We start from the raw sequence: 190,145 nt of genomic DNA, 5'->3' as shown, positions 1-190,145 counted from the left end.
AATGACACATCCAGGGATTGCAGGAGCAACTCTTTTAAAGAAAAATTAAAAGAAGAGGGGGGACAAGTCCCTCCTTTTTGTTTACAATATAGGGATTTTATATGTGAATAGAGGTAGGGAGATTATAAGTAAGTAACAGTGGCGTTTAATAGTTCATAGAAACAAAATTAAGAGGAGCAGCAATATAATCAACATCACTTTTAAGTTAGTTAACATTGTTATCGTGTCCGCTATTTGGTTACTTAATACTTTAATTCATGTTTTTACCAATTATTTATTACCTCAAAATGCAAAGTTTTTGAAAATAACTATTTTAGATGTGAGATGAAAATAGGGGATAGATACTTAGCATTTAATAAAAAAAGATAAGATTACGAAATGTAATCTTATCTTTTCATTAAGAATAATGAATTGTAGCTTTAAGGCTTCAGAATGACTTTTATACAGTCGTCTTCACGATTATTAAAAATCTGATAACCATAACTCGCTTCTTCAAGGGGAATTTTGTGTGTAATAATCTCTTTTGGATCAAATTCTTTATTTGTTATTTTTTCAAATAGTTCCGGCATAAAATGAATGACAGGTGCTTGTCCCATTTTAAGATTAATATTTCTAACCCAAAATGCACCGAGTGGAAAGGCGTTATAATTGCCACCATAAACGCCGGTCATTTGAACCGTTCCATATTTTCTTACGGCTTTCGTAGCGATTTGAATAGGACCGAGAGTTCCACCTTGTAATTTTAATTTTTGTTCCAGAAATTCTAGAGGCGATTTTTTTCCATCCATCCCCACACAATCAATAACTACATCAGCACCGCCATGTGTAATTTCCTTTAAATGTTCTCCCATATCGGGGAATTTTGTAAACTCAAATACCTCAACATTGTTAATCTTTTTTGCATAATTCATCCGATAATCTAAGTAATCCACTGCAATTACACGTTTAGCACCTTGCATCCAAGCGAATTTTTGTGTCATTAATCCAACAGGTCCACAACCAAGGACGATAACAGTATCACCTGGCTTAACGCCTGCGTTTATTACACTCCAATAGGCTGTTGGTAAAACATCTGATAGAAATAGTAGGGATTCATCTTCAAGTTCGCATGATTCCGGTATAACAAATGGAGTAAAATTACCAAATGGAACTTTTAAATATTCTGCTTGTCCTCCTGGATGATTACCAAATTTCTCTGTATAACCAAAGTATCCACCAGAATCGTAATGAGGGTTTGAGTTATCACATTGACTTTCCATTTCATGTTGGCAATAGAAACAATGTCCACAAGAAACGTTGAAGGGGATGACAACACGATCGCCTTTTTTCACTTTAGTGACATCTGGCCCGACTTCTTCAACGATTCCCATTGGTTCATGGCCGATAATGTATCCTTGAGGTAAGGGCATGTTGCCTTGATATAGATGTAAATCAGAACCGCAAATAGCGGTTGAAGTAATTTTTACAATAATATCATCTTTTTTCTCTAATTTTGCATCATCCACTTGTTTAACCTGTACTTGGTTTGGTCCTTGATAGGTTACAGCTTTCATCTCATATCTCCTTTTGAATTATGTCTCAAAACATAATTTTATTTAATCTCTTGGTGAAATAGAAATCTTTCTTTTATTTACTGAAGGGAATTAGAAAGTATACATAGTGTTGTTATGAAAGTATGTTATATCAGTTATTCTTTCTTATATGTTTTGCCCTACTTTAAGAAAAAAATCAATTTTTATTCATAATCTAATTTCCATAAAAAGGATAATTATTATTTCATAATTTGTAGCATATTAAAAACATCGGAGGTGAAACAATATGGGAAAAAATAATAGTGGAAGTCGTAATGAAGTATTAGTTCGAGGCGCTGAACAAGCTCTTGATCAAATGAAATATGAAATTGCACAAGAGTTTGGTGTGCAACTTGGTGCAGATACAACAGCTCGTTCAAACGGATCTGTTGGTGGTGAAATTACAAAACGTTTAGTAGCAATGGCAGAACAACAACTTGGTGGTAGAGCTAACCGCTAAGTAAATTAGCTTAAAATATAGCAAATATGTAAATCAATTTCTTTTGTGTATTCATAAAAATAAAAAACCTTATATTAAACAGATTCTCACTCAAAGATTATTGATAATCTTCTTTCATAATCTTTGAGTATTTAATTTGTAAACTACTTTCCTAAACAATAAACACGCAGTGTTGGAAAGGTGTTTTCCATGCATAGTAGAAAATCTTTTGCAGGAAAAAGCATACTTAAAAATTTGATTTCAATATTGAAATCAATATTTATTATGATATTTTCGAAAGGTAGGAATTTAAAAATGGGTATATTAAGTGGAAATCCTCAAAATGAACCTTTACATTACGGAGAAGTATTTGACATTTGGAGTTATCTTCTTGCTGCACAGGGTGCAATTGCAAGCCATCAAGTGTTTATGAATCACACAGGTGATGAAGATTTGAAGAAGTTTTTAGAAGGCTTAATTGAAAATGATATGAATTCGGAAATAGAAGAATTAAAAGCTCTTTTAAAGATTAATGGGGTCGCTTTACCGCCTGCTCCTCCAGAACGACCAGTTGCATCTATCGAAGACATTCCTCCTGGAGCACGTATTAATGATGTTGAAATTGCTGCAGCTGTTTCTACAGGATTAGCAGCTGGACTTGTGACATGTAGTCAAGTAATGGGAAAATGTCTTCGAGAAGATGTAGGTATGCTATTCGGACAATTTCATATGAAAAAAGCGCAGGCAGGTGTAACTCTGCTACGTTTAAGTAAGAAAAAGGGATGGGTAGTTCCACCTCCATTACATGTAAGAAATTCTGACCAAGCGTAATAAACAAAAATAAAAAAGTGGCGTTGGCCACTTTTTTATTTTTTAGATGTATCCTTAAGCTTGGATTTATTTATTGTGGAAGAATCCATATATTCATCTGATATCTCCATAGCGTATTTATCATGGTGAATATGATTATGTTCTCTTAATTCATTGTCATTACGCAGTACTAACTTCTGCATATAAATATGGAAGAAAACTTCTATTCCGCCAATAATTAAAGCAGCTAAAAATGAAGTAAATCCAATATTATGAGTAGCATCTAAATTAGTAAACAAGGATGTTAATAACCAAATTCCAAAGAAGCTTAAACCGAAATCTGCCATTGTAGCAATCCCATTTCCGTATTTAGGTAAAATGAAGAGATCTCCGATTAAATAGGCAGTTCCCGTAAGGAAAAGAGAAATTAATAATACTCTAGGAATTGAAATGCCTTGAAAGATACTGAGCATGATTAGCAATACTGCAGTTATCGCTGTGTATTTAATTAATAAGGCAACAATATGTTTCATTATTTTCCTCCATTGTTTAAATGTATATGGAATACAATATTTCATTAAAAACGGATTATGCTTTTATATAGCGTAACCCGTTTTAATCACCCTTTAATGGTAAGAAGTACAACCTGGGTAAGAAGCAGGCTTATACTATGGATAGTATTTGCGGAATATCGAGCTTTATTCATAAAGGGTAGTTCCATTCTTATAATAGAGATGTTGCCTAAGTACAGTTTTTTTCATATTAAACTTAATATTCTTTGGTGTTTTGATTTTGCATTATATTTTGATTCATTAATGTGAAAATAAACAAAGTATTTCCGCGTTTAATGCATCTTTTTATCTATATATTTTCCGTAATCAGGTACAGCAATTTTATCAAATTCTTGAACGAGTGTTTTGAGGCTTGTTGATAGCAATTCACCCGACATCGGTATTCCATGTCCAGTAACAGCGGTTAGAGGCTTTAACTTCTCTAGCTTAAGAACTGACTCTTTAGCGGCTTTCCAGTCTGTTGTTAAATAACGAGGCGGACCGCTTATTTCCTGTTCTTGAGTTATTACTTTATACAGATACTCCTGTTTCACTGTAACAAAAGCGTCCCCAGCGATTAAAGTTCGGTCTTTTTCTCGGAATAATGAAATATGCCCTGGAGTATGTCCTGGTGTATGAGTCCATCTAAACTCTGGCATATGGGGAACAGTTCCATCGGTAGGTAGCGTTTTTACGTTATTTCCTAAGTCAATTGGTTCGTTTGGGAACAGAGGAGACATTTTCGCTACCATACCACCTTCAACTGTAGGGTCTGGTTCTGGATAGCTTTGTTGTCCGGTCAGGAACGGTAGCTCCATTTGATGTGCATAGACGGGAACATCCCAATGCTTGATGAGTTCAATTATCCCCCCAACATGATCAAAATGACCGTGAGTTAAAATAATTGCTTTTGGGCGACTATTGGTACCAAATCGATCCTCAGCGATAGAGATAATTTCATTTGCACATTTAGGCATTCCAGCATCAACTAAAACAAAATCATTGGTATGCGGATTTCCAACAAAGCATATATTGACAATTTGAATCGTGTAACAAAATAAATCAGGTAATACTTCGATGCCGTGACCACTTTCAATTGAAGTTGCTGGAATAAACTTGTAATCACTTCCATAATTCATTTCATTGTCCAATTTTTCTCCCCCTTAATATATTTTAATACGACATTATAGTTCCCTAATCTTGAAAATTCATTTTGGCGAATTTGAGAAAAGAATTAATGTGGGATTAAAAACAATAATTTAGTCCTAGAATTAAGAGGGATTCATATCAATTTATATAAAGTGCAAACAAAAAATATTGCTTTTAAAGTCACAGATTCTACTATTTTTGAGGCGGATTTATGGCTTAATAAAAGATTTATATAAAAAAGACATAACAAAGGTCGATAGAAATCCATTATGTCTAATGATTGCTTTTCATAATCAAAGAATGTTTAAGTTTGGTGATGTAATTGAAGTGAATTAGAGGGGAAATAGAAGTGATAATCTCTTCCTAACTTAATTATATCATGTAATTTACGTTCGAAATAGACTGTTTCTTCTCATTTACTACTGTTACAATCAAGAACACATGAATAGTAAGGAGAGGTGCCAAATGAGTTCTTTCGTTCTCGATTTTCAGGAAATAGAAAAAACGCAGCTTTTTCTCGTTGGTGGAAAAGGATTGAATTTAGGGGAGTTATCCAATATTCAAGGGATACGAGTGCCAGAAGGATTTTGTGTTACAACGGTAGGGTATGAACAGGCCATCGGAAAAAATGGAGCATTTCAAACTTTGTTGAATCAATTAACAATGCTAAAAATTGAGGAACGAGATCGAATTGGTGAAATTAGTAAGCAGATTAGAGAAGTCATTATGGCGGTGGAAATTCCAGTTGATGTAGTGGAATCAGTAGCTCATTATCTCTCGCACTTTGGCGATGAACATGCGTATGCAGTGCGGTCTAGTGCTACTGCTGAAGATTTACCGTATGCCTCGTTTGCTGGTCAACAAGATACGTATTTAAATATTATTGGAAAAGAAAACATTTTGCAGCATATAAAAAAATGCTGGGCTTCTTTATATACAGATCGAGCAGTTATATACCGAATGCAAAACGATTTTGATCATGATCAAGTTTCTATATGTATTGTCGTTCAAAAAATGGTTTTCCCTGAGGCTTCAGGGATTTTATTTACTGCGGATCCAATTACTTCGAATAGGAAGGTGTTATCAATCGATGCCAGCTTTGGACTTGGCGAGGCGCTAGTATCTGGATTGGTTTCTGCCGATAATTATAAGGTAAAAGAAGACGAAATCGTCGAAAAGGTCATCGCAACGAAAAAATTAGCCATCTATGGACGAAAAGAAGGCGGAACAGAGAGGAAGAAAATTGCTCCTAATCAGCAAAAAATTCAAACACTTACTGAACAACAGATTTTACAACTAGCACGCATCGGAAGACAAATCGAAGCTTATTTTGGTTGTCCGCAAGATATTGAATGGTGCTTAGTTGATGATACAATTTATATAGTCCAAAGCAGACCGATTACGACTTTATATCCAATTCCAGAAGTAAATGATGGGAAAAATCACGTGTATATATCAGTTGGTCACCAACAAATGATGACCGATGCGATGAAACCATTAGGTTTATCTTTTTTCCTGTTAACGACTAGTGCACCTATGTGTAAAGCTGGAGGCAGGCTATTTGTTGATGCTACGCAAAGACTAGCTTCACCTGCTAGCAGAGATTACTTAATAAACACTTTAGGTAAATCGGATCCGCTCATACGAGATGCATTAACGACTGTAATTGAGCGAGAGAATTTTATTGAATTGTTATCGGATGATGAAAAAGAAAAGGATCTTAGTAAAAAAGTGCCACCTGCAAGTTCGCAACCACAACCTGAAAACGATCCGGAAATCGTTACGAATTTAATAAAGAATAGTGAATCATCAATAGAAGAGTTAAAACGAAACATGCAAACGAAATCAGGGGTGGATGTACTTGATTTTATTTTAGAAGACATTCAGCAATTAAAGAAAGTATTATTTAACTCGCAAAGTATAGCTATCATTATGGCAGGTATGAATGCTTCATCATGGATTAATGAAAAGATGGAACAATGGTTAGGGGAAAAGAATGCAGCAGATGTACTTTCACAATCTGTACAACATAATATTACATCAGAAATGGGGCTAGCGTTATTGGATGTGGCAGATGTGATTCGGCCGTATCCAGAAGTCATTACGTATTTACAGCATGTAGAAGATGACAGCTTTTTAGATGAATTAATTCAGTTTAAAGGCGGGGGAAAAGTTCGGGATGCAATCGGGGCGTTTCTAAGCAAATATGGAATGAGATGCAGCGGAGAAATCGACATTACGAAAACGCGCTGGAGTGAACAGCCAGCTACAATTATACCGATGATTTTGAATCATATAAGGGACTTTGAATATGGTGCTAGTAAACGGAAGTTTGAAGAAGGGCTGCAGGAAGCTTTGAAAAAAGAAGAAGAGCTGTTAGAGCGATTGCAGCACTTGCCGGATGGGGAACAAAAAGTAGAAGAGACGAAGAGAATGATTTGTAATATCCGCAATTTCATCGGTTATCGTGAATATCCGAAATACGGCATGATTCATCGTTATTTCATATATAAGCAGGCATTACTGAAAGAAGCAGAGAAACTTGTGCAAAATAATGTTCTGGATGAAATAGAAGATATATACTATCTAACTTTTGAAGAACTTTACGAAGTCGTCCGCACAAATAAACTAGATTATAAGATTATTCATAAACAAAAAAATGCGTACAAATTATATGAAAAACTAACACCCCCGCGTGTTATCACGTCTGATGGAGAAATCATTACAGGTAAGTACAAACGCGAAAATCTCCCAGCTGAAGCCATTGTAGGTTTGCCTGTTTCTTCTGGAGTGGTTGAGGGGAGAGCACGCGTTATTTTAAACATGGAAGACGCGAATTTGGAAGATGGAGATATATTAGTTACGGCATTTACCGATCCTGGGTGGACACCTTTGTTTGTTTCTATAAAAGGGTTAGTCACTGAAGTCGGCGGGCTTATGACGCATGGAGCAGTGATTGCACGTGAGTATGGCCTGCCAGCAGTTGTTGGAGTAGAGAACGCTACGAAACTAATAAAAGACGGGCAACGAATTCGGGTACATGGAACAGAAGGATATATTGAAGTGTTGTAGTTGTATTTTAGATAAATAAAGAAATCGTCCACTAAATATAGTGGACGATTTCTTTATGATTTTAATAGTTTTATCAACTTTCATCAATATTTTCTGAAATATTGATGAATCAGAATGTATGTTCATCTAAAACAAAGGATTTTTTCAAAAATATTACAAATTCAGACAATATATTGATAATTTTCTGAATTTTCCGTAATATATAAACGTTGTATCGTATTTAATATTGGGGAGGAATAGGGATGAAGAAAAAGCCTTTTAAAGTGCTGTCTACGCTTGCGGCGGCAACTGTGCTTAGTTGCACATTTGGGTATGGGGGTCAATCTGTTTATGCGGCAACGCCGTCTAATGGAGGAACTTTAAGTCCGATTGATGAAAATTTAATTCAAGAGGAGCGTTTAGCAGATGCGCTCAAGAAACGCGGTGTAATTAATGAATCTACGTCGAAAGAAGACACATTAAAAGCTGTTGAAAAATACGTAGAGAAGAAAAAAGGAGAAAATGCGGGAAAAGAACCAGCAGCGGGGGATAGTGTTACGAGAGAAGCGGCTGACTTTTTGAAAAAAGTTAAAGATGCAAAAGCAGATGAGAAAGAAAAAGCAGATCAACCTGCTAGTGGTCCAGTAGCGGGACAAGAGCCGGTTAAAGGGGGATTAAACGGCCAAGTACCAACTACTTCAGCGAAGCAAAAACAATATAACGGCGATGTTCGTAAAGATAAAGTTCTCGTATTGCTAGTAGAGTTTGCGGACTTTAAGCATAACAATATTGATCAAGTACCAGGTTATATGTATTCAAATGATTTTAATCCAGAACATTATCAAAAAATGTTATTTGGTAATGAGCCATTTACACTCTTTGATGGTTCAAAAGTACCAACATTTAAACAATATTATGAAGAGCAATCTGGTGGTAGTTATACAGTAGATGGCACAGTAACAAAGTGGTTGACAGTTCCTGGTAATGCGGCAGATTATGGCGCAGATGCAGGAGATGGCGGTCATGATAATATGGGACCAAAAGGACCTCGTGATTTTGTAAAAGAGGCATTAAATGCGGCTGTTGAAAGTGGTATTGATTTATCTGAATTTGACGAATACGATCAATATGACAATAATGGTGATGGCAATAAAAATGAACCAGATGGTCTGATTGATCACTTAATGGTCATTCACGCTGGAGTTGGGCAAGATGGGGGCGGTGGTAGACTAGGTGATGATGCAATTTGGTCACATCGTTGGCACCTTGGAACACCATATCCAATTGAAGGAACAAAAGCAAAAGTTGATAACTGGGGCGGTAAGATGGCAGCATACGACTACACAATTGAGCCAGAAGACGGAGCGGTTGGTGTATTCGCACATGAATTTGGTCATGATTTAGGTCTTCCAGATGAGTATGATACGAAGTACACAGGAGCAGGTGAGCCAATTAACTCCTGGTCTGTTATGAGTGGCGGTAGCTGGGCTGGTAAAATTGCAGGAACAACGCCACCGAGTTTCTCTCCGCAAAACAAAGAGTTCTTTCAAAAGAACATAGGTGGAAACTGGGCCAATATTGTAGAGGTTGACTATAATAAATTAAATCGTGGTATTGGCTATGCGACGTATTTAGATCAAAGTGTAACGAAATCAAATCGTCCTGGTCTGATTCGTGTTAACTTACCAGATAAAGAGGTAAAAGGTATTCAGCCTGCATTCGGTAAGAAGTACTACTATAGTACAAAAGGTGATAACCTTCATACAACATTAGAAACGCCAGTGTTTGATTTAACAAATGCAACAAATGCGAGGTTTGATTATAAATCAATGTATGAAATTGAAACGGATTATGACTTCCTTGAAGTACATGCAGTGAAAGAAGATGGTACGAAAACGTTAGTGGATCGAATTGGTGAAAAAAATGTGAAAAATGGTCTAGACACAACAGATGGTAAATGGGTAGATAAGTCTTATGACTTAAGCAAATTCAAAGGTCAAAAAGTAAAATTAGTATTCGAATACATTACAGATGGTGGTTTAGCGCCGACCGGTTTTACTTTTGATAATGCTACATTAACTGTAGATGGAAATGTTGTGTTCTCTGATGATGCAGAAGGCGAAACGAAATTTAAATTAAATGGTTTTGTTGTAGCAGACGGTTTTGATAAGAAGAAGCATAACTACTATTTAGAGTGGAGAAACTATGCTGGTGCTGATCAAGCGTTAAAATATAGCAGTGGTGTACCATATAATACAGGTCTGCTAGTATGGTATGCAGACTCTAGCTTTACAGATAATTGGGTTGGTTTACATCCAGGTGAAGGTTTCTTAGGAGTTGTTGACTCTCACCCAGAGGCAATTGTTGGAACACTAAACGGCAAACCAACTGTTAAAAATAGTACACGATTCCAAATCGCAGATGCTGCGTTCTCCCTTAACCAAACGCCAGCATGGAAAGTGGTATCTCCAACACGCGGAACATATGATTACAAAGGATTACCAGGTGTAACGAAGTTTGATGACTCTAAATTGTATATAAATGATTTAATCCCAGATGCAGGACGTAAATTACCGAAATTTGGATTGAAATTTGAAGTAGTTGGACAAGCAGATGATAATTCTGCAGGTGCAGTTCGTTTATATCGTTAATAATGTAGAAGCTGTTAAAGGGGAGTCCTTTCAACAGCTTTTTTTACAGAAACATAAATTTCAAGTTATTAATAAAATAATAGAAATTACTAAGCAAGCGGGCTTATTTCTTTAAGCCAGCAGCATAAAAAGGTCCATGAACTGCGATTGTTGATAAAAAGCGAGCAATCTCCTCAGGTGTTTCTTTTTGTCCATTATTTAACCATTGTTGGATGACACCTATATGTGCAGATGCCATATAAGAAGTTAAATATTCGCTTGGAACAAGTAAATTCTCCTTATTAATGAGAGGACCATTCGTATCTTCAAATAATGTTTTCCACATAAAGTCTTTCAGTTTTGTTTGGAAAGATAAATCTCCTTTCGGACTTAGTACAGCTCTCATAAAATCACTATTTTCATTTAGAAATTCAAGAATAGAAGTGATAAGTATAAATGGCATTGTTGGAGAAGGATTTGATCCAAGGTCAGCAATAACTTCCGGGAATTTCTGTTTAGCAATGCTAGAAAACTCGTACATAATGTCTTCTTGGCATTTTGTCATTAAATCAAATTTATCTTGATAGTGCGCATAGAAAGTACCGCGATTAATGTTTGCTTTCGTTGTAATATCTTTCACTGTAATGGCGTCAAAACCTTTTTCTTCAATTAGCTCCACCAATGCATTTCGTATGGCAGTTTTCGTACGAACAACACGCAAATCTAAATTATTATCGCGCAAAGCATATCCCTCCTTAATTTTACTCAACACATTTGGAAAATGTGTCTTATAACCAACACATTCACGATTTTTGATTATTGTATAAGGTTCAACTCGAACATATAATTCAAAATATAAATAAACAACACGTTGTTGGTTATTATAGATCAAATTAAGGGAGGAGAAAAGAAAATGTTTAAAAATAAACTTTTATTTTTATCACCAGTTATTGCACTACTTGTTGTTTTTATTTTTTCATTAACGTTATTTCCAACTGTTCAACCAAAGCCGAAAAACTTACCAATTGCAATTGTAAATGAGGATCAAGGTGTAGAAATTCCAAATCAACCGAAAATGAATATGGGGCAAACGATCGTTGATAACATGAAAAAAACAGCGAAATCAGAGGAAGAACCCGTAGTGAAGTGGGTAGAAGTAAAAAATAAAGAAGCCGTTCAAAAGGGATTAAACAATAAAGAGTATTACGCGGCATTAGTCATCCCGAAAGAATTTAGCGCAAAACAAGCGTCGTTACGAACGCCACAGCCATCTTCACCTGAGATAGAAATATATATTAATCAAGGAATGAATACGGCTGCATCAACTATGGCAGGGCAAATATTACAGGTGATCGTTGATAATATGAACAATAATGTTCGTACGCAAATATTAGAAGGGCTGAAAGCAAAAGGAGCTACTGTAACAACAGATCAAGCTGCGAAATTAGTAACACCTATTGTAAAGAACGTGAAAAATGTGAATGAGGTCGGCAAAAATAGTGCGAACGGTAATTCACCAATATCATTGTTCCAGCCGTTATGGATTGCAAGTTTAGCTAGTGCAGCGATTATTTTTATTGCGATTAGTAAAATGCCAGTAAGATCAAGAAAAGAAAACTTTCTGTTAAAAGTAAAACAAATCGTAACAGGAGCTATTGCGACACTTGTAATTGGGTTTGGTCTTACATGGATTGCAGATGGGATGGTAGGATTAAATATTTCGAACTTCACGGATACAGCTCTATTCTTATCCATTACTTCTTTTAGTTTCTTCTTAATGATATCTGCAGTACTATCATTAGTTGGGCTAAAAGGAATCGGTTTATTCGCTTTATTACTATTCTTCGGGGCACCGTTATTATCATTAGCACCTGAGATGTTGTCTCCGTTTTATCAAGACTGGGTTTACTCATGGTTACCAATGAAATTTATGGTTGAAGGCCTAAGAGAAATCTTCTTCTTCGGAAAAGGGTTAAGCTGGAATACACCTGTTATTGTACTCGTTTGGATTGGTATAGTAAGTATGGTTACTATATTAGCAACTGCACTCAAACGTAGTGTAGTAAAAGGGCATAAAACAGAATTGAACGCTTAAAAACAAGCCGTTTCACTAATTAGTGAAACGGCTTGTTTTTGATTTTTTCTCAATGTAAATGCCTGATTGTTGAAAAGTGTAGTGTTTAGAATTAAGGCGAAATCTCTAAAGATCGCGTACGTTCCAAACAATCTCACCACGTTCATCATCCCACGTACTGTGATGACGCTTAAATCCTATCTTTTCTAGTACCCGGAGGGAAGCGATATTCCAAGCACCTACAGTCGACCAAAGTCTTTGGCGCCCAGTAGCAATCGCCGCGTCCAGTACAACAGATGCGGCCTCAGTCGCATAACCTTTACCATGAGCGCTGCGGAACAACTCGTATGCAATCTCTGGCTCTTCAAGTGTGGAACGACCGATAATTAAGCCACAGTATCCAATGAAATCGCCTTCGTCTCTCCTTCGAATAGTGAGAAGGGAAATACCATTTTCGTCTGCCTTCTTGCGCATCTCAATAAGCCGGTTACGAACGGAGTCGAGGGTCGGCATGTCCACACCACGTTCGCCAATTAATTTTCTCATCCAAACTGAATCGGATTCCTCCCACATACTCAGGTCAAGTCGTTCGGTTTTTAGCTGGAACTCCATAGTTTTAAATAAAGATGGCATAGTGGAACCTCCTAGTTATGTCACTGAACTCATAATAGCTTCGCACCGCATCATGTTGAACCAATCGTTGATTCGCGAATTTATTTGCCTAACTCCCGCGAGAGTTTATAGCAACAGTATACAATAGTATTATTTTATGCATAATCAATTCCTTTACAAAATAGACCCTTTTCTCAAACTTTTCTTTCATTCTAAAGCCGTCCCATTAAATACACAGGCTCCTACTATTTCTAAATGCATAAAATGTTAAGCGAAAGTATGGGGGGATATGATGTATAATTCGAATTATTATGATTGGTATAGGCAGAATGATAAGTTAATTAGTGATATTGAAAAAGCTATAAATGGAGAGTATAGCGCTATAAGCTGCTATGCAAAATTAGCGAATATGGCTCCAAATCAAGTAGAACAAAAACAAATTCTTGAAATTCGTAATGATGAAATAAAGCATTTCCACCACTTTGTACAAATTTATACGAACTTAACTGGTAAGCAGCCAAAACCACAAATTACTGAAGACTGCCCAAATACGTATTTACAAGGATTAGAGTTCGCTATACAAGATGAACAAAAAACAGTAGATTTTTATTTGGAAATTTCAGATGAGACATCGGATGTACATTTGAAAGAGTTGTTACGGAGAATAGCTGCGGATGAACAAAATCATGCAGTATGGTTTTTATATTACTTCGTGAAGTCGAAGTAAACATTAAGAATGAACGACTGATGTGGTGCATATATTAAAAAATATTTTAAAACGTAGTGCAACAATTGAATGGAATATTTAAATGTAAGCAGAAGGAAACCGTTTCGCTAGTAGTGGAGCGGTTTTTTTATGATGTACTTATGTATCGACAAAATATAGTAATTACATTTCATATATAATGTATGAAACGAAAATGAATAAGTTAGGAGCAAGCATATGAAAAGAGGGATTACAGTAGATATTCTAGATGGATATGATAATTTACTTTGGAAAGTATTAAAGCCAATTGATATTACTGTATTTGATTGGCGAGTGAGGGATGAGGAGTCCTACTTAATAGCACGTGGTGAATTGGATGAGGCATTATTTCCAGAAGAACCAAGTGTAGTGGAAGGGTTAGCATTGAAAAAGTTAGTTAAAGACAACATATATTATCTTATTTTTGCAGATTTAAAAGCATATCCTAAAGGAGAAAAAGCGATAGATATTGAAACATATGAAGAGTTTAAGGAAAGTAAGTGTGAGCTAATCGTATTAGCAGTGGATGCTCAATACATACAAATTTATGTGAAAGATCAAAAAGCGATTGAATTAATGTATGAAAACGCACGGAAACAAGGATTTTATGTGAAATATGTTACAGACGAAAACGACGGTAGAACGCGTTTGTCAGTATGGTAGCAATTTGAAAGGGGAAAGGCAATATGGAGAGAAATATAAGTAAAGAATATGCAATTCGAATTGCTACTGAAAATGAAAGTGATAGTATTATCCTTTTATTAAAAGAGGTAGCACAATGGCTACAATATAAAGAAGTGGATCAGTGGCAGTATCTTTTAGGAGAGGAAGCTACGGCTGAAATACTAGAATGTATAAGAGAGAAATATACATATGTTGTTCTGAAAGAAGATGAAATAGTTGGTACGGTTACAGTTTCTCCTAAACAAAATGAATGGGATGAACATATTTTTGGTAAAGAGGAAGTTTCTAATTCATTATATATTCATAGATTTGCGGTGAAACGGAAGTATAAGGGAAATGGAATAGGAGAATGGATTTTACGGTGGGTAGAAGAGAATGTGCAATGTGATAAAGAATATTTGAAGTTAGATTGCGTGGGGCATAATCGTACGTTGAATGATTTTTATAAGAAAAATAGTTTTGAATATGTTGGAAGTACGGATGGGCTTAGTAAGTTTCAAAAGAAAAGGAGAATGTGAATGCATCCAATTAACGTAAGTTTAGTTGAAAAGTTAATACAGGAACAGTTTCCTGAATGGGCCCATTTAGAAGTGAGACCTGTAAAGTTTAGTGGGCATGATAATAGGACGTTTCACTTAGGGGATGAGATGAGCGTAAGATTGCCAAGTGATGTGGCATATGCACCGCAAGTAGAGAAAGAAAATAGTTGGCTTCCTATATTAAGTAAGGGGCTTTCTTTACTGATTTCTACCCCACTTGCGAAAGGAAATCCGTCTGAAGCGTATCCATTGCCTTGGTCTATTAATAAGTGGATAGAGGGAGAAACAGTTACGAAACAAAACGTTCGGGATTTAAATGAATTTGCGGCGGACTTAGGATCTTTTTTAGTAGAATTGCAATCTATTAATGCGAGTAACGGACCTTTAGCTGGAACACATAATTTTTACCGAGGCGGACTTATATCTGTATATGATGAAGAGGCGAGAGTTGCTATTGAAAATAATAAGGATGTTTTTGACGAGGCATTATTAAAACACCTTTGGAATGTAGCACTTAGTTCGACATGGGATCGTAAGCCAGTTTGGGTTCATGGAGATGTAGCGCCAGGGAATTTACTCGTTAAAGATGGAAAGCTTTGTGCTGTAATTGATTTTGGTATTTTAGGTGTAGGAGATCCTGCTTGTGATGCAGCGATGGCTTGGACGTTTTTTGATGAAAATAGTAGAAATGTATTTAAAGAAGTATTACGCATGGATGAAGAAACGTGGAATAGAGCGAGAGGATGGGCACTTTGGAAGGCGTTAATTACATATGACGCAAATAGGGATAGTAATGAGAAGGTGGCAGGAGAATCTTATCGTATCATTCAAGTGATTGTGGATGATTATAAAGGGTAATAGAAAAGCCTATTTCAAAATAGGTTTTTTCATATGATTAAATAGTAGAAACGGAAAGAAGGAATAAGACATAATTATACAGAATATTTAGATAATAGGAGGTGTCGAATTTTGGGTGAAATTGAATTAAAGAGTAATGTAATTAAGACAGGGCGAGAGAAGGGGATTATTCTTCGATTTATACTTGCTAGTCTCGTTGGAGTGTTTATGTTTTTCGTTCCTGTTACGATAAACGGTGCATCGTCTATTATGATTGATCATATCGTATCGTGGATTAGGGCTTCGGTTCCTGGCATAGTACCTTATTATGCATTATTTGTTATGGCAATTGGTGCGATTTATCCATTTTATACGAAGAAATGGAATGCATCTATCGTAGACATTTGTTTTTCTATTTTAAAAGTAGTTGGCTTTGTTTTTGGCATATTATATTGTTTAAAAGTAGGACCAGATTGGTTCTTTGCGCCAGATGTTGGACCGTTTTTATATGAGAAGCTAGTCATATCAGTAAGTTTGCTCGTTCCAATTGGCTCGGCGTTTTTAGCGTTATTAGTCGGATATGGATTGCTTGAATTTATCGGTACATTTTGTCGTCCGATTATGAGGCCATTATGGAATACGCCGGGGAGATCGGCAATCGATGCAGTTGCGTCCTTCGTTGGAAGTTATTCGCTTGCTCTCCTTATTACGAATCGCGTGTATAAAGAAGGAAAGTATACGTCAAAAGAAGCGGCGATTATCGCTACAGGATTTTCTACAGTATCCGCTACATTTATGATCATCATCGCAAAAACATTAGATATTATGCATTTATGGAATGTTTATTTTTGGACTACACTTGTTGTAACATTCATCGTGACTGCTATCACCGTAAGAATCCCACCCCTCAGTAGAAAACCAGATACATATGTAACAGAAGAAGGGTTCCCAGAGCCTGTTTATAAAGAGAAAATGTTAGAACGTGCTTGGGAAGATGCGTTAGAAGTATCAAAGTCTGCACCGAGCATTATGAAAAATATTGCAATGAATTTAAAAGACGGATTTATTATGACAATGGGAATTTTACCATCCATTATGTCAGTAGGATTAATTGGTATCGTCTTAGCGAAGTTCACGCCAATATTTGATTGGATCAGTTATATTTTCTATCCGTTTACATGGCTATTACAATTACCAGAAGCAGACTTAGCTGCTAAAGCCGCATCAGTTGGCATTGCAGAAATGTTTTTACCGTCATTATTAGTAGTAAGTGCACCACTCGTGACAAAGTTTGTTATTGCAGTTGTTTCCGTATCATCTATTTTGTTTTTCTCCGCTTCCATTCCTTGTATATTATCAACAGATATTCCGTTAAAAGTATCTGAACTCATTATTTTATATGTGCAGAGAACGATTTTAACGTTGCTTATTATTACGCCGATTGCTTATTTGTTGCTTTGAAGTTTTAATAAGATAAAGTTAAACAAAAGAAGCCGTCTGTAAAAAGAGGGCTTCTTTTGTTTAAAAGCGGGATATTCTTATTTATTTTTCGTATATGACGTAACGCTTCTTAAGAAGATTCCTAGTCCCGCAAAAAAGAATCCTAAGCATAATAAGCTGCCTGGCGTTCCCCAAGTAATTTGATCTAGCATTGTTTATCCCCTCCCGTTTATCATTATATAGAATTTATTGGAAATTATCAAAAAATTCTTTTTTTAATATGGTTACTGATGAGTCTTCCTACCTTATACGAGAAGAATATATTTGAAAAGAATTCTTTTCTTTATATTTTTTTATTCTTATAATACGTTTTTGATTCTTATGATATAGTAACAACAAAGGGGGCTTAAAAATGGAAATTATTCACGAAAGAGCAAAGTTGCGGTTAATGGATAATACTGATGTCGAAACTTTGTTTTCGATTGTAGAAGGAAATCGGGATATTTGGGCGTATTTAATCTCTAAAATGGATAGTGTGCAAGATATGCAACAATACGTTCAAAAAGCGATAAAGGGTTACGGAAGAGGTACTCAAATACCTTTCATAGTCGTAGATCAACAGTCGAATAAGATTGTAGGAAGTACACGTTTATATAATATTTCAGTAGAAGATAAGACAGTTGAGTTAGGGCAAACGTGGTATCATCCGAGTGTGCAACGTACGAGTATAAATACAGAGTGTAAGTACATGCTTCTTCAGTATGCTTTTGAAAAATTGCATATGCTGAGAGTGCAAATTAAGACGGATGCAAGAAATGAAAAAGCACAACGAGCAATTGAACGGTTAGGCGCAGTAAAAGAGGGTGTGCTTCGAAATGAAAGAAAATTACCGAATGGTTATGTGAGAGATGCGGTGGTGTACAGTATTATCTCGAGTGAATGGCCAGGCGTAAAAGAACAATTGTTAGAAAAATTAGAGTTGTATAAAGAAAAGTTATAATTCGTGTTTTGAAAGGTATATTGTTCGTGAGATATGAAAAATATACCTTTTTTCTTACAAAATGCTACTTTATTTTAATTCCTTTTGTTTCATCGTTCCCTTCTGAGAAAAAATTCGTTACAATGTAGTTGTATGGTAATAAACTTATGAATTTAAAAAATGTAATGAAAACCGCAAATGAAAATGAATTGATAATCCTCAATTTTAAATGAAAACCCTTTTATACATAAATAACAAGTAAAGTTCCTTCTTTTAAATAAACTCAAACAAAACGATTTGATATAAATGTTTTTTATAGAAGTATGGATGATGTACGGAGGCAATTACAAATGAAAGAAAATAAGAAGAGTAAGAAAAGACGAATCTTTCAAGTATTTTTACTAATGATTTGTTCTGCTATTTTATATGTAAGTTATGCAGCTTACGATATTTGGAGTTATCGTTTTAAAGCAAATGATGACGTGAAAACGGATGCTGGTATCGTACTAGGAGCAGCTTCATGGAACGGAAAACCATCTCCTGTATTTAAAGAAAGAATTAATCATGCGATTTCTTTATATAAGAACGGAAATATTAAAAAGATTATTTTTACAGGTGGTACAAAGTTCGAGGCAGAACTTGAGGAAGCACGTACTGCAAGAGTATATGCAATGAAACAAGGTGTAAAAGAGGAAGATATTTTAATTGAAACTAAATCCCTTTTCACTGAAGAAAATTTAAAAAATGCGAAGCAAGTTGGAATAGAGAACGGCATACAAACATACACGATTGTAAGTGATCCACTTCATATGAAACGCGCAATGAGAATCGCAAAACATATTAATATTGAAGCGTATGCTTCACCAACGCCGACATCAGCATATAAAACGTTAGATACAGAAATACCATTCTTCTTTAAAGAATTATTCTCGTATATTGGATATGTAACCTCTTTGCCGTTAAAAGCATTGAAGGGGGACTAATAAGAAAAGAACCTATCTTTAAATAGGAACTTTTCTTATTAGTCAAAAACATTGTATTTTTATCGGAATAGTGAAACAATAGAGAGGTAGCTTCATATAATCATAATGATAAAATGAACGGTTTATGAATCGAGCATAAAGGAGATTATAGTATGGCACTCTCATTTGTTGAAACAGAAGAACAGTCTTTAATTATTGAGAAAATAAATAAATTGATTCCGAAGTTCATGGAAAGGGAGCATCAGCTAAGTGAATTAGGATCATTTCCGTATGAAAATATAAATGATTTGAAAGATATCGGATATACGAAATTAACGTTACCGAAGGAATTTGGTGGTAGTGCCATTTCTTTATATGACTTCGTTTTATTTCAAGAGAAAATCGCGGAAGGCTGTGGAGCTACTGCATTATCGATTGGCTGGCATCTTGGCATTGTGAAGGAGCTAGCGGAAAATCGCTCTTGGAATGATGAGATGTTCAAATGGTTTTGCGAAGAAGTACGTAATGGTGCGCTCTTTAACAGGGCAGCAACAGAACCGAAAACAGGGAGTCCGACGCGTGGCGGCAAACCAGAAACAATAGCGGTTCAACAAGGCGAGAAGTGGGTTATAAATGGAAGAAAAACTTTTACAACGATGGCGCCAGTACTTGATTATTTTATTATTTCAGCAAGTATGGAAGGCCGTGAAGAAGTTGGTGAGTTTGTTATTCCGAGAAATACACTCGGTGTATCTATTGAAGAAACGTGGGATAGCGTTGCAATGCGAGGGACTGCTAGCCACGACCTTGTCTTACAAAATGTAGAGATAGACAACCGCTTTTTTACGGATGTAAAAGGCGGGAAAGTGAAACAAAAGGGTATTGGCTGGTTGCTACATATACCAGCATGTTATTTAGGAATTGCACAATCAGCAAGAAATTATGCAGTTCAGTTTGCGGGATCATACAAACCAAATAGTTTAAACCATTCTATTAGTTTATTACCGAATGTTAGAAGATTAGTTGGAGAATTAGAACTCGAGCTTATGCAAGCTCGCGTCTTTTTATATCAAATTGCGAAAAAATACGATGAGGCAGAAGATAAACTGTCACTGCAAGCAGAATTAGCGGCAGTGAAATACGCCGTAACAAATGCGGCGATATCCATAGTGGATAAATCAATGCGCATCGTAGGAGCAAAAAGTTTATCAGAAAAAAATCCGCTCCATCGTTACTATTTAAATGTCAGAGCAGGACTGCATAATCCGCCGATGGATGATGCAACACTATCTATGCTTGCGGATGCGGCGTTTCGGTCATAGTTTTTAAAGCATGGGTTTGATTACTAATCAAACCCATGCTTTTTATATGTATGAAGCACTTGGTTGAGATGTAGGTTTTTAATATAAATGATTATCATGTTTTTTTGATTGTGTCTTGTTGAAAAATTCTTATTGTAATGCCAGTTTGGAGGCTGTATAAACATTTTTCGTATTTAATCCCAAATTAATGGCCTTTCTAAGTTTACCATTCGTAAATATTGTAAAAATTGACCTGCATGGACCGCATCATGATAGGCAATTCGTAATAGCATATCGCCTAAATATCGTTGATAGCCAACATCGCTTCGATCAATAAGTCTTGTATCTAGCTCTGCTATGCTTATTGATTGAACATATTCTATGAAATCGGCAAAACATGATTGTGCTAATTCAATTTCTTTTTTTACACAAGTAATTGGCTCGTCATCATACGGGGTACGTATGTCGTTTATTGAGCCGTTGTTTTTTATAATCATATGATAGTAAAAAGTTGAGCTCCATACGTGACGAATCATTTCACCAAAGGACATAGCCTCAGGATCAGGCTTCCAATTAAGAAAATTATCGGGAAGAGAATTCCATAATTTTTCTGAGCGCCTTCTCGTTTCTTTTAAATTTAATATACTAAGATCAATTGCATTCATAATACATTCTCCTTTACTATTAAACTTAAAATAATTGTATCAATTTAATAGTTAGGGTATCATCGAAATATGAATGTATATCCGAATATCTCATATATAGCTAAACTAATTGCTGAACCTACAAGAGCAATCATCTTAGATTGTCTAATGAATAATCAGGCACTACCTGCTAGTGAATTGGCTTATATGGCAAAAGTGTCACATCCAACAATTAGTTCGCATCTTTCTAAATTAGTAGAAGGGAATTTACTTACAGTTGAACAACATGGTAGACATCGTTACTATCGACTTGCTAATCAAGAAGTTGCCGAAGTGCTTGAAAAGTTAGGGACAATTGCACCAACAGTTCAAGTTCGCTCTTTAAAACAATCAACCCAACTAAAACAAATTCGTTATGCTCGAACTTGTTATGATCATCTTGCAGGCAAACTCGGTGTAGAGATAACTGAAAAATTACTAGATAGGCAATTTATAATTTTAGAGGGTGGAGAATACATTGTAACGGAACAAGGTAAGAAATGGTTTCTGAATTTTGGAATAAATGTTGATGAGGCAGATACAAAAAGGAGGGTATTTGCAAAACCTTGCCTTGATTGGAGTGAACGGTGTTACCATATTTCTGGTTGGTTAGGGTCTGCAATTGCAAAACTGTTTTTTGAACAGGGATGGATTACGAAAACGGATAAGAACCGAGCTGTCCATCTTACAAAGAAAGGTGTAAAGTTATTGGAAGATCAATTAGGCATTGATATGAAAACTGAGGAAAGAAAAGTTTGAAATTAGAAAAGTCCGTCAAAATGACGGTTTTTTTCATTATGGTAGGAGTGTACATGAATAATAGGATGTCCCAAATAATTATTGCCAATAAAAAAATCTTTCTTTTCATTCTTCTTTTTTAAGTTTTAAAGGAGAAAGCTAGGCTTCTTATTTTTACTAATGTTATAATAAGAAAAAAGCACGAAAAGAGGTCATCTCATGCTAGAGGTTATTGCAACATGTTTAGAAGATGTAAAACGAATTGAAAGTGCTGGCGGGAAGCGGATTGAATTAATTTCATCTTATACAGAAGGTGGTTTAACACCGAGTTATGCTTTTATAAAAAAAGCGGTAGAAGTGGTAAGTATACCAATTCATGTTATGATTCGTCCGCATGCGAAGTCTTTTACATATACGGAAGAAGAAATTGAAATGATGAAAGAAGATATTATAGTTGCACAGAAGTTAGGAGCAGCTGGGGTAGTATTAGGCGTATTAAACGAACGAAATGAAGTGGATGAAGAGAAATTAGCGGATTTACTATCTGTTGTAGATGGAATAAATGTAACGTACCACCGTGCGATAGATGATATAAAAAATCCAGTAGAAGCGATGAGCACTTTAAAGAAGTTTCATAAAGTGACTCACGTTTTAACTTCAGGTGGACAAGGAAATATAGTAGAGAATATTCCGGTGCTTACAGAAATGCAAAAGGTAAGTGATGGTCAAATTCAGCTTGTAGCTGGAGCTGGCGTGACGAAAGAAAATATAAAGCGATTGCTAGATGAAACTGGAATCACGCAGGCGCATGTCGGTACAGCGGTAAGAGAAGGAAAATCATGTTTTTCTGAAATAGATCCTAATTTAGTACAAGAATTAGTTGAAATAATAAAATAAGTGCTTAAGAAAGAGGAGAAACGATGAAGGAAAATACGAAGAAAGAATTATTCTCTTGGGCTAAAACGATAGGTTTTACCCTTGTATTAATTGCTATTATTCGCGGTGTTTTATTTACACCTTCTTTAGTACAAGGTGAATCAATGATGCCCACTTTAAAAAACAACGAAAGAGTTCTCGTGAATAAGATTGGTTATAGTATAAGTGGATTAGATCGCTTTGATATTATCGTCTTCCACGGGAAAGAAGGATACGATTTAGTAAAACGAGTAATTGGTTTGCCAGGCGATACAGTTGAGTATAAAAATGATGTTTTATATGTAAACGGAAAAGCGATGGAAGAACCATATTTAAAACAGTTTAAAGAAAAAGCAGTAGGCCGTGTATTAACTCCAGACTTTACGTTAGAACAAATCACTGGGAAAACGAAAGTGCCAGAAGGCCAAGTATTTGTTTTAGGGGATAATCGTGAAGTTTCTAAGGATGGTCGCATGTTTGGCTTTATTTCAGAAGATGAAATTGTCGGAAAAGGACAAGCTGTTTTCTGGCCGTTGGAACAAGTAAGAGCGTTATAAAGTGTGGTGAAGTATGGGAGAGATATTCTTCCATACTTTTTTATTTGCTTAAAATCTATTGATTGAATTGAAAGAATATTTTATAATTTTAAATTATATGTTTGTTTCGAAAAACGGAATTTAAGTTCCGTAATTCGGAACGAAAGGGAGATAGAATGAGTATAAATAAAACGGCAGTTAAGACAATGGATATTTTAGAGTTGTTTTATGAGCATGAAGAGCTAAGTTTAACTGAGATGGTTCAGCTTACAAATATGCCGAAAACATCTGTTTATCGTTTAATTGGTTCGTTGGAAGAGATGGAGTTTTTACAAAAAAACGAAAAGGGGAAATATCGTTTAGGGGTCGTATTTTTACGGTTCGGTCAACTTGTTTCACACCGATTATCAGTAAGAAATATAGCAATTCCTTATATGAAAGAACTTAGTGATAGTTTAGGACAGGCAGTTAATTTAATAATTCAGGATGGAAATGACGCAATTTATGTTGAAAAAATGGAAGGTGTTCAGCCGGTACGCGTGTATACGGCGGTTGGAAGAAGAGCACCGCTTTATGCTGGTGCATGTCCGAGAATTTTACTATCGTATTTTTCTGAGGAAGAGAAACGGAGATACATAGAGGAAGTGGATTTAAAACAGTTTGCAGATGGAACAATTGTGGATAAGGAACAATTGCTAGAAGTGTTGCAAATGGCAAAAAAGGAAGGCTACACCATTAGTTATTCTGAGTTAGAAAATCATACAGCCGCGATAGCAGCACCCATTTTCGCGAGCGATGGAACGGTTGTAGCAGGCATTAGTATTTCGGGATTAGCAATTGAGTACAACGAAAGTAACATTTCATATTTTATTGCGAAGGTGAAAGAAACAGCGCATCGCATTTCGAAAGAACTCGGCTTTTTGGCATAGAAAGAGGGAGTAGGATGAAATTTTCTGCGTTAGGGGATCAAGCAATTATTGTTACATTTGGTGAAGAAATTAAGAGGGATATATATGAGAAAGTACAGCGGTTATTTCAAGCACTGCAGCAACATCCGTTTGCAGGAATGATAGAGTGCGTTCCGTCGTTTACTTCATTAGCTGTTTACTACAATGTATACGAAGTATGGAAGCGAAATGAGAGAAGTGAAAGGTCACATGATTACGTTCGCCAGTATATAAAGGAGCTGTGTGATTCTTATAAAGAAGAAGTAAAACAGGATGTGAAACATATCTCTATACCCGTTTGTTACGGGGGAGAATATGGACCAGATTTAGAAGAAGTCGCGCATTATCACGGTTTACAAGTAGAAGATGTGATTCGAATACATAGTGAAACTACATATTTTGTATATATGCTAGGTTTTACACCAGGGTTCCCGTATTTAGGAGGACTTTCAAAAGAATTAGAAACACCTAGAAAAGAAACACCACGGTTACAAATCTCTCCTGGTTCGGTAGGTATTGGCGGAAATCAAACAGGTATATATCCGCTTGAAACACCAGGAGGATGGAATATTATCGGCCGAACTCCTATTTCATTATTTAATCCGGAAGAAGAAATACCAACATATATTCAAAGTGGTATGTATTTACGATTTATTCCAATAACGAAGGAAGAGTACGTATCGCTTGAGGGGGCTAAAAAATGGATGTAGAGGTTTTGCATGCGGGAATGTTTACAACAGTCCAAGATTTAGGGCGATCTCATTATCAACAATACGGTGTGCCAGTTGGCGGGGGGATGGATCAAAGTGCACTTCGGATGATCAATATGTTAGTTGGTAATGAAGAGAATGAAGCGGGACTCGAAATGACGATTATGGGACCTAAATTGTTAATAAAGAAAACGACTTTACTTGCGATTGGCGGAGCAGATATGGAACCGTTATTGAATGGAGAACGTATCCCCTTATGGCGTCCAATTTTAGCGGAAGAAGGTAGTATGCTTTGTTTTGGAAAAGTGAAAAGTGGTTGCAGAGCGTATGTGACCTTTGCGGGTGGAATACATATTGAGCGTACAATGGGAAGTAAAAGTACGTACATACGTGCTGCGATTGGTGGTATAGAAGGAAGAATGCTGAAAAAGGGTGACTACTTCCAAATTGGTGCACAACCAGAAATGGCGAATCGTTTCATTCAAGACTTACAAAAAGATGAGCGTATAAAAACGAAATGGGCAATTAGCAACAGCATACTACCAAAGTATAAGAAACATCCTAAGCTTCGTGTCATAGCTGACTTTGAATATAATCAATTTACAGAAGAAAGTAGAAAGGCATTTTTTACGAGAGAGTATAAGGTATCTAATTATGCTGACCGTATGGGCTATAGGGTTGAGGGAGAAGTATTAAATAGGATGGAAGAAAAAGAGATTTTATCGAGTCCTGTTACATTTGGAACCATTCAAGTTCCTAATGGTGGACAGCCGATTATATTAATGGCAGATAGGCAAACGACAGGTGGCTATCCGAGAATGGGAAATATCATTTCAGTAGATTTACCTCTTCTTGCCCAGCTAAAGCCGGGGGAATATGTTTCTTTTGAGAAAATTACGCTTGAAGAAGCGGAACAATTGTACATAGAACAAGAAGTAAATATGAATCTATTAAAGAAATTCATTGCTTTACGAAGCTGAAATTAGGAGGAATACATTATGACTACAATCGATTTAAACTGTGATTTAGGAGAAAGTTTTGGCGCTTATAAAATGGGGAATGATGATGAGATTCTTCCGTTCGTTTCCTCTATAAACGTTGCTTGCGGTTTTCATGCGGGTGATCCGTCTATTATGCGTCAAACTGTTGAAAAAGCTTTGGAGCATAACGTAGCAATAGGGGCGCATCCTGGATTTCCTGATTTAATTGGATTTGGTAGAAGAAACATGAATGTTTCAGCAAGTGAAGTATACGATTATGTTCTATATCAAACAGGCGCATTAGACGCATTTGTGAAAGCGGCAGGCGGGAAAATGCAGCATGTAAAGCCGCACGGTGCCTTATATAATATGGCGGCGTCTAATCCGGAAATTGCAGATGCAATTGCAAAGGCAATTTATCATATAAATCCAAGTCTATTACTTTATGGATTAGCAAATAGCGAGGCGTTTATACAGGCTGCAGAAAAATACAAAGTAACTCTTGTACAAGAGGCTTTTGCGGATCGTACATATAAGCAAGATGGTACATTAACGAGCCGTACAGAAGAAAATGCGCTTATAAAAGATGAAGACGAAGCGATAAAGCAAGTACTTCAAATGGTGAAAGAAGGCCATGTAAATGCGGTCAATGGAGAGAAAGTAGCAGTTCAGGCGCAAACAATTTGTTTACACGGTGATGGGGAAAAAGCAGTGCAATTTGCAAAAAGAATATACAGAACATTCAAACTTAATGAAATTTCTATTTGTGCACCGAAATAAAAAATAGGGGGAAGTGCTGGGATGATTAAATTAATCGGAATACTACTTGTTGCAGTGGGCTTTTTATTTAGATTAAATACACTTTTAGTAGTTATGGTTGCAGGTATTGTTACTGGTATGGTTTCAGGATTAAGTTTTTATGATGTGATCAGCATGTTCGGTAAATTTTTCATAGAAAATAGATATATGTCTATGCCAATTATATTAACTTTACCGGTAATCGGAATTTTAGAGCGTTACGGTTTAAAAGAAAGAGCAGAAGCACTTATAACGAAATCAAAAGGAGCAACAACTGGAAGAGTATTAATGTCATATTTTACGATAAGAGAATCATCAGCAGCACTAGGGCTTAATATTGGTGGGCATGCGCAAACAGTAAGGCCGCTCGTTGCACCGATGGCAGAAGGGGCCGCGCAAGGTAAATACGGTAAACTTCCTGAAAAATTAAGAGAAAAGATTAAAGCAAACGCAGCAGCTGCTGAAAATACAGCTTGGTTTTTCGGAGAAGATATTTTCATCGCAACTGGAGCTATTTTATTAATGAAAGGATTCTTCGATTCAGTAGGTATGCATGTCGGAGTATGGGATATGGCACTTTGGGGCATTCCGACAGCAATATCTGCACTTATTGTAAGCTGGATTAGATTTAGAAGGTTTGATAAATATATAGAGAAAACAATGAAGGCAGAAGGAAAAGAAGAGAAGGAGGCAATATAAAATGAACATCATCACAATGGATACAATCTATTACGTATTAGGTATAATTGTTGCCTTTATCGCTGTTCGTATCGCGTTTGATCGTGAGCATCCAAATCGATTTGGTTCTAGTCTATTTTGGGCATTGTTTGCCGTTACATTTTTATTCGGGAATGTAATCCCTTCGTTTTACGTTGGCTGTATTGTACTCGCTATGGTCGTTTTAGCCTCACTAAATAAAGTAACAAAATCAGAGGAAAAAGAAGTTCTAGTACAAGAACGTGTGAAACATGCTGAGAAATTAAAAAATAAAATTTTTATGCCTGCACTATTAATTCCTATTTTTACAATTATCGGTACGTTGACCTTAGGGAAAATTAAATGGGGAAATGTCTCTCTTGTTGATCCAGATAAAGTAACATTAGTTGCACTAGCGTTTGGTGCATTACTCGCATTTGTTGCGGCGATGCGTATTACAAAATCAAAAATAACAACACCTGTACAAGAAGGAAGCAGGCTATTACAAGCTGTTGGCTGGGCTGTAATTTTACCACAAATGTTAGCAGCACTTGGCGGTATATTCGCGAAGTCTGGCGTTGGACAAGTTGTTTCAGACTTAGTCGGACAAGTGCTACCGACAGAGTATCCGTTCGTTGCCGTTATGGCGTACTGTTTAGGCATGATGCTATTTACAGTCGTAATGGGAAATGCATTCGCAGCGTTTGCTGTTATTACTGGCGGAATTGGCTTACCTTTAATAGTTCAAATGCACGGCGGAAACCCAGCAATTATGGCAGCGCTCGGTATGTTTGCTGGATATTGCGGAACGCTGCTTACACCAATGGCAGCAAACTTTAATATCGTACCTGCGATGCTTTTAGAGCTAAAGGATAAAAATGCGGTTATTAAAGCACAAGTACCAATTGCTCTTTCAATTTTTATCATAAATATGTTTATTATGTACGGCCTAGTATATCGTTTCTAATTAGGAGGTAATAACAGTAAATGAGAATCTATAAAAAACTATAAAAATTTACAATTACAGGTTTTATATTTTACAGAATTCAACCTATAATATTTTCAGGTGATGAAAAGGGGGGAAAGGATGAAAACAACACGTACTTGTAAAATCAATTCTATTACAAAAGAACAAACGGAAGATTTAATTACTTTAATCCGTACGTTCGAAAGTGCAAAACGATATAGTTTTAATCGTTTGATTGAGGGCGAAAACGAGAAAGAATTGATAAAAAAACTACAACCTAAATATTTGTTAAATAAACGTTTTTGTGAAGATGCGATTTTACAAGCGCAATTGATCCTTTTCTCTCAAAAAGAACTTCTTCCTGTTTACCTAGAAAACAATCAAAAAAAGTTAGAAAAGACGTTACAAAAAATAGATGATTATGAACGCGGCAAAAAAAGACCTAAACAAGTTGCATTAGAAACTTGTTTAATTGGCTTAAGAAAACGAAAACAAAAATTAGAACAAAGAATTGAAACGTATGCAAAACATATTAAAAATAAAACATTACCTCCTATTATTTTTGGTGGGCGGAAAAATTTCTATGAAAGAATGAAAAACAAGATATCCAATCAAGAATGGAAAGATTTGCGGACACGACAATTATATTCTCGTGGAGATAAAAGCAAAAAAGGGAATTTGAACATGCGCATTACAGTTGATGACTGTGGGCAAGGATGGTTAGAAATTGCAAATCCATTAGGACGAACAAATGGAAAAACAAAAAGCCCACGAATCAAAGTTCCGATTATCATTCCATATCATTTTTATCATCAAATCACAAATGTCGTTATGGGAAAGCGAATCGGTGTAAATCCAAAAGGAAAACCGATTATAGAGCATCAAAAATATAGTGTAGAAATCATTCGTAAACAAAATGAATTTTATGTAAATATTACGTTTGATGAAACACAAATAGGTCGTGTACTAGATTTGAAGGAAACACCACAATCAGATGTAATTGCAGGAATTGATGTAAATCCGGACCGTATTGCAGTTAGTTTATGTACAAAACAAGGTAATTTTAAAGGTTCAAAAAATTTTTATCTACACAATCTGAATGCGTTTTTAACAAATAAACGCGCAACGATAATTGGACAAATCGTACAACAAATTAAAACATGGTTATTGGAAAACAATGTAGGTGGAATTGTTTTAGAAGATTTAAAGTTTCAACAATCTCATGATACTGATAAATACAGTAATCGTAATTTCCATCAATTTACGTATAAAAAGATGTTGAACAGTTTAATTCGTATGTCTCTTCGTAACGGATTTTCTGTTAAAACAGTAAACCCCGCTTATACAAGTGTGATTGGAAAATTAAAATACAGTAAAAATTTCGGTATTAGTGTTCATGAAGCAGCCGCATTCACGATTGCAAGACGTGGATTGGAATTGCAAGAACAATTACCACAAGAGATTATATTATTATTAAAAAACCAAATTACAACAAAACTGCGTATTCTTGTTGCTTCCATGGAAGAAAGTAAAAAGAATACGAAAAAAGTATATAAAAAATGGTTACAAACAATTCAAACGTGGAAAGAATATCACAATTGGAAATTGTGGAGCATTCTTCACAAAACTGTTTATATGAGCAATCAACAATTCATATTTAAAATTTAAATGAGAAGGGGGGTACTGGTTTATTTCTTATAACCTCTTGCATACTACTGACTTGGATGAATGGTAGTATGCAAGAACAGATCGTTCCTAACAGGAACCTGCCGTCATTCTTTCACAATAGGTGGATGAAAAGGTCACAACCCTTACGGACAGGAAAAAGGTGAAATTCCTTTTCGGTAGTTGGCATTTGACTTGGTTCGCCAACAATTTATAGATTTTTATAAGAATTTTAAACCAGGATAAAACTATGAAAACAGTATTATTAACAGGGTTTGATCCGTTTGGCGGAGAAAATATCAATCCAGCTTGGGAAGTAGCAAAAGGTTTGCATGAAAAAACAATTGGAGAATACAAGATAATAAGCAAACAAGTACCAACTGTATTTCATAAATCAATAAGCGTATTAAAAGAGTATATAGAAGAACTAGCGCCGGAAATTATTATATGCATTGGACAAGCTGGGGGCAGACCAGATATTACGATAGAACGTATCGCAATTAATATTGATGATGCAAGAATCGCTGACAATGAAGGGAATCAGCCGGTAGATGTACCGGTTGTAGAAGAAGGAGCGATTGCGTATTGGTCTACACTTCCGATGAAAGCAATCGTAAAAAAACTTCGCGAAGAGGGTATACCGTCATCTGTTTCACAGACGGCAGGCACATTCGTTTGTAATCACTTATTCTATGGACTTATGCATGAACTAGAGAAACATGATAAGAAAATAAAAGGCGGATTCATTCATATTCCGTTTTTACCAGAACAAGCGAGTAATTATCCAGGGCAACCGAGTATGTCACTTTCTACTATTCGTAAGGGGATAGAATTGGCAATCGAAGTAACGACGACAGTTAAAGTAGATATTGTAGAGGTTGGGGGCGCAACGCATTAAGTAAAATGAATTGTACAACACCTCCTGTAAACAACTGGTATAATAAGAATAGGAAAATACATAGAGGTGATTTTTGTGCAACAATTTGAAGAAGTACGTTCAATTTTAGAAAAAGCGAAGAAAATTACAGTATTAACAGGCGCTGGTGCAAGTACGGAAAGTGGTATTCCAGATTTTCGTTCAGCAAATGGATTGTATGCTGATGCGAATGTGGAGATGTACTTATCAAGAGGGTACTATAACCGAAGTCCGAAAGAATTTTGGAAGCATTATAAAGAAATCTTTCAAATTAATACGTTCCATCAATATAAACCAAATCGTGGCCATCGCTTTTTAGCTGAGCTAGAAGAACAAGGGAAAGATATTACGATTTTAACGCAAAATATTGACGGTTTACATCAATTAGGTGGCAGTAAGCATGTCATTGATTTACATGGAACACTTCAAACAGCACATTGTCCAAAATGTAAATCAGGCTATGATTTACAGTATATGATTGATCATGAAGTACCGCGTTGTGAGAAGTGTAATTTTATTTTAAATCCAGATGTTGTTTTATACGGAGATACACTGCCGCAATATCAAAATGCGATGAAACGTTTATATGAAACAGGTGTACTTCTCGTTATGGGAACGTCATTAAAAGTACAACCTGTCGCTTCATTCCCGGAAATCGCAAAGAGGGAAGTAGGAGCAACAACTATTTTAGTAAATGAAGAGTTAACAGGACAGGAATATAACTTTGATTTTGTTTTTCAAAATAAGATTGGTGAGTTTGTTGAAGGGTTATCTTCAATGAAATAAGTTATCGAAAAAACTGAGGTATCTGCCTCAGTTTTTTATTTGAGTAATCACTGTTTTAAGCCATATGAAAACATTTTGATAATGTAGTAACAACATCTCTATAATTTATAAAAATCAATTTGCCCCATTTTTCTTTTAGAATAATATTCATGTTATTGTGCATTAAGGGAATGGTAATAAATAGGATGTAAAAACAAAAAACTGAAAATTAAATCTTTTATTTCTTTTATAATTAATATAAAATTCTATATATATCATATAAATAAATTTGATACATAATGATTTTGCGTAGAAATGTTAATAGAATGAAGCGAGGGAGCGAAATGAGACAGAAAAAGGAGCAGAAAAAACAATCGAAAAAGAAAAAGACTCATATTCCATTTCGGTTAAATGTACTATTTTTTATTGTCTTTCTTTTATTTTCAGCTATTATAATTCAATTAGGTAAAGTACAAATCATTGATGGAGAAACGTATAGAAATGAAGTAAATAAAAAGGAAGATGTAACGGTAAGCACTCCCGTTCCTAGAGGGAAAATGTTTGATCGGCAAGGTCACGTTATTGTAAATAATAAACCATTGCGAACCGTTACATATACGAAAATGAGAGGAGTAGACTCGAAAGAAGTTTTACAAGTAGCAAGAGATTTAGCCAAACTAATTGAAATGTCGCAAGAGGACATGGATAAGTTAACAGAGACAGATAAGAAAGATTTTTGGATGCAGTTAAATGAAAAGCGGGCAGCGGCGAAAGTAACAAAAGAAGATGAGAGTAAATTTAGAAAGCAAGAAATAGAAGGAAAAGAGTTAGATAAAAAAGTAGAAGAACTGCGCCGGGAAAGAATTACACAAGAAGAACTAAATGAGCTTTCAAAGGAAGATATAGAAGTATTAGTAATTAAAAGCAAAATGAATGCGGGATATAAAATGACGCCGCAAATCGTTAAAAAAGATGTAAGTCAAAATGAATATGCTGTCGTTAGTGAAAGGTTGGCAAGCTTACCAGGGGTAGATACGACAGTAGATTGGGAACGTGAATACCCAAATGATAAAATACTGCGCTCTATACTAGGTAGCGTTTCTAATGAAAATGAAGGATTGCCAAGAGAACAATTAGATTATTATTTAGTTCGTGATTATAATCGAAACGACCGTATTGGTAAAAGTTACATTGAAAAACAATATGAAGATGCACTACATGGAACGAAGGAACAGTCTAAAAATATTATGGATAAAGCAGGGAAGATTGTTCGAACAGAAAAAGTGACTGAAGGAAAAAGTGGAAATAACTTGATGTTAACAGTCGATATGGATTTACAGAAAAGAGTAGAGGGCAGCCTTGAAAAGAATTTACGAGCCTTTCATGCTGCAGAGCCGATGATGGATCGTGCGTTCGTAGTAATGATGAATCCGAAAAACGGTCAAATTTTATCAATGGCAGGAAAGAAAATTGTAAATAAAGATGGCGGTATGCAAATAGAAGATTATGCATTAGGAACGATGACAAGTTCTTATGAGTTAGGGTCAACTGTAAAAGGGGCTACTTTATTAACTGGATATCAAACAGAAGCGATTAAGCCGTATACACATTTCTTTGATGCGCCAATGTATTTTAAAGGAAGTTCTAAGCCGAAGAAATCGTGGAAAGAATTTGGGGATATTGATGATTTAAGAGCTTTGCAAGTGTCATCGAACGTTTATATGTTTAATACGGCTTTAAAAATGGCAGGCATTAATTATGTCCCAAACAATCCATTAGACATTAAACAAGAAACATTTAATAAAATGCGCTACTATTTTAGACAATTTGGCCTAGGTGTGTCGACTGGTATTGACCTGCCAAATGAATCAATTGGTCAAGTAGGTAGAACTGATAACATACCCGGATTTTTACTTGATTACGCGATTGGACAGTATGATACATATACGCCGCTTCAGCTTGCACAATATATTTCCACAATTGCAAATGGCGGTTACCGAATGAAACCACAAATTGTACAGGAAGTGAGAGAGCAACCGAATAGACCAGAGGATGTAGGAAAAGTCGTTCGGTCGATTGAACCAGTTGTATTAAATAGAGTGGATATGGACACTTCGTACATTAATCATGTAAAAGAAGGATTTAGAAGAGTTTTTCAAGAAGCTGACGGAACAGGTACCGGAACGTTTAAAGGTCTACCATATAAACCAGCGGGAAAAACAGGAACAGCTGAGACAGTATATGGTGGAGAAAGTGATATTGGAAGAGATGAGAACAACAACCGAAAAAAATGTTATAATTTAACTCTTGCCGGTTATGCACCATATGATGCGGATCCGGAAGTAGCTTTTTCAGTTGTTGTACCATGGGTGAATGATGATAAATCAGGAATTAATTCTGCGATTGGTAAAGAGATTTTGGATGCGTATTTTGAATTAAAAACAAATAGATCAAATGCAAATTCAATTCCAGTAGAACAACCGAACAAGGCACAGTAAAAATAGTATCACTGCATGGAAACATATTGTGCAGTGATATATTTTTTGAGTTAAAAAGCGCTTTATAAGGTGGGAATGGATATGAAAAAGGAGATTAAGAGAGGCTGGGGAAAGTACATACTATTTATATTGGTGATAGTCATAGGCTACCATTCTTTTACTTTATGTAAGGTGGAAGGGGAATCGATGCAGCCGACTTTATATGAAGAAGACTACGTATTTGTAAATAAAGCGGTAGTACGTCTTTCTAATTTACAACACGGAGAAATTGTCATTATAAAAGAAGAGGATGAATCGAAATATTATGTGAAACGTGTAATAGGGCTTCCTGGTGATGTAATTAACATAACGAACGGAAAGGTATATGTGAACGATAAAAAGCAAGAAGAACCATATACAAACAAAGATTTATTTAACAACACACAAGTATTTTATAATTTTCAAAAGACAAAAATTCCGCCAAATAAGTTATTTGTAATGGGAGATAACCGCGAAGTAAGTAGAGATAGTCGAAATGGCTTAGGATATATTGAAGAAGATAACATAATAGGCAAGGTGGAATTTGTATATTATCCTTTTTCAAAAATGAAAATGATAGAATAAGTGGGGGATGAGCAAAACCCCACTTATTAAAGTTTCACTTTATTTTCTTTAAAAAACCTTTTGGATTAAATGATATGAAAAATTTATGTTTAGACTCGTCGATTATGAAGTTATTATTTTTAGTTAAAAACTCATCCACAGCTTCCATCGGGCCAGGACCCCAATCGGGAAGAAGCGGATTTCCATTAATGGAGGTATCTTCTACAATCATATAACTGCCAGTAGTGACGATAGATTTATATAGTAATAGTTCTTTGGAGACATGTTCTTTACTATGATCAGAATCTAAAATAACTAAAACCACATCATTAGGTTTGCGCATGCTTACAATTGTTTGGATGGCCTGCACAGAAACAGAAGATGCTGTTAAATACGTAATCCGATTATGTGATGGCCGATTTGGCTGCGGAGTTATATCGATAGTAAGTACGTGACCTTTTCCAATTAAATCTAACATAGAAGCTAAATACAGTGCACTACCACCGTGAAAAGTCCCGCATTCAATAATTAAATCGGGCTTTAATTCATAAATAATTTCTTGATACAAAAAGAGATCAGAGGGAAGTTTACAGATTGGAACTCCAAACCAGTGTGTATCGTTTAACCACACGAGGCTGTTGTAATATTGGTTTAGAAATTCATTGCTTATAATATCGATTTTAAATTCTCCTTTCTAAAAAGGATTCTCTCGTTTGACGTAAAGTGTTTACGCATGAAAGTTGTACTATATATTATGTAGTAAGGAATTGTAAGGCGAGTGTTTTTACTTGAAAATAAGCCAAATAACTCATGTGGAAAATGAAAGGAAATGATCGTATGTACAAATACACAATTTGTTTTATTAGAAAAAGCGATAAAATACTGCTATTAAATAGAAATAAAAAGCCGAATATGGGGATGTGGAATGGTGTTGGAGGAAAAATAGAAGAGAATGAAACGCCATACGAAGGAATAATTAGAGAAACGTTTGAGGAAACGGGTATAGAACTTTCAAGTGTAACGTATAAAGGGACTGTTGTTTTTAAAGGTAAAGATGAGCCCCAGGCTAGTGAAGGAATGTATGTGTTCGTTGCTGATTTTCCAGATGGAATGCAAATGAATACACCATTACGTACGGCTGAAGGATTATTAGAATGGAAAGAAATTGATTGGATATTAGATGGTGATAATAGAGGTGTAGTTAGCAACTTACCAAAATACTTACCGACAGTAATAACAGAAGAAAATAAGTTAAAACATATATTCACGTACGATAACCGGAATATTATTAATTACACAACTGCATGTTTGACAGAAGATGATGCGAACAAGCGATATGAAAAACAACTCATTTCTCAATAGAAGAGGATAGTGAAAAATCACGTTTTGTTCTCATTATATATACGAAGTGATTATATGTTTCAGAAATACAATTTATTGGTCAGAATTGTAATATGTATGATATAACTTTTCTTATGGTGAAAGCGTAGAGAACATACGTAAACGGAACAAAAAAGAGGTGGCTTTGCCGCCTCCTTTTTGTTAGCTGTGAATCGCCTTAATCATAAATCGATGTTGCTTCACATCAAAATATCCTTTTTGTAAGATAATTTCATGTATACGATATAACTCCTCATAATACCTTTCGACAGTAAAATCAGGAATTTGCCACGGAATCGCTTTTAAATAGTAGACGATAGCGCCAATATCATAAAAGCGTTGGAAAGGGAATTCTTCCTTTGCTTCTAAAATAGTAAATCCATTTTGCTTTAACTCACTGCATGCGATTTCGAGAGACCAACTTGCAAATTCGCTATTTAGTGGTGAGTCAAACTGCTCATTAAGTTCCGCACAATCGAGACCACCAACTTGTTGTGTAAGGAAAATCCCATTTGGAGAAAGGATTCTGTTTACCTCAGAGGCAGCATATGATTCATGTTGATTTATGATTAAATCAAACTGACCATCTTCAAATGGTAAAGCGGTATCATCCGTTACCTCTATAACTGTAACCCCTAAAGGTTCTAATTGCTTTCGAGCGATTGGCACGTTTGGAGCATAACCTTCAGTCGCAAAAATAGTTGGTGGGAATGGTTGTAACATAGATAAAAACTCTCCACCGCCAGTACCCATATCGAGCATTGATTTAGCGCGTTGCATAAGCTGGAAAGCAGTACTGCCGTACGACCATGATAAAGGCTCGCTCTTCATTCGACCCGTTTCTGAAATGAAAGAAAAATCCCAGCCACTAAAATTTGTATTGGCGCTTTCTAATAAAGTTAAAAATAATGGATCACGTTTCATAATTATGTCCTCCTATTTTTTAATGAATGATATGATGAGAAAGGAGAACGGGAGGACCTCTTATGAAAGAGAAGCGGTTTTACGTTTCATGTTCGAATAGATTCATATACATTCGCTCCTTATGAGAATAGTAATTTATATATTCGGGATAATCGAGTGGGAATCCTTTGAGGGTATAAAAGAAGGCAGTTGTTTAATGAAAAAATAAATTGAGTTATCTAATTTTATAGTGTAATTGTTCATCCATACGCATAAAAAAATTATTCTCTCCATAAAATAGTAAAATTATATTGGAGGTTGAATTATGAAAAAATTTAGTGTATTTTCAATAATATTGATGACTTTTGGAATGTTATTATTTGGATTAAATAGGATAATAGATAGCTATTCTGAGCCTATTATCCTATTAGGGTATATTTCTTTTTTAATTGGAGTGGTTCTGAGTATTATAGCGATTGCTAGACGTGAAGATGGAAGATTAAAATTTATATCACTTATCTCTTTCTTTGTTCTCCTGTTTTTCATTACTTGGTTTGAGTCGTTTCAGGTACTACGAATTATTACTTGGCTAAAAAATATCTATTAAAATTTAAATTGTTGGTAAAAATGGGAAACCTTAAATTTAGGTTTCTTTTTATTATATTCGATTATCAATATTAAAACTTATTAGAGCCATTAATAAAAGAAATAGATATATAAACCGAGTGTAAAAATATTTTAATTCTTTGAAAACATTCAGCGATTTAGTATTCTTTATATATGGAATATTTTGTTTATGCGAAAAGAGGGCAAGGTGCTATATGAAAAGAATGAAAAATGTAATGTTAGTATTGTTATGTTTCTTATATTTCTTATGTTTAAGTGGGTGTAATTATAAAGATGACGATCAGGTGAAAAAATATGTGAAAAAAAAGCACGGAATTGATGTGATTGTAACACATTGGGGTGCTATAAACGAAGGGAATATGGGGCATACATATCATACTGTTCAAGCAAAAAATAACAAAAATATTCAATTTAGAGTAGAGGTAGATGGCTTCTTATATTCAAGAATAAAAGGTGATGAATATCAATACGGAAAAAAAACATATGAGGAATATAAGAAATTTAAACCAATGCTAGAAGAAATTAAAAAATTAGGTTACGTGGAACCTGAAAATAAAAATGTTTTTCAATATATAATGGATGATGATATAGAGGAGAAACCAACGGATAAGTTATTATTAACTTTAAAAACGAGTGACAAGATTGATTACAGTCAATTTGAATCAAAAGAATTAGATCGTTTATATGCTCTAATCCAATTCATTCAGAAGAGTAATAGAAAGATAACAACACTTGAAATTGAGGATTATAATGGTGAATCTATAGGCTTGCCTTTTCAAAATGTGCAAAAAGCTATAACGAAAGAAGAACTGCTTTTAACAATGAAAAACACAGTAAGCGGTTATTGGACATATTTGGTTCAAACTGAAACAAAAGTAGGCGTAAGGTTAAATGAAATTCAAAATGATCGTTTTGAAATTGAGGATATTACTTGTCCACACCCGAAAGACGGCAATTGTCTAGAGTATGAATTGACATTAGTTTTCAATGACAGTGAGATAAAATATAGAAATGATCCATATGTAATAGATGATTTGAGAAAGGTAGTCACTATTCTTAAAGAAGAACTATATAATAAGGAATTTAACATATATTTAAGGAACAAGGATGGAACAAGTTATTCACTCTGGCTATCATCCGAAAAAATTAAGGAAAGTAATAACATAGAAGAGTTAGTAAAATAATGATATAAAGAAGAAATTTAAAGTACTTTTTATGTTTGTTATTTCTGTATTCAAAAGGAAAACCGCTTATGCTTCATTTTTGAAGCATAAGCGGTTTTGTTTAAAATACCTAAAAAGAAAAATTTTTTGGTAAAGTACCACTTTTTATTACTGTTCTTAGTCCATGTTTTATAATCCAAGGATTAATAGGATGCTGTTTATCACGTAATTGCTGTAACCATTGAAAAACGAGTTCTTTATCTTCTTTCGTAATATCGTTAATATGATTGGCTACAGATTTTTGAACATATTTAGAAGGGTCATTCATTAATGGTTCAAGAAGTTGTAAATTGTACTTAAAATCACCTTTTAGAGCTCCTATTTTTTTAGCCCAAGGAAGCCTTGGTCTTGTACCTTCAGAAACTAATCTTCTAATGTGGCTGTTTTCGTCATGAATCCACTGTTGCAATATGTCTAGTGTATCTTCATGATATGTTTCAAGAAAAGGCCGAATGGCATATTCAGCAGTATTCCTTTTCGTTATTTCATACATTGCATTGAACGAGATTTTAAAATCGTTAAGCCCATATTTTTCAACGTATTTTGCAAGAGGCATATACATATATCCATTTGTAAATGTGCCTACTTCTGTTGTATTTTCTGGTCCTAATGTCTTCAGTAATATATGTATTGCGGCATTAAAATCTTTTTGTAAAGCATTGTGTAATTCATCTGCAATTACTTCAATACGCTGTTTTAACTCTAAATTTTCAACTTTACAAGCTACAGAATCTACAAAGATGTTTTTAGAGAAATAAGGATCGTGTTTACAAATAGAATCAGCTATTTTTTCGGCTAATTCTTCATTAAATAAAAATTTTAACGGAACATATTTACCCATTTTTTCACCTCATTGGTCGGATAAACGATTTTTATTTTTTAATCGACAATCCATAAACCAAAGTCTCACTCGGAGTCGTAATACTAAAACCTGTCGTCTTATAATCAAGCTTCACTGTATCACCAGTGTAGTCTTTCGTAAATGAATCCATTTGTACGATAAGCTCCGCATCTTCATATACAACATCATCTGCGTTAAATGTATCCCAAATTAAATCGACATCAACGAAAATACTACAAGAGTTTGTCATTGTTCCTCTAATGCGAATGATCTTTTTGTCTTCACGTTCTAATCTATGTATAGCTGCTTTTGCTTCATCAGTAATGCGAATGTTCATTGTATCCCAACCTTTTATTTATATTTCTTCTATTATGGCAAAAACAGGAGCAATAGGGAAGCAAAGAGGTTTGCAACAAAAAACGAGCAAACAAATTTGTTTGCTCGTTTCACTTTATTTTAGTTCACATTTATCAAGTGGAATCACTTTTGTTTTTTTCGTAAATTTATAACCTAACCATAGTACTAAGAAGAGTGGTAAACCGATGTAAGAAACGAGTACACCGTTCCAGTCGATTGACTCACCCATAAATGCCCCGTAGTTTTGTCCTAAAATTACGATGATACAAAGTGTAAATGCAAAGATTGGACCGAAGGGGAACCATTTTGCTCTATATGGTAAGTCATTTAAATCTTTTCCTTGTGCGATATACGCTTTACGGAAACGGTAATGACTAATTGCAATGCCGACCCAAGCGATAAAGCCAGACATTCCTGATGCATTTAATAACCAAATGTATACAACACCGTCACCGAATAAAGAAGCAATGAAAGCAATACTACCGACAATCGATGTTACGATTAATGCGTTAACAGGTACACCGCGGCTATCTAATTTACCAAGAAACTTTGGTGCCTTCCCTTGGCGAGCTAAATCCCAAAGCATACGAGTTGATGCATACATACCAGAGTTACCAGCAGATAGTACTGCCGTTAAAATAACAGCGTTCATAACAGAAGCAGCAAAGGCAACGCCCGCTTTTTCGAAAATAAGTGTAAATGGACTTACTGTTACATCACTTGCAGCAAGACTTTCAGTTGTATAAGGAATTAATAAACCGATAACGAGAATCGCAAGGATATAGAATAAAAGAATACGCCAAAAGATTGAACGAATTGCTTTTGGGATATTACGTTCTGGATCAGATGTTTCACCAGCAGCTACTCCTAATAGTTCAGTACCTTGGAATGAGAAACCAGCTGCCATAAACACACCGATAATTGCCATGATACCGCCGTTAAATGGTGCATCTGCAACAGTGAAGTTTTTGAAGCCAACCGTTTCGCCGCCCATAATTCCAAAAATCATCATGAAACCAACAATTAAAAAGATAATAATCGTAACTACTTTAATAAGTGCGAACCAATATTCAGATTCACCAAACCCTTTAACAGATAAGTAGTTTAAAAGGAAAATAATAGCTAAACATAATCCGCTCCAAATAAGAGAAGGGGTATCTGGGAACCAAAATTTCATAATTAATGTTACAGCAGCTAGTTCAGCAGCAATCGTAATTGCCCAGTTATACCAATAGTTCCATCCAAGTGCAAAGCCAAGTGATGGATCAACAAATTTTGTTGCGTACGTACTAAAAGATCCAGTAACAGGCATGTAAGCTGCGAGTTCAGCTAAGCTTGTCATTAAAAAGTAAACCATAATTCCAATTGCGGCGTATGCAATTAATGCACCACCAGGTCCAGCTGAATGGATGACACCACCGCTGGCAAGAAATAGTCCGGTACCAATTGTACCGCCGAGAGAAATCATCGTAAGGTGACGAGATTTTAATCCGCGTTTTAATTCACCTTGTCCTTGTGTAGTTTGCGTTTTAGAGGTAGATTGATTTGTTGCGCTATTCATGTTCAACACTCCTTTTCTTGTAGGTTAGGAAGGAGCGGGGGAGAAAAATACAAAAAACCGCCAAAGGAATTTGGCGGAACGTTTCACAAATAACCACCCCATCATACCCTTCCGTTAAGATAGCACCCCACGTTTACACGGTAATTTTGTAAACGTGACAGTTCTGTTCCTTTCGGAGACAGCCCCAGCCCATATTTCCAGAGAAGAAATATAAACTTCGGCAACTTTTCCTTTCAAACGGAGTCGGTGACATTCTCTGTGTCTCGTCCGTCGTACTCTTAAAAGTCGCAACCTCTACCTCATCGGATTGATGAGGATTTGATATATTGCTAAGATTTTTAATATATGGCAATTGTAATGACTTTCTGAATATATTGCAAGATATTTTGTTAGGAAAAGTCAAAAAATATCGGTTATTGTATAGGAAACGCTTGCAAAACTCCACCCGAACCTACTATTATGTAGCAATAAGCAAAGAAAAAATTGTTATACAAATGTTTCGCAAAAAATATTGAAAAACCCTCTAAATTAAAAGAAAATTCAGAAAAATATAATTCGACATTCATAATAAAGTCATATTATTTGTTATAATTAGAGTAACGTTTAAGCAAAAAGGGGAAATCAAAATGAAATTAGAAACAGAAAGGCTCTATATAGTGCCGTGTACAGAAGAGAGGATTCAAGTCGCTAACGAGCAAGGATACAATAGCGGCCCGCATATTGTAGGGCATGTAAAGAATGTAAAACAAGATGCAACTTTATTACCATGGGGGGCGTGGTATGTTCTTCGAAAAGAAGATGATAGCGTTTTAGGTGATATTGGGTTTAAAGGGAAACCAAACGAGGATCAAACAGTAGAAATTGGCTATGGATTCATTGAGAAATATTGGAATCAGGGCTATGCAACAGAAGCTGTAAAAGAACTAATCGATTGGGCTTTCAAAACAGGTGAGGTAGAAACAATAATTGCAGAGACACTTCTAGATAATTATAGTTCGATGCGTGTTTTAGAAAAGTTACATATGAAGAGAGTAAATGCTACAGAAATGATGATTAATTGGAAAATAGAAAAATAAAAAATACCGCTCTAAATTGAGCGGTATTTTTTATAGTTATGGTAGCATTTGCTTCTGATCATTCGGATACTCAGCCGTTGACGTATTAGGACGATTGGAATGATTACGAACAGCAATGAAAATAGAAATAATAACGACAAGACCAACTGCAACGTAAGAAAGTGAAATAATAGTTGGATCCACTTTAAATGTAGTAAGCAGTGTACGAATGTTTGTAAAGATAATAAGACCACCAACTAATACGCCAAGTAAATGAGAAGGAACGATGCGAACTAGCCATGCCGCGATTGGTGCCGCTACGATACCACCGAGCATGAGAGAAAATACCCAAACCCAGCTTACTTGTTCCCAGCCAAGTGAGATGAAGAAGCCGATTGTTGCAGCGAGTGAAACAGGAAATTCACTCGTATCTACAGATCCAATAACTTTTCTAGCTTCATTTCCTCTTGCTAGAAGAACAGGTGTCGTAATCGGCCCCCAACCACCGCCACCAGTTGAATCAACGAATCCAGCGAATAAACCAAGCGGCACAAGTTGTTTTGCAGACATACGCTTATTTGAAGTGACAATTTGTTTTTGAATGATGAATCGTAATAAAATATAAACCCCTAAAGTAAATAAAAATACGGAAATGTACGGTTTGATTACATCTCCAGGCAAATTACTTAAAAAACATGCCCCAACAAATGCGCCGATTGCCCCAGGTAATGTAAGCCTGGAAACTGTATATTTATCAACGTTTCCAAATTTGATATGAGATGCGCCAGAAGCTGCAGTTGTAACGACTTCAGCTAAATGAACCGATGCGGAAGCTACAGCCGGTGCAATACCAAACATTAATAATAGTGAAGTAGACGTTACCCCATACGCCATTCCGAGTGCTCCATCGATCAGTTGAGCGAAAAATCCAATAATAGCAAAGACAATTAATTTCTGCATAAATAATCCCCCTGTAATAATAAATGAAAAAGACACTTTTCCCGTATGAGAAAAGTGCCTTTGGTTTTTCCAATCAGCAATAATTAAATTTGTTTCATTATAATACATATTAATCGTATAAATCAACTAGGTTTTAAAGTTTTTGAATTGAATGAAATAAAAATAAAATATACAATAAAAGGATGGAGAGAAAGGGGAGAAAGACATGTTACGATTTGATCATCTTGTTCACGCAGTTCATGGTACACCGGAGGAAGCGGCAAAACAAATGCAGGAACTTGGATTTCATACTGTATTAGGCGGAGAGCATACGAATTGGGGTACTTGGAATGGTTTAAGTTATTTTGATTTATCATATATAGAATTTTTAGCAGTTCAACATGAAGAAAAAGCGAAAGAAGCAGAAAATCCATTAGTACAAGAAACAGTGGTGAAACTACAAAATGGAGAAGGAATGCTACAAATCGCGATCCGAACAGATGCAATTGAGGAGCTAGCAGTTAACTTTAATAAGTACGGCTTACATACGATAGGGCCATTTGAAGGGAAACGCATGAGAAAAGATGGCCGGCTTTTAGAATGGAAAATGTTATTTGTTAGGCAAGAAGAGAACGGACCGAAATTACCTTTCTTTATACAGTGGAATGAAACGGACGAAGAAAGAAGAAACGATTTACGTAACAGTAGGACGATCACTGAACATAAAAACAAAGTGCAACAAATTGAAACGATTCATTACGCAGTAAAAAACGTTCGAGAAACAGTACGGAAATGGAAAAAAGTAATGGGACTATCTACAAGTTCAGTTGTGAAAAATGAAAAATGGAATGCTGAGAGTCAAAGTGTAGTGTTTGGAAATATTCATGTGCAGTTTTGTGAACCGATTGGAGAAGGGCTAGTACTAGAACATTTGAATAAGAATGGCGAATATCCATTTGCAGTAGAGTTTAAAGGTGGAAATAAACGAGAGCATGAAGTGCTAGGTAGTTTGTACATATATTAATAGAGGTGAACGTTGTGGAAGAAATGCTTAGGGAGATAGAGAGAATACTAGAATGGCCTCGTATTGTAAAGTGTACAGCTATTTCAAAAGGTTTCTCACATGAAGAGAAACATAAAATAGAATTAGAAAACAAAGTAACATATTTTGTAAAAGTATGTGATACAGTTCATTTTGAACGTAAACAAGAAGAATATACGTATATGAAACGATTAGAGTCATTACATATTCCAACGCCTAAGTTAATTCATTTCATAAAACTTGAGGAATTAAATAAATGTGTTCAAGTATTTGAATGGACCCGAGGTATAAATGGTGAAGAAGGTTTAACGAAGTTATCGGTGGAAGAACAGTATAAGGCAGGAAGAAAAGCAGGGGAAGTATTAAAGAGGATTCACTCAATTGAAAGAGAAAGTGCAAGTAATAAATGGGAAACATCTAGATGGAATAAATACGAAAGATACATAGAGGCACTAACAGATTACGAGGTGAATTTTCTGGATTTGAATCCAATATTAACCTTTGTAGAAAATCATAAAGATTTATTGAAAAATCGTCCAATAAGATTTTTACATGATGACTTCCATCCAGCAAATAGTATGATTCATAATAAGGAGTTTATCGTTATTGATTTTTGTGGATATGATTTTGGCGATCCAATACACGATTTTTATAATGTAGCGATTTTTACTACAAGAATAAGTAAACCATTTGCGGTTGGACAAGTTCACGGTTATTGCGGAGGCGAACCATCGCTTCATTTTTGGAAACTCTATACATTGTACGCCGCGATGACATTCCCAGCGGATATCGTTTGGACGAATCGAAGTACGCCGCATTTAGTAGATGATATGAAGGAAAGATTAAATGGAATATTAGAAGAGCATAATCATTTTTCATCTTATATTCCAAAATGGTATCAATCAAGCGAATGTAATAAATAAAGGAGTAATTTATATGGATAAAATAGCAGTAATTTCAGATATTCACGGTAATATTCAAGCATTAGAATCCGTGTTGAATGATATTAAATTAAGAGGAATCGAGCGCATTATTTGTCTTGGAGATTTAGTAGGAAAAGGACCTCATTCCAGTGAAGCAATTGAAATCATTCGTAAAGAATGTGAAGTAGTCGTAATGGGAAACTGGGATGATTTTATTACAAAGCCGACTGAATTTGAAGCATTAAAATGGCATCAAAAACAATTATCGGAAGAACAAAACGACTATTTAAGAAGCTTACCATTTTCAATCGAGTTTTATATGAGTGGAAAACTCATTCGTATGTTCCACGCCTCACCGAGAAGTTTATATGAAAGAATTCAACCACACGCTTCAAGAGAAGAGCGTATTAGTATGTTCGAAAATAGTGATCTGACAGAAAATATAGAAGGAGAAAGAAAACCAGATGTCGTTTGTTACGGTGACGTTCACCAAGCGTTCGTTCAAAATTTCAGAGGGAAAACGTTATGTAATGCCGGCAGCGTAGGAAACCCACTTGAAATAACGCAAGCTTCCTATTTAATATTTGAAGGAACTTACAATGAAAAAGAAGCAGCGAGCTTTTCTATTCAACTTGTACGAGTACCGTATGATATTGAATTAGCTATCAGACTAGCAGAAGAACTCGAAATGCCAGAAATTGAAGAATACAAACAAGAATTACGGACTGCTTTATATCGAGGGTTTAAGGGGAAGTAAGCTAATAATATATCAACGATTTTTCAAATATATCTATCATAACTTAAAATATATCAACGATTCGACAAAGGATATCGATTTACCGACAAATAGTGACATGAATTGTTACTTATAATTGCATTATGTAAACTAATTATAAAGGGAGATATCATGAACCGAAAACAACGAATCAAAGAAATTGCAGATCATATTGTAAAGCTAAACTTAACCTATCCAACAAGAGTTGGAGTAAGTGGTATTACAGCATCAGGAAAAACAACATTTGCAAACGAACTAGCGGAAGAAATAAAAAAACGAGGATTACCAGTAACACGCGCCAGCATTGATGATTTTCATAATCCAAGAGTGATTCGCTATGCAAAAGGAAAAGAATCTGCAAGAGGGTATTATGAAGATGCACACGATTATACAGCTTTCAAAGAAAGATTATTAATGCCTTTAGGACCTAACGGGAATTTACAATATGAAATGATTTCTCATAACTTAATAACGGATATGTCTGTACATAATGAGCCGCTATTGGCCACGCAAAATATGATATTAATAGTAGATGGAACGTTTCTATTGAAAAAAGACGTTGCGTATTTATTTGATTACAAAATCTTTGTAGATACAAATTTTGAGATTGCGAGAAAACGTGGTGCTAAGCGGGAAACTGAAGCTTTTGGAAGTTATGAAGAAGCAGAGAAGATGTTTTTGAACAGATATCATGCGGCCTGTAAGTTGTATATAGATGAGCATAATCCGAAAGAAATTGCAGATGTTTTATTTGAAAATAGTAAATTTGATGATCCAGTAGTTCTATTTAAAAGACATTAATACAGTTTATATAGGGGGAATGAACATTTGTTTAGATGGTTTCAAAAAAATAATAAAGTGAATGAAGAGAAGGATGGACAATATTTAGAAATCAAAAATGAACAGTTAAAACAAAAAATAATGGAACTAGAGAGTATAAGTGAAGACATTTGCAGTAAGTATCAAAAAATATATGAAGAACGTTTTGCGCAAAATGGTAAATTAAATTTGAAGCTGTCAATTAAAAGAGATATAGACGGTGATGAATTAGAAGAACTAACATCTAAGAATTGTTTAGAGTATGAATATAGATCAGAAATTAATTTTGAATATGATGCTTCAAAATCATGGGAAGTCTGTACTATTTCGCTTTGGTATTATTACCAAGGATATCGAAAAAGTAGTAGCATAGGAACACTTTATAGCGGAACGATTAATGAATTAGAAGAAGAAGTTAAAGCAACATTGGAAGAACTGTTACATAGTGAAGATAATTAATGATTCCATTTTATATTGCGTTAAGAATGGGTTTAATTTTATGATACTAATAGGGAATAATTTAGGAAGAGAAATTTAAAGGGGATAAAAAAATGACAGAAGTACTAGAACTAAAAGAAGAACTACTACAAATTAAAAATAATAATTATGCTGTACCAGAAGACGTAGATGCATATCCATATGCGCAGTGGATGCTAGATTATATCGGATCACCAGATGCTGAATTACGTGATGATTTAATTTATAGTACGCTTCATACATGGATTACAAATGATGTGTTTAGACAAAAAGAATTACGAGGGTTAATGCTACAAGCAATTAGTCCTGATTATTTATTTTATAAAATTGGTGAAAAGGGAACAGACTCTGTATTTAAACGTGCATTCTCCGTATTAATTCCACCACTTATTTTATCTGTTCATGAAAGAGAACCGTTGTTATCGGAAGAACAATTGTACAGTGTGGCAGAACAAGTGTTGGAATATGTATATTTAGAAGAAGATGTAAGGGGCTACGTAGAAGGAAAAGGCTGGGCACACTCTACTGCACATGCAGCAGATGCGCTCGATGCGTTAGCACGTACAATTCAAAATCGTGAGTTTTCATATGCGATTCTTGCGGCTGTTCGTCAGAAGGTTCGATTGAGTGATTACGTATATGTACACTTTGAGGATGAGAGATTAGTAAAGCCAATTATGTCGTTACATAACCAAAAGCTTTTAACTGAAGAAGAGTGGAACAATTGGCTACATAGTATAGCAACTGTTGAAGACATCCGACATCCGCAGCATGCTATTTTAGTACAAAATATTAGAGCTTTCTTAAGAAGTTTATATTTTAGAGTTTTAGAGACAGAGGGTAATACAGCCTTTACAGATGATGTATTGGAGACTTTGAAAGGGTTGCGTAGGTATTAAAATAATCCATAATTAGAAACAAAGAATACATGTTCATTTTGAAAAATTTATTAGAAATTTATTTTTACATTGTACCCTTTTAGTATAGGCTGAAAGGGGTGTCAAATGAAAAAATTATTAAAGTCAGTGAAAATAATATTTTTAATATGTATTAGTATGATTTTCTTTGGAACAGGAGCTGTATTTATATATCATAACTATCAATTAAAAATGGAATCGGAATTAATGAACAATGAAGGCGAACTTGTTAATTTCGATAATAAAAAATTGAATGTTTATAATGAGGGGAGCGGGGAGGATACGTTTGTATTTATGGCCGGATCTGGAATTGCCGCTCCTGTTTATGAATTGAAAGGCTTATATAGTAAATTTTCGAAAGAAAACAAGATTTCTGTAATTGAGAGAGCTGGTTATGGATACAGTGATGTTTTTCAAGATGAGAGAGATATTGATACGATATTAGAACAAACAAGAGAAGCGCTTATTCGAAGTGGAAATAAACCACCATACATCTTAGTACCACACTCTCTATCGGGTATAGAGGCTATTTATTGGGCACAAAAATATCCGGGTGAAGTAAAAGGGATTATTGCATTAGATATTGGTTTACCTAAACAGTACGTAACTCATAAAATAGGCATGGTGGATTCATTAAAAATAAAAGGGATGAATATTTTAACGAAAATTGGTTTTCAGAGATTAGCTCCCTCTATTACTTATAATCCCCAGGTCATTAAGCAATCCTTTTTAAACGAACAAGAAAAAGAAATTTATAAAGCGCTTACATACAAAAGGGCTTTTAATGATGATATGAAGCAAGAACTTTTACAAAGCTATAATAACAGTAAAAAATCAAATTCCTTATCAATCCCAAAAGAAACACCTATTTTATTTATAGATGCAATTGCTAGGCAAAATAAAGATTCAAAATATACAAAGCAAAAAAATAAAGATTATAAGGAGTTTGCTAGCGAGTTATTAAGAGCTGATGTGAAAATAATTGAAGGCACACATAGTATTTATTTATACGCTCCTGATGAAATATACAAATTTGCTATGGATTTTATTAATAATAAAGTAGTTAAGAACTAAGCTATTGCTATTATAGCGATGAAAGGTCTACATAATGAAAGTATATAACATATTAATTGTTGAAGACGATTTAATTATAGGGGATTTATTACAAAAAATTTTGCAGCGCGAGAAGTATAATGTGTATTGGGAGAAAGAGGGAAGGAAAGTTCTTGATGTAATTCATGAAATTGATTTAGTCATAATGGATGTTATGTTACCAGGCGAAGATGGTTATCAAATTACAAAGAAAATAAAAAATCTAGGATTAAATATTCCGATTATATTTCTATCAGCTCGGAGTGATATGGATAGTAAACTAAAAGGTTTGACTATTGGGGAAGAATACATGGTAAAACCTTTTGACCCTAGAGAGCTGTTGTTAAGGATTCAGAAAATGTTAGGTAATCAATATGGTATGTTCACGCAAATTAACCATGTATTTATAGATGCAGAATATAAAAGAGTTTTTATTAATGATTTGCGTAATGAAGTTGCTTTTACAGCAATTGAACGTAAAATATTCTTCTATTTATATGAAAATAGAGATAGAATTTTATCGAAAGAGCACTTCTATGATTACCTATGGCAACTCGAAGATAGAAATCAAAATATCATGAACGTACATATAAAGAAAATCAGAACCAAAATTGATGATAAAACAGGTGATATTATTCAGAACATATATGGAGAAGGGTATAGATTAAATACCTATATGAAGAAATGAACTTAAAGAAAAAATATCAGTTACTATTATTCTCCGCTATTATTAGCGTACCACTGTTATTGTTGTTGATTAGTATCTTTGTATCAGTTATTTATAATGCTGTCTTTAAAACTAAAAATAAGAACATCCCTTTTCACGAATCCTATGCATATCCTACTATGTTAATCATATTTTTGTTATCACTATTAGTATTAGCTTTTGTATTTTCAAGGTCGATTAACACCGTATTAAATAAAATTAATATATTAAATCAAACAATTCGAGATTTGGCGAGTGATAAAAAAATCCCTAATATAATAGATGTTAAAAGCGATGATGAAATGGGAGAACTGATTAAATCAGTAAACTTGCTTATAGAAAGAACAACTTATCGAGAATTGGAACTACAACAACAGGAACAAATAAAAAAGGAACTATTAAATAAATTACGGCATGATATTAATACACCCTTAACAGCGGTCAGATTACAATTATATTATTTAGAAGGTGAGTACAAGGAACAAGCACCAGTACTTGAATCACTGTATGAGCAGATACAATATATAAGTGATTTAACTAACGAATTTAATATGCAATCTACCGAAACCTTAGAGAATACTTATATTGTGCATGATGAAGTGAATATACATAATTTAATAGAAAATATGATTAAAAAATGGAGCTATTTGTATAACATTCATAAAATTGAATTAGTATATAATCCACAAGATAAAGAGTTGATATGGAATAGTAATGAGTTATGGATTCAAAGGCTATTTGATAATATTTTTCAAAATATCCTTAAACATTCAAAAGCTAAAAAACTTAAAATCATTATAGATGAAGATATTGTTTATTTTAGAGATAATGGGATTGGGTTCGATATAAATAGTAAAGGAACAGGACTTGGTTTGAAAAATATTGAAGATATATCAAAGATGTTTGATATAAAATACACTTTACAATCAAATAGTGAGGGGACAATGTTTTCATTTGAAAATACTAAAGTTTAGAGAAAATTACATAAAACCAATACCTCCCAACCATACTAATAAAATGTGTTGGAGGTGAGTTTAATGGACAAAAAAGATTTTGAAAAAGTGTATAATGATTATTTACATCAAGGGGAAGAGCAAGCTCAATTTGAAATAGCTCAGGAAGTTACTTCAGGAGCAGAACAAATTGTTGCTGTTCGTAAAAATGATGAAGGTGATTTGATTGCTTTTAAAACAAGTAGCGGGAGAGAGTTAGATTATATGACTGCTCTTAATGAAGCGAAATCAGGGAAGTTAGCTCATGTGGACGTATTTCATAAGTATGGCAGAGATATTATACGTAGTGAACCGGATGGAATAAAAGAAAATAACTTAGATAATTTACCTTCATTTTAAACGGGTAAACCTCAAGAAGAGAATGTTCATTTGGATATTCTCTTCTTTGTTTTGCGAAGTTTTCCTAGCAAATAGACGATTCATTTTTAAAGTGCGATCATACTTTTAAAGAGCGCTCTAAATTTCTCTTTATCTTCTGCTGTAAATGGTTTCGGTCCTTTTGTACGCTTACCACTTTTTCGAACCATTGCACTTAAATATCGTGTTTGTAACAATTGTTCAATGTTATCATTCGTATACTTATAGCCTTTATGGTGTAGTACGATACAGCCTTTTGCTAAAGCGAGCGAAGCAAGACCGTAATCTTGTGTTACGATTAAATCTTCTTTTTTTGCTAACTGCATAATTCGGTAATCAGCAGCATCTGCTCCGGAATCAACATATATTGTTTCCACACCTTTCGGCTGCTCTGCATTAGAATAATGAGAAAAACTAGTAACGAGTGTAACAGGAATTTCCGCATTCGTAGCTTCAAAAATAATTACATCTTTTACAGGACAAGCATCTGCATCAACGTAAATTTTCATTTTTATCACTCCTATAAATAGGTTCGTGTTGATAATAATGGTAGATTTAGGTTTTGTCAAACGAGAAAGCTTTATTTAAAGTTATTTTCACAAACCAAAATAGCCTCCCGCAAACGAGAAATACCTTCCTCAATTTGATTAATATTCACTTTTCCATAAGATAAGCGTATATAACCATCTTTTGCGCCGAAAATACTACCTGGCATAAAAGCAATTTCTTGTTTTAAACTTTGCATAATAAGTTGTTTTTCGTTTATCGGTTCTTTTAATTTTCCCCATATGTATATTCCACCGGTCGGATTTGAAAAAGAGATTTTATCATGAAGTTGCTCGTTTAAGGCGCGAACGATAACGTCTCTTTTTTCTACTAGTTGTTTTCGTAACGGTACGATATGCGACTGAAATGGTACAGTTTCAAAAAATTGTTGCATAAGCCACTGCGGGAATATGCTCATACCTAATTCCATTTGGTGCCTTGCGTCGGATAATCTTTCTACTACAGACTGCGGGGCAACGAGCCAACCAACTCGTAAGCCTGGTGCAATCATTTTTGATAAAGAATGTACATAAATGACAGTTCCATTTTCATCAATTGATTTCAAAGTAGGGCAAGGTTGTTTCTTTTCTAGCGTAAGTAAACTAGACGGATCATCTTCCACAATCGCAATTCGTAAGTCTGCACAAAGTGATAATAGTTTTTTTCTACGGTTTGGATGAAGCATCGTTCCCGTAGGGTTTTGGAAATTTGGATTTAAAAAGATCATTTTAATACGGTGTTTTCTATATAACTCCTGTACATCGTCTGGATTAATGCCGTGTTCATCGACAGGTAATGGGAAAATACGAATACCTGCTGATTGGAATAACGGCAAGGAATAACAGTGTGAAGGACTTTCGAAAGCAACAGCATCACCTGGATTTAATAAACATTGCACGATAAGGTGAAGTGCTTGCTGTGCGCCAGATGTAATCATAATGGATTGTTCAGTCGCCTCAACTTTTAAATATTCCTTCATATATTTTACGACCGCTTGTCTTAGCGGGAGATAGCCTTGCGGATGATCGTAACTTAATGAATGCGTTAACGGTTGTTCACGTAAAATCGCTTGTAGTTGATCGTGGGGATAAAGATTACAACCGAGCTCTCCGTTTGCAAAATCAATAATGTTTTCATTTTGTTGTACTTCTGCCCGAATATGGCGAAGTAACGGTAAGTTTGGTAAAAACGTACCACCTTCTACGAAATTTCTCCAGTTGGGTGTTAATGTTGGAGAAACGCCCCACATATGTGTACTTACACGTGTACCTTTACCAGTGGTACTTTCTACAATTCCCATCGCACGAAGTTCATTATAAGCAGTCGTTACTGTACTTCGGTTTACATTTAATTGCGTAGCTAATTTCCGTTCTGAAGGTAGGAAGCTTCCTGGAGGAAGTTCTCCGTATGTAATGCGTTTTTCAATAAAGTCAACAACTTGCTGATAAATAGGGATTTTACTGTCACTATCTAGTTTCCATTCCATAAAAAACGCCTCCGTATCTCTTATATACATCAAGTATAGCAAATTGGCTGGGTAAAAAAACAGCCAATTGGACGGTGTTATATCCAGCCAATTTTACTATGCTAAATAGGGAAGGGGAGATTCGGATGAAACGATGGCAAATGGAATGGCTCCTAGTATCAGTTGCATTAGTATGGGGAGCAAATTATACAATAGGAAAGTATGGAGTGGCATTTATGTCATCCATTCAATTTAATAGTTTACGATTTTTAGTAGCATCACCGGTATTATTACTTATCACTTTTATGATGGAACGCTCATTACGTATTGAAAAAAAAGATTGGTTACGATTAGTAGCAGTCGGTATCGTTGGTACAACAATGTATCAAACGATGTTTATGCTATCTGTGAAATATACTTCAGCAACAAACGCCTCATTATTAATTGCAATGTCACCTATTTTTACAGGGATATTAGCAGTATTGCACAAACAAGAACGTTTTTCGATGAAAGTACAAATTGGTTCAATAGTGGCCTTTGTTGGTGCAGCATTCGTTTTATTAACAGGGCATACGGGAGGAGCTACTTACGAGTATGCATGGCTCGGAAATATAATTGGATTAGTCGCAGCAATTGCGTGGGGATGGTACCCAATTTTAGCACAACCTCTTATTACAAAATATTCCGCAATGAGAGTCACATCTTGGTCAACTTTAATTGGAATTGTACCTCTCGTTGTATATTGTTTATTCAACGTAAATACATTAACGTGGCCAGTAGACATGCCAAGCTGGGGGTCTCTAGCATATTCAATCGTCTTCGCGACAATCTTCGGACTTGCAATGTGGTATGTCGGTATTAGTAAAATAGGCTCAACGAAAGTAATGGTTTATATGTATCTTGTACCATTGTTCGCAGTTATCTTCGCGGCAGTAACTATCGGAGAGCAAATCAACATGATGCAACTCGTTGGCGGACTTATAATCTTTATCGGCTTATATGTTGTAAAAAAGGGTGGAATTCAAAAGCCAGCTCTCAATTTGAAAAAAGTAAGTTAACAATAAAAAGGATCTCTTTCATATAGAAGGAGATCCTTTTGGTTTTTGTAATAAAAGCGCTTGTTCAACAGCCCATTTTTGATGATCATGAATGAGAAGCTCTACAGCAAGTAAAGGAGACATCCACCGCAAAACATGATCTTCCTCACAGTTTTCAGTTTGTGTCTGCACCATATTCGCAATATAAAAAAATCCATCGTTTAAATAATATGTATCTTCTTTTTCCGCATAAAAATATCGCATTGCATCACCGATATATTGATTAATTTCAATTGCCCATCCTAATTCCTCTAGTAGTTCACGATGTAAGCATTCATCTTTTGTTTCGGTACCTTCCATACCGCCACCAGGTAAAAAATAACGGTCTCCTTTTTGGATAATAGCAATGTTTGAAGAAGTTGAGTTAAAAATAATTGCATAACAACTAGGCCGTAATACATATTGCTCAGTAGGCTTTTTATAACCAAAAATAAGTTTAGATATCATAAGACACGTCACCTCTCTATAAAATACACAAAAGGAATAATAAGGTGAAAATAGAATTGTATAAGTATAATCTTACGAGATTGGAGTGATAACAAAATGATAAATCGAAAGTGTTCGCGCTGTAAAGAAATTACAGGTACATTGCACGGTGGTAAAAAAATTAAGGAAGAATTTCTATGTGAGGACTGTTTACAAAAAGGAATTGCGAGCGGTGAAATCGAATTATCACAAGTGGAGCAAGAACAAACTTCGTATCTTTCTATAAAAATATTAAAAATAATGAGTGTGATTTATTTAATAGCATCTATTTTAATGGCTTTTTCAACCGGTCCATTTATACATAATATAGGATTTGATGAAATGTCCATTTCAGGCCCAGAATTAGGTTTAATAAGTATTGTTATGCTAGGTTCTTTATTTCAGTCTGTTCTTGTATTTTGCGGGATATGGGTATTCATCCTTTTAGTAGAAACAGTCATTAAAATTTATGAAAAAATGAAGTGAGTGAGAGGGAGAAACATATGCGAGTAAGAAACATCCAAGGGGAAGATTATGTAAAGATTCATTCTGTTTTAAATGATTGGTGGGGCGGGAGAGACATGGCTGCCATGTTGCCAAAATTGTTTTTCGTTCACTTTCAAGAAACGAGTTTTATCATTGAAGAAGATGGCGAAACGTTAAGTTTCTTATGCGGATTCTTTTCGCAAACGCATAAAGAGGAAGCGTACGTTCATTTTATCGGGGTAAATCCGAAGTATAGAAGAAGAGGAATTGCATCGACATTGTATTCGTATTTCTTTGATGTCGCACGTGCAAATAATTGTAAAGTTGTAAAAGCAATTACGTCACCAGTTAATAAAAAATCGATACAGTTTCATCAAGAAATCGGTTTTCGAATTGAGGCTGGGGATGATGAGATAGAGGGTGTATCGGTACATACAAATTATGATGGGAACGGCGGTAGTAGAGTTTTATTTTTGAAACATGTGTAAAAGTAGGCTAGCGAAAAGTTAGCCTTTTTGTTGTGAGGAGCTAAAAGTATGGAGAGTAAACAAAGTAGAAATGAATACTTACGACGCATTTATAAAGTGCAAGATTATATAGAATCAAACATAAATGATTCACTTTCAATTGAAGAGTTAGCGGATGTAGCAGGATTTTCAAAGTTTCATTTTCATCGGATTTTTAAGGGGATAGTAAACGAGTCATTATCACGGTATGTAAACCGATTGAAGTTAGAAAGGGCAACACATCTACTTACATATCGGACAGATATGACGATTACAGATATTGCGTATCACTTCGGATTCACAGATTCAGCAGTTTTCTCCCGAACATTTAAAAATTATTACGGCGTAAGTCCATCTCAATATCGAAACGACAATAGCAAGAATTGCAAAGACGTAAGGGGAATTCCTCAATACAATGAATGTAAGAAGGTTCGAGGAAATGTTGAAATTGTAACAGCAGACAATATAAACGTCGCATACATAAGACATATCGGTACATATGAAGAGTTAACTATAGCTTTTCCGAAAATGATAGAGAAATTATTTCATTACGCAGCTAAGCAAAACTATCATGTATTTGAGGATACGAAAGTATTAACCATTTACCACGATCATCATGAATTTACTGAGGACTATCATTTAAGAACAAGTTTATGTGTAACAATTTCAGATGAATCCACAGTAGAAACGAACGACGTTGGAATAATGGTAATACCTTCTGGAAAGTATGCAGTAGGACATTTTGAAATATGCCAAGATGAATATAAAGGAGCATGGGACTTTATATACGGTGAGTGGCTTCCAAATAGCGGATATAAACCGAGAGATTCGTATCCTTTTGAAGTATATAGAAATGACCCAAAGCAGCATCCAAAGCATAAACATATAGTTGATATATATGTACCTATCGAACCTTTTTAATTATAGGTTAAAGGGGAAGGAATAATGAAAACTGCTGAAAAGTTAGATCAGATTATAAAAGAAGAATATGAAAATATGAATGGTATGTTAGTAGTGCAGAAAGGTAATGTTATTTTTGGAAAATATTATAACGGTTACGGTCCAGGTGATGCATTTCACATAGCGTCAGTCACAAAAACGATAATCTCTGCGCTAATTGGGATATGTATAGATAAGGGCTATATAAAAAGCGTTGATCAAAGAGTAATAGAATTTTTCCCGGAATATAACGTTAATTCATCTGAAATAACAGTACGACATCTGTTGACAATGACAGCTCCACATCCTTTCGTAGACTGGCAGGAGCCGTTAGAAGAACTATGTATGCAACGAGATTGGGTACAGTATACGTTAAATAGGATAGGACAAGGCGGAGAAATTGGGGCTTTTAAATATTCATCTGCAGGAGCGCATGTACTATCAGCGATTATTACGAATGCAACAGGAAAAAATGCGCGTGAATTTGCGAATGAATACTTATTTCAGCCACTCGGCATGAGAGAAATTCCAAACTACAATATGAAAGCATTTGGATTTGATGACTTATTCGGAAAAGATGTGAAAGGATGGGTTCACGATCCAAATGGTATTTCGACAGGTGGCTGGGGACTAACGTTAACGGTTAGAGATATGGCGAAGTTTGCACAGATGTATTTGAATGAAGGTATTCATAATGGAAAACAAATACTATCAAAATCATGGATAAAAGAATCGACAGAAATGAACCCAAATCAATATGGTTACTTATGGTGGTTACGAGAAGAAGATGGAATCTTTTCATACTGTGCAATGGGTGATGGGGGGAATATGATTTGTTGTATTCCAGAGAAGGAATTGGTGGTGGTGATGGCTTCTGAAGTTGTGCCAGAAGCAAAGGATAGATGGAGATTAATCAAAGAGTATATACTTTTAAAAGAGTAATGGTGAACTTGTAGAAAAATTTAAACGAGCCCCGTAACTTTCCTCAATAAAAAATCGTTAAACATTAGGAAGGGTTATTAATCAAGAATGGGGGAGAACTATGAAGATATTAATTCTAGGCGGTACACGATTTTTAGGAAGAGCATTTGTAGAAGAGGCTTTGAACAGAGGGTATGAAGTTACATCATTTAACCGCGGAACAAACAAAGAAATCTTTCCTGAAGTGGAGCAGCTTATCGGTGACAGAAATAACGATGTATCAAGTTTAAAAAATCGAAAGTGGGATGTTGTCATAGACACGTGTGGATTTTCTCCACATCATATTAGGAATGTTGGAGAAGTGCTCAATGATAATATTGAACACTATGTATTCATCTCAAGCCTTTCCGTATATAAAGATTGGATTCTGCATGACATAAAAGAAGACTATATATTACAACCTGAACCGACGGATGATCAAATAAAGGCTGTAGAAAATGGTGAAGTTTCACCTTATGAGTATTATGGTGCACTGAAAGTATTATGTGAAAAAGAAGCAGAGAAGTATTGGCCGGGGCGTGTATTACACGTAAGAGCAGGACTTCTTTCAGGAATGTTTGATTATACAGATCGGCTTCCATATTGGATTCAGCGTGTAGCAAAAGGAGGTAAGGTGTTAGTTCCAGGAAGAAAAGACCGTCCAGTGCAGATAGTTGATATAAAAGACGTCGCAAATTGGGGACTAAACATGGCAGAAAACAAAAATGCAGGTACATTCAATGTAACAGGTCCAAATTATGATTTGACGATGGAAGAGCTATTAAATACGTGTAAAAAGGTTATGAATAGTGATGCTGAATTCGTTTGGGTAGAGGAATCGTTTATGAATGAACATAATGTGCAGCCTTGGACAGAAATGCCTTTATGGCTTCCAGAAATTTTTTCATTAGAAGGGGAAACGAAGCCGTGGAAAGGCGGGTTTACTATAAGTATCGAGAATGCTGTGAAAGAAGGGCTTACTTTTAGAAGAATAGAAGAGACAGTTACAGACGTGTATGAGTGGATGAAGAGCACAGACGAATGGGAATTAAAAGCAGGTATTTCAGGCGAAAGGGAGAAGGAATTGTTAGAAAAGTGGTATCAATAAATTAAGCGGAAAGATAACAATTTAAACATAGTATTAAGAAAAAGCGCCTTGTTACTAAAGAAACAAGGTGTTTTTCGTATGTGAATTTATAACTCAATTGGTTCTTCCTCGTACATTTCCCACAGCTTAGAAAACATATTTTTCAGTCCTTCTTCGTCATCCTCATCCTAGTCTAACTTGATATCAACTTCCTCAAATTTTTTTTCTATTTCAAACTCTTTCTTTTTCACACTATCAGTTGTGCCAATTTTTCTGTAAAACACAACGAAGTCTTTATCGTGTATTAGCTAGTAGCAAGACCGGTGCCTCAAAATCAGACTAATACAAGGAAGGCCTGTATAAATAAGTTGTAGTAATTACATTATTAGATTGTGTTTGTAACTATATTTTGGGAATTTTCTGTTGATTTAAAATGTACGATAGTATATATTGTATATAAAGTATATATACAATATTTTTAAAAAGAGGTATTTGCATGCAAATCACTATTAGGAACACTTCAAAGGAACCTATTTATGAACAAATTAGTGCCCAAATAAAAAAGCTTATTTTACTAGGTGATTTAAAACAAGGAGATGCTCTTCCTTCAATGCGTCAGTTAGCAAAAGATTTACGAGTAAGTATTATTACAACGAAAAGAGCATATGAAGAACTGGAAAAAGACGGTTTTATTAATTCAATTGTCGGAAGAGGGTCCTTTGTAGCAGAACAAAACATTGAAACTATGAAAGAAGAAAAATTAAAAACAGTTGAAGAAAAGTTATGTGAAGCGATTCAAAATGCTAAGCAAATGGATGTTTCTTTAAATGAGCTAAAAGAAATGCTTACAATTTTATACGAGGAGGAAAACTCTTGGAAAACGTAATAGAACTTCAAAATGTCAGTAAATCTTTTAAAGGGTTTCAAATAAACAATTTTTCGATGGAAGTAAAAAAAGGATTTGTTACGGGTTTTATTGGAGGAAATGGATCAGGTAAATCTACAACGATTAAAATGATTATGAATCTAATAAACCCGGATAGTGGAAACGTCTCCTTATTTGGCATGAACTATTCGACTGATGCGAAACGAATTAAAGAAAGAATTGGCTTCGTTTATGACGATAATGTGTTTTATGATGAACTCACATTAAAGGAAATTACTAAAATTATTGCGCCTGCTTATAAAAAATGGGATTTTAACCAATTTACATATTATAAAGAGCTGTTCGAATTACCATTAAATAAAAAAATGAAAACATTCTCCAAAGGAATGAAAATGAAAGCCTCTCTCGCAATTGCCCTTTCACATCATGCTGAACTAATTATTATGGATGAACCTACATCTGGACTTGATCCTGTATTCAGAAGAGAATTATTGGATGTTCTACAAAATATTATGCAGGATGGAGAGAAAACTATCTTTTTCTCATCACATATTACAACGGATTTAGACCGCATAGCCGATTATATAACATTTATTCAAAATGGGAAGCATATTTTCACCAAAGATATTTATGCCATTGCGGAGGATTATGTTTTAGTCAAAGGACCACTAGATTTGTTAAAGTTTGATACTGAGCGTGAATTTATTTCTGTACGTAAGGCAAATACAGGTTTCGAGGGATTGATTGAAAATGCACATTCTATCGAAAACTTATTTGATAAGGATGTAGTGATTGAAAAACCAAGTTTAGAGGATATTATGTATTTCATGAAAAAGGGGGATTCAAGATGCTTAATTTAATTAAAAAGGATTTGATTTTACAAAAAACTTTCTTGCCTGCTTATCTCTTATTTCTAGTTACCTATTTGTGGGCCGGCATGGATGTAGCATATGTCATAATCATTTGTAGTGCCGTTTTTGTAATTAACACATATCAATCTGATGATAAAGATAATGCTAATATTTTAGTAAACTCATTACCGTATACTAGGAAGGAAATTATAAGTTCAAAATACGTTGGAACCTTACTTTTTACAATAGTAATCATCCCATTTTGTTTAGTTGGAAAATATTTCATTTTAGACAGCATGGAATTTCAACTTTCCTTAGAAAGTTACATACTAGGCTTCTTGGCAGTCATGCTGATAACAGCATTTTACATCCCATTTTTTGTTGCATTTAAAGTGAAAACACTTGTACCAGTTTTTATATTTTTATCTATTGGAGTTATATATTTAATGCGAAATACTCCATATTTATTAAATAAATATGCTAATGGCGTACTGACCTTTTTAAAAGAGATTTCAGATTTGAAATTATTTCTTTTATTTGCTGTCATAGCAGTGGGGTGCTATGGGGTTTCATGGATATTATCTATTCGTATCTATCAGAACAAGGCTCTTTAATAGCAAGTTCTAAAAGGAGGATGGTTTAAATGACATCAAAAAAAGAGCGTCCTAGTCGAATACGAAATTGGCTGAAAACTATTGGAGCATTTTTCGTTATGCAACTAATTTTTATCATCCTTGACATGAATTCGTGGATACCGAACTTCAAGGAAGGAGGAGTTGGGGATCGTCTCGTTAATTCAGAGTTCTTTACGGAATGGTTTGCTCCTTATAAAACAAAGCAATTTAATGTACTAACGGCAGTTATGGCTATTTTATTATTCCTAAATGTAGTAACAAGTGCAATAAAAGACGCTTTTTCTAGAAAAAGAATTAATTAGCACATAAGTTGACCTTGCGTCTTTTTAATAATGTCTTAACTATATTTAAAAATAACAGGAAAAGGATAAAAACTCCACTTATTGATGTTTCACTTTATCTTTTACAATGATTTCTTAAAAAATATTTGATGTTTCAGTTTTGTATATTGGTTGAGATAGATGCATTCATCCCCCATAATGCTTCAAAAGTGTGCGCAGTAATTGTGACATATGTATTTATACTTGTGATGGCAAATGATGTGTATTATTTTTGGAAAGTTCGAAAATTATTGAACGAACTAGAAAAATTTAGTAATCTTATTTGTACGATACATACATAATAGTTTTATAGCGATTTTTAAATAAAGTATAGGAGGCAATCGTTGTGGATCTTACGTTCAAAGTAGAGGTAACATGTTTTAACTACCGAGTCGGAGCAATTTGTAAACAGGATAATAAAATACTTATTCTGCAAGGTGACGGTGAAGATTTTTGGTACGTACCGGGCGGAAGAGTGAAAATGTTAGAAAACAGTGAGGATGCGTTACAACGGGAACTTGCAGAAGAACTAGCTGCTCCTATTAAAGGGAAGAGATTAATATGGTCAGTAGAAAATTTCTTTACACTTTCTGAGCAAAAGTTTCATGAGATTAGTTTTTATTATGAAGTAGAGCTACATGAATTACCTGCAAATGGAGCGGATCAATATATTTTGGAAGAAGAGGATAGAACATATTTGTTTAAGTGGGTGCCGGTAGAAGAGTTACATGCATATAATTTACAGCCTGCATTTATAAAAGAGAAAGTAAAGAATATAGCAGTTCATACAGAACATATCATTTTACAAGATTAAATGTATTCGGAGGAGAAAAGGATGAAGGGGATTAAAAAAGAGATACATATAAATGACAAAGTAATTTATTACACACATATCGAAAAAGGTTCTAGTACCGTTTGCTTTATGTTTTCAGGTTCAGGATACAATTATGATAAGCCGTTATTTTATTACGCGACGATGCTTATGCTTGAACATAAAATTGATGTTGTACATATTCATTATTCTTACGACGAACAAGTAATGAATAAACCAATGGGAGAAGTAACAAAAATAATGATGGATGATATTAATCCTGTAATGAAGGAAGTATTAAAAGCTGAGCAATACAACGATACTATATTTTTAGGGAAGTCACTCGGAACAATTCCAATTGCGAATGATTTAATGAAGAGAGAAGAGTTTTTACAGTCGAAAATGATATTACTTACACCTTTACTGACGTTTGATACAATTTTTGATTCTATCTTACATAGTCGACACGAAGGGTTTTTAGTTATTGGGGATAAAGATCACCAATACAATGCAGGTCAAATTGATCAGTTATATAAAACGAATTTACAGATTGAAGTTGTCAAAAATGTAAATCATTCTGTAAATGTTGGGGGATATGAAACGGAAAATTCAATTGAGGCTATAGCGAAAATAATAGGAAAACTTAAAGAAGTTGTTAGGACAAACTAACCTATTAATACATGCAAAAGAGGTGCGAATTGCACCTCTTTTACTTTAATAAGCCTTCAAAACATGAAGTAAATAATCCTTACGATTCAGCGGATTATAATCAACACGTTTTCGAGTAGGGAAGGGAGCCATAAGTTTTGTGAAACCAGCTGGCTTCGTTGTAAATATGCCTTCTCCTTCTGTAAATGAATGTAGTATTCGTTTGAAACTCTCTGTTTTCGCAACAGGTAATGATCCTGTTAACTGATAAGAATTGTTATTGAATATAGGCTCTGCAAAAGTTGCTGGAACGGCAGCGAGCTTATACATTGCGGTACTAATTGCTTGCTCCGGTACAGTTAATTCAAACGCATTAACTGGTTCATATACATATGTTGCAGCTTGTTTTAAAGCATCCATTAATACGATCGGTGTTAAATTTCTAAAGTCACTCGCTGTTGTAACAGGACTAGCATAACCAGTATGTGTTAACGTGACGATAATATCTGTAACTTCCCATCCATATAATCCTTGTTTTAACGTTTGAAATACTGTATCTTCAATTGCTTTGTGAAATGCTAAAGGCAATGAACCAAGCTCAACACCTAATTTATACGTTATGCCAGAGTTAAGTTCACCACGTTCAATTTTAAAACCAATTGTTGCGTAAAATGGATTCGCTTTTTCACCCATGACTTCAACGGAATTCCCAATGCCAATTGGCTTTTCAATACATACAACTCGCGTATTTGAGAAAGTAACCTGTAAGTTATATTTATCATAAAGTGTTGTTTCGATAACCTCTTTTTGTACTTCACCGAAAAGGCGAATATAAAGTTCATTATGAACATCATCTTTCCACACTTTAATGAGTGGATCTTCTTCACAGAGTTCCATAAGTGCAGCGTATAAATCATGAATTCGCTCTTTAGGTACCGCATCAATCGCTGCTTCCATTTGTGGTTCGGCAAAGTGAATATCTTTTATATAATCCGTACGTTCACCGATAATATCACCAATTTTTATATCATTCAGTCCCCACACTTTGCAAAATTCTCCGCTAGGAACGATAGTAGATTGAACAGCATTTCCGCTATGAAACATACACATTTTTTTAATCTTTTCTTTATGTGGTAGAGACTCATCGCGCTGTATATCAACATATTTTCTAACATGTAAGCTACCTGAAAAAACTCTTATATACGCAACCTTTTCTCCAGAAGGTTCACGTTCAATTTTAAAAACAACACCAGATAATGGTTCCTCTTGTGCCGATGTAAGAGCTGGCATTAGGGCCGGAAGTTTTTCAAGTATTTCAGTTACTCCTATACCTGTCATTGCTGAACCGAAAAAGATTGGATACACATTTGCTTGCTGTATTTGCTGTTCTAGTTTTTCTCTTAATAGTGCGTCCGGTATTATTTCGTTATTTACATATGATTCAAGTAACGATTCATTAAATGGTGCTAACAATTCCATACAATCGTCATATGATTTGTATTCAATGATCCGGGCTTCTTTCGTTCCTTCGTTTAGAACAGAGTAGAAGGGGAATGCTTCATTTGAAAGAACCTCTTTTATTTGTTTCATAACTTTTTCATTGTTTGCGCCACTACGATCAATTTTATTAACGAATAAAATAGTCGGTATGTTTAGTTTCTGTAATGTTCGCATTAAAATTTTTGTTTGTGCTTGCACACCTTCAACGGCAGAGATAACTAAAATCGCACCGTCTAGAACGCGGAATGATCGCTCCACTTCAGCGATAAAATCAGCGTGTCCAGGTGTATCAATGACATTTACTTTTACATCATCAATAAAGAAAGAAACGACAGATGCTTTAATCGTAATGCCGCGTTGTCTTTCTAATTCCATTGAGTCAGTTTGTGTATTACCACTATCTACTCGGCCAATTTCTTTAATCACATTCGTTTCATAAAGAATACGCTCAGTCAAACTCGTCTTGCCAGCGTCTACGTGCGCGACAATCCCTATATTTATTGTTGTCATTTATGAATATCCTCATTTCATTTTCCATTTTCATTTCCTCATTTCTATTTGTGTATTGCCGCATTATCAATCACTCTCCAGTCATTTAAATTATTACTATTATAGTGCAATTAACATTATTTGTAACGCTACAAAGCGCCTTAATTTGGAAAAAATAAAATGAAAACAAAATGCTTGCATTCTAAATCGATATAGATTATATTAATTGACATATCAACTATTGATACATCAAATGTTTTTATTTTGATTGTAAAGGAGGGTTAATTTGACAAGTTCATGCTCAAAAGAAGCGATTATTTTATATAAATTACACTTTCTAAATAAAGAAGTAAGTTCGAAATTTGAAGGGTGTACGGGTATGAGCCAGTCTCGATTAGAGCTTATACTTCAATTATTTGAAGTAGGTGAAATTAGTCAAAAAGCACTTCAGCAAGAAGTGAATATTGATAATGCTGCGATAACAAGGCATTTAAAGCAGCTTGAGGCCAATGAAATGATTGTAAGACGTAAAAATCCAGATGATAACAGAATTACGTTAGTTTCTCTTACTGAAGAGGGGCGAAATAAAATTCAGGCGTTTCAAGAAGAAAAAGAACGTTTTGCAGCATCTGCATTTAAAGGATTAAGTGAGGAAGAACGCGATAATCTTTTAAATATGTTAAATCACATTCAAGAAAATATAAAAGAATTATAAAAAAGGGAGAATACAACTATGACTAACTCAGTAAAAACAAATGATTTTAACGAAATTTTAACAGGACGTCGTTCAATTCGTAAGTACGACCCTTCAGTGAAAATTAGCAAAGAAGAAATGACAGAAATTCTTACAGAAGCAACACTTGCACCATCTTCAGTAAACATGCAACCATGGAGATTCGTAGTGATTGAAAGTGACGAAGCGAAAGCAACACTTGCGCCACTTGCGAAATTCAATCAATCTCAAGTAGAAACATCTTCAGCAATGATTGCTTTATTTGGTGATTTAAACAATTTTGATAACGCAGAGGAAATTTACGGTACAGCAGTAGAGCGTGGCTTAATGCCAGCAGAAGTAAAAGAAGACCAAATGAAAAAACTTTCAGCTTACTTCTCAATGGTTACACCAGAAGTAATGAAAGATACGGTATTAATTGACGGTGGTCTTGTAGCAATGCAATTTATGCTAGCAGCTCGTGCGCACGGTTATGATACTTGTCCAATTGGTGGTTTTGAGAAAGATCAAATCGCAGAAGCTTTCGGACTAGATAAAGACCGTCACGTACCAGTTATGTTAATTTCAATCGGAAAAGCTGCTGACAGTGGTTACCAATCAGTACGTCTTCCAATTGAAAAAGTTGCAGAGTGGAAGTAATTTTAAAGAAATAAGTGGAATATGAAAGGGGAAACACCATGATTATTATTCACGCAATATTTCAAGTAGATCCAGCGAAACAACAAGCATTTTTAGAAGAAATTCAGCCACTCATTCATGGTTCAAGAGAAGAAAGTGGAAATGTATCTTATGACTTATATAAAGATACAGAAAAAGAAAGTGTTTATACGATGGTAGAAGTATGGAAAGATGAAGCAGCAGTTGCGAGCCATAATACGAGTGAACACTTCACATCTTTCGTTAGTAAAGCAGCACAATTTTTAACTGCTCCTCTTGATATAAAAGCTTATAATGGAGAGTTAGTAAAATAATAAGGTAGAAAAAGATGACTTTAGCATATGGCTGAAGTCATCTTTTTTGTATAAGTAGAATCCATTTTGGACTCAGTTATGTTGATTGATAAGTGTTGCTCGTATCCTCAGTAACTGTGGTGAATTGTATGTTAAATTCGAACATTTGGTTTATTGGGATATTTTTCCGTGTTATAATTTTCTTGTAAATAAAAGGTAGAGGGGAGTAAGTAATGGGAGAATTTCAAAGTAATTTGCATACGGCAACGCAACTTGCAACGAAAATGAGAAATGCTTCAGATAGAATGCAAAGTGCTACTAGTCGCTCTATAAATAAGGCAACGCGTACGACACTATCTGTGAACTTCCAAGCACAAGAGGCAAATCAACAAAATTTACAGATCACGAAACAATTTTGTACTGCTTTTCAACAAACAATTGATAATATCCATTCCGTAGCAAATGAATTTGAGAAAATGGATACAGGACTTCAAAAGACTTTTCAATAATGTAACAACCTACGTAAAGGGGAAAAGGTAGGGAGAAAAGATGAGTCAAGAAATTGAAACGAGAATCAGTCAATGTAATCAAAAATTACGAATTATATTTGAAGAACAAAATGAAAACCGAATTGCGCTGCAAAATCAAGAACGAGCTGAGGTTAGTTTTCATGAATGGAAAAATAGAAGTAATCGTTTATTTAACCGAATACTAGAAACTTGGCACGGCGACAAAGAAGTGTTTCACCTTTTTACGAATATGCGGCAAGAAATCGGACAGTATGAAAGAAAACTTACATTCGAATTAGAAAATGAAAAAGAGACGTTGCTTAAAGAAAAACGGCATCTCAGTGAGAAAGAAAACGATCTTTCCTATGAACAGCAGCAACTACAAAGGGAGGCAAATACATGAGTTTAAACATGTATTTGGGAGAAGTACAAAGTCAAACTCAAAGTATGAACGCTATATGTAATGCTACGATTCAAAGTATGGAACAAGCCATTCAATCTATTGATGCCTTTGCGATAGACACAGTATTACAAGGACGAACATACAGTAGTGCAAAAGCCTACCTTGTCCAAACATTTCGGCCATTAGCGCAAGGAATCATATGCTTATGTGAAGAATTAATTCGCCAAAACGAAGCATTTCCAAATGAGTTCCAAGCGAAAGTTGCTTCGACAGATGTGATTGAAGAAGAAATAAGAGAACAAATAAGGGGAATTAATCAATCGATTACAAGTATAGAAGCAATAGAAGTACTTACACCAATGCCCGGAGTAGGTGCAATTGTAACGGTATTAGGTGCAATGAGAAAAAAACTGGAAGAAAAACTAGAGCATTTATATGAATTCAATCATTCATCCAGCAACAACTACAGCACCGCTCTCCAATTAGCAGCTAGCATCACAGCCGGACTCGCTGAAGTGCAAAGTGGGAAAGGATTTAGTCCTGTGAGTGGTACGTTTCATAGTGAAAAGTTAAATATGGAATGGGCAAAGCAAATTCAAATAATTATAGAAGAGAAAATACGGAAATCTGACAATGGTATTGGAAAAAGTGTAGATTTAGAGCACAATGTGTATAACGACATTGAAGGAATAAGCAGCGAAAATCAATCTATCAATAATAGATTTACAAAAGAAGAGATACAAGCGACACAAAAATACCTCGAAGGAATTAAAAATGGTACAATAAAAGGGAATATAGGTGAGGATTTCCAAGTTGAAACCGATGATTATGAAATGGAGCATAACATTTTTGGCCATCCAGTCGGTGGTAGAAGGCCAGTACTCGATCCTTTTTTAATCGGTGTGGCGAAGTTTGGATTCGATTTTCTCTTTGGTGATCTTTTCACACTCTTTGACCCAGAAGCTACCTATGGTGAAAAACTCCTAGCAGTTGGGATGATGACTCCATATGGGAAAGGTGTAAAAATAGTTGATAAACTTCATGATTTAAAAAAGGTTGGAGATGTGAAGAAAGCAACGTCTGGGAGTGCGGGGGTTGCTAAAGGTACGGGTAAAACTGGTGTTGGTAAAACGGGTGAGGGAATACCTTTAGAAAAAGTAAAGCCCGATGTACTTAAACAGATACATGCTGATGATAATGGAGCATATGGATATTTACCAAAAGAGGGTACTGCATATAATAAACCAGAATATGACTTTACAAATGTTGAATGGACAAAAGAAATGCAAAATGTAAGAAAAGATTATCTTGAAGCATCTAAACAATTAGAAAATGATATCGAAAAAATGATATCTGAAGGATTTTCTAAAGAAAAAATAGCTGAACATGTTGTAGAAGCACGTAATCGGCAAAAAAATGCAGCGAGGGAAAATATGACTGCTGAGGAGAGAGCCGGTTTAGAGGAAAGAAATATAAAAAAATATGGTAATCCAATAGGACCGACAGCTGAGAGTATGTTTAATAAGATAAGAGATTCGTACATTGATAAAGGAATTTATGAATCAGATGAACAAGTATGGAAAATTATAATTCAAAAATCAATGCAAAAAGATGATGTAATAAACACACTATTAGGATTAGAGCATTAGGAGGGACAGGATAACTTATGATAATAATGAATAATTACTCTAAGACAGGAACGTATATTATATTAGAACCTAGCGGATATTCAGTAGTTGAAAAAAATAAAGTAAAGTTGGTTAGACAAGGCGTCGGAGGATTTAGTGAAGATGGACAGGTAGTTGGTATTTATGTTAAAGATAACAAACTATTTTTTTTCTATAATGGAAAATCATTTGAAACATCTATAGAAGATCTAATTTGTACAAATAGTTATGTTTCAAAATTGAAAAGATGTTTTAGTGTAACAATAGGAGGACAAAATATCTGTAATATAGTTTATGAGCCTTTTATTGATCCAGGAATGATTTATTATGATGCAGACCCTGAAGAGTTTGATGTATTGTTATACTTAAGTGAATTATTGAAGAATGAGGATTCTATTAAGAGATTTATGAATGGGATGGAAATGATTAAAAAGCAGAATAAAGGTTAGTGTTTTAGGGAAAGAAATAAGTGTTTGAAATTACGTACTTCATGATGGTTGGCCCATCATTGGGTACTGTGTCCAATGATAGAATAGAAAAAAAGTACGAGTTTAGGTAAGATGACATTTTACAACATATGATCTTAAAGCACTTGATTGTCTATGGAAGGCAATAAGTGCTTTTTTCATCTCAGTATAGAAATAAGATATAATAAATAAAAAATTAATATTTTGTTAGATTGAGAAAATAAAAAGATCTACTAAAAAGCAGCTGTCGATGGCATAAAAACAGCCAGTCACAAAGTAAAAGAGGGAGTAAACTTTGTAGCCTCCACAGCAAAAGGATTTGCCGACAAAATCGGAAGTCTATGGAACAAAGGTGCTACAACCGTAAAAACAACCTTTTTGCAGGGGAATGAAAAAATCCAGCACGCAATAAAAACATTACTGGAGTACAAATGGATTCTAGGTGAGGGAAACGGCTTCGTCATAGCTGAAGTAGGAAATGTCACAGAGGGAGGGTAGCATTCTCCGAAAGAGGATTATCAGTATACGACAAGTAGGAGTGTTAAGAGTACAGGTGTTGATGGTCAGGGAGCCAGTGTAGCAGGGAACATTGGAAAAAATGATAAACTAGCAAGTCAAGGGCATGTTGATGCTGGCGTTTCAGGTGCTCCAAAAGTTGATGCAGGAAAACAGGGTAAACATGTTCCTGGTCATGGGAATAATGTCTCAACCAAATCGCAGTGGGGAGCAGGGAAAAATGGAGTAGTAGAGACACAAGAAGCATGGGTGAAAGGAACACCAGTAAAGCCAGACGGAAGTGTTAGAGTGCATGATTTTGGAAAGTCAATAGGTCCAAATGGAGAAACGAGGGTAAAGGTTCATATGGATGGTAAAGGAAATATACATGGGTATCCTGTACAATAAAGGAGAATAATTATGAGTGATGAGATACTAAAAGTTGTTAATAAATTATATAAACAAGGTGATTTCCAATATGTTTTGGGGAAATTTGTTGATAAACATTTTTGGGATGGAGAAATTAATAAAATATCAAATATAAACGTTGATAATATTACTGATTTTAGTTATTCAACATGTTTTTCTTACATTCTTCTACCACTAGATGTGAAATTTCGTTTTGGTAGTGTAGAATTCAGTGAGTATGTTCGGAAGCAATCAGAAATTAATTGTGTAATGCTAATGATTTCGGCAATCGCGCCATATGCAGTGGTTAAATATTTAAGATATAGATACACTAATGGTACAATCGAGCTAGTTGAAGAGTCCTCGCCATACAATGATGAATCTAAGAAAATAGGAAGTAGTATTTTAAAATTATTAGATAGTAACGGAATAAAGAATCTTGATAAAGAAACGTTAAGTATTGAAGTGGAGGATGTTTCGTTAGAGTTAAAGGAAACAGGTGTTACTATATATAATTGTTTATTTGAAGATGAGTATTAAAAAGAAGCATTAATGATTGTCCAGAAACCAAAGAAGGGATACAAATAATAGAGGTAGATTAGTAGTTGTTAAGAAGTGAGTACAGTTCGAAAATGTAGTCTCATTAAAAAGAGTGACCCTCTTTAGAAAACTTTTATGAGTGTACTCCATAGGGTAAATGTCCGAATATTTGTTAAAAAGCGTTACGAAAATTACAATTTATGTAATAGGAAGATGAAAGTTAAAAATTTCTAGGGATAAACCAGTTTCAACACTAGGGCAAGTTAATGGTGGATGTAGCTTCAGATATTAAAAAGATGAAATTAAAGTATACTGTGAAGAACAAGGATTGTACTCGATGTATATTTTTAGAGATAAAGAAATTAATTGCGCAAAAATGAATGAAGAAGCATCAGAAATAGACAGGGTGGGCTTGCGAGAAATGTGGGCTCACCTTTCGTCTGTTCAAATTGATTATGTGGTGGTGCTAAACTAAGTAAAACTAAAGATGGACGACAAATGTCAAATGATTGGTTGAATGGTGCGAAGACGCGAAAAAGTAGGGTATTGAAGGCTGTTGATGGAGATGAAGTATTAGCAGAAGAGATTAAGGATGCATTGGAAAACGGTGCAGTAGAAAGAGTACTATCAAAAGTCGATAGTAGTGGGAATGTGAAAACATTTAGAATAGATACAAAGGGAGACATAATTGGAGAATGGCCATAATTTTAAAAACTAGGGGGAATTGAATGATATGAGAGATCATTTATGTATAGAAGAAAAATGTAAAAAAGGAATAGAATATCATAAAAAGTTTATTGAAAAAAATAGAGTTAAAATTAAAAGTTTAAAAGAAGATAAAAAAAATGGTATTCAAAGGCATCCTAATGACAATAATAGTATTATAGAAGGAACCTATCTATCAAATTTTAATTATGCGTTGGATGATATTATTGCGAAATACTCTTTAGGAGAAAATATCCATACAATGGAAGCAGATTTTGAGAATGCCCTCATTGATTTGGGGCATATAGGGGAAAGAGAAGTTGGATATTTAAATCTAATTTGGATGATATCTCTAGGGATTTTATTAGAGACGGAGAAAAAGAATCTTGTAAGTTTAGCTAAACTAGTTGAGAAGGAAAATATGAACGACGCAGTAATCGATTTCCTCTTATGCGCTAGTGATATCGGATACACAAAAGTGACGAATAGATATTATAAAGAAAATCCATATGCAAAAACAAGAGAGATTATAGAATTTGCACAAACAGATAAAAAAGAAGCATCTAAAAGATTACAAACGTACATGGAGAAAGAATGGTTTAAAGGTCATTATGATTATGAGTGGAAAAATGCGCATAAAGAACCTGGATATGTAGGATATTGGAGCTTTGAAACGGCAGCGCTTGCGAAAATTTTGGAACTGGATGATATAAGTTTAAAAGATAATAATCATTATCCATATGATTTGGCACATTATAAAAATGAAATGAAATTTAAGCATATAGACCTAAGTGAATATCACTATGAAGATGAGACGGAAGAAATAGAGGATATAGTAGAAGGAATTGAACATAATCCTGCATTGGAAAATATTATTCCGCCAAAATGGCATTCATTAGTCAATGAATTAATACATGATTATGAGAATATGGATGATAGTAGTTTTTATGAGAAATACAAAAAAACGATAGGAATAGGTCAAGTGTGGTTCTTACCACAAGAGTATGAAGAAGAAAATGAGCAAAAAAATCTATTAGGAAGTTTAATTGTGTTTGCCCTGACGATAAGAGATTATATATTACAATTGGACTATAAAGAAGATTTAGAGGACTACATCGATAATCTTAAAAATTTCTGGAATGTTTCAGAAACAAAGTTAGTTCAATTTATGTTAGAAAATGATCAAAATTATTATGCATGGGTACCAAAAGAAGCAAACATCCCAAATATGTATGAAGTGAAGATAGAGAGTGTCGATGTAGAGGAAGTTCTATAACGAACAAATCGAAATGGTTTTTATTATATGTAATAGTAGAATGCATTTTACTAGTTAATTGAAAACAATGCATGCGTGGCAGAAAAAAGGATGTATTGTTACTAAAAATTAGAGGGAAAGAAGGCTGTTGGATTGAGTTAAGCACCTCATTGTCAATATACGACAATAGGTGCTTTTTTGCGTGCAATGAAGAAAAAATAAAAGATTCATTTTCACTCTATTTCATCTTCGAATTACATGTTATAATTTGGAAAAAAGTATATTCTTAATTTTTAGATAATTAAAAGGTGGTAGATACTATATGAGTACATTAAAGAAAATTACTAATAATATTTCGAAGGTTATTATAGGAAAAGACGAATCGATAGAACTAGCAGCCATTGCTCTAATAGCAAGAGGACACATTTTATTAGAGGATGTACCTGGGACAGGAAAAACAACATTAGCGAAAAGTTTGGCTAAAAGTGTGGACGCCAAATTTCAAAGAATACAATTTACAGCGGATACTTTGCCTGGAGATGTTATTGGCCTTGAATACTTTGATGTGAAGGAATCGGATTTTAAAACAAGGTTAGGACCCATTTTTGCAAATATCGTATTAGTGGATGAAATTAATCGAGCTGTACCGAGAACACAATCTTCGTTACTTGAGGTTATGGAAGAGCGTACGGTTACAATTGCGAAACAGACACATTCATTACCAGAACCTTTTTTAGTTATAGCAACGCAAAATCCACTCGAATCAGCGGGCACATTTCCGTTACCAGATGCTCAATTAGACCGATTTTTACTTACGATTCGCCAAGGTTATCCTACGAGAGAAGCTGAAAAGGAAATGATGAATCGGTTTCAAATGAATGATCCGTTAGAAACATTACACTCTATTATTTCAAGTGAAGAAATTATTACGATGCAAAAGCATGCAAGAGAAGTGTTAGTAGGGAATGATGTGCAAGATTATCTTCTTGAAATTATTGAAGCAACTCGTAACCATGAGTTAATTGAAATTGGTGTAAGCCCTCGGGGAACGTTGGCATTTATGAGAGCGATTCAAGCACGGGCAATATTAAATGAAAGAGATTACTGTACGCCAGATGATATTAAGACGCTCACTGCATCAGTTTGTGCTCATCGTTTAACGTTAACGATTGAGGGAGAGATGAAAACGACGAAAGAACAAATTATGAAAGAAATTCTTCATACGATTAGTGTGCCAGTGGAGAATGTACGATGAATCAACAGCTTGTGTATACACCTTTAGCGGAGCCTTTCGTAATGGGGGTTATGTCAGTTGTAGCCGTTATTTTAAGTGTATTTTCAAGTAATCTACTGTTTTTATCTCTCGTATTTTTATATGTAATTTTAATAGGTGCTATGCATGTATATATACGTAAAGTATCTCGTGTTGAATGGGAATACAGTCAAGGGAATTCGAATGTTTTTATAGGTGAAACGAATATGTGCAAAATGAAAATTTCAAACAAGTCGATATTTCCTATTCTTAATATCGTATTTCGATTTAAATGTGAAAATAAGCTAACTTGGAATCATGATGAAATAAACAAAAATCATAGTACAGGTTCAAATTATTATATGAATTTTAATTTAAAAGGAAGGGAGTCAGTTTCATTTGATTTGCAAGCTGTAGCGTTAAAAAGAGGCATCGCGAAATGGGAAGAAGTTGAAATTGTTATTACTGATCTCTTTGGATTTATAACGAACCATATAACATATAAACAAGTTGATACGCCCTCTTATTTAGTCTTACCAGCTGTTCCGAAAATACAAGTTCCTGAATTACAAGAATGGTCACGAGGATTTCGAAAAGCGATGTCTTCACCCTTATATGATGAAACGAAAGTAATGGGAGTAAAGTCTTATGAAAATGAAGATTTTCGTTCCATCCACTGGAGTGCAACAGCGAAAACAGGGACGATAATTGCGAAAAAGTATGAGCGAACACAATGTGATAAATACGCGATTTATCTCAACTTGCAAAATAAAAGTGGTGTTTCTTTGCGAAATGATATAGAGGAACTAATTGAATTAACAGCAGGTATATGCAAACAACTTCTTATGCAAAACTGTTCGTTTGAAGTATGGATCAATAGTGTAAAAGATAACGGTTTGCTACATATAAAAAATGGGGATAATCGGAAACATTTGCAAAATGTATTAAAGGTACTTGCCTCGATATCAGACCAAGATACGCCTATATCTTCTTCTTACTTTTACACAGCAGGCTTTCGTCGAAAGGAACTGGATGCGGTTCCTTTAATTATTGGTACTTCACCAAAGAAATACAGTAGAACGAATAAATGGATTGTAATGAAAGAATAAGAAGGGGCTTATGTCATGGTGAATAAAAAGCGGCATATGAAAGTGAAGTTATGGAGTGTAAGAACTTTAATCATACTTTTCTTTGCGATTAGTGCGATAACGTTATCACAAGGTGTTGTGTATGTACAAGACATAGTAAAAGAGCGTTTTTTCAGTAAGACTAAGACAATATCGGAAAGAAATTATGACTTTACTAGTATAGGTGAAAATTTTGATGATTCCAAAATAGATGAAGATGAATATGAAGAAGTAGAAGATACAGGTATAAGAACGAAAACGGGTAAAAAATTTCAACCTTTCGAAAGAGAAGGTCTATGGAATGACGTGCTTTCTGTTCTTTCAAATGTATGGATTACTATAGTTTTTTATGTGATAATCGCAATATCAATTATATATGCCATCTACAAGTATATTAGGAAAAAATTGACGAAAACAGAAATAGTACAGGAGAAAGAATCGATCACAAAGCAAACTGCGGTAAGAAGCATAAAGAATGAAAAAGTCATTCATCAGTTAGAACAGCCGTTACCGACAGATAAGATAAGAAAAACGTTAGTTGAATGGGAAAGAACATTACCATTTCATGAACAGAGAAGGTCCTATGAAACGATGCAACAATGGTTAAAAAGAATTTGTAGAACAAGGGATATTATCTCGTTATATGAGTCTGTTCGTTATGGGGAAAAGACGTATACGGATTTAGATGTGAAAGAAATAATGAAGTGGGTAGAGGGAGATGGGAAGGTGGATACATAAATATCCACCTTTTCTTTTTTTATACGGAAATTTGATTAACATGAATTATTTTCTTATATGAAACCGTATTTAAATAGGTAAACAAAATTAAAATTATTTACTTATACTTCATTACATGTTAACCTATACTTAATTTTTATAAACTATAATTAATTTTTAAGTTTTTTAAGGGTGTGAAAATGTAATGAAATCGGTATTAAAAAGCATACTTATTTCCTTTGTTTTTTCTGCAGTAGGTATGTGTTGGTTACTGTACGTATTATTCAAAGGGGACGGAGACTGGTTATTGTCTTGGATAGGTGTATTAATGGCATATTTATCTTTATATACTTTAATAGATTTATATTGTAAAAATACATACGATAAAAAAATAAATAAATGGCTTATAAAAACAGCGGTGACTAGTTTTAGTTTTTCTGTATTAGGAATCTCATTTTGTATCATACATGAGCTATTAACACCATGGAGTCTTAGTTTAATGGTGTGGTATTGGTTGCTAATGTTAGTATTATTTTTAACAACTATAATATCATTAATCAGTTTAGCATTTGTTAATCGTAAAAATCACAATTTCACCGGTGGATATAGAATGCTCATACTTCTAAATGTATTTCTTACACTAGGACCAGTATTATGGCCGCTATTACTTTCTATTATTGGAAATGGTATGAATGCTAGTGCGGGCTGGTAAAAAGGAATATAAATTAGTTGTGTAAAGAATAGGATGAAAAGTTGATATAGAATTTTAAATGTTTAAGAGAACATGTTTACATAAAAAATGAAAACATGTTCTCTTTTTATTTGCATGCATAACTCTTCCTCAGTTTACCCTATTTAAATTTAAACGTAAGTATTTCGTAAGGAATGGATAAGAAAAAAGAGAGATTTATCATATAGGATGAAAGTATAGCCTGAATCAATCCGATATTAATGGAGGAGAGAAAGCCTTATGAAAAAATGTAATTCAATTAAGTTAGCAAGTTTTGCAGTTTTATTAGCGGGTACTGCTCTATTCACACCTGGTTTTACTGTGACTGCAGAGTCAACCCAAAATATTTCTAGTTCGTCACAAGTACATGATCAAAAGAATCGTAATGGCTGGAAACAAGTAATGCAGGAAACAGTACAGCTTGGTGCTGTAGGAATATTAGCTAAGGCGTCTAATAACGGAAAAACTAATAGTTTTACTGCAGGCGTGGCGGACTTAAGTACAAAGAAACCGGTGAATTCGGATTATCGCTTTCGGATTGGTAGTGTGACGAAGACGTTTACTGCCACGACTATTCTTCAATTAGTAGGAGAAAATCGCTTACAACTTGACGATCCAATTGAAAAGTGGCTACCGGGTCTCGTGCAAGGAAATGGGTATGATGGTAATCAAATTACGATACGACAACTTTTGAATCATACGAGTGGTATCGCTGAATACTTAAAGTCAAAAGACGCGGACATAATGAATTCGAAAAAAACGTATACAGCAGAAGAAATAGTGAAAATAGGCCTTTCGCTGCCTCCAGATTTCTCGCCGGGTAAAGACTGGTTGTATTCAAACACAGGATACGTAATACTAGGAATGCTTATTGAAAAAATAACTGGAAATAGTTATGCGGAAGAAATCGAAAAGCGAATTATTGAACCTTTAGACCTATCAAATACGTTTTTACCAGGAAATTCACCCGTCATCCCAGGAAAGAATCATGCTCGTGGATATGTGAAAATGGAAGGAACAGGCGAGTTGAAAGACATTACGTATTATAATCCGAGTTTAGCTAATGCAGCTGGAGATATGATTTCTAATGCGGATGATTTAAATAAGTTCTTTTCATCTTTACTCGGTGGTAAGTTACTGAAGGAACGCGAGCTAAAAGAAATGCTTACTACAGTTCCTATAGAAGGAAAAGGGGTTGGTGACGCATACGGTCTTGGAATCTATGAGACTAAACTTCCAAACGGTGTTTCAGTTTGGGGGCATGGAGGAGGAATTCCTGGATTTACAACTTTTGCTGGGGGAGTAATTGGAGGCAAACATACATTGGCTATCAGTCTCAACTCTATAGGTGGGGTCGATATTGTTCCGCAGTTTAATAAAATGATGCAAATTGAATTTAATAAATAGATGAAAAGAAAGTGAATGGAATTTTGTTATAGTTATATTTAAAAGAGGTGCTTTTTTAAGTTCGCAACTATGGACAGTAGTTGCATTTATGATATGACATCAAGTGTATTCCAAAGTGAAAGTCAATCTTAATGCTTACGACAAAATAAAAAAGGATGTCAGTTACATGACATTCTTTTTATTATGGATAAAAGAGGTATGCATATAGTTCTGAAAATTGTTATTTTTTAAATTTTTACATATAATGAAGGATATAGGGGCACCAATAGGGGAGTTATGAATGGAAAATACTTTAGTTAGTTAAATATTACTCGTTTTAATCAAAATAATTATGAGTTGATTTGGAGTTGAATACAATGGGGAAAAATCATTATAAATGGAGTAATAAACAATTACGAGAACATGTTGAAGTACTAGATGGTAAGAGAAGCACACACATATTATTAAAGAATGCAACATATTTAAATTCTTATATGCGCGAGTGGATGACAGCGAACATTTGGATATATAATGATCGAATTGTATACGTAGGGGAGCAGCTGCCAGAGCAATTAACGGAGTGTGAAGTTGTTGATTGCGAAGGAAAGTATGTCGTACCCGGTTACATAGAACCACATGCACATCCGTATCAGTTGTATAACCCAGAGACGCTAGCGAATCATGCGATGCAGTTTGGGACAACAACTTTTATTAATGATAATTTAACTTTATTTTTCACATTAAAGCGTGAAGAAGCATTTCGTTTATTAGATGAATTCAATAAGATTCCAGCAAGTATGTATTGGTGGTGCCGTTTTGACGGACAGACTGAATTGCAAAACGGGGAATCTTTGTTTAATAGTGAAGAAATAATAGAGTGGCTGCAGCATGAAGCGGTTCTTCAAGGTGGCGAGCTAACAGCATGGCCAAAACTATTACATGGCGATGATGAAATGTTAACTTGGGTGCAGGAAACGAAGCGATTGCAAAAGAAAGTAGAAGGACATTTTCCGGGTGCATCTGAAACGACTTTAGCGAAGTTAAAACTGTTAGGTACAGATTGTGATCATGAAGCGATGACAGGGCAGGAAGCTTTCACTCGTCTTATGCAAGGTTACACTGTTTCCTTAAGAAATTCTTCAATCCGCCCAGATTTAGAAGTTTTACTGAAAGAATTGTTGGAACTAGGCGTAAAGCAGTTTGATAGATTCTTTTTTACAACAGACGGCTCACATCCTTCGTTTTATGAGAATGGAATGACAAACGTTATGATTTCTACCGCGATAAAACAAGGAGTACCAGTAATAGATGCATACGATATGGCAAGTTATAATATTGCTCGCTATTATAATATGGAACATGTACATGGTTCGATTGCGACAGGTAGAATTGCTAATATCAATATTTTAGAAAGTAAAGAAAACCCAGTACCAATCAGTGTCCTTGCAAAGGGGAAATGGGTGAAGCGTGACGGTGTAAATACACATGAAGCATTACATATAGACTGGAGTAAACATAAAGTAACTCCATTATCATTAGATTGGTCCATAGAAAAAGAGGATATGATTTTCTCTAATAAAACGGGGATACACTTATTAAATAACGTTATTACAAAACCATACACTAGTGAAATCAATATAGACTGTGATGAATTGTCCACAGATCATGATGAATGTTTCTTTATGATGATTGCTCGTGATGGCAGTTGGCAAGTGAATATAGCTGTGAAAGGTTTTGCGAAAGAACTAGGTGGGCTTGCTAGCTCTTATTCTGGTACAGGTGACATCATTCTTATCGGAAAAAGAAAAGAAGATATGCTTACAGCTTTTCGTAGAGTAAAAGAGCTTGGCGGGGGAATGGTAATAGCTGAAAAGAATGAAGTATTACACGAAATAGCATTACCATTGCTCGGGATTATGTCTAATTTAAAAATGAGAGAATTAATACAGGAAGAGAAACAGATGGTGAAATTACTACAAGAGCGTGGCTACGCGCATGATGATCCAGCATTTACAATTTTATTCTTTTCTGCGACGCACTTGCCTTTTATACGAGTAACACCTATAGGATTATATGATGTGAAAAGTAGTAAGGTAGTTGCCCCGCCCGTGAATTTGATAAAGCAATATTAAAAGGAAAGATCCTATAAAAATTTTATTTTATAGGATCTTTCTTATTATTAGCATAAGAATATTGTAAGCCTCAAATGATATAGTATCTAAATCATTTGAGGTGATATGTAAATATGAAAAAAATATTTTACATTTTAAGCGTATTTATTCTGTGTGTATCGATACAACACGTTGTACATTCCCAATCAGATGCACCAGAATTATCTTCGGATTGTCTCGAAGAAAGAAAAGTTAGAGATGAAAAGCATGTGAAGAATATAATACAGGACATTAAATCCACATTTAATTTAAATATTGATGAACATAGTTTTTGGGAAGTAAGTAAAAGAGATCTGGAGGCTGCTCATTTGATGTATGGTGGAAAGGAAAATGATTCTTATTATAATTCGCTAACTAAAATTTATGATAGTGGTGGATTTAGCGAACAGCCCAGCTTATTTGTGAGGGCACAAGAAGCATTTTTACTTTATAAAGAAAAAGATAATATCAATGTAATGAAACGCCTAAAACTAGACGTTGAAAAAGGGGAATGGCTCGTTATAAAAACGAAAAAGAAGAAAGGGAAAAAAGTGAAATTTAAGCCGTTGCAATGTGAAAAAGATTATATGAAAAAGAGAAATGAATAACAAAATACTTATTCATGCTGTTTTTATTCAACGATATTTTGCTGTTGATTTGAAATAGAAAAAGGTAAACGAACATATTAGCTTTATGGAATATGTTTGTTTACCTTTTTTTGAGAGATTTAATAATTGGGGATTATTTACTGCCTAATGAATTTATAACATTCAATGAATTTGTTCTTCATAAACATTAGATTTTGTGTCAAATGATTTATACATTGCCGAAACACCTATGTATATTTTATTCTACAGTATTTATAAAAGAATGTTGGCTATTCATAAGAAATATGATTGGCACGGTTTTTGCTTGTATTACATGTAAGGAAGGGAGATTGTATGTAAGGAATCTGTACTCGTAATAGTATAAAACAAGCTACTATTGCATTATTAATCATAGTTGTATTTATAGGGGAACTGTAAATACATACAAATAAGTGGTTTTTTAGTTTTAAAATTCTGAATTTTCATTTAAATAACTAGGGGGCAATGGTATGGTTAAATATTCGAAAATTTCTAAGTGGATTCTTGGTGTTGGACTAGTGACAATAACATGTAATGGTTTGCAAATTCAAGCAGAGACAAAAGAGAAAAATGTGAAGAACGTATTACAAATGGAGCCGGTAGGAATACAGAAATCTGTTGATGAATTGGCGCACCCTTCAAAAGTACAAGAAAATGAATCTTTTACAAAACGGTTAAAATTAGCGGATTTATCGCAGCGTCCACTAGCACCAACCGATAATATTAAGCCGTTAGCTGAAGAAAAAAAGTATTCGATGGCTGAGTTAAATCAATTAAATAATAAACAATTAACTGATCTTCTTGTGACAATTAAATGGTATCAAATTCCAGAATTATTTCAGTTTAATAGTGATAGTCTTAAATTCTATCAAGATGATAGCCGAATGCAAGCGATTATTAATAAACTAGCAGAACAAGGACAAGCTTATACGCAAGATGATTCAAAAGGGATTGAAACATTAGTAGAAGCTCTACGTGCAGCGTTTTATTTAGGTTTTTACCATGATGAATTAAGCAAACTAAATGAGCGTAGCTACCATGATAAATGTTTACCAGCTTTAAAAACAATTGCAAAAAATCCAAATTTCAAACTTGGTACATCAGAACAAAATAAAGTAATTGCATCATATGGAAAATTAATTGGAAATGCATCAGCAGATGTTGAAACGGTTTTATATGCAGGTGAAATTTTTAAACAATATAACGATAATCTTGCAACTTTCATTGAAGACCGAACAAAAGGAGACGCTATATATGAGTTGATGAAGGGAATTGACTTTGATATTCAGACGGATATGTACACGACTGGAAAAGAGCCAAAAGATACGATGTGGTTTCGAAATATTGATAACTTTATTAATGAAATAAATCGTTTTGCACTACTTGGTACAGTAACAAATAAAAACGGATGGTTAATTAATAATGGAATTTACTATGCTGGCCGATTGGGCAAGCTTCATAGCACGCCCACAAAAGGACAACAAGTTGTTACAGATGCAATGCGAATTTATCCATATTTAGGAGAGCAATACTTTGTTGCGGCAGAACAAATTACTACAAATTATGGAGGAATAGATGCGAATGGAAAAACTGTAAATTTAGATCAAATTCGAGAAGAGGGTAAAAAGAAATATTTACCGAAAACGTATACGTTTGATGATGGTGCAATTGTCTTTAAAGCTGGGGATAAAGTTAGCGAAGAGAAAATTAAACGTCTATACTGGGCGGCAAAAGAGGTGCGTTCTCAATTTTATCGTACAGTTGGTAGCGATAAACCACTTGAAAGTGGACATGCTGATGATGTGTTAACGATGGTTATTTATAATAGCCCAGATGAGTATCAATTTAATCGTCAACTGTACGGATATGAAACGAATAATGGTGGGATTTATATTGAAGGGACAGGGACTTTCTTTACATATGAACGTACACCAGAGCAAAGTATTTATAGTCTGGAAGAATTGTTCCGCCATGAATTTACGCACTACTTACAGGGAAGGTACGAAGTTCAGGGATTATGGGGCCAAGGGGAAATGTATCAAAATGAACGTTTAACATGGTTTGAAGAAGGGAATGCAGAGTTCTTTGCAGGTGCAACGCGATTAGATAGTGTAGTACCGCGAAAAAGTATAATTGGCGGGTTATCTAATGATCCTGCAAAACGTTATACAGCATCACAAACATTAAATGCGAAATATGGAACGTGGGATTTTTATAATTATTCGTTTGCGCTGCAATCATATATGTATAATAAGCGCCCAGAAATGTTCGATAAAGTACATGATTTAATTCGCGCAAATGATGTTTCAAGTTACGATGCATACCGTGCTACATTAAGCAAAGATAATAAGTTAAATGAAGAATATCAATCTTATATGCAAATGCTTATTGATAATCGCGATAAGTATACGATTCCACAAGTATCAGATGAGTATTTAACTCAACATGATCCAAAATCGCTTTCGGACGTTACTTCAGATATTACGAATGAAGCGAAATTAAAAGATGTGAAAGTAACAAAGAATAAATCACAATTCTTTAATACATTTACACTACAGGGAACATATACAGGAAGTGTGGCTAAAGGAGAAGTTGAGGACTGGAAAGTGATGAATGAAGCAACAAATGATATGTTGAAACGTCTTTCAGGAAAAGAGTGGACTGGATATAAAACATTGACTGCTTATTTTGTAAATTACCGTGTAAATAATGCTGGGCAATTTGAATATGATGTTGTGTTTAGCGGAGTGAATACGGAAGAAGGTACGGCTGTAGAAAAAGAACCAAATAATTCATTTGAAACAGCAAACCCACTATCTTTGAATATTTTGTTAAGAGGAACCTTGAGCGATCAAGATCAGGGGGATAAATTTGTTATTGATGTAAAGGATCAAAAAGATTTACAAATTTCTGTTACGAACGAACAAAATCTTGGACTGAACTGGGTATTATATTCTGAATCAGATTTAAATAATTATGTAGCTTATGCAACAAAACGTGATGGAAACAAATTGCTTGGAAATTATAATGCAAAGCCTGGGAAATATTACTTAAGTGTATATAAGTATGGTGGTGGAACAGGGAATTATACGGTACAAGTAAAATAGTTTACTATAGTTTGTTTTGAAAGGCTACTTATCGCATTTTTTAGCGAAATAAAGTATGTAATGTTAAACATTAAACTAATTCAACATATCCCTGTTCTAATTATAGAACAGGGATATGTTGGCTTTATATTTTTAAATTAAAGAACCTTATTGGATTTTGACAAGAAAATAATTAATATAGATCTGAATTCTCATTCGTAAAGCATGTTTTAATCTTCTTAATGCTCTTTCATTTTTGTCTCAATGCTTGTTTTCAAATCAGTTGATACTTGATTGAAATACCCCAAAACGATCTCCCTAATATCATCGGATATAACTTTCAAATCACTAGCTAAGTTTTCAGCGAGATGTTCTTTTTCTATTGGCTGTAACTTCGTATAAAATTCACCAGCCTGCGTAAAGTCATCCTGTTTCATTATAGAAGTTCTTTCAAGTTTACCTTCAACGTACCTTCCTTCACCGGTTGTAATTTGATTAGCAGGTGTCCAATCTTGCTGCTGGTTAATCGTTAATTTGCGAAATTCTGGACCAATTCTTCTTCTTTGTGAATCACTGTAAATGTTAGCGCGTCCTTGCAGCATTTTATCATCTGATAGTTCTGCACCATCCAGTAAATTAGAAGGAGAGAATGCGACCTTTTCTACTTGTTCCATAAAATTTTCAGGATTTTTATTTAATACCATTTTCCCGACTGGTATGAGAGGATACGTCTGTTCATCCCATACTTTTGTGTCATCTAAAGGATCATAAGAAAGATGCACTTCATCTTTCGGATCCATGAGCTGGACGTATAAACCATACTCCACTGGTTTACCATTTTCAATAGCATCATATAAATCTTTCCCGCTATAATCAGGATTTTCGGCAGCTAGTTTAATTGCTTCTTTACTAGTAATGTACTGTACACCTTCAAACGGGTACCAATGATACTTTACATACTTTCGATTACCTTCCGCATTTCTCCATACATATGTATTAACACTATGTCCTGGAATGTGGCGAAGACTTTTGGCCGTACCATTATTAGAGTATAAACGGACAACAAAATGAATAGATTCAGGTGCTTTAGCGACAAAACTCCAAAATCTATTGGGGTCTATTAAGTTATTTTTAGGTGAAGGCAATAATGCTTGAATCGTTTCAGGGAAACGCATTGGATCACGGACAGAAAAAACAGGAATGTGATTACATAAAAGGTCAAAAATGCCTTCTTTTGAATAAAATTTTGTGGAAAAACCGCGTACATTTCTAGCAGTATCCGGTGTTCCTTTCGTACTAACAGCTAACGAAAATCGAACCATAACAGGAACTTTCTCATTAGAATTTTGTAAAAAACTTAATTTAGTATGTTCAGACATCGAATATATCGTTTGAAAATAACCGAACGCACCAAATCCTTTTACATGAACAGGTCTTTCTAAAATTTTTTCATGAATAAATTGTTGTAATGACTCATGCAGTACACTATCTTGCTCTAGTACGGGTCCACGTGAACCAACTGTTTGAGAGTGAAATTTAGCTGGTTCAGTAAGTTCTCGATGTTTATTAAAGTCTTCTTCTAATAATTCTTTCCTATGTTTATCATATTTTTCATTCATCGATATAGCCTCCAAATTTTTTCGTCGATTGTTACTAAATATGATTTTATAGTCTCGATTATGTATGACATACAAAGTTCAAAGCAGTAACATACCGCTAGATGAAAAAAACACATATGTAGTGGACCTGTTGAAATAGAAGAAATTATGGAAAAATGAATATCGGGAAGAGAAAGCACACGTTTTAATAAAAAATGTGGAAGAAAACCACTATTAAAATTTCAATCTTAAAACTTAATTTATAAACGATTATATAGAGAATAAACGTTAAAAAAGGAAAAATAACTAGGAGGAATTTAACATGTTGGATTGGTTTCAATTAGATAAAGAATATATGATATCTACATATTGTCGGACAGAGGTTGCAATGGAAAGAGGAGAAGGATGTAAACTATATGATGTAGATGGTAAAGAGTATTTAGATTTATTTTCTGGCGTAGGAGTAAATGTACTAGGATACAATCATCCTAAAATTGTACAAACGACAATGGAGCAAGTTGTGAAATCGTTGCATTTACCGTTTCATTTCTTAAACCCAGTTGCAATTGAGTATGCAAAGAAATTAGTAGAGTGTACTTTAAAAAGCGGAAAAGTCTTTTTTACAAACTCTGGTACGGAAGCGACAGAAACGACATTAAAATTAATTGATAAATATAGATCTATTGCGAATGAAGAGCGTGACGGAGTAGTTGTGTTAAAAGATAGTTTTCACGGGAGGACGTTAGGGGCACTACATTTTACGAGACAAGAAAAGGTATATCAAAATTTCCCTAAAACATCTATTCCTGTATACGAAGTAGAGCGTGAGAATATAGACCAATTAGAGGAGACCATTATTAAAGAAAAACCAATTGCGATTATGCTAGAGCCTGTTTTAGGAAGTGGGGGAATTTATCCTTTATCAAGTAAATATTTGCATGGTGTTCAAAATTTATGTGAAAAATATAATGTACTTCTTGTCGTTGATGAAGTTCAAAGTGGTATGGGTCGAACGGGAAAACTATTTGCTTATCAAAATTTTAATATCACACCGGACATTATTCAAATTGGTAAAGGAGCAGGAGGCGGGATACCGCTAGGAGGGATTATTGTAGGTGAAAAGTTATGTGATGTATTTTCACCAGGAGATCACGGGACAACGTTTGCTCATTCATCAATGGGAACAGCTTTAGGTTTAACGGTATTAAATACATTACTTGATGATGGGTTAATGCAAGAAGCTTATGAAACGTCACTATATTTGAATGACAAACTGCAAGACATTCAGAAAGAAAATTCTTATTATATACAGGAAGTGCGTCATGCTGGCATGATGTTTGGAATTAGTCTGAATGATACGAATGAAAATGTGAAGAAATTACAGGTTGAGCTAATGAATAAAGGAATGTTAGTCGATGTAACAAAAGGGAATATTATTCGATTACTTCCGCCGTATATTATTACGAAAGAGGAAATTGACGCATTTATGAATCAGTTTATTATTTGTTTAGATAAAGTTGCTGCTGTAGTAAGTGCTTAAAAATTAAAGCTATATTTTATATAAAGTGCACTCTAATTGTTGGGGATAGTTTACAATTGGGGTGCATTTTTTATAGTTGAATTTTGTAAAATACAGTCGTTTGTATATGATAACGGAAAAATAGAAGGAATTTCGTTATATTTGAGTGGTGAAGAAAAGGGAAAGTAAGTATAAAGATAGTAGATAAAGCGGGTGGTTTAAATAACTAATGATAGAACGTTTTGGAAATAATAGCATACGAATATATAAATAATAAGAATGAGGTGATATATTGGAAAATAATGATATTCAATTTACTTCTTTACAAATGAGAACGGATAAATATGGTTGGGCTAGTATTCAATATACAAATAAAAAGCAGGCTATCTTATATACTCAAAATAGAGGAGTAGAATGGGATGTTGTCAATCCTCTTAATTCAATTGTATTATTTGGGTATCCAATAAACGCTCGAAGCTCTTGGGCATATGGTTTAACAAAAAAGAATGACGATTTATTGCCAGCTATATTTTATACAGTTAATAGAGGAGAAAGGTGGAGTGAGTTTATTTTACCGGTTGAAGAAGATTGGGAGAAATCGACTGATGTTCAAGTACAATTGCATGCTACGAATATGGATAGTATATGGATTGTATTATCTAGAAAGCTTGCATCAAATAAATTTGAACATAATTTATACTATTTGAAAACGAAAGGGAAAGTTTGGAAAGTAATAAAAAATATAAGTATTAGTGATAGTATTTCAGGGATAACATTTATAAACGATCTAATTGGGTTTATTTCATTACAAAAACATTATGAAACATCAACGGTATTTAAAACAATAAATGGTGGGGAAAGTTGGCATCCTGTAAAAGATATTCCAAGTCTTGAAGTAATTAACAATGGGACTGCTATGGCTTATAAAGCAATCTATAAAAATAACTTATTAGTAATACCAACTAAAAAGAATGATGATGTATTTTTAATGAATTACTCATTTGATAAGGGGAATTCGTGGCATATTTCAAATAAAACAATAAATACTAGTAAAGTGGCTGTTTCGTTTTTTAGTTCCTATTATGGCTGGGTTATAAATAGTGAAAATGGAAGTGTGTATCAAATAATAAAAAAAGGAGCAAAATGGATTAAAGTATCAAGTAATCCATTGTTAAAAAATGTATTTTGTTTGCATTTTTTTAATCGGCGTAAAGGTTGGGCGTGTAATAAAAAAGAAATATTTACTACAAAAGATCGCGGTATAACATGGAAAAAGGTAGTATATAAAATTAATAATATTGATAAATTTATTTAAAAAAGTCCTAAAGAAATTAGGACTTTTTTTGTTTTTTATGGTGAGAGTTGTAACAAACAATGATAAGAGAAAGGAGGTAAGTGCAGAATTATATTTTTAAAAATAGACGTTTGTTTTCACACAGTATAATTCACTTTTGAATATGTTAATAAAGTAGCAAATTCATAGGAAATGGTAATACTTAATATTTTATGTCACATGATGTGTAAAGGGGGCGTGTAATGAAATCGTTAACGGTTATTATTTTGTACAGTGAAAGAGAGCAAATATTAGAAGAGTCAATTCAATCTATATGGAAGCTAAATCCTCTTGAAATTATAATTTTAGTTCCTAACGATAGAAGTAATTTGTATGAAATAGCAAAGAAACATAAATGTCATATTGTTTTTATGGACAAATATAATAAGCATTATGATGGATATGGAGCTTGTATAAAGGCAGCAAAAGGAGAAGTTTTATTATTTTTAGATGGCAATTTTTCGTTATCCACAAATGAAATGCAGAGATTTATTGAGCCAATTGTTACAAATCAAGCCGATGTAGTTTTAAATAAAATAGATAAATTGATAGAAATAGGTAAATGTCCAAATATGGATATTGTATGGAGAAAAATGTTAAATGAAATTTTAAGTCGACCAGATTTAAAAAGCAATTCAATACTTTCGTTACCATATGCGCTTACGAAGGAAGTAGTGGAAAATATCGGCTTTAATTATATGGAAGATATCGTTCTATCTCATATGAAGATTGTGAATCAAGGGTGGCGGATTAACGATCAATATGCAATCAATACGTTATCTAAAGATGAGACTATAGAGGAAGGAGGATATTTAATAAAAAAAGAGTTATCCAAAAATGAAAAAGAGAAAGTAGAAAGATATTTACGCGGTATAGCTAAATGGATAGAGAAAAAAGGAAGAAGAGTAGGGTTTACTGATGCAGGAAAAAGAAGAGATATTGTTCAAAAACTAGGTGAATGTAAGCGATACCCTTCCTATCATCAAGGGTGGGGAATGCATTCTTCAATTTATGATGGGAAGCAACTTTCTGTCATTATACCGGTACAAAATGAAGAAGAGACTATAGAACAAGTAATACTTGAGGCGAGAAAAATAGAACCACTAGAAATCATCGTCGTTGTAAATGGTTCGACAGATCAAACGGCTAATATTGCTAAAAGACTTGGTGTTACTATTATTGAATATAACGAACGACTTGGTCATAATGTTGGACGTGCTATTGGAGCGCTTGAAGCTACAGGAGATATTCTTTTATTTATTGATGGTGATTTTAGTGTTTCAGGAAGTAATTTGCATCATTTTACAAAAGCAGTTTCAGCTGGTGTAGACATAGCATTAAATGATTTGAATCCGATGTTACACCCTCCGTTTTATGTTGTAGACGTCGTAAAATATATGCTTAATTTAGCATATAATCGTCCAGAATTAAGCAATGGCTCATTAGTAGCAATTCCACATGCTATGAGTAGATCATGTTTAGATGCAATAGGCTGGGAAAGCTTACTATGCCCTAGTCTTGCACAAGTAAAAGCAATATTACAAGGGTATAGAGTAGAATGTGTACATTACGTTGATGTTGTAAAACCGAATAGAATTCGTTTAATGGAGAATGTAAGTCACAATGGGCATCCTCCGGCAGTATTAAGAATCATTGGTGATCACGTTGAAGCTCTCTCTTACTTGATAGAACAACTCGAAATGGATGGAAAGGGTGATTAAACTGTTAGACCAGTATAAAATAATTAACATTTCATATGAACAATTATGGCAAATGGATTTTCAAATTACAGAACCATTTATACTCAAGGTTGATTGGGATAAAGTAACGTATGAATTTTTAATTCGTATTAAGCCCGATGCTTCTAACACTATTGTTTTTGGATCCGGAGCAGGTGGGTTTCAAGAACAGCCAATTGGTCCACCTATTTTTCATCGACATTCTTGGATGGATGAATTTGAAGATACTGTTATATATTATAATGACCCTACGTTATATCTTGGAAAATTATCTTTAGGTTGGGGACAGGGAGAGTTAAATAGATTTTATTTACAAGATATAGCAAATATTTTAGAAATAGTATTTGTAAAGTTAAAAGTTGATTCGAAAAATGTGTTGTTTTATGGCAGTTCTGGGGGAGGATTTATGTCTTTAATTTTAGCTGGATTCGTTAAGGGCTCCACAGCTTTCATTAATAATCCTCAAACAAATTTATTAAAATGGATACCTGTACCAATAAATCTAGTTTTCGATTTGTCTTATCCAAATTTATCAAGAGAAGAAGTTGAAGAGAAATTTGGTGAAAGAATTAATGTTGTGAAATTTTTTAATCACATTAAATATGTACCGAATATTTATTTTTTGCAAAATTTCGCGTGTGAATTTGATGTGCAAAATCATTTGCTACCATTTATTTCCGAATTAGAGCAACTTGATAAAGACACGGAAGTAAATCAAATTATAATTGACTTATATTTTGATAAAAAAGCAGGGCATGCAGCTGTAGGGAAGAGTGAAACAATTGAATATATAAAAAAAGTAAAACCTAATCAGACTGTAAAAGAAGAACAAAAAGAAGTGGACCTATCAGTTGTTATAGTTTTAGGAGAAGAAAAATCAAAATTGAATCAAATTTTAAATAAAGTGCAGCATATAAAACCACTAGAAATTATTATTGTAGCTGATGATAGAATGAGTGCGATACAATCTATACCAACATTTGTTGAAAGTAACGTTGTTGTGATTGAGGAGAAAAGTAAATGGAAAGCACCAGTTCATGGGGCAAAAGTCGCCAATGGTGATGTAGTCTTATTTTTAAATGGAGAAGATGTTATTTTTTCGGTAGAATTAGAACGATTTATAGAACCGCTACTAAAAAAGGAACAGGATGTAATTTTAAATAATATAGACTCGGTTTGTTTTGAAAAGATGAGAGTAGAATGGCCAAGCATTGCTATGGTGTATAGAAAAATAGTAAACGATGTATTGGGGCGTATGGATTTAAAATATGATTCGATGTTATCTATGCCATATGCTATTACTAAAAAAGCAATTGAAGACATTGGATATGATATCTTGCAGAACCCTATTCTGTCCCAAGTAACTCTTATTGAGAAAAGGTGGCGACTACAATCCTCGTCAGCCATCACTAACACCTCCTTGAATAATATGCCTGCAAACAAAACCTCTTTCTATAAAAATGGATTAACTAAATTAGAAGTATATGAGATTAAAGAAAATATAAAAGCTTTGGAGAGTTGGTTACAACGAAAAGATGATAGAGGTAATTATACAGATGGAGGAAGAAAAAGAGAAATTATAGAGCAGTTAAAAAAACAAAAGAATTATTCACGTTTCCATAAAGGATGGGGAATGAATTCCTCTATTTATAATGGAAAACAGTTATCAATTATTATACCAGCACAAAATGAAGAATCAACGATTAAAGAAGTTATTCTTGAGGCAAGAAAAATTGAACCGAAAGAAATAATTGTTGTCATTAATGGGTCAACAGATCAAACAGAAGCAATTGCTAAGCAATCAGGGGCAACAGTAATTGTTTATGAAGAAAGATTAGGGCATGATGTAGGACGGGCAATTGGTGCACAAGAAGCGACAGGAGATATACTTCTCTTTATTGATGCTGATTTTGCTATTCCAGCAAAAGATCTTCATCCGTTAACGCAAGCTGTTGCGGATGGTGTTGATATGGTTTTAAATGATTTAAATTTAAATCTTAGATTTCCTCTATATATTGTAAGTTTATATAAATATATGTTGAATATTGCTTGTAACCGTAAAGATTTAGGGGTAGGATCTACAATTGCTGTTCCCCATGCTATTAGTAGAAAATGTTTAGAGGGAATTGGCTGGGACACTCTTCACACAGCGTGTGTTGCACAAGTAAAGGCAATATTAGAAGGGTATAAAGTCGAATGTGTCCATTTTGTAGATGTAATGAAACCAAATCGCATTCGGCCACAAGAGCATTTTGCGACGATAGGACATCCACCAGCTGTATTGAGAATTACTGGGGATCATTTAGAAGGACTTTCATATTTATTGAAGAATAAGGATTTTAAAGATTTATTTTAAAAGGTAAATTTGTCTATTGAATGAGTAACTTAAACATTTCATTTATGCAACTTGACGATATTTAGTATTGCAATGAAACTAAAATCAAAAATTTTTATTATTTTTAGCTCAGGTACAAGTGAAGAGCATGTTTCACTGACTGATAGTAAATGAACAAGTAACTAAAAGGTAAAGGCTTCTTTATATATATGAAGAAGCTTTTATCTTTTTTATTTTAAGTATGGAAGGTAAAGGGTAAATAAAGTTGTAACGGTATTTTTATTTTTGGATAAATTGATATTAGATATAAGAAAGGAGGGAATATCTTGTCTTGCATCAATAAAAGTTGTTTTCATATTTCTTTAGAAACTAAAGTCAATCCAAATGGTGGGGCAGAAATATTCGTAAGGTGCAATGATGAATGTTTATCTAATTTTAATGTAATACCGTTTATTGCATGTGTTTCTATTTCAGTAAAGGATGATTTGAGTTTTTTAGTTGATTTAGATAGTTTAATAAAACGTTAATTTTCTATACAGTTAATAATAAAATAACATCTAATTTATAAGACTTAGTAAGAGAGTCGTGTCCGAATTTAATTAACTGCATATATTGTTAAAAGAAAGGAGGGAGAGTTATGGCATGTACTACGAATAATGTTTGTTTAGATGTGTGTCTTAAAATTACAATTACCCCTGGTAGTGGAATTGATGCAGTAGTCGATTGTGGAGGCACATGTGGGACAAGTCCTACTATTGTAATTAGTCCTAGTGGATCAATTGTTATTACTTTACCATTAGTTGCATGTTTCTCAATTGCACTAAAAGATGATTTAAGTGTTGACTCTTCATTAACAAGCCTCTATTTTCAAACTTCTTAAGAAAGATATAGAAATGAAAAGCCTGCCTGCTACTTTTCTTTTGATCTAATGTAAAAATAAAAAAGATGGTTACAACCATCTTTTTTATTTTGCTATATATTTAAAATGAATTCATATATTATTTGGTGGTAAGAATATACAATTAAAAGCATTCAGTGTTTCTTTTTTGTTCGATGAGGTAAGAAATTGCTTCTATATGATCACCAATGATTTGTTGCGTTGCTAATGAAAGGTAGCCTTCCTGCGAGAAGTGTTTTTCTGGTCGAACTCGATTTATCTTGTCAACGTCGATAGAATGAACATTTTGTACATGCAATCCTGCTAAAATTGTTTTAACTTGACTTAAGGTTGGTGAAAGAAGAGAATCAAACCCAATTGTATCAATGCATTTTCGACTAAAAGCATGAGGGACAGCAGTTGTGGAGCCCATACCTAAATCTTTTCGATTACATGCTAAATTAACAACATGCTTACATGCAGTTACGATAGTATAAGGAACACGATACATGTAGTAGTGCTCTAATTTATTTAAAGCTAAATCGGTGCCATTTTGAACAGATTGTACAAATGGTAATAAATCAGAACTAGGAATTAAGAAATCACCATCAATAAATAATAATATATCACCTTTTGCAAAATATGCACCAACGGCACGTCCGGTATCAATGCCGAGTGCTTCTTTGTAAGTAATAACTGTTGCACCGCAATTCTTTGCCAATTCCTCTGTTTTATCTGTTGATCCATTAACAATAATGATGATTTCTAAAGGTTTTAATTTCTGTACCTCAAAAATGATAGATTCTATCGTTTTTTCTTCATTTTGAACAGGGATAATGATGGATAATTGTTTATTTCCATAAGTATTTGAATAAAACTCTTTACCTGTAATTATTTTGGATATAGCTCTTTGTTCGCCGTTTTGAAGTTCTAAAATAATATCCCGCCTTCGATTATTATCAGTATAGTTTCCTCTCGAATCTTGTAATATATTTACCCAATTTTCAATTGCTTCTAGGTGATAACGAATGAGTTGTTTTGAGGGGAAGGAGGGAATTTGCGGTATAGAAATTTTGAAATGATTGCTAATGCGAAATTTATTTTTAATAATTTTCATTTGTGCTAATATCGGATTTAATAAACTTTCTGGAGTAATTGCATCAAGAATCTCTTTTGTTATTGCATAGGGAGGAAATAATAGTGAGTTAACATGTAAATCTGGACGATGAAAAAAATGATTCGTAACTTGCTGCCAAATCATTTCTATAGTTGGCTTTTGCTTTTGATAAAAAAAGTCATCTAAATTGTTTAATACTATGTCAGCTGATTCGTCTAGTAATGGTTGAAGAAATTGTGTAAGTAAGGAAGGTTGGATAATGTAATTTGCATCTAAAAATAAGAGGTACTTACCCTTTGCTTTTTTGGCACCAATTACATAACAATTATTTAATTCTGACGGTTCTTCTAATGTGATAATTTTACAATTGTAAGATTGTGCAATATCAATGGAATCATCGATATATCCGTTAATAGTAAGGATGATTTCTAAAGGGTGTAGTTGTTCACAGGCTTTCAAAATTTCAGGTAAAACTTTTATGTTATGCTGTATACGAATAATAATAGAAATCGGATTTTTACACATAAGTAGTCTCCTTTTTAATCAGAGGTAGTTATTAATAAGATTAGATAAAATAGGAGATATATATTTTATTAAATACGTAACGACTATTTAGTTTTCTCAGACTTAGAATTTTCATTACCTGAATTAGTACCTTTATTTATTCCAGAAGCGAGTAAATTATTGAGAACGCTCAGGTCTAATTGCATAGGGATTGAGTTTTCGGATGTAGTTTTCTCATTTTCTTTTTTGGTAGTTAATATAGTCTTTATATTTTTTATTTCTTTATATTGTTTTAAGGTAATGAAAAATCCAGAAATAATGAAGAGAAAAGAAATAGTAGCAAGTAAAAGTATTATTTCCAACATAAAACACCCTCCTTTAAATCTATAATAATACTATATTTGAATGTAATAAGACAAAATTCGAGCTAATGAGTTCACTTTTTAAATATATGCAAATCTTTAGTAAAAGTTACTAATTTCTAGGTTAAAGGAAGCAATTACAGAAACGTATAGATATAAATAAATTAAAATTTCATTTGTAGTGTAAAGGTATGTGTTATATAAGCTGAACGTCATTCTATAACAAGTTAAACAGGGTTTAATTTTATATAAAAAGAGCATTTAATTGGACAAATAATTAATTATGTGAAATAATAATAACAGATAAGGAGACGTTGCTTTTCCTTAAGTGCTTCGAATTAATTTTATTCAATAAGAGAAGGTGTGCTTAAAGAAGTTAAATTAAATAAGGAGCTGTTTTATTATATGCAACAAAATAATGATTTAAATTTTGAACCTCAAGACGTTAATATTGTTAATCCTAAACAAGCCAGGAAAGCAGTAATTGCTACTGGTATAGGGAACGCAATGGAGTGGTTTGACTTCGGATTATACGCGTATTTAGCGGTAATTTTAAGTCAATTATTCTTCTCTGGTGTTGATAATAGTGGATTGCAACTTGTACTTACATTCGGTACATTTGCAGCAGCCTTTCTCGTTCGACCAATCGGAGGTGTATTCTTTGGTAGAATAGGAGATAAGTACGGCCGAAAAATCGTGTTAAGTACTACTATTATTTTAATGGCACTTTCTACATTATTCATCGCATTACTACCAACCTATGAACAAATTGGTGTATGGGCACCAATACTACTTTTAGTTGCCCGAATGATTCAAGGCTTCTCTACAGGCGGCGAATATTCAGGAGCAATGGTTTATATCGCAGAATCTTCTCCAGATAAAAAGCGTGGTATACTCGGTAGTGGTCTTGAAATTGGAACACTCTCAGGTTACATTGCTGCATCGGTAATTGTTACCATTTTGACGTTATTGTTAACAGATGAGCAAATGCTCAGCTGGGGATGGCGTATTCCGTTCTTAATAGCTGCACCAATTGGTTTGGTCGGTTTATACTTACGCCGTCATCTAGATGAATCTCCAATCTTTGAAGAGATGGAAAAAGCACAAGAGGAATCTGAAGACAATGAACAATTTTCATTCATGGATATTATTAAATATCACAAAAAAGACTTCTTATTAAGCACAGTAATTGTCGCCTTCTTTAATATTACAAATTATATGATTCTTTCGTATATTCCTTCTTATCTAACTCAAGTACTTAAAGTCGAAGAAACAACAGGCTTATTAATTATTTCTATTACGATGGCACTTATGATTCCACTAGCACTATATTTCGGTAAATTAAGTGATAAAATTGGTAATAAACGCGTTGTGCAAATTGGTTTACTTGGTTTAACTGTATTTGCAATTCCAGCATTTTTACTAATAGGTAACGGACATATTGCAGCTATATTTGCAGGTATTTTCGTACTAGGTTTCTTCTTAAGTGTATATGAAGGAACATTACCTTCATTATTACCATCACTCTTTTTCACTGATGTACGTTATCGAGCACTTTCGATCTCATTTAATATTTCTGTATCGATATTCGGTGGAACAACACCGCTTGTATGTTCATACTTAGTTCATGCAACTGGTAACCCGCTCGCACCGGCATTTTATTTAGCAGGTGTAAGTATTATTGGATTAGTTGTATTTAGTGTACTATTCGTTACAACTTCAGGGCGTGCGCTAAAAGGTTCATATCCTACAGTAGAAACGAAAAAAGAAGCACACCAAATCGCTAAAGAAGACCCTGAAGAAACACTTTGGTGGCATGAAGAGTCATTAGAAATTGAAGCAGGGAAGAATGCTTCCATTTAAAAAGCAACGTAGAAGTACAAAAAGACTCCTATGAATATAGGTGTCTTTTTGTTACGTTATTTCTTTCGTTTCTTCAAACTTTTTTGATATGCATAAAGCTTATGAATCTCTTCCTTAAATTCATGTAGAAGTACAGTGTTTGCACTATTTGAATAACGCACCGTATTATAAGCATCTATAATAATATCACTTTGAATATTTACATCTTCTTCATCGTTTATTCTTTCTAGCCAAGCCTCAACAGTTTCTCCCCGTTTTCTATTTAAAGGAGGGGTTAACTTACTCTCTAGCTTGAAAATTTCCTTCCGAATTTCGTTATGTGGCGGTTTATTTCGTTTAAAACGATTTTGGCTCATTCCTTCTTTATCAGTAATGATAGTAGATTCGAAGGCGGGCATATTTGGTAAACTTAAATGTTTTCGTTTTTTTACTATTTTCCAAACGACGTAAATAGCGATAGCTGTACATACTATTATTGTAGTGCTATTTATGAGTATTGGATCAAAATCAGGAATTTTTTTTCCGTCTTCAATTTTTGGTTTTAAGAGATGTCCTTTATTTGCCCAAACATCTTCAGTATCTTTTAATTCCGCTGCTTTAATTAATGGCATTAAAGCATAGCCGACGCCTAATGCGACTACTTCCGTTATAAAACCAAAAATAAGTCGAATGAAAGGAAATACTTGAACAATTAATATACTCATTAAGCCAATCGTAATGATAGAAGAAAAACGTAATAGTTGTTGTTTGCGATTGGCCCCGGTTAACCAAAATGTAATCATAAGATGCAAGGCTAACATTAATAGTTTCCACAACGGTGGAAAGGGTGCATAAAATATAGCTGAAACGAAAAACCATACAATACCACCTAAAGATTTTTGAACTGGATATCCAGGTCCGACCACATGTACGATAAAGAAAAATAGTGGTAATATGATTGTGCCAAATAGAGAAAAAGGTAAAAATAAAGAGAAAAGAACGATTTGAAGAACTAAAAGTATTACAAATCCTGTTGTTTTTTTTTGCATAAATTTATGAATAAGAAATACTCCAATATAGCCTGTTGTTAAAAATATTGCAATACTAATTAGTTCATCTCTTTCTGTTAATAATGAAAGCAGAAGGAGCAGAATGAAATCATGAATGTGATATAGCCAAGTTTTCAACTGGTTCCACCATCCCTTCACTAGTAATGAGAAACGTTGGCTGCGAGAGAAGAGGGAGTTCATTTCTTTGTAAACCAATGTATATCATTGTAGACGATCGTTCTCTTTTTCTCTTTACATAATGAAGGAATCCTTGTTTCGGAAGTAACGTACTATCATCTGAAATACGGGCTAATTCTTCTAAAGCTTTTGCATATTGTGTTTGTCCTTCATTTAACGGTACATGTAATGCACCGCCTTCTGCTAATACACTAATAAACAATTCAAACGGAATGTGGTGCTTCGTTGCATACTGGAAAATGTATGTTGCATATGAAATAAGTTCTTCTACATTATCTTTCCAACCAAATCCACGATCGGCAGCTAAAGAAAGACAAATCGTCCAACTATAATTTTTTACAGGTTCATATTGCTTCGCCTGTAATTGTTGCATTTTAGCAGATGCCTTCCAATGAATAGAGCGGAAAGACTCACGCTCATATCGCTTTACACCGATAATAGATGTTTCATCATTGTAAAAAGAAAAATTCGTTCGATAAGATCCATTCAAAAGTTGCTGAAGTTCTTGCAAACCTGCTACTTCTTTAGGAGAAGGATACACAATAATTTCAGTCCTTAATTTATCAAAAACAGGTAAATGTACAGTTAATAGATGAAATGGATCTTTTAATACACATTCAAATTGTTCAATTTGAAACACACCACGCTTCGTGGCGGTTAATGTTAACCCCCATTTTTGTGCCGAATGTGCAGGTTGTGAAAATGGGAAAGAGAATAACGTTTTTGATATTTGTTCAATGCCTTGCTCTTTATGCGGTATAAGGGACGAATTTAAATGAAAGTAACAAACACCATTAACGATTGGTATGCTGGCTCCATTTTTTAAATGAATAAAAAACTGTCCAGATTCCTCAGGAAAAATCCGTGTAGTTTGTTTCTCATTTATGATTTGAAACTTCTTCTCTATGAAAGCGACATATTTATAAATAAAAATCGCAAATAAATAATAGAAGAAAAAGAGAAACATAAGCATTCGTTGCGGGAAAAAGAATGTGAAAAGTAATGCGATTGGAACGGTTAGTTGAATAATATGGAGTTGAAAAAATAAAGGCACAGTTACAACACGCTGTCCATTCATGCTTGTTCAATCTCCACAGGTACGTCAACTTCTTTTAAAATACTTTGCATAATATCATTCTTTGTCGTACGCAGGGCACCTTCCATTGATAAGACGATACGGTGATTCCAAACAGAAGGAACTAACAATTGTATATCTTCTGGTGTGCAATATTCTCTCCCGCGTAAAAAGGCTAAAGCTTGAACAGCACGTACTAAAGCTAATGTGGCACGTGGGCTTACACCGTTAGCGATATAATCATGATTTCTTGTAGCATGAGCAAGTTTAATAATGTAATGTTCTAACGGTTCCGAAACAAATATTTCTTTTACTCGTTTTTGAGCTTCTAAAATATCTTCTAATGAGATGACAGATGTGACACTTTCTAATGGTAAATCGTTCCGAAAACGTCGCATCATTTGTAACTCATCTTTAGGAGTTGGATGACCGATTGAAATCGTCATTAAAAAGCGATCAAGCTGTGCATCTGGAAGAGGGAAAGTCCCTTGTGATTCAATTGGGTTTTGCGTCGCAATAACAAAGAACGGTTTCGGAAGAGGAGTTGACTGCTTCTCCAGCGTCACTTGTCGTTCTTCCATCGCTTCTAACAAACTCGACTGCGTTCTCGGCATTGCACGGTTAATTTCATCTGCTAGCAAAATGTTTGTCATAACTGGTCCAATTCTTAATTCGAATTCGCTTGTTTTTGGGTTGAAGTATTCAATACCTGTTACATCACTTGGAAGTACATCAGGGGTAAATTGAACGCGAGAAAAACTACCACCAATACTTTTTGAAATGGTTTTCGCCAGTAACGTTTTCCCAGTACCAGGCACGTCTTCGAGTAGTACATGTCCATCAGCAAGAAGTGAAACGAGCAGTAGATCAATAACATTTTCTTTACCAACAAACACAGATCCGATGTTTTCTTTCAATTTATTTATCATATGTACCATTCCTTTCATTATAAAAGAGCTAATATTCCTATATTTTAACAAATTATTCAGAAAATTGGTATGATTTTTTAATTAAAATAAATGGATATTTAATTATTAAATTACTCTTGCATATTTTGGAATATAATTATGCAATATCGATATACGATGTATCGTAAATCGATATATCATAAAGCGATGTATCGGAGGTAGTTATAATGAATGCGAAGGCGCAAAAATATATTCCGTTAACTGAGGCGACATATTACATACTATTGTCACTCGTGAAGCCGTTGCATGGCTACGGAATTATGCAAATGGTAGAAGAGATGACAAATGGGGAAGTAAAGCTTGGCCCTGGTACTTTATATGGAAATACGACGAAATTACTAAAAGAGAAGTTAATTGTTGAAGTTGCCTCTACAGACAGAAAGAAGTGCTATGAGTTAACGCCGTTTGGGAGAGAAGTGTTAGAGCTCGAGTATAACAGATTGCAGAGATCTGTAAGGAATGGAAATAGTATATTAGGGGAGTGAATGAGAGATGGAGACAAAGAAGGTATTTAAATTTTTCATGGCATGGAGTTTAGAAAAAGAAGAAGCTTTTTTACGGAAAATGCATCAAAAAGGTTGGGCGTTACAAAGATATAATTTGTTGTATACGTTTAAGAAAACAGAACCGAAAGATGTAATATATAAAGCGGATTTTAGATTGGTTTATAGGGATTCAAAAGAAAAACAACAGGAGTACTTTGAAATATATGAAATGTCTGGTTGGAAACGTGTCACAAGTTTTACAAGATGGAATTATTTTTGTAAGGAAGTAGAGAAGGGAATTGAGTTACCTGACATATATTCAGAGAAGGACACGAAGGTACAAAAAATGAAGGAATTATTACAATTTTTCGCATTGATTTCAATAACTATATTACCCTCAATGTATAGCGTATTTTTAAGTTCAACAGAATCAAGGGTGCCAATTTGGGCGAAAGTTATGACAGGGTTTGTAGGTTGTATGTATGCTTATTTCTTCATGAGGATTTTTTGGAAAATCAAGAAATTGAAAAGTGAAATATTATAATAAAGATTAGACCCTAGAAGAAGATAATGATGACAATGAACAATGACATATTATCTTCTTTAATTTTTATGTAATTCTATTTTGTTAACTATTTTTTATATAATAAAACATTATATATTTAAGGCATAGAACTAACAGTTACAAAGATAATACCAGTAACAATACCTAAAAAAATCATAAAAGAAGAAGTAATTAATAATAACGAACTAGCAATGAATATCACTTTATTAGATTTTTGTTTTTTGTAAAGGAAATAAAGTAAAAGACTACAAACAGTAGAAAGTATCCATATAGCTAAACCGTAAGAAGTCGAGATTTTCTTCCAATCGGAAATCCAAAAGTAAAAGATGATTATGTGACAAGTTAATAGTAGAAATGTTGATGGAAGCATTATCTTTTTATTTAAAATCATTTGTTTCACCTCCCTTATGTAAATATTACTAAAATGGTGTGGATTTTAACATATAATAAGGAAGAAATACATTTTTAATTAACGTATTAAACGAAAAAATCCCTTATAGAAAAATCTATTTCTACAAGGGATAATCATGTTTTTATTAGAAAGATTGATTTTGCGCAGGTTTAATAAATTGTTCAGGGTTTTCAACAAGTCCGCATACAGCACATTGGACACGGTATGTAGGTCCTTGATAGGCCATATGAAAAGCATTCATCGTTTCATTTGTGTATTCTTCTTCCACTTGACCAGTTTGTGGATTTATTTTGACTGGTTTTACTTGTTGCTCAAGAATATTAAAGCGAGTACGGTTCGTTTTACAACTTGGACATAGCATTGGTTCCATATGTATACACCTCCATTTGTATCATTTCTTAAAATCTTTAATTTTATGCAAGCAAAAAACTTTCTCAATATAAATAGGTGTTTAATGTATTTAAAATTCAGAAAAAATAAAATATAATAAAAGTACGAACTGGTTATGTCCAAACCAAATCTCCTGTTTTATGCCAATAAGCTGGGGGGCCGAGAAATCGGCCTCATTTTTTTTGCTCATTACTACAAGGAACAAGGTTTTTGTGAGACTTTTGTCGAAATTTTAGGGATAGATACAAGGGGGGATGTAAAATGGATTTGAAAATGAAGTACGTCATTTTATATGTAGAAAAGTTTGAGGAATGTTTAAAATTCTATAAAGATATTTTACAGTTACCTATAAAAGCAGAGCACGGTACATATATTGAATTTAATACTGGAACTACCATTTTAGCGATGAATACGCGGCAAGATGTGAAAGAATTAACAGGACTACCGCTTACAGAAGGTGAATTAAAGTTTTCTCATTTCGAATTAGGATTCGTTGTTGAGAATGTACAAGAAACGATTGAGCAATTTAGAGAGCAAGGTATTAAAATTTTAGTGGAGCCAATTGTAAAACCGTGGGGACAAACAATTGCCTACATTGCTGATCCAGATGGAAATTATATTGAAATTTGCAGTTCATTAGAATAGAGGGAGAAAGAGAGATGGGATTTCCGAAACTAGAAACAGAACGTTTATTCTTAAGAGAACTTACACTATTAGATGCAGAAACGATGTTCCAATATTTTTCGAAAGAATCAGTTATACGTTATTTCGGAATGGATTCTTTCCAAAATATTGAGCAAGCGAAAACCACGATTCAAACGTTTAAAAATCGTTATGAAGAGGGCAGTGTATTTCGCTGGGGAATCGAGAAAAAAGGGACGGGCCAATTAATCGGAACGTGCGGATTTCATTTAATTAATAATCATCATAAACGAGCTGAAATTGGTTATGAATTAGATGATACATATTGGGGACAAGGATATGCATCGGAAGCATTACAAGCGATTTTAGCTTACGGATTTGAAATGCTGCAACTAATAAGAATCGCAGCGGTTGTATATGTAGAAAATAAAGCTTCTCAAAAATTGTTAATAAAAGCAGGATTTCAAGAAGAAGGATTACTTCGAAAACATATGATTCAAAATGGTGTCGCTCATGATACCATTCTATACTCGTTATTAAAAGAAGAGTGGAAGAAGTAATGAGTACAAATGAGCTTATAAATGTTATGAAGAAGCATAAAGAAAACCGCTTTATTTTAGGGATAGATGGTTTAAGTCGATCTGGAAAAACAACATTCGTAGCCAATTTAAAAGAAAATATGAAACAAGAAGGCATTCCGTTTCATATTTTCCATATTGACGATCACATAGTGGAGCGTAATAAACGATATCATACTGGATATGAAGAATGGTACGAGTATTATTATTTACAATGGGACATTGAATGGCTAAGGCAGAAATTTTTTCAAAAGCTACAACATGAAACAAAATTGAAATTACCTTTCTTTCATGAAGAAACAGATATATGTGAAATGGAAAAAGTACAGATTCCTATTGTAGGGGTAATTGTTATTGAAGGAGTTTTTCTGCAGCGAAAAGAATGGAGAGATTTCTTTCATTATATGGTCTATTTGGACTGTCCAAGAGAGACAAGGTTTCTACGTGAGAGTGAGGAGACACAGAAAAACCTTTCAAAATTTGAAAATAGGTATTGGAAAGCAGAGGATTATTACTTAGAAACGGAATTGCCGAGGGATAGGGCGGATTTAGTCATTGAATGATTTGAAAATAGAAGGTGAATAGAATGAATATTTTATGGGATTTTGATGGGACGTTATTTGATACGTATCCTGCATATACAATGATGCTTTCTGAAATATTAGGTGAATCAGTAGAAAAACAAGAAATATACAAAAACTTAAAAATATCATACTCTCATGCAATTCAGTATTATAATATTTCATGCGAGCAGGAAGAAAAGATTAAAGTTTTGAAGGAGAAATTCACGCCAAAAGATATGAAACCTTTTGCAGGTGTCGAAGAGGTTTTGAAATTTGCAGATAAAAATGCGATTATGACCCATAAACATAGGGCAGGGGTTATGGACATTTTAAAATATTACGGCTGGGAAAAATACTTTGTAGATATGGTTACAATTGACGATGGCTTTCCCCGAAAGCCCAACTCTTTAGCTTATAATCATTTACATAAAAAGCATAATATTGATTTAGCTATTGGAGATAGAGAATTAGATTTATTACCTGCAAAAGAATTAGGTATTTCAACATGTATGTTTCAAGGTAATTGTGATGTAGCGGATTATTCTTTATCACATTACTCGGAGTTTTTTAAGGTAGTGAGTGATAGAGAGTTTTCTTTATAAAAAAAGTTATTAATAAAGACTGTATCTTTCATTTTAAAGGTACAGTCTTTATTTTTTAGAACTCTTTCATTTTATTCCGCAATAACGGGCAGCCTGATCGCTTCAACTAATAATCAGTGGAGGGTGAACAAAATCTCCACTGATTAAAGTTTCACTTTATTTTCTAGTATATAATAATTACTAGAGGTTAAAGAATGATCGTCCATCTTTATTAAAGAAGTAGCCAGGTTAATTGTTAGATAGAAATAAACTGAAAGATAAAGTGATAGTGTTTATCTTTTTCGCTTTAACCAAATTATGGTTATTTGTGCTATTATGAACTCATAGCTATATAGAAGGGGTGGGGTTAGTATGAAAACTGAAATAGTTCCTAAAAAGAAATACAGTATAATAAGCTATGTATCTTTACTCATCGGCATTTTGTGTTTTCTATTCGTTTTTATAACGCCAACAAGGATAGCCAATGCAGGTAATATAGTTGGAGATTATATTACAATTGCCCTGACAGGTGTAGGTATCACACTTTCAATAATCACAATGACGAAAAGAACAGAGAAGAAGGGAATTGCTATTCTTTCATTAATACTGTCCTCATCATTTTTTATATTTTGGATCATAGTAATTATCCTATTGTTTACTGGTCAAATTAGTTTTGCACCGTAATGTGTAGTAAAAAGAGTCCTTCTCGTATGAAGGACTCTTTTTACTCGGTATCTTCAGGTTGATATTCTAAAATATCCCCCGGTTGGCATTCTAATGCTTTACATATTGCTTCTAAAGTTGAAAAACGGACTGCTTTTGCTTTTCCATTTTTCAAGATAGAAAGGTTAGCCATTGTAATTCCAACCTTCTCCGAAAGCTCTGTTACACTCATTTTTCTTTTCGCTAACATTACATCAATATTAATAATAATTGCCATATTATTCACCTCAGACCGTTAAATCATTTTCTGATTTTATATCTATAGCATCTTTTAATAGTCTTTGGAGAACGGCAGCAAAGACCGCGATTACCATTGAAGCAAAAATCATAATCATTCCGATAATAATAATGCCAGGGGCGTCATCTCTCTCTGCCACGAGATAGAAAAGTGGCATACCTAATACATATAATACACTAATTGCCAATGCGCTGTACTTAATATTTTTTAAAGCTTGAACAGATAACTCTGAGAATGCGTTATTTTTATCAATATAGTTTAAAAGCTTAAATGTTTGGTACAGTGCGAAGTAATAAGGTATTGCTGTTGCATATAAATTGATAAATACAAGATATTTAATATATGCAATATCTGGATATAATTCTGCAGCGAAAGCTCCTATTTTAGGGACTAAAAAAATGCACATAGCAAGAACGGGGATTCCGATCAGAATCACAACGGTCTTTAAAAAGAGTGTGGATCCTTGTTTCATAAAAAGCACCTCATTTATTTAATATCTTATTAATTTAACACGAAATTTATTGTTTAACAATAAATTTTTATTTCTTTTGATCGAGGATTTATTGTTAAACAAGTAATTATTGAAAAGGATGTTAAATCTTTTTTATAAGATAGATGATACATACCGATATTTAATAAAGGAAAGAAAGGGAAAGTAACTATTGTTAGCTTTATGAGAATTGGGAACTAATAAAACATATGTAGGTTTTGGTATGGAAAAGGAAATAGTGTGTATTTAAAATGAATGCAAAGTTTATGGAGGAACAATCATGTTGAATTATGGTGTGAAGATGAAAAAGTTGCTATTAGTGGCAGCTATAATAGTAAGCGTATTAAGTACGGAAAGTATGATGAATTATCATGCGGCCAAAGCTAAGGTGAAAAAAATAGAACACCAGCCTAAAAATATAATTATGATGGTTATGGACGGAACGAGTTCAACGGCGACAACATTGGCTCGCTGGTATAAAGGGGCACCGCTTACGTTAGATCAAATTGTAACAGGAGGAGTTCGTACGTTTTCGGCGGAATCAGCTATTACAGACTCAGCGCCAGCAGCAACAGCATTAGCAACTGGAAATAAATCAAATTCAGGATATGTAGGTGTATTACCTTCTATTGTAAGTTCGCCTAGCTTAGAGCCAATAAAAGAAGAGGACAAGTTACGGCCGGTCGCAAACGTATTAGAGGGGGCAAAACGTACTGGTCGTGCAACTGGAATTGTTGCTACATCTGAAATTCAGCATGCTACTCCGGCGGGATTCTCGGCTCACCATGTCAATCGTAAGCAATTTGACGTAATTGCGAAGCAGCAAGTATATCAAAATATAGATGTCGTATTAGGCGGGGGAAAAGCGGCGCTGTTACCTATGCAAAGTAATGGAATCCGAAAAGATGGTGAAAATTTAGTAAAGGTGATTCAAAACAAAGGATACGATTTTGTTGAAACGAAAGATGCGTTATTGAACTCCAAATCTAATAAAATTTGGGGCTCTTTCTCACATCATGCTCTTGCGTTTGATATGGATCGTATAGCAATAAACCCAGAACAACCAACACTTTCTCAAATGACAGAAAAAGCAATTCAAACATTATCAAAAGATAAAGATGGCTTCTTTTTATTCATAGAAGGTAGTAAGCCTGATTGGGCAGCCCATGCTAATGATCCAATTGGGATGATTAGTGATATATTGGCATTTGATGAAGCGGTAGCAAAGGCGTTACAATTTGCGAAGAAAGATGGGGATACGATGCTCATCGCTTTAACTGATCATGGTAACAGCGGCATCTCTATAGGGAATAGGAATACGACAAAAGGATACAATACTACACCGGTTTCTGCATACATTGATCCATTGAAAAAGGCGAAAATGACACTTGAAGGAACTATAAATAAACTGAAATCTGATTTATCAAATGTAGAAGATGTAGCTAAACTATACGGTTTGGATAATCTAACTCATGATGAAAAAGAAAAATTAAAAGCGGCAAAAAAGAAAATGGATGTAGGACGAATTCTTACTACATTATTGGCTAATCGTGCAAATATCGGCTTTACGACAGGAGGACATACAGGTGAGGATGTATTCTTACATTCTTATGGACCTCAAAAACCAGAAGGCTTAATCCAAAATACAGACATTGCGAAGACGATGGCGAAAGCGATGGGCTTTAACTTAGAAGAAGTAACGAATAAAATATTTTTAGAGAGTGAACAAGCCTTTAAGAAAATCGGTGCAACTGTAACAGCCGACAAAACCGAAGGAGCAAACCCGTTACTCGTAGTAAAACATAATAAAGTAGAAGCACAATTATTTGGTAACAAAAATATAATTCGTATCAATGGTAAAGGGTATGAATTAAAAAGTATTATTGTAGAGAGTAATGGAAAGTGCTATGTACCAGAAGAAGCAATTCAACTATTTGTAGAGCATTCTCGTTAAAAAATTGCCAACCAGTTAAGCTAACTGGTGGCAATTTTTTGTGTTTATTCTAAATATAAGGGTTCGAATTGTTTTGTAAAGTTTTCCATATGAGACTTGTATAAATGTTAAAGGGAAATTATATTTTTTTCTTACATTAAAAAATTTCGTTTTGTAGAATAAGAAGTTATACATATAGTAAAGTCTAATGTGTTATCAATTAATATTTACGAAAAATATATTAATACTTTAGAATTTCTTTAATGTTCATTATTTTTTATTTAAGGTTATCCGTTATATTTATAATATGTTTATTTCAATTTATTGTATTGAAGCGCAGTTTCATATAATTATAAAGCAATCATCAAAATAAAATCTCCACTAGAGTAAATTTATTATTTTTTTGCGAAAATTATTATGCAGTTAAGAAAACTGTAATTTATTGAATTAGAAATATATTAGAATTTAGTTGAAGAAAGAGAGAGGGAATAAAATGAATATAGTGCACTTACGTCCTAAACAGCGGTCTAAGTATCGCATTATGCTAGGGAAGTGGTATTACTCTACAAAGAGGCACATTCAGTGGTTAGCAGACGGAAAAACATATGCAAAAAGGTTCCAACAAGAAAAGCTACCTTGTACAGCAATTCAGCACCAAACAATATTACTTCGTAAGCTCAAAGATGTAGATATGTGGTATCAACAGAATAAGGTTGTTAATTTGAAAATTGCTGTTAAAAAACTAAATGGTATCGTCATTAGACCGGGAGAAACATTTTCTTACTGGCGTTTAATAGGTAAGCCAACGAGGAAAAAAGGGTATGTAGAAGGTATGGTATTACACTACGGATCTTTTCAATCAGGTATTGGAGGAGGTCTTTGTCAGCTTTCAAATTTAATATATTGGATGACTCTACATACACCACTGACAGTAACCGAACGATATCGTCATAGCTTTGATGTCTTTCCTGATTCTAGGCGAACTCAACCGTTTGGGAGTGGGGCAACTTGTTCCTATAACTATTTGGATTTACAAATTAAAAATGAAACGGATCAACCGTATCAACTTCACCTTTATATGACAGATGAACATTTAGTTGGTGAATGGAGAACAGTCTATCCGCAACTTTATCAATATGAAGTGTATGAGAAAGAACACTCAATTCAACCTGCATACTGGGGCGGTTATATACGACATAATGTGATTCAACGTAAAGTATATAATCTACAGAAACAGTTAATAGAAGATCAATATGTAACAGAGAATCACGCTATAATGATGTACGAACCACTATTAGCTTGTAATAATGAGATTAGTGAGTAATATGGTAAACCATAGATTAAGTAGTATAGAAAATATTTAATTCTTATTTTTACTAAAAAAGTTCACTGTTATTTATAGGTGAGTTTGTTTTTCTATCTTATGTATTTCACCCTGCATAAAAAATATTTCTCAACATTTTATTTGTTGAAAAAGATTGAATATTCGTATTATAACGAATATTATGTTGTTATCGGCAAAAAACGATAATTTGCAGACACTGGGGAGGAAATACATTGAAAAAGAAAAAGAAATTAAAACCATTAGCGGTATTAACAACAGCAGCAGTACTAAGTAGTACGTTTGCTTTTGGAGGTCACGCAGCGTATGCTGAGACACCAACATCATCTCTACCAATAGATGAGCACTTAATACCGGAGGAGCGTTTGGCTGAAGCGCTAAAACAACGGGGGGTAATTGATCAATCTGCATCGCAAGCTGAGACGTCAAAGGCTGTCGAAAAATATGTTGAGAAAAAGAAAGGGGAAAACCCTGGGAAAGAAATCTTAACAGGAGATAGTCTTACGCAAGAAGCTTCTGATTTTATGAAAAAAGTAAAAGATGCAAAAATGAAGGAAAATGAACAGGCGCAGCAGCCTGAAGTAGGCCCGGTAGCTGGACAAGGTGCAGCATTGAACCCTGGGAAATTAAATGGAAAAGTACCTACTACATCAGCGAAGCAAGAAGAATACAATGGAGCTGTTCGAAAAGATAAAGTACTTGTTTTACTTGTAGAATTTAGCGATTTTAAGCATAACAATATTGATCAAGAGCCAGGATACATGTATTCTAAAGACTTTAATCGTGAACATTATCAAAAAATGTTATTTGGTGATGAACCATTTACTTTATTTGATGGATCGAAGATTAACACATTTAAGCAATATTATGAAGAACAATCTGGTGGTAGCTACACAGTTGATGGGACTGTAACAGAATGGCTTACTGTTCCAGGAAAAGCATCAGATTATGGTGCTGATGCAGGTACTGGGCATGATAACAAGGGGCCTTTAGGACCAAAAGATTTTGTGAAAGAAGCATTAAAAGCAGCGGTAGCAAAAGGAATCAATTTAGCAGACTATGACCAATTTGATCAATACGATCAAGATGGTGATGGAAATAAAAATGAGCCAGATGGCATTATTGATCATTTAATGGTTGTACATGCTGGCGTTGGTCAAGAAGCTGGCGGCGGTAAATTGAAAGATGATGCGATTTGGTCACATCGTTCAAAACTAGGTTCAAAACCATATGCAATTGATGGCACGAAATCTTCTGTTTCGAACTGGGGCGGAAAGATGGCTGCATATGATTATACAATCGAGCCTGAAGACGGGGCAGTTGGTGTGTTTGCACATGAGTATGGCCATGATTTAGGCTTACCAGATGAATATGATACAAAGTACTCAGGACAAGGTGAACCTGTTGAGTCATGGTCTATTATGAGTGGTGGTAGCTGGGCTGGAAAAATTGCAGGAACAGAGCCAACGAGTTTCTCACCACAAAATAAAGAGTTTTTCCAAAAGAATATGAAGGGGAACTGGGCGAATATCCTTGAAGTAGATTATGACAAACTTAGCAAAGGAATCGGTGTTGCGACATATGTAGATCAAAGTACTACAAAATCTAAACGACCTGGAATCGTTCGTGTTAACTTGCCGGACAAAGATATAAAAAATATCGAATCAGCGTTTGGTAAGAAGTTCTATTACAGTACAAAAGGAAATGATATTCATACAACACTTGAGACACCAGTATTTGACTTAACAAATGCAAAGAATGCTAAGTTCGATTATAAGGCATTTTACGAACTTGAAGCGAAGTATGATTTCCTTGACGTATATGCGATTGCAGAAGATGGAACGAAGACACGCATTGATAGAATGGGCGAAAAAGATGTAAAAGGCGGCGCGGATACAACTGATGGTAAGTGGGTTGATAAATCATACGATTTAAGCCAATTCAAAGGAAAAAAAGTAAAACTGCAATTTGAGTACTTAACAGATATTGCAGTAGCTTATAAAGGGTTTGCGTTAGATAATGCAGCATTAACTGTAGATGGAAAAGTTGTTTTCTCTGATGATGCAGAAGGTCAGCCAGCAATGACGTTAAAAGGCTTTACTGTGTCTAACGGATTTGAACAGAAAAAACATAATTACTATGTAGAGTGGAGAAATTACGCTGGTTCTGACACTGCGTTACAACATGCACGTGGCCCAGTATTTAATACAGGAATGGTTGTATGGTATGCGGATCAAAGCTTTACAGATAACTGGGTAGGCGTTCATCCAGGTGAAGGGTTCTTAGGAGTAGTAGATTCTCATCCAGAGGCAATTGTAGGGACATTAAACGGACAACCTACTGTGAAGAGCAGTACGCGTTACCAAATTGCCGATGCGGCATTCTCATTTGATCAAACACCAGCATGGAAAGTAAATTCACCAACTCGCGGTATCTTCGATTATAAAGGATTACCAGGAGTGGCAAAATTTGATGATTCTAAGCAATACATCAACAGCATTATTCCTGATGCAGGACGTAAGTTACCGAAACTAGGACTGAAGTTTGAAGTGGTAGGCCAAGCTGAAGACAAGTCTGCAGGTGCAGTGTGGCTTCATCGATAAAATAAGGTGAAACGAAGAGGAGCTGCGATAAGTCGGTGAAACTGACTTATCGCAGCTTTTTTCTTCTTGTGAAAAAACTTGCTGTTTTTTTATGTACTTATTGGAAAAATTCGAAGTTTCTTTTATAAATAAAATACTCCGCCTGTCCAATTATAGAAGCTATTTTGGGCGTAAGTAATTTGTAAGTAATGAGTAAGAAAAAAGAGATTTTCATAGTATATAATATTTATTATAGCTACTTTTAACACCTGATACTAATAGTGTGCTATAATATGAATTAGCAACAAAAAGGAAAGGAATTAGAACAATGACCTTAGAAAATACTAAAAATTTAAAAAAACAAGTTGCTCCTTTTGAAAAATCAACGATTAAAAAAAGTGTTTGGCAACTGATCAACACAATCGTGCCATTTATTATTTTATGGTACCTTGCTTATAAAAGTTTGTCAGTTTCTTATTGGTTAACATTAGTTCCAGCACTGTTAGCCGCTGGATTTATGACAAGAATTTTCATTATTTTTCATGATTGCACCCATTATTCGTTCTTTAAAAGTCGACGTGCAAATAGAATAGTTGGAACGTGTATGGGTGTTTTAACATTATTCCCATTTGATCAGTGGGGGCATGAACATTCTATTCACCACGCTACAAGTGGTAATTTGGATAAGAGGGGTACAGGGGATATTTGGACGCTTACAGTTGATGAATATGTAGCTGCACCATTTAGACTTCGTTTAGCATATCGCTTATATCGCAATCCATTCGTTATGTTTGGATTAGGTCCGATTTATGTTTTCTTGCTTAAAAATAGATTTAACCGAAAAGGTGCAAGGCAGAAAGAACGTATGAATACTTATTTGACGAATATTATAATTGTTGCTGTAGTAGCTATACTTTGCTGGGCAATTGGGTGGCAATCGTTTCTGTTAGTACATGGTACTATATTCTTAATAGCAGGTTCAGTAGGGATTTGGCTGTTTTACGTACAGCACACATTTGAGGATTCTTATTTTGAAGAGGATAAAGATTGGGAATATGTGAAAGCGGCAGTGGAAGGAAGTTCTTTTTATAAGCTTCCTAAAATTTTGCAATTCTTAACTGGTAATATTGGATTCCATCATGTTCACCATTTAAGCCCAAGGGTACCTAACTATAAACTAGAAGAGGCACACAATAATACGCTTCCGTTAAAAAATGTACCAACGATTACGCTTGCTACAAGCTTACAATCACTACGTTTCCGTCTTTGGGATGAGAAAAGTAACAATTTTGTTAGCTTTAAAGATGTCAAAAATATAATTAAAAATAATGTTTCTGTTCGAGTGAAATCTGAACTATAATTGCATCGTATATAAAACCCCCCTTAATCATTTTCGATTTAAGGGGAGTTTGTGTTTAAAGAGTAGATGCCAGATAAGAGGAAAATTTACATAATTCAAATTGTAATTGAAGCAGATTAGGAATTGCTCGTACGTAAGTACAAATATAAGATGACAGTAAATGCATTATGTTAACAAATTCATAGTAAAAGGGGGGATCGTACAACATTATATCCAAAAATAAGAAAAGACTTGAACGAAAATTCCATTCATTTTTCTTGGTGTTCCGCATTCCATACACTTAAATAGGACGCATATTCTAATTCATCTGGATTCTCATGTAACATAGAAATGAATTCTAATTTGTTTCCATCACAATCTAGAAAGTATACACTTGCAGCAGGCATCCACCTTTGGACAATTGGCTCTTGATTTCCTTTTCCTTGACTTCCTATCACTGCTATTCCACGTTCCTCTAACCACGCTTTAGAAGTCATTAAAAACTCTAAATTTACACCAAAAGCAAAATGTCTCGGCTCAAAGTCTTCAATGTTATGTACTTCCCATAGTCCAAGCATTTGTTGTTTATTTTCTCCGACCCAAAAGAAAGCCACTCTTCTTTTGGAGAGTTTTCTTGCTAACGTTAATCCTAGCTTGTTTTGATAGAAATTTATTGCCTTCTCTAAATTTCTTACATGTAAATGAGTTTCGTATATGTTCTGTATTATTATGATCATTCCTTTCTTTATTGGTAACTACCAATTGAATAGTGAATATAATTCTAAAGTTGAAATATGTATAAGCCTAGTAATGTACATCTATATCCGATATACCTATTTACTATTATATTGAAATTGGAATGTGATAAATCCCACTGAGGTAGTAAGTGTTTAAATGAACACTCTACTACTTTTGTAGGAAAGGGGATATATTCATTAAATTCAGATGAAATCATATTAAAATAATGAAAAAAGACCACACATGAAGTGAAACGCCATGTGTGGTCTTTTATGTATAGTCAAATATTACGAAGTCTCGCTAATTTTAGTTTCACTATGAGTGTTAGTAGAATTTCTTTTCTTAACTTTAAAGTGATAGTAAGTGTAGCAAAAGATGATAAATGGGACAGTGCAATAGATTCCAAGTCGTTGTTCTGGGATAAAAATAAGACTGATTAATATAATGCCATACAATCCAAAACCAAGAATTGGTACGAGTGGATAAAGTGGCGTTTTAAATTTTAAGTCTTCTAATTTTCCGCCGTCTGCTAAATAATGTTTGCGGAAAAAGAATTGAGAAACACAAATTGACATCCAAACAATAATGGTAATGACTCCGGAAATTGAAATGAGCCACAAGTAAACAGTTTCAGCAGCTACTACACTTGTCAAAAGAGAAAAAGCAGAAATAGCTATTGTCATGATTAAAGCGTTGAGAGGAATCCCACGTGATGATAATTTCTTTAAAAATGCTGGAGCCATTTCGTTTTTTGATAAAGACCAAAGCATTCGAGTAGCAGCGTATAGTCCTGAGTTTGCAACAGAAAGAACAGCAGTAAGAATAACAAAGTTCATAATATCAGCTGCATATGGAATACCGATATTATCAAAAACAGCAACGAATGGACTCTTTGTTAATCCAGCTTCTTCCCAAGGAATTAAAGCAACAAGAACAAAGATTGCTAAGACGAAGAAAAACATTGTGCGCCATATAATATTTCTAATAGAACGAGGTAAAGTTTTTGCTGGATCTTCACTTTCACCTGCTGCGATTCCGACAAGCTCTGTACCTTGGAAGGAATAATTGACTGTAACCATTGTTAATAGAATAGCTGCAAGTCCATTCGGAAATAAACCACCATGATTTACGAAATTTGAAAGAAGTGGAGCTGGTTCATCGCCTTTTAAATCAATAAAACCGAACATAGCGGCGCCACCAAGAATTATAAAAGCTATAATGGCAGATACTTTTATACTTGAAAACCAAAATTCTGTTTCTGCATAACTACGAGCAGATAATGCGTTAATAGTGAAGATGGTAACGCCAAATATTAAACACCAAACCCAAACAGGAATATCAGGAAACCAGCGCTGCATTGTAATACCGGCAGTTGTAAATTCAAGACCGGTCGTATTCGCCCAGCTTAACCAATACAACCATCCGATTGTAAAGCCAGTTGCAGGATTGATGAATTTAGTAGCATATTCCTGAAAAGAACCTGAAACAGGCATGGCTACAGCAAGTTCACCAAGACATAGCATAACGAAATACATTAATAATCCACCAGCAATAAAGGCAAGTACGGATCCACCAGGTCCAGCCTGACTTATAATAAAGCCAGATCCGTTAAATAACCCGGTTCCAATCACACCACCGAGTGCAATCATGAATAAGTGTCTACTTTTCATCGTACGTTTTAATTCATTGTTTGTATTGCTTACTTGCGCCATTGTTTTCCTCACTTTCGTAGTTGATAGAATAATGTTTGATGTTTTTCCGTATTATGGAATGTATTCCGTGATGTGAAATCTTGTTATAATTTTCAGATAATTAAAAAGAAAAGTCAATATTTTTTTGTTTGCGTTTTCAATTCGTTGTTAGTGATATGTTTTTATTGTTAGAAAATTAAATAAATAGATTGATTTCATTTCGAATGTTTGCTAAATTGATAGTTAATTAAGCGTACTAACATATTACGAGTAAAGTTGAGGCGAGTTATGGTACAGTCCATTGATCGAGCGATAAGTATTATTAAATTATTGAATTCTACAAATGAAAAAGAGTATTGGGCTATTTCTGATATAGCTGATGGAACACATCTCCCGGTTAGTACAGTACACAGATTACTTAACTCTCTAATGGAGCATGGGTTAGTTACACAAATTACAGAGACAAAACAGTACAAAATTGGACCAATGTGGATGGAAATAGGGTTGCGTCAATTGGAGAAGGTAGACTATAGATCTGTTGCAAGAGAAGTGATGAAACGTTTGGCTTCTGAAGTGGAAGAAAGTGTCTATTTGAATATTCCAAACGGAACACATTCTATTATCATTGAAAGAATTGATAGTCCTTTAAAAATTCGAGTTATCGATAATCTAGGAGAACAAATTCCACTTTCAATTGGTGCTGCAAATAAAACGATGCTTGCCAATATGAAAACGAATGAAATGGAACATATTGTAGAGTATTTACTTCCTTCATTACCAGAACAAAAGCAAATTCTTCTTAATCAAATAAAGCAAATAAAAAATGAAGGATATGCTGTCAGTTATGGTGAAAAAACAGAAGGGACAGCTTCAGTAGCTGCACCTATTATCGGATTTAATCATAAAGTAGTAGGAGCATTAAGTGTTGGGTTAATTAGTCATCGTATTAATGATGATCGACTATCTTTTCTTATTAGCAAGGTAAAACAAGCGGCTCATGAAATATCAATAAAAATCGGCAGTACATCAGAACTATAATTTTGATAGCTGTCGTCATTTTTTATTCATATAATGGAATTAGTTTTCATAATGCGGAAAATAGGGGGATTTATATGTCAAAGTGGCAATCAAAAGAACAATTGGTTCAATTATTAAGCAGTCTTGTTGAAATTCCTAGTATTACCGGTTCAGAAGCTGAAGTAATATTGCCAGACTTTGTTGTGGAACAATTATCTGACTTACAGTATTTCAAACAAAAACCGCACCATTTGCAAAAAAATCCGACAGGGGACGGACGATATTTTGTTACAGCACTAGTAAAGAAAAGCGATAGTACAAAAAATACTGTAATTCTAGTAAGTCACTTTGATGTTGTAGATGTACAAGATTACGGAATGTGGAAAGAAGATGCATTTAATCCTAAAAAGTTAACATCTATGTTTTATTCTCATAAAGATGAACTTCCAGACCATGTACGTGAAGATATAGAACATGGAGAATGGCTGTTTGGTAGAGGAACAATGGATATGAAATGCGGCCTCGCATTACAAATGGCAATGATTGAGCAAGCTTGCGAAGAAAGATTTGATGGGAATGTTCTTTTATTGGCTGTACCAGATGAAGAAGTAAATTCTGTAGGGATGAGGGCCGCTGTTCCGAGACTGTTAGATTTAGCAAGAGAGCATAACTTAGATTATAAAACGGTCTTAAACTCAGAGCCTATGTTTTCAAGACATCCTGGTGACCAAAATAAGTATATTTACACTGGCTCTATTGGTAAAGTGTTACCTGGTTTTCTTTGCTACGGAAAAGAGACACATGTAGGTGAACCTTTTGCAGGGTTAAATGGGAGTTATATGGCTTCATTAATAACAGCAGAATTAGAGTTAAACACAGACTTTTGTGATATTGTAGAAGGGGAAGCGAGTCCCCCGCCAACTAACTTACTTCAAAGGGACTTAAAAGAGGATTATTCTGTACAAATTCCGCATCGTGCAGTTACATTATTTAATTTGTTTTTATTAGAAAAATCAATGACAGATGTAGTTGCATTGTTACGTCAAAAAGTAACGAAAGTAGCAGAGAAAATAGAAGAGTCGTATGAAAAACATGCATATCGTTTTTCTAAATATAATCCATTTATACCACCTAATCTCAAAGTAAATGTATTAACTTATGAAGAGCTTATCACATATGCAATTGAGCAACATGGACGAGAAAAAATAAATCATATTCAATCTAATATTATAAAAAATAGAGGAGATAAAGATGATCGTGCGGTAACCATTGATTTAGTAGATAAATTAGCGATTTTATGTAAAGAAAAGGCACCGATGATTGTACTTTTCTTCGCTCCGCCGTACTATCCAGCTGTGAGTTCACGCAACAATCCTTTAATAAAAGAGGTAGTTGTAGAAATGGAAAAGTATGCACACTACAATCATAAAATTACATTTGAAAACCAAAATTATTTTGGAGGGATTTCAGATTTAAGTTATGTAGGCTTGCAGTATCCACTGGATTCAATGAGTTCGCTTGTAGACAATATGCCATTATGGGATAAAGGTTATTCAATTCCGCTTCAGGAATTAGAAGAGTTTGATGTTCCAGTATTAAATATGGGGCCGGTAGGAAAAGATGCACATCAATGGACAGAACGTCTAGATGTAAACTACGCATTTGAAACGCTATTAGATATGTTACCGAAATGCATTGAAAAATTATTAGTTTCTAATAAAATTACACAATCATAGTAGGGAATAGGTAAGGGATAAAACAGAACCTGTAAAGAAGATTCGAATGAAATTATTTTAATATAATTAAAACTGAAACGGCCAAACTCAAGTATATATGAGTTTGGCCGTTTATCATGTAGTGAATTTCTAATTAAATTCATATGAATTCATAGCTAACGCGATCTCTTTTACAGTTTTACTTTTTAGTTTGACCAGATAGTTCAACAGACTTTTGCGTACAACGCTGCATAGCTGAAATAATCGCTGTTCTCAGTCCTTTTTCCTCTAATGTTGCTACAGCTTCTATTGTCGTTCCGCCAGGAGAACAAACCATATCTTTCAATTCACCTGGATGTATTCCTGTTTCTAGTACCATTTTTGCAGAGCCTAACACAGCTTGAGCAGCGAATTTATATGCTTGATTTCTTGGCATACCATCTAGTACAGCAGCATCTGCCATCGCTTCTATAATCATATATACATAAGCTGGTGAAGAACCACTTACGGATGTGACAACATCCATTAATTTTTCACTTACGATCTCTGTTTGACCAAAACTATTGAAAATGTTTAGTACATCTTCTAAATCTTTTTCTGTCACCATTTCATTCGGGCATAATGCAGACATTCCTTCTCCAACAAGAGCAGGAGTATTAGGCATTACCCTTACAACCTTTACTTTTTTATTAAAGGCATTTTCAGTACTTTCAATACTTTTCCCAGCAGCGATCGTAACGATGATAGCATCGTTTTTGATTACTTCTTTTATTTCATTAATTATTGACGCGTATAGGTCTGGTTTGATTGATAAAATTAAAATATCAGCATTTTTAGCTACTTCATTGTTGTCGGTAGTTGTAGTTAGCCCATATTTTTCACTAGCATTTTTTAAATTAGCAGTGTTTAAATCTGAACAAATAATTTGATTTGAAGACACTATATTTTTGTTTATCATTCCGCCAATCATAGCCATTCCCATATTTCCGCAACCGATGAATCCAATTTGTTTATCCATAATAACTCAATTTTGCTCCTTTTATAATCAATTATATCGGTTTGATATTATTTTCTTAGAATAAGAATAACATCCCTGTGCAATATAAAGAAACATTCTAAGAGAATATATTCCTTTTTGCAACACTAAAAGATAAAAATTAATTATATTCGACATTATGTAAATATATACACTATAATGTAAGGTTTTATGCTTATGAATATGAGTTAAACTTATATCATTTTGTATTTTCATTCAGTAGGGAGATAATTTCATACAAATAACTTGCGGCTCTATTTATTTTTAAAAATACCTCTTGACACCGAATCGAACTATATCGCATAATATAAAAAAATTAGATTGAAAATCGTTGAAGGGAACTAGTACATATGTCTTCTTGCGAAAGAGAGTGGAATTCACCGGCTGAAAGATTCCTCGTATAGAATATATCGAACCTATCCCTGAGTCTTAAATGAAAGTTTAGGCGTTCGCCTGCGTTATAGGCACCAAGTGGATATCTATGTATATCAATTAAGGTGGTACCGCGGAACAATGACCGTTTCGTCCTTTTTATTTTATTAAGGGCGAAGTGGTCATTTTTATTTTGCTCTTAAATACTTCATTGCAGCATTGATGAGAATAGATATAGTTACAAAGTGAATGAAGTGTAATTTATAAAAAACTTTGATTTTAGATTTGGGGGATAAAAAAGTGAAAAAACAACGAGTTGTTGTAAAGATTGGGAGTAGTTCCTTGGCAGATAGTCACGGAGGCATCTCTACAGAACAGCTTTCAGATCACGTTGCCGCATTGGCTCGGTTGAAAGAAGATGGGCACGAGGTTGTGTTAATTACATCTGGAGCCGTCGCTGCAGGTTTTTCAGCGCTAGGATATCCTAGCAGACCTGTAACGATTAAAGGGAAACAGGCTGCAGCAGCTGTCGGACAAAGTTTGTTAATGCAGGCGTACACCGAGGAATTCCGTAAATATGGCATCGTTACTGCGCAACTTTTGCTGACGAGAAGTGATTTTTCTAGAAAAGAACAATATAGTAATGCTTACGCTACGTTAGGAGAATTATTAAACCGCTCCGCTCTTCCAATTATTAATGAAAATGATTCCATCTCCTTAGAGGAGCTGACGTTCGGTGATAATGATATGCTGTCAGCTTTAGTAAGCGGGCTTGTTTCGGCGGATATGCTTATGATCTTTACGGATGTGAACGGGTTATATGACAAAAATCCTCAGAAAAATGCGGATGCAAAAAAATATTATTTTCTTCCTGAAGTTACGGAAGAAATTTCTTCTCTTGCAGGAGATGCTGGCTCAAAACTTGGGACTGGCGGTATGAAATCAAAAATCGATGCTGCAAAGACAGCGCTCTCTCTTGGTGTGAGTGTATTTATCGGAACAGGACGTGGACAGGAAAAGTTTGTAGATGTTTTGAAGGGTAAGGGTGATGGAACGTATGTTGGTAATGCTCCTCAAAAAGAAATGAAGATGAACAAGCAATGGATTGCCTTACATTCGCTTGTTAGCGGACAAATTGAAGTAGATGCTGGGGCAGCTACTGCCATCATTCAGCATGGTAAGAGTTTACTTCCAGCTGGTGTTACGAATGTATCAGGATTTTTCCAAGTGGGTGAAGTTGTAGAGGTTGTAACGCAACAAGGGCGCGTAATAGGAAAAGGACAATGCACATATAGTGCAGAGGAACTAAGAGATGTAAAAGGTATGCAAAGCCAAGATATTCAAGTAAGAGGCGAGAGACATAGTTATGAAGTCATCCATAGGGATCATTGGGTTTCACTTTAAAAAGGAGGAAATAAAAATGAATGAAGTGTTGGCAAAGGGGATAAAAGCAAAAGAGGTTGCTAGAGAGCTTGTGCTTAAATCTACAGAGCAAAAAAATGAAGCACTTTCCGCAATAGCTGATCAGTTAATATTAGAAACAGCTTATATTTTAGAAGAAAACAAGAGGGATATTGAAGAAGGTAAGGCAAAAGGATTTTCTGATTCACTCCTTGATCGTCTTCTGCTAACTGAAAATCGTATTATTGATATGACAGAGGGGATTAAGCAGCTAATTGAATTACGTGATCCTGTAGGAGAATGTGTAAGTGCATGGGAAAGGCCAAATGGACTATCTATTCAGGAGATGCGCGTACCACTTGGTGTTATAGGCATGATTTATGAGGCAAGACCGAATGTAACAGTGGATGCAGCTACAATTTGTTTGAAGACAGGAAACGCAGTCATATTACGTGGTAGTTCTTCTGCTATTCATTCTAATAAGGCCATCGTTGCCGTTATTCACAGAGCGCTCAAACTAACAAGCTTACCTCAAGAAAGCGTACAGCTTATAGAAGATACAACGCGAAATAGCGCGAAGCAGTTGTTTACAATGAAGGATTATCTAGACGTTCTTATTCCAAGAGGTGGCAAACAATTAATCGATACTGTTGTGAGAGAAGCGTCTGTTCCAGTACTTGAAACAGGTGCGGGAAATTGTCATATATTCATTGATGAAACAGCAGATAAACAAATGGCGTTTAATATTATTATAAATGCAAAAACACAGCGTCCATCTGTATGTAATGCAATTGAGACGATTGTACTTCATGAGAATTGGGCAGAGCAATATGGTAGCGAGTTGTTTTCTTCCTTGAAGGAAAGAGGAGTGGAGCTACGTGGTGATAATAAAGCAGTGGCGATTGATTCTTCTATCTTACTTGCGACAGAAGAAGACTGGGAAACTGAGTTTTTATCTCTCACACTAGCAGTGAAAGTGGTTTCCACTGTTGAAGAAGCGATTCATCATATAAATACGTATGGATCTATGCATTCTGAAGCAATTATTACTGAAAACGAGGAAAACGTCAGCAAGTTTTTTACTTCTGTAGATGCCGCGGCACTTTATCATAATGCATCGACTCGTTTTACAGATGGATCCGAATTTGGATTCGGAGCGGAAATTGGTATCAGTACACAAAAGTTACACGTAAGAGGACCAATGGGGCTTCCAGCATTAACTTCTACAAAATATGTGATTCGTGGAAATGGGCAAATTCGAAAATAATAATAAAAGACACTCAATTGGCTTGGGTGTCTTTTATTATAAAAATTAATTACCATACAAATAGCCCAACGAGCATAGCACTTAATAAAGAAACAGCCATCCCGCTAACAAGAAGCTTCCAAACATTTTTACCGATGACTGATGATTTTTCTCCGCCAAATAATGAATTGTAAGTTCCGTAAATCATACCTACTGTACTAAAGTTAGCAAAAGAAGCTAGAAATGTCGTTGCAACCGCAACCGTATGCGGTTGTAGCGACTTTAAGTTTGATTTTAAATCCATCATTGCAACAAATTCATTCGTCGTTATTTTGATCCCCATTAATTCAGCTACATACATAGCATCACTGCCTGATAAACCGAGTAAAAATGCAAAAGGACTAAAGATAATGGAGAAGATTTTTTGGATTGTTAACCCCGTTACAAAAAATCCTAAAATCCCATTTAAACATGCTGTTAAAGCTACATAACCAATTACCATAGCTAAAATAACGATAACCATATTCATCCCAACTAACATACTGTTTGAAATAGTAGAAAAGAAATCCTTTTTTTCATGTTTTGAAGGTGTGTAAACAACGTCTTCTTCTTTCGAAACTTCCACAGGATTTAATACATTGGCTAAAATTAATGCGTTAATACAGTTTAATGGGATTGCGCTGAAAATATATGTTGCTGGAACCATTGATAAATAAGCACCAAGAATGGATCCGCTAACGCTACTCATACTCATAATTCCAAAAGTTAATAATCGATTTTCTTTTAAAACAGATAATTGATCCCGAACAACCGCAAGTGCTTCGGTGTTTCCTAAAAACATCATTTGAATCGAAAAGAAACTTTCTAACTTTGGTAAACGAGAAATCTTTGAAATAACTGCACCTACTTTATCAATAATCCAAGTTAAGATTCCGAAATAAGAAAGAATATCGAAAAAAGTAATAACAAAAATGATAGGAAGTAACGCACTAAAGAAGAAATCAATGTGCTGACTTTCCATAGCTGAAGGAAATGCAAATCGAATACCTTCATTCGCACATGCTAGTAGCCAACTGAAAAATGACGCAATTTTATTAATGATAATACTGCCGAGCTTTGTGCCTAACATAAACCACGTAATAAAAAGCTCCAATAGGATGAGAATTACAATTGGTCTCCATTTTATATGTTTTTTATTAGGCGAACATAAGAAAATGATTAATATGACAACGAAAATCCCTAACATATTCAATATGAAATACATGTCAACAACTCCTTGAGAGTTATTATTTGTATATAAAAAGCATCTATTCTTCCAAATTTGGATTATGATTAGAAGTTATGAAGCATGTAAGTTATGTTAGGAATCAATGTATTTTAATTTGCTTTATTTTGAGCAATCGTAGTAATTATCGAACAATTAGCTGTTTTCAATTGTTTTGTTGGATATTAAACGTATGCGATTTTAAACATCGTTTATTCCGGATTAACGAGCAGTAAGATTTTTACCTCAAAATTCAAGGAAAGCAAAGAAGTGAGGTGGGGATGGGCTGCCCGCAAAATCCCGATTGGTAAGAGCTGATTAAAATTTCACTTTATAAATAAGAACGGTGAGTTGGCCATGAACCTTGAAGTTTCCGAAGCTGTATAATTTGTCCTGTATGATAAGCATCATGCAAAAGGATATTCATATATTGTTGCCAAACTGGTAGAGAAGGACTTAGTTGATCTAGTTCTGCTTCTTGAAGGGCGGTTAATGAAGATTGTAAGGCATCATGTACTTGAAGCGTTCGCTTTACGGTTTGCTGCCAAGCGGCATCATCATTAGGTCCACCTTGGATAAATGTCTCATCATTATTTTGTGGAGCAACAAATGTGTCGTCTTCATGTAAGCGGGAAAGTAGGCGTTCTTTAAAGATTAATAAATGGTTCACATTTTCCCAAATCGTATTACTGGCAGCACCTTCTGGTTGCCAACATGCTTGTTCAACCGTAAGATTCTTTAACGCTTCTGATATTGGTGGGTACCATTCTTCTTCGTAAAAAACTTGTTGGACTCCATTTTGCAACATTTCTTTTCTTCCCATTCGTATAGCCTCCTGTTCATTTTTCTTAATAAAACCAATTCTCTTTTCTCTTCAATAAACCTTTTCTATAGTTGCACAAGAGGGTGAAAGACAACTTATAACAGAGCCATTAAAAAACTTCTTTTTAATATGATACTTAATAATCAAGGCTTTAATTAAGTCAGAATGAAAAAGAGTATAAACCTTTCTCTATTTGCTCATTGATTAGAGTTTTTTTGAAGTCGCAAAATAATTCTAAAAATATAGAAGGTTAAATTCGATAAAAATAGAATTAAATATATAGCAAACAAGGAGGGGATAAAAATGGAGGTCTATCACATAACGAGTAGAAAGAGGGAAACTTATAACGTTCAAGTGAAATATTCGATACTTTTCGAATGTGCGCTTGGCATTGCAGCAATTACTCATAAGCGGTTAATTGATACTCTTGAAAAGAGTCAAAATGAATGGGAAGAAATTAAGAAATCATTAACAGAAGAAATGAGAGAGCACTTACAATTTGTCGAAGAACATAATACGTGGAAAGCATTACTTCAGGTGTTGTATGAAGAAGACATGCAGGATGTATCGCAGTTTCATGCTAAAATCGATTCACTTTCAGAAGAAGATTTGAAGTATACATGTTTACCATTTTTAGGGGAGAAATATGAGAAAAAAAGACGTTTAGCCGCAAGTAGAGATGTAACTGCAATACATGAATTAAAGGAATTAACACATGATCATCAGTTTTTCTCTACGTACATTCGCTTTATATGTGATGTAGATGTACAAGTGCTGAAATCTCATTTAATCGCTGTAATGACAGGGTGGTATGAGAGTGTAATTAAGAGTGAGGAAGAAGAAATACTTTCTATATTAAAACGAGATTATGAAGCAAAAAATGAAATGAATAAAAAGATGAAGCCGGAAGAGTTTGTCGAGTGGGCGACTGGCGGAGTGAACTATATGCCAGAGCCAAGTGTTCATCACGTACTTCTTATTCCGCAAATGACGTACAGACCGTGGAATATTGAAGCGGATATTGATGATACGAAAGTATTTCATTATCCAGTTGCGAATGAAAGCATTCATCCTGAAGATCCGTATGAACCGAATTATTTTTTAGTTCAAAAACATAAGGCTCTTGGGGATGAGGCGAGATTGCGAATTGTAAAAATGTTATTTGAAAAAGAACGTACATTACAGGAAATAACGGAAAGATTACAGTTTGGTAAATCGACTGTACACCATCATTTGAAATTGTTACGTGCAGCGAAGTTAGTTGATATACATGACGGAAAATATGTATTAAGAAAGAAAGCAGTACAGTCTTTAGCGAAAGAATTAGATATGTTTTTGAATAGATAATTAACAACGAGAATGTACATAAAGGGAGGAATATAAAAGAAAAGTTGGTGTGTGAAATTGAAAAATATATTGAAAAATCGTTCGTTCTTTTTTATGTGGATTGGTAGTGCAATCTCTGAATTAGGAGGGGCTTTCGGAACGTTATGTAATTCAATTCTAGTATATGAGTTAACAGGATCGGAAATGGCTTTAAGTAGTATGTGGCTATTATATTTCATCCCATCACTCATACTGCAATTAATAAGTGGCCCATTTATTGATAAATGGAGCCGGAAGTGGATTATGATTTTTTCACAATGGATACGGGCGTCCGTATTCTTATTACCTTTGGTGATGCTAGTTACAGGTAGTATAGAAGTTTGGCACATTTATGTTGTTCAAATTGTAGTGGGACTTATTACACCTCTTTATACACCTGCAAGTCAAGCAATTACACCGAGCATTGTAAGTCAAGGACAACTTCAAGACGCAAATGCGTATATTGATGGAATGACTCGCCTTATGATGTTTCTTGCGCCAGTATTAGGTGGAGTAGTCATTCATTTCATTGGAACAGAACTTACATTATCTTTCGTATGTATTTGTCTATTTGTTAGTGGTGCTTTCTTACTTTATATAAAAGAAAAGAGAACTACAACAGATATACGAAAAACGTGGCTAGAACAATTTCTTCAAGGTTTTACATATTTTTTTACAAAACCAATCATCGTTTGGCTCGGTATATTTCTTACTTTCGTGCAGTTTGGAGTAGGGGTAACGATGGTCACAAATCTTCCTTATATAAAAGACGAGCTGTTAGCGGGATATGCAGAGTACGGCTATTTTATGGCAGGTTTTCCACTTGGCTACGTAATTGGATCAGTAGTAGTCGGAAAAGTAACATATAAAAGCCGGCGTATACTTATGCTTGGAGGATTGTTTATAGGGGGGCTCACATACATTTCATTAGGGTTCAATCATAGTATTATCATTGCAATACTAATTGAAGTAATAGCAGGGATTTGTATTGCATTTTTCAATGTTCATAACACAACAATATGCCAACAAATCGTCCCAAATAATATGATAGGACAAGTATTTTCAGTGCGATTATTTTTCATACGATCCGCTATACCGTTAGGTGTGTTAGTAGGGGGCATATTGAGTGAAATGTGGGGAGTAAGAGCACTATACTTTATTATCGGTTCAATTATATGTGTCACTTCTTTAGTCGGAATCTTACTCCCATATTTCAAATTTTTAGATGAGGCGATAGAAGAGAAAACAGCATAATTCGAAAAATTTAAACTTTATAATTGAAAATAATTATCATAATCAACTATAATAGAAGTATAGTAGTATTCGTATTACAATGAAGGAGTGGGATATATGTTTATCGAAACGAAAACATTTACAGTAAAAGAAGGTACATCAAATATAGTTGTAGAACGTTTTACTGGAGAAGGTATTATTGAAAAATTTGAAGGCTTTATTGACTTAAGTGTTCTTGTGAAAAAAGTAAGACGCGGCGACGAAGAAGTAGTCGTTATGATTCGCTGGGAATCTGAAGAAGCATGGAAAAACTGGGAAACAAGTGAAGAACACTTAGCTGGACATAGAGCGGGACGTGGTAAACCAAAGCCAGATCATATTATTAATGTGGATCATGCGGTTTATTATGTGAAATCATCGAAATCGGCTTATCAACAGTCGTAATATATAAGTAGAGGATACATGTTGTAGAAGCAATCATGTATCCTCTTTTTTATTACTGGGGGGATGGGAATGATAGGAAATCTTTCATTCATTTAAAAAACGTTCTAGGCTATGGAGAAAAGTATTAGACTTATAAAGCATAGTCTTAGACGGAACGCTTGAATATCTTACCTTGCATATTTAAGTGTTATGAAAATGAGTCTACATACCCTCTGCTTAAAAGGAGATGAAGTGAATGAAGTTAAATCATTTGAATTTATGTGTTGATGATTTATCAGAAGCGAGACATTTCTTTGAAACATTTTTTGATTTTCAATTTTTAGAGCAAAAGGGAAAGGCATTATTAGTAATGAGTGATGAGAGTGGATTTATACTGGTGCTAAGCGACCCCAAAGCATTTAAGGGGAATAAGGAAGTGATGTATCCAGAAGCTTTTCATATTGGTTTTTTAGTGGATACTTCAAATGAAGTTGATCAAACATATAATCGTTTAGTAGCTGGTGGCATTGAAATAGACAAGGAACCGTATACGATGAGAGGTAGTAGTTATGGTTTTTATTTTACAGTATTTAATGGCTTATTAATTGAGGTGTCTTGTCTTGATTATAGAGAAGGCAAGAAAGTTTCAAAGCTTAATAGTAATCATCAAGAGTAATCATTTGAAGGTGTATAGAATTTAAGTATGTATCATATTAGAAGACGGATTAAGAAAGTTTCACTGTAAAGTAAAAAAGACAGACTAATAAATAGTCTGTCTTTTCACATTAATTCTTCACATCATCATAAAGTTCCAGCGCCTCTTTCACATTCAATCCATTCTTCACAATGCCATGTATCGCTTGAATCATCGCAGCTGGGTGCTCGGATTGCCATATGTTTCGGCCCATGTCTACTCCAATTGCGCCTTCTTGCAGCGCATTGTACGTAATGTTTAATGCGTCTTCAATTGAATCTAGTTTTGGGCCACCTGCGATGACGACTGGGGCAGGGCATGTGCTCGTTATTTTTTCGAATCCCTCGCAGTAATACGTTTTAATAATATCAGCACCCATTTCAACACATACGCGGGAAGCAAGTGCTAGAAAGCGAGCTTCACGTTTTTGTAATTCTTTTGCGACTGCGGTAATGCCGAGTACAGGTAGGCCGTAATCGTGAGCTTCAGAGACTACATTTGCCAGATTCGAAACAGTTTGTGTTTCATAGTCTGATCCGACAAAAACAGAAACGCCAACGCCAATTGCGTTTTGCTTCACTGCTTCTTTTACAGGTGTAACAATTGTTTCATTCGCTAAATCTTTACCGACGACAGTAGCGCCGCCAGATACACGCATAACCATCGGTGTGCTGCAGTTTTCAGGAATACAGGAGCTAAGTACACCGCGCGTTAAAAAGAGGGAGTCTGTATAAGGAAGTAAGTTTTTTACTGTTTCAAGTGGTTGTTCTAGTCCGTGAATTGGTCCTAAGAAATAACCGTGATCTATTGCTAACATAACCGCTCTACCATCAGGTAAAATTGTATTTAATCGATTTTTAAATCCCCAAGTCATTCCAAATCACTCCTTCGTTAATGTTGGATTTTCCGTTTGTACAGTATCTTTATTTGGTAAATGTGGTGACTTAATAAAAACAGCTTTAAAAGGTTTGTCAGAATGGTTAATAAGATAGTGAGATTCATGAGGACGAACTTGCAGGACATCACCTTGTTTAATTGGAACTCTTTCATTATTCACATAGAAATCTATTTCACCTTCTAATGCATAAAAGACCTCTTCGCACGTCGTATGATAATGGTTTTGAAACTCCTGGCCCGGTTGAATGACAACAAGGCCAAGATCAATATTTGGACCTTGTATTAAATATTTCGGCCCGTTATCACCGAAGCGATAGGAGAAGTCATTTTCATTCGCTTTTAACATACAGTTCACTCCTTTATGTAATGTGTTACAGTGCACCAGGCGCAATCCACATATGTGAGGTGAGCCCTTTATCAGCTAAAGCGAGCTGACTGTCATATACAGTTTTCCATGTTTCATAGAACTCTTTATATAGTTCGTGATTTTCAGTAACTGGTTCGAATGTTTGCTCCCACTGTACAAACTCTTCGGCAGTTTCTTCCATAGATGAATATATGCCAGCACCAACTCCAGCAGCAATCGCAGTTCCTAAAGCAGCTGCTTCTTTCACAACAGGTACTTTTACAGGAATACCGAGTACGTCTGATAGAATTTGTGGCCATAGTTTTCCTTTAGCGGCACCGCCAGCAAAAATAACTTCAGAAGGGAATGTGCCAGTTAGATTTTTTATTAATTTTAAGTTTCCAAGTGTAATGAAGGCTGCATTTTCTTCAATAGCACGAAACAGTTCTTTTTTTCCGCATTTGTCAGCGTCTAAACTTAAATTTAAAAAAGAAGGTGCGGCATGACGCCAAGAAATGTAGTTCATAACGTTTGAAAAAGTAGGGATAATGCCATGTGAACCGACAGGTACGTCTTTCGCTTGTTCTTCTAGTAATTCATAAGCATCTACACCGAGTTTATCAGCAAGTTTCTTTTCTTCTTGGCAAAAAGCGTCTCGAAACCAGCGCATAACGAGACCTGGGAAAAAGGCGATTGTTTCATATTGCCATAGGTTCGGAACAACGTGACAATTTACTCGAATCGCAGCATGTGGATCTGTTATTGGCTCAGTAACATTCACTTCTTGTTGCCAAAAGCTACCCCCGCATATTAACGTTTGATTCGGTTTCACGATTCCTGTTCCGAGCGATGCCATTTGAGCATCTCCACCCCCGGCGACGACAGGAATCCCTTCACGTAATCCAGTTAATGCTGCACACTCTTTTGTAACGTTGCCAATTACTGTACCAGCTTCATTTACTGTTGGTGAAAATGGCAAAGATAGACCGCACTCCTTAGCGACATCGTTATCCCACACTCTATTTTGTAAGTCAAAAATACCTGACGTGCATCCGTTTGAGGGATCAATTTGTAGTACGCTGCTTAGTTTATATAAAATCCAATCGTTTAACATTGTAAAAGAGTGAATATTATTATAGACGTCGGGTTCATGTTTTTTTATCCAGAGTAGGCGTGGTAAAGCACCTAATGAAAAAGTTTGACCAGACTTTGTATATAAATCTTTTTCAAGATGTGACCGAATTTCTTTTAATTCACTAACTTCGACGGATGCGCGCCCATCAACATTTGCACACGCCCATATTTCTTGCCCATCTTGATCATATAAAACAAATCCTTCTCGCATACTTGTAGCGCTAATAGCAAGAATAGAAGGGGCAGGAGTGTTGCTTTTTTGAAGCACCTCTTTCGTACATTCTTGTACTAGCTTCCAATTTTCTACTACATCAAAGTTCATAGAGCCTGGATAACGAAGGTCAGATTTGTGAATCCATTCTTTTTGACTTACTGCAATTTGATTACCATGTAAATCAAAAAGAACTGCTCGAATGCTCCCTGTACCAGCATCGAAAGCTAATAAATGGGACATTAACAATCACCATCCTTTCGTAATAAGGAGAGGGCAGTTTCCTCATCGGTAATTAATGAATGAATAAACTTTCCTTTTAAGGCACCATAAATTGCATCTATCTTTTCAGTACCTCCAGCAACACCGACGACATGCTTCATATTGCGCAAAATAGAGAGGGGCGTGCCAATTAGACGATTGTGATGCGAGAGCTCTAATAAATCGCCATTTGTATTATAAAACTGTCCTAAAATATCGCCAGCACCGTTTTGACTACGAATATATGTCATCTCACGTAGTGTTAATTTTTCTTCTTTTACAATCGTAGCGTCTTGAGATAATCCCCCAATACCGACAACAGCCGTATGAGCAAGTGAAGCGACTTGAAGCATATCTTTTACACTCGGTTCTGATAGAATACTTTGTGCCATTTCGGTTGTAGACGCTAGAAACGGCGTAGGGATAATGTGAAGCTCGCCTTGCATGTAGTGTAAATAGTTTTGTTTTCTCGGGAGATAGTGATTTACCCCGCCTGTGAGCGTTACGATTGAAAGGTTGATAGAACTTTCAAAATGAATGTTTTCTAGCATTTTGCTAATTGTTTCTCCCCAGCCAATACCGAGTAAATCGCCTTGCTGGAGATGAGTTTCTAAATATTGTGCAGCAGCTTTTCCGAGAGAAGCGTGATAATTGTTTACTGGGGTAGGGATAATAAAAGCATCTTTTAAGTGGAATTTTTTCATTAGGTCACGCTCAATACTTAAACAGTGCAAACCAGTCCCTTTTACGTGAAATGTAACGATACCTTCACTCCGCGCTTTATCTAATAACCGGACGACTTTATTTCTTGAAATATGAAGAAGTGACGCGATCTCCTGTTGTGTTAATTGGTCTTTATAATAGTACCAAGCTACTTTAGTTAATAAATTTTCTTCAAAGTTTAGCTGAGTCATACTCTTCATCCCTTTCAACAATTGACCACAGCTTAAACATATGTACCATATATTTTGTTTATTCCAGTTGAAACGATTAATAGTACGTAGAAAAAAGTGTTCTAGATATAAAAAAAGGAATATACAATGCTACAAAACAAGTAGAACAAATAATCATTTTCTCAAAAAATGTTCTGGATAAAGGCAGGTGACATCATGTGGAGAACGTACCTTTATTACAAGTAAAGAAAATGAGTAAGGCGTTTTTAAATCAACTTGTATTAAAAGAAGTGAACTTACAAGTAGAGCGCGGAGATATATACGCTTTAGTGGGGGGAAATGGCGCCGGGAAATCAACATTAATGAAAATATTAACGGGGTTATATTCGTATGATGATGGAGAGATGTATGTAAAAGGAATGAAGCAACAGTTTTCAAATCCATCAGAAGCACACCGAAAAGGTATTTATTTAATACCGCAAGAACCACTCATTTTTCCGCATATGACTATTGAAGAAAATATATGTATCGGGTTAAAAGAAAAGAAAAAGAAAAAGAAAAAGAAACTAAAAGTACAGATTCAGCAATTGATTAGCAGCTTAGGATGGGATATTGACCTTAATAAACTAGGAGGAACATTATCGATTGCGCAACAACAGTTAGTAGAAATCGTTAGAGGATTAATAAGAGAAGCTGAGATTCTTATTCTAGATGAGCCAACATCGACATTAACAACACACGAAATTAAGAGTCTTTTTGTGTTGATGAAAAGTTTACAAGAAAAAGGAATTGGGATGATTTATATTACGCATCGTTTTCCAGAAATCTTTGAAATTGCCAACAAAGTAGCAATACTACGTGATGGAATGGTTGTAAGCCAAGGTGATGTATGTGACTATACATATGACATGCTGATGGAGGGACTATTGCCAAAAGGATATAAACAGAAAGAGAAAATAGAAGTAGTTCAAGAGACAGTAAAGACGAAAAAAATATTAGAAGTGGTTGATATAAATGGTCACGCATTCGAAAATATATCATTCACTGTACATGCCGGTGAGGTTGTAGGTGTTGCTGGCATTATAGGATCTGGCAGAACGGAATTAGCAGAAGCGATATTTGGATTGAAAACTATAAAATCAGGGTCTATCTTATTGGGTGGAAAATCAATTGATACGTGTTCTTTGCATAAAAGGCTAGACGAAGGACTAGTTTATGTGCCAGAGGATAGAGCGAGGAATGGAATTTTCTCAATTGCTTCTGTTAAAGAAAATATTGCAGCAGCAAGTTTATATCAAAATAATCGCTTTTTTATAAATCAAGAAAAAGAAAGCGCTTTAGTTAATTCGTTTATAGAACAGTTCCGAATTGTTGTACAGAATATGAATAAAGAACTGGCATCTTTATCAGGAGGTAATCAGCAGAAGGTCGTGCTTGCGAAGTATCTTGCATGTAATCCTAAAATTATTATTCTTGATGAGCCGACTCGCGGAATTGATGCGAAAGCAAGGCTTGAAGTGTATGAGACGATAAAAAAAATGAAAAGGGAAGGACTCGCAATTTTATTAATCTCTTCAGATGTTGAAGAAATTGTCCAATTAGTAAACCGTGTATATGTAATGAGAAATGGGCGATTTGTTTCTCATATGGAAAAAGAACAACTGAGTGTGAATGAAGTTACACGCCTTGCATACGGAGGTGTAGCGGAATGAAACGTATGTTAAAAATGCATGAAACGTCTATCATACTGTTACTACTAATTTATATAGCTATTGTAGGAATGATAAACCCTAGTTTTATTCAATTTAACTCGTTATCTTTACTGATGAAATCAAGCGTTATTTTAGTCGTGCTAGCAATCGGTCAATCGTTCGTCTTATTTACGAAAAATATAGATGTATCAGTTGGTTCAAGCATGGGGTTAAGTGCAGCAGTTTGCGGAATGATGTTAACGAATGGGTATAGTGCATTCTTGTCGATATTTGTAGCTATTATACTTGGGGCCATTATCGGTTTCGTAAATGGTATTGGAGTTGCGAAGTTTCGGGTACCAGCCATTATTATGACATTAGGCATGTTAGGAATTATTAGAGGTACAATGTTAATTTTCACAGGCGGGAAGTGGATTGAAGATATTCCAAACGATTTTAAGCAGCTGCCATCTATCATCATTCTTGGTTTACCTATAACTGTATGGTTCGTTCTTATTATTTTACTACTACTATACTTCTTTTTAAGAAAAGTGCCATTGGGAAGATACTTTTATGCGGTAGGTGATAATGAAGATGGCGCGAGGCTTATTGGTATACCTGTTAATAAAGTGAAGATATATGCGTTTATGATTTCAGGCATAAGCGCTGCGATCGCTGGTTGCATATTTGTTATGAATATCGGTTTCGTGCCAAATCAAACAGGTACAGGATTAGAATTACAAGTAATCGCAGCCGCTGTACTAGGAGGAATTCACTTGAAAGGAGGAACAGGATCTTTATTTGGAGCTGCATTAGGAGCGTTATTTTTAGAAACAATAAGTAGCTCACTCGTCTTTTTAAAAATACCAGCATTTTGGAATAATGCTATTTCAGGTTTTTTATTATTACTTATCATCATATTAGATAGTGTTATGAAAAAGTGGAAGGCAGAAAGGAGGATGAATCTATGAAGTATGTATATAGATGGGAAGGGGTTCTAATTGTATTACTTCTTGTAGAATTCATCCTTTTTAGTTTAATAAATAGTGATTTCTTAAATATTAGTAATCTCCTTTTTAGTACAAATGATTTCTTATTTATCGCAATTGCGGCGATACCAATGACTTTTGTTATAGTAACAGGAGGAATTGATGTATCGATCGGCTCAATAATGGGGCTCACTTCGATTTTAATCGGTGTACTTTGGATGAACGGAATACCTATTTTGTTTGCTGTTATAATCGCCCTAATAATTAGTTGTTTAGCAGGCGCTTTAAACGGACTCATTATAAAAATGACGGATGTAGAACCACTCGTCGTTACACTCGGAACGATGTTTTTATACGGGGGAATTGCCCTCGTCATTTCAGGAGGCGCAGGTGCTTCTGGGTATGAAGGAATAAGCGGTTTACCAGACGTATTTGTACAACTGGCAAATGGTAGTTTTATAGGAATACCGAATTTACTATGGCTACTGATCGTATTAACAGTTTTATGTACTGTGTTATTTCATCGAACTATATACGGGCGCCATGTGAAATTAACAGGTGCGAACGAAAATGCAGCAAAATACACTGGGATTAAAACGAAAAAAGTAGTCATTATTGCTTACATACTTTCAGGGTTAGGAGGTGGATTAGGAGGCGCTTTCTTAACTGCCTACTTCGGTTCCGCACGTGCTGATATGGGAAGTGAAACAATTTTACCAATCATTACAGCAGTCGTCTTAGGCGGTACACTTATTACAGGCGGAAAAGGAAGCATTATTGGTACTGTACTGGCGAGTATTTTCATTGGGCTCATGCAGTATGGCTTGCAAATGACGGGTTTAACAAATGAACAATCCAATGTAGTAATAGGTATTATCCTTATTCTTTCAGTTATTATGAGACATTTCAAATTACATCAATTCTTAGCGGAGAAAAGAAAGAATTTGCATAAGGGGGAAATGTCATGAAGAGAAAACTGGGGATTGTATTGATTGTATGTACTTGTTTAATCGGTTTAATTGCGTGTTCTAGCCAAACGGCAGATAAGAAAAAGGTTGATGATGTGAAATTTGCATTTATTCCGAAATTAACAGGAGTTGGTTTCTTCACATCGGGTGGTGAAGGGGCAAAAGAGATGGGAGAGAAGCTAGGCGTACAAGTGAAGTATGATGGACCGTCTGAAGCGAGTGTTTCAGGGCAAGTTAAATATATAAACAATTTCATTAATCAAAACTATGATGCGATTATGGTTTCATCTACGTCAGTGGATGGGTTATCGCAATCACTGCAACGTGCTAAGAAAAAAGGGATGACGGTGTTAACATGGGATTCTGATGTGAATCCGAAAGATCGTTCTTTTTATATAAGCCAAGGAACACCAGACCAACTTGCTAATTTATTAATAGAAATGACTTCAAAGCAAATTGGAGATAAAGGAAAAGTAGCCTTCTTTTATTCTAGCCCGACAGTAACGGATCAAAACCAATGGGTAACGAAAGCGAAAGAAATTATTAAAAAGAAATATCCGAACTGGGAAATTGTAACGACGCAGTACGGTGAAAATAATGCGCAAAAGTCTTTGTCAGTAGGAGAGAATATTTTAAAAACGTATCCTGATATTAACGCAGTCATTTGTCCAGATGCAACGGCACTTCCGGCAATGGCACAAGCAGCTGAAAATTTAAAAATGGATAAAAAGGTTGTCGTAACTGGCTTCTCTACACCAAACGTTATGCGTGATTACGTAAAACGAGGAACAGTAGCACAATTTGGTTTATGGGATGTAAAACAACAAGGTGCTCTCGCAACGTATGTAGCAAATGAAATTGTTGTAAAAGGGAAGAAGTTAAAAGTAGGGGATAGCTTCGAAGTAAAAGGAATTGGAAAAGTGAAGGTAGAGCCAAACTCCATTCAAGGATATGATTATGAGGCAGAAGGGAATGGAATTATCGTATTACCAGAACGAGTTGTATTTACGAAAGATAATATTGATAAGTATAATTTTTAGTAGACAAAAAAACGTCCGAATATATCGGACGTTTTTTTATTTCTTCATTAATTATGAACAGTTTCTTTTTCGTTTAATCCAAGTGTACGACCAGTAGAAGTGTGAAGATCTTGGAACAATCTTGGATTTTCAGTTAGTGAAATGCCATATGAAGGAATCATTTCTTTTATTTTTTCTTCCCATTCTACCATGCGGCTTGGGAAACATTTTTCTAATACTTCAAGCATGACGTGAACAGCAGTAGAAGCACCTGGTGATGCGCCTAGTAATGCGGCGATTGAGCCGTCAGCTGCACTTACTACTTCTGTACCAAATTGAAGTGTCCCTTTACCGCCAGCATCAGTATCTTTAATTACTTGTACACGTTGCCCAGCAACTACAATATCCCAATCTTCACTTTTCGCGTTCGGAATGAATTCGCGTAATTCTTCCATACGTTTTTCATGTGATAACATAACTTGCTGAATTAAGTATTTTGTAAGTCCCATTTCTTTTACACCAGCGGCTAACATCGTTAAGACGTTATTCGGTTTTACAGAACCGATTAAGTCAAGATTTGAACCTGTTTTTAAGAATTTAGGTGAGAAGCCTGCGAATGGTCCAAACAGTAAAGCTTTTTTATTGTCTATATATCTCGTATCTAGATGAGGTACAGACATTGGCGGAGCGCCAACTTTAGCTTTACCGTACACTTTCGCATGATGCTGCTCTACAACTTTTTGGTTTTTACATACCATAAATAGTCCACTTACTGGGAAGCCACCGATATGCTTTGATTCAGGGATACCAGTCTTTTGAAGTAGAGGTAGGCTACCGCCACCGCCGCCAATAAAGACGAATTTAGCAGTATGATGCTCAATTTTACCACTATTCATATCGTGTACTTTTACTTCCCACAAACCATTTTTCGTGCGCTTAATATTTTCGACACTATGCTTGTAGTTTAGTTCGACATTTTTTGTTTTTAAGTAATCAAACAACATACGTGTTAATGCACCGAAGTTAACATCTGTTCCAGAGTCAATCTTCGTTGCCGCCATCGGTTCATTAGATGTGCGACCTTCCATAATGAGTGGAAGCCATTTTTTTAATGTTTCAGGAGCATCGGAAAATTCCATTCCTTGAAACAGTGGATTTTTTGAAAGCGCTTCAAAACGGTTTTTTAGAAACTCAACATTTTTTTCCCCTTGTACTAAACTCATATGAGGTAGTGGCATAATAAAATCTTGTGGATTACGAATTAATTTGCTCTTTACAAGATATGCCCAAAATTGTCTTGAAAGCTGGAATTGCTCATTCACTTTTACAGCCTTACTAATATCTATAGATCCGTCAGCTTTTTCGGAAGTATAGTTCAGTTCGCATAGCGCAGAATGCCCAGTACCTGCATTATTCCATTCGTTAGAGCTTTCTTCCCCGGCACTTGCGAGTTTTTCAAAAACTTTAATTTCCCATTCTGGTGCTAATTCTTTTAGTAATGAGCCTAACGTTGCACTCATAATTCCTGCACCAATTAAGATAACGTCTGTTTTTTGCTGCATGTTGCTCATGATAATCTCTCCATCCCCTATATTGGCAAAAAAGTGTAGGTGTTTTCTATGTCTAAGCCGTAAAAGAGAAACACCGCCTAGGCCCCACCTAGGTGTATACCTTTTTTGTCTCAATTATATAACCATCTCATACTCTATTATAATAATTAATAGACTAAAATATCTAGTGTTATCTGATAATTTTAAACTATTTAACGTTTTATTCGCTAAAAATCTTATTTAACAAGCTCTTTTAAGGTGATAAATAGAAAAAAATTACAGTTTGAAATTATCTCGAAAAAGCTTACGTATCCTTAAGTGACTAAATCGAGTACCTTTTTATGGGATTATTCTTTCTGTAATGGTAAGATTATTCTGAAAAATAAAAAGGAGGGACTCTAATGTGTACAAAAGAACAAATTTCAAACTTATTTCGAAACTTTTCAATAAAGGAATGTAAAGGGTCAAGTGATTTATATGAATATTTATCAATGAAAATTGCTGAAGATGAGGAAGTACTTACACTATCGTCCTATGCTCAGGTAGGTCAACCAGTCCCAAACTTACTATTAGGTGCAGTACATTATTTATTGTTAGCAGGGAAAGAACATCATTTAAAAACGTATTATAGTAGTTTAGTTGAAGATGCTGATACAAATTTAGATAAAGCTTTTAATCATTTTAAAGATTTCTGTAAAGAGTACCGAGAAGAAATCATTACTTTGTTACAAACAAAACTTGTTCAAACGAATGAAGTAAGACGGTGCGCATACTTATACCCAAGTTTCTGCTACATATTTAAGAAAGTGAAGAAGCCGTTAGCGTTAATTGAAATTGGGACAAGTTCTGGGTTGCAATTGTTCTGGGACCAATATCGTTATTCGTACGGAACGAATAAAATGTATGGAAATATAAATTCAAATGTGCATGTAACTTCTGAAATAAGAGGGGAAAATGTGCCGCATTTTCTAAAAGAAAGCCCATCTGTCGTAGAAAGAATCGGACTGGACTTACATGTGAATGATTTACATAATGAGGAAGATTATTTATGGTTACGTGCTTTAATTTGGCCAGAACATAAAGAAAGGCTTGAGATGTTTGATCAAGCTGCATCTTTAGTGAAAAATGAATCTGTCCAATTAATAGAAGGAGACGGTGTAGAGCTATTATCATCTATTATTGAACAAATAAGTGAAGAAGCTGTTATTTGTATTTTCCATACACATGTTGCAAATCAAATACCAGAACAAGTAAAACATAAGTTAGAAAAACAAATACAAGAAATTGGAGCAAAACGTGATGTATTCCACCTGTATAACAACATGTGGGATCGTGACCTTCATATTGATTATTATATTAACGGAAACGAATATCGTGAAACGGTTGGAGAAACAGAAGGGCACGGGAGATGGTTTAGCTGGAAGATTGGAAATGAGACGATTTGTTAATATTTGAGAAATTTTTATTTTCAAGAAATTAGATAATGAAATTCCAGAAAATGAAAGTAACTAGTTACTTTCATTTTTCTTTTGTGATAATATGTTAGTAATTACTTACTTACATATTGAATGGAGGAATATAGATGGGGAAATTAACAGCACGAGAAAAAGTTATGGAAGCTGCTACTTTATTATTCGGGGAAAAGGGGTATACAGCGACAACCATTCGTGAAGTGGCAGAAAAAGCAGGAGTAAGCGAATTAACGATATTCCGTAATTTTAAAAATAAGGAAAATCTTTTTAGGGAGAGTATTATTTTACGGACGACACCAGTTGCTTTGCTAGAGGAAATAGAAGAGCAATTTACTGGTGATTTACATAAGGACCTTACGAAAGTGGCGGAAACATATATTCAAACCAATTTACCAAAGCTAAATTATATTTGGGCTGCATTAATAGAATCAAGACAAAATAGTGAGATGAAAGCATTACTACATGAGTTGAATTCACATCTAGTGAATCACTTAGAAAAATATTTAAAGCAACTTGGTGAGAAGGGACACATTTCTACCTGTAATTACCGTTTGATAGCGAATATGTTTTATGGACAATTGTTTTTATACATTATGAATGTAAGTATATCGGAAGAAGAAATTCAATTAGAAGAGTATATAGAGACATGTGTAAGTTTATTTGTGAGTGGCATTTTAAATCAATAAAACGAATAAGGGTGGCAGAAATGAGGAATAAATTTGCATTAATAGCTTTAATTGCAGGATTTTTTATGGCGATTTTAGATTCAAATATTGTGAATATCACATTACCAGAAATGACAAAGACATTTCATACTTCAATTGATACAATTTCTTGGGTTGCTAATACTTATAATGTTGCCTTTGTATCGTGTTTATTAATTGCAGCACGTCTGGCGGATCAGTTTGGTCGCAAGAAGCTATATATTATTGGTTTATTGGGATTTTCTATTAGTTCGTTTATGTGTGGTATAGCCACTTCTTTTCATACATTAGTAGCTTTTAGGATAATACAAGGAATTTCCGCAGCAGTTATCGTACCAGTTGCTATGCCGCTAGGTCTTAATTTAGTACCGAGAGAGAAACAAGGTATGATAGGAGGCATCATGGGAGCTTTTGGGGGATTAGCAGCGGCAATTGGCCCTTCACTTGGAGGCATTTTAACTGACAAATTGAATTGGAGCTGGGTGTTCTTTATTAATGTTCCAGTTGGTATATTATCTTTCATCTTCGTGATTCTTTGTATTAAGGAATCCTATGATCATGCTGCAAGCTCTAAAATAGATTGGGCAGGTATGATTACTTCTGCATCTGCACTATGCTTACTTGTATATGCACTCATACAAGTAAATACAAACCATTTAAGCACGATAAGCTTAATACTTCTTTTTATGCTCTCACTCATAGGTTTTATATTATTTTTTATCATTGAAAAGAAAAGTGAAAATCCAATGTTGCCATTAAAGTTATTCACAAATAAAGAGTTTTCAATTTCGAATTTTTCTTTATTCTTTGTTGGAATGGGATTAATGAACTTTTTGTTTATACTTGCTTTTTATTTCGTTCAAGTAGAAGGTATGTCTGAATTACAGTCAGGTTTAATAATTAGCACACTAGCGATTGTTTCAATGCTTGTTACAGTAATCGTAACACCAATTGCAGCAAATCGGGGAAGCTCATTAGTAGGTAGTATAGGGCTATTAACATTTATCGTAGCATCATATTTATTTAGTCAAATAGATTCAAATTTTACTACATGGGATTATATTTGGCGATTAATAATCGTTGGGATTGGAACTGGGTGCACATTAGCACCGTATACAACAACAGCAGTTTTAAGTGTACCGATTGAAAAGTCAGGTGTTGCTGCAAGTGTATGTAATATTTCTAGAACAGTTGGAAGTATTGTTGGGGTAGCAATACTGGTGATGTTTCTGAATCATCAGTTGTTAGTTGAAAAAGAGAAGATAAATAGGGAAGTAGTGACGGTGATTAAAAAAAGTGATTTGTCAAATTTAGAAAGGGAAAAAGTATTGCAAGCAATAAATAAAAAACAACAGATAGTATTAAAAACTGATGAGGAGAGCAAGATTTACAAACAACTAAAGGAGAAATATAAGCAAGGAATTATTCGTAGTTATAATGAAGTGTTTCTAATGGGTAGTATTATCTTTTTTATCGCTTTTGCTTTTAATATAGGAAGAGTAATTATAAGTAAAAAGAGAAGTAAAAGAGTAATATCTTATAATCCTTAATATTATTATGTAAACAAAAGAGTCTTTATACTAAACTGCTAAATAAACAATATAAAATGAATGTTTATTTAGCAGTTTGAAAAAATATTTAAACAGTTAAAAAAGCGGAATACTTTGCGGAAAGTTAAAGACATTTTTCGCAAAGTATTCCGCTTTTACTTCCATTAATCGGTCAAAGTTGCAACTGAAGTATGCATCTGGCCAATTTTTAATGGATAGGTCAGGAGTATTAACATAGACACCTTTTGTAAATGGAAGCATTGCTAAGCGGAAGTCTTCAACCCATCGAATACTTCCACCAGCACCTTCTGGCTGTTCCCAAGTAGCGAATATTGGCATGTTTGATAGTGCTTTTCGGTAAAAGTAAGCAGTTGCCTCATTTGGCACCTCAACAACAGCACCGCCTAATCTGTGGAAAAATACGGAGGTGGTGGAAAAGGGTAAGTTAAATCGTAATTTCTATTTGATTGCCTTCTGGATCGCCTATTACACTTTCATAATAGCCATCTCCAGTAAAACGTGGTCCATTTAATAAAGGATAACCAGCATCTTTTATCACCTTTGTTAGTTCATTCACACGTTCTTCACTACCGACAGAAAAAGCCATATGAGTATAGCCGGTTATGTTTAAATTAGGCTTATTTTCAATCCCTTTTTTACGCATAAGTTCAAGTCTTGCTCCAGATTCGAACGTAATAAAATAAGATTCAAATTGTTTCGTTTTATTATGATATAAAGAGTTTGCTTTACCATTAAAGTATTTCATATAAAAATCACGCATACATTCTAAGTCATTTACCCAAATTGCAATATGTTCAATTTTCATAGGTTTCACCAATCCTATCTGTATCAATTAGGCTTCCACTGTATTAAATTTGCATTTGCATTGCAACAATTTTGCTTCGCTATTAAAGCTAGTTGTTAATTTTTGATTATGTACGTACATACAATATGTAATTAAGTGAATGACCATCATAGTAATTACAGAAAAGGGTGAATGAAGCATATGAATCAATTTGAGCAAATGATGTACGTTGGTGTCATCATGTCTATTGTACTATCCGTAATGATTTTAGGGTCCTTATATTATAATCCTCGACTTTCGTTAACTGATTATCCGAAAGATATTCAAAAAGTAGTTTTTCCAAAATCGATTCATGAAAAAAAGCAAACCATTTATTTTAATATTGTATATAATACTATTCTTTTCGGTACTCCTTTCGTTTCTACATATATACTACATAAGCATGAAAAGTTAATGTATATGGATGCCTATTTACACACTTTTGGTATTTTAATGATTTTCAATTTAGTAGATTTACTTATAATTGATTGGCTAATTTTTTGCTGGATTACTCCAAGGTTTGTTGTGATTCCTAGTACGGAAGGTATGAAAGGTTATAAAGATTATAAGTTTCATTTAAGAGGGGCTATAGTCGCTACTCAAATTTTAGCAATCGTAAGTTTATTTTTGGCGGGAATTGCCACAACTATTTAGTGTGAAGAAGGGCATGGAGCTTTTATAAAAGATAAGGAGATTTATAATATATAGAATTAGAAATGAGAATTTGATAGTATTGGAGTAAGGAGTTTTAATAACAGTATATTAAACAATATTAATATACTGTTGCAAATGTTTTGATATTATGTGAAATTATACAATTTTACAGAGACATTTGATAAAATTCAAAAAAATTTAATGGAGGGTAATATGAAAAAAGTAATTGGCGCAGCAACAGCAACTGTTTTTGGATTGGGAGCGTTTACCACAACTGCTACCGCAGAAACAATCGTAACAGCAGATGTACTTAACGTACGTGAAAAACCGACTACAGAATCAAAAGTGGTCGAAAAAGTAAAGAATGGGCAAGAGTTAAAAGTCATAAATACCGAAGATGGCTGGTCAAAAATTGAGTTGAATGGTAAAGAAGTGTTTGTAAGTTCGGAGTTTACAAAAGATGTATATCATGTAACGGCGAATTTGTTAAATGTACGTACTGAAGCAAACACGGATTCAGAAATTCTTGGCAGACTAAAAAAAGATGATGTAATTGAATCAACGCATCAAGTAAAAGACGGATGGCTGCAATTTGAGTATAAAGGAAAAACTGCTTATGCAAACGTTTCTTTCCTATCAAGTACAGCACCAACTGAAAAGAAAACTGAAGAGAAAACGAAGCAAGTAGCGAAAGTACAAAAATCAGTTAAAGAAAAGAAAGAAATAAAGACGCAGAAAGTAGCAAAAGCGAAAGAAACAACGAAAGCACAAGAAATAGTAAAGCCTAAAGAAGAGGCAAAAGTAGTAAAAGTTAAAGAAGAAGAGAAAGCGCAAGAAATAGTAAAACCTAAAGAAGAGGCAAAAATTAAAGAAGAAGAAAAAGCGCAAGAAATAGCAAAGGCTAAAGAAGAGGCAAAAATTAAAGAAGAAGTAAAAGTTAAAGAAGAAGAGAAAGCGCAAGAAATAGTAAAGGCTAAAGAAGAAGTAAAAGCTAAAGAAGAAGTAAAAGCTAAAGAAGAAGTAAAAGCTAAAGAAGAAGTAAAAGCTAAAGAAGAAGTAAAAGCTAAAGAAGAAGTAAAAGCTAAAGAAGAAGTAAAAGCTAAAGAAGAAGAGAAAGCGCAAGAAATAGTAAAGGCTAAAGAAGAAGTAAAAGTTAAAGAAGAAGTAAAAGTTAAAGAAGAAGAAGAAGAAAAAGCAAAAGAAATAGCAAAAGCTAAAGAAGAAGAAAAAGCAAGAGAAATAGCAAAAGCTAAAGAAGAAGAGAAAGCAAAAGAAATAGCAAAAGCTAAAGAAGAAGAAAAAGCAAGAGAAATAGCAAAAGCTAAAGAAGAAGAAAAAGCAAGAGAAATAGCAAAAGCTAAAGAAGAAGAGAAAGCAAGAGAAATAGCAAAAGCTAAAGAAGAAGAAAAAGCAAGAGAAATAGCAAAAGCTAAAGAAGAAAAAGCAAGAGAAATAGCAAAAGCTAAAGAAGAAGAAAAAGCAAGAGAAATAGCAAAGGCTAAAGAAGAAGAGAGAGCGAAAGAAGTATCTAAAAACAACATACAGTCTGCTAAACGTGAATTAACGGTAGTAGCGACAGCGTATACTGCTGATCCAAGTGAAAATGGTACATATGGTGGACGCGTATTAACTGCGATGGGGCATGATTTAACGGCAAATCCGAATATGAGAATTATTGCAGTTGACCCGAAAGTAATCCCATTAGGATCTAAAGTATGGGTAGAAGGCTATGGAGAAGCGATCGCTGGTGATACTGGAAGTGCAATTAAAGGTAATCGTATTGATGTTTTAATGGGTTCAAAAAGTAAAGCTATGAATTGGGGAAGACAAACTGTTAAAGTGAAAATTTTATAATAACAATAATTATCCAAATAGAAGTCAGTTCTCTTTATTGAGGCTGGCTTTTATTTTGTTAGTAGAAGGATAATAGGATTTTTAAAGGGCTTATTACTAAATCTGTAATTAAGTTACCAGCTTCATTACCAAAAACAACGGTAAAGCTTATAAATATGAAAAATGAAGATATACCTACAGATGAAGATAGTTACTGGGAAGCTTTTGACTTGTTCGGTTCTGAATATGTATGTAGATTATTAGGCGTACCATTATATGATGATCTTCCAAAGGATTTGGCGTGTCCAACTTGTTCTAAAGAGATGAAGTATGTTGCTACAATTACTCAAGATATTGAGGAACGTGGACTTATTTCAGTAGTTGATTTCCAGTTTGGGGAAATGAATATATACTATTATTTATGTATAGATTGTTTAATTATAAAAACTGAAATACAAAATACATAACAAGCCTAACATATTATGTTAGGCTTGTTTTTCGATCGCAACATCATTAAGAATTGCATCAAATATATCTTTTTGCGTAAAGTTATCTGTAAAAATAGTTTCTGTGGCAACCTTAATAGTATCGTGCGGATTATACCATTTTTGTAGGGAATCCTCACCAAATTCATGTCGTTTGTCTCTTGTGTTATGTCGTCTAATAGTTTCCTCTAATGATAAATCAAAGTAATATGCAAATGCATTTTCATCAAAATAACGAATTAATTCTTTTAACATCTCACCATACCTATGACTGTTCAATATACCTTCTAAAATAACAAATTCACATTTTCCTTTTCCGTACTTCGTAATTTCAAATAGTAAATCATGTGATAAATTACCCATTGTGTCGTGTACTCTAAGCATATCTCTACGTACAACATCCTGTGATACTAAAAGTGTTCCTTGTCCGAAATGTTCTTGTAGTTGTTTTGCAATCGTTGTTTTACCACTTGCGGAGTTTCCTCTAAGAATGATTAAAGTGGATGTAAGTATAGGATTAGACATAATGTATTTCCCCCCAACAGCATTAATTATATAGAAAATTTTAACAAATAAAGTGAGGAAAGTGTATAATTAATATGATGGATATTTAAGGAGGGGGGATCAACTGCCCGTAAAAGCCCGATTGGTTCAACTAATAATCAGTGGGGGATGAACAAAACCCCCACTGATTAAAGTTTCACTTTATTTTGTGTGAAATCACTGCGTGGGCGCCAAACTTTAGGCCAGGCGGAGAGTTTTTTAATAGAATATTAAATTCTCAATTTTTCACTGAATGGTTCACACTCTATACAATCCCGCAACTTAACGTATTTACAGCATTTTTTGCGATTACATTACTACCATATGCATTAGTAGGTGCAATGAAAGATGTAACAGCAAGAAAAAATATAAAGAAATAATAGAGGTATAATATGCTTTTTCAAAAAGAAGGTTTATTGATTAGATACGTAATGGAAGATGATGCATCTATCATTTCTAAATGGTTAACGGACCCAGCAGTCCTGCGGTATTACGAAGGACGAGATAATCCGCAATCTGTAGAAAAGGTGCTTGATCATTTTATACATAGTCCAAACAGTAATGAAAAAAGATGTTTAATAGAATTTGATACCATTCCGATTGGTTACATACAAATGTACCCAGTGGATTCAGAGTGGAAAGCGTTATATGGCTATAAAGAATCACAAAATGTATGGGGTATGGACCAATTTATCGGTGAACCAGCCTATTGGGGAAAGGGAATTGGAACAAAACTCGTTCAGGCAGCAATTACATATATTATGGGTGAAATGGGAGCAGAAGCAATTGCAATGGATCCGAAAGTAAATAATGAACGAGCAATAAAGTGTTATGAAAAAAGTGGATTTAAAAAAGTAAAGATTTTAAAGGAACATGAGTTGCATGAGGGGAAATTAGAAGATTGTTGGATGATGGAATATAAACAATAATAATGGCTTATACAAATAAAGGGGGATGTGTGAAATGAAAAAAGCATTAATCGTAATTGATGTGCAAGCGGGTATGTATACAGCTGGAATGCCAGTACATAATGGGGGAAAGTTTTTACAAACATTGCAAGAGCTTATTAGGGAATGTCGTTCAAATGATATTCCAGTTATTTATATCCAACATAACGGTCCTAAAGACCATCCGTTAGAAAAAGGTACGGATGGATGGCGAATCCATGCGGCCATCGCTCCGCAAGAAGGAGATAATATAGTTGAAAAGACGACTCCAGATTCATTCCATAATACAAACTTAAGCGAAGTGTTACAAGAGAAAGGAATTGAACACGTTATTCTTTCGGGAATGCAAACAGAGTATTGTGTAGATACGACAACGCGCAGAGCATGTAGTGAAGGGTATAAAGTAACGTTAGTGAGTGATGCGCATAGTACATTTAATACAGAAGTGTTACGTGCTGAAGATATTGTGAAACATCATAACGCAGTATTGGGAGCGTTTGCGGATGTTGTTGCAGTAAAAGACTTAAAAGTGGCTGCCTCTAAATAAGAGGCAGTTTTTTATTAGAAAAAATAGCGTCAAATATTGTTAGTAATTCGGTATTTTGAAATAATCACTTATATAATTTCACGTACCATAATGAAAAAATACAAAAAAGGAGCACCACATAATTAAAAAGGGCGCTCCTGCATTAAAACGTTACTTTTTCTTATCTTTATCCAATATATTTTGTTCTTCAGCAAACTCTGTACCATATGCAAAGCGGCGATTAATACGAATGTTATCATTGTTGTGCCTTGTATGAGAGTTAGAGAAGCGATGAACGATTACTTCAGATAAAGTGAAGACGATGGCAGAAAGGATACTGCCCCATGCAATTTGCATATAGTTGTCTAATAAAATATTACCGAAAATCCATACGCTTAAATATGTTAATAAGAAATCCGACATAATGGCACCAGTATTGCCAATTCGATTTAAAATAATTTTATCAACGAACATGTAGGATACGATTGTAACAAAGAGACTGAATGAAATAATTTGAACAAACGTTGCAGGGAAAAATAAAGCAAGCCCAATGCTAAATGCGATAATGCACGATATAAACTTGATAAGCACTACTGTGAAATCATTCAAAATTTACACCTCCGATTTATACATAGTTTTTCAATAAATTCTGGAGTTCATACATTGTAACGGATTTATTTACATAAAACTTTTTCATGTTCGGAATTTAGTCTAAATATTATAAAAACAATGAAAAAATGTTATAGTAAAATGAGAGTGTATGACATTTTTAGGTAAGGGGGAATCCAAGATGTGGATTACTTCAGAAGTAGAAATTCCAGATGAGTTAATTGATCACCTTGAGCAAGGAAAGTTAGTATTATTTGTTGGAGCGGGAGTTTCTATGAAAGGGAAATCAAACTTACCGAATTTTGATGATTTAGTTGATGAAATTGCAAAAACGTTATATGTCGAAAAACGTGAAATAACAGAGCCACATGATTATTATCTTGGTAAAATTGCGAAAACAAAAGATGTACATCAAGTCGCAAGAGATCTCGTTCATATAGAGAAATCAAAACCGAATCCATTGCATTATGCAATTCCAAGGTTATTTCCTTTAGATACAGATATCCGCATTGTAACAACAAATTTTGATCAACATTTTACAACTGCAATTAAAGAAATAAATAGAGATATCAATGTTTATTACGCTCCAGCTTTACCGACTGGGAGAGCTTTTAAAGGTCTTGCTTACATACATGGTAATGTAGAACAGGAGAAAGAGGCTTTAATTTTAACAGATGGTGATTTTGGAAGGGCTTACTTAACGGAAGGGTGGGCGAGAAGGTTTTTAGTTGATCTATTCTCAAATTACACCGTTTTATTCGTTGGATATAGTCATAATGACCCAGTAATGAAATATTTAGCAACTGGTTTACCACCAAGTACAAGACGATTTGCTTTTGTCGCACAAGGAGAAAATACATACCACTGGGAACATTTAGGGATAAGACCAATTGTGTATCCGAATAAGGTGAATAATCATCAATCCCTTGTAAAAGCGGTAAAACGCTGGGCTGAATTAATGGGTGATAATTATATTACGAAAAGAATGCGTATTCGGGATATTGTAACGGTTCCCCCGTCAGTAGAACAGGAACAATTATCATACATAAAGCAATCAATTAAAAAAATTGAAACAGTACGTTACTTTGTGGAATTTGCTCATGATTATGAATGGGTCGAATGGTTAGAAGCAGAAGGTAAATTACAAAATTTGTTTATGCTTACGCCAAACTATAATGAAGTAGATGAATTACTTGCAGAATGGTTAGTGGAACAATTTCTTTTTAGTCATCAGAAAGAATTATTTCAATTAATTTATAAAAACTATTCTAAAATATCACCGTTATTATGGAGAACAATTTGTAACTACTTAAACGAAACGAGGAGTAAGATGGACCCGTTGTTGTTTGCAAGGTGGACACTCCTTTTATTAGAAACAGCTGAAAAAGATAGTAGCTCTATAGAAAAGATTTCTAAGTTACTACAAAAATGTTCTTTTCCTGAGCATAAAGAAATTGCCTTATTGTTACTAACTTTTATTTTAGACGGAAAACTGAAGTTGAAACGTGTAAGGAAATGGGGAAATGATACGCAAGAATCAATAGAACTCGAGGAATCGAGTCGCTTACCAGTATCTACATTTTCTCATGTGGAGCAAATTTGGAACGAAAAGATGAGGCCATATATCGCTTATTATGCTGTTCCAATTATGATGATTGGATTAGAAAAATTGAGAATGTTGTCGTTAAGACAAACGGCACTGAAAAAAAGAAATAAGGAAAATGTAGAGAAAGAGTTTCATCAAAATGACCTTGCATTTTTAATACGAATTGTAAAAGAGTGTCTAACTTATTTATGCGAAAACAATGAGAAAAAAGCGGATTATTATATTACAGAAATGATAGAAGCAAATAGTGTACTTCAAAAGCGAATTGCAATTGATGCGATGAATAAAAATATTTTTGTTCGTGTAGATGACAAAATGAAATGGTTGTTACATGAAGGACTTCTTTTAGATTTCACTTATAAACACGAAGTTTTTCAACTTTTAAAAAGGCATTATGCACATTGTTTAGAAAAAACAAAAGAAGAAGTCACTCGAACTGTAATAAAGCATCTTACAGAAGAGCGGGTATTTGATGCATGTCTCGTATTAGACTTATTATTCAAGTGTGATTCGAATAGCCCATCTACGGCAAATGGGTATGAGTTAATGAAGCAAAAGCATCCTCATTTTCATTCTGAACGATACAGTGTACAAAAGAAAGAGGATACAGCAGAAAGCATTACTTGTAATGTAACTGCTGACGGATTATTGCAGCTGAAAGATGTTGAAATTATGAAGCAAGTTCAGCAATTTTCGCAAGATGGTGTTTTTGAACAACGCCATTTTTTAGAGATGTTATCAAAAGCATGTAAATTAAACACAGAGTGGAGTATTTCATTTGCATACCAATTAGTAGGAGTGCAAGAAATAAGTAATGAAGTATGGTTTGTTTGTATTAGAGAATGGCGAAATAATCGAGGATTGACGAATGAGCAAATCCAAAAAATTATTCCGCTATTGCAGAAATTTGTTAGAAATACTGCTTTTCATTGGTTAATTAGTAGTTTTCTATATGAAATTAGTAATCGACTAGAAGAATTAGAAGAGAATAGTATACGTGTTGTAAAACGATTTGCATTTTCAGTGTTTCCTCAAGTTATGAAGAGTGATACAGACTTTAAGCTTGGGAAACAAGATTTTTATAATGAATCAATTCAGCATCCAGTTGGAAAAATGACGGCTGTATTATTAAAGTTGTTATCATATGATCATTTATACGATCGTAATGTATATGAATATTTATTTTTATTTGAAGAACAAGTAAGAGTTAATTCGGAACGAACAAACTTTATGTTTGCTCGTTTAATAGCAGATATTACATTCCTATATCATATTGAAAAACAATGGTGCCGAAAATATTTGTTACCATACTTAGATTTAAAAAAACAAAATGAGATTACGGAATATGCATGGGCCGGCTTATGTTACACGCAAATAAATCTACCTTTATTTACAGAAATGAAGCGATTTATTAAGTATGCGATAGAACATTTGGAAGTATTACATCCGCATACGAGAGAAGCTTTCTTGAAGTGGCTTAGCTTTGTATTTATTAAATGTGTACTATATTGGGATCAAAAAACAGATTGGTTATACCCGTTACTCATACTAGAAAATGAAGAAAATAAAATTAAGTTTATGCAGTTTTTATGCTATTACGTCAAAACATTAAGTGTAAAAGAACAACAAAAATTTTGGACAGCTTGGCTCAGTGTATTTTTGCGAGAACGACCAAAAATGGGTGAGATAACTGCAAGAGAATATGTAATGCTTTTACGTATTATTTTATACATGGATGAAATATTAGAAAAAGGATTATGTATTATGTCTCGTGCATTTTCAAGTGTACATGGTAAATGTGCAGGTGAGGAAATGAAGCAGTTATTGATTGAAATGCTTCATAAAAAAGAAAGTATGAAAGCGCATAAAGAAATATTTGCAAATGTGTTTTTTATTTTACTACAAACATGTCACGAAGCCGTTTTATTTGAAAAAGAAATCATAAAAATAAAAGAATTATTAGTTCAGTATGAAGTAGAGGAATATGTTTTACATTTACTAGAAAATGAAATAATTCGCATAGGAATTGTAATGGGTGATTTACAAAAAGAATTATAGGACGAAAGTGGAATTTAAAAAAATATATAAAAAGTTGTTGACAGTGTTTTGAAAAGCGTTCTATAATACGAATCATACTTATTCAATTTCAAAAACATTTGAATAAACAAAGTGCAATGAAGAGATCACAGTAGTGGTTAGTCTTACTGTAACAGAGAGCTGGTGGTTGGTGTGAACCAGTACAGGGATAATCATGAATTACAGTCTTGGAGCATCTTTTTCGTAATAAAGATAGTTTGTCTTTATGAGGAAAAAGCGGTCAATTGATCGTTAACAGTGAAGAGAGGTAGACGGAAAGTTAGTCTACAACTAGGGTGGTACCGCGATAAATATCGTCCCTACTGATTTATTCAGTAGGGACTTTTTGTATTTTAGTGGTTCAACTTGAAAATTAAATAGTCATGCATTGAAAGGAAAAGCAGTAGTTGTTGTTTCCCTGTAACAGAGAGCTGGTGGTTGGTGCAAACCAGTACATAAACAAGAGCGAATTACAGTCCTGGAGCATCTTTTTCGTAGTAAAGATAGTATTGTCTTTATGAAGGGAAAGACGGTCAGATGATCGTTAACAATGAAGAGAGGTAGACGAAAGAAGTCTACAACTAGGGTGGTACCGCGATAAATATCGTCCCTACTGATTGGATCAGTAGGGCTTTTTTGTACAAAAAAGTGGATTTTTAACTAGTAGTTTATGTCTGTGTACGAATTATTAGTTTAAAATAAGAAGAGGTATCGATTCCACTATAAATTTGTATAATTAGTCAGTTCAGAAAATAGAGAATTTTTTATTCTCTTACTATACTTTTAAAACATTAGAGGAGGATTTCCAAATGGCAAATCATGAATTAGATCAATTACGTAAACAGGTAGATGAAATTAACTTACAACTATTACACCTTTTAAACAAACGTGGTGAAATTGTTCAAAAAATTGGAGAGCAAAAGCAAGTACAAGGCACGAAACGCTTTGATCCAGTACGTGAGCGTGAAGTACTTGATATGATCGCAGAGCATAACGAAGGACCATTCGAAACATCAACAGTTCAACATATTTTCAAAACGATTTTCAAAGCAAGCTTAGAGTTACAAGAAGATGATAACCGTAAAGCGTTACTAGTATCACGTAAAAAGAAACAAGAAAATACAATCGTTGATGTAAAAGGTGAATTGATTGGAAACGGAACACAAACGTTCATTATGGGACCTTGTGCAGTAGAAAGTTTAGAACAAGTTCGTCAAGTAGGGCAAGCGATGAAAGACCAAGGCTTAAAATTAATGCGCGGTGGTGCATTCAAACCGAGAACTTCTCCATATGATTTCCAAGGTTTAGGAGTAGAAGGACTTCAAATTTTACGTCAAGTAGCAGACGAGTTTGACTTAGCAATTATTAGTGAAATTTTAAATCCGAACGATGTTGAAATGGCATTAGACTACGTTGATGTAATTCAAGTTGGCGCACGTAACATGCAAAACTTCGATTTATTACGAGCTGTAGGTAAAGTTAACAAACCAGTATTATTAAAACGTGGATTAGCAGCAACAATTGATGAGTTCATTAACGCAGCGGAATACATTATTGCGCAAGGTAACGATCAAATTATTCTTTGTGAGCGCGGTATCCGCACATACGAAAGAGCAACACGTAACACATTAGACATTTCTGCAGTACCAATTTTAAAGAAAGAAACACATTTACCAGTTATCGTTGATGTAACACATTCAACTGGACGCAGAGATTTATTATTACCAACAGCGAAAGCGGCACTTGCAATTGGCGCAGATGCAGTAATGGCTGAAGTTCATCCAGATCCAGCAGTTGCATTATCAGATTCTGCACAACAAATGGACATTCCAGAATTCCATAGATTCATGGATGAGTTAAAAGGTTTCAAAAATAAATTATCTTAATTCCATATCATATATGCGTTGAAGAGGAAACAGTAGTGCTTATCTCACTGTTAAAGAGAGCTGATGGTCGGTGTGAATCAGTACAAAGGTAAGCATGAATTACAGACTTGGAGCATCTTTCCCGACAACTTTTGGAGGGGAAGACGGTCAAACGATCGTTAAAGAAGAAGAGAGGTAGACGAAAGAAGTCTACAACTAGGGTGGTACCGCGATAAACATCGTCCCTACTGAGCGCTCAGTAGGGACTTTTTTGTACAAAAAAATAGTAAAGGGGCAAGAGAAATGAGATACATTACAGCTGGAGAATCACATGGACCGCAGTTAACAGTTATTTTAGAAGGTGTACCAGCAGGTTTGACACTTACGGCGGAACATATTAATAAAGAATTATTAAGAAGACAAAAAGGTCATGGACGCGGAAGACGTATGCAAATTGAAACAGATACAGTTGAAATTGTAAGTGGTGTTCGTCACGGGATGACACTTGGATCACCGATTACGTTAATTGTAAAAAATGATGATTTCAAACATTGGACGAAAGTAATGGGTGCAGAGCCAATTTCGGAAAAAGAAAGTAAAGACATGAAACGTACAATTACAAAACCACGTCCCGGACATGCAGATTTAAATGGAGCAATTAAATATGGTCATCGTGATATAAGAAACGTATTAGAGCGGTCATCTGCAAGAGAAACGACAGTTCGTGTAGCTGCTGGTGCAGTTGCAAAACAAATTTTAAGCGAATTAGGCGTGGAAATTGCAGGACATGTTCTTGAAATTGGTGGAGTAAAAGCAAAACATATTTCAAACTTATCAATTGAAGAAATTCAAACAATTACTGAAAACTCACCAGTTCGATGTTTAGATAAAGAAGTAGAGCAAGAAATGATGAATGCGATTGACAACGCAAAAAGTAGTGGAGATTCAATCGGTGGTATTGTGGAAGTCATTGCAGAAGGTATGCCGATTGGCGTCGGTAGTTACGTCCATTACGATCGTAAATTAGATGCAAAACTTGCTGGTGCAATTATGAGTATAAATGCATTTAAAGGTGCTGAAATCGGCGTAGGTTTTGAAGCGGCACGACAACCAGGAAGCAAAGTGCATGATGAAATTCTGTGGGATGAAGAAAAAGGATACACGAGAAGAACGAATAATGCCGGCGGTTTAGAAGGCGGTATGACAACAGGTATGCCAATTATCGTAAGAGGCGTGATGAAGCCAATTCCTACTTTATACAAACCGTTAGCAAGCGTTGATATTGATACGAAAGAAGCATTCCAAGCGAGTATTGAAAGATCTGATAGTTGCGCAGTACCAGCGGCGGGTGTAGTAGCTGAATCTGTTGTGGCATGGGAACTTGCAGATGCACTAGTCGAACAATTCGGAAAAGATCGTATGGAATTATTAAAACAAAACATTATGCAACACAATAACTACGCAAAAGAATTTTAATAAAAAGGTGGGTTTAACGTGCAAGTAAAGGATCAACTATCATCATTACAACCATATAAACCAGGTAAATCACCAGAACAAATGAAAGAAGTGTACGGAGATCATTCGTTTGTGAAATTAGCATCGAATGAAAATCCATTCGGCTGTTCGTCACGTGTTTTAGATGAGTTGCAAAAATCGTGGTTGGAACATGCTTTATATCCTGACGGAGGTGCTACAACGCTCCGTCAAACAATCGCAGATAAGTTACATGTGAAAATGGAACAAGTACTTTGTGGTAGTGGTTTAGATGAAATCATTCAAATAATAAGCCGCGCCGTATTACGAGCGGGAGATAACATTGTAACAGCAGGTGCAACATTCCCACAGTATCGTCATCATGCCATTATAGAAGGTTGCGAAGTGAAGGAAATTGCGTTAAATAACGGTGTATACGACTTAGAAGAAATTTCTTCAGTAGTAGATAACGATACAAAAATTGTATGGATTTGTAACCCGAACAATCCAACAGGCACATATGTGAATGACCGAAAATTGACTCAATTCATTGAAGGTATTAGTGAAAATACGTTAATTGTCATTGATGAAGCGTACTATGAATACGTAACAGCAAAAGATTTCCCAGAGACATTACCGCTTTTAGAAAAACATAAAAATATTCTTGTACTTAGAACATTTTCTAAAGCGTACGGATTAGCTTCTTTCCGCGTTGGATATGCGGTTGGACAGGAAGAGTTAATCGGAAAATTAAATGTCGTTCGTTTGCCATTTAACGTATCTTCATTAGCGCAAAAAGCAGCGACGATTGCTTTTGGTGATGACGAGTTTATTGAAGAAATAGTTCGTGTGAATATAGAAGGATTACAACAATACGAGAGCTTTTGTAGGGAAAATGATATTCCATTTTATCCATCGCAAACAAATTTCATCTTCTTGCCAGTTGAGAATGCTGGAGAGATTTATGAAGCTTGTGCACACGCAGGATTTATTATTCGTCCGTTCCCGAATGGTATCCGTATTACAGTCGGAACAAGGGAGCAAAATGAAGGGGTGATTTCAGTGTTACAACAACACTTTGAAAATAAAAAAAGAAAGTCTCGAGATGAGGAAAATGCGTAAAAAGGTAGTATTAATTGGAACTGGTTTAATCGGAGGCTCTCTCGCATTAGCAATTAAGAAAGAGCACGATGTAACGATAACAGGTTATGATATATTTCAAGAACAAGTAGAGCGTGCAAAAGAATTACACGTAGTAGATGAAATAGCAGTTGATTTACAGCTTGCATGTGAAAAGGCACATTTAATTGTTTTTGCTTCTCCAGTTGAAGAAACGAAGAAGCTATTACACAAACTTGCGTCATTCCGTTTACGAGAAGATGTTATAGTGACTGATGTTGGTAGTACAAAAGGCACGATTATGAATGAAGCAGAAACTTTATTTTCAAAGGAAGTATCTTTCATTGGTGGACATCCAATGGCAGGTTCTCATAAAACGGGAGTTGAAAGTGCAAAAGCGCATTTATTTGAAAATGCATTTTACATTTTAACACCGATGCATCATGTGCCAAATGAACATGTGGAAGAGTTAAAAGATTGGTTAAAAGGAACGGGATCACATTTCCTTGTTTTAAATACAGAAGAACATGATTATGTAACAGGGATCGTTAGTCATTTCCCGCACCTTATCGCAGCAGGTTTAGTGAAGCAAGTAGAGAAACATGCAGGAGATAATCCGCTCATTCATCAGCTAGCTGCTGGAGGGTTTAAAGACATTACACGTATCGCATCTAGTAGTCCGAAAATGTGGAGTGATATTGTAAAGCAAAATCGTGAGCATTTAATGGTATTATTAAAAGAGTGGATCTCTGAAATGGAAGATTTATATAAAACAGTTTCTACCGGAGATGCATGCGAGATTCAAAACTATTTTGCAGATGCGAAAGAATACCGTGATTCTTTACCAGTAAGAAAGAGAGGGGCAATTCCTGCCTATCACGACTTATACGTCGATGTATTAGATAAGGTGGGGGCATTGGCTCATATTACGAGTATTTTGGCGCGCGAGGAAATTAGTATTACGAACTTGCAAATATTAGAAGCGCGTGAAGGACTGCTTGGGGTATTACGTATTAGCTTCCAAAGGGAAGAAGATCGTATGAAAGCAAAACTAGCGCTTGGAGAAGAAGAATACCAAACTTATGAAACAATTTAAATGAGAAGGTGAAAAACGTGAAAGAAAGAACAATACAACCTGTTAATAACGGATTGAATGGCAATATTACAATCCCAGGTGATAAATCCATTTCACACCGTGCTGTTATGTTCGGTTCTATTGCAGAAGGGAAAACAACAATTAAAGGTTTCTTGCCCGGTGCAGACTGTTTAAGTACGATTTCATGTTTTAAAGAAATGGGAGTAGAAATTACGCAAAACGGTGATGAGGTTACTGTAGTTGGTAAAGGATTAGAAGGTTTACAAGAACCGAAAGCTGTATTAGATGTTGGTAATTCTGGTACAACAATCCGATTAATGTCAGGTATATTAGCTAACACACCATTTTTCTCTTGCGTACAAGGTGATGAATCTATCGCAAAAAGACCGATGAAGCGTGTAACAAACCCATTAAAACAAATGGGCGCAAACATAGACGGCCGAGAAGAAGGAACATTTACACCGTTAACAATACGTGGCGGAGATTTAAAAGCAATTGAATATATTTCTCCTGTTGCAAGTGCACAAGTAAAGTCAGCTATTTTACTTGCAGGTCTTCGTGCAGAAGGTGTAACAGCTGTTACAGAACCACATATTTCACGCGACCATACGGAAAGAATGCTCGAAGCATTTGGTGTTAAAGTAACTCGCGAAGGGAAAACAGTGAAGCTGTCAGGTGGACAAAAATTAACAGCAACAGACATTCAAGTGCCCGGTGACGTATCATCAGCAGCATTTTTCTTAGTAGCAGGTGCAATCATCCCAAATAGTAAACTAGTATTACAAAATGTAGGAATGAATCCAACCCGTACAGGTATTATTGATGTTTTAGAAAAAATGGGTGCTACGTTCACTGTAGACCTAATTAACGAAGGGGCATCAGAACCAGCTGCAAATATTACAATCGAAACATCTTCATTAAAAGGAATTGAAATTGGCGGAGATATTATCCCTAGATTAATCGATGAGATTCCTGTAATCGCATTAGCGGCAACGCAAGCAGAAGGAATTACAGTAATTAAAGATGCACACGAATTAAAAGTAAAAGAAACAAACCGTATTGATACAGTCGTTGCTGAGTTAACGAAACTAGGAGCTCGAATAGAAGCAACTGATGACGGTATGATCATTTACGGAAAATCAGCTCTAAAAGGCAATACAGTAAATAGTTATGGTGATCACCGTATTGGAATGATGCTTGCAATTGCTGGCTGCCTAGCAGAAGGAAAAACAATTATTGAAGATGCAGAAGCAGTAGGTGTATCATATCCTACATTCTTCGAAGAACTTCAAAAGTTAGCTAAATAAAGTAATGAGAAGCAGATACAGGATGTATCTGCTTTTTTATATTGAATTTGTGTCGTTAAGTCATTATAATTTCATTCACCGCACTGTAATATTTTAAATTATGGTACAATTCAAATAAAGGAGGGGGGAGAAACATATGAACGTTATACGATTAAAAGAAGATAAATTTAGAGAAGCACTACGCTTATCAGAATACGCTTTTCAATATAAAGTAGAAGAAGAACGAATGCAGCAACAACTTACAAAAATGAAGGAAAGTCATGAAGTATACGGTATTATGGAAGGTGAGGACTTAGCTGCAAAACTACACCTCATCCCGTTTCATATTTACATAGGTAAAGAAAAATTTAAAATGGGTGGCGTTGCAGGAGTAGCGACGTATCCAGAGTACAGAAGAAGTGGGTATGTAAAAGAGCTACTTCAACATTCACTTCAAACAATGAAAAAAGATGGCTTTACAGTCTCTATGTTACACCCATTTGCTGTTACATTTTACCGTAAATACGGCTGGGAACTTTGTGCGAATCTTCTCGTATGTCATTTGACAAAGAGTGATTTAGTTATGAAAAAACAAGTGAATGGTACTGTGAAACGTTTCAATAAAGAAAATCACCCAGAAGAGGTCGAGAAGCTTTATGAAACATTTGCAGAACGTTTTTCTGGTATGCTAGTTCGCAATGAAAAATGGTGGTTACAAGCTGTTTATGAGGATTTAACATTAGCAATTTATTACGATGAAAATAAAACTGCAGCCGGCTATATGTTATATAAAATAGAAAACTATAAAATGACAGTAGATGAATTTGTTCCACTGCATAATGAAGCACGAAATGGTCTATGGAATTTTATTTGCCAGCATGATTCTATGATTAAAGAGCTTGAAATGACAGTAAGTGAAAACGAACAGTTGTTATATACATTGCAAGAACCACGTGTGAAAACAGAAATAAAACCATATTTTATGGGAAGAATTGTAGATGTAGAGCAGTTCTTAAAACAGTATGAGTTAAACTGGAACAATGTACAACAAGAAGTCATTTTACATATTACAGATTCATTTGCACCGTGGAATAATGTATCGGTGAGACTTGCAAATTATGAAATAGCAATTATAGAAGAACCAATGGATAAAGGGATCAACCTAGATATAAATGCACTATCTACAATACTGCTTGGATACAAACGCCCATTAGAACTAAATGAATTAGAATTAATTAGCGGAAGCGAAGAGGAAATACGGGCATTTGAGAATGTAGTACCAGTGCGCAAGTCGTTTATTTATGATTTCTTTTAATTTGCATATAAGATGGAGTTGTTTCGAACAAAATTTTGGGATAGCTCCATCTCATTGTATTAATTTTTGTCGGTAAGTTGATATATCCTGAAAATCGCTGATATAATTTTATTCACATACAAGAGAATAGAATCGCAACTATACGTTGTCACGCACTTGACTTTTATTCCCTGTAATTTATAATTAAAAACGGAATGAATTTTCATTCCTGAAAATAGAGGTGGAAAAAATGGCTAAAAACAAACAAGAGGATATTTTTGATGCTGCGATGCAACTTTTTGCAGAGCGTGGTTACGATGGTACGACAATTCCAATGATCGCTGAAAAAGCAAATGTCGGTGCGGGTACTATTTATCGCTATTTTGAAAATAAAGAGGCGCTTGTTAACTCATTATTTTCAAAAAGTATGTTACAGCTTTCTGAAATGATAAAAACGGATTTTCCTGTTGAAGCAAATATTCGTGAACAGTTTAGTCATACGTATAACCGTTTATTTGAATTTGCGAGAAACAATGTGGATGCTTTTTTATTTACAAATTCTCACTGTGATAGTTATTTTCTTGATGAGCAGAGTAAGAAAATATTTGACGATTTTATAGGCTTCTTTATGAATATTATTGAAGATGGAATCGCAAAAGGTTTGCTTCGTCCATTGCCTCCAGTTGCTTTAATTATTATTGTATATCAACCGTTAGAAAAATTAACGAAAGTAATTGCAACAGGGCAATTAGAATACTCGAAAGAGTTAGTAAAAGAATTGGAAGAAAGCTCTTGGAACGCTATTAGAATCATTTGATTCTATAGCTTTATAAGGACAGGAATGAATATTCATTCCTAAATAGAATTAAAAAATGAGAGTAGGAGAGGGTATTTGTGCAACTAAAGGAATGAATATTCATTCCGGAAAGACTAGTTTAATAGAGTTTACAAAATAATGTAATAGAATAATAGGAATGAATATTCATTCCGTAACTAACGTAAATTTTAATCGCGGGAGATGATGCAAATGAGCAAGCTGAAAAATTGGAGAAGTTTATCTTTTCTATTATGGATAGTTATTACCATTACAATGATCGTAACGATGCCTAATATGGATAAATTAGTGAAAGAAAAAGGGCACATTACGATTCCTAATACAGAACAAAGTAGTATTGCTGACAAAATGATAAAAGAAATGGATAAAGACGGGACAGAAAAGTATGACATTATAGTTGTTTTTAATAGTGACAGTAAAACAGCTTTAACGACTGAGCAAAAAGAGGAAATAATAAAAACAATCAACGCTTTGCAAAATGAAAAAGAACAATTAGGAATTAAAGAAGTTGTTTCACATTTAGATAATAAAGAATTAGAGAAACAATTAGTTTCTAAAGATAATACGACTATTTTAACGCAAATATCGATAGATAAAAAGCATGGTGAAATATCGAAAGTTACAAATAACCTTCATAATAAAGTGAAAACGAAAGGGGTAACAACGTACTTAACAGGAAGTGATTTAATAGCAGGAGATTTCCTTACATCTTCTCAAGAGGGAGTGAAAAAGACTGAAGTTATTTCAATCATTTTCATTCTTGTAATATTAATCATTGTATTCCGTTCACCTATTGTTCCAATTGTTTCTCTTCTTACTGTTGGGGTATCATATTTAGTTTCAATGGGGATTATTGCTCATTTAGTAGATCAATTTAATTTTCCATTTTCTAACTTTACACAAGTGTTTGTCGTTGTTGTCCTGTTTGGGGTTGGAACAGACTATAACATTTTATTATTTACGAGATTTAAAGAAGAATTAAGTAAACAAGAAAACGCATTTTTGGCTACGAAAGAAACATTTAAATCGGCAGGGAAAACCGTTTTATATAGCGGGATAGCAGTACTAATTGGTTTTGCATCTCTTGCTTTAGCGAGTTTTAAACTATATCAATCTACTTCAGCGGTAGCAATTGGTGTCGCAGTTTTATTACTAGTATTAACTACGTTAAATCCGTTTTTTATGGTGCTTTTAGGAAAAGGGATGTTTTATCCAGTTAAAACATTTAAAGGTCATGAAGACAGTCGTCTATGGGGATTCTTTGCGAATAACTCAGTAGTGAGACCATTTGTAGCTTTAATTATTGTATTCGTGATATCAATTCCTTTCATATCAAAGTATTCTAATACACTTAATTACAACGATTTATTTGAAGTAGACAATAAATATGAGTCGAAAATGGGGATTAACGTAATAGAAGAACATTTTCCACCTGGTTTTTCTTCACCAAGTACGTTAGTCATTCAATCGAATAACAAGTTAGATGAGGCGAGTTCGCTTCAAACTTTAGATGAACTAACTGATAAGATTTTGAAAGTAAAAGGTGTTTCAGAAGTATATTCACCGACACGTCCAACTGGTGATAGGATTAAAGAACTATATATAAATAAACAAGCGGGTGAACTAAATACAGGTTTAGGAGATGCCAATGGTGGTATAAAGGAAATTAATGATGGATTAACTACTGCGAAAGATAAGATGGGTAATAAGGACTCAAATAGTCTTGCGAACGTTCAAAAGTTAATTGATGGAACAAATGAAGCGAAAAGTGGTGTATCAGCATTAGGAACAGCTTTAAATCAACTATCCAATGGCATAAATGACGGAGCACAAGGTGCGCGGCAAATTGAGAGTGGGTTAACTTCAGTAAATGAAAATATAAGTGTATTATCTCAAGCAACTTCACAACTTCATGCTGGCTATACACAGTTAGAAAAAGGTTTAAGTTCTTACGATCAATACTTCGGAAGTATTTCTCAAGCGATTGACGGTGCGAAGAAAGGTTATGAACAAATTGAAATGTTAATGACCAATTTCATTCAAACGAAACCAGAATTAGCAAATGATCCTAACATTCTGCAGACGTTAGGAATTGCTAAAGAGGCTCAAAAGCAATTAGGTGGGCTTTCAAATGAATTAAATAAATTGAAAGCGCAGCATAATGCGGCGATGGGATCATTTAAAGAAGCGAATCAATCGTTATTGAAAGTGGATAATGGCTTAAAAGAAATGAACAATGGAGTTACTAAGTTACAAAAAGGAGCAGCTGATCTTAAAAATGGATTAAATGAAGGTGCTTCAGGTTCAAAACAAATTGCGAACAAGTCATCTGAGTTACAAACCGGATTAACGAAAATAAACGATGGGCAAGGTCAGCTATTAACCGGACTGAAAGACTTGCAAGAACAGATGGGTCAATTACAATCCGGACTAACTAAAAGTACAGAAGGCCTTGAAAAGGTAAGTAATGGCCTAGGGGATGCTCAGAAATATTTAGGAGAACTGAACGAATCAAAAAGCTCTGAGAAATTCTATATTCCAAAAGAAGTTTTGGAGGGAGAAGATTTCCAAAAAGCTTTGAATACGTACATGTCACATGATAGAAAGACTGCTAAAATGACAATCATTTTAGACGTAAATCCGTATTCAAAAGAAGCGATGCCAATTATTCAAGAAATCAATAACACAATAGATGGTACTTTGAAGGGGTCGGAATTAAATCATGCGAAAACAGCAATCGGAGGAACGACAGCTAGAAACGTTGATTTAAAAGAAGTAACTGGGCAAGATTTCTTACGTACAGCTACAATTATGTTAATTGGAATCGCGATTGTATTAATTGTGATTACACGTTCATTATTAAACACCATCTTTATTATTGGATCGTTACTATTAGCTTACTTTGCATCATTAGGGATAAGTGAACAAATTAGTACGCATATTTTACATGTAGATTCATTAAGCTGGAATGTTCCATTCTTTAGTTTCATAATGATTGTCGCTTTAGGAGTGGATTATAGTATTTTTGTAATGATGAGATACAATGAGTTAGAAGGGGACCCAGCGACGAAAATTGTAACTGCTTCTCGTCATATCGGAGGAGTCGTATTATCAGCGGCACTTATTTTAGGTGGTACATTTGCTGCATTAATCCCTTCAGGTGTATTAACGCTTATACAAGTAGCATCCGTAGTTGGCGTTGCGTTGTTACTATTAGCTATCATTGTGATGCCAATATTGTTACCTGCTTTAATAGGTTTAACGAGTAAAATGAAGAATTATGCAAAGAAATTAAGTGAAAGAAAATAAAAGAATCCCCTTTTAAAAGTAACTGTTTCAGTTATGGGAGAGAACATATAAAATAACACACAAATTAGGGATGTAAATCACATATGATTTAGCATCCCTTTTTTAATTGTTATTGCATTGTTTAAGTACTTTTATATAGTTAAATTGCAAAGGAAGAGAAAAAGAAAACAGTAAAAACACCAGCGCAACGATTGGGGATTACTGACAAAGTATTTGATTTAAAAAATATAATTTACTTTAGATAGTTCACTCAAATAATGGTGGACTATCTTTTTTAAAAGGTAAATGGAAATTTATGTTAAAATAATGATAGAGATTGTGAAAAAATGTTCTTAAACTAACGGTCAGGTTACTTTAAGAAGGATTTTTCAAAGGAAATGTTGAATATCGTATTTTGAAGGAGTGATTGCAGTGGAGTAAGTAATTTTTTAAATCTTGGTTAAATACTTTGAAGGAAGGGATTTATAAATATGAATACAAAACTAATAATAGTAGAAGGTTTACCTGGATTTGGAAAATCGACCACTGCAAAGCTAATAAATGAAATTCTAAGCCAAAATAAAATTGAAGTTGAACTATTTTTAGAGGGGAATTTGAATCACCCCGCCGACTATGATGGTGTATCTTGTTTTAATAAATTTGAATTCGATAGATTAGTATCTAACAGTGGAGATTTTAAAGAAGTGCTTCTTAAAAGAGTTTTAAAAAAAGGAAGCAATTATTTATTACCATACAGAAAGATAAAAAATGAGTTTGGTGACCAGTTTTTGGACGAATTATGTAATGATATTTTTAAAAACGATATATATGAATTGCCATTCGATAAAAATGTTGAATTAATTGCTGACAAATGGAATGACTTTGCTGAAATTGCTCTAGAAGATAATAAGGTTTATATTTTTGAATGTTGTTTCATACAAAATCCATTAACAATTGGGATGATTAAATACGGTGAACAAAAAGAAAAAATAATAAATTATGTAATGAAAGTTGCAAAAATCATAGAGAATTTAAATCCAATGTTATTTTATGTAGAACAAGATGATCTTGAATTTTCATTTAGGAAGGCATTAAAAGAAAGAAATCCAGAATGGTCCACAGGAATTGTCGACTATTACACGAACCAAGGCTATGGGAAAGAACATAACCATTCAGGGGTAGAAGGAGCGATAAAAGTTCTTGAAGCTAGAAGGAATTTAGAGTTAGAAATATTCGATATGTTAAAAATGAAAAAAGAAAAAATCAATAATACAAAATATGAAATTGACTCATATAGGTCAATGTTAAAAGATAAGTTAACAATATAAATGGTGAAATAGCTTTTTACACTACCTGGTGCTTTAGTTGTAGAAGGAAATGAAAACGCTCAGAATATTTTCTGAGCGTTTTAGTTTGCTATTTATAATGCGAAATGCATACAAATTATTGTGTTATTTCAATTGATAAACATAATGCTCCAATTATAAATGTTTTTTCAAAATGAATCCTCTTTAAAACGTGTATGTAACTTTAATCTAATTAAAAACAAAGGTTTTATTCGAGTTTGGAAAGAAAGGAATAGCAATCAACCGTTGCTATTCATCCAGCTTCTACTATATAATAGCTATAGTCTACAATAATTGAGTCGTAATATGCGATTTTTTAAGACAATCGGTGAGAAAACGCTGAAATAAGCGGTATTAGTAGGAGGACACAAATGATTACAGTAAGTAACGTTAGTTTGCGTTTCGCGGATCGCAAATTATTTGAAGATGTTAACATAAAATTCACGCCAGGTAACTGCTACGGTTTAATCGGAGCAAACGGTGCTGGTAAATCTACATTTCTAAAGATTTTATCTGGGGAAATTGAACCATCAACAGGTGACATACATATTACGCCAGGTGAGCGTCTAGCAGTATTAAAACAGAACCATTTCGAATATGAAGAGTTCCCAGTATTAGAAACAGTAATTATGGGTCACACGCAACTTTACAAAGTAATGCAAGAGAAAAATGCTATTTACATGAAAGAAGACTTTAGTGATGAAGATGGTATGCGTGCTGCTGAACTTGAAGGTGAGTTCGCTGAGCTTAACGGTTGGGAAGCTGAGTCAGAAGCTGCAATCCTTCTTAAAGGTTTAGGTATTGGTGAAGATCTTCATGATAAGAAATTGTCAGAATTAACTGGGGCAGAGAAAGTAAAAGTATTACTTGCTCAAGCTTTATTCGGTCAACCTGACATTCTATTATTAGATGAGCCTACCAACCACTTGGACTTAAAAGCGATCCAATGGTTAGAAAACTTCTTAATGAACTTTGAAAACACAGTTATCGTAGTATCCCATGACCGTCACTTCTTAAATAAAGTATGTACGCACATGGCTGACCTTGATTTCGGTAAAATTCAACTTTATGTTGGTAACTATGACTTCTGGTATGAGTCAAGCCAATTAGCTTTAAAATTAACACAAGATGCTAATAAGAAAAAAGAAGAGAAAGTAAAAGAGTTACAAAACTTCATTGCACGCTTTAGTTCAAACGCTTCTAAAGCGAAACAAGCAACTTCTCGTAAAAAATTATTAGACAAAATTACATTAGATGATATTAGACCGTCATCACGTCGTTACCCATTCGTTGGCTTCACACCTGAGCGTGAAGTAGGAAATGACTTATTAACTGTTGAAGGTCTTTCTAAAACAATTGATGGTGAAAAAGTGTTAGATAATGTGTACTTCACTTTAAATAAAGGTGATAAAGTTGCATTTATCGGCCGTAACGATATTGCGATGACAACATTATTTAAAATTCTTATGGGTGAAATGGAGCCGGATAGCGGTTCATTCAAATGGGGTGTTACAACCTCTCAATCTTACTTCCCAAGAGATAACTCTAAGTACTTTGAGAACAGTGATTACAACTTAGTTGAATGGTTACGTCAATTCTCTCCACAAGATGAGTCTGAAAGCTTCTTACGTGGTTTCTTAGGCCGTATGTTATTCTCAGGTGAAGAAGTTAAGAAGAACGTTTCTGTATTATCTGGAGGCGAAAAAGTTCGTTGTATGTTATCTAAAATGATGTTAAGTGGTGCGAACGTAATCACACTTGACGATCCAACGAACCACTTAGACCTTGAGTCAATCACAGCATTAAATAACGGTTTAATTGCATTCAAAGGTACAATCTTATTCACATCTCATGACCATCAGTTCGTGCAAACAATTGCAAACCGCATTATCGAAGTAACACCAAACGGTGTAATCGATAAAGAGGCTACTTATGATGAGTTCTTAGAAAATGAGGAACTTCAAAAACAAGTAGATGCAATGTACAAAGGTCAATAATATATAATGAAAAAACTCGCTCTTTTTAGAGCGAGTTTTTTTGTCGAGAAAACGTAACATCGCTGGTCGGTCAAATGAATAATTATTCAAATATAATATTAATGAACAGGAGAATTTTTTCATGTATGAAGGGATGTAATGACTTTAAGATTTAAAGAGTTAGTTGAAGAAGGGAAATGTAAGTGGAGTAATATAATCAAATCGTATTATTTTGTCATGTGAAATATGTACCAAATTTGGAGATAGAATAGTTTGCGAATGAGTTTATAAAGGTATATAGTATGGGGTGTCATAATTAGTGGATGAATCTTGGGAGAAAACAGGAAATGTTACAAATTTATTTTGTTAAATAGAAACCAAGGTCAAAATGTCTAGAAAGAAATAGTTGAATAAATACTAGCTTCAAATTATAATTACTAATATTCTTCATATAGTTAAATAAAGATAATCTATTTGAAGAAGAAAATTTGAATAGAGAGACAGACTTATAAAAAAATAAGCCTTGGATGATCAAAAGAGGTGGAGAAATGAAACAGTTCTTATTAAAGAGCAAAAGCGTGTTAAGCAATCATTTTGGATTCTTTCTGTTTGCCGTTATTTTATTGTGGCTCAAAACATATGCAGCTTATGTAACGGAATTCAATTTAGGAATTTCAAACACAATTCAAAAATTCTTGCTGTTTTTTAACCCGCTTAGTTCAGCAGTTCTATTTTTAGGACTTGCATTATTTGCAAAAGGGAAACGATCTTATATTTGGTTAATTATCATTAATTTGTTATTGTCGATTCTTTTATACGCAAACGTAGTATACTATCGCTTTTTCAGTGACTTTATTACGTTCCCGACATTAACACAAACGAATAACTTTGGAGATTTAGGTGGTAGTATTCTTGCGTTGCTACATCTTTATGATCCATTATACTTCTTAGACACGATTATATTAATTGTGTTAGTCGCAACAAAATTTGCAAATCCAAAACCAATTCGTGTTGCGAAGCATAAATTATCTCTAGTATTTGTAGCAGGTATTTTATTATTCAGTGTTAACTTAGGTCTTGCAGAGTCTGACCGTCCTGAATTATTAACAAGAACGTTTGACCGTAATTATATTGTGAAATATTTAGGTGCATACAACTACACAATTTATGATGGAATTCAAAGTGCGAAAGCATCGACAGAACGAGCATTAGCTGATGGCGATAATATGACAGAAGTACGAAATTATTTAACATCAACTTATGCAAGTCCAAATCCTGAGTATTTCGGTAAAGGAAAGGGAATGAACGTAATTTACATTCATTTAGAGTCATTCCAAAACTTCTTAATTGATTACAAATTAAATGGTCAAGAAGTTACACCGTTCTTAAACTCATTTACAAAAGATGCGAATACACTTTATTTTGATAACTTCTTCCATCAAACAGGACAAGGGAAAACATCTGATGCGGAGTTTATGTTAGAGAATTCAATGTTTGGTTTACCGCAAGGTTCTGTCTTTACAACGAAATCTCATAATACGTATCAATCAGCACCAGCTATTTTAGGACAACAAGGATACACATCAGCAGTATTCCACGGTAACTACAAAACATTCTGGAACCGTGACGATATTTATAAATCATTTGGTTTTAATAAATTCTTTGATGCGTCATACTACGATATGAATGAAAAAGACGTAGTAAACTACGGGTTAAAAGATAAACCGTTCTTTAATGAATCTATTCCGTTATTACAAACGTTGAAACAACCGTTCTATACGAAGTTTATTACGTTATCGAACCATTTCCCTTATCCAATCGATAAGGCAGAAGCAACGATTGAACCAGCAACAACAGGTGATTCATCAGTTGATACGTACTTCCAAACAGCACGCTATTTAGATGAATCTGTAAAAGGCTTCATCGATTACTTGAAACAATCTGGTTTATATGATAACTCAATTATTGTTATGTACGGAGACCATTACGGTATTTCAGATAATCATAACGCAGCAATGTCAAAAGTAATGGGTAAAGAAATGAACTCATTTGAAAATGCACAGTTACAACGTGTACCATTAATCGTTCGTGTACCAGGAGTGAAAGGTGGCGTACAACATCAATACGGTGGTGAAATTGACGTTCTTCCAACGCTATTACACTTACTAGGTACAGATACAAAGAATTATGTTCAATTCGGTTCTGATTTATTATCACCAGATCATAAACAAGTCGTTGCGTTCCGTAACGGTAACTACGTAAGCCCAACAGTTACTGCACTAAACGGCAAATACTATGATACAACTACTGGAAAACCTGTAGAATTTACAGATGAAATAAAGAAAAATGAACAAATGGTTCAAAACTCACTAAAATACTCTGACCAAGTCGTGAATGGTGACTTATTACGATTCTACACACCGGAAGGATTCACTCCAGTAGATCGTTCGAAGTATAACTATAACAACCGCGATAAAAACAAAACGAAGGTAAAAACGACTCCGGAAGGGGAAGCTAAATAAATAATAAAAGGCGCTATTCATATGAATAGCGCCTTTTATTTGTAAATATACCATCATTATGAGACAGAACCAGCTGTTGCTTTTTGTTTAGCTTTTCCGAAGAAAACTACACCGATGATGATAATAATGATAAATGCCCATTTAACCAAAGGGTTACTTTCGAAAAATCCAGCGAACCATTTCTCATCTACAATCATTTTCGCGGCAGTATAAGCTAAAACGGCTGCTCCAATCGTAATGATGACAGGAAAACGATCTACCCATTTTAAAATCAATGTACTGCCCCATACGACTACTGGAATAGACACTAATAATCCGATGATTACTAAAGAAAAGTTACCATGGGCAGCTCCTGCAACAGCGAGTACATTATCGATGCCCATTAACGCATCAGCAATAATAATGGTTTTAATAGCAGACCAAAATCCTTCTTCGGCCTTAATATCATGATCTTTGCCTTCAGCAATTAATTTATAAGCAATCCATATAAGGAGTACACCACCAATTAGAAGTAGCCCTGGTATTTTTAACAACCAAACAACAACTAAGGTAGCGAGGGCTCTAATCGCGATTGCCCCGATAGTTCCCCATATAATAACTTTCTTTTGCTGATCTTTCGGTAATCTTCTTGCTGCTAATCCAATTACAATGGCATTATCACCGGCTAACACTAAATCAATTACAATGATGGCAAGTAGGGCGGACAAATATTCGGCTGAAAGAAAATCCATATACATATCACTCCTTAAGAGTAATATGTGCTAAAGTGTTGATAATATAAAAAATAGGATTGAATTTGTATATTCAATCCATAATTTCTTACTGTATTTTGATATATGTTTTAATTTCGTATAAGTCGCTTTTGTATTCTTTTTTGTTTATCGTTTCGCTTTCTTAATTTTCGATTCATCTTTTTAATGCGGTTTTCTTTTCTATTATCCCAGTTATCACTTCGGATTTTACTAATAGACTTATCTGTCTTAGCACGAAAACGTCTTACTTTTTTCACGAAGGAAAGGGGTATTTTGCCGATAACACCTTGTTTTTCTAACGAATCCTCTTTACCTAGACACCAATCAGGATGAGATAATAAATAGTCGAAATCAAATGTTATCCCGTATTCTTTATCCATATATGTATACCATTCATCTAAAGTACACTTATTTTTTGTATGTAAATATGTTGATCCATCAGTCATAGCACAGCACCAATAGTCAAAATAGCTCCATAGTACCCATTCTTTCGGTACATCTAGTGTTAAAATTACCATTTTTGAATTTGTTCTACCCCAAGCTTTATGATTTCGATTTGGGTAATTATTTGCTTCCCAGACCCAAATAGGGTAGTTACCTTCGTAATGAGGCAATCTTGTTTTAGCGACGCGCACCATCCAGTCATATGAATATACATCGTCCGGATCGATGAATTCTTTATTACCTTCTAAATAACCAAGTTTCTTAAATTGTTTCCATGCTTCTTCAGTTTGTACTGTATATACGATCATATGGCACCTACTTATTTAAACTAAATTATAGTATAACATGTGATTTTGAATTTTTATTGATATTAGAGAAGGGGGAGTTTGAGTCGAATATACGAGGAGTAATTCCCAAAATGATAAAAAGACTTGATTCCCAGCTAAAGGAAATCAAGTCTTTTCATTACATACGATTATCATGCCAAAAGTTTAATGGGAAGTGTTCGTTCTCATTATATGCTTCTAATTCATATCCTTTTTCTTTCAGTCCTTTAATAATTCCAGGAACTGCTTTTACTGATTGTGGATGAATATCATGCATAAGGATAACTTCTGTTGGATTTGTAGCACCATGTAACACGTTTTCTACAATTTTAGCAGATGCAGCATCAACTTGCATTTTGTTATATTTCCAGTCTAAAGAATCAATTGTCCAATCCCAAACTTTTAAGCCATTTTCTACAACTTTGTTGCGAAGAGCTTCGTTTAATCCTGGCATAGAGCCGTAAGATGGACGAGTTAATACTGGTGATTTACCTAAAACACCAGCGATTAAGCCTTGGTCTTCCTTCATTTCATCTACGTAATGACCTTCAGTGTAAAGTTTCTTGTAGTTATGAGTCATACTGTGCATCCCAACGTAGTGACCTTCAGCATCTTCGCGTTTTACAAGATCAGGGAAAGCTTTTACGTTTGAACCAATTAGGAAGAATGTTGCTTTTGCATTTTCTTTCTTTAACATATCTAAAAGCTCAGCTGTGTATTTTCCAGGACCGTCATCAAATGTTAAATAAGCGACTTTTCTAACTTGCCCGTTATAATGTTTTGGAGCTTCTTTCGGAGCAAGAGATGTTTGAATCTCACTTACAAGTTGAACAGATTTTGCTTCATCCTCTGTACTAGCTAGAGCAGTATGTACTGATCCAAAAGCTACTTCGTATGTGAATAATACCCCCGCACAAACTAACATAGCCCTTTTTACTAAAGTTGTCATTCGAATTCCATTGTGCATAATTTTCCTTCTCTCTATAAAAGTTCTACTCTACTATATTAGCAATTATAGGTAGGGAAATGCAAAAAAACTTTTTTACAAGTGTAAAAAAGTTTACTCAAAAGTATGCAAGATTTTATATCAATTGCAGTTTTGAAAAATAGGATGAATTTAAACTTTCAATCACCAAATCATACTTTCGTATCACTTCGTTTTCGTTCCAATTATTGATTCGAATATTTTTGTTTTTTATTAAAATATTGGTAAAGAAACAATTACATGAAAAAAGGAGTGGGAATATGGATAATTATATTTGCACTACATGTGGAGTACAGTATCCCGAAAATGAAGAAGCACCTTCTCGCTGTAAAATTTGTAATGAGGAAAGACAATATGTTAATCCAATTGGGCAGTCATGGACAACATTAGAAACGATGCAAAATAGCAATTTATACAAAAACGAAATAATAAAAGAAGAAAGCGGTTTGTATAGCATTACTACTAAACCTAAATTTGCGATTGGACAAACAGCATTTTTAATACAAAGTAAAACTCTAAATGTTATGTGGGATTGCATTAGTTATTTAGATGATAAAACGATACAACGTATATATGATTTAGGTGGTATTCAAGCAATAGCACTTTCTCATCCACATTATTACTCTACACAAGTTAAATGGGCGGAAACATTCAATGTACCTATTTATATTCATGAAGATGATAAAGAGTGGGTGGTTCGTCCGAGTAAGCAAATTAAATTTTGGTCTGGGGAGCATCTGATATTATCGGAAGAACTTACATTGCATCGCTTAGGAGGCCATTTTAAGGGTGGAACTGTTATACATTGGAAAGACGGTAATGAAGGGAAAGGTATTTTGTTATCAGGTGATATTATACAAGTAGTTTCGGATCGAAAATGGGTAAGTTTTATGTATAGTTATCCCAATCTCATTCCATTACCAGCGAATAAAGTTAGAGATATGGCAGAGAAGGTAAAAGATATCCAATTTAGTCGACTATATAATGCATTTCATGGTGTGGTGGAAGATGCGAATAAAGCTGTACAAAGATCTGCTGATCGGTATATAAAGGCCCTGCAAGGAGAACTATTTCATACGTAATAGCTTGTAATTCATCTCTATATTTATATAACTAATTTTATATGAATTTTATACTAAAGTCCTATTGTTTATTAACTAATAGGTCTTTCAACTTAGGAAGTTCACACTAATGAGGGATGTTAAAGGGAATATATGTAACCTATACTAATTACTATAAAGCTTTGGAAAATGAAAAGGAGGAGATTTGCATGAAGAATTGGGTTCAATTTAGAATTGCAAGACCAACAGATAAATTTGAAGAAGTGATAAGTTTTTATGAAACAGGATTAGGTTTAAAACGTATAGGGGAATTTCACAATCATGAAGGATATGACGGGGTTATGTTTGGATTACCAGATGAAGAGTATCATTTGGAGTTTACTTCACATGTTAATGGAAGTCCATGTCCGGCACCGACAAAAGATAATTTACTAGTTTTTTATATGCCTAATAAAGATGAAATTGAAAATATAGTAAATCGATTAAGTAATATGGGCTACCATGAGGTGGAACCAGAAAACCCGTATTGGATAGAGAAAGGAACCACAATAGAGGATCCAGATGGTTGGAGAATTGTGCTTATGAATGCATCTGAATAAGGAAACTATTTTCATATGAAATAGAGTGTAGCAAAATGATTTAGACATAAATCCCTACAGCGTTTGTAGGGATTTTTATATAAGAAAATCTTATTGAGAGAGTTATTAAAATGTAGAAAGTATTTTGGCTAAGAATAAATGTAGTAAACATAATTTATGAAGGAGGTATAAAAGTATGATAGTAAACCATTTTAAAGAGTTTTCTAAACATGTTGGAAATACACATCTCATTAAAAGTTCTTTCGTAGTTTATATCTTATTCTACGGAAAATTGATACCATCAAAAAACTGTATGTTTAACATGTATAGTTTTTTGATGGTGTAGCTGTGCAATGTTTAAAAATTTCACATACCGTATTTTAAAAATAAATATAGGAAAACCAAAAAGTAATGTAGAATATATCGTACATACATATATACAGTCAACATAAAAGATAAAGAGGTGGGTATATGTTACTTGAGGAAGTAATGCAGCAACTAGAGGAATATGGAACAGAACAAAATCGAAAAACGTATAAAAATCACGGAGCGAAAGAGCCGTTATTTGGAGTTAGTTTTGCGAATTTAAAATTGTTAAAAAAGAAGATAAAAAAAGATCACGATTTAGCAGTTGGATTGTGGGAAACGAAAAATATGGACGCAATGACATTAGCAACTTATATTTTAGATCCGAAAAAAATAACGACAGAACAGCTTAATAGTTGGATTCAGGATGTTGATTATTACTGTTTGATGGATGTTCTTATGACATCTATATGTACTTCGCCAATTGCAATAGAAAGAATGGAAAAGTGGACAAAGTCTAATGATGAATGGATTGGAAGAGCTGGCTGGTCTTTATTAGCAAATATAGCGATTAAAAATAAAACGTTACATGATGATTTCTTCTCTCCGTACTTAGAAGAGATTAAAGAAAATATACATAATGAAAAAAATAGAAAAAAAGAAGCGATGAATAGTGCTTTAATCGCAATAGGAATTCGTAATGAAGACTTAGAGCGACAAGCGATTGAAATTGCAAGTGAAATTGGAAAAATAGAGGTTGATCATGGTGCAACATCATGTAAAACACCAGATGCAGAAAGCTATATAAAAAAAGCGAGAGAAAGAGCTGAAAAAAAGAAAGTGAAATAAGAAAAGAGGATCGGTTATGAAACCAATTGAAGCAGCACAAAACATAATTACATTACAATTTCCGAATTGTGATGTAGCTTTACTCGGCGGAAGCGTTGCACGAGGAGAAGCGACGAAAACATCTGACCTTGACATTGTAATAGTCGATCAAAGTTTAACTTCTTGCTATAGAGAATCTTTCTATAGTAATGGATGGCCTGTTGAGGTGTTTGTTCATAATTTCGAAACATATAAAACCTTTTTCAAAATGGATTGTGATCGAGGGAGACCGTCGTTACCACAATTAGTTTCAGAAGGGATTGCCTTAAAAGGGGAACAGGAAATTGTTGAGAAATTAAAAAAAGAAGCGAATGATTTACTACATAAAGGACCGGCTAAATGGACCGAAGAAACGATTAAGCAGAAGCGATATTTTATTACGGATACTTTAGATGACTTTATTGGTGCAACAAAAAGAGAAGAAGAATTGTTTATCGCTAATTTATTAGCCGATTTAGTACATGAATATGTATTAAGAGTAAATGGTAAGTGGCTTGGGAGTTCAAAATGGTTTATTAGAGTGTTAAAAAGATATGATGAGCAATATGCAAACAAATTTGTAGCCGCTTTTGATCATTTTTATAAAACGGGAGGGAAAAATGAATTAATTCATTTTATAGAAAAGACGTTAGAACAGTATGGTGGAAGAGTGTTCGAAGGATTTTCTATTGGTAAATAAAGAGAGGAGAAAAAAATGAATGTACCATATGTTCAATTAAGAGAATTGACACTAGATGATGTAGAAGATCGCTATCAATGGTCATTAGATAGAGATGTAACAAAGCATTTAGTTGTACCAGATCAATATCCTCCGTTCACTCGTGGAGATACGAGAAACTGGATTGAAGCTTGTATAAGCCGAAAAAATGGTTATGAACAAAGGGCAATCGTTACTGAGACAGGTATACATATTGGATGGGTAGACCTTAAAAATTTTGATAAAACAAATAAAAATGCTGAACTAGGAATTGCGATTGGAAATAAAGACTATTGGGGTAAAGGATTTGGAATGGCAGCTCTAAACAGCATGTTACAAATAGGTTTTTCTCAGTTTGAATTGGAGAAAATTTGGTTACGTGTAGATGAAGATAATACAAAAGCTAAAAAGAGTTATGAAAGTGCCGGATTTGTATGCGAAGGGTTAATGAGAAATGATCGATTGAGACAGGGAAAGTTCATTCATCGCTATCGTTACAGTATATTAAAAGAAGAGTATGAATCAAAAAATAATAACCTATAAAAATATTATGTAAATTAAAAAGGGGAAAATAAAATGATTCGATTACTTACAAAAGCGGATGCAAAAAAATATTGGGAGTTGCGTTTACAAGCACTACAAGTAAATCCAGAAGCATTTATAACGACTTATGAAGAAGCAGTACGTCAAGAAAACCCTCTTGAACGAGTTGCTAGTAATCTTTCATCCAACAGTAGTTTTACATTTGGTGCTTTTAATAATGAAAATCGTTTAGTTGGGGTTGTTACTTTATTAACAGAAGAAAAAGACGCATATAAGCATAAAGGACATATCGTTGCAATGTATGTAGATACTGAAAATCGAAGAAGTGGTCTTGCACGTGATTTAATACGTAAAGCAATTGAAAGGGCAAAAGAGATGAAGCTAGAGCAATTGAATTTAGGGGTTGTGTCAACGAACGAACCAGCCAAACGATTATATGAATCAATGGGATTTAAAACATACGGAATTGAAAAAAGGGCTATAAAAATGAATGGTGTGTATAGTGATGATGAGCATATGGTGTTGTTCTTTTAAGAGAGGAAGTTTTGTATGAAAGATCTCCATTTAGAAAGAAAAATGGACCCTCAAGTAGCGATTTTGTATGCGACGGTTGCTGATACGTTTAATAGATTGCAAAGGTTAGTCGAAGGTACTGAAGAGAACGAACTATCCTATAAAGGGTCTGAAAATAATGAAAATAGTATTGGGCAGTTACTTCAGCATTTAGCAGTTGTTGATTTACATTGGGTGTATCGTTTCAAGGGAGAAGATGTTCCGCCAGCATTTGAAAATAAATATGGTCCTATGTTAAATGAAGTAGGAGAATTACCAAGTTTAAGAAAAAACACATTGCAAGAGTTAATGCAAGATTATGAAGCAGTGCAAAAATTGTTTTATGAAGAATGTATGAAACTAACAGAAACTGATTTAACGCGGGAAGTTTTGTATGAAAAAGGGGAAACCGCGACAATAAGATGGGGAATATGGCATATAGCAGATCATAATCGGTATCATCAAGCCCATATAAGTCGATTGAAGAAATTATACAGAGAATATAAACTACATATTCTTTAATTTTTTAATGAACGAACGCCCCTAAATAATAATTAAAGGAGGCGTTTGTTTTTATTCGTTCGCTTTTCTTCCCAAGCTATCATTAAATTTTTATGATAATCTTTTGGTTTCTCAATAGAAAACCAGTAAATTGAATGTGCAATAGTTGGTAACCATCTTTTATAGCGGATGCGTATATTTTCATGGTGAGTATAGTGGGGCGAGATTAAAGTAGATTTTGACCCTTGAAAATTTTGACATGTAATGGCCTCGATTTCATACCAATGCACTTTATTCCCATGTAAATCTACTACAATTCCTTCATCATCACTAAAGTGAAATGTAAGTTTGAATGTAGATTTTTCATCGCGTATACTAAAATATATGTCATAGAGATAAAAAATTAAATACAAGGGGTTTTACAATGAAAGCAATTGTTATAGGGATACTGGCATCATTTTTCTTTGCCTTTACTTTTGTTTTAAACAGGGCAATGGACTTAGAAGGTGGAAGCTGGATTTGGAGTGCATCATTACGGTATTATTTTATGGTTCCAATGCTATTACTTATTGTTATGTATAGAGGGAACTTAAAGCAACTCTTTCAATATATGAAAAACAATCCGAAAGAATGGTTAGTGTGGAGTATCGTTGGATTTGGTCTCTTTTATGCACCGCTTAGTTTTGCTGGAGCGTTCGGACCAGGTTGGCTCGTTGCATCAACATGGCAAATTACAATCGTTGCAGGAATTTTGTTAACACCATTTTTTGCGGTGGATCCACTACATAAAAAACTTCCGATGAAGGAATTAGTAATGTCGGCCATTATTTTATTCGGTGTCGTTCTCATGCAAGTAGAACATGCTTCTTCATTAGGTATTCGTGAAACCGTTTTATGTGTAGTTCCTGTACTTATTGCAGCATTTGCGTATCCTCTTGGAAATAGAAAAATGATGCAAGTTTGTAAAGGGGAATTAGATGTATTTCAGCGAGTACTCGGTATGACATTAGCAAGTTTACCATTTTGGTTTTTATTATCTGGTTACGAAGTATCAACAGGCGGATTACCGTCAAGTAGCCAAGTTTTTCAATGTTTTATTGTAGCAGTTAGCTCTGGGTTAATCGCGACAGTATTATTTTTCTTTGCAACAGATCTTGTGAAAGATGATCCGCAAAAATTAGCAACAGTGGAAGCGACGCAGTCTGGTGAAGTTTTATTTGCGCTAGTAGGAGAGTTGATCTGGTTATCTGCACCAATTCCATCATCATTATCTTGGATTGGTATGAGTCTCGTTATTATTGGAATGATACTTCATAGTTATGTGGCTGTCGTTGTAAAAAAAGAAGAAAAAATAACGGCGTAATGAGATTAGCTCTTTTTATTAAGAGCTAGTCTTTTTTCATAGAAAGGGATGAAAGTATGAATTTACAGTGTGTTAAACAAATTGAGAAAGATTCAATATTAAATGTGCTACAATATGCCGTCGGTCCAAATGAAATAAGCTTAAAGAAGGCAGTAATATTTTATCAAAGTAATAAAGGGACTTTGTACAAATATGAAGAAAAAGCTTGTCTAGGTATTGAAATAATCGGAGAAACTAAAGCACGCATATGTCATATAGCAGTGGCTCCAGATTATCGTCAAAAAGGAATTGCACTGCAAATGATTAAAGAAGTGGTAAGGATATATCAATTGACTTATATAGAAGCGGAGACAGACGATGGGGCGGTAGAATTTTATAAAAGAATTGGTTTTCAAGTTAAAAGTTTAGGAGAAAAATATCCAGGGATAGAAAGATTTCATTGTTACATGGAAAAATAGTATAAAAATATGCATATGGAGTATAGTTTGAAAAAATAGGATTTACATTTTTCTTCATTTCAAAAAACTCTCGCTCATCATTATCTACGATTTTAATAGAGTTTTGAGGCTTCAGTATAATAATATACATATTTTTGTAGTAATGAATATGGTTAAGTTAAAAATTAAGAAAAATATGATAATATATTTATATAAAAGTTTAAATTTACGTGGCTAGTGGGGGAACCAATATGAAAATGAATGAAATAGTAGCAAGTACACAATTTCCAAATACAATCGAAACAATAACAAAAGATTTAAAAGCATTAGGAGTCGAAAAAGGAATGACAATTATCGTTCATTCATCACTAAGTTCTATCGGGTGGATATCTGGTGGTGCCGTTGCTGTAGTAGAAGCATTAATGAAAGTTGTTACGGAAGAAGGAACGATAATAATGCCAACGCAATCTTCGGATTTGTCCGATCCGAAACATTGGTCAAGACCACCTGTACCGGAAGACTGGTGGCAAATTATCCGAGATAACGTCCCAGCATTTGATTCACGTATAACCCCAACAAGGGGAATGGGTGAAATAGTTGAATGTTTTCGTACATATCCGAATGTAGTACGTAGTAATCATCCGTTAGGAAGTTTTGCTGCATGGGGAAAACATGCAGTAGAAATAACAATGAACCATTCGTTATCAATGAGCTTTGGAGAAGAATCTCCATTAAGAAAAATATATGATTTAGACGGGTACGTATTATTAATTGGTGTTGGATATGATTCCAATACGTCTGTTCATTTATCCGAGGTGCGTTCTGGTGCATGTGAGTTAATACAAGTAGGAGCACCTATTATAGAAAACGGTGAAAGAGTGTGGAAAGAGTTTGTTGAAATGGATTACGAATCTGAGAAGTTTGTAGAAATTGGTGTGGAGTTTGAGCGAAAAGGAACTGTAAAAAATGGGAAGATAGGGAATGCAACGTGTCGTCTAATGAAACAGCGTGATATAGTTGACTTTGGAACAGAATGGTTTCGTAAGAAAAATTAGTAAGGGATGGTTACAATGAAGGGGAAAAAGGTATTAATTACGAGCGGTGGTTGTCTAGAAAAATGGGATCAAGTACGCGGGCATACGAATATGGCCAAAGGTACAATCGGAAGGATAATCGCAGAAGAACTTCTAGCTAAAGGGGCACATGTTATATATTTACACGGTTATTTTGCGGAGAAACCGAGTGATATACATAGAGGGTTAGAATTACATCCATTTGAAGGAATCGTTGATTTACAAGATAAAATGAAAAGTATCATATCACATGAAAAGGTTGATGCAGTCATTATGGCAGCAGCTGGATCAGATTGGATTGTAGAGAAAATTTGTGATCAAGATGGTAATGTTCTTAATATGAACGGAAAAATTTCAAGTGATATAGCACCGATTATTCACTTTCAAAAGGCTCCAAAGGTATTAAAACAAATAAAAGAATGGGACCCAGAAACAGTACTTGTTGGTTTTAAACTTGAAAGTGATTTAAATGAAGAAGAACTGTTTGAAAGAGCAAAAAATAGAATGAAAGAAGCAAGGGCGAATGTAATGATTGCGAATTCACCACATTCTTTATATTCGCGCGGGGCTGTGCATTATGTAATTGGACAGGATGGTAAAGGGAAGTTGTGTAATGGGAAAGATGAAACAGCGAAAGAAATTGTCAAAAGCTTAGAGGTATTATGTAATCGTGTCACTGCTTTTTAAAATTAAGTTTTTAGATGAGAATGAATCCGCATAGTATAAGTAAGCGAAACTTTAATTGGTGGGAATTTTACTTTTACACGAATGTGAAGCGTATACCAATCAAGAGCTATACACAGAATAATTGGTGAGGAGTGGATTCTATGGAACATTTATTAAAGCAAGCTATTAAACTTAGAAATGAAAAGAAATATGCGCAGTCTAAAGAGATGCTTATAGGATTAACAAACTTTACAAAGGATGCAGAAGTACTGTATCAGTGTGCGTGGATACATGATGTAATGGGGCTAGAAACAGAAGCAGTTCCGTATTATGAGCAGGCAATCGCAAATGGACTTGATGGTGAATCGCTTTGCGGTGCTTATATTGGTTTAGGAAGTACATATCGTTGTATAGGGGAATATGAAAAGGCAATTACAGTATTAGAAGCTGGGGTGAAAAAATTCCCAGAGAACGCTCCAATGAAAGTATTTTTATCATTAGCAAAATATAACGTAAACGATCACGAATCAGCGATGAAATTATTACTTGAAACTGTCGTGAAAGTAGAGGAAGTAAAAGAATTTGAACGTGCCATTTCATTTTATAAAGACCATTTAAATGAGGTTTTTAAATAAAGGAGTGAACGTATGAAGGTTACACTATCACGAAGGCGAAAAGGTACTTGGATTGGACTCGTCTCTTTAATTATGCTATCAAACTATTTATTGTATGCCCTTCCAATTGTATCAGTTGCGCCGAAAGAAGTTGTGCTTGGGTCATTATTAGATTGCATGTTTGTCATTCCAATCATCACGTATTTCTTCATTATTCGAAAAAGATACTCGTTAACATATATAGTTCCTGTTGTAATAGCTGGTTATATTTTTGCAAGATTTATTATTCCAAGTGACTATTTACAAGCTTTTTCATTCATCTCTTATATTATTGTTGCGGCTGAAATTGCATTTGTAGGTTTAGAATTATTCCTTCTCTATAAAATTGTTAGAGTGCTTCCTAAAATAATAAAAAAATATAAAGAATATAGAAGAGAAAATTATTCCTTTTCTTATGCAATTGATGCAGCGTTTGACGCTACTATGAAAAGAGGTAAGTTAATAGATGTCATTCTAACAGAGTGTAAGTTAATCTATTATGCGTTTTTATCGTGGCGTGAAAAAGTACCAACAGGTAAATCTGTATACTCATATCATAAAAAGACTGGTGCTATAGGTGTGTATATCATGATTATTCACGCAACAGCAATTGAAAGCATTGGTTTTCATTATTTACTACATCAGTGGAATCCAGTAATAGCATGGATTTTACTTATTTTAAATGTATACGCGATGATTTATTTTATAGCTGAAATACAAGCGATGCGCAAAAATCCACTTGTCGTAACAGAAGAACAAGTAATCATTCAAATCGGATTAGGAAAGAAAATTGTTATGCCATTTACACAAATTGATAATATTGCGTTCTACAAGGGTGAATTGCTAACGGCAAAAGAAGGGAGACAGGTATTGGATGCAACTGTTATGGAGTTCATAAAAGAACCTGCTACTTTTGAAATAACATTAAAAGAGCCAGTGAAAGCGCAGTTGTTATACGGCTTTTCTAAAACAGTAAGTCGTGTTTACTTAAATGTTGATGAAGAACGAAAATTTTATGGTGCGGTTAAGGAAAAGTTAAAACATGAGTAATAGTACTGTTAGTTGCATAAAAACAAATGAGCTTCCGTTAGAAGTGAAAAAATATGAAACATGGATAGTGAAAAACTCTTTCTAAATAAGAAGGAGTTTTTATTATGTATTTGTATAAATCATTATATAAAAAACTATATACTTCTTTATTACTACATAAATGGATATAATTGAGGATAGAACTAGCATAAGGGGAAACAAAATAATGAATAAGTTACTTACATCGAAAATTGAAATTATAGAAAGAAAAATCCGGTATAACTCAACAATAGTAGATCACAATTGCTTATTACTTGAAAAGCAATCACAAAGTATCGTTTTATTTCACGAGGTGCAGTATTCATTTACAATGACTGCAAATGATACTAAGTTAATAATCCCAAAAGGGAGTTATACAATCGCATATTACTGGAAAGATCGTCCGTACAATTTATACGTATGGAGAGATATAAAAGGAAAGTATTTAGGTTCCTATTTTAATATCGTAAAAAACACACAAATAAAAGATGAAGTGGTTTCCTTTGAAGATTTAATCATCGATATTATGGTACTTCCAAATGGAGAATACTTCATATTGGATGAGGATGAATTACCAGAACCATTAGGAAATTTCGAAGGTGGTTATGTGAAGAAAGCTCTTTATGGATTAAAAGAAATCATTCAAAAAGAGCTGCTACCAATAGTTTTGGAGACAGCCAGGGTGCAGAGGAAATAAAATTTAATTACATAAATATTTTGAATGGGAATGAGTAGTCTCAAGTTATATGATCTAACTTTTTTAATAAATCTAAGGTTAGTAGCATATCTCTTGAGATTACTCTTTTTTTGTAGAAATTTCGTCGCTTAGTTATTAAATCGATTTTAAATTTATGAAATAATATTGACTGAATCAAGTTCAGTCGTTTATGATTGAATCAGATTCAGTCGTGGTGAAAACATTGTAGGAGATGACGTATGAAAAGAATATCAAAAGAACCAGATGTAAGACGCCAAGAGTTAATGGATATTGGTTTTGAACTATATATGAAAAATGGTATGAAAGGATTTGGCATAAAAGATGTTGTGAATCATGCAGGTGTAGCAACGGGCTTATTTTATTATTACTTCAAGTCTAAAGAGAATTTTGTTGATGAAGTTTTAAATGACTTTATTGTGAAAAATATGGAGTTAATTGAAGAAATACTTATTTCAAATGAACGGTCTGTCATGCAAAAGATGAAAGATTCACTAGATATATTTTGGACATTTATTGAAAAGTTAGCACCCTATAAAAATGTGAGTTCGTTTCAGACGGAACAACATTTTCAACTGGAACAGAAATTATTCGCACGTATGCAACCGTTAATTAGACAAGTAATTGAAGAGGGAGTGAAAACAGGGATTTTTTATACTGATAACTCATTATTAGCTTCTGGGTTTATTTTATACGGTCTTAGCAGTATTGCTCATTCAGAAGTAAAGTTGAATCTAGATACAAAACAAGAAATGGTTAATTTAGTATTAACTACACTACGATACAATCAAAAGGAAGGAGAGAGTATATGAAGATTATTATCGATGGAAATAATATCTCACAAGAGCAACTTATAAAATGGAAAAGAGAACGGATAAAAAAAGTATTATATATATTAGGACATAAAGAGTCTGAAATAAATGATACAGACGTCATGATAAAACAGCTAACGGAAATAAAGTTGCGATATACATACAATGAAATGTACGAAAAGTTGAAATCAAAACTTAGATTAAGTGCAATAGGTATGCGTATCTGTACTCTTTTATCTGGCGATAGACGAAAATTTTCAAAAACTAGTATTTATTTAGACGGGATTACAGCAGAAGAAGCCATACATGGAATTGATAGTTTGATGCTTGAACAATCACGTGAAAATAACAAAGTGAATTTATCTGCTTGTCCTGATCACTATGTACTAAGGCCCTTTGGGGAAAATGAATTAGAGGTTATCGAAACTACTGGTAATTCTCCGTTTCCAGTTCAATTTTTCATTGTTTTTGGTGACGAAACTGGATTGAAAACACCAAGAGATAAATCTTATCAATATCAATCAACAGGTGTTGCACGTATGAAAGATGGTACTACTATTGGTGGAGTTCGACATCAATTTAAAGATACTGATACAGGGATAGAAGTAAGTCTAGTTGTTGAGTTCCCAGCCCTTTGTCCTAATAGTCTAATTAAATCCCATCAAATGCATTTAGCGTGTGAGTTTTCTTATTGGTTACAGTGGATTAAAGATCAGAAAAAATAGTAAGTAAACGATATCGTTAAAATAAACAAAAGTAAAATGTTCAAACAAATCATATGTATGTTTTAATAAAACCTAGTTGACTTATCGGAAATATTTGTATAATATGTACTTAATTCCATAACGTATTGCTGATTGGAGAAACCGAAGGCATTTTATCTATTGATAAAATGCCTTCGGTTTTTTTATTGCATAAATACTGAATCTGTTCATTTATATGAATCATTTCAAGGAGGCGAAGAAGTGACTGTTTCAATTGATGGAGTATCAAAATATTTTTCGAAACAAACTGCTACGGTTCAAGTATTAGAGAATATTAATTTTCAATTAGAAAAAGGGGATTTCGTTACAGTAATTGGTCCGAGTGGTTGCGGAAAAAGTACATTACTAAAAATCATTGCAGGTTTAGACAACGATTTTGAAGGTGAGATCACTATTGATAGGGAGCGTATAACAAAACCGAGTAAGAAGCAAGGATTTATATTTCAAGAGCATCGATTGTTTCCATGGCTTACAGTGGAAGAAAATATTGCAGCTGATTTGTCGTTAAAAGATAAGTATGTGAAAGATAAGGTGAGAGAATGGGTTGAAATCGTTCGGTTAGATGGCTTTGAAAAATCGTATCCGAAAGAAATTTCAGGCGGGATGTCACAACGTGTTGCGATAGCGAGAGCGTTATTAAGAGATCCAAATGTATTATTACTTGATGAACCTTTTGGAGCGCTGGATGCTTTTACTCGAAGTCATTTACAAGAAGTATTGCTAAATATTTGGGAGCAGAAGAAAACAACAATGATATTCGTTACACATGATATAGACGAAGCGATATATCTTTCAAACCGAATCATCATTATGAGTGCAAAACCAGGGAAAATACATAAAGTGATTGAAAATAATTTGCCTTATCCGCGAAATAAAACTTCTCAATCGTTCCAACAACTTCGAACGAAAGTATTACAGCAGTTTGAATATGGAGGGTTGATTCAAACAAGTATATAGGAAAAGGGTGATTTTATATGTATAAAAAATTTAAAATTCTTTCTTTTGCTTTAGCTATATCAGTATGTTTATTAGGATGTGAAAAAAGTACAGCAAGTAGTAAGAAAGAAGATGTAACAATACAAATTGGTATACAGCAAGGGTTAAGCCCGCTATTACTAGCAAAGAAAAAGGGGTGGTTTGAAGAGGAGTTTAAAAAAGAAGGAGTTAAAGTGAAATGGACAGAGTTCCAAAGTGGACCTCCTTATTTTGAAGCAATCGCATCAAACCGATTAGACTTTGGTGAAGTAGGGAATTCTCCAGTCATTTCAGCGCAAGCAGCAGGTATTGGATTTACCGAAATCGCCAATACAAGTTATGCAAGAAAAGGAACTGGAATTCTCGTTCAAAAAGATAGCAAAATTGCGAGTGTAAAAGAGTTAAAAGGTAAAAAAATTGCAGTAGCAAAAGGAAGTAGTGCCTTTAATTTATTGTATCGAGCACTTGATAAAGAAGGGATTGATGCAAAAGAGGTAAATGTCATTCAATTACAACCAGATGAAGCGCAGCCTGCATTCGAATCAGGATCAGTAGATGCATGGGCGATTTGGGACCCTTTCATATCATTACATACGTTAAATAAAGGTGCGAAGGTGATTGCAGACGGTGAAACATTAAATGTCTCTTCGCCAGAATTTTTAATTACGAGAACAAAATTTGCGAAAGAACATCCAGAATTAGTTGAGAAATTCCTCGAAGTTTATGAGAAAGCACGTGTATGGCAAGATGCTAACTTAGATGAAGCAATAAAAGTATATACTTCTGTAAAAAAGATAGATGCGGAGATCGTAAAAGAAGTGTTTAATCACGACAAACCAATTTTAGTTCCGGTAACGAAGGAAATAATAGCAGAACAACAAAAGACAGCGGATTTTCAATATAAGCTCGGTTCTATAAAGAAAGAAATTAAGGCGGAAAAAGTTGTAGATAATTCTTTCGTAGAAAAAGCATTGAAAGCGAAGTGAAAAGAGGTTTTGTAAATTGGAAAATACGAAAGCTGTTATGAAACCAGCGAGTATAACGATTGAGAAAAACAGCGTTAAGAATGTGCGAAAGTTAAATGTAAAAGTTTTAGTAAGGGCGATTACTATACCGGTTATTATATTAATAATTTGGCAGTTAGCTGGCGTATTCGGTCTTGTTTCTAAAACAGTTTTACCAACACCATTAGATATTTTTCTAGCTTTCCAAGAGCTTATTAAAACAGGAGAGTTATTCGGCCATTTAAGTATTAGTGTATTCAGGGCTGCGGCTGGTTTCTTTATTGGTGGGGGCTTAGGAATCATTTTAGGAACGATTGTTGGATTTTCAACGAGAAGTGAGCAATATTTAGATCCATCTGTGCAAATGTTAAGAACTGTACCTCATCTAGCTGTTGCGCCACTTTTCGTATTATGGTTCGGTTTTGGTGAAACATCGAAAGTGTTATTAATTGCAGATGGTGCATTTTTTCCTTTATACGTAAACGCATTTTTAGGTATTAGAGGTGTGGATTCAAAGTTATTTGATGTTGCGAGAGTGTTAGAGTTTAGCAAAAGAAAACTAATTACGAAACTCATTTTACCATCTGCATTGCCTAACCTTTTACTAGGAGCAAGGTTATCGTTAGGTGTTGCATGGGTGAGTTTAGTAGTAGCAGAACTTATGGGATCTACAGAAGGTATTGGTTATATGATTATGGATGCAAGGCAATTTTCAAATACAGATATCGTATTTGTCGGCATAATTATCTTTGCATTTGTTGGGAAGTTTTCTGACTCTCTAGTACGTTTACTAGAAGTGAAGTTTTTAAGATGGCGAGATAATTTTAAAGGTGAGACTGGGAATTAACATATAAATTATTAGGGGTAATTTATATAGAATGTGTTAGTATACGTTTCAAAATAAATAAGGGGTGTGCAAAGGTATGGAATTATTATGGTTTATTCCGGCTTATGGAGATGGTCGATATTTAGGAACGACAAAACGAGGAAGAGCAGCTGAATATGGTTATTATAAGCAAGTTGCTGCGGCAGCTGATTATTTAGGATATACGGGTGTTTTACTTCCAACTGGTCAAGGATGTGAAGACCCTTGGGTGTTAGCTTCAGCTCTTGCTGCTGAAACAGAAAAACTAAAATTTTTAGTAGCAGTGAGGCCAGGACTAATGTCACCTACAGTTGCAGCGAGGATGGCATCTACATTTGATAGAATTTCAGATGGGAGATTGCTTATTAATGTAGTAGCTGGAGGAGATCCAGTTGAACTACAAGGAGATGGATTATATCTTGATCATGATGAAAGATATGAAGCAGCGGATGAATTTTTAAAAGTTTGGAAATCGACATTGCAAGGTAAAACGATCTCTTTAGAAGGAAAATATATTAAAGTTACAGATAGTAAAGTTGTATTCCCACCAGTTCAAACGCCATATCCTCCTATATATTTCGGAGGATCATCAGCTGCTGGAAAAGAAGTAGCAGCTGAACATAGTGATGTATATTTAACGTGGGGAGAGCCGCCAGAGCAAGTGAAAGAGAAAATAGAAGAAGTAAGAAAACTTGCAGAAGAGAAGGGGCGTACAGTACGATTTGGCATTAGATTACACGTAATTGTAAGAGAGACAGAAGAAGAAGCATGGGAAGAGGCCGAACGTTTAATTCAATATGTGGATAATGAAACAATTGAGCTTGCTCAAAAGACATTTGCAAGATATGATTCGGTTGGTCAAAAACGGATGACACATTTAAATAAAGGTACGAGAGAGTCGTTAGAGATAAGCCCTAATTTATGGGCTGGAATCGGACTTGTAAGAGGTGGGGCAGGTACTGCACTTGTAGGCGATCCGCATACAGTAGCAGAAAGGATAAAAGAATATGAATCGTTAGGAATTGATACGTTTGTTTTATCAGGATATCCGCATTTAGAAGAAGCGTATGAAGTGGCAGAATTGTTATTCCCATTATTGAAAGACAAGAAGAAAGAAGAAAATAAAATTGTTGGTGAA

At 34.4% G+C, this 190,145-nt stretch carries 183 protein-coding genes, 5 pseudogenes, 1 riboswitch and 4 other annotated features (1 of these 193 running past the window's edge); of the genes and pseudogenes, 144 read left to right on the top strand and 44 right to left on the bottom strand.

Annotated features, from left to right (window positions below):
• Positions 1–419: 419 nt before the first annotated feature.
• The gene (locus tag ACZDYH_RS17445) at positions 420–1,553 is read right to left on the bottom strand and encodes a zinc-dependent alcohol dehydrogenase (RefSeq protein WP_000649085.1); all 1,134 of its coding nucleotides are present in this window, start codon (positions 1,551–1,553) and stop codon (positions 420–422) included.
• Between the two features lie 265 nt (positions 1,554–1,818).
• Here ACZDYH_RS17445 and sasP point away from each other — a divergent pair, with 265 nt between their 5' ends.
• A complete protein-coding gene (gene sasP, locus ACZDYH_RS17440; protein ID WP_000517671.1) occupies positions 1,819–2,031 on the top strand; it encodes a small acid-soluble spore protein, SasP family in 213 nt (70 codons plus the stop codon).
• A gap of 294 nt (positions 2,032–2,325) precedes the next feature.
• The gene (locus ACZDYH_RS17435) at positions 2,326–2,841 is read left to right on the top strand and encodes a DUF3231 family protein (protein WP_001986359.1); all 516 of its coding nucleotides are present in this window, start codon (positions 2,326–2,328) and stop codon (positions 2,839–2,841) included.
• A gap of 35 nt (positions 2,842–2,876) precedes the next feature.
• Here the strand turns inward: ACZDYH_RS17435 and ACZDYH_RS17430 are convergent, their stop codons facing one another.
• Entirely contained in the window at positions 2,877–3,353 is a 477-nt protein-coding gene (locus tag ACZDYH_RS17430) for a YndM family protein (RefSeq protein WP_069604368.1), read from the bottom strand.
• Positions 3,354–3,664: 311 nt separating this feature from the next.
• Positions 3,665–4,522: an MBL fold metallo-hydrolase gene (locus ACZDYH_RS17425; protein ID WP_426938267.1), complete on the bottom strand. Its 858-nt coding sequence runs from the start codon at positions 4,520–4,522 to the stop codon at positions 3,665–3,667.
• A 463-nt stretch (positions 4,523–4,985) separates the two neighbouring features.
• Here ACZDYH_RS17425 and ppsA point away from each other — a divergent pair, with 463 nt between their 5' ends.
• Positions 4,986–7,592 (top strand): phosphoenolpyruvate synthase, encoded by a 2,607-nt coding sequence (gene ppsA / locus ACZDYH_RS17420; protein ID WP_434712292.1) that lies wholly within the window; start codon positions 4,986–4,988, stop codon positions 7,590–7,592.
• 242 nt (positions 7,593–7,834) lie between these two features.
• Positions 7,835–10,222, top strand: coding sequence for an immune inhibitor A domain-containing protein (locus tag ACZDYH_RS17415; RefSeq protein WP_434712290.1), 2,388 nt, complete (start codon positions 7,835–7,837; stop codon positions 10,220–10,222).
• Positions 10,223–10,325: 103 nt separating this feature from the next.
• Here the strand turns inward: ACZDYH_RS17415 and ACZDYH_RS17410 are convergent, their stop codons facing one another.
• A complete protein-coding gene (locus tag ACZDYH_RS17410; protein WP_001205505.1) occupies positions 10,326–10,943 on the bottom strand; it encodes a TetR/AcrR family transcriptional regulator in 618 nt (205 codons plus the stop codon).
• 171 nt (positions 10,944–11,114) lie between these two features.
• On the opposite strand from ACZDYH_RS17410, the gene ACZDYH_RS17405 reads away from it, so the two are divergent.
• Entirely contained in the window at positions 11,115–12,296 is a 1,182-nt protein-coding gene (locus ACZDYH_RS17405) for a YhgE/Pip domain-containing protein (RefSeq protein WP_434712287.1), read from the top strand.
• A 105-nt stretch (positions 12,297–12,401) separates the two neighbouring features.
• Here the strand turns inward: ACZDYH_RS17405 and ACZDYH_RS17400 are convergent, their stop codons facing one another.
• Positions 12,402–12,908 (bottom strand): GNAT family N-acetyltransferase, encoded by a 507-nt coding sequence (locus tag ACZDYH_RS17400; RefSeq protein WP_001139531.1) that lies wholly within the window; start codon positions 12,906–12,908, stop codon positions 12,402–12,404.
• A gap of 271 nt (positions 12,909–13,179) precedes the next feature.
• Here ACZDYH_RS17400 and ACZDYH_RS17395 point away from each other — a divergent pair, with 271 nt between their 5' ends.
• The 8 genes from ACZDYH_RS17395 to ACZDYH_RS17360 all read left to right on the top strand — a co-directional run bounded on the left by ACZDYH_RS17395 (position 13,180) and on the right by ACZDYH_RS17360 (position 20,395).
• Positions 13,180–13,614: a ferritin-like domain-containing protein gene (locus tag ACZDYH_RS17395; protein ID WP_000282826.1), complete on the top strand. Its 435-nt coding sequence runs from the start codon at positions 13,180–13,182 to the stop codon at positions 13,612–13,614.
• Positions 13,615–13,830: 216 nt separating this feature from the next.
• On the top strand, positions 13,831–14,295 hold the full coding sequence (locus ACZDYH_RS17390) for a DUF2691 family protein (protein WP_006916820.1): 465 nt from the start codon (positions 13,831–13,833) through the stop codon (positions 14,293–14,295).
• Positions 14,296–14,318: 23 nt separating this feature from the next.
• Positions 14,319–14,834 carry a GNAT family N-acetyltransferase gene (locus tag ACZDYH_RS17385; RefSeq protein WP_063536752.1) on the top strand — a complete coding sequence of 172 codons (516 nt, stop codon included), beginning with the start codon at positions 14,319–14,321 and terminating at the stop codon, positions 14,832–14,834.
• Positions 14,835–15,713, top strand: a complete 879-nt coding sequence (locus ACZDYH_RS17380; RefSeq protein ID WP_113302884.1) for an aminoglycoside phosphotransferase family protein — start codon at positions 14,835–14,837, stop codon at positions 15,711–15,713.
• 111 nt (positions 15,714–15,824) lie between these two features.
• On the top strand, positions 15,825–17,153 hold the full coding sequence (locus ACZDYH_RS17375; RefSeq protein ID WP_474886707.1) for a YjiH family protein: 1,329 nt from the start codon (positions 15,825–15,827) through the stop codon (positions 17,151–17,153).
• Between the two features lie 391 nt (positions 17,154–17,544).
• On the top strand, positions 17,545–18,132 hold the full coding sequence (locus ACZDYH_RS17370; RefSeq protein WP_000402585.1) for a GNAT family N-acetyltransferase: 588 nt from the start codon (positions 17,545–17,547) through the stop codon (positions 18,130–18,132).
• Between the two features lie 329 nt (positions 18,133–18,461).
• Positions 18,462–19,094, top strand: a complete 633-nt coding sequence (locus ACZDYH_RS17365) for a YdcF family protein (protein ID WP_000662215.1) — start codon at positions 18,462–18,464, stop codon at positions 19,092–19,094.
• Positions 19,095–19,246: 152 nt separating this feature from the next.
• Positions 19,247–20,395, top strand: a complete 1,149-nt coding sequence (locus tag ACZDYH_RS17360) for an acyl-CoA dehydrogenase family protein (protein WP_001218366.1) — start codon at positions 19,247–19,249, stop codon at positions 20,393–20,395.
• A 173-nt stretch (positions 20,396–20,568) separates the two neighbouring features.
• Here ACZDYH_RS17360 and ACZDYH_RS17355 read toward each other — a convergent pair whose 3' ends face one another.
• Positions 20,569–21,039, bottom strand: a complete 471-nt coding sequence (locus ACZDYH_RS17355; protein ID WP_016122766.1) for a DinB family protein — start codon at positions 21,037–21,039, stop codon at positions 20,569–20,571.
• A 69-nt stretch (positions 21,040–21,108) separates the two neighbouring features.
• Between ACZDYH_RS17355 and ACZDYH_RS17350 the strand changes: the two genes are divergently transcribed.
• The 14 genes from ACZDYH_RS17350 to lepB (ACZDYH_RS17285) all read left to right on the top strand — a co-directional run bounded on the left by ACZDYH_RS17350 (position 21,109) and on the right by lepB (ACZDYH_RS17285) (position 34,791).
• Positions 21,109–21,816: an ArsR/SmtB family transcription factor gene (locus ACZDYH_RS17350; RefSeq protein WP_049108148.1), complete on the top strand. Its 708-nt coding sequence runs from the start codon at positions 21,109–21,111 to the stop codon at positions 21,814–21,816.
• Between the two features lie 198 nt (positions 21,817–22,014).
• Entirely contained in the window at positions 22,015–22,692 is a 678-nt protein-coding gene (locus tag ACZDYH_RS17345; RefSeq protein ID WP_000895119.1) for a copper homeostasis protein CutC, read from the top strand.
• A gap of 23 nt (positions 22,693–22,715) precedes the next feature.
• On the top strand, positions 22,716–23,267 hold the full coding sequence (gene lepB / locus ACZDYH_RS17340; protein ID WP_000662501.1) for a signal peptidase I: 552 nt from the start codon (positions 22,716–22,718) through the stop codon (positions 23,265–23,267).
• A 155-nt stretch (positions 23,268–23,422) separates the two neighbouring features.
• Entirely contained in the window at positions 23,423–24,175 is a 753-nt protein-coding gene (locus ACZDYH_RS17335) for an IclR family transcriptional regulator (RefSeq protein WP_434712275.1), read from the top strand.
• 14 nt (positions 24,176–24,189) lie between these two features.
• Positions 24,190–24,903, top strand: a complete 714-nt coding sequence (gene pxpB / locus ACZDYH_RS17330; protein ID WP_000672284.1) for a 5-oxoprolinase subunit PxpB — start codon at positions 24,190–24,192, stop codon at positions 24,901–24,903.
• A complete protein-coding gene (locus ACZDYH_RS17325; protein ID WP_025710068.1) occupies positions 24,894–25,883 on the top strand; it encodes a 5-oxoprolinase subunit C family protein in 990 nt (329 codons plus the stop codon). Before pxpB ends, ACZDYH_RS17325 begins: the two co-directional genes overlap by 10 nt.
• Positions 25,884–25,901: 18 nt before the next feature.
• Complete coding sequence (gene pxpA, locus ACZDYH_RS17320) at positions 25,902–26,663, top strand: 5-oxoprolinase subunit PxpA (protein WP_000207318.1); 762 nt, start codon at positions 25,902–25,904, stop codon at positions 26,661–26,663.
• A gap of 21 nt (positions 26,664–26,684) precedes the next feature.
• Positions 26,685–27,380, top strand: a complete 696-nt coding sequence (locus ACZDYH_RS17315) for a DUF969 domain-containing protein (protein ID WP_000593392.1) — start codon at positions 26,685–26,687, stop codon at positions 27,378–27,380.
• Position 27,381: 1 nt separating this feature from the next.
• The gene (locus ACZDYH_RS17310; protein WP_001021653.1) at positions 27,382–28,344 is read left to right on the top strand and encodes a DUF979 domain-containing protein; all 963 of its coding nucleotides are present in this window, start codon (positions 27,382–27,384) and stop codon (positions 28,342–28,344) included.
• 120 nt (positions 28,345–28,464) lie between these two features.
• Positions 28,465–30,012 (top strand): IS200/IS605 family accessory protein TnpB-related protein, encoded by a 1,548-nt coding sequence (locus ACZDYH_RS17305; RefSeq protein ID WP_474886702.1) that lies wholly within the window; start codon positions 28,465–28,467, stop codon positions 30,010–30,012.
• Positions 30,013–30,259: 247 nt separating this feature from the next.
• Positions 30,260–30,907, top strand: coding sequence for a pyroglutamyl-peptidase I (gene pcp / locus ACZDYH_RS17300; RefSeq protein WP_000859708.1), 648 nt, complete (start codon positions 30,260–30,262; stop codon positions 30,905–30,907).
• A 66-nt stretch (positions 30,908–30,973) separates the two neighbouring features.
• A complete protein-coding gene (locus ACZDYH_RS17295; RefSeq protein WP_074554685.1) occupies positions 30,974–31,711 on the top strand; it encodes an NAD-dependent protein deacylase in 738 nt (245 codons plus the stop codon).
• Between the two features lie 323 nt (positions 31,712–32,034).
• A complete protein-coding gene (locus tag ACZDYH_RS17290; RefSeq protein ID WP_001249191.1) occupies positions 32,035–34,188 on the top strand; it encodes a peptidoglycan D,D-transpeptidase FtsI family protein in 2,154 nt (717 codons plus the stop codon).
• An 81-nt stretch (positions 34,189–34,269) separates the two neighbouring features.
• The gene (lepB, locus tag ACZDYH_RS17285) at positions 34,270–34,791 is read left to right on the top strand and encodes a signal peptidase I (RefSeq protein WP_002094069.1); all 522 of its coding nucleotides are present in this window, start codon (positions 34,270–34,272) and stop codon (positions 34,789–34,791) included.
• 34 nt (positions 34,792–34,825) lie between these two features.
• Here lepB (ACZDYH_RS17285) and ACZDYH_RS17280 read toward each other — a convergent pair whose 3' ends face one another.
• Positions 34,826–35,449, bottom strand: a complete 624-nt coding sequence (locus tag ACZDYH_RS17280) for a cephalosporin hydroxylase family protein (RefSeq protein WP_458869103.1) — start codon at positions 35,447–35,449, stop codon at positions 34,826–34,828.
• 158 nt (positions 35,450–35,607) lie between these two features.
• Between ACZDYH_RS17280 and ACZDYH_RS17275 the strand changes: the two genes are divergently transcribed.
• A complete protein-coding gene (locus ACZDYH_RS17275) occupies positions 35,608–36,132 on the top strand; it encodes an NUDIX hydrolase (protein ID WP_002182860.1) in 525 nt (174 codons plus the stop codon).
• A gap of 180 nt (positions 36,133–36,312) precedes the next feature.
• On the opposite strand, the gene ACZDYH_RS17270 is transcribed toward ACZDYH_RS17275, so the two are convergent.
• Complete coding sequence (locus ACZDYH_RS17270; RefSeq protein WP_474886699.1) at positions 36,313–37,074, bottom strand: class I SAM-dependent methyltransferase; 762 nt, start codon at positions 37,072–37,074, stop codon at positions 36,313–36,315.
• Between the two features lie 304 nt (positions 37,075–37,378).
• Here ACZDYH_RS17270 and ACZDYH_RS17265 point away from each other — a divergent pair, with 304 nt between their 5' ends.
• Both ACZDYH_RS17265 and ACZDYH_RS17260 read left to right on the top strand, forming a co-directional pair.
• Positions 37,379–37,660 (top strand): hypothetical protein, encoded by a 282-nt coding sequence (locus tag ACZDYH_RS17265; protein ID WP_000714725.1) that lies wholly within the window; start codon positions 37,379–37,381, stop codon positions 37,658–37,660.
• Between the two features lie 214 nt (positions 37,661–37,874).
• Positions 37,875–38,864, top strand: coding sequence for a hypothetical protein (locus tag ACZDYH_RS17260; RefSeq protein WP_088363874.1), 990 nt, complete (start codon positions 37,875–37,877; stop codon positions 38,862–38,864).
• Positions 38,865–38,973: 109 nt separating this feature from the next.
• Here ACZDYH_RS17260 and ACZDYH_RS17255 read toward each other — a convergent pair whose 3' ends face one another.
• The 3 genes from ACZDYH_RS17255 to ACZDYH_RS17245 all read right to left on the bottom strand — a co-directional run bounded on the left by ACZDYH_RS17255 (position 38,974) and on the right by ACZDYH_RS17245 (position 41,662).
• Entirely contained in the window at positions 38,974–39,744 is a 771-nt protein-coding gene (locus tag ACZDYH_RS17255; RefSeq protein ID WP_063245362.1) for a DNA alkylation repair protein, read from the bottom strand.
• Positions 39,745–39,775: 31 nt separating this feature from the next.
• A complete protein-coding gene (locus ACZDYH_RS17250; protein WP_002026004.1) occupies positions 39,776–40,081 on the bottom strand; it encodes an iron-sulfur cluster biosynthesis family protein in 306 nt (101 codons plus the stop codon).
• 114 nt (positions 40,082–40,195) lie between these two features.
• Positions 40,196–41,662 (bottom strand): amino acid permease, encoded by a 1,467-nt coding sequence (locus tag ACZDYH_RS17245; protein ID WP_001083386.1) that lies wholly within the window; start codon positions 41,660–41,662, stop codon positions 40,196–40,198.
• A 112-nt stretch (positions 41,663–41,774) separates the two neighbouring features.
• Positions 41,775–41,967: riboswitch (Lysine riboswitch) on the bottom strand.
• 321 nt (positions 41,968–42,288) lie between these two features.
• Here ACZDYH_RS17245 and ACZDYH_RS17240 point away from each other — a divergent pair.
• Complete coding sequence (locus ACZDYH_RS17240; protein ID WP_000764607.1) at positions 42,289–42,738, top strand: GNAT family N-acetyltransferase; 450 nt, start codon at positions 42,289–42,291, stop codon at positions 42,736–42,738.
• Positions 42,739–42,774: 36 nt separating this feature from the next.
• Here ACZDYH_RS17240 and ACZDYH_RS17235 read toward each other — a convergent pair whose 3' ends face one another.
• Positions 42,775–43,785: a sulfite exporter TauE/SafE family protein gene (locus tag ACZDYH_RS17235; RefSeq protein WP_002024365.1), complete on the bottom strand. Its 1,011-nt coding sequence runs from the start codon at positions 43,783–43,785 to the stop codon at positions 42,775–42,777.
• A 97-nt stretch (positions 43,786–43,882) separates the two neighbouring features.
• On the opposite strand from ACZDYH_RS17235, the gene ACZDYH_RS17230 reads away from it, so the two are divergent.
• The 10 genes from ACZDYH_RS17230 to ACZDYH_RS17185 all read left to right on the top strand — a co-directional run bounded on the left by ACZDYH_RS17230 (position 43,883) and on the right by ACZDYH_RS17185 (position 51,759).
• Entirely contained in the window at positions 43,883–44,680 is a 798-nt protein-coding gene (locus tag ACZDYH_RS17230) for a VOC family protein (protein WP_044307279.1), read from the top strand.
• Positions 44,681–44,694: 14 nt separating this feature from the next.
• Positions 44,695–45,621 carry an aminoglycoside phosphotransferase family protein gene (locus tag ACZDYH_RS17225; RefSeq protein ID WP_088363872.1) on the top strand — a complete coding sequence of 309 codons (927 nt, stop codon included), beginning with the start codon at positions 44,695–44,697 and terminating at the stop codon, positions 45,619–45,621.
• Between the two features lie 13 nt (positions 45,622–45,634).
• Positions 45,635–46,378, top strand: a complete 744-nt coding sequence (locus tag ACZDYH_RS17220) for a metallophosphoesterase family protein (protein ID WP_000357659.1) — start codon at positions 45,635–45,637, stop codon at positions 46,376–46,378.
• Positions 46,379–46,528: 150 nt separating this feature from the next.
• Positions 46,529–47,197, top strand: a complete 669-nt coding sequence (locus tag ACZDYH_RS17215; RefSeq protein WP_048656368.1) for a nucleoside/nucleotide kinase family protein — start codon at positions 46,529–46,531, stop codon at positions 47,195–47,197.
• Positions 47,198–47,224: 27 nt separating this feature from the next.
• Entirely contained in the window at positions 47,225–47,674 is a 450-nt protein-coding gene (locus ACZDYH_RS17210; protein ID WP_284994026.1) for a hypothetical protein, read from the top strand.
• Between the two features lie 92 nt (positions 47,675–47,766).
• Positions 47,767–48,591 (top strand): DUF2785 domain-containing protein, encoded by an 825-nt coding sequence (locus ACZDYH_RS17205; protein WP_071739209.1) that lies wholly within the window; start codon positions 47,767–47,769, stop codon positions 48,589–48,591.
• 105 nt (positions 48,592–48,696) lie between these two features.
• A complete protein-coding gene (locus ACZDYH_RS17200) occupies positions 48,697–49,683 on the top strand; it encodes an alpha/beta fold hydrolase (RefSeq protein ID WP_071739208.1) in 987 nt (328 codons plus the stop codon).
• A gap of 34 nt (positions 49,684–49,717) precedes the next feature.
• A complete protein-coding gene (locus ACZDYH_RS17195; RefSeq protein ID WP_474886693.1) occupies positions 49,718–50,389 on the top strand; it encodes a response regulator transcription factor in 672 nt (223 codons plus the stop codon).
• The gene (locus tag ACZDYH_RS17190; RefSeq protein WP_139849552.1) at positions 50,386–51,381 is read left to right on the top strand and encodes a sensor histidine kinase; all 996 of its coding nucleotides are present in this window, start codon (positions 50,386–50,388) and stop codon (positions 51,379–51,381) included. Before ACZDYH_RS17195 ends, ACZDYH_RS17190 begins: the two co-directional genes overlap by 4 nt.
• Before the next feature lie 63 nt (positions 51,382–51,444).
• On the top strand, positions 51,445–51,759 hold the full coding sequence (locus tag ACZDYH_RS17185; protein ID WP_000358161.1) for a DUF3892 domain-containing protein: 315 nt from the start codon (positions 51,445–51,447) through the stop codon (positions 51,757–51,759).
• Positions 51,760–51,845: 86 nt separating this feature from the next.
• Here the strand turns inward: ACZDYH_RS17185 and ACZDYH_RS17180 are convergent, their stop codons facing one another.
• Together ACZDYH_RS17180 and pdxR are read right to left on the bottom strand one after the other, a co-directional pair.
• Positions 51,846–52,286 (bottom strand): YaiI/YqxD family protein, encoded by a 441-nt coding sequence (locus ACZDYH_RS17180; protein ID WP_000708761.1) that lies wholly within the window; start codon positions 52,284–52,286, stop codon positions 51,846–51,848.
• Positions 52,287–52,357: 71 nt separating this feature from the next.
• Complete coding sequence (gene pdxR, locus ACZDYH_RS17175; protein ID WP_006927573.1) at positions 52,358–53,809, bottom strand: MocR-like pyridoxine biosynthesis transcription factor PdxR; 1,452 nt, start codon at positions 53,807–53,809, stop codon at positions 52,358–52,360.
• A gap of 125 nt (positions 53,810–53,934) precedes the next feature.
• On the opposite strand from pdxR, the gene ACZDYH_RS17170 reads away from it, so the two are divergent.
• Entirely contained in the window at positions 53,935–54,846 is a 912-nt protein-coding gene (locus ACZDYH_RS17170; RefSeq protein WP_088363869.1) for a DMT family transporter, read from the top strand.
• An 18-nt stretch (positions 54,847–54,864) separates the two neighbouring features.
• On the opposite strand, the gene ACZDYH_RS17165 is transcribed toward ACZDYH_RS17170, so the two are convergent.
• On the bottom strand, positions 54,865–55,332 hold the full coding sequence (locus ACZDYH_RS17165) for an NUDIX hydrolase (RefSeq protein ID WP_088363868.1): 468 nt from the start codon (positions 55,330–55,332) through the stop codon (positions 54,865–54,867).
• A gap of 96 nt (positions 55,333–55,428) precedes the next feature.
• On the opposite strand from ACZDYH_RS17165, the gene ACZDYH_RS17160 reads away from it, so the two are divergent.
• From ACZDYH_RS17160 to ACZDYH_RS17140, 5 genes are all read left to right on the top strand, one after another.
• Positions 55,429–55,836 (top strand): DUF3980 domain-containing protein, encoded by a 408-nt coding sequence (locus ACZDYH_RS17160; protein ID WP_000610496.1) that lies wholly within the window; start codon positions 55,429–55,431, stop codon positions 55,834–55,836.
• Positions 55,837–55,853: 17 nt separating this feature from the next.
• Positions 55,854–56,324, top strand: a complete 471-nt coding sequence (locus ACZDYH_RS17155; RefSeq protein ID WP_088363867.1) for a GNAT family N-acetyltransferase — start codon at positions 55,854–55,856, stop codon at positions 56,322–56,324.
• 48 nt (positions 56,325–56,372) lie between these two features.
• Complete coding sequence (locus tag ACZDYH_RS17150; protein WP_000444280.1) at positions 56,373–57,263, top strand: AraC family transcriptional regulator; 891 nt, start codon at positions 56,373–56,375, stop codon at positions 57,261–57,263.
• Positions 57,264–57,287: 24 nt separating this feature from the next.
• Entirely contained in the window at positions 57,288–58,223 is a 936-nt protein-coding gene (locus ACZDYH_RS17145; protein ID WP_088363866.1) for a serine hydrolase domain-containing protein, read from the top strand.
• Between the two features lie 100 nt (positions 58,224–58,323).
• A complete protein-coding gene (locus ACZDYH_RS17140; RefSeq protein WP_474886688.1) occupies positions 58,324–59,349 on the top strand; it encodes an SDR family oxidoreductase in 1,026 nt (341 codons plus the stop codon).
• Between the two features lie 86 nt (positions 59,350–59,435).
• Here ACZDYH_RS17140 and ACZDYH_RS17135 read toward each other — a convergent pair.
• Positions 59,436–59,522, bottom strand: a pseudogene (locus ACZDYH_RS17135) (DUF4240 domain-containing protein); the annotation flags it as partial.
• A gap of 302 nt (positions 59,523–59,824) precedes the next feature.
• Here ACZDYH_RS17135 and ACZDYH_RS17130 point away from each other — a divergent pair.
• The 6 genes from ACZDYH_RS17130 (at position 59,825) to ACZDYH_RS17105 (ending at position 63,500) form a co-directional block, all read left to right on the top strand.
• Positions 59,825–60,214 (top strand): GntR family transcriptional regulator, encoded by a 390-nt coding sequence (locus ACZDYH_RS17130; protein WP_006927585.1) that lies wholly within the window; start codon positions 59,825–59,827, stop codon positions 60,212–60,214.
• Positions 60,202–61,074 (top strand): ABC transporter ATP-binding protein, encoded by an 873-nt coding sequence (locus ACZDYH_RS17125; protein WP_000432461.1) that lies wholly within the window; start codon positions 60,202–60,204, stop codon positions 61,072–61,074. Before ACZDYH_RS17130 ends, ACZDYH_RS17125 begins: the two co-directional genes overlap by 13 nt.
• Positions 61,062–61,679 carry an ABC-2 transporter permease gene (locus ACZDYH_RS17120; protein ID WP_006927587.1) on the top strand — a complete coding sequence of 206 codons (618 nt, stop codon included), beginning with the start codon at positions 61,062–61,064 and terminating at the stop codon, positions 61,677–61,679. The genes ACZDYH_RS17125 and ACZDYH_RS17120 overlap by 13 nt, the downstream gene beginning before the upstream one ends.
• 29 nt (positions 61,680–61,708) lie before the next feature.
• On the top strand, positions 61,709–62,002 hold the full coding sequence (locus tag ACZDYH_RS17115; protein ID WP_000202084.1) for a YfzA family protein: 294 nt from the start codon (positions 61,709–61,711) through the stop codon (positions 62,000–62,002).
• Between the two features lie 364 nt (positions 62,003–62,366).
• A complete protein-coding gene (locus tag ACZDYH_RS17110; RefSeq protein WP_006927592.1) occupies positions 62,367–62,834 on the top strand; it encodes an NUDIX hydrolase in 468 nt (155 codons plus the stop codon).
• A gap of 21 nt (positions 62,835–62,855) precedes the next feature.
• A complete protein-coding gene (locus ACZDYH_RS17105; RefSeq protein WP_474886685.1) occupies positions 62,856–63,500 on the top strand; it encodes an alpha/beta hydrolase in 645 nt (214 codons plus the stop codon).
• 45 nt (positions 63,501–63,545) lie between these two features.
• Here ACZDYH_RS17105 and ACZDYH_RS17100 read toward each other — a convergent pair whose 3' ends face one another.
• Complete coding sequence (locus ACZDYH_RS17100) at positions 63,546–65,489, bottom strand: GTP-binding protein (protein ID WP_474886684.1); 1,944 nt, start codon at positions 65,487–65,489, stop codon at positions 63,546–63,548.
• Between the two features lie 265 nt (positions 65,490–65,754).
• On the opposite strand from ACZDYH_RS17100, the gene ACZDYH_RS17095 reads away from it, so the two are divergent.
• The 20 genes and pseudogenes from ACZDYH_RS17095 to colA all read left to right on the top strand — a co-directional run bounded on the left by ACZDYH_RS17095 (position 65,755) and on the right by colA (position 84,695).
• The gene (locus ACZDYH_RS17095; protein ID WP_000204162.1) at positions 65,755–66,183 is read left to right on the top strand and encodes a MarR family winged helix-turn-helix transcriptional regulator; all 429 of its coding nucleotides are present in this window, start codon (positions 65,755–65,757) and stop codon (positions 66,181–66,183) included.
• Positions 66,184–66,201: 18 nt separating this feature from the next.
• Positions 66,202–66,840, top strand: a complete 639-nt coding sequence (locus ACZDYH_RS17090; RefSeq protein ID WP_016122744.1) for a nitroreductase family protein — start codon at positions 66,202–66,204, stop codon at positions 66,838–66,840.
• Positions 66,841–66,878: 38 nt separating this feature from the next.
• A complete protein-coding gene (locus tag ACZDYH_RS17085; RefSeq protein WP_000583804.1) occupies positions 66,879–67,172 on the top strand; it encodes a putative quinol monooxygenase in 294 nt (97 codons plus the stop codon).
• 212 nt (positions 67,173–67,384) lie between these two features.
• On the top strand, positions 67,385–67,660 hold the full coding sequence (locus tag ACZDYH_RS17080; RefSeq protein WP_000503641.1) for a TIGR04197 family type VII secretion effector: 276 nt from the start codon (positions 67,385–67,387) through the stop codon (positions 67,658–67,660).
• A gap of 40 nt (positions 67,661–67,700) precedes the next feature.
• Positions 67,701–68,063, top strand: a complete 363-nt coding sequence (locus ACZDYH_RS17075; RefSeq protein WP_000076595.1) for a DUF3958 family protein — start codon at positions 67,701–67,703, stop codon at positions 68,061–68,063.
• Positions 68,060–69,712 carry an LXG domain-containing protein gene (locus ACZDYH_RS17070; RefSeq protein WP_000056119.1) on the top strand — a complete coding sequence of 551 codons (1,653 nt, stop codon included), beginning with the start codon at positions 68,060–68,062 and terminating at the stop codon, positions 69,710–69,712. Before ACZDYH_RS17075 ends, ACZDYH_RS17070 begins: the two co-directional genes overlap by 4 nt.
• A 17-nt stretch (positions 69,713–69,729) precedes the next feature.
• Entirely contained in the window at positions 69,730–70,179 is a 450-nt protein-coding gene (locus ACZDYH_RS17065) for a hypothetical protein (protein ID WP_000585090.1), read from the top strand.
• A 255-nt stretch (positions 70,180–70,434) separates the two neighbouring features.
• A pseudogene (locus ACZDYH_RS17060) lies at positions 70,435–70,812 on the top strand (WXG100 family type VII secretion target); the annotation flags it as partial.
• A gap of 150 nt (positions 70,813–70,962) precedes the next feature.
• Positions 70,963–71,100, top strand: a complete 138-nt coding sequence (locus ACZDYH_RS17055) for a hypothetical protein (protein WP_000679168.1) — start codon at positions 70,963–70,965, stop codon at positions 71,098–71,100.
• Positions 71,101–71,112: 12 nt separating this feature from the next.
• Positions 71,113–71,640 (top strand): hypothetical protein, encoded by a 528-nt coding sequence (locus ACZDYH_RS17050; RefSeq protein ID WP_001278748.1) that lies wholly within the window; start codon positions 71,113–71,115, stop codon positions 71,638–71,640.
• A 498-nt stretch (positions 71,641–72,138) separates the two neighbouring features.
• Positions 72,139–72,345 carry a hypothetical protein gene (locus ACZDYH_RS17045; protein WP_290101109.1) on the top strand — a complete coding sequence of 69 codons (207 nt, stop codon included), beginning with the start codon at positions 72,139–72,141 and terminating at the stop codon, positions 72,343–72,345.
• 28 nt (positions 72,346–72,373) lie between these two features.
• On the top strand, positions 72,374–73,621 hold the full coding sequence (locus ACZDYH_RS17040) for a PoNi-like cognate immunity protein (protein WP_434712225.1): 1,248 nt from the start codon (positions 72,374–72,376) through the stop codon (positions 73,619–73,621).
• Between the two features lie 301 nt (positions 73,622–73,922).
• Positions 73,923–74,855: an AAA family ATPase gene (locus ACZDYH_RS17035; protein ID WP_088363736.1), complete on the top strand. Its 933-nt coding sequence runs from the start codon at positions 73,923–73,925 to the stop codon at positions 74,853–74,855.
• Positions 74,852–75,961: a DUF58 domain-containing protein gene (locus ACZDYH_RS17030; RefSeq protein ID WP_001075939.1), complete on the top strand. Its 1,110-nt coding sequence runs from the start codon at positions 74,852–74,854 to the stop codon at positions 75,959–75,961. The genes ACZDYH_RS17035 and ACZDYH_RS17030 overlap by 4 nt, the downstream gene beginning before the upstream one ends.
• A 15-nt stretch (positions 75,962–75,976) precedes the next feature.
• A complete protein-coding gene (locus tag ACZDYH_RS17025; RefSeq protein WP_000247503.1) occupies positions 75,977–76,717 on the top strand; it encodes a hypothetical protein in 741 nt (246 codons plus the stop codon).
• Between the two features lie 184 nt (positions 76,718–76,901).
• Positions 76,902–77,408 (top strand): DUF3902 family protein, encoded by a 507-nt coding sequence (locus tag ACZDYH_RS17020; protein WP_000843831.1) that lies wholly within the window; start codon positions 76,902–76,904, stop codon positions 77,406–77,408.
• A 258-nt stretch (positions 77,409–77,666) separates the two neighbouring features.
• Positions 77,667–78,833: a serine hydrolase domain-containing protein gene (locus tag ACZDYH_RS17015; protein WP_000710628.1), complete on the top strand. Its 1,167-nt coding sequence runs from the start codon at positions 77,667–77,669 to the stop codon at positions 78,831–78,833.
• 356 nt (positions 78,834–79,189) lie between these two features.
• Positions 79,190–80,944, top strand: coding sequence for an adenine deaminase (locus ACZDYH_RS17010; protein ID WP_006917936.1), 1,755 nt, complete (start codon positions 79,190–79,192; stop codon positions 80,942–80,944).
• A gap of 113 nt (positions 80,945–81,057) precedes the next feature.
• Positions 81,058–81,570: a hypothetical protein gene (locus ACZDYH_RS17005; RefSeq protein ID WP_000719373.1), complete on the top strand. Its 513-nt coding sequence runs from the start codon at positions 81,058–81,060 to the stop codon at positions 81,568–81,570.
• Positions 81,571–82,058: 488 nt separating this feature from the next.
• Positions 82,059–84,695 carry a collagenase ColA gene (gene colA / locus ACZDYH_RS17000; protein WP_166695442.1) on the top strand — a complete coding sequence of 879 codons (2,637 nt, stop codon included), beginning with the start codon at positions 82,059–82,061 and terminating at the stop codon, positions 84,693–84,695.
• 218 nt (positions 84,696–84,913) lie between these two features.
• Here colA and ACZDYH_RS16995 read toward each other — a convergent pair whose 3' ends face one another.
• Complete coding sequence (locus ACZDYH_RS16995) at positions 84,914–86,293, bottom strand: catalase (RefSeq protein WP_001003612.1); 1,380 nt, start codon at positions 86,291–86,293, stop codon at positions 84,914–84,916.
• 301 nt (positions 86,294–86,594) lie between these two features.
• Between ACZDYH_RS16995 and ACZDYH_RS16990 the strand changes: the two genes are divergently transcribed.
• From ACZDYH_RS16990 to ACZDYH_RS16965, 6 genes are all read left to right on the top strand, one after another.
• A complete protein-coding gene (locus ACZDYH_RS16990; RefSeq protein ID WP_166695441.1) occupies positions 86,595–87,812 on the top strand; it encodes an aspartate aminotransferase family protein in 1,218 nt (405 codons plus the stop codon).
• Positions 87,813–88,083: 271 nt separating this feature from the next.
• Positions 88,084–89,106 carry a WD40/YVTN/BNR-like repeat-containing protein gene (locus tag ACZDYH_RS16985; RefSeq protein WP_434712218.1) on the top strand — a complete coding sequence of 341 codons (1,023 nt, stop codon included), beginning with the start codon at positions 88,084–88,086 and terminating at the stop codon, positions 89,104–89,106.
• 221 nt (positions 89,107–89,327) lie between these two features.
• Complete coding sequence (locus tag ACZDYH_RS16980; RefSeq protein ID WP_000839308.1) at positions 89,328–90,845, top strand: glycosyltransferase family 2 protein; 1,518 nt, start codon at positions 89,328–89,330, stop codon at positions 90,843–90,845.
• Between the two features lie 52 nt (positions 90,846–90,897).
• Positions 90,898–93,219 (top strand): glycosyltransferase, encoded by a 2,322-nt coding sequence (locus ACZDYH_RS16975; RefSeq protein ID WP_166695471.1) that lies wholly within the window; start codon positions 90,898–90,900, stop codon positions 93,217–93,219.
• Positions 93,220–93,524: 305 nt separating this feature from the next.
• Positions 93,525–93,725, top strand: coding sequence for a hypothetical protein (locus tag ACZDYH_RS16970; protein WP_001277646.1), 201 nt, complete (start codon positions 93,525–93,527; stop codon positions 93,723–93,725).
• Between the two features lie 110 nt (positions 93,726–93,835).
• Positions 93,836–94,078, top strand: a complete 243-nt coding sequence (locus ACZDYH_RS16965) for a hypothetical protein (RefSeq protein WP_000752474.1) — start codon at positions 93,836–93,838, stop codon at positions 94,076–94,078.
• 142 nt (positions 94,079–94,220) lie between these two features.
• On the opposite strand, the gene ACZDYH_RS16960 is transcribed toward ACZDYH_RS16965, so the two are convergent.
• Positions 94,221–95,717, bottom strand: coding sequence for a glycosyltransferase family 2 protein (locus tag ACZDYH_RS16960; protein WP_166695439.1), 1,497 nt, complete (start codon positions 95,715–95,717; stop codon positions 94,221–94,223).
• A gap of 83 nt (positions 95,718–95,800) precedes the next feature.
• Positions 95,801–96,061 carry a hypothetical protein gene (locus ACZDYH_RS16955; RefSeq protein WP_000889737.1) on the bottom strand — a complete coding sequence of 87 codons (261 nt, stop codon included), beginning with the start codon at positions 96,059–96,061 and terminating at the stop codon, positions 95,801–95,803.
• Positions 96,062–96,463: 402 nt separating this feature from the next.
• Between ACZDYH_RS16955 and ACZDYH_RS16950 the strand changes: the two genes are divergently transcribed.
• Positions 96,464–97,921 (top strand): MFS transporter, encoded by a 1,458-nt coding sequence (locus ACZDYH_RS16950; protein WP_001186926.1) that lies wholly within the window; start codon positions 96,464–96,466, stop codon positions 97,919–97,921.
• A gap of 56 nt (positions 97,922–97,977) precedes the next feature.
• Here ACZDYH_RS16950 and ACZDYH_RS16945 read toward each other — a convergent pair whose 3' ends face one another.
• Genes ACZDYH_RS16945 through ACZDYH_RS16935 form a run of 3 tightly spaced genes read right to left on the bottom strand, consistent with a single transcriptional unit; the run spans position 97,978 to position 101,151 of the window.
• Positions 97,978–99,087, bottom strand: coding sequence for a DUF4018 domain-containing protein (locus ACZDYH_RS16945; protein ID WP_000860478.1), 1,110 nt, complete (start codon positions 99,085–99,087; stop codon positions 97,978–97,980).
• On the bottom strand, positions 99,059–100,225 hold the full coding sequence (locus ACZDYH_RS16940; RefSeq protein ID WP_001014398.1) for a DUF58 domain-containing protein: 1,167 nt from the start codon (positions 100,223–100,225) through the stop codon (positions 99,059–99,061). The genes ACZDYH_RS16945 and ACZDYH_RS16940 overlap by 29 nt, the downstream gene beginning before the upstream one ends.
• A complete protein-coding gene (locus ACZDYH_RS16935; RefSeq protein WP_000608784.1) occupies positions 100,222–101,151 on the bottom strand; it encodes an AAA family ATPase in 930 nt (309 codons plus the stop codon). Before ACZDYH_RS16935 ends, ACZDYH_RS16940 begins: the two co-directional genes overlap by 4 nt.
• A gap of 206 nt (positions 101,152–101,357) precedes the next feature.
• On the opposite strand from ACZDYH_RS16935, the gene ACZDYH_RS16930 reads away from it, so the two are divergent.
• Positions 101,358–101,675 carry a PadR family transcriptional regulator gene (locus ACZDYH_RS16930; protein ID WP_000991882.1) on the top strand — a complete coding sequence of 106 codons (318 nt, stop codon included), beginning with the start codon at positions 101,358–101,360 and terminating at the stop codon, positions 101,673–101,675.
• 7 nt (positions 101,676–101,682) lie between these two features.
• On the top strand, positions 101,683–102,219 hold the full coding sequence (locus tag ACZDYH_RS16925) for a DUF2812 domain-containing protein (protein ID WP_000448416.1): 537 nt from the start codon (positions 101,683–101,685) through the stop codon (positions 102,217–102,219).
• Positions 102,220–102,337: 118 nt separating this feature from the next.
• Here ACZDYH_RS16925 and ACZDYH_RS16920 read toward each other — a convergent pair whose 3' ends face one another.
• Positions 102,338–102,631, bottom strand: coding sequence for a hypothetical protein (locus tag ACZDYH_RS16920; RefSeq protein WP_000602675.1), 294 nt, complete (start codon positions 102,629–102,631; stop codon positions 102,338–102,340).
• A 145-nt stretch (positions 102,632–102,776) separates the two neighbouring features.
• The gene (locus ACZDYH_RS16915) at positions 102,777–103,022 is read right to left on the bottom strand and encodes a hypothetical protein (RefSeq protein WP_000433602.1); all 246 of its coding nucleotides are present in this window, start codon (positions 103,020–103,022) and stop codon (positions 102,777–102,779) included.
• Between the two features lie 281 nt (positions 103,023–103,303).
• Here ACZDYH_RS16915 and ACZDYH_RS16910 point away from each other — a divergent pair, with 281 nt between their 5' ends.
• The 5 genes from ACZDYH_RS16910 (at position 103,304) to ACZDYH_RS16890 (ending at position 106,090) form a co-directional block, all read left to right on the top strand.
• Positions 103,304–103,687 (top strand): VOC family protein, encoded by a 384-nt coding sequence (locus ACZDYH_RS16910; RefSeq protein WP_049108114.1) that lies wholly within the window; start codon positions 103,304–103,306, stop codon positions 103,685–103,687.
• Positions 103,688–103,701: 14 nt separating this feature from the next.
• Positions 103,702–104,244 carry a GNAT family N-acetyltransferase gene (locus tag ACZDYH_RS16905; protein ID WP_000506639.1) on the top strand — a complete coding sequence of 181 codons (543 nt, stop codon included), beginning with the start codon at positions 103,702–103,704 and terminating at the stop codon, positions 104,242–104,244.
• Positions 104,244–104,825 (top strand): kinase, encoded by a 582-nt coding sequence (locus ACZDYH_RS16900; protein WP_000106107.1) that lies wholly within the window; start codon positions 104,244–104,246, stop codon positions 104,823–104,825. The genes ACZDYH_RS16905 and ACZDYH_RS16900 overlap by 1 nt, the downstream gene beginning before the upstream one ends.
• 23 nt (positions 104,826–104,848) lie before the next feature.
• A complete protein-coding gene (locus ACZDYH_RS16895; RefSeq protein ID WP_001024248.1) occupies positions 104,849–105,427 on the top strand; it encodes an HAD-IA family hydrolase in 579 nt (192 codons plus the stop codon).
• A gap of 351 nt (positions 105,428–105,778) precedes the next feature.
• The gene (locus tag ACZDYH_RS16890; protein ID WP_434712212.1) at positions 105,779–106,090 is read left to right on the top strand and encodes a hypothetical protein; all 312 of its coding nucleotides are present in this window, start codon (positions 105,779–105,781) and stop codon (positions 106,088–106,090) included.
• Between the two features lie 40 nt (positions 106,091–106,130).
• On the opposite strand, the gene ACZDYH_RS16885 is transcribed toward ACZDYH_RS16890, so the two are convergent.
• Complete coding sequence (locus ACZDYH_RS16885) at positions 106,131–106,346, bottom strand: helix-turn-helix domain-containing protein (protein ID WP_000974619.1); 216 nt, start codon at positions 106,344–106,346, stop codon at positions 106,131–106,133.
• Between the two features lie 10 nt (positions 106,347–106,356).
• Positions 106,357–106,839: a DUF2975 domain-containing protein gene (locus ACZDYH_RS16880; protein WP_000809113.1), complete on the bottom strand. Its 483-nt coding sequence runs from the start codon at positions 106,837–106,839 to the stop codon at positions 106,357–106,359.
• A gap of 298 nt (positions 106,840–107,137) precedes the next feature.
• Here ACZDYH_RS16880 and ACZDYH_RS16875 point away from each other — a divergent pair, with 298 nt between their 5' ends.
• From ACZDYH_RS16875 to desA, 4 genes are all read left to right on the top strand, one after another.
• On the top strand, positions 107,138–108,811 hold the full coding sequence (locus ACZDYH_RS16875; RefSeq protein ID WP_434712209.1) for an alkaline phosphatase: 1,674 nt from the start codon (positions 107,138–107,140) through the stop codon (positions 108,809–108,811).
• Between the two features lie 472 nt (positions 108,812–109,283).
• Positions 109,284–110,114 (top strand): VanW family protein, encoded by an 831-nt coding sequence (locus ACZDYH_RS16870; protein ID WP_001028236.1) that lies wholly within the window; start codon positions 109,284–109,286, stop codon positions 110,112–110,114.
• 233 nt (positions 110,115–110,347) lie between these two features.
• A complete protein-coding gene (locus ACZDYH_RS16865) occupies positions 110,348–112,735 on the top strand; it encodes an immune inhibitor A domain-containing protein (protein ID WP_434712207.1) in 2,388 nt (795 codons plus the stop codon).
• A 307-nt stretch (positions 112,736–113,042) separates the two neighbouring features.
• The gene (gene desA / locus ACZDYH_RS16860; RefSeq protein ID WP_000171504.1) at positions 113,043–114,074 is read left to right on the top strand and encodes a Delta(5) desaturase DesA; all 1,032 of its coding nucleotides are present in this window, start codon (positions 113,043–113,045) and stop codon (positions 114,072–114,074) included.
• Positions 114,075–114,322: 248 nt separating this feature from the next.
• Here desA and ACZDYH_RS16855 read toward each other — a convergent pair whose 3' ends face one another.
• Positions 114,323–114,781, bottom strand: coding sequence for a VOC family protein (locus tag ACZDYH_RS16855; protein WP_025687456.1), 459 nt, complete (start codon positions 114,779–114,781; stop codon positions 114,323–114,325).
• Positions 114,782–115,078: 297 nt separating this feature from the next.
• Entirely contained in the window at positions 115,079–116,503 is a 1,425-nt protein-coding gene (locus ACZDYH_RS16850; RefSeq protein WP_000079991.1) for an amino acid permease, read from the bottom strand.
• A 267-nt stretch (positions 116,504–116,770) separates the two neighbouring features.
• Between ACZDYH_RS16850 and ACZDYH_RS16845 the strand changes: the two genes are divergently transcribed.
• Together ACZDYH_RS16845 and ACZDYH_RS16840 are read left to right on the top strand one after the other, a co-directional pair.
• A complete protein-coding gene (locus ACZDYH_RS16845) occupies positions 116,771–117,520 on the top strand; it encodes an IclR family transcriptional regulator (RefSeq protein WP_000250758.1) in 750 nt (249 codons plus the stop codon).
• Positions 117,521–117,594: 74 nt separating this feature from the next.
• The gene (locus tag ACZDYH_RS16840) at positions 117,595–119,235 is read left to right on the top strand and encodes a M20/M25/M40 family metallo-hydrolase (protein WP_088363994.1); all 1,641 of its coding nucleotides are present in this window, start codon (positions 117,595–117,597) and stop codon (positions 119,233–119,235) included.
• 178 nt (positions 119,236–119,413) lie between these two features.
• Here the strand turns inward: ACZDYH_RS16840 and proC are convergent, their stop codons facing one another.
• Positions 119,414–120,232 (bottom strand): pyrroline-5-carboxylate reductase, encoded by an 819-nt coding sequence (gene proC / locus ACZDYH_RS16835; protein ID WP_000360725.1) that lies wholly within the window; start codon positions 120,230–120,232, stop codon positions 119,414–119,416.
• Between the two features lie 340 nt (positions 120,233–120,572).
• Positions 120,573–120,783 (top strand) — a binding site (T-box leader).
• A 139-nt stretch (positions 120,784–120,922) separates the two neighbouring features.
• Between proC and proB the strand changes: the two genes are divergently transcribed.
• Complete coding sequence (proB, locus tag ACZDYH_RS16830) at positions 120,923–122,026, top strand: glutamate 5-kinase (RefSeq protein ID WP_006924529.1); 1,104 nt, start codon at positions 120,923–120,925, stop codon at positions 122,024–122,026.
• A 16-nt stretch (positions 122,027–122,042) separates the two neighbouring features.
• On the top strand, positions 122,043–123,290 hold the full coding sequence (locus tag ACZDYH_RS16825; protein WP_001006609.1) for a glutamate-5-semialdehyde dehydrogenase: 1,248 nt from the start codon (positions 122,043–122,045) through the stop codon (positions 123,288–123,290).
• Positions 123,291–123,339: 49 nt separating this feature from the next.
• On the opposite strand, the gene ACZDYH_RS16820 is transcribed toward ACZDYH_RS16825, so the two are convergent.
• A complete protein-coding gene (locus tag ACZDYH_RS16820) occupies positions 123,340–124,533 on the bottom strand; it encodes a NupC/NupG family nucleoside CNT transporter (protein ID WP_000273596.1) in 1,194 nt (397 codons plus the stop codon).
• 331 nt (positions 124,534–124,864) lie between these two features.
• The gene (locus ACZDYH_RS16815; protein WP_000532733.1) at positions 124,865–125,356 is read right to left on the bottom strand and encodes a DinB family protein; all 492 of its coding nucleotides are present in this window, start codon (positions 125,354–125,356) and stop codon (positions 124,865–124,867) included.
• A gap of 303 nt (positions 125,357–125,659) precedes the next feature.
• Here ACZDYH_RS16815 and ACZDYH_RS16810 point away from each other — a divergent pair, with 303 nt between their 5' ends.
• The 4 genes from ACZDYH_RS16810 to ACZDYH_RS16795 all read left to right on the top strand — a co-directional run bounded on the left by ACZDYH_RS16810 (position 125,660) and on the right by ACZDYH_RS16795 (position 129,053).
• Complete coding sequence (locus ACZDYH_RS16810; RefSeq protein WP_102956850.1) at positions 125,660–126,703, top strand: ArsR/SmtB family transcription factor; 1,044 nt, start codon at positions 125,660–125,662, stop codon at positions 126,701–126,703.
• Between the two features lie 51 nt (positions 126,704–126,754).
• Positions 126,755–127,975: an MFS transporter gene (locus ACZDYH_RS16805; protein WP_102956849.1), complete on the top strand. Its 1,221-nt coding sequence runs from the start codon at positions 126,755–126,757 to the stop codon at positions 127,973–127,975.
• 96 nt (positions 127,976–128,071) lie between these two features.
• Complete coding sequence (gene hmoA / locus ACZDYH_RS16800; protein ID WP_000469498.1) at positions 128,072–128,398, top strand: heme-degrading monooxygenase HmoA; 327 nt, start codon at positions 128,072–128,074, stop codon at positions 128,396–128,398.
• A 235-nt stretch (positions 128,399–128,633) separates the two neighbouring features.
• Complete coding sequence (locus ACZDYH_RS16795) at positions 128,634–129,053, top strand: VOC family protein (RefSeq protein ID WP_000773075.1); 420 nt, start codon at positions 128,634–128,636, stop codon at positions 129,051–129,053.
• 109 nt (positions 129,054–129,162) lie between these two features.
• Here the strand turns inward: ACZDYH_RS16795 and lsrF are convergent, their stop codons facing one another.
• The 4 genes from lsrF to ACZDYH_RS16775 are packed head-to-tail and all read right to left on the bottom strand — an operon-like array spanning position 129,163 to position 132,834.
• Positions 129,163–129,945 (bottom strand): 3-hydroxy-5-phosphonooxypentane-2,4-dione thiolase, encoded by a 783-nt coding sequence (gene lsrF / locus ACZDYH_RS16790; protein ID WP_000219772.1) that lies wholly within the window; start codon positions 129,943–129,945, stop codon positions 129,163–129,165.
• Positions 129,946–129,951: 6 nt separating this feature from the next.
• Positions 129,952–130,314 (bottom strand): cupin domain-containing protein, encoded by a 363-nt coding sequence (locus tag ACZDYH_RS16785; protein WP_000909986.1) that lies wholly within the window; start codon positions 130,312–130,314, stop codon positions 129,952–129,954.
• Between the two features lie 25 nt (positions 130,315–130,339).
• Complete coding sequence (gene lsrK, locus ACZDYH_RS16780; protein ID WP_166695433.1) at positions 130,340–131,902, bottom strand: autoinducer-2 kinase; 1,563 nt, start codon at positions 131,900–131,902, stop codon at positions 130,340–130,342.
• Complete coding sequence (locus ACZDYH_RS16775) at positions 131,902–132,834, bottom strand: sugar-binding transcriptional regulator (RefSeq protein ID WP_000192709.1); 933 nt, start codon at positions 132,832–132,834, stop codon at positions 131,902–131,904. The genes lsrK and ACZDYH_RS16775 overlap by 1 nt, the downstream gene beginning before the upstream one ends.
• A gap of 197 nt (positions 132,835–133,031) precedes the next feature.
• Between ACZDYH_RS16775 and ACZDYH_RS16770 the strand changes: the two genes are divergently transcribed.
• The 4 genes from ACZDYH_RS16770 to lsrB are packed head-to-tail and all read left to right on the top strand — an operon-like array spanning position 133,032 to position 137,501.
• Positions 133,032–134,525, top strand: coding sequence for a sugar ABC transporter ATP-binding protein (locus ACZDYH_RS16770; protein WP_166695432.1), 1,494 nt, complete (start codon positions 133,032–133,034; stop codon positions 134,523–134,525).
• Positions 134,522–135,475 (top strand): ABC transporter permease subunit, encoded by a 954-nt coding sequence (locus ACZDYH_RS16765; RefSeq protein ID WP_000827494.1) that lies wholly within the window; start codon positions 134,522–134,524, stop codon positions 135,473–135,475. Before ACZDYH_RS16770 ends, ACZDYH_RS16765 begins: the two co-directional genes overlap by 4 nt.
• Entirely contained in the window at positions 135,472–136,461 is a 990-nt protein-coding gene (locus ACZDYH_RS16760) for an ABC transporter permease (RefSeq protein ID WP_000878526.1), read from the top strand. Before ACZDYH_RS16765 ends, ACZDYH_RS16760 begins: the two co-directional genes overlap by 4 nt.
• Positions 136,458–137,501, top strand: coding sequence for an autoinducer 2 ABC transporter substrate-binding protein LsrB (gene lsrB, locus ACZDYH_RS16755; protein ID WP_166695430.1), 1,044 nt, complete (start codon positions 136,458–136,460; stop codon positions 137,499–137,501). Before ACZDYH_RS16760 ends, lsrB begins: the two co-directional genes overlap by 4 nt.
• Before the next feature lie 47 nt (positions 137,502–137,548).
• Here the strand turns inward: lsrB and ACZDYH_RS16750 are convergent, their stop codons facing one another.
• On the bottom strand, positions 137,549–139,051 hold the full coding sequence (locus ACZDYH_RS16750) for a malate:quinone oxidoreductase (RefSeq protein WP_000069138.1): 1,503 nt from the start codon (positions 139,049–139,051) through the stop codon (positions 137,549–137,551).
• A gap of 380 nt (positions 139,052–139,431) precedes the next feature.
• Here ACZDYH_RS16750 and ACZDYH_RS16745 point away from each other — a divergent pair, with 380 nt between their 5' ends.
• The 3 genes from ACZDYH_RS16745 (at position 139,432) to ACZDYH_RS16735 (ending at position 142,756) form a co-directional block, all read left to right on the top strand.
• Positions 139,432–140,478 (top strand): DUF2332 domain-containing protein, encoded by a 1,047-nt coding sequence (locus ACZDYH_RS16745; RefSeq protein ID WP_166695429.1) that lies wholly within the window; start codon positions 139,432–139,434, stop codon positions 140,476–140,478.
• A gap of 134 nt (positions 140,479–140,612) precedes the next feature.
• On the top strand, positions 140,613–141,188 hold the full coding sequence (locus ACZDYH_RS16740) for a TetR/AcrR family transcriptional regulator (protein ID WP_000517411.1): 576 nt from the start codon (positions 140,613–140,615) through the stop codon (positions 141,186–141,188).
• Positions 141,189–141,208: 20 nt separating this feature from the next.
• Positions 141,209–142,756 (top strand): MFS transporter, encoded by a 1,548-nt coding sequence (locus tag ACZDYH_RS16735; RefSeq protein ID WP_001244610.1) that lies wholly within the window; start codon positions 141,209–141,211, stop codon positions 142,754–142,756.
• Positions 142,757–142,852: 96 nt separating this feature from the next.
• On the opposite strand, the gene ACZDYH_RS16730 is transcribed toward ACZDYH_RS16735, so the two are convergent.
• Positions 142,853–143,143, bottom strand: coding sequence for a BBE domain-containing protein (locus ACZDYH_RS16730; protein WP_002041349.1), 291 nt, complete (start codon positions 143,141–143,143; stop codon positions 142,853–142,855).
• Positions 143,144–143,201: 58 nt separating this feature from the next.
• A complete protein-coding gene (locus ACZDYH_RS16725; protein ID WP_000687535.1) occupies positions 143,202–143,582 on the bottom strand; it encodes a VOC family protein in 381 nt (126 codons plus the stop codon).
• Between the two features lie 180 nt (positions 143,583–143,762).
• Between ACZDYH_RS16725 and ACZDYH_RS16720 the strand changes: the two genes are divergently transcribed.
• From ACZDYH_RS16720 to ACZDYH_RS16710, 3 genes and pseudogenes are all read left to right on the top strand, one after another.
• Positions 143,763–144,254: a hypothetical protein gene (locus tag ACZDYH_RS16720; RefSeq protein ID WP_001071244.1), complete on the top strand. Its 492-nt coding sequence runs from the start codon at positions 143,763–143,765 to the stop codon at positions 144,252–144,254.
• A 213-nt stretch (positions 144,255–144,467) separates the two neighbouring features.
• Positions 144,468–146,108 carry a cell wall-binding protein EntB gene (gene entB / locus ACZDYH_RS16715; RefSeq protein WP_474886661.1) on the top strand — a complete coding sequence of 547 codons (1,641 nt, stop codon included), beginning with the start codon at positions 144,468–144,470 and terminating at the stop codon, positions 146,106–146,108.
• Positions 146,109–146,218: 110 nt separating this feature from the next.
• Positions 146,219–146,554: pseudogene (locus tag ACZDYH_RS16710) on the top strand (hypothetical protein); the annotation flags it as partial.
• 18 nt (positions 146,555–146,572) lie between these two features.
• Here ACZDYH_RS16710 and ACZDYH_RS16705 read toward each other — a convergent pair.
• Positions 146,573–147,097 carry a kinase gene (locus ACZDYH_RS16705; protein WP_078421266.1) on the bottom strand — a complete coding sequence of 175 codons (525 nt, stop codon included), beginning with the start codon at positions 147,095–147,097 and terminating at the stop codon, positions 146,573–146,575.
• Positions 147,098–147,276: 179 nt separating this feature from the next.
• Here ACZDYH_RS16705 and ACZDYH_RS16700 point away from each other — a divergent pair.
• The 3 genes and pseudogenes from ACZDYH_RS16700 to ACZDYH_RS16690 form a co-directional block, all read left to right on the top strand.
• Positions 147,277–147,495, top strand: a pseudogene (locus tag ACZDYH_RS16700) (YfzA family protein); the annotation flags it as partial.
• Between the two features lie 12 nt (positions 147,496–147,507).
• Positions 147,508–148,044, top strand: coding sequence for a GNAT family N-acetyltransferase (locus ACZDYH_RS16695; protein WP_000898772.1), 537 nt, complete (start codon positions 147,508–147,510; stop codon positions 148,042–148,044).
• Positions 148,045–148,078: 34 nt separating this feature from the next.
• Complete coding sequence (locus tag ACZDYH_RS16690; RefSeq protein ID WP_000709539.1) at positions 148,079–148,609, top strand: cysteine hydrolase family protein; 531 nt, start codon at positions 148,079–148,081, stop codon at positions 148,607–148,609.
• Positions 148,610–148,759: 150 nt separating this feature from the next.
• Here ACZDYH_RS16690 and ACZDYH_RS16685 read toward each other — a convergent pair whose 3' ends face one another.
• Positions 148,760–149,197: a YndM family protein gene (locus ACZDYH_RS16685; protein ID WP_000997702.1), complete on the bottom strand. Its 438-nt coding sequence runs from the start codon at positions 149,195–149,197 to the stop codon at positions 148,760–148,762.
• 181 nt (positions 149,198–149,378) lie between these two features.
• Here ACZDYH_RS16685 and ACZDYH_RS16680 point away from each other — a divergent pair, with 181 nt between their 5' ends.
• The 12 genes from ACZDYH_RS16680 (at position 149,379) to ltaS (ending at position 170,979) form a co-directional block, all read left to right on the top strand.
• Positions 149,379–152,861: a DUF4020 domain-containing protein gene (locus ACZDYH_RS16680; protein ID WP_119683566.1), complete on the top strand. Its 3,483-nt coding sequence runs from the start codon at positions 149,379–149,381 to the stop codon at positions 152,859–152,861.
• A 107-nt stretch (positions 152,862–152,968) separates the two neighbouring features.
• Positions 152,969–153,204: a binding site (T-box leader), on the top strand.
• 54 nt (positions 153,205–153,258) lie between these two features.
• Positions 153,259–153,494: a binding site (T-box leader), on the top strand.
• Positions 153,495–153,688: 194 nt separating this feature from the next.
• Positions 153,689–154,765, top strand: a complete 1,077-nt coding sequence (locus ACZDYH_RS16675) for a bifunctional 3-deoxy-7-phosphoheptulonate synthase/chorismate mutase (protein ID WP_001273575.1) — start codon at positions 153,689–153,691, stop codon at positions 154,763–154,765.
• Between the two features lie 9 nt (positions 154,766–154,774).
• Positions 154,775–154,994 (top strand) — a binding site (T-box leader).
• Positions 154,995–155,047: 53 nt separating this feature from the next.
• Positions 155,048–156,220 (top strand): chorismate synthase, encoded by a 1,173-nt coding sequence (aroC, locus tag ACZDYH_RS16670; protein ID WP_001269425.1) that lies wholly within the window; start codon positions 155,048–155,050, stop codon positions 156,218–156,220.
• 18 nt (positions 156,221–156,238) lie between these two features.
• A complete protein-coding gene (gene hisC / locus ACZDYH_RS16665) occupies positions 156,239–157,339 on the top strand; it encodes a histidinol-phosphate transaminase (RefSeq protein ID WP_103622460.1) in 1,101 nt (366 codons plus the stop codon).
• The gene (tyrA, locus tag ACZDYH_RS16660; protein WP_001228140.1) at positions 157,332–158,432 is read left to right on the top strand and encodes a prephenate dehydrogenase; all 1,101 of its coding nucleotides are present in this window, start codon (positions 157,332–157,334) and stop codon (positions 158,430–158,432) included. Before hisC ends, tyrA begins: the two co-directional genes overlap by 8 nt.
• Before the next feature lie 17 nt (positions 158,433–158,449).
• Positions 158,450–159,739, top strand: coding sequence for a 3-phosphoshikimate 1-carboxyvinyltransferase (aroA, locus tag ACZDYH_RS16655; protein ID WP_000664631.1), 1,290 nt, complete (start codon positions 158,450–158,452; stop codon positions 159,737–159,739).
• Between the two features lie 136 nt (positions 159,740–159,875).
• A complete protein-coding gene (locus tag ACZDYH_RS16650) occupies positions 159,876–161,033 on the top strand; it encodes a GNAT family N-acetyltransferase (RefSeq protein WP_088362581.1) in 1,158 nt (385 codons plus the stop codon).
• 229 nt (positions 161,034–161,262) lie between these two features.
• The gene (locus ACZDYH_RS16645; protein ID WP_001107309.1) at positions 161,263–161,829 is read left to right on the top strand and encodes a TetR/AcrR family transcriptional regulator; all 567 of its coding nucleotides are present in this window, start codon (positions 161,263–161,265) and stop codon (positions 161,827–161,829) included.
• A 210-nt stretch (positions 161,830–162,039) separates the two neighbouring features.
• On the top strand, positions 162,040–165,156 hold the full coding sequence (locus ACZDYH_RS16640) for an MMPL family transporter (RefSeq protein ID WP_474886655.1): 3,117 nt from the start codon (positions 162,040–162,042) through the stop codon (positions 165,154–165,156).
• 470 nt (positions 165,157–165,626) lie between these two features.
• Positions 165,627–166,463: a hypothetical protein gene (locus ACZDYH_RS16635; protein WP_474886654.1), complete on the top strand. Its 837-nt coding sequence runs from the start codon at positions 165,627–165,629 to the stop codon at positions 166,461–166,463.
• A gap of 389 nt (positions 166,464–166,852) precedes the next feature.
• On the top strand, positions 166,853–168,478 hold the full coding sequence (locus tag ACZDYH_RS16630) for an ABC-F family ATP-binding cassette domain-containing protein (RefSeq protein ID WP_000633864.1): 1,626 nt from the start codon (positions 166,853–166,855) through the stop codon (positions 168,476–168,478).
• A gap of 527 nt (positions 168,479–169,005) precedes the next feature.
• Complete coding sequence (gene ltaS / locus ACZDYH_RS16625) at positions 169,006–170,979, top strand: lipoteichoic acid synthase (RefSeq protein ID WP_000808770.1); 1,974 nt, start codon at positions 169,006–169,008, stop codon at positions 170,977–170,979.
• A 56-nt stretch (positions 170,980–171,035) separates the two neighbouring features.
• Here the strand turns inward: ltaS and ACZDYH_RS16620 are convergent, their stop codons facing one another.
• From ACZDYH_RS16620 to ACZDYH_RS16610, 3 genes are all read right to left on the bottom strand, one after another.
• Positions 171,036–171,710 (bottom strand): TerC family protein, encoded by a 675-nt coding sequence (locus ACZDYH_RS16620; protein ID WP_000346932.1) that lies wholly within the window; start codon positions 171,708–171,710, stop codon positions 171,036–171,038.
• A 110-nt stretch (positions 171,711–171,820) separates the two neighbouring features.
• Positions 171,821–172,483, bottom strand: a complete 663-nt coding sequence (locus ACZDYH_RS16615; protein ID WP_000637706.1) for a DUF3841 domain-containing protein — start codon at positions 172,481–172,483, stop codon at positions 171,821–171,823.
• 157 nt (positions 172,484–172,640) lie between these two features.
• Complete coding sequence (locus tag ACZDYH_RS16610) at positions 172,641–173,468, bottom strand: peptidoglycan-N-acetylglucosamine deacetylase (protein WP_000551452.1); 828 nt, start codon at positions 173,466–173,468, stop codon at positions 172,641–172,643.
• 278 nt (positions 173,469–173,746) lie between these two features.
• Here ACZDYH_RS16610 and ACZDYH_RS16605 point away from each other — a divergent pair, with 278 nt between their 5' ends.
• The 20 genes and pseudogenes from ACZDYH_RS16605 to ssuD form a co-directional block, all read left to right on the top strand.
• Positions 173,747–174,568 carry an MBL fold metallo-hydrolase gene (locus ACZDYH_RS16605; RefSeq protein WP_000371021.1) on the top strand — a complete coding sequence of 274 codons (822 nt, stop codon included), beginning with the start codon at positions 173,747–173,749 and terminating at the stop codon, positions 174,566–174,568.
• Positions 174,569–174,756: 188 nt separating this feature from the next.
• Positions 174,757–175,146, top strand: coding sequence for a VOC family protein (locus ACZDYH_RS16600; RefSeq protein WP_098450342.1), 390 nt, complete (start codon positions 174,757–174,759; stop codon positions 175,144–175,146).
• Positions 175,147–175,596: 450 nt separating this feature from the next.
• Positions 175,597–176,280, top strand: a complete 684-nt coding sequence (locus tag ACZDYH_RS16595; protein ID WP_434712180.1) for a DNA alkylation repair protein — start codon at positions 175,597–175,599, stop codon at positions 176,278–176,280.
• Positions 176,281–176,296: 16 nt separating this feature from the next.
• Positions 176,297–177,057, top strand: a pseudogene (locus ACZDYH_RS16590) (nucleotidyltransferase domain-containing protein).
• Positions 177,014–177,559, top strand: coding sequence for a GNAT family N-acetyltransferase (locus ACZDYH_RS16585; protein ID WP_001102498.1), 546 nt, complete (start codon positions 177,014–177,016; stop codon positions 177,557–177,559). Before ACZDYH_RS16590 ends, ACZDYH_RS16585 begins: the two are co-directional and overlap by 44 nt.
• Positions 177,560–177,592: 33 nt before the next feature.
• Complete coding sequence (locus ACZDYH_RS16580) at positions 177,593–178,093, top strand: GNAT family N-acetyltransferase (protein ID WP_000620314.1); 501 nt, start codon at positions 177,593–177,595, stop codon at positions 178,091–178,093.
• Positions 178,094–178,108: 15 nt separating this feature from the next.
• Positions 178,109–178,633: a DinB family protein gene (locus ACZDYH_RS16575; protein WP_048534728.1), complete on the top strand. Its 525-nt coding sequence runs from the start codon at positions 178,109–178,111 to the stop codon at positions 178,631–178,633.
• A gap of 403 nt (positions 178,634–179,036) precedes the next feature.
• Complete coding sequence (locus ACZDYH_RS16570; protein ID WP_000644585.1) at positions 179,037–179,975, top strand: DMT family transporter; 939 nt, start codon at positions 179,037–179,039, stop codon at positions 179,973–179,975.
• 56 nt (positions 179,976–180,031) lie between these two features.
• The gene (locus tag ACZDYH_RS16565; protein ID WP_001053115.1) at positions 180,032–180,433 is read left to right on the top strand and encodes a GNAT family N-acetyltransferase; all 402 of its coding nucleotides are present in this window, start codon (positions 180,032–180,034) and stop codon (positions 180,431–180,433) included.
• Between the two features lie 230 nt (positions 180,434–180,663).
• Complete coding sequence (locus ACZDYH_RS16560; protein ID WP_000783346.1) at positions 180,664–181,467, top strand: AAC(3) family N-acetyltransferase; 804 nt, start codon at positions 180,664–180,666, stop codon at positions 181,465–181,467.
• A gap of 15 nt (positions 181,468–181,482) precedes the next feature.
• Positions 181,483–182,172, top strand: coding sequence for a phosphopantothenoylcysteine decarboxylase domain-containing protein (locus tag ACZDYH_RS16555; protein ID WP_000676721.1), 690 nt, complete (start codon positions 181,483–181,485; stop codon positions 182,170–182,172).
• Between the two features lie 140 nt (positions 182,173–182,312).
• Positions 182,313–182,786: a tetratricopeptide repeat protein gene (locus ACZDYH_RS16550; protein WP_000400636.1), complete on the top strand. Its 474-nt coding sequence runs from the start codon at positions 182,313–182,315 to the stop codon at positions 182,784–182,786.
• Between the two features lie 12 nt (positions 182,787–182,798).
• Positions 182,799–183,854, top strand: coding sequence for a hypothetical protein (locus ACZDYH_RS16545; protein WP_059303724.1), 1,056 nt, complete (start codon positions 182,799–182,801; stop codon positions 183,852–183,854).
• A gap of 205 nt (positions 183,855–184,059) precedes the next feature.
• On the top strand, positions 184,060–184,569 hold the full coding sequence (locus tag ACZDYH_RS16540; protein ID WP_059303725.1) for a ribonuclease FAU-1 family protein: 510 nt from the start codon (positions 184,060–184,062) through the stop codon (positions 184,567–184,569).
• A 239-nt stretch (positions 184,570–184,808) separates the two neighbouring features.
• On the top strand, positions 184,809–185,399 hold the full coding sequence (locus ACZDYH_RS16535) for a TetR/AcrR family transcriptional regulator (RefSeq protein ID WP_000822633.1): 591 nt from the start codon (positions 184,809–184,811) through the stop codon (positions 185,397–185,399).
• Positions 185,396–186,124, top strand: coding sequence for a hypothetical protein (locus tag ACZDYH_RS16530; protein WP_000691333.1), 729 nt, complete (start codon positions 185,396–185,398; stop codon positions 186,122–186,124). Before ACZDYH_RS16535 ends, ACZDYH_RS16530 begins: the two co-directional genes overlap by 4 nt.
• Positions 186,125–186,364: 240 nt before the next feature.
• Positions 186,365–187,120 carry an ABC transporter ATP-binding protein gene (locus tag ACZDYH_RS16525; protein WP_059303726.1) on the top strand — a complete coding sequence of 252 codons (756 nt, stop codon included), beginning with the start codon at positions 186,365–186,367 and terminating at the stop codon, positions 187,118–187,120.
• A 17-nt stretch (positions 187,121–187,137) separates the two neighbouring features.
• A complete protein-coding gene (locus ACZDYH_RS16520) occupies positions 187,138–188,124 on the top strand; it encodes an aliphatic sulfonate ABC transporter substrate-binding protein (RefSeq protein WP_000276907.1) in 987 nt (328 codons plus the stop codon).
• Positions 188,125–188,140: 16 nt separating this feature from the next.
• Entirely contained in the window at positions 188,141–188,989 is an 849-nt protein-coding gene (locus ACZDYH_RS16515; RefSeq protein ID WP_000432131.1) for an ABC transporter permease, read from the top strand.
• A gap of 76 nt (positions 188,990–189,065) precedes the next feature.
• Positions 189,066–190,145, top strand: the 5' portion of a protein-coding gene (ssuD, locus tag ACZDYH_RS16510) for an FMNH2-dependent alkanesulfonate monooxygenase (RefSeq protein WP_434712175.1). Its footprint extends 33 nt past the window's final position; 1,080 of the gene's 1,113 nt are visible here — the first part of the coding sequence; it begins with the start codon at positions 189,066–189,068; its stop codon lies off the right edge, out of view.

The sequence above is a fragment of the Bacillus sp. EB V-12 genome, from assembly GCF_056158125.1.
This window is presented reverse-complemented; position numbering and strand designations above follow the sequence as displayed.

Bases quoted from the DNA above. Each gene is read 5' to 3' on its own strand.
- ACZDYH_RS17395 (WP_000282826.1), top strand. From the start codon at position 13,180: ATGTATAATTCGAATTATTATGATTGGTATAGGCAGAATGATAAGTTA.
- pdxR (WP_006927573.1), bottom strand. From the start codon at position 53,809: ATGGAATGGAAACTAGATAGTGACAGTAAAATCCCTATTTATCAGCAA.
- ACZDYH_RS17120 (WP_006927587.1), top strand. From the start codon at position 61,062: ATGCTTAATTTAATTAAAAAGGATTTGATTTTACAAAAAACTTTCTTG.
- ACZDYH_RS17185 (WP_000358161.1), top strand. From the start codon at position 51,445: ATGGACAAAAAAGATTTTGAAAAAGTGTATAATGATTATTTACATCAA.
- ACZDYH_RS17105 (WP_474886685.1), top strand. From the start codon at position 62,856: ATGAAGGGGATTAAAAAAGAGATACATATAAATGACAAAGTAATTTAT.
- ACZDYH_RS17430 (WP_069604368.1), bottom strand. From the start codon at position 3,353: ATGAAACATATTGTTGCCTTATTAATTAAATACACAGCGATAACTGCA.
- ACZDYH_RS16725 (WP_000687535.1), bottom strand. From the start codon at position 143,582: ATGAAAATTGAACATATTGCAATTTGGGTAAATGACTTAGAATGTATG.
- ACZDYH_RS16630 (WP_000633864.1), top strand. From the start codon at position 166,853: ATGATTACAGTAAGTAACGTTAGTTTGCGTTTCGCGGATCGCAAATTA.
- ACZDYH_RS17165 (WP_088363868.1), bottom strand. From the start codon at position 55,332: ATGATATCTAAACTTATTTTTGGTTATAAAAAGCCTACTGAGCAATAT.
- ACZDYH_RS17415 (WP_434712290.1), top strand. From the start codon at position 7,835: ATGAAGAAAAAGCCTTTTAAAGTGCTGTCTACGCTTGCGGCGGCAACT.
- ACZDYH_RS17190 (WP_139849552.1), top strand. From the start codon at position 50,386: ATGAACTTAAAGAAAAAATATCAGTTACTATTATTCTCCGCTATTATT.
- ACZDYH_RS16695 (WP_000898772.1), top strand. From the start codon at position 147,508: ATGCTTTTTCAAAAAGAAGGTTTATTGATTAGATACGTAATGGAAGAT.
- ACZDYH_RS16775 (WP_000192709.1), bottom strand. From the start codon at position 132,834: ATGACTCAGCTAAACTTTGAAGAAAATTTATTAACTAAAGTAGCTTGG.
- ACZDYH_RS16850 (WP_000079991.1), bottom strand. From the start codon at position 116,503: ATGGCGCAAGTAAGCAATACAAACAATGAATTAAAACGTACGATGAAA.
- ACZDYH_RS16995 (WP_001003612.1), bottom strand. From the start codon at position 86,293: ATGAATGAAAAATATGATAAACATAGGAAAGAATTATTAGAAGAAGAC.
- ACZDYH_RS16880 (WP_000809113.1), bottom strand. From the start codon at position 106,839: ATGAAACAAGGATCCACACTCTTTTTAAAGACCGTTGTGATTCTGATC.
- hmoA (WP_000469498.1), top strand. From the start codon at position 128,072: ATGTTTATCGAAACGAAAACATTTACAGTAAAAGAAGGTACATCAAAT.
- ACZDYH_RS16875 (WP_434712209.1), top strand. From the start codon at position 107,138: ATGTTGAATTATGGTGTGAAGATGAAAAAGTTGCTATTAGTGGCAGCT.
- desA (WP_000171504.1), top strand. From the start codon at position 113,043: ATGACCTTAGAAAATACTAAAAATTTAAAAAAACAAGTTGCTCCTTTT.
- proC (WP_000360725.1), bottom strand. From the start codon at position 120,232: ATGGATAAACAAATTGGATTCATCGGTTGCGGAAATATGGGAATGGCT.
- ACZDYH_RS17400 (WP_001139531.1), bottom strand. From the start codon at position 12,908: ATGCCATCTTTATTTAAAACTATGGAGTTCCAGCTAAAAACCGAACGA.
- ACZDYH_RS17235 (WP_002024365.1), bottom strand. From the start codon at position 43,785: ATGTATTATAATGAAACAAATTTAATTATTGCTGATTGGAAAAACCAA.
- ACZDYH_RS16890 (WP_434712212.1), top strand. From the start codon at position 105,779: ATGAAAACTGAAATAGTTCCTAAAAAGAAATACAGTATAATAAGCTAT.
- ACZDYH_RS16870 (WP_001028236.1), top strand. From the start codon at position 109,284: ATGAATATAGTGCACTTACGTCCTAAACAGCGGTCTAAGTATCGCATT.
- ACZDYH_RS17010 (WP_006917936.1), top strand. From the start codon at position 79,190: ATGGGGAAAAATCATTATAAATGGAGTAATAAACAATTACGAGAACAT.
- ACZDYH_RS16560 (WP_000783346.1), top strand. From the start codon at position 180,664: ATGAAAATGAATGAAATAGTAGCAAGTACACAATTTCCAAATACAATC.
- ACZDYH_RS17405 (WP_434712287.1), top strand. From the start codon at position 11,115: ATGTTTAAAAATAAACTTTTATTTTTATCACCAGTTATTGCACTACTT.
- ACZDYH_RS17215 (WP_048656368.1), top strand. From the start codon at position 46,529: ATGAACCGAAAACAACGAATCAAAGAAATTGCAGATCATATTGTAAAG.
- ACZDYH_RS16550 (WP_000400636.1), top strand. From the start codon at position 182,313: ATGGAACATTTATTAAAGCAAGCTATTAAACTTAGAAATGAAAAGAAA.
- colA (WP_166695442.1), top strand. From the start codon at position 82,059: ATGGTTAAATATTCGAAAATTTCTAAGTGGATTCTTGGTGTTGGACTA.
- ACZDYH_RS16690 (WP_000709539.1), top strand. From the start codon at position 148,079: ATGAAAAAAGCATTAATCGTAATTGATGTGCAAGCGGGTATGTATACA.
- ACZDYH_RS16580 (WP_000620314.1), top strand. From the start codon at position 177,593: ATGATTCGATTACTTACAAAAGCGGATGCAAAAAAATATTGGGAGTTG.
- ACZDYH_RS16935 (WP_000608784.1), bottom strand. From the start codon at position 101,151: ATGATAAATAAATTGAAAGAAAACATCGGATCTGTGTTTGTTGGTAAA.
- ACZDYH_RS16795 (WP_000773075.1), top strand. From the start codon at position 128,634: ATGAAGTTAAATCATTTGAATTTATGTGTTGATGATTTATCAGAAGCG.
- lsrB (WP_166695430.1), top strand. From the start codon at position 136,458: ATGAAGAGAAAACTGGGGATTGTATTGATTGTATGTACTTGTTTAATC.
- ltaS (WP_000808770.1), top strand. From the start codon at position 169,006: ATGAAACAGTTCTTATTAAAGAGCAAAAGCGTGTTAAGCAATCATTTT.
- ACZDYH_RS17075 (WP_000076595.1), top strand. From the start codon at position 67,701: ATGAGTCAAGAAATTGAAACGAGAATCAGTCAATGTAATCAAAAATTA.
- ACZDYH_RS16845 (WP_000250758.1), top strand. From the start codon at position 116,771: ATGGTACAGTCCATTGATCGAGCGATAAGTATTATTAAATTATTGAAT.
- ACZDYH_RS16990 (WP_166695441.1), top strand. From the start codon at position 86,595: ATGTTGGATTGGTTTCAATTAGATAAAGAATATATGATATCTACATAT.
- ACZDYH_RS16545 (WP_059303724.1), top strand. From the start codon at position 182,799: ATGAAGGTTACACTATCACGAAGGCGAAAAGGTACTTGGATTGGACTC.
- ACZDYH_RS16735 (WP_001244610.1), top strand. From the start codon at position 141,209: ATGAGGAATAAATTTGCATTAATAGCTTTAATTGCAGGATTTTTTATG.
- ACZDYH_RS17240 (WP_000764607.1), top strand. From the start codon at position 42,289: ATGAAATTAGAAACAGAAAGGCTCTATATAGTGCCGTGTACAGAAGAG.
- ACZDYH_RS16570 (WP_000644585.1), top strand. From the start codon at position 179,037: ATGAAAGCAATTGTTATAGGGATACTGGCATCATTTTTCTTTGCCTTT.
- ACZDYH_RS17160 (WP_000610496.1), top strand. From the start codon at position 55,429: ATGATAAATCGAAAGTGTTCGCGCTGTAAAGAAATTACAGGTACATTG.
- sasP (WP_000517671.1), top strand. From the start codon at position 1,819: ATGGGAAAAAATAATAGTGGAAGTCGTAATGAAGTATTAGTTCGAGGC.
- ACZDYH_RS17310 (WP_001021653.1), top strand. From the start codon at position 27,382: ATGAACATCATCACAATGGATACAATCTATTACGTATTAGGTATAATT.
- ACZDYH_RS16950 (WP_001186926.1), top strand. From the start codon at position 96,464: ATGCAACAAAATAATGATTTAAATTTTGAACCTCAAGACGTTAATATT.
- ACZDYH_RS16740 (WP_000517411.1), top strand. From the start codon at position 140,613: ATGGGGAAATTAACAGCACGAGAAAAAGTTATGGAAGCTGCTACTTTA.
- ACZDYH_RS16885 (WP_000974619.1), bottom strand. From the start codon at position 106,346: ATGGCAATTATTATTAATATTGATGTAATGTTAGCGAAAAGAAAAATG.
- ACZDYH_RS17260 (WP_088363874.1), top strand. From the start codon at position 37,875: ATGAAAAGAATGAAAAATGTAATGTTAGTATTGTTATGTTTCTTATAT.
- ACZDYH_RS16650 (WP_088362581.1), top strand. From the start codon at position 159,876: ATGAACGTTATACGATTAAAAGAAGATAAATTTAGAGAAGCACTACGC.
- ACZDYH_RS17035 (WP_088363736.1), top strand. From the start codon at position 73,923: ATGAGTACATTAAAGAAAATTACTAATAATATTTCGAAGGTTATTATA.
- ACZDYH_RS17245 (WP_001083386.1), bottom strand. From the start codon at position 41,662: ATGAATAGCGCAACAAATCAATCTACCTCTAAAACGCAAACTACACAA.
- ACZDYH_RS16675 (WP_001273575.1), top strand. From the start codon at position 153,689: ATGGCAAATCATGAATTAGATCAATTACGTAAACAGGTAGATGAAATT.
- ACZDYH_RS16920 (WP_000602675.1), bottom strand. From the start codon at position 102,631: ATGATTTTAAATAAAAAGATAATGCTTCCATCAACATTTCTACTATTA.
- ACZDYH_RS16645 (WP_001107309.1), top strand. From the start codon at position 161,263: ATGGCTAAAAACAAACAAGAGGATATTTTTGATGCTGCGATGCAACTT.
- ACZDYH_RS17100 (WP_474886684.1), bottom strand. From the start codon at position 65,489: ATGACAACAATAAATATAGGGATTGTCGCGCACGTAGACGCTGGCAAG.
- ACZDYH_RS17080 (WP_000503641.1), top strand. From the start codon at position 67,385: ATGGGAGAATTTCAAAGTAATTTGCATACGGCAACGCAACTTGCAACG.
- ACZDYH_RS17250 (WP_002026004.1), bottom strand. From the start codon at position 40,081: ATGAACATTCGCATTACTGATGAAGCAAAAGCAGCTATACATAGATTA.
- ACZDYH_RS17350 (WP_049108148.1), top strand. From the start codon at position 21,109: ATGAATGTATATCCGAATATCTCATATATAGCTAAACTAATTGCTGAA.
- ACZDYH_RS16535 (WP_000822633.1), top strand. From the start codon at position 184,809: ATGAAAAGAATATCAAAAGAACCAGATGTAAGACGCCAAGAGTTAATG.
- ACZDYH_RS17025 (WP_000247503.1), top strand. From the start codon at position 75,977: ATGGTGAATAAAAAGCGGCATATGAAAGTGAAGTTATGGAGTGTAAGA.
- ACZDYH_RS17335 (WP_434712275.1), top strand. From the start codon at position 23,423: ATGAGTATAAATAAAACGGCAGTTAAGACAATGGATATTTTAGAGTTG.
- ACZDYH_RS17130 (WP_006927585.1), top strand. From the start codon at position 59,825: ATGCAAATCACTATTAGGAACACTTCAAAGGAACCTATTTATGAACAA.
- ACZDYH_RS16530 (WP_000691333.1), top strand. From the start codon at position 185,396: ATGAAGATTATTATCGATGGAAATAATATCTCACAAGAGCAACTTATA.
- ACZDYH_RS16705 (WP_078421266.1), bottom strand. From the start codon at position 147,097: ATGTCTAATCCTATACTTACATCCACTTTAATCATTCTTAGAGGAAAC.
- ACZDYH_RS16940 (WP_001014398.1), bottom strand. From the start codon at position 100,225: ATGAATGGACAGCGTGTTGTAACTGTGCCTTTATTTTTTCAACTCCAT.
- tyrA (WP_001228140.1), top strand. From the start codon at position 157,332: ATGCGTAAAAAGGTAGTATTAATTGGAACTGGTTTAATCGGAGGCTCT.
- ACZDYH_RS16905 (WP_000506639.1), top strand. From the start codon at position 103,702: ATGGGATTTCCGAAACTAGAAACAGAACGTTTATTCTTAAGAGAACTT.
- ACZDYH_RS16960 (WP_166695439.1), bottom strand. From the start codon at position 95,717: ATGTGTAAAAATCCGATTTCTATTATTATTCGTATACAGCATAACATA.
- ACZDYH_RS16980 (WP_000839308.1), top strand. From the start codon at position 89,328: ATGAAATCGTTAACGGTTATTATTTTGTACAGTGAAAGAGAGCAAATA.
- ACZDYH_RS17200 (WP_071739208.1), top strand. From the start codon at position 48,697: ATGAAAAAATTATTAAAGTCAGTGAAAATAATATTTTTAATATGTATT.
- ACZDYH_RS17155 (WP_088363867.1), top strand. From the start codon at position 55,854: ATGCGAGTAAGAAACATCCAAGGGGAAGATTATGTAAAGATTCATTCT.
- ACZDYH_RS16745 (WP_166695429.1), top strand. From the start codon at position 139,432: ATGTGTACAAAAGAACAAATTTCAAACTTATTTCGAAACTTTTCAATA.
- ACZDYH_RS16765 (WP_000827494.1), top strand. From the start codon at position 134,522: ATGAAACGTATGTTAAAAATGCATGAAACGTCTATCATACTGTTACTA.
- ACZDYH_RS16825 (WP_001006609.1), top strand. From the start codon at position 122,043: ATGAATGAAGTGTTGGCAAAGGGGATAAAAGCAAAAGAGGTTGCTAGA.
- pxpA (WP_000207318.1), top strand. From the start codon at position 25,902: ATGACTACAATCGATTTAAACTGTGATTTAGGAGAAAGTTTTGGCGCT.
- ACZDYH_RS16840 (WP_088363994.1), top strand. From the start codon at position 117,595: ATGTCAAAGTGGCAATCAAAAGAACAATTGGTTCAATTATTAAGCAGT.
- ACZDYH_RS17390 (WP_006916820.1), top strand. From the start codon at position 13,831: ATGAAAAGAGGGATTACAGTAGATATTCTAGATGGATATGATAATTTA.
- ACZDYH_RS17150 (WP_000444280.1), top strand. From the start codon at position 56,373: ATGGAGAGTAAACAAAGTAGAAATGAATACTTACGACGCATTTATAAA.
- ACZDYH_RS17015 (WP_000710628.1), top strand. From the start codon at position 77,667: ATGAAAAAATGTAATTCAATTAAGTTAGCAAGTTTTGCAGTTTTATTA.
- ACZDYH_RS16760 (WP_000878526.1), top strand. From the start codon at position 135,472: ATGAAGTATGTATATAGATGGGAAGGGGTTCTAATTGTATTACTTCTT.
- ACZDYH_RS17005 (WP_000719373.1), top strand. From the start codon at position 81,058: ATGAAAAAAATATTTTACATTTTAAGCGTATTTATTCTGTGTGTATCG.
- ACZDYH_RS17265 (WP_000714725.1), top strand. From the start codon at position 37,379: ATGAAAAAATTTAGTGTATTTTCAATAATATTGATGACTTTTGGAATG.
- ACZDYH_RS17205 (WP_071739209.1), top strand. From the start codon at position 47,767: ATGACAGAAGTACTAGAACTAAAAGAAGAACTACTACAAATTAAAAAT.
- ACZDYH_RS16750 (WP_000069138.1), bottom strand. From the start codon at position 139,051: ATGAGCAACATGCAGCAAAAAACAGACGTTATCTTAATTGGTGCAGGA.
- ACZDYH_RS16965 (WP_000752474.1), top strand. From the start codon at position 93,836: ATGGCATGTACTACGAATAATGTTTGTTTAGATGTGTGTCTTAAAATT.
- ACZDYH_RS17290 (WP_001249191.1), top strand. From the start codon at position 32,035: ATGAGACAGAAAAAGGAGCAGAAAAAACAATCGAAAAAGAAAAAGACT.
- entB (WP_474886661.1), top strand. From the start codon at position 144,468: ATGAAAAAAGTAATTGGCGCAGCAACAGCAACTGTTTTTGGATTGGGA.
- lsrF (WP_000219772.1), bottom strand. From the start codon at position 129,945: ATGACTTGGGGATTTAAAAATCGATTAAATACAATTTTACCTGATGGT.
- ACZDYH_RS17305 (WP_474886702.1), top strand. From the start codon at position 28,465: ATGAAAACAACACGTACTTGTAAAATCAATTCTATTACAAAAGAACAA.
- ppsA (WP_434712292.1), top strand. From the start codon at position 4,986: ATGAGTTCTTTCGTTCTCGATTTTCAGGAAATAGAAAAAACGCAGCTT.
- ACZDYH_RS16640 (WP_474886655.1), top strand. From the start codon at position 162,040: ATGAGCAAGCTGAAAAATTGGAGAAGTTTATCTTTTCTATTATGGATA.
- lsrK (WP_166695433.1), bottom strand. From the start codon at position 131,902: ATGTCCCATTTATTAGCTTTCGATGCTGGTACAGGGAGCATTCGAGCA.
- ACZDYH_RS17090 (WP_016122744.1), top strand. From the start codon at position 66,202: ATGACTAACTCAGTAAAAACAAATGATTTTAACGAAATTTTAACAGGA.
- ACZDYH_RS17020 (WP_000843831.1), top strand. From the start codon at position 76,902: ATGAAATCGGTATTAAAAAGCATACTTATTTCCTTTGTTTTTTCTGCA.
- ACZDYH_RS17275 (WP_002182860.1), top strand. From the start codon at position 35,608: ATGTACAAATACACAATTTGTTTTATTAGAAAAAGCGATAAAATACTG.
- ACZDYH_RS16615 (WP_000637706.1), bottom strand. From the start codon at position 172,483: ATGATCGTATATACAGTACAAACTGAAGAAGCATGGAAACAATTTAAG.
- ACZDYH_RS17065 (WP_000585090.1), top strand. From the start codon at position 69,730: ATGATAATAATGAATAATTACTCTAAGACAGGAACGTATATTATATTA.
- ACZDYH_RS17085 (WP_000583804.1), top strand. From the start codon at position 66,879: ATGATTATTATTCACGCAATATTTCAAGTAGATCCAGCGAAACAACAA.
- ACZDYH_RS16910 (WP_049108114.1), top strand. From the start codon at position 103,304: ATGGATTTGAAAATGAAGTACGTCATTTTATATGTAGAAAAGTTTGAG.
- ACZDYH_RS16930 (WP_000991882.1), top strand. From the start codon at position 101,358: ATGAATGCGAAGGCGCAAAAATATATTCCGTTAACTGAGGCGACATAT.
- ACZDYH_RS16635 (WP_474886654.1), top strand. From the start codon at position 165,627: ATGAATACAAAACTAATAATAGTAGAAGGTTTACCTGGATTTGGAAAA.
- ACZDYH_RS17325 (WP_025710068.1), top strand. From the start codon at position 24,894: ATGGATGTAGAGGTTTTGCATGCGGGAATGTTTACAACAGTCCAAGAT.
- ACZDYH_RS16815 (WP_000532733.1), bottom strand. From the start codon at position 125,356: ATGGGAAGAAAAGAAATGTTGCAAAATGGAGTCCAACAAGTTTTTTAC.
- ACZDYH_RS17315 (WP_000593392.1), top strand. From the start codon at position 26,685: ATGATTAAATTAATCGGAATACTACTTGTTGCAGTGGGCTTTTTATTT.
- ACZDYH_RS17370 (WP_000402585.1), top strand. From the start codon at position 17,545: ATGGAAATTATTCACGAAAGAGCAAAGTTGCGGTTAATGGATAATACT.
- ACZDYH_RS17270 (WP_474886699.1), bottom strand. From the start codon at position 37,074: ATGAAACGTGATCCATTATTTTTAACTTTATTAGAAAGCGCCAATACA.
- ACZDYH_RS16955 (WP_000889737.1), bottom strand. From the start codon at position 96,061: ATGTTGGAAATAATACTTTTACTTGCTACTATTTCTTTTCTCTTCATT.
- ACZDYH_RS16810 (WP_102956850.1), top strand. From the start codon at position 125,660: ATGGAGGTCTATCACATAACGAGTAGAAAGAGGGAAACTTATAACGTT.
- ACZDYH_RS16605 (WP_000371021.1), top strand. From the start codon at position 173,747: ATGGATAATTATATTTGCACTACATGTGGAGTACAGTATCCCGAAAAT.
- ACZDYH_RS16900 (WP_000106107.1), top strand. From the start codon at position 104,244: ATGAGTACAAATGAGCTTATAAATGTTATGAAGAAGCATAAAGAAAAC.
- aroC (WP_001269425.1), top strand. From the start codon at position 155,048: ATGAGATACATTACAGCTGGAGAATCACATGGACCGCAGTTAACAGTT.
- ACZDYH_RS17355 (WP_016122766.1), bottom strand. From the start codon at position 21,039: ATGAATGCAATTGATCTTAGTATATTAAATTTAAAAGAAACGAGAAGG.
- ACZDYH_RS17070 (WP_000056119.1), top strand. From the start codon at position 68,060: ATGAGTTTAAACATGTATTTGGGAGAAGTACAAAGTCAAACTCAAAGT.
- ACZDYH_RS17220 (WP_000357659.1), top strand. From the start codon at position 45,635: ATGGATAAAATAGCAGTAATTTCAGATATTCACGGTAATATTCAAGCA.
- pxpB (WP_000672284.1), top strand. From the start codon at position 24,190: ATGAAATTTTCTGCGTTAGGGGATCAAGCAATTATTGTTACATTTGGT.
- ACZDYH_RS16785 (WP_000909986.1), bottom strand. From the start codon at position 130,314: ATGTTAAAAGCGAATGAAAATGACTTCTCCTATCGCTTCGGTGATAAC.
- ACZDYH_RS17380 (WP_113302884.1), top strand. From the start codon at position 14,835: ATGCATCCAATTAACGTAAGTTTAGTTGAAAAGTTAATACAGGAACAG.
- ACZDYH_RS16540 (WP_059303725.1), top strand. From the start codon at position 184,060: ATGAATAAGTTACTTACATCGAAAATTGAAATTATAGAAAGAAAAATC.
- ACZDYH_RS16565 (WP_001053115.1), top strand. From the start codon at position 180,032: ATGAATTTACAGTGTGTTAAACAAATTGAGAAAGATTCAATATTAAAT.
- lepB (WP_000662501.1), top strand. From the start codon at position 22,716: ATGAAGGAAAATACGAAGAAAGAATTATTCTCTTGGGCTAAAACGATA.
- ACZDYH_RS16925 (WP_000448416.1), top strand. From the start codon at position 101,683: ATGGAGACAAAGAAGGTATTTAAATTTTTCATGGCATGGAGTTTAGAA.
- ACZDYH_RS16975 (WP_166695471.1), top strand. From the start codon at position 90,898: ATGGATTTTCAAATTACAGAACCATTTATACTCAAGGTTGATTGGGAT.
- ACZDYH_RS16600 (WP_098450342.1), top strand. From the start codon at position 174,757: ATGAAGAATTGGGTTCAATTTAGAATTGCAAGACCAACAGATAAATTT.
- lepB (WP_002094069.1), top strand. From the start codon at position 34,270: ATGAAAAAGGAGATTAAGAGAGGCTGGGGAAAGTACATACTATTTATA.
- pcp (WP_000859708.1), top strand. From the start codon at position 30,260: ATGAAAACAGTATTATTAACAGGGTTTGATCCGTTTGGCGGAGAAAAT.
- ACZDYH_RS17140 (WP_474886688.1), top strand. From the start codon at position 58,324: ATGAAGATATTAATTCTAGGCGGTACACGATTTTTAGGAAGAGCATTT.
- ACZDYH_RS16520 (WP_000276907.1), top strand. From the start codon at position 187,138: ATGTATAAAAAATTTAAAATTCTTTCTTTTGCTTTAGCTATATCAGTA.
- ACZDYH_RS17435 (WP_001986359.1), top strand. From the start codon at position 2,326: ATGGGTATATTAAGTGGAAATCCTCAAAATGAACCTTTACATTACGGA.
- ACZDYH_RS17255 (WP_063245362.1), bottom strand. From the start codon at position 39,744: ATGGGTAAATATGTTCCGTTAAAATTTTTATTTAATGAAGAATTAGCC.
- ACZDYH_RS17050 (WP_001278748.1), top strand. From the start codon at position 71,113: ATGAGTGATGAGATACTAAAAGTTGTTAATAAATTATATAAACAAGGT.
- ACZDYH_RS16610 (WP_000551452.1), bottom strand. From the start codon at position 173,468: ATGCACAATGGAATTCGAATGACAACTTTAGTAAAAAGGGCTATGTTA.
- ACZDYH_RS16620 (WP_000346932.1), bottom strand. From the start codon at position 171,710: ATGGATTTTCTTTCAGCCGAATATTTGTCCGCCCTACTTGCCATCATT.
- ACZDYH_RS17195 (WP_474886693.1), top strand. From the start codon at position 49,718: ATGAAAGTATATAACATATTAATTGTTGAAGACGATTTAATTATAGGG.
- ACZDYH_RS16820 (WP_000273596.1), bottom strand. From the start codon at position 124,533: ATGTATTTCATATTGAATATGTTAGGGATTTTCGTTGTCATATTAATC.
- ACZDYH_RS17145 (WP_088363866.1), top strand. From the start codon at position 57,288: ATGAAAACTGCTGAAAAGTTAGATCAGATTATAAAAGAAGAATATGAA.
- ACZDYH_RS17345 (WP_000895119.1), top strand. From the start codon at position 22,015: ATGCTAGAGGTTATTGCAACATGTTTAGAAGATGTAAAACGAATTGAA.
- ACZDYH_RS16575 (WP_048534728.1), top strand. From the start codon at position 178,109: ATGAAAGATCTCCATTTAGAAAGAAAAATGGACCCTCAAGTAGCGATT.
- ACZDYH_RS16720 (WP_001071244.1), top strand. From the start codon at position 143,763: ATGAATCAATTTGAGCAAATGATGTACGTTGGTGTCATCATGTCTATT.
- ACZDYH_RS16895 (WP_001024248.1), top strand. From the start codon at position 104,849: ATGAATATTTTATGGGATTTTGATGGGACGTTATTTGATACGTATCCT.
- ACZDYH_RS17445 (WP_000649085.1), bottom strand. From the start codon at position 1,553: ATGAAAGCTGTAACCTATCAAGGACCAAACCAAGTACAGGTTAAACAA.
- ACZDYH_RS16595 (WP_434712180.1), top strand. From the start codon at position 175,597: ATGTTACTTGAGGAAGTAATGCAGCAACTAGAGGAATATGGAACAGAA.
- ACZDYH_RS17230 (WP_044307279.1), top strand. From the start codon at position 43,883: ATGTTACGATTTGATCATCTTGTTCACGCAGTTCATGGTACACCGGAG.
- ACZDYH_RS17030 (WP_001075939.1), top strand. From the start codon at position 74,852: ATGAATCAACAGCTTGTGTATACACCTTTAGCGGAGCCTTTCGTAATG.
- ACZDYH_RS16585 (WP_001102498.1), top strand. From the start codon at position 177,014: ATGAATGTACCATATGTTCAATTAAGAGAATTGACACTAGATGATGTA.
- ACZDYH_RS17115 (WP_000202084.1), top strand. From the start codon at position 61,709: ATGACATCAAAAAAAGAGCGTCCTAGTCGAATACGAAATTGGCTGAAA.
- ACZDYH_RS17360 (WP_001218366.1), top strand. From the start codon at position 19,247: ATGGCACTCTCATTTGTTGAAACAGAAGAACAGTCTTTAATTATTGAG.
- ACZDYH_RS17045 (WP_290101109.1), top strand. From the start codon at position 72,139: ATGTCAAATGATTGGTTGAATGGTGCGAAGACGCGAAAAAGTAGGGTA.
- ACZDYH_RS17180 (WP_000708761.1), bottom strand. From the start codon at position 52,286: ATGAAAATTTACGTTGATGCAGATGCTTGTCCTGTAAAAGATGTAATT.
- ACZDYH_RS17365 (WP_000662215.1), top strand. From the start codon at position 18,462: ATGAAAGAAAATAAGAAGAGTAAGAAAAGACGAATCTTTCAAGTATTT.
- ACZDYH_RS16555 (WP_000676721.1), top strand. From the start codon at position 181,483: ATGAAGGGGAAAAAGGTATTAATTACGAGCGGTGGTTGTCTAGAAAAA.
- ACZDYH_RS17385 (WP_063536752.1), top strand. From the start codon at position 14,319: ATGGAGAGAAATATAAGTAAAGAATATGCAATTCGAATTGCTACTGAA.
- ACZDYH_RS17170 (WP_088363869.1), top strand. From the start codon at position 53,935: ATGAAACGATGGCAAATGGAATGGCTCCTAGTATCAGTTGCATTAGTA.
- ACZDYH_RS16915 (WP_000433602.1), bottom strand. From the start codon at position 103,022: ATGGAACCAATGCTATGTCCAAGTTGTAAAACGAACCGTACTCGCTTT.
- ACZDYH_RS17040 (WP_434712225.1), top strand. From the start codon at position 72,374: ATGAGAGATCATTTATGTATAGAAGAAAAATGTAAAAAAGGAATAGAA.
- ACZDYH_RS16680 (WP_119683566.1), top strand. From the start codon at position 149,379: ATGTGGATTACTTCAGAAGTAGAAATTCCAGATGAGTTAATTGATCAC.